This window comes from Streptomyces sp. SAI-170 (assembly GCF_049739565.1).
Classification (GTDB): Bacteria; Actinomycetota; Actinomycetes; order Streptomycetales; family Streptomycetaceae; genus Streptomyces.
In genome coordinates, this window is the sequence record NZ_JBMGQD010000001.1 from 6,256,288 (window position 1) to 6,486,973 (window position 230,686).

A 230,686-nucleotide genomic window follows, 5' to 3' on the forward strand; every position below is an offset into this window, starting at 1 on the left:
CGCGGGCCAGCCGTGGCCGACCTTCCCGATGCTGTACAAGGTCACCTCCGCGCACGAGGAGGGCGGCGAGCGGGTCTACTCCGTCTCCACCACCCACTTCGAGGGCGACGAGGACGGCAACGTCCAGTGGCTGCACCTGGTCGAGGTCGAGTTCGTGGACGGCAAGCTGACCCAGAAGCCGGGCACCGAGCGCAAGATCCCTGCCCAGCTGGTCACCCTCGCCATGGGCTTCACCGGCACCGACCGGGAGAACGGCCTGGTGGAGCAGTTCGCGCTGGACCTCGACGAGCGGGGTAACATCGCTCGCGACGCCGATTTCCAGACGAACGTTCCGGGAGTGTTCGTCGCCGGTGACGCCGGCCGCGGCCAGTCCCTCATCGTGTGGGCGATCGCGGAGGGCCGCTCGGCCGCCCGTGGCGTCGACCGCTTCCTGACCGGAGCGAGTGACCTGCCGGCGCCGATCCGTCCTACGGACCGTGCGCTGACGGTCTGATCCGGCCGGCACAAGACGTCCCGTACAAAGGCGTACGGAACATTGGTGGCGCCTGCCCTGTCCCCGACCGGACTTTGGGCAGGCGCTGCCGCATTTTCCGGCTTCTCGCCGTGGGATTGTCCGTGCGGCGCCGGGCGCGGGTCGGCTGTGGCTGGTCGCGCCGTTCCCCGCGCCCCTTCAGGCACGTCGGTCTTTACGGCACCTTGAAAGTTTCGCCGTAGACCTGCCAGGTCAGGGGGGTCGCCAGGTCGAGGTTGCCCTCGTTCAGGAAGCGGCGCTGGGCCGTGTCGATACGGCTGGTGTCGGCGTTCGCCTTCTTGGCCAGCATGGCCGCGCGGCGGACGTCCAGGAACGCGTCCAGGTACGCCCGCTCGTCGCCGCCCTCGGAGGGCAGGTCGGCCTGCTTCAGGGCGCGTTCGCGCATGCCGTAGAAGCCGTTCGGGCTGGAGTCCGGGCCGTGGTAGATCATCGCGTCGTAGTAGATGAACTGGCCGAGGGTGCCCAGGCCGTCCAGCTTGGCCAGGCGTACCGCCGGGTCGAAGTAGACGTTGTCGCGCTCGGCGTCCTGGGCCGCGCGGAACGCCGGGACCTGCGCCTCCGCCTTCCAGGCCGCGGTGAAACCGGGGTCCAGGCCCTCGTGGGAGGCCGTGCCGTCGACCTTGCGCAGGGCAGGGAGGTAGCGGGCCAGAGCGTTGTCCGGGTGGGCCTTGGTGTAGTTCTCCACCAGGACCAGCAGATCGTGGGTGCCGGTGCAGAAGCCGACGACGCCCGCGGTGTAGCCGGTGCCGTCGCCGGAGTCCTCGATGGCGCCGTAGGAGCGGCGCCAGTCCAGCGAGGAGAACGCGGACGTGGACACGATCCGCTGGGCCAGGTCCTTCTTCGCCGGAGCCGCGAGGCCGGGCGGCAGGGCGGCGATCGCCTTGTCGTCCGCGCTGCTGTCCCCCTCGGCCTTCGCCTTGGCCTCGTCACGGGCCAGCTGCTCGACGGACGTCCCGTTCTGCGCCGAGGAGTCGTCGGAGGGCGCCAGGAAGTACACCCCGGCCGTGATCAGCACCGGCACCGCGGCGAACAGCAGACCCACTTTTCTCATGACACTCACCGTACGGCCCGTTTCAGGCCGCCCCTCCCGTCAGTTCCGTCACTCTCGCCCACGCGGCCACGAGAAGCGCCACCAGTATGACCGCACACGCCGCCGCCTGGATCGCCGTACGCCGTGGTCCGCGCGGGGCGTAGGCGAAGGCCGCGGCGACCGCGCCGCCCGCGAGGAGGCCGCCGAGGTGGCCCTGCCAGGAGGTGAGCTGGGCCGAGACGACCAGCCACAGCAGCAGGAGCACCATCATGCGGTGCACCTCGGTCAGGTCCGAGCCCAGTCGGCGGGCCATGACGTACGCCGCGACGGTGAGGCCGAAGAGCCCGCCGGACGCGCCGAGCGACAGCTGACCGGGGTCGGCCAGCAGCAGCTCCAGCACCGAGCCGCCCAGCGTCGACAGCAGGTAGAGGGCGAGGAACCGGCCCCGGCCGAGTTGCGGCTCCACCATCTGGCCGAGGCGCCACAGGGCGAGCATGTTCAGCACGACATGGGCGATGCCGAAGGTGCCCTCCGTCGGCATCAGGTGCAGGAACCCGCTGGTGATCAGCCGCTCCCACTGCCCGGCGGCCACACCCTCGGCCTGGAAGCCGGCGGGCACGTCGCCGCTCTCGGGGAGGTAGTGCAGGCCGTCCGGCCCGATCAGCCCGGAGCCGAGCATCGCGAACCGGTCCACCAGCTCCGGGCGCGCCAACTCGGCCAGATAGACGAGGACGTTCAGCGCGATCAGCGCGTACGTCACCACGGGCGCCGCCGTGACGGTGCCGCCGAACACCGTCCTGGCCCGGCGCACCGACCGGGCGCCCTCCTTCACACACTCGGGGCACTGGTGGCCGACGGCGGCCTCGCGCATGCAGTCCGGGCAGATGAACCGCTCGCAGCGGGTGCAGCTGACGTAGGACTCCACCCGGGGGTGGCGGTAGCAGGTGGTCACGGCGGATTCGGCGTCCACGCCGGCTCCTCGAGGGGAAGGGGACATCGGTGAGCCGGTGGGGGCGGCGGCGAACAAAATAGCGAACGGCCTTGGGGAGAGCGCGAGGTGGGGGCCGCGAGGGCGCCGCTGTGGCGTAGCCTCTGGCTCTTGGGGCGAGGGGAGCTCGGCCTTGTGGAGCTCCGGTTCGTGGAGCGAGGGAGCTCCGGTTCATGGGTGAGGGGAGTCCGGGTATGGCGGCGATCAGTCTCAGCAAGGTGGAGGAGACCGCTCCTGCGCTGGTCAGCCTGTACAAGACCGCCGGGGCGTCGGTGGCCCGGCACGGCCTGGACGGGCAGCGGGCCGCCGTCTACCTCGTCGTCGACTACTCCGGCTCCATGAAGCCGTACTACCAGGACGGCAGCGTGCAGGCGCTCGCCGACAGGGTGCTGGGGCTCGCCGCCCACTTCGACGACGACGGCCGGGTGCCGGTGGTGTTCTTCTCCACCGACGTGGACGCCGTCACCGACATCGCGCTCGCCGACCATCACGGCCGTATCGACCGGATCGTGGCCGGGCTCGGCCACATGGGCAAGACCAGCTATCACCTGGCCATGGACGCCGTCATCGACCACTACCTCGACAGCGGCTCGCGCGCACCCGCCCTCGTGGTGTTCCAGACCGACGGCGGCCCGATCAACAAGCTCGCCGCCGAGCGCTATCTGTGCAAGGCGGCCCGGCTGCCGCTGTTCTGGCAGTTCATCGGCTTCGGCGACCCCAGCAGCCGGCAGTTCGAGTATCTGCGCAAGCTCGACGAGCTGTCCGTACCGGACAAGCGGGCCGTCGACAACGCCGGGTTCTTCCACGCCGGGTCGGACCCGAGGACGGTGTCCGACGCGGAGTTGTACGACCGTGTCGTCGGCGAGTTCCCGAAGTGGCTGACGGCCGCCCGGGCGCAGGGCATCATCCCGCCAGGTGCTTGAACTGCTCCTCGGTGAGCTCCAGTTCCAGCGCGGCCACGTTCTCCGCCAGATGGGTGGGGGAGGAGGTGCCCGGGATGGGGATCACGTTCGGGGCGCGGTGCAGCAGCCAGGCGAGGGCCGCCTGGGCGGTGGTCGCGCCCAGTTCCGCGGCGACCTCCGTCAGCGGCGCGTGCTCGCCGCCGCTGACCGGGAAGTACGGCACGAAGGCGATACCGCGTGATGCGGTGTGGTCGATCACCCGGTCGTGGCCGCGTTCGGTCAGGTTGTACATGTTCTGCACGCTAGCGATCGGGGCGATCCGCGCCGCCTCGTCGATCTCGTCGACCGTCACCTCCGACAGGCCGATGTGCCGGATCTTGCCCTCGTCCCGGAGCTGCTTCAGCGCGCCGATCTGGTCGGCGAGCGGGTACTCCGGGTCGATGCGGTGCAGGTGGAACAGATCGATACGGTCGGTGCCCAGCCGGCGCAGGCTCAGCTCGGCCTGCTGACGCAGATAGGCCGGGTGTCCGTGCGGGATCCACTCGGCCGGACTCGGCCGCAGCACACCCGCCTTGGTGGCGATGACGACGTCGTCGCGGTGCGGGGCGAGCGCCTCGGCCAGCAACTCCTCGTTGGCGCCGAGGGCGTAGGCGTCGGAGGTGTCGAAGAAGTTCACCCCCAGCTCGACCGCCCGGCGCAGCAGGGCGACCGACTCGGCGCGGTCGGTGGGGGCGGTCCAGATGGGCGCGGTCATGCCGGACCGCTCGTGCGGGGCGTTCGCGAGCCGCATCGCGCCGTAGCCGATCCGGCGTACGTCGAGGTCGCCGCCGAGCTGGAATATCGTCGAGTTCGTCATGGCTGCGACCCTAGGAGCTCACATCAGTGTGAGCTTCAAGGGCATGTGAGGGGGGTCACATGAGGATCGGGGAGCTGTCGAGCGAGACCGGCGTGAGCGTCCGGCTGCTGCGCTACTACGAGGAGCAGGGCCTGCTCGACGCCGACCGCACACCGGGCGGACAGCGGCTGTACGGCGCCGACGCCCCGGTCACCGTCCGCCGCATCCGCACCCTGCTGGACGCCGGGCTGCCCACCAAGGTGATCCGCGAGGTGCTCGACTGCGTGTGCGGCAGCGACGCGGAGGTCGAGCCGTGTCTCACGCCGATGCTGCTGGAGCAGTTGGCCGGCATCGAGCAGCGGATCGCTTCCCTGGAGGGGACGCGGGAGTCGCTTGCGCGGCTGGTCATGTCGTAGTGCCGGGGTTCATGCCGTAGGGCCGGGTCATGTCGTACGGCCGGGTCATGTCGTAGCGCCGGATTCGCGGGCGACCAGCAGTTCGGCCCGGCAGGTGTCCGGGTCGCCCCAGGCGGTGCGCAGCGCGCGGGCCTTGGCCAGCCACAGTGACAGGTCGTACTCCGCGGTGTAGCCGATCGCGCCGTGGCACTGGAGTGCCGTACGCGCGGTGGTGTACGCCGCCTCGCACGCGTTCACCTTCGCCGCGGCTATGTCGGCGTCGCTCATCGTCAGCGCGGCCCCGAAGAGGAGGGGGCGGGCGAACTCCAGGGCCAGTCCGGCGTCGGCGAGCCGGTGCTTGAGGGCCTGGAAGGAGCCTATGGGGACGCCGAACTGGGTGCGTTCGCGTACGTACGCCACCGTCCTGTCCAGTAGGGCTTCGCCCACGCCGAGGGCCTGGGCGGCCGTGGTGAGGCGCGCGAGGGCCGCGTTCGGTCTCGTGGCGAGCAGTTCGCCGCCCGGTGAGAGCGGGGTGCGGCGGCGGGCGGGGTCCAGGGACGGGCGTACCGGGCCGTGGCCGGGGGAGAGGCGCAGGCCGTCGGGGGTGAGGGTCAGACGTATGTCCGCCGTGTCGCCGTCCAGGGCTAGGGAGTTCTCGGGGGCGAGGGTGGCCAGGGACGTGCCGTCGAGGAGGGCGGGGAGGAGGGCGTGCGGTTGCGGGGGCCGGCCCTCGGGTCGGCTTTCCGTCGCCGCGTCGGAGAGCAGGGCCGCCGCCGTGACCGTCTCCACCAGCGGGCCCGGTACGGCGTACCGGCCCAGCTCCACGAAGGCGACCGCGAGTTCGACGGGGCGTCGGCCCAGTCCGCCGTACGCCTCCGGTACGGCCAGCGCGCACACGCCTGCCTCGGCGATACGGCGCCACAGCGCGCGCCCGCTCGTCGGCTCGCCCCGGCTCCAGTCCCGTACGACCGACGGCGTGTCCGCGGTCTTCAGCAGCGCGCCGAGGGAGTCGGCGAAGGCCCGCTGCTCGGTGTCGAGGAGGAACTTCGGCATCAGCGGCGTCCCTTCGGCAGGCCGAGCAGGCGTTCGGCGACGATGTCGCGCTGGATCTCGTTCGTGCCGGCGTAGATGGGACCGGCCAGGGCGAAGACATAGCCCTCGGCCCAGGCGGTGTCCGCCGACTCGCCCTCCTCGCCGAGCAGATCGAGGGCCGTCTCGTGCAGCGCGATGTCGTACTCCGACCAGAAGACCTTGTTGAGGCTGGACTCCGGTCCCGGCGGGTGGCCGTCGAGGGAGCGGGAGGCGGCCGCGTAGGTGAAGAGCTGATAGGCGCGGGCGCCGATCAGGGCATCCGCCACGCGCCTCTTGGTGCTCTCCGGGCTGCCCCGCGCCCGCCAGAGGCGGTGGAGCCGCTCGGCACTCGCGAGGTAGCGGCCGGGGGAGCGGAGCATCAGGCCGCGCTCGGTGCCCGCGGTGGACATCGCGATGCGCCAGCCGTCGCCGGGCGCGCCGATGACGTCCTCGTCAGGGACGAACACCTCGTCCAGGAACAGCTCGGCGAAGGCGGGCTTGCCGTCGAGACGGGCGATCGGGCGGACGGTGACACCGGGAGCGCGCAGGTCGAACATCAGGTACGTCAGGCCCTGGTGGCGTTTCGGTGCGCCGGGGTCGCTGCGGAACAGGCCGAACGCGCGGTCGGCGAAGGCCGCGCGCGAGGACCAGGTCTTGACACCGCTGAGCAGCCAGCCGCCGGTCGTCCTGACGGCTTTCGACCGCAGGGACGCCAGATCGGAGCCGGCCTCGGGCTCCGACCACGCCTGCGCCCACACCACCTCACCCGTGGCCATGGGCGGCAGTACGCGCGCGCGTTGGCCGGGCGTGCCGTGGTCGAAGAGGGTGGGGGCGAGGAGGCTGATGCCGTTCTGCCCGACGCGGCCGGGCGCACCTGCCGCCCAGTACTCCTCCTCGAACAGCAGCCAGCGGATCAGGCCGGAGTCCCGGCCGCCGCCCCCGCCGTCGTCCCGGCCGCCGCCCCCGCCGCCTCTGCCGTCGTCCCGGCCGCCGTACTCGGTCGGCCAGTGCACCACCGACCAACGGTCCGCGGCCAGTTCGGCCTCCCACGAGCGGTGCGCCGCGAAGCCCTCCTCGGTCTCCAGGGAGGGCAGCGGCTCCGGCGGCACATGCGCCTGCAGCCAGGCGCGGGCCTCGGCGCGGAACGCCGTCTCCTCCGCGGTGAAGGCGAGATCCATCGATGCCACTCCCCCCTCATTCTTCTTCCCTAACAAGTGTTTGGTAGGTTACCGTGGCCCTATGACAGACGTCGAGAGTCCGGCGTACGTCCCCGGGCACGGGCTGCTGGAGGGCCGCACCGCCGTCGTCACGGCGGCCGCGGGCGCGGGCATCGGCGGAGCCACCGCCCGCCGCCTCCTGGAGGAGGGCGCGCGCGTGCTGATCAGCGACGCCCATGTACGGCGGCTGAAGGAGCACGCGGCCGAGCTGGCCGGGGAGTTCGGCCCGGACGCCGTGGCCGCACTGCCCTGCGACGTCACCGACGAGGCCGAGGTGCGGGCGCTGTTCGAGACGGCCCTGCGGGAGCACGGCCGGCTCGACGTCGTCGTCAACAACGCCGGGCTCGGCGGGACTTCGCCCCTGGTCGACATGACCGACGACCAGTGGACCAAGGTGCTGGACGTGACCCTGAACGGCACCTTCCGCTGCACCCGCGCCGCCCTGCGCGCGATGCGCGAGACCGGCTCGGGCGTGATCGTCAACGTCGCCTCCGTCCTCGGCTGGCGCGCCCAGGCCGGCCAGGCGCACTACGCGGCGGCGAAGGCGGGCGTCATGGCGCTGACCCGGTGCGCCGCCGTCGAGGCCGCCGCGTACGGCGTCCGCGTCAACGCCGTGGCGCCGAGCCTCGCCCTGCACCCGCACCTCGCCAAGGTGACGACCCCCGAACTGCTGACGGACCTGACCGCGCGGGAGGCCTACGGGCGGTACGCCGAGCCGTGGGAGGTGGCCAACGTGATCGTGTTCCTGGCCTCGGGCTACTCCTCGTACCTGACGGGCGAGGTCGTCTCCGTGAGCAGCCAGCACCCCTAGGACAATGGACAGCGTGCCGACCAAGAAGAAGTCCCAGGTGAGCGCAGCCGCCGCAAAGCCCGCGGCAGGCGCCGCTCAGGCCCGCCGCCGCGAACTCCTCGACACCGCCGCCGAGGTCTTCGCCGAGCAGGGCTACAACGCCACCACCGTACGGAAGATCGCGGACCACGCGGGCATGCTCGCGGGCAGCCTCTACTACCACTTCGACTCCAAGGAATCGATGCTGGAGGAGATCCTGCGCACCTTCCTCGACGAGCTGTGGGACGGCTACGACACCGTCCTGGGCGCCGAGCTGGGCCCGCGCGAGACCCTCGAAGCCCTGGTCACCGAGTCCTTCCGGGAGATCGACCGGCACCGCGCCGCCGTCGCGATCTACCAGAAGGAGAGCAAGCAACTGGTCGCGCAGGAACGGTTCACGTTCCTCGCCGAGTCCCAGCGCCGGTTCGAGAAGGCGTGGCTCGCCACGCTCGAACGCGGTGTCGCCGCCCGGGTCTTCCGGGCCGACCTCGACGTCCGCCTCACCTACCGCTTCGTGCGCGACACCGTATGGGTCGCCGCGTCCTGGTACCGGCCCGGCGGACAGCACAGCCCGGAGGAGATCGCCCGGCAGTACCTGTCGATGGTGCTGGACGGGATCGCCGTACGTGAGTAGCCGTTGAGGTGCCCTTTCCTGTGAGGGAGTCGTGAGTCGCCATGGCCGAGGCCTACATCGTCGAAGCGGTCCGCACGCCCGTCGGACGGCGCGGGGGAGGGCTCAGCGGGGTCCATCCCGCCGACCTCGGGGCCCATGCGCTACGCGCGCTGATGGAGCGCTCGGGCATCGACCCGGCTGCCGTCGAGGACGTCGTCCTCGGCTGTCTGGACGCGGTCGGGCCCCAGGCCGGGGACATCGCCCGCACCAGCTGGCTGGCGGCCGGGCTGCCCGAGGAGGTGCCCGGCGTGACCGTGGACCGGCAGTGCGGCTCCTCCCAGCAGGCCCTCCACTTCGCGGCCCAGGCCGTGCTGTCCGGCACGCAGGACCTGGTCGTGGCCGGCGGCGTGCAGAACATGTCCATGATCCCCATCGCCTTCGCCACCCGGCAGGCCGCCGAGCCGCTCGGCCTGACCCAGGGCCCCTTCGCGGGCAGTGAGGGCTGGCGCGCCCGCTACGGCGACCGGCCCGTCAACCAGTTCGTCGGCGCCGAGATGATCGCCGCCCAGTGGAACATCAGCCGGCGCGCGCAGGAGGAGTTCGCCCTGCGCTCCCACCAGCGGGCCGTGCACGCCCTCGACGAGGGCCGCTTCGACCGCGAGCTCGTGCCGTACGGCTCCGTCGACACCGACGAGGGCCCGCGCCGCGACACCTCCTTGGAGAAGATGGCCGCGCTGAAACCCGTCCTCGACGGCGGCACCGTCACGGCCGCCTGCTCCTCCCAGGTCTCCGACGGCGCGGCCGCCCTGCTCCTCGCCTCCGACCGGGCCGTACGGCGACACGGGCTGCGGCCGCGTGCCCGTGTGCACCACCTCTCCGTGCGCGGCGACGACCCCGTCCGCATGCTCACCGCCCCCATACCCGCCACCGCCCACGCCCTGAAGAAGACCGGCCTCACCCTCGACGACATCGACCTCGTCGAGATCAACGAGGCCTTCGCACCCGTCGTCCTCGCCTGGCTCAAGGAGACCGGCGCCGACCCCGACAAGGTCAACGTCAACGGCGGCGCCATCGCCCTCGGCCACCCCCTCGGCGCGACCGGCGCCAAGCTGATGGTCACGCTGTTGCACGAACTGGAGCGGGTCGGGGGGCGCTACGGGCTCCAGACGATGTGCGAGGGCGGGGGCCAGGCGAACGTGACGATCGTGGAGCGGCTTTGAGGGGCCGGGGGTGGCTTCGGGCAGGGGTGCCTGAAGGGCGAGGGGTGAGGGGGCAGGGGGTGGCTTCGGGTTGCTGAGTGGTGGGGTGGTGGCGGAGAACAGGTTGGTGAGTGGTGGGGATGGTCGCCGAGAGTAGGTGGTGCGCGGTCGTTGGCTGGGAGAAGCTGGGTGTCCTGGCCGCGCTGCGGGCCAAGGCGGCCCGACTGCTCGCCGACGCGGGTGAGCTCGGCTCGGTTCGGCTCGACGTAGGGAACCCGGCAGTTCACCCCCGGCGGCACCGGCGGCTGACGGGGTCACTCGCCCGTAGCTCGGTCCCGTGCCTCGCTCTCCCTTCCCGGCAGCCCCTCGATGATCTCCACCGCCTCGGTCATCACCCTCTCCACCAGCTCCTTGCACGACGGCAGGTCCTCGATCACCCCCGCCACCTGCCCCGCTGCCATCACGCCGGTGTCGGTGCGCCCGTCCACCATCGACGCCTTGAGCAGCATCGGCGTGTTCGCGGCGAGCAGCACCTGGCTCCAGGTCAGGTCCCTGCCGTGTCTGAGCGCCCGCCCGTCCTGGACCATCCGGTGCCAGGTCAGCCCGGACAGCCGGCGGAAGGCGCCCGCGTGGCGGACGGCGCGGACCAGCGCGCTCGCCCGGCCGGCGCGCTCCAGGGCGGCGACGAGGTCCGAGCGGAGCATGCGGTGCGGGAGACCGTCGACCGCCCGGGTGACGGTCACGTCCCGCACCGACGCCGCCAGATAGCGCGCCTTCACCGCCTCCGGCACCGGCGAGTCCGAGGTCAGCAGGAACCGCGTGCCCATCGCCACGCCCGCCGCCCCGTACGCCAGCGCCGCCGCCAGACCCCGCCCGTCGAAGAAGCCGCCCGCCGCCACGACCGGCACGTCCACCGCGTCAATCACCTGCGGCAGCAGCACCGTCGTCGCCACCTCACCGGTGTGCCCGCCGCCCTCGGCGCCCTGCACGATCACCGCGTCCGCACCCCAGGCCGCGACCTTCTCGGCATGCCGCCGCGCCCCGACGGTCGGGATCACCACCACCCCGGCCTCCTTCAGCGCGGCGATCAGCTCGGGCGAGGGCGCGAGGGCGAAGGACGCCACCCGCACGCCCTCGTCGAGGATCAGCCGGACCCGGTCACCCGCGTCGGCCGCGTCCGCGCGGAGGTTGACCCCGAAGGGCGCGTCCGTACGGGACTTCACCTCGCGTATCGCCTCGCGAAGCCCGTCGACGGTCATGGTTGCGGAGGCCAGGATGCCCAGTGCGCCCGCGTTCGCCGTCGCCGAGACCAGGCGCGGGCCCGCCACCCAGCCCATGCCGGTCTGCACGAGGGGGTGGCGCACCCCGACCAACCGGGTCAATTCGGTGGTCAGCGCGATCTCCATCACCGGTCGACCTCCCTCGCCCGGGTGTTCGCCGGGTCCAGCACCTCGCGGATCAGGCGCAGTTCGGCGGCGGTCGGCTCCCGGGTCGGCGGCAACCCGTCCGCGACCGCGAGCGCGAAGCCCGTCGCCTCCTCCACCTCCTCCACCGTCACGCCGGGATGCAGCGAGGCCAGCCGCATCGAGCGGTCGGGCGTGGCGAAGTCGAGGACACCGAGGTCGGTGACGACCCGCCCGAGCCGGTGGTAGCGGGCGGTGTCCGGTATCCCCGCCGCCCGGTCGTAGCCCACTCCGCACACCATGTCCACGCGCTCCACGAACACCCGCCGCGTATGCCGGGGCACCCAGTAACTCGTCGTGTTGTTCAGCGTGTTCACCGGTGCGCCGCGCACTCCTAGGAGCTGGCGCGCGGGTTTCGCCCAGTCGCCGATGCAGGAGATGTTCTGGTTGCCGTGGCGGTCGAGCTGGCTCGCGCCCATCATCACGTGTCGCCGGCCACCGGTCACCAGCGTGAGGTGGGCGCGGTAGGGCAGCCAGCCCTCCACCGTGCCGTCGGCGTCGACGAGCAGCGCCTCGCCGTCCGTCAGCAGCAGGTCGGGCGCGAACGTGTGGCGGGCCAGCCGCGCACCGAGCGAGGGAATCAGCCCCATCGGGCTCGCGAGGACCTCCCCGGCATCGCGCCAGACCTCGGCGCAGGCGACCACGCAGTACTCGGCGCGGGTTGCGGTCATGAGGCCCGCTCCTCGTCCCCGGCGAGGAAGCGCTCCGCGAACTCCGGCCAGGGCGTGCCGGCGTACTCCCGCTGGGCGGCCTCGTCCCGGCCGTAGTCCGGGGCGCAGGAGGTGAAGTGCGCGCCGTTCGGGGCCTCGACCACACCGGTGACCGTGTGCCGTCTGATCAGCAGCGTCTGCGGCGCGGCCTCCTTCGTCAGCTCCGCCGTGTCCACGACCCGCTCGCACGACACGTACGCCGCGTCCGCCGCCTCGCAGAACAGGTCGTCGAAGTACGGGTCCGGACCGAGGTACTGGCCGTTGCCCCTGCGGTCGGCCCGGTTGACGTGCACCAGGGCCGCGTCCAGCCGCAGGGCGGGCATGGCGACGAACGTCTCCCCGTCCTCGTACGGCGAGGTCACCGTGCGCAGGCCGGGGTTGACCCGCATCACGTCCGAGCCGAGCCCGGCGCGCACCGGCAGGAACGGCAGCCGGTTCGCCGCCGCGCGAAGGCCCCACAGGAACATCGCCTCGTCGACCTCCGTCAGCTCCAGGGCGCCGCGCTCGCGGGCCGCCCGGTAGTGCGGTTCGAGCGGGATCGAGTCCAGGGTGACGAAGGGGGCGACCAGTCTGCGGACGCGTCCCGCGGCTGCCAGCATGCCGACGTCCGGGCCGCCGTAGGAGACGATAGTGAGATCGGTGATCTCGGACCGGAGCAGCGCTCTCACCAGTGCCATCGGTTTGCGGCGTGAGCCCCAGCCGCCGATGCCGAGGGTCATGCCGTCGGCCAGTCGGGAGACGACCTCGTCGGCCGTCATCGTCTTGTCGCGCACTCTTATGCCCCCTCTTTCTCCACGCCGACGCTGCTGTGCTCCGTGCCGGAGGTGCCCTTCTCCGGGCCGGGGGCCGTGTGCTCCGTGCCGGAGGTGCCCTTCTCCGGGCCGGGGGCCGTGTGCTCCGTGCCGGAGGTGCCCTTCTCCGCGCCGGATGTCGCGTTCTCCGTGCCGGAGGTGCCCTTCTCCGCGCCGGAGGTCGTGTTTTCCGTAACGGAGGCCGACTTGTGTGCCCCAGGGGTGCCCTTCTCCGACCCGAAGTCCGCCTTCTCCGTGCCGGAGGTACCCCCCTCCGCCCCTAAGGCCGCCTTCTCCGCCCCAGAGGAGTCCTTCTCCGCCCCGAAGCCCTCGCGCACCCGGTCGGCCACTCCGCTCAGGGCCGCCTCGAAGGTGAAGCCCTGCTCGAACCGGTAGCTGCGGCGTACGTCCACCGGGTCGATGCCGTTGATCGCCGCCTTGGCCAGCCGCAGCAGCAGTCCGTCCTTCGCGGCGATCTCCCGCGCGAGACCGAGCGCGCCGGTCCGCAGTTCGCCGCGCGGCACCACCTGCCACACCGAGCCGTGCGCGTGCAGCTCGGCCGCGCCGACCGTGCGCGAGGTGTAATAGAGCGTCCGCATCAGATGCCGCGGGACCAGCCGGGCCAGATGCGTGGCCGCGCCGAGCGCGCCGCGGTCCAGCTCCGGCAGCCCGAACACGGCGTCCTCGCTCGCCACGATCGCGTCCGCGTTGCCCACCAGACCGATGCCTCCGCCCAGGCAGAACCCCTGCACCGCTGCCACGACCGGGACCTCGCACTCGTAGACCGCGGCGAAGGCCTCGGCGCAGCCGGAGTTGGCGCCGATCAGCGCCCTGTCGCCCTCGGCCTGTATCTCCTTGATGTCCACGCCCGCGTTGAACCCCCGGCCCTCGGCCGCGAGCACCACGCACCGGACCTCGGGGTCCCGGCCCGCCGCGCGCACCGCGTCGGCCAGGGCGAACCAGTCGGCCACCGTCAGCGCGTTCACCGGCGGACGGTCGACCGTGACGACCGAAATCCCTTTTTCCGGGGATGAGGTGGAGACACCCATGGGCTCATCAGCTACCTTCGCACTCGACGCCTTTCCACCAAACATTTGTTAGGTGTGACGCTTCGAAGCTAGCAGTCGCCACCGACAAGCGGGAGAGCCTGTGGATAACTCGCTGCGCGGCCGGACCGTCGTCGTCACCGGCGGGACCAGGGGTGTCGGGGCCGGGATCGCGAGAGCGTTCGCCGAGGCCGGGGCCGAGGTGGTGGTGTGCGCCCGCAGGGCCCCCGAAGTGCCGCTTGCCGGGGCCGAGTTCATGCCGCTCGACCTGCGCGATCCGCCCGCCGTGCACGCCTTCTTCGCGGCGCTGCCCCGCCTCGACGTCCTCGTCAACAACGCCGGCGGAACCCCCTACCGGCTTCTGACCGACGCGACGCCCGAGCGGCACGCCCGGGTCGTCGAGCTGAACCTCGTCGCACCGCTGACGGCCTCCCTCGCGGCGTACGAGCACCTGCGGCGGGCCCACGGCTCGATCGTGATGATCGGCAGCGTCAGCGGAACTCGCCCCTCACCCGGCTCGGCCGCCTACGGCGCTGCCAAGGCCGGCCTGGACAACCTCGCCCGCTCGATGGCCGTGGAGTGGGCCCCGTACATCCGCGTCAACACCCTCGTCGTCGGCATGGTCCGCACCGAGCAGTCCCACCTGCACTACGGCGACGAGGCGGGCGTCGCCGCCGTCGCCCGCACCGTCCCCCTCGGCCGCCTCGCCGAACCCGCCGACGTCGGCGCGGCGGCCGTGTTCCTCGCCTCCCCGGCCGCCGCGTACATCACCGGCGCCTCGTTGCACGTGCACGGCGGCGGCGAGCGGCCGGCGTTCCTGGACGCGGCGACCGCCCACAAAGGAGATGAGACATGAGCGGAATCTGCGCGGACCGGGTCGTCGCGATCACCGGCGCCGGCCGCGGGCTAGGCCGGTCCCACGCCCTCGCCTTCGCCTCCGAGGGTGCGCGGGTGGTCGTCAACGACCTCGGTGTCCGCCTCGACGGCACGCCGGACGGCACCGCGGGCCGAGCGGCGGACGGCGCCTCGGCTGTCCGCAGCCCGGCCGAGCAGGTCGCTGCCGAGATCCGGGCCGCCGGCGGCGAGGCCGTCGCGCACACCGGGGACATCGCCACGAGCGAGGGCGCCGCCTCCCTCGTCCGCACCGCCCTGGAGGCGTACGGCCGCCTGGACACCCTCGTCAACAACGCGGGCTTCCTGCGCGACCGGATGCTCGTCAACCTGGACGAGAGCGACTGGGACGCCGTCCTGCGCGTCCATCTCAAGGGCCACTTCCTGCCACTGAAGCACGCGGCTGCGCACTGGCGGGCGGAGGCGAAGGCCGGGCGTACACCCGTCGCCCGGATCGTCAACACCTCGAGCGGCGCCGGGCTGGCCGGGTCGGTCGGGCAGGGCAACTACAGCGCCGCGAAGGCCGGCATCATCGCCCTCACCCTGGTCGCGGCGGCCGAACTGGGCCGGTACGGCATCCAGGTCAACGCCATCGCGCCCGCCGCGCGGACCCGTATGACGGAACGTACGTTCGCCGCGACCATGACGGCACCTTCCTCCGGCTTCGACGCCATGGCCCCCGAGAACGTCTCCCCGCTGGTCGTCTGGCTCGGCTCGGCCGCCAGCGACGGCGTGAGCGGGCGGGTGTTCGAGACCGAGGGCGGGCGGATCACGGTCATGGAGGGCTGGCGGCCCGGCCCCACCGCCGACAAGGCGGCACGGTGGACACCGGCAGAGGCGGGGGAACGGGCCCGCGAACTGCTGGCGACGGCGCAAACGCCGATGCCGGTGTACGGTGCCCAGCCCGAGCCCTAGCCGGGCGTGTCCCCGTCGGTGGGCCCGCAGGTCCCTGCTGTCGCGCTCACGCCGAACGCGTCAGGTCCTCCGCCCGAACCGGGTCCGCGTACGGCACCCCGCGCGCGTAGCGCTCCAGTTCGTCCAGAGCGGCGTGAGCCATCCGCCCCAGCTCGTTGCCGAGGGAGCCGGCGACATGCGGTGTGAGCAGCACGTTCGGCAGGTCGTAGAGCGGGGAGGAGGCGGGGAGCACCTCCGGGTCGGTGACGTCGAGGACCGCGTTCAGACGGCCGGTGAGCAACTCCTCGGTCAGGGCGGCCGTGTCGACGAGAGAGCCGCGCGAGGTGTTGATCAGCGTGGCCCCGTCCGGCAGCAGAGCGAGCCGTGCGCGATCGAACAGGTGCCGGGTCTCGGGGAGTTCGGGCGCGTGAATGGTCACGATGTCGCTGGAACGCGCGAGAGCGTCCAGGGACACGGCCCGCACGCCCATCTCCGCCGCCTGCTCGTCATCGACGTACGGGTCGTGGAGGAGTACGTGCAGGTCGTACGGCCGGAGCAGCTCGATGACCCGGCGGCCGATCCGCGAAGCCCCCACGACACCCACGGTCCGCTGGTGGTTGCCGCCCGACCCGATCACATCGATCGGGCTCACCCATGAGCGCTTCTCGCGGTACACGCGCGCGGAGTGCAGCACCCGCTTGCCGGAGAAGAGGATCGCGGCCACCGTGTACTCGGCCACCGGCAGCGCGTTCGCCCCGGCAGCCGAGGCGACCGTCAGCCCCCGCTCCCAGCAGGCTGCCGTGATGTGGTGCTTGACCGAGCCGGCCGCGTGCACGACCGTCCGCAGCCTCGGCATACGCGCGAGCGCCTCGGCCGTCAGCGGCGGACAGCCCCAGCCCGTCAGCAGCGCCTCGGCATCGGCCAGCGCCCCGGCCGCCGCTGGGTCGGTGAAGTCCTGTACGACAAGGGCGGTGTCGATGTCGGCGACAGCGGCGAGGCGTTCGAGCGCGGCGGCGTCGAACAAAGCCTCGCGGACGGAGGCGTCCATGGCGAGGACGGTGCGCGGACGGCGGACGGACGGAGAGGTCACTTGACGGCTCCCGCGGTCAGGCCGGAGCGCCAGTGGCGCTGCAGCGAGAGGAAGGCGACGGCGAGCGGCACGACGCTCAGCAGCGAGCCCGTGATGACGAGCGCGTACAACTGCGGTTCCTGCGGCAGGATCGCGTTCCAGCCGAACAGGCCGAGGCCGACGGGGTACAGGGACGAGTCATTGAGCATGACGAGCGGCAGGAAGAAATTGTTCCAGCTGCCCGTGAAGGTGAACAAAAAGATGGTGACGAACGCGGGAGAGAGCATCGGAAGCGCGACTGATCGGAAAACGCGCAATTCACCGGCCCCGTCCATACGCGCAGCCTCCAGCGTCTCTCCGGGTACGTACGCCTCGCAGAACACCCGCGCGAGATACACCCCGAACGGGTTGACCAGGCCGGGGATCAGCACCGCCCAGTAGGTGTTCACCACCCCCGCCTCGGAGGCCAGCAGATACATCGGCAGCGAGATGACGGTGTGCGGCACGAGGATGCCCAGCAGGACCAGACCGTACAGCTTCTCCTTGCCCGCGAAGTCGTACGTGGCGAAGGCGTAGCCCGCCAGCAGAGAGACCAGCGTGGAGGCGAGCGCGCCGACGCCGGAGTACAGCAGGCTGTTGGCGAGCCAGCGGCCGAAGATGCCGTCCTGGTACGCGAAGAGATCGGCGATGTTCGTGAACAGGTTGAACTCGCCGAGCCGGAACCCGGGCCGGCCGAACAGATCGCCGTTGTCCTTCGCGGCGTTCACCAGCAGCCAGCTCAGCGGCATCAGCGTGTAGACGGCGACCACGGCGAGCAGCGTGTTGACGGCGACCCGCGAGGACCAGCCGGACGTACGGCGACGGCGTGCGTGCCCCGCCTGTTCTGCCGCGCGCGCGGTCGTACGGGTCGCCCTGGGGGCGGTGTCGACGGCCATGCTCACGCCTCCTTCCAGCGGTTGCCCAGACGGGTGATGACGAACGACAGCGCGGCGCCGAGCACGGCCAGCAGGAGCGAGGCCGCCGCGGCGAGGCCGTAGTCGTGCTCGGTGAACGCGGCCTGGTAGATGAACATCACCGGGCTCCACTCAGGGGAGATCGAGGACGCGCGCGTACGCAGCACTTCGGGTTCGTTGAACAACTGGATCGAACCGACTGCGGTGAACAACACGGTCAGCACCACCGAGGAATGGATCATCGGCAGCTTCACCGACCACGCCGTGCGCAGGGCACCCGCGCCGTCCATGACGGCGGCCTCCAGCGTCTCGCGCGGCACGGCCTGCAGCGCCGCGTAGAAGATCACCATGTTGTAGCCGAGCCACTGCCAGGTTGCGGCATTGGCCATCGAGAAGATCACAGCATCAGGTCCGAGCAGATCCCAGTCCGATCCGAACACGGACAGAAAATCGATCACGGGACTGAGTCCCGGTGTGTAGAGGAACCCCCACACCATCGCCGCGATCAGACCGGGCACCGCGTGCGGCAGGAAGTACGCCAGCTGGAAGAACCGTTTCGCCCGCGCGAGCGCCGAGTCCAGCAACAGGGCCAGCGCCAGCGCCCCGCCCACCATCACCGGGATGTAGATCACGCAGTACAGCGCGATGTGCGCGAAGCCGCGCCGGAAACCGGGGTCGTCCAGCGCACGGAGATAGTTGTCGCCGCCGACGAACAAAGTCTCCGTGCCACCGAAGCCCAGACCGGAGGTGGCCTGCTCACGGAACAGGCTCATCCAGACCGCGTAGCCGATCGGCGCCAGGAGCGTGGCGAAGAACAGCAGCAGGAACGGGGCGAGGAAGAGAGCAGGAGCGGTACGCCGCGCCCGTGTGAGGCGCTGCGCGGCCGGCCCGGGCTTTGCCGAGACGGGCCGGCGTGCTGCCCGAACGGACGGTGGCGATGTCGGGGCCTGTGTGGATGCCATGAGTGGGACTCCTAGGGTCCGGGCCCGGCCCAGTGCGGGCGGAACCGGGCGCTCGGGAAGGGCGCGAGCGTGGGGTGCGCGCGCCCTCGCGGCGGGAGGAGGTGGGGGCGGCGAGGTGGAGACGGTCGACGGAGGGGACACCGGCGGGCGCCACCTGAAGGGCCGCGCTGCGCGTGGCTCCGTGGGTGAGGCATGGACTCCTTGAGGGGCCGGTGCGCGCCCTTTCGGAGGACGAGCAGCCGGCGCCCCTCCAGAGACGCGGTCCGCGCCGCCACGATGAACTCGATGCGCGCGCCCTGCGCGGGACGAGGTGCGGTCGTTCCCGCCGTGTGACGAGGTGCGGCCGTGCCCGCCGTGTGTCGAGGTGCGGCCCGCCGTGTGTCGAGGTGCGCGCACTCCCGCGCAGGATGCGCTGCACGCCCCCACCGGACGGTTACTTCGCGAGCTTTAGCCCGCGGTCCGTGATCGCCTTCTCGGCCGCGCGCTGACCGGCCTGGAACGCCGCCCAGAAGTCACCGCTCTTGTTCACCTTGCCGAACTCGGTCTGCAGGGTGAGCGTCGTGGAGTTGTGGACCGGGCTCCACACCCAGCCCTCGGCGATCTTCGGCACCTCGGCGCCCGCGACGGCGTAGATGTCCTGGCCGCCGAAGAAGGAGGCGTCGAAGGACTGCTTCGCGGTGGCGCGCAGGTCCTCGGCGGCGGGCAGACCGCTGGAGGTGCCGGCGGCGAGACGGGCCTTGACGGCGGCCTTGTCCGTGGTGGCCCAGAGGGCGAACTCCGCTGCCGCCGCGGCCTTCTTCGTGTCCTTGCTCAGCGCGAAGGAGGAGCCGCCGACGGCGCCGGTGGCGGGCGTGCCCCAGTTCGGCAGCGGCGCCTCCGCCCACTTGCCGGCCTGCTTCGGGTACGTGGTCTTGATGCCGCCCGCGCTCCACGAGGCGCCGATCAGGGCGATCGCCTTGGAGTCGGTCACGGCCTTGGTGGACTCAGGGCTCCACGCCTTGTGGTTGAGCACAAGGTCGTCCTGGACCAGGTCCTTCCAGTAGTCGGCGACCTTCTTGGTGGCCGGGTCGGCGATGTTCACCGTCCAGGCGTCACCGGAGGAGCCGTACCAGTGGGCACCGGCCTGCTGGGCGAGCCCGGCCCAGGTGGCGGTGTCGTCGCCCCAGAAGTCGAGGATGCGGGCCTCGCCCTTGGACGCCGTCTTCACCTTGCGTGCGGCGGCCTCGAACTCCGCCCAGGTGGTGGGTACCTCGACGCCGTACCGCGTGAACAGGTCCTTGCGGTAGTACAGGGTCTGCGGACCCACGTCGTACGGGGCGGCCCAGGTCTTGCCGCCGAGGGTGACCAGGCCGCGGACCGACGCGGGTGCGTACTTCTCGACCGGGTCGGCGAACTCGGCGGAGGAGTCCCGCAGCAGGCCCTGCGTCACGAGGTCCGGCAGCGCCTGGTACTCGACGTTCACGACGTCCGGGGCGTTGCCCGCCTTGACCGCCTTGGCGAGCTTGTCGTAACCGCCGTTCAGACCGGCCGGGATCTCGGCGAACGTCACCTTGATGTTCGGGTGTGTGCGATTGAACTCGGCGGCCATGTCCTTGGTGCCGGGCATCCACGACCAGTACGTGATCTCGACGGGCTTGTCGGCGGTGCCGGTGCCCGCCTGGGCGTCGTCGGAGCCACCGCAGGCGGTGGCGAGGACGGCGAGACAGGCGAGCGCTGCGGCGAGCGCGGGGGAGGACGGCTTCATGACGGTGACTCCAAACGGAAGACCGATCAGCGGGGGCGAATGACGCACATCTTTCGCGCAGGTCCGATCAGAGTCAATAGAAACGAACAATCAAGCAGAGAATTTGATCTGATCGATCAAAGAGTGTTCGTTTGATGTTCGTTTCTCCGGGTGGGTCGGAGAAACGAACACACCCTTCAGCCCAGGTCCGGCATCTCGCGGGTCTCCACCGCCGCCGGAACCGTCCCCGCGTCGGCGTCCAGCTCCAGGACCACGACCTCGTTGTGCCCCGCCCGCAGCAGCGGCCACGGCAGGTACAGCGTGCGCTGCGGTCCGCGCGACTCCCAGTACCGGCCCAGGCAGAAGCCGTTGACCCACACGTAGCCCTTGCCGGCGCCGGGCAGTGCCAGATACGCGTCCGCCGGCTCGGTCACCTCCAGGTGGCCGCGCAGGAACACCGGTCCCCGCTCGGTCCCGCCGGCGCGCCCCCAGTCGAGCCGCTCGGGAGTGCCGTGCCCGAGCTCCACGGCCCGCGCCCGCCAGCCGTGCACCTGCTGCTGCGTGTGCAGAACCCGCCGGACGCCCTTGCTCTCGCCGAGTGCGGTCCCGTAGTTGACCCGGCCCATGGACTCCACCAGCAGCTCCAGCCGCGCCCCCGCCTGCGGCACCGCCACGTCCGCGATCACCTCGGCCGCGTCCCGCTCCAGGACGCCCGCGAACGCGCCGTCGAGGTAGACATGGGCCCGGTCGGCCAGGCCCTGCGCCGACAGCGGGTACGGGCCACGGGGCCCGGGGACGCGTGCCTCGTAGAGCGCCAGGCCCTGCCCGATGCCCAGTTCCTCGAAGGACGGCGGCTGCGGGGCCGCACGCTCCGGACCGGCCAGGGCGTCCAGTACGTCGAACAGCCGCAGTGCCTCGCCGAGTTCGACCCGCGCGGGCGGCAGCAGGGGCGCGGCCGGCTCAGGCTCGGGCAGCGGTCCGTCCGCGTAGGCGGCCAGCACCTCACGGAACGCCCGGAACTTCTCCGTCACCGCGCCGCGCTCGTCGATCGGGGCGTCGTAGTCGTAGGAGGTGACCGTCGGCAGGTAGCGCTCGCCGGTCGCCGGGTCCTCGGTGTTGGCGCCCGCCCAGGTGGAGAAGTTCGTTCCGCCGTGCGCCATGTAGATGTTCACCGACGCTCCCGAGCCGAGGATCTCCGCGAGCGTGTCCGCGGCGTCCTGCGGATCGCGTACGACGTGTTCGGTGCCCCAGTGGTCGAACCAGCCGCACCAGAACTCCATGCACATCGCCGGATCCTTGGGCCGCAGCCGCGCGAGAGAGGCGAACGCCTCCGTGGCCCTGCTGCCGAAGTTCACGGTCGCCAGGGTGTCCGGCAGCGTGCCGCCGGTCAGGAAGAAGTCGTCGGGCCCGTCCGAGGTGAACAAGGGCACGTCGATCCCGTGCGAACGCAGCGAAACGGCCAGATGCTCCAGATGGGCCGTGTCGCAGCCGAAGGAGCCGTATTCGTTCTCCACCTGCACCATCAGCACGTTTCCGCCGCGGGTGACCTGGTGTTCGGCCAGTAGCGGCACGAGCCGGTCGTACCAGCGGTCCACATGTGCCACATAGGCGGGATCCGAGCAGCGCAGCGCCCGCACCTGGGGGTCGGCGAGCAGCCACCAGGGCAGTCCGCCGTTGTCCCACTCCGCGCAGATGTACGGCGATGGACGAACGATCGCGTGCAGACCCGCCTCGCGCGATACGTGCAGAAAACGATCGAGATCGGCGATCCCGGTGAAGTCGAACACGCCCGGGCGCGGCTCGTGCAGATTCCACGGCACATACGTCTCGACCGTGTTCAGGCCCATGGCCCGCAGTTGCCGCAGCCGCTGCGGCCACTGCTCGGGCAGCACCCGGAAGTAGTGCAGGGCGCCCGAGAGCATGCGCAGCGGACGGCCGCCGAGGGAGAAACCCTCGGTTGATATCTCGAACATGAGGGTCTCTCCAGTCGGGGAGCCAGGGTGGTGAGGAAGAGCTGCCGCCAGGAGTTACGCGCTGGATGCGCGTACATGCAGCTCGGGAAGGATCTCGATGCGGTGCCGGGGCCGCGCGGGGTCGGCGAGGCGCTGGGCGAGCAGTTCCACGGCCGCCGCACCCACCGCGTGCTTGGGCGGCGCGACCGCGGTCAGAGGCACGTCCGCCAGCGCGGCGACCTCGTCGTCGTACGCCACGATCGCCATGTCCTCGGGCACCTGGATGCCGCGCGAACGCAGCCGCTGGAGCACGACGATGGCGTCATGGTCGTTGTGCACGACCGCCGCCTCCAGCCGCCCGCCCGCGACCGCGTCGGTGAACTCGGCCAGCACCCGCTCGCGTTCGGCCGCGTCACCGCCCGGCGGCGGCAGCCGGAACAGGGCGTTGTCGTTGACCGGGAGCTCGGCGTCGGCGAGCCCCGCGCGGTAGCCCTCCAGGACGAGCGTGCTGTGCGGGCTGTCCTCGCGCAGCAGCAGCCCGACCAGCACCCGGTCGGTGTCGCACAGATGGCGGACGGCGATACGGGCGCCGTGGGCATGGTCGGTGACCACGCGCTCGGCGCCGGTGTCGTGGTCGGGGCGCCGCTCGACCAGGACGTACGGCACGTCGAGTTCGGTCGCCGGCCAGTCGCGGGCGCCCGCCGGGCCGCACGGGGTGATCAGCAGTCCGTCGATGCCGTCGGCGAGCATCTGCCGGGCCTGCGCGCGCTCCTCCTCCGGGCTGTACTGCGAGATGCCCAGCACCAGCCGGATGCCGCGCTCGGCCGCGGCCTCGCGGGCGCCCTTGATGACCTCGGGGTAGTAGTAGTCGGCGGCCGGGACGATCAGGCCCACGACGAAGTCGCGTCCGCCGCCCCGCGGTGCGAGGCGTTCCGCCGCGCCGGGCTGCCCCGTCCGGTCCTCCGGCAGGACCGCGCCGCCGTGCACCCGGGTGACCAGGCCACGCTCGGCGAGTGACTCCACGTCGCGGCGGACAGTGATGGGGGAGACGTTCAGCTCCGCGGCCACGTCGGTGACTCTGATCGATCCACGCTCGCGCACCCTGTGGAGGATCTCCTGATGCCTTTCTTCGGCGTGCACGTTGACCGGGCTCCCCTCGTCGTCGGTCGTCGTCCGGGCTGGCTGACCTGGAGTCTAGCGCCCGTCTGATCGAATGTGAACGTTTATGCTCGAACAATCAATCCGAGCGCGGAATGCTCACTTCATTGCCGCACTGTGTGCGGTTGTGTTAGAAACCGCTCACCTTAGCGCGGAATCGGGCCCGACGACGCACCCCCATCCCTCTTCGGAGGTACTTGCGCATGCCCTCCTTCCTCCCCCGCCGCACGCTCCTGCGCGCGGCCCTCGCCACCGTCGCCCTGACCCCCCTGCCCCTGACGGCCGCGGGCACCGCCCACGCCGCCGACGCCTACGACACCCTGCGCCTGAAGTGGCGCGACCTCCTGCTCGGCACCGGCTACGACCCCACCGCCGAGCCCTACCGCAGCAGACTCGCCGCCCTCGGCGCCACTGCGGCCGACCTGCACGCCACGATGAACCCGGTCCCCGGCTCCCTGTGGCCCGACCTGGTCTACGCCGACCCCGAGCCCGACACCGACAGCGAGTCCTACACCTACTCGGGCAACCTCGGCACCAGCTACAACCGGCTGCGCACCCTCGCCGAGGCCTACGTCCAGCCCGGCACCGGCCTCACCGCCGACGCGGGCCTGCTCAGCGACCTCCTCACCGGCCTCGACCACCTCCACGACGAGGCCTACAACGCAGGCCAGACCCGCTACGGAAACTGGTACAACTGGCAGATCGGCATCCCCCAGGCGCTGCTGGACATCAGCACCCACCTCTACGACCACCTCGGCGCCACCCGCATCGCGAACTGGACCGCCGCCGTTGACCACTTCGTCCCCGACAGCGCGGTCGCCAGCTACACGGGCACCTCCACCGGCGCCAACCGCGTCGACCTGTGCCGCGTCCTCGCCCTGCGCGGCGTCATCGGAAAGACCCCCGCCAAGATCACCCTCGCGAGGGACGCCCTCAGCCCCGTCTTCCCGTACGTCACCACGGGTGACGGCCTCCACGCCGACGGCAGCTTCATCCAGCACACCTACGTCCCCTACGCCGGCACCTACGGCGCGGTCATGCTCGGCGGACTCTCCCTGCTGTTCGTCCTGCTGAAGAACTCGGCCTGGGAAGTCACCGATCCCGACCGGCAGATCATCCTCGACTCGGTCGAAAAGGCGTATGCGCCCTTCCTGTTCAACGGCCTCGCCATGGACGACGTCTCCGGCCGGGCGATCAGCCGCGGAGTGCAGAAGACCGATACACGTGCGATCCTCCAGGACGACCATCTGCGCGGTCATTCGATCATCGCCTGTATCGCCCTGCTCGCCCAGAGCGCCTCCGCCGCCGAACGAACACGCTGGGAGGGAATGATCAAGGGCTGGATCGCCCGCGACTACTACCGGCCCGTCCTCGCCTCAGACGCCCTCGGCGTCGCCCCGCTCGCCCGCCTCAAGACCATTGCCGACTCGACGGTAACCGCCACGCCCGAACCCACCGGCCACCGCCTCTTTCCCGCCATGGACCGGGCCGTCCACCGCAGGCCCGGCTGGGCCGCCGCCGTCTCCATGGCGTCCCAGCGCATCACCCACTACGAGAACGGCAACGGCGAGAACCTCCGCGGCTGGCACAGCGGTTCGGGAATGCTCTACTGGTGGGGCGACACCTACGGAAACGGCCAGTACAGCGACTGCTTCTGGCCCACCGTCGACCCCTTGCGCCTGCCCGGTACCACCGTCTCCCGCAAGACCCTCGCCGACGGCGAAGGCGGCGCCTGGGGCGCTCCGCGGCCCGACGTGCGCTGGGTCGGCGGCGCCACCGACGGCACATACGCCGCCGTCGGCCAGTACCTCAAGGGCCTGTCCTCCACCCTGCTGGCCAAGAAGTCCTGGTTCTTCCTCGACGACACGGTCGTCTGCCTCGGCGCCGGCATCCACGGCCGCGACGGCACCGGTGTCGAGACGATCATCGACAACCGCAACCTCGGCGCGAACGGCACTCACGCCCTCACCGTCGACGGCGCGGCCCAGCCCACCACCCTCGGCTGGGCCGGCACCCTCACCGGCGCCCGCTGGGCCCACCTTGCGGGCTTCGGCGGCTACGTCCTCCTCGGCGGCGCCACCGTCAAGGCCGTACGCGAGGCCCGTACCGGAGCCTGGTCGGACATCAACACCGGCGGCACCACCAACCCCGTCACCCGCCGCTACCTCACCCTCTGGCTCGACCACGGCACCGACCCCACCTGGGCCGACTACGCCTACGCCATCCTGCCCGGCGCCACCAGCGCGCAGACCGCGGCCCGCGCCGCCGACACCGGCCGGATCACCGTCCTGGCCAACACCAACGACCAGCAGGGCATCCGCGTCCCCGCCCTCGGCTACAGGGGCGCCAACTTCTGGCTCGCGGGAACCGTCGGAGACATCACCGTCACCGCACCGGCGAGCGTCATGGTGCGGGAAAGCGGCGGGACGGCCACCATCTGCGTCTCCGGCCCCCTGCGCGACGGCGCCGGCATCGACCTCACCTGGAACCGCCCCGTGTCCGCGGTGACCTCCAAGGACTCCACGGTCCAGGTGCTGTCGACCGGCTCCGCCCTGACCCTGCGGATCACCCCCGGCACCCTCGGCGCCGTGCACAAGGCGGTGGTCACCCTCGCCTGACCACGGGCCCTAGGTGTCGCACTCCAGCAGTGTCCGACACAGCCCGCATCGCGCCTTCACCCGCCCTCGCACCGGAACCCTGATCCGCTGATGGCACGTGGGACACGGGAAGGACACCCGCAGCTGACCCGGCTCCTGCGGAGTGAAGGCGTAGGGCACATCCGGCGCGGCGGCCGGCGCGGGCTCACGGCCCGGCCGCCGCTCCTGGGCGTGCCGCCGGTCGCGCGCATACCGCCGCCTGCCCGCCCAGCCCGCCGCCGTCAGCGGAGGCTGCTGCTCGTCCTGCCGGGCTCGCGCCATGCCCTTCCCGTACGCCGAGTACGCCTGCGCACTGGTGAACCACGTCGACGGATCCTCACCGAACACCAGCGACCGCTTGGCCAGGACGTACCCGAACTCCTCCGGCGTCAGATATCCCAGCTTCTGCGACGACGCCCCGTCCTCGCGGTAGGCGTCCAGCAGCAGCCAGCCCGCGCCGAGGTAGGTGGTCGCGGTGTCCGTGAGGATCTCGTTGTCGCGCGTCCCCGCGAACGAAAGATCGAGCCTGTGCAGATAGACATGCATGATCTCGTGTGCGAGCGCCGCGCCGATGTCCCGGCGATGCGTACGGAAACGATCGTTCAGCTCCACGAAGTACTCGGGGCCTGCGGTCAGTTCGACATTGGCCGCATGAGTCATCTCGCGGAAACTTACGATCATTCGAGCATCCGGCAGCCGAAAGTGCCGTACGAGCTCATGTGCCACCCGCTGCGTGCCCAGATACAGATCGTCCGTGTCGCAGAACGCCACATCGGCCGGAGCCACGCTCGCGTCGAACGTCCGCACCGTGTCGTACGACAGCCTGCGGTACAGCGCGGTGACGGCTGCCCGCACCGTCTCCAGATGTGGGTAGCCGTGCTCGACCGGTCCGCCGTTCGCCACGCCCGCACCCCCAAGACGCCTGAACCCGATGTCCACTCTACGAGGAGAAGAACGGACTTTGTCCGGTCAGGTTGCGTGCGGCCGCTCGCGGCGCTCCGCCCCGAGCCCCCCGCGCCCGGACCGAGGACCCCGCCGCACAGAGCAGGCACCCGCGCGTACGCGCCCGCCCGTGCGCCTGCCCACGGGCGCCCCGCAGGATCCGGCCACAGCCCGCCAGAACGCCGCCCCGGAGCCCCGCCGCCCGCGGCGACCCGCGCGCCCCTCAGGTGCCCGATTCGGCCAGCGGCCCCCGTCCCGCCCTGTGCGCCGGTGATCCGACCCCTGCTCGCCACGTAGGGTGGGCGCTCATGACCACCAGCAACACCGGAACCGGTGACGTCGACCCCGCCGTGCGCGAGGAGCTCGCACGGCTGCGCGACAGCATCGACAACATCGACGCGGCCGTCGTCCACATGCTCGCCGAGCGCTTCAAGTGCACCCAGCAGGTCGGTCACCTCAAGGCCGTCCACCAGCTGCCGCCCGCCGACCCGGCCCGCGAGGCACGCCAGATCGCCAGGCTGCGCACCCTCGCCGAGAACGCCAAGCTCGACCCGGCCTTCGCGGAGAAGTTCCTGAACTTCATCATCGCGGAGGTCATCCGCCACCACGAGAGCATCGCCGAGGACACCGTCAACGGCCAGGCACCCACGGGGCGCTGACCCGGCTCGCCCCGGCCGTCCCAGCGACAGGGAGGTCCGGCCATGGCGTCGGATGCCAGGATCCTCATCGTCGGCGACCACGCCGACACGCTGTACGCACTCGAGAGCGCCCTCGCCCCCCTCGGTCGCCGGCTCACCCGCGCCACCAGCGGCGACGAAGCCCTCAAAGAGCTGCTGCGCGGCCGGGCCGGCCTGGTCCTCCTCGACGTGGGCATGCCCGGGCCCGGCGGCCTGGAGGTCGTCCGCTACATGCGCCGCCTGGAACAGACCCAGCACATCCCCGTCGTCCTGCTCACCGGTTTCGGCCCCGACCAGGAGCTGGCCGCCGCCGCGTACGGACTCGGGGTCGCCGACCTGATCACCAAACCCGTCGACCCCTGGTCCCTGCGCACCAAGGTCCGCTACCTCTACGACGCCCACCAGCGCCACGTCGCCCTCCAGCAACAACTGCGCGACCTGCGTGCCCGGACCGCCACCGCCGCAGGGCCCGCCCGCGTGCCTCAACAGCGCGAACCCCGCAGCGCACCCGCACAGGACCGAACGTAGACCGGCCGAAGTGCGTATGTGGCAAGGCACGGCATAACGAACGCGGCGAACGCGGCGAACGCACAACGAACACATACGAACCACCGGAGCACAGCCGACGTCCACACCGGAGCACACCCGGCGTCCGCACGGCGCGTCACGGACCGCTCACGAACCGAACCGCCCCTGTGCGCTGTCACGGGCATCAGGCAGCATGTCGTCCATGTCCGTACTCACGCGCGACGAAGCGCAGACCCGTGCCCAGCTCCTCGACGTCCACCGCTACCACGTCGACCTCGACCTCACGACCGGCGGCGACACCTTCGACTCCCGCACCCACATCCGCTTCACCGTGCGCGAAGGCCAGGACCGTACGGACACCTTCGTCGAGCTCAAGCCGGACCGACTGCGCTCCGCCACCCTCGACGGACAGCCCCTCGACCCCGAGAGCCTCGACGGCAACCGGCTGCCGCTGAAGAACCTCACCCCCGGCGAACACGAACTGCGCGTCGACACCGCCATGCGCTACTCGCGCACCGGCGAGGGCATGCACCGCTTCACCGACCCCACCGACGGCGAGACGTACCTCTACACCCAACTGTTCATGGACGACGTGCAGCGCGTATTCGCCGCGTTCGATCAGCCCGACCTCAAAGCGGTCTTCGAACTGACCGTCAAGGCACCCGAGGAGTGGACCGTCCTCGCCAACACCGTCACCGAACACCTCGGTGACGGCCGCTGGCAGGCCGCCCCCACGCCGCTGATCTCCACCTACCTCGTCGCCGTCGCCGCCGGTCCCTGGCACTCGGTGCGCACCGAGCACCGCGGACTGCCGTTCGCCCTGCACTGCCGCCGCTCCCTCGCGCCCTACCTGGACGCCGACGCCGACGAGATCCTCGACGTCACGCGCGCGTGCTTCGACCGCTACCACGAGAAGTTCGACGAGCCGTACCCGTTCGACTCCTACGACCAGGCGTTCGTCCCGGAGTTCAACGCCGGCGCCATGGAGAACCCCGGCCTCGTCACCTTCCGCGACGAGTTCGTCTACCGCTCGGCCGTCACCGACGCCGAACGCCAGACCCGCGCCATGGTCATCGCCCACGAGATGGCCCACATGTGGTTCGGCGACCTCGTCACTCTCAAGTGGTGGGACGACATCTGGCTGAACGAGTCCTTCGCCGAGTACATGGGCTACCAGACCCTCACCGAGGCCACCCGCTTCACCGACACCTGGACCGACTTCGGAGTCGTCCGCAAGGGCTGGGGCTACGACGCCGACCAGCGGCCCTCCACCCACCCCGTCGCCCCCGAAGCCGTCGACGACACGGCCTCCGCGCTGCTCAACTTCGACGGCATCTCCTACGCCAAGGGCGCCTCCGCCCTCAGGCAGCTGGTGGCCTGGCTCGGCGAGAAGGACTTCCTCACCGGCATCAACTGCCACTTCACCCGCCACAAGTTCGCCAACGCCACCCTCGCCGACTTCATCGACTCCCTCGCCGCCGCCACCGACCGCGACGTCCACGCCTGGGCCGACGCCTGGCTGCGCACCACCGGCGTCGACAAGCTCACCCCCCGCATCACCCCCGCCGACCACGGCACCTGCACCCTCACCGTCGACCGCGCCGGCAGCCGCCCCCACCACATTACCGTCGGCCTCTACGACCGCGACCTCACCGACAACGGCCGCCTCGCCCTGCGCGAACGCCTCGACCTCGACATCCCCCACACCCACCGCCCTGCCCATCGGCAAGCGCCCCGCCCTGCTCCTGCTCAACGACGGCGACCTCACCTACGCCAAGGTCCGCTTCGACCCCGAGTCGTTCGACACCCTGCGCTCCGGCCTGTCCGGCCTGCCCGAACCCCTCACCCGCGCGGTCGTCTGGAACGCCCTCAGGGACGCCGTACGCGACGGCGAACTGCCGCCCGCCGCCTACCTCGACACCGCCCGCGCCCACCTCCCGCACGAGACCGACCTGGCCCTCGTCCAGGGCGTCCTCGGCTTCGCCACCACCCAGATCACCGACCGCTACCTCACCCCCGACGCCCGCCCCGTCGCCCAGTCCACCCTCAGCGCCCTGTGCCGCGACCTCATCCGCCGCACCGAGGACGGCGACCACCCCGGCCTGCGCCTGATCGCCGTACGCCACTTCATCGACGTCGCCGCTCAGCCCGACACCATCGCGGCCTGGCTCGCCGAGGGCACCGTGCCCGGCGGACCCGAACTCGACCCCGAGCTGCGCTGGCGCGTCCTGGAGCGTCTCGCCGTCCTCGGCGCCACCGACGAGGACGCCATCGCCGCCGAGCTCGCCCGCGACCCCAGCGCCACCGGCCAGGAAGGCGCCGCCCGCTGCCGCGCCGCCCTGCCCGACGCCGAGGCCAAGGCCCGCGCGTGGGAGGCCATGTTCAGCCGTGACGACCTGTCCAACTACCTGTTCACGGCCACCGCCCAGGGCTTCTGGCAGCCAGAACAGGCCGACCTCGTAAGCGATTACGTCCCCCGCTACTACCAGGACGCCGTCGCCCTCGCCGAACGCCGCGGGCCCGCCATCGCCGACGCCGCCGGCCGCTGGGCCTTCCCCACGCACGCCGTCGACACCGAGACCCTGCGCCTGGGCGAACAGTGCCTGAAGGACGCCGAACCCATCCCCGCCCTGCGCCGCAAGCTCGTCGACCAGCTCGACGACCTCGCCCGCGCGCTGCGGGTACGCGGCGAGGCATGACCGCCGTGACAGGCGCACAGGGATAACAGGCGTACAGGCTCAACAACACCGGCAACAGCGGCAGCTCCAGTGACACCGGCACTGCCGCAACCGCTCCAACTGCCGTACGGCAATGGCGGGCCGAGCCCGACGGACCTCGGCCCGCCACCCGACGCCACCCCACCCGCGCGCCCCGCCCTCCGTCACCTCGCCTTACACCCGACACGCCTTCCTCGCACGGAAGTACCCCCTTTCGGGTTCCGATCGTCGGGCTTTCCGGACGTGCCGGACCATCCCCGTACAAGCTGGGAATCCCCCCGCATCGCGCCCGTGGAGGAAGCCCGGCCCATGAGCACGCCACCCCTCGCCTCAGGCCCCCGAGGAACCGACGCCCTACGGCCGTTGCTCGACACCGTCCTCGACGCGCTCGACACCGGCCGCCGCGCGCGCGGCGGACCGCTGCCCGCCGGCGGCCCCCACGCGATCGCCGCACGCCTGCGCACCGCCGTCGGGGACGTCCTGCCCGACCAGGGTGACCCGAACGCCCTGCGCACGGTCGTCCAGGCCCTCGCCGAAGGGGCCGCCGACCCCGCCGAACCGCTGTGCGCGGCCCACCTGCACTGTCCACCGCTCGCCGTCGCCACCGCCGCCGACCTCGCCGCGAGCGCCCTCAACCCCTCCCTCGACTCCTGGGACCAGGCCCCGGCCGCCTCCGAGCTCGAAACCCTCGTCACCCGCGCACTCGCCGAACAGGTCTTCCCGGGCCGGGGCGGCGACGCCCTTGTCACCACCGGCGGCACCGAGGCCAACCACCTCGCCCTGCTCCTCGCCCGTGAGGCACACGGCGGCAGCACCCGGCTCATCTGCGGAGCGAACGCACATCATTCGCTCAGGCGCGCAGCATGGCTGCTCGGTCTGCCCGAACCGATCGTCGTCCCCGCCCCCGCCGGCACCCTCGACCCCGCCGAACTCGCCGCCGCCCTGGCAGGCCTCACCGGACCCTGCCTCGTCGCCGCCACCGCCGGTACCACCGACGCAGGCCTCATCGACCCCCTGGACGAGATCGCCGCCCTCTGCCGCGCCCACGGCGCCCGTCTGCACATCGACGCCGCCTACGGCGGACCGCTGCTGTTCAGCGACCGCCGCCGCCACCTCCTCCACGGCCTCGACGCCGCCCACACCGTCACCCTCGACCTGCACAAACTCGGCTGGCAGCCGGTCGCCGCCGGACTGATCGCCGTACGCGACACGCAGGACCTCACCGCCCTGCACCAGCGCGCCGACTACCTCAACGCCGACGACGACACGGCTGCAGGCCTGCCCGACCTCCTCGGCCGCTCCCTGCGCACCACCCGCCGCCCCGACATCCTCAAGATCGCGGTCACCCTCAAGACGCTCGGCCGCACCGGACTCGGCGCGCTCGTCGACGCCGTGTGCGAACGAGCAGAAGAGCTCGCCGACCTGATCACCGCGCACCCCGGCTTCGAGCTGTACGACCGGCCCACCGTCAGCACCGTCCTCTTCAGGCCTGTGCCCGCCGGCGACAACACCGCCTCCGACGACACCGCCACCGCAGGCACCGCCTCCGACGACACCGCCACCGCAGGCACCGCCTCCGACGACACCGTCGCCGCCGTACGCCGACGGCTGCTCACCGACGGCCGCGCCGTCCTCGGCCGGGCCCGCCAGGACGGCCGCCTCTGGCTCAAGGCCACCCTGCTCAACCCCCACACCCGGTCCGACGACCTGGCCGCACTGCTCAAGCTCGTGGAAGGACACACCGCCCCATGAACCGCCCCCCACACCCTGACGGCGACACCCCCCGCGACCTCGTCGGCATCGGCATCGGCCCGGCCAACCTCTCCCTGGCCGCCCTGGCCCACCCGCTCACCGAACTCGACGCCGTCTTCTACGAACAGCGCCCCGCCTTCGACTGGCACCCCGGCCTGCTCATCGACGGCGCCACCATCCAGGTCCCCTTCCTCGCCGACCTGGTCACCCTCGCCGACCCCGCCAGCCCCTGGACCTTCCTCAACTACCTCAAGACCCGCGAGCGGCTCTTCCCCTTCTACTTCGCCGAGCGCTTCCACATCCAGCGCGCCGAGTACGACGCCTACTGCCGCTGGGTCTCCGAGAACCTCCCCGGCCTCCACTTCCACCACCAGGTCGACGCCGTCCGCTTCAACCCGGAGCGCGACGTCTTCGAGGTCGACTACACCCAACTCGACGCCGACGGCGAAGCCGAGGCCCTCGGCCGTACCACCACCAGGAACATCGTTCTCGGCATCGGAACCGAGCCCTACGTCCCCGAGCCGCTCAAGCCCCTCGTCGACGCCCCCGGTGTCCCCGTTCTGCACGCCGCCCACTACCGCGACCACCGCGACGCCCTGCTCAAGGCGGACCACGTCACCGTCATCGGCTCAGGACAGTCCGGCGCCGAGATCTTCCTCGACCTGCTCCGCCACCGCCCGCCCGGCCACGAAGGCCTCCACTGGCTCGGCCGCACCCCGGCCTTCGCCCCCATGGAGTACTCCAAGCTCGGACTGGAACACTTCACACCCGACTACACGCGCTACTTCCACGCCCTCGCCGAACCGGTCCGCGACAAACTCGTCGCCTCACAGTGGCAGCTCCACAAGGCCATCGACGCCGACACCATCGCCGCCATCCACGACGAGCTCTACCGCCGCACCCTGCACGGCGGCTGGCCCGACACCGTCCTCACCCCCGGCGTCCACGTCCGTACCGCCGGACGCATCGCCACCACCAAGGTCGAACTCCACCTCGAACACCTGCAGCAGGGCACCCGCAGCCGCCTCACCACCGACGCCGTCGTCCTCGCCACCGGCTACCGCGAACGCCCCCTCGGCCGTCTCCTCGCCGCCCTCGAGCCGTACCTGCGCCGCGACAGCAGCGAACGCCCCCGTATCGACGAACACTTCCGCCTCGTGACCGACCCCTCCGTCAGCGGCGCCGGCTGCACCATCTATGTCCAGAACGCCGAACGCCACACCCACGGCGTCGGCGCACCCGACCTCGGCCTCACCGCCTGGCGCAGCGCCGACATCCTCAACACCCTCACCGGCAAAGAGCCCTACCCGCTGCCCACCCGCACCGCCTTCACCACCTTCGGCCTGGAACAACGACAGCCCCAGATCCCGCCCGCACGACAGCCGAGGGAACTCATCCCCCTCGCGGACGGAATCTGAGGCCGTTCGCTCAGAAAACGAACATCAGAACACCGGAGTGCCCTCACGCGTCAGCTTCCAGTCCACCGACGCGAAGTCCTTCGGGTCCAGGACACCCTTCGCCGTCACCCACTCCGCGATCCGGGTCCGGATCTCCGTCGACTCCGACCACAGCTCCGGCGCCGACGCCACGTGCGGGAACGCCCCACCACCGTTCGCACGGTAGTTGTTCACCGCGAACACGAACTTCTGAGCATCGTCCAGCACGCCGCCGTCGTACGACAGGTTCCTGATCCGCGAACCGGCCGGCTGGGCGATGTCGATCTCGTACGACAGCCCCGACACATAGTCGTAGTTGTAGTCCGGGCGGTTGTTCGCGTTCGTCAGCTTCTCCACGTCGACCGGAGCACCCGCCGCCGTCTGCACGAAGTACTCCGCCGAGTACTCCAGGTACGCCTTCAGCTGCGCACCCGTCATCAGCTTCGCGACCAGCGTGTTGTCGTACACGTACAGGCTCGACAGATCCCGGATCGTCACCTTGCCCGCCGGAATCTCCGACGTCCGCGAGAACGGCGACGCCTGCGAGATCACCGGCAGCGACGCGTACTCCGTGCCCGCCAGCGCCGCCCTGACCACGTCCTCCTGAACCTTTGTGATCAGATCGATGATCGGAGCGTCCTTGTAGCGCGCTTCGACCGTCGTGAGCGTTTCCGTGGCCGTACCGACCACCTGGTTGACGTACTCCACGACCTTCGCGTGCTCGTCGTCCAGCAGCTTCGAGATCTCCGGGTCGTCCGCCACCGTGTTCGAGTTGTGCAGCGACGCCGCGACCGACTCGACCACCCAACGCCCCTTGCGGAACACCAGGTCGATGTCGAACAGGGTCAGCCGCTCCGCGTAGCACAGCGGCTCCGACAGCACGACCGTCTTCCCCGTCTTCTCGTTGACGACCTTCAGCTCCGGGATCTCCACATGCGCGTGACCCACCAGGATCGCGTCGATGTCCGGCACCAGACGCGCCACGTTCGCCGCCGCGTTCTCCACGTACGGCAACTGGTCACCGTACGACGACGTACCCGACGAACCACTGTGCGCCGACACGATCACCACGTCCGCGCCCATCGACTTCAGCTTCGGCACCCACTTCGCCGCCTGCTCCTCAAGACCCGGGAACGCCAGCTTGCCCTGGACGTACGCCTTGTCCCAGATCGCGATGCCCGGGTTCGTCAGACCCAGCACCGCCACCTTCACCGGCCGCGCGCCCTTCACGTGGAAGGTCTTCATGAAGTACGGCGGGAACGCCGGCCGCAGCGTCTTCGCGTCCACCGCGTTCGCGCCCAGCAGCGGGAAGTCGCACTGCTCCTCGAACTTGCGCAGCGTCTCGATGCCGTAGTTGAACTCGTGGTTGCCCAGCGCCACAGCGTCGTACCCGATCGCGTTCATCGCCTGGGCCATCGGGTGCACCGGACCGCCCTCGGCGGTGATCGGGTCCACCTTCGCGTAGTAGTACGTCAGCGGGGTGCCCTGGATCGTGTCGCCGGCGTCCAGCAGCAGCGTGTTGCAGCGGCCCTTCTCCTCGCGCACCTGGTCCACCAGCGTCGAGATACGCGCGAGACCCTTGGCGTTGCCCTTCGCGTCCGCGTACTCCGCGTCCTTGAAGTAGTCCCAGTTGAAGACATTGCCGTGCAGATCGGTCGTGCCCATCACGGTGAGCGAGTACCGCTTCTCACGGCCCCCCTTCGCCGCCGGCGCACTCTCCGCCGCCTGAGCCGCGGGAACCGCCGCCGTACCGGCGAGCGCCACCCCCGCCCCGGTCACGGCGGACTTCTTCAGGAACTTCCGGCGGTCCAACCCCATGTTCGAACTCTCCTCGGCCACGCGAAACGGTCACAACGCGCGTAGATAACGCGCGTAGATTCTGACCCGCTCACGGCAAGCAGCAATAGACCCAGCAGGTTGCGATTGAGTGACCCGAGCGATGAACGAACAGCCTTGATCGGTCCGATCGGTGACAGAGTGGGACGTATGACCACACCCGAAGCCGACGGTCCCCAACCGCCCGTCCCCTACGGCACACCCGACGCACCCCGCATCGCCGTCCGCGGCGAAGCCCACCTCGAAGTCGACCCCGAGATCGCCCGTCTCGGCATCACCGTCACCGCCCGCGGGCGCGACCGCCGCTCCGCCCTCGACGACCTCACCCGCCGCAACACCGCCACACTCGACCTGGTCAAGTCCTACGGCGACGCCGTCGAACGCCTGGAGACCGGCGCCTTCTCCATCACCCCCGAACTCACCAGACACGGCCGTGGCGAACGCATCCGCACCTACCACGGCGCCGTACGCATCACCGCCGAACTCACCGACTTCACCGCCCTCGGCGAACTCACCACGCGCCTCGCCGACCTGGACCTCACCCAGGTCGACGGCCCCTGGTGGGCCCTGCGCCCCGACTCACCCGCCCATCGCGACGCCCGCGCGCAAGCGGTACGCGAAGCCGTCCAACGCGCCCGCGAATACGCCGAAGCCCTCGGCACCACCCTCGCCGCCCTCGTCGAACTCGCCGACATCGGTGCGGAGAACCCCATGGCCCACCCGCCCGCCGCCGGCCGGATGCGCTCCGCCGCCTACAGCATGGCCGCGGAGACGGAGACCGCCGCCCCACTCGATCTGGAACCCGAACGCCAGCATGTGTACGCCGCGGTCAACGCCCGATTCACGATGCATCCGCCGCGACTGTAGAAATTCATTCATGGAAGCGGAATTCGAATACAGGGCGGAATGCCGGTCGGGCGCGGGTGAAATGCTCATCGGAGCGGACGCCCGCACAATTCAACAGTTGTCAACACCCCTTCATCCAAAGGTGGTTGAGTGGTCATGCCCGGCCAATTCTCTACCCACCGGTAAGGCATAGGCTCGGACCATGCGCCGAGCGAAGATCGTCTGTACCCTGGGCCCCGCCACCGACTCGTACGACCAGATCAAGGCACTGGTCGAAGCCGGAATGGACGTCGCCCGATTCAACCTCAGCCACGGCACCCACGCCGAGCACGAGGAGCGTTACCACCGCGTCCGCAAGGCCGCCGACGAGACCGGCCGCAGCGTCGGCATCCTCGCCGACCTTCAGGGCCCGAAGATCCGACTCGGCCGATTCACCGAAGGACCCGTACTCCTCGAACGCGGCGACACCTTCACCATCACCGTCGAAGAAGGCGCCGAAGGCGACCGCGAACAGTGTGGTACCACCTACCAGGGCCTCGCCGCCGACGTCACCCCCGGCGAACGCATCCTCGTCGACGACGGCAAGGTCTGCCTGGAGGTGACCTCCGTCGACGGACCCCGCGTCCACACCACCGTCGTCGAAGGCGGCATGGTCTCCGACCACAAGGGCCTCAACCTCCCGGGCGTGGCCGTCTCCGTCCCCGCGATGTCGGAGAAGGACGAGGAAGACCTCCGCTGGGCCCTGCGCACCGGCTTCGACGTCATCGCCCTCTCCTTCGTCCGCAGCGGACGCGACGCCGAGGACGTCCACCGCATCATGGACGAGGAGGGCCGCCGCCTCCCCGTCATCGCCAAGGTCGAGAAGCCGCAGGCCGTCGACGCGATCGACGACATCGTCGCCGCCTTCGACGGCATCATGGTCGCCCGCGGCGACCTCGGCGTGGAGATGCCGCTGGAGCAGGTGCCGATCGTCCAGAAGCGCGCGGTCAAACTCGCCAAGCGAAACGCCAAGCCGGTGATCGTTGCGACACAGATGCTCGACTCGATGATCGAAAACTCACGCCCGACCAGGGCGGAGGCATCCGACGTCGCCAACGCCGTCATCGACGGCACGGACGCGGTGATGCTGTCCGGCGAGACGAGCGTCGGCAAGTACCCCGTGGAAACGGTCAAGACGATGGCCCGCATCGTCGAAGCGGCAGAAGAGGACATGCTCGCCAAGGGCCTGCCGCCGCTGAACGAACGCAACAAGCCCCGCACGCAAGGCGGTGCGGTCGCCCGCGCGGCCGCGGAAATGGGCGACTTTCTCGGCGCCAAGTTCCTCGTCGCCTGCTCCCAGTCCGGCGACACCGCCCGCCGCCTCTCCCGCTACCGCTCCCCGATCCCGCTGCTCGCCTTCACCCCCGACCCGGCGACCCGCTCCCAACTCAGCCTGACCTGGGGCGTGGAGACGTTCCTCGGCCCGAGCGTCGACTCCACCGACGCGATGGTCGACCAGGTGGACGAGCTGCTCCTCAAGTACGGCCGCTGCCGGCCGGGCGACACGGTCGTCATCACGGCCGGCTCCCCGCCCGGAGTGTCCGGCACGACCAACCTGGTGCGGGTCCACCACATCGGAGAGGCGTCGCGGTAAGCGGTTCAGTCGTGCAGCTGCGAGCGGATCGCGGCGCGCGAAATGCCGGTCTCTTTGCTCACCGAGTCGGGATGCAGCGAAAAGCGGATGTTCACGAGAACGGGAACATCCGCTTAATAATGGCGACCTTGGATTCGGAGGAAAAGTACCCCGGGTCGGATTCGAACCGACGCTGTATGGTGTTTGAGACCATTGCCTCTACCGCTGGGCTACCGGGGCTCCCTTGGAAATAAAGGACGACGGTCACCCGCCGTGCCCCCACCTTACCGCAGCTAGGTAGGCTCTTGTCAGCAGTACCCCTGCCTGAACAAGGAGCCCCCCGTGACCGCGCCCGAGTCGCCCCAGCCCGTAGACGCGCCCGACGACGACAAGTCGCACGTGCCTCCGCTGACGACCCGTGTCGTCATCGCCGAGGACGAGGCACTGATCCGGCTCGACCTCAAAGAGATGCTGGAGGAAGAGGGCTACACGGTCGTCGGTGAGGCCGGTGACGGTGAGCAGGCCGTGGAGCTGGCCCGTGAGCACAAGCCGGACCTCGTGATCCTGGACGTGAAGATGCCCAAGCTCGACGGCATCTCCGCGGCCGAGAAGATCACCGAGGAGTCGATCGCCCCGGTGCTGATGCTCACCGCGTTCTCGCAGCGTGACCTCGTGGAGCGCGCCCGGGACGCCGGCGCCATGGCGTACCTCGTGAAGCCCTTCAGCAAGAGCGACGTCGTTCCGGCGATCGAGATGGCCGTCTCGCGCTACACGCAGCTGAAGGAGCTGGAGAAGGAGGTCGCCGACCTCACCCTGCGCCTGGAGACCCGCAAGCTGGTGGACCGCGCGAAGTCGATCCTGCAGACGGAGTACGGCCTGACCGAGCCGGCCGCGTTCCGCTGGATCCAGAAGACCTCGATGGACCGGCGTATGTCGATGCAGCAGGTCGCCGAGGCCGTCATCCAGGACGCCGAGGAGAAGAAGGCCGCGAAGGCCTCCGACAAGGGCTGAACTGGCCGCACCGCATGGCTGAGGCCCGCGTCCCCTGCGTAAGGCAAGGGGCGCGGGCCTCAGTCACGTACAGGAACCTTCTAGTCCTCGCCGAGGTACGCCTTGCGTACCGACTCGTCGACGAGCAGGTCCTGGCCCGTGCCGGAGAGGACGATCTTGCCGACCTCCATGACGTGGCCGTGGTCCGCGAGGGACAGTGCGGCCTGGGCGTTCTGCTCGATGAGCAGGATGGTGGTGCCCTGGGACTTGAGCTCCTGGATGGTGGCCATGATCTTCTGCATCATGATCGGCGACAGGCCCATGGAGGGCTCGTCGAGCATCAGGAGCTTGGGGCGGGACATGAGGGCCCGTCCCATGGCGAGCATCTGCTGCTCGCCGCCCGAGAGGGTGCCGGCGGCCTGCTTCCTGCGCTCACCGAGGATGGGGAAGAGGTCGTAGGCCCGCTGGATGTCCTTCTCGATGCCTTCCTTGTCGTTGCGGAGGAAGGCGCCGAGGCGGAGGTTGTCCTCGATCGTCATGCGGGGGAAGATGTGCCGCCCCTCGGGGGAGTGGGCGAGTCCCAGTGAGACGACCTTGTGGGCGGGGACCTTCTTGAGCGACTTGCCCTCGAAGCGGATGTCGCCGGAGACCGGCTGGAGCAGTCCGGAGAGGGTGCGCAGGGTCGTGGTCTTGCCGGCGCCGTTGGTGCCGATCAGGGTGACGACCTCGCCCGCTTCGACCTTGAACGAGATGCCTTTGACGGCCTCGATCTTGCCGTAGGCGACCCTGAGGTCCTCGACCTCGAGCAGTGCGGTCACTTGTCGTCCCCTTCCGTGGTGCTCTGCGTCTCGGCCGCCTCGACCTCGGCGGCTTCGTCGCTGCCCGGGGCGCCCTCGAAGGGGGTGCCGAGGTAGGCGGCGATGACGCGTTCGTCCGCCTGGACGACTTCGGCGGGGCCTTCGACGATCTTCTCGCCCTGGACGAGCACGGCGACCCGGTCGCAGAGGTTCATGATGAACCGGATGTCGTGCTCGATGACGAGGACGGCGATGCCCTTGTCCCGGATGGCGAAGATGAGTTCTTCGGCCGCTCGGGTCTCCTGCGGGTTCATGCCCGCGGTGGGCTCGTCGAGGAGGAGCAGGCCGGGTTCGCTCGCGAGTGCGCGGGCGATCTCCAGCTTGCGCTGTTCGCCGTATGGCAGGTTGCGGGCGAGGTGGTCGGCCTTGGCGGCGAGTCCGGTGAACTCCAGGAGTTCCATGGCGCGTTCGCGGGACTCCTCCTCGGCCTTCTTGAAGCCGGGGAGGCGCAGGAGGGCGGACCAGAGGCCCTCCTTCGTGCGGGTGTGCCGTCCGACCAGTACGTTCTCCAGAACGGTCATGTTGGCGAAGAGCCGGATGTTCTGGAAGGTGCGGGCGATGCCGGCCTGGGTGACCAGGTGCGGCTTGGGCGGCAGGACGGTGTCCTTGTACTTGACGGTGCCCTCGGTGGGGACGTACAGGCCGGTGAGGCAGTTGAAGAAGGTGGTCTTGCCGGCGCCGTTGGGTCCGATGAGGCCGACGATCTCCCCGGTGTTGACGGTGAGGTCGACGGAGCGTACGGCGGTGAGGCCGCCGAAGCGCATGGTGACGTCGGTGGCGTCGAGGACCTTGGTGGTGGTTGCGGTGGTGGTCATGGCGGTCACGCACCTGCCTTCGCGACGCCGGTCGCGCCGTCGGGCAGCGGTTTGTCCTCCGGTACGTCGAGCTGTCCGGTCTCGTGGAATTCGAGCTGCTTCCTGCGGTCGGCGACCAGGCCTTCGGGGCGGAAGCGCATGAGGAGCATGAGCGCGACGCCGAAGAGGAGGAGCTGGTACTCCGCCATGAACTGGAGCTTGGCCGGGATCAGGTAGAGCAGGGCGGCGCCGATGAGGGGTCCGCTGATGGTGCCCATGCCACCGAGGATGACGGCGGCGAGCAGGAAGGCCGAGTTGGGCGGCACGGAGCCGGCGAACTGGTACTGCTCGGGGGTCACGCTGTAGGAGACGTGGGCCTGGACGGTGCCGGCGAGGCCGGCGAGGGAGGCGCCGAGGGCGAAGGCGAGGAGCTTGAGGCGGAAGCCGTTGATGCCCATGGCGGTGGCGGCGGTCTCGTCCTCACGGATGGCGACCCAGGCGCGGCCGATGCGGGATTCCGCGGAGCGGCGGAAGACCATGACGACGAGCACCGTGCACAGCAGCATCAGCAGGTAGTAGTTGCCGGAGCGGGTGAGCTCGTGGCCGAGGACGTCGTGCGGCAGGCCGAGGTTGAAGCCGAAGATCTCCAGGTCGGGGATGTTCGGGATGCCGTTGGAGCCGTTGGTGACGTCGGGTCCGCTGTTGCCGTTGAGGTTGTTCATGGTGATGCGGAAGATCTCACCGAAGCCGAGCGTGACGATGGCGAGGTAGTCGCCGCGCAGTCGCAGGGTCGGTGCGCCGATCACCACGCCGAAGATCAGCGAGGCGAGGGCGCCGGTGAGGACGGCCGCCCAGAACGGGAAGTGGACGCCGATGGTCGACTGGGGGGAGCCGGAGACCAGGGCGGCGGCGTAGGCGCCGACGCCGAGGAAGGCGACGTATCCGAGGTCGAGGAGGCCGGCGAGGCCGACGACGACGTTCAGTCCCAGGGCGACGGTGGCGAAGATGAGGATGTTCGCTCCGATCAGCGCGAACTGATCGTTTGACTGAGTGAACGGGAAGCAGATCGCTGCGACGAACGCTGCGGCCATGGTGACGTTGCGGTTCTTGGCGGTGAGCGCCGAGAGCCGCTTGAGCAGGCCTGCGCGGTTGACGGCGGTGAAGCCGAAGCCGGCGAGGATCAGGAAGCCGATGAACAGCTCGGAGTACTCGGTGCTGATGCCGTACGAGAAGACGTACAGGCCGACGCCGAAGCCGGCGGCGATGATCAGGATCTCGGCCCAGGAGGGGAGTTCCTTGGCGCGGCGGGGGTCGGGGGCGCTGAGTACGTGGCGCAGGACCGTCCAGGGGCTGGGGTCGGGGTTCTGGCCGGTGTAGGGCTGGTCGGCGGGGAGGCAGAAGGCGCCGACGACCGCGAGGAGGGCGCCGATGCCGGAGACGTAGGCGCCGGGCTCGAGGTTGACGATGCCGCCGAGTTCGTAGCTGATGGCGCCGATGGCGTAGCCGGTGGTGCCGAGGACGCCGAGCGCCATCAGTCGGACCGGGCTGTTGGTGCCGCCGGGGGTGAGCCAGCCGAGGCCTCGGATGCCGTAGCCGGACAGGGTGAGCAGCAGCGTGAGGAGTGCTCCCACGAGCGTGAGCACCTGCAGGCCGCCGGGGTAGCCGGTGACGGTGAGGTTTCCGGGGAATTCCTCGGTCCAGGTCCAGGCGAGGAAGGTGCCCGCGAGGGCGACGGCGGAGCCGGCGAGGGTGATCGCGCGTGCCGCGGCGGGCGGCATCGGGATGATCGCGGTGGCTTCCGAGGGGTTCGTCTTGGTGGTTTCGATCGTGTTGTTGGTCATGTGATCACGCCCGATCCGCGACGCGTTCGCCGAGCAGGCCTTGTGGCCGGAAGAGCAGGACGAGGATGAGGAGGGCGAAGGCCCATACGTCCTTCCAGGCACCGCCGCCGAAGAGGTCCATGCCGGGGATGTCGCCGATGTAGCCGGTGGCGAGGGATTCGGCGACGCCGAGGACGAGGCCGCCGAGCATGGCGCCGTAGATGTTGCCGATGCCGCCGAGGACGGCCGCGGTGAAGGCCTTGAGGCCCATCAGGAAGCCCATGCGGAAGCCGACCTGGCCGTTCTTGAGGCCATAGGCGACCGCTGCGATGGCGGCGAACGCGGCACCGATGGCGAAGGCCATGACGATGATGCGGTCGGTGTTGATGCCCATCAGCTTGGCGGTGTCGGGGTCCTGGGCGGTGGCCTGCATGCCGCGGCCGGAGCGGGTCTTGGTGACGAAGAAGCCGAGAGCGACCATGCAGAGCGGGGCGGCGATCAAAACGAACACGTCACCGCGCTGGATGGTGGCGCCGAGGAATTCGAAGGGCTCGCCCTGGAACTGCGGGAAGGGGTGGTCCTTCTTGGCGTCGGGGTACCACATCCACACGACCTGCTGGAGGACGATGGACAGGCCGATGGCGGTGATGAGGGGCGCCAGCCGTGGTGCGGTGCGCAGAGGCCGGTAGGCGAAGCGTTCCGCCGCGGTGGCGACGGCGACGGAGACGATGATCCCGCCGATGATCATGAGGGGTACGGCTGCACCGAGGCCGAAGCCGTCGGGGAGTACGAGCCAGACGGTGAGGGCCCCGAAGCCCCCGACCATGAAGATCTCGCCGTGGGCGAAGTTGATGAGCTGGACGATGCCGTAGACCATCGTGTAGCCGATCGCGATGAGTCCGTACATCGCGCCGAGGATGAGTCCATTGGCCAGCTGTTGCGGCAGTTCGTTCACCGCAGGGCCTCCGTGGAGTGGTTCGGATATGGCGCCGCGCGGGAGCGCTGGTGGGCGCTTCCCGCGCGGCCTGGATCAATGTGTGAGTGGGGGTCTCTTACTCGTCCCCTGGTCAGCCCACCTTGGGGGAGGCGCTGTACTCGGGCGCCCACGCGCCCTTGGTGACCTTGTAGGCGGTCATCAGCGTGTTGGTGGTGTCACCGAACTCGTCGAAGGAGATGGTGCCGGTGACGCCGTCGAACTTGACCTTGGCCATCGCGTCCAGGACCGCCTTGCGGCCGTCGGACGGGAGCTTGCCGTCGTTGCCCTCGACCGCCAGCTTGACGGCCTCGATGATGGCCCAGGTGGCGTCGTAGGTCAGGCCGCCGTAGGCCTCGTAGGCGTCCTCGTAGCTGCCGGCCTCGTAGTTCTTGATGAACTCCTTGGCGGAGTCGAGCTGCTCGACGGGCTTGCCGACGGAGGTGGCGAGGTCGCCCTCGGCCTTCTTGTTCAGCTTGGGGAACTCACCGGAGTAGATGCCGTCGCCGCCCATGAGCGGGATGTTCTGGCCGCTGTCCTTGAGCTGCTGGCTCAGGGGCGCGGCGGCCGGGTACTCGCCGCCGTAGTAGAGGGCCTCGGCACCGGTCTTCTTGATCTTGGCCACGACGGAGTTGAAGTCGCGGTCGTCGGGGTTGATGTGGTCGCTGCCGACGATCTTTCCGCCGAGCCTGGTGAAGTTCTCCTTGAAGGAGGCGGCCAGACCCGCGCCGTAGGTCTTCTGGTCGTCGATCAGGTAGACCTTCTTCTTGCCGGCCTTGGTGAAGAGGTACTCGGCGGCGAAGGCACCCTGGATCTCGTCCGTGGTGGCGGTGCGGAAGAACGTCTTGAACTGGCGGACCGAGTTGCCGGTCTTCCAGCCGTCGCCCTGGGTCAGCTCCGTGCCGGTGTTGGCGGGGGAGATCTGGGTGAGGCCGGCGTCGTTGAACGGCTTCTGCATCTGCTGGGAGACGCTGGAGTTCAGCGGGCCGACGACGCCGAGGACGTCCTTGTTGCTGATGAACTTCTGGGCGTTCTGCTGGCCGACGGACGGCTGCGCCTGGTCGTCGAGGGGCTCGATCTTGAACTCGACGCCCTCGACGTATTCCTGCTTGTTGGCGGTCTTGGCGGCGAGGTCGGCGGAGTTGCGCATGCCGAGGCCGAGGGCCGACAGGTCGCCGGTCAGCGGAGCGTCGAGGCCGATCACCACAGTGGTCTTGTCGCCGCCGCCTTTGCCGCCACCGTCGTCGTCGCGCGAGCCACAGGCGGTCAGGGTGAGCGATCCCGCCGCGAGGACGGCGGTGATGGCTATGAGCGAACGTTGACGCACGAGTCAGTCCTTTCCCTGGCACGGCGGTTCCCCGTGGAACGCGCCGAGTCGAGCGCTGGACCGAAGTGGCTTCGAATCCGGTGGCGCGGTGACTGGCCGTGACTCTAGGCGCGTCGACGGAAATGCAGGAGTGGTCTGGCCAAGGCTGTGACGCTCTTGTTATGCCGCGGAGTATCGGAGAGCGCGACACCGTGGGCGGAAGGGGGGAATTCCAGCCGGTTCGCGCTGTCCGCATAGTGAGAATGCGCAGGGTGCGCCTCGATCGAATGCAGCACCGTTTCTTTGTTTTGGTACTGACGCGACTTGTTGCCGGAGGCTACTTGAGGCCGGGGAAGGGCGGGGAGTATGCCACATTCAGTCCGAAAAGGAAGGTGGTGTGGAGCTGCGGATTCCGTTTTTCTTGATTGCTTGTGAATTACGCAGGGTTACGGGCCGGAAAGGGAGTCCGGCGTTCTGGGGCACTTTTCCGTATTCGATCACCGGGTGGGGGAACGCGTCGGCGCATCGCGGGCGATCCCGTGACCGTCCGCGTCCGCCGCACTGCGTCCGACGGTACGTCAAACGCCCGCGGAGAGTGGCGTGTTGGGCTTCGTGAGACGCCGGAGGGGGCGGTCGCACCTTCGCGACCGCCCCCTCCGGCGTCCGGATTCGCTCCGCCGGTCAGCCGGCGGAGCCGAGCTGCTCGGCGTCCTTCGGGCCGACGTCGCGCAGCAAGCAGGTCAGCCGCGCGCTGCACACCCGCCGCCCCTCCTCGTCGCTGATCACGATCTCGTACGTCGCCGTGGACCGGCCGCGGTGCACGGGCGTGGCCACGCCGGTGACCAGGCCGGAGCGCACCCCGCGGTGGTGCGTGCAGTTCAGGTCGACGCCGACGGCGATCTTGGAGACGCCGCCGTGCAGCATGGAGCCCACCGAGCCGAGGGTCTCGGCCAGGACCGCGGAGGCGCCGCCGTGCAGCAGGCCGTAGGGCTGGGTGTTGCCCTCGACCGGCATCGTGCCGACGACCCGCTCGGCGGACGCCTCCAGGATCTGCACGCCCATGCGCATGCCGAGGTGCCCGGCGGAGAACAGCGCGGGCAGGTCGACGCCGAGGGCCGCGTACTCGTCGATGACCTCCTGCGGGAACTTCACATGCTGCTGCTCGCCCATGGGCCCGGCTCCGTTCGTTCGATCAGTACGGCTCGTATCGACGAGCCGATCAGTCACGGCTCGTTCGGATGAGCCGATCAAAACGACTCATCCCGCTGAGCAAACGCTCAGTCGGTGGCCGATTGTTCCAGACGGACCACTACGGACTTGCTGGCCGGGGTGTTGCTGGTGTCCGCGGTGGCGTCCAGCGGGACGAGGACGTTGGTCTCCGGGTAGTAGGCGGCGGCGCAGCCCCGCGCGGTCGGGTAGTGCACCACGCGGAAGCCGGGCGCCCGGCGCTCCACGCCGTCCTTCCACTCGCTCACCAGGTCCACGTACACCCCGTCGGCGAGGCCGAGCGTGCGCGCGTCCTCGGGGTTGACCAGGACCACCCGGCGACCGCCCCGGATACCGCGGTAGCGGTCGTCCAGGCCGTAGATCGTGGTGTTGTACTGGTCGTGCGAACGCAGCGTCTGCAGCAGCAGCCGCCCCTCGGGCAGGTCGGGGTACTCCACCGGTGCGGAAGTGAAGTTGGCCTTGCCGCTCGCCGTGGGGAAGCGGCGCTCGTCGCGCGGCGCGTGCGGCAGCGTGAAGCCCCCCGGGCGGGCCACGCGCGCGTTGAAGTCCTCGAAGCCGGGGATCACGCGCGCGATGCGGTCCCGGATCGTGCCGTAGTCCTTCTCGAACTCCTCCCACGGCGTGTTCGACCGCTCGCCCAGCACTCGGCGCGCCAGCCGGCACACGATCGCCGGCTCCGACAGCAGATGACGGCTCGCGGGCTCCAGACGTCCGCGCGAGGCGTGCACCATGCCCATGGAGTCCTCGACGGTCACGAACTGCTCGCCGCCGCCCTGGAGGTCGCGCTCGGTGCGGCCGAGCGTCGGCAGGATCAGTGCCCGCGCGCCCGTGACGGCGTGCGAGCGGTTCAGCTTCGTCGACACATGCACCGTCAGCCGCGCACGCCGCATGGCCGCCTCGGTGACCTCGGTGTCGGGGGAGGCCGCCACGAAGTTGCCGCCCATGGCGAAGAAGACCTTCGCCTCGCCGTCGCGCAGCGCCTGGATGGCGCGTACGACGTCGAAGCCGTGCTCGCGCGGGGGCGCGAACCCGAACTCCTTCTCCAGGGCGTCCAGGAAGGCGGGCGCGGGCCGCTCGAAGATGCCCATCGTGCGGTCGCCCTGCACATTGGAGTGGCCGCGCACCGGGCACACACCCGCGCCGGGACGGCCGATGTTGCCGCGCAGCAGCAGGAAGTTGACCACCTCGCGGATGGTCGGCACCGAGTGCTTGTGCTGCGTCAGGCCCATGGCCCAGCAGACGATGGTGCGCTGCGAGGCGAGGACCATGCGCAGGGCCTCTTCGATCTGCGCGCGCGTGAGGCCGGTCGCCTGGAGGGTCTCGTCCCAGCCGGCCGCGCGCGCGGCCTCGGCGAACTCCTCGAAGCCGTGCGTGTGCTCGCGCACGAACTCCTCGTCGACCGCGCCCTCCGCCTCCAGGATCAGCTTGTTGAGCAGGCGGAAGAGGGCCTGGTCGCCGCCGATGCGGATCTGCAGGAACAGGTCGGTGAGGGAGGCGCCGGTGGTCAGGCCCTTGGGCGTCTGTGGGTTCTTGAAGCGCTCCAGGCCTGCCTCGGGCAGCGGGTTGACGCTGATGACCTTCGCGCCGTTCGCCTTCGCCTTCTCCAGGGCCGAGAGCATGCGCGGATGGTTGGTGCCCGGGTTCTGCCCGGCCACCACGATCAGGTCCGCCTTGTACAGGTCCTCCAGCAGGACGCTGCCCTTGCCGATGCCGATGGTCTCGTTGAGCGCCGAGCCCGAGGACTCGTGGCACATGTTGGAGCAGTCCGGCAGGTTGTTGGTGCCCAGCTCGCGCGCGAAGAGCTGGTAGAGGAACGCGGCCTCGTTGCTGGTGCGGCCCGAGGTGTAGAAGACGGCCTCGTCGGGGGAGGAGAGCGCGTCGATCTCCTCCGCGATGATGTCGAAGGCGCGCTCCCAGGTGACCGGCTCGTAGTGCTCGCCGCCCTCGGGCAGGTACACGGGGTGCGTGAGCCGGCCCTGCTGGCCCAGCCAGTAGCCGCTGCGGCCGGCGAGGTCGGCCACGGAATGCGCGGCGAAGAACTCGGGGGTGACCCGGCGCAGGGTGGCCTCCTCGGCGACCGCCTTCGCGCCGTTCTCACAGAACTCCGCCTTGTGCCGGTGGTCAGGCTCGGGCCAGGCGCAGCCGGGGCAGTCGAAGCCGTTCTTCTGGTTCACGCTGAGCAGGGTCAGCGCGGTCCGCTTGACGCCCATCTGCTGCTGGGCCATGCGCAGCGTGTGCCCGATGGCCGGCAGCCCCGCCGCCGCGTGCTGCGGCTCCGCGACCTGGGGCGCGTCCTGGACCGGGTCGGCCTTGGGCGGCTTCGTCGCCATCGCACGGTCTCCTTCGACTGCGTGTGTGAAGTACGTCTCCGATCCTCGCACGCGGCACCGACAGCAGTGACCGGGCGTCCGGTGCCGGGGTCGCAGCCATTGGCTGCGCTTGACGTCATTGGCCGCGCTTGCTGTGGGGCTCGGCGTCGCGGGGGTGTCGGCGCGGTGTGAGGGGCGTGGGTGCCGGCGGGGCTTGGCTGGGGTTGGTGTGATCGGCACGGTGTGATCGGCAGGACGTGGGAGTCGGGGCGGGGGGCGGCGGTGGTGGAGCTGGGCAGTACGGGAGCGGGGTGCCGGAGTTGGGCGGTACGGGAGCGGGGGCGCCGGAGTTGGATGTGGGGGAGCGGGGCGGGTCGGAGTGCGGGGCGCCGGAGGCGGGGCGGGTCGGAGTCCGTGGTGCCGGTGTGCCGGTGTCTTGCGACGCGAGTGCCGGACGGTGGGGGATACCGGAGCCGGGTGGTGGGGGAGGCTGGGGATACCGCAGCCGGGCGGTGCCTGAGCCCGGGAGTGCCTTGCCCGGTGGCCTGAGCCGGGTCGTGCCGGACCGGTCGGAGTCGGCGATGGCGGTCCGCTGTCAGTGGGGCGTGGCAGGATCGGGGGCGTGGCAGAGACAGCACCGAACAAGACCGAGAAGACCTCCGGCGGCGACCGTCCGCGGCTGATGCTCATGGACGGGCACTCGCTGGCCTACCGCGCGTTCTTCGCGCTGCCCGCGGAGAACTTCACCACCGCGACCGGCCAGCCGACGAACGCGATCTACGGCTTCGCGTCGATGCTGGCCAACACCCTGCGCGACGAGGCGCCCACGCACTTCGCCGTGGCCTTCGACGTCTCGCGCAAGACCTGGCGCTCGGAGGAGTTCACCGAGTACAAGGCGAACCGCTCAAAGACCCCGGACGAGTTCAAGGGCCAGGTCGAGCTGATCGGTGAGCTGCTCGACGCGATGCATGTGTCCCGCTTCGCCGTCGACGGTTACGAGGCGGACGACGTCATCGCCACTCTGGCCACCCAGGCCGAGGCCGAGGGCTTCGAGGTGCTGATCGTCACCGGCGACCGCGACTCGTTCCAGCTGGTCAGCGAGCACACGACGGTGCTGTATCCGACCAAGGGCGTCTCCGAGCTGACCCGCTTCACCCCGGAGAAGGTTTTCGAGAAGTACGGCTTGACGCCCGCGCAGTACCCGGACTTCGCCGCCCTGCGCGGCGACCCGTCGGACAACCTCCCGGGCATCCCGGGCGTCGGCGAGAAGACGGCCGCGAAGTGGATCAACCAGTTCGGTTCCTTCGCCGAGCTGGTCGAGCGCGTCGAGGAGGTCAAGGGCAAGGCCGGGCAGAACCTGCGCGACCACCTGGAGGCCGTCAAGCTCAACCGCCGGCTCACCGAGATGGTGCGCACCGTCGAGCTGCCCAAGACGGTCGCCGACCTCGCCCGCCCCGCGTACGACCGCAAGGCCGTCGCGATGATCCTGGACACCCTGGAGATCAGGAACCCCTCGCTGCGCGAGCGGCTGCTGGCCGTCGACCCGGGCGCCGAGGAGGCCGAGGTCACCCCGGTCGTCGCCGACGGCGTCGAGCTGGAGGGCACCGTCCTGGGCACCGGCGAGCTGGCCGGCTGGCTCGGGGAGCACGGCGGTGCGGTGCTCGGTGTGGCCACCGTCGACACCTGGGCGCTGGGCTCCGGCTCGGTCGCCGAGGTCGCGCTGGCCGCGCCCGGCGGGGCCGCCGCCTGGTTCGACCCGGCCGAGCTGGACGAGGCCGACGAGCAGGCGTGGGCGGCCTGGCTGGCCGACGAGTCCCGGCCCAAGGTGCTGCACAACGTCAAGGGCGCGATGCGCGTCTTCGCCGAGCACGGCTGGAGCGTGGCCGGTGTCGGCATGGACACCGCGCTCGCCGCCTACCTGGTCAAGCCCGGTCGCCGCTCCTTCGACCTGGACGCGCTGTCCATGGAGTACCTGCACCGCGAGCTGGCCCCCGCGGCCGCGGCCGACGGCCAGCTGGCGTTCGGCGCGGACGACGGCGCCGAGGCCGAGGCGCTGATGATCCAGGCCCGCGCGATCCTGGACCTCGGCGAGGCCTTCGAGGGCCGGCTGAAGGACGTCGGCTCCGCGGAGCTGCTGCGTGACATGGAGCTGCCGACCTCGACACTGCTCGCCCGGATGGAGCGGCACGGCATCGCGGCGGACCGCGCCCACCTGGAGGCGATGGAGCAGATGTTCGCGGGCGCCGTGCAGCAGGCCGTGAAGGAGGCGCACGCGGCGGCCGGACACGAGTTCAACCTGGGCTCGCCCAAGCAGCTCCAGGAGGTCCTCTTCGGTGAGCTGGGCCTGCCGAAGACGAAGAAGACGAAGACCGGCTACACCACCGACGCCGACGCGCTGGCCTGGCTCGCGACCCAGACGGACAACGAGCTTCCGGTGATCATGCTGCGCCACCGTGAGCAGGCGAAGCTGCGGGTCACCGTCGAGGGCCTGATCAAGACCATCGCGACGGACGGCCGTATCCACACGACGTTCAACCAGACGGTCGCCGCCACCGGCCGCCTGTCCTCCACGGACCCGAACCTGCAGAACATCCCGGTCCGCACCGACGAGGGACGGGCCATCCGGCGCGGCTTCGTGGTGGGCGAGGGCTTCGAGTCCCTGATGACCGCGGACTACAGCCAGATCGAGCTGCGGGTGATGGCTCACCTGTCCGAGGACGAGGGCCTGATCGAGGCGTTCACCTCCGGCGAGGACCTGCACACCACCGTGGCCTCGCAGGTGTTCGCCGTCGAGCGCACTGCGGTGGACGCGGAGATGCGCCGCAAGATCAAGGCCATGTCGTACGGCCTGGCGTACGGTCTGTCGGCGTTCGGCCTGTCTCAGCAGCTGAACATCGAGGCGGGCGAGGCGCGCGCCCTGATGGACACCTACTTCGAGCGCTTCGGCGGGGTGCGGGACTATCTGCGCCGGGTCGTCGACGAGGCCCGGGCCACCGGTTACACGGCCACGCTGTTCGGCCGCCGCCGCTATCTGCCCGACCTCAACAGCGACAACCGTCAGCGCCGGGAGGCCGCCGAGCGCATGGCCCTCAACGCGCCGATCCAGGGCACGGCGGCCGACATCGTCAAGATCGCCATGCTCAACGTGGACCGTGCGCTGCGCGAGGCCGGCCTGAAGTCCCGCATGCTCCTCCAGGTCCACGACGAAATCGTCCTCGAGATCGCCCCCGGCGAGCGCGCCGCGGCCGAGGAGCTCGTCCGCCGCGAGATGGCGGGCGCCGTGCACCTGCGCGCCCCTCTGGACGTCTCGGTGGGCGTGGGCCCGGACTGGGAGTCGGCGGCACACTGACGGACACGAGGCCCAGGCCTGGTCGGCCTTCGCGCCGACCAGGCCGGGCCTGCTCCCAGCGCTGGTTCCGAGAGGCGCCTGGATACTTGCTGCACCGGCCCGGCGGTGCGCTCGCGCCGGTCCACGAGGCTGCTGGGCGCCTACCGGCCGGGCCTGGGGCTGCTCTCGCCAGTCGTTCAAGAGGCACGGGGGCCTGCCGGCTGGGCTGTTGGCTGCTCTCGTCATCGGTCCATGAGTCGTCTGGTCAGCTGCTGCGCATGCCTGGGGCTGCCTCGCCCCGGTCCATGAGGCCCAGCTTGCTGCTGGCTGGGCGGGGCCGGTGCTTACGGGCGGTTCTAGGAGCTGCCCGGAACCTGCTGCGTGGCCCGGGACTGCCTCCGGCCGCCATCCGTGAGGGTCGGTGTCTGCCAGTCCCGCCATTGCGCGCCTCCCGTCCTTCAGGCCCAGAGCGCCTGTCGGCGGGCCAGGGCGTGCCCTCGCCACCAGTCTCGGAGCCGCCGCGCACCAGGCTGCCCCGGCGCGGAACGCCCTCGCCCCCTCCGCGAAGCCCCTGGCGGGCCTGCCGCCCAGGCGACTCGGCCCGTTCTCGCCTTCAGCTCCCCGAAGCCCCCGGCGTGCCTGCCGCCCAGGCAACTCGGCTCGCTCTCGCCCTCAGCTCCCCGAAGCCCCTGCACAAGCCCGGCCCCGACCCGCCGAGCGGCGCGCGCCCACCCCACACCCCCCAGAAGGCCGTCACCCGCGTGGCCCCCGCGGAAAAGCAGGCAGGGGGCGTTGGCCCTGAGGATGCGGGCATGGGTATACGCATGCTCAACCGCCGGCCGGCGCCTTCGCCGCTCGTGCCGGTCCCGGCCTTCGCGGCCGGTGCAAGCACCGCCCGTCTCGTTGTCGGCCCCGCGGAGGCCGTGCGCCACGCCGCTGTGGACCTGGGCCGCGCGCTGAGCCACTGTCGGCGTCTCAGATCGCTCGGCGAGTGCCGGCCGATTCGAGGGACTCTCGCCGCCGTGGGGCGCACCCGCGACCCGGCCCGCTGGCGGCTGTGGGCCGACCTGGCGCGCGGCTATGTGGCGCTGCTGCTCACGCTGCTGCCCCGCACCCGCCCGGCCGGCACCCTGACCGTGTTCGTCGCGGGCGTGCCCCCGCTCAGCGGGCCACCGGGCTGCGCGGCTCCCTGCTGACCGGGCCCGGAACCGGGGCCGGGCGCCACACCCGGACCGCCACGGTGTACAGCAGGACGCCCAGGAACAGGCCCGCGCCCGCCCCGAAGCACAGCGTCGGGATCAGCTCCCACGGCTTGGCGATGGACTTCCACTGGGCCCACCATCGCGTCGCCCGCTGCACTGCCGCGACCAGGGCGCAGCCGCCGATCAGCACACCGGCCGCCCAACGGTCGCGCAGGGACAGCAGGGGTACGCCCACCGGCTCGGCCGCCGGTGCGTGCCGCAGCGCCCGCACCAGGAACACCACGATCACTACGGCGGCCACGGCGGAACCGCCGTACTGCAGGTACCAGTACAGCGGGGAGCCCGCGATCTCCCGGCCCAGCACCGGGAAGAGCCGCATGCCCCACCGGTCGAGGTGCGTGAAGGCGTCCCACACGACATGCGTCAGCGCGCCGAGGGCCGCGGAGACGTACCACCAGGCCGCCGTCGACGGCCGCACGCGTGCGCGTGGCGCCCCGCAGCGCAGCAGCGTGGCGACGCGGTGCTGCCGGTTCCGGGGCAGCAAGCCCACCAGCGGTTCGCGCACCAGCAGCCACAGCCCGACCAACGCCCAGGAGATGAGCACGTCGATCGTGAACACCCCTGGGAAGGAGTGCGTCACATCACCGAACTCCATCGCCCCGGACAGCACACTCGCCGCGTAATAGGTCAAGTCGGGTGAGAACGTGCCCGCCATCAATACGGAGGGGACGAGTGCCCCGCGGCCGGTTCCATCGGTGCGCATGAGGGGCAGCGCGGCTGCCGCATGACTCAAGGTGAACGGCAAGTGGCCTCCCCGTGACGGGCGTTGAACCGGGTCGCTGTCCGGTGATCGTCTGAGTGGTTCAGTATGCGCGACCGACCTGTACGCCGATCGTCGACCGCGATCCGAACATCGTCCGACCCCATGTGGCCAAGCCGTGAAAACGCACCGCGAACCGGTCCCCGGCCCGCGGAAGTTGTCGTAGGGTCACGGAGGGCCACATGCGGGTATGTGCGGCTGATCGGACGCACAGACCCGACGTGCGAACGAACAGAACACTGAAAAACGGGCGCTGATGCAACCGACCCCGGGCGTCGGCAGTCACAACAGTGGCGAGTACAACAGGAAGAGTCGGGCGCTCGGGCGTCCACGGGAGGGGTTCACTTCATGGCGGCGCAAATCGGCAGGCGTCTGCGCAAGGGGGCGGCGACCACCGCTGTGGCCGCGGCGGCGGTCGCGGCACTGTCCGCGTCCCAGGCTCCGGGAGTGACGACCGACGAGGGCAGACAGCCCACCGCCGACTCCCAGCCCACACCGGACGTCGTCGCCGACGACAGCGCGACCGGCAACTCGCCGTACTACACGGACCTGCCGCCGCTGAACAGTCCGACGCCCTCGCCCACCACGTCGGGCGCCCCGACCGGCATCGGACACGCCGAGGCCGGCATACCCGCGACCGTCCTGGACGCCTACAAGAAGGCCGCCGCCCGGCTGAACGCGGCCAAGCCCGGCTGCAACCTGCCCTGGCAGCTGCTCGCCGCCATCGGCAAGGTCGAGTCCGGCCAGGCCGGCGGCGGCCGCGTCGACGCCAACGGCACCACGTACACGCCGATCCTGGGCCCGCAGCTCGACGGCAACGGCTTCGCGCTCATCAAGGACACCGACAACGGCGCCTACGACGGCAACGCGAGCTACGACCAGGCCGTCGGCCCCATGCAGTTCATCCCCTCCACCTGGGAGTGGGCGGGCCGCGACGGCAACGGCGACGGCCTGCGGGACCCCAACAACATCTACGACGCCGCACTCGCGGCCGGCCACTACCTGTGCCGCTTCGGCTGGGACCTGTCCGCCCAGGGCGACCTCGACCGCGCGATCCTCAGCTACAACAACTCGCGCGACTACCTCAACACCGTCCTGTCGTGGCTGGAGTACTACCGCAAGGGCACCCACGAGATCCCGGACGGCACGGGAACGCTGCCCGACAACCGCAGCGACAACCAGCCCGCTTCACGCCCCTCCTCCAAGCCGTCGGCGAGCCCGGACCCGAAGCCGACCCCCAAGCCGCCGACCCACACCCCCGGCGGCGGCACGCCGACCCCGACCCCCACCCCGCCGCCGACCACCCAGCAGCCCACGCCCACCGACACCGTGGACCACCTGGAGGACGCGGGCACCGCGAAACTCACCGCGACGGCGGGCGAGGCGTTCACCAAGCGGATCAGCACCAGGGCGGAGACCAAGGCCGGCGAGGCCGTCGGCAAGGTCCGCATCCGGTTCACGATCACCGGTGAGACCGATGCCACCTTCACGGGTGGAGAGAGCGTCGCCACGATCGTCACCGACAGCTCCGGTGTCGCCCTCGCGCCCCGGCTCAGCGCCGGGGAGAAGACGGGCACCTTCACCGTCCGCGCCACCGTCGTCGGCCGTTCGCTCCCTGGCCTCGACTACGCCGCCACGGTCACCGCCCGCGCCGCCGACGCCCTCACCCGGGTCGGCGACACCCCGCTGACCTGCCCGGCGGGCGGCGAGTTCGCCGAACAGGTCCAGGTGAAGGCGACGTACCAAGGCGCCGTCGCGGACCGCGTCGCGGCCACGGCGACCCTGATCAAGTCGGCCGACGACCCGACCGTGAACGACAAGGGCCCCTACTTCAAGGACGCCGACGGCAAGACCGTACGCACCCTGACGGAGCTGGAGACTGACGCGAACGGCCTGCTGACGCTGCCGAAGCTGTACGCCGACGACACCGCCGGTACGTTCCTGCTGCGCATCACCACCACCGGTGGCGCCACGCTCACCGTCGAACTGACGGTGGAGGCCGCCGCCTCGCCGACGCCGACCCCGACGACCGGTGAGTCGACGAGCCCGTCGCCGAGCCCTTCGGCGTCGCCCACGGTCTAGCCGGCATCGCAACCGACGACGGCGCCCCCTCCGCTCACCGCGGCGGGGGCGCCGTCGTCCATGTGCGCGACGTGTTCTCATCTCGCCCGCCCGTTGCTACGGTGCCGAGACCTGACGGCACGTCAGTTCCGAGCCAGTTCTACGGGAGGCCCGCATGCGCGCTCTCGGCGCCGCCGCGATCGGGCTCGTGCTCGCCTTCGCCCTCGTCCTCGCCGTCACGGCCCTGGGCGGGTCCACGGGCGAGACGTCCCCGAAGCCTTTGCTGACGACGGTCCCCGCCCACCCGTGACCGCCCCGAGGGAGGCCGAGATGCGCCGCACGTCCGGACTGGTCCTGCTCGCCCTCGCCGTGTTCTTCGCGACCCTGGCCCCGCTGCTGCGCTGGTACGCCTTCCCCCGCCTCGCCAAGGTCCCGCCGAACCAGTACCAGGACATGGTCCTTGAGGCAAAGAACGCCACCCTCCTCGACTACGGCACCATGAAGGCCCGCAAGGTCCCCCGGGTCACCATCGTCCAGACCCTCAAGGGCAACGTGGAGGCCTCCGAGCGGATCGAGCGGACAGCGGGCCGCGACGTCGTCGTCTGGGACACCCTCTCCTATGTACAGGGCCCCGACGGCCGGATGGTCTCGCGCATCCCCGAGCGCTACATCTTCGACGCCCACACCCAGGAACCCGTCCACGCCACCGGAGAGACGGTCGACGGCGACCCGGTCAGACGTGAGGGAATCGAGTTCAAATGGCCGTTCCTGACCGAAAAACGAAGCTACGCCTACTTCGATGCCCAAACGCGCACTTCGGCACCCATCCACTACAAAGGCACCCGCACCTTCCGTGGCCTGGAGGTCTACTACTTCGAACAGACCGTCCCCTGGACACGGGTGAACTTCCCCAAGGTCATGCCCGTCGACGGCATCACACCTGAGTCCGTCGCCTCCACCGGCACCACCCGCTGGTACACCACCGTCCGCAGATTCTGGGTCGAACCCGTCACCGGCGCCCCCGTCTACGGCGAGGAGATCCACAAGGAGGAGTTACGCGGCGGCACCCTGCTCGGCGGCCGCGACAAGGTGACCGCCTTCGCCGGGCACGTGAAGATGCGCGAGGACTACATCGAGCACACCGTCGACCTGGTCAAGTCCAACCGCACCCTGGTCCTGCTGCTCACCGCCTACCTGCCCTGGAGCTTCCTGGCCCTCGGCGTCCTGCTGCTGGCGCTCGCCCTCTGGCTGGAGGCCCGCGGCAGGCGCCCGGCCGGCCCGGAGCTGCCGGTCAGCGCCTGAGCGCCGCGTTGGTGCGCCGGGTCGGCTCCGCGGTGGCCGGATCCTCGGGCCAGGGATGCTTCGGATAACGGCCGCGCAGCTCGGCCCGCACCGCCTTGTAACCGTCCCGCCAGAAGGACGCGAGGTCCGCCGTCACGGCCGCCGGCCGCCCGGCGGGAGACAGCAGATGCACCAGAACCGGGACCCCGGCGAGCGTCGGCGACTCATGCAGCCCGAACATCTCCTGCAACTTCACCGCCAGCACCGGCCGCTCGGGGTCCTGGTAGTCGATCCGGATTCTGGACCCACTCGGTACGGTGATCCGCTCCGGCGCCAGCTCGTCCAGGCGCGCGGCGTCCCCGGACGCCCAGGGCAGCAGCCGGCCGAGCGCCTCACCGGCGTCGAGCCGCGCGAGGTCCGACCGCCGACGGGCCCGGCTCAGCTCCGGCTCCAGCCACTCGTCCACGCGCGCGTGCAGCGCGGCATCGGAGACGTCCGGCCAGGGCTCGCCCAGGTGCAGCCGCAGGAACGCCAGCCGCTGCCGCAGCACCTCGGCGTCGGAGGACCAGCGCAGCAGCCCGAACCCCTCCTGACGCAGCCCGTTCAGCAGGGCTTCGCGTACGAGGCCGGGATCGGCGTCCCTCAGGGTGCGCGCCGCGCACTCGATCGCCCCGAGCCGCTCCACGCGGCGTGCGACGACGTCCCCGTCGGCCCAGTGCACCTCCTCGGCCTCGCCGTACAGCGGCGCCGCAGCCGCCCTGGCCGTGTCCTCGTCCACCACCGCGGCCAGCTGCACACGCGCGTGCCCCTTGCCGACCGGCCGATCGGCGACCGCGACGGCGAGCCAGGGGGCTCCGCGCAGGGGCGACCCGTCGGGCAGCTCGGCACGGGTTCCTGACGCCATGAGGTACGAGCCGCCGTCCAGCTTGGCGACCCGCTCGGGAAAGGCGAGCGCGGCGACGTGCCCGGCGAGCCGGTCGTCGCCGGCGCGAAAGCCGCCCCCGAGGCCGGCCGTGCCGGAACGACCGTCGGCAGCCTCTCCGGAGCGACCACTGGAGACCTCTCCGGGGCGACCACTGCCCACGTCTCCGGAGGCGCCGTCGGAAACCTCCCCGGCGGCAGCCCGCAGCCGGCGAACCTCGCGCCGCCACCTGTCCGCGTACGCGTCGCCCCCACGCCGAGCGGCCCGCCACGCAGCGGCCAGGTCGTCGCCGTACTCGCGCGGGGCCTCCTCGGACAGCAGCGCCACCACCTCGGCGCCCGCACCGGCGGTGTCCAGCAGCGCCCGCCCCAACCTGGGATGAAGACCCAGCCGTGCCAGGCGCAGCCCCCGCTCGGTGGCGCGACCCGCCGGGTCCACCGCTCCCATCGCCGTCAGAGCGGCCCGAGCCGCCGCCATCGCGCCCGCCGGCGGCGGGTCGAGCAGAGCCAGCCCCGATGCCTCCGGATCGCCCCAGCACGCCGCCTGAAGGGCGAACGCCGTCAGGTCGGCCACCTTGATCTCGGGGGAGGGGAACCGCGGCAGCCGCGTGTCCTCGGCCTCCGCCCAGCAGCGGTACACCGCACCCGGTGCCTCACGCCCGGCACGCCCCGCCCGCTGCCGCGCGGCCGCCTGCGAGGCCCGTACCGTCGTCAGGGCGCTCAACCCGCGCGCGTGATCCACCCGCGGTTCGCGCGCCAGGCCCGCATCCACGACCACCCGCACCCCGGGCACCGTCAGCGACGACTCCGCCACCGCCGTGGCCAGCACCACCCGGCGCCGCGAGCCGGGCGCGAGCACCGCGTCCTGCACGGCCGCCGGAGCCCGGCCGTGCACCTGGAGCACCTCCACATCCCCCAGAGCGCCGAGCTGCCCCGCCACGCGCGCGATCTCGCCCACCCCCGGCAGGAAACACAGCACGTCCCCGTCCCGCTCGGCCAGCGCGCGCCGCACCACCGACGCCACATGCGCCAGCAGGGCCGGGTCGACCCGCATCCCGTGCGGCGGCCGTACCGCTCGCGCGGGCGGCGCCCAGACCACCTCCACCGGATGGGAGACGCCCTGGGCCTCCACCACCGGCGCATCGCCCAGCAGCCGCGCCCAGCCCTCGGCGTCCGTCGTCGCCGACGCCGCCACGAGACGCAGCTCGGGCCGCAGCGTCTCGCGCACGTCCCACAGGAACGCCGCCACCGTATCCGCGTCCAGATGCCGCTCGTGGCACTCGTCGAGCACCACGACGTCCACGCTCGCCAGCTCCTGGTCACGCTGGAGCCGCTGCAGCAGCACACCGGTCGTGACGACCTCCACGCGCGTGTGCCGCCCCACGACGCGTTCGCCGCGCACGGTGTAGCCGATGCTCTCGCCGGGCTTCTCGCCCAGCAGCCACGCCATGCGCCGGGCCGCCGCCCGTGCCGCGATCCGCCGCGGCTCGGCCACGACCACCCGCCGCGCGGGGCCCTCCCCGAGCAGCCCCGCCAGCACCAGCGGCACCAGCGTCGTCTTGCCGGTGCCGGGCGGGGCCACCAGCACGGCCGTGCCGTGGCCCTCCAGGGCGTCGTGCAGACCAGGCAGGGCGCTGCGTACGGGCAGCGCGTCCAGGGCGTCGTAGCGGATCACGCCCACAGTGTCGTACGAGAGGCTCATAGGAGCACGAATGGATGGTCGAACAGCACCGTACGTGCGCGAACGATCAGCCCCTGCGCACGCGGCCCCGTACGCGCGGGCTCGATCAATCGCGAGGCCACGTACGTGCGGGCGCGATCAATCCCGTACGTGTGAGAGCGATCAGTCCCGTACGCACACGAAGATCGCCGTGCCCGGGATCAGGTTCCCGCGCAGGGGCGACCAGCCGCCCCACTCCGACGAGTTCCACGCCGGCCACTCCGGCTCCACCAGGTCCACCAGGCGGAGGTCGGCCGCGACGATGTCCCGCACGCGGTCGCCGATCGTCCTGTGGTGCTCGACGTAGACCGCGCGACCGTCCTCGTCCTGCTCGACGTACGGCGTGCGGTCGAAGTAGGAGGAGGAGACGCTCAGGCCCTCGGGGCCGGGCTCGTCCGGGAACGCCCAGCGGATGGGATGGGTCACCGAGAAGACGAAGCGGCCGCCGGGGCGCAGCACGCGATGGACCTCGCGCAGCACCTGGACGGGGTCGGCGACGAAGGGCAGCGCGCCGTAGGCCGAGCACGCGAGGTCGAAGGAGGCGTCCGCGAAGGGCAGGGCGCCGGCGTCGGCGCAGACCAGAGGGAACGTTCCGCCGATGCGCAGCGCGTGCTGGAGCTGGCGGTGGGACAGGTCCAGGGCGACCGGGCGGGCGCCCTGTGCGGCCAGCCAGCGCGCGCACTGGGCCGCGCCGGCGCCGATCTCCAGGACGTCCTTGCCCTTCAGCTCCTCCGCCGGGCCCAGCAGCTCGGCCTCCACCTCGTCGAGACCCTCCGGGCCCCACACGAAGCGGTCGTCGCCGAGGAACGTGCCGTGCTCGACCTGGTACTCGTCGGCGTTGCGGTCCCACCAGCCTCGGTTGGCGCGGGTGCTCTCCGCCGCTCCGGCCTCGCGCCGGGTGGCCTCCGGTTCGGCGGCGGACTCGGAAGAAACGGGCTCTTGGATGATCGGCTCCCTCGTCGTACTCTTCCGTCCAGCCCGTCCCGGTGGCGTCACAAGAGGGGCGCTCCGGACCCTGCGTGGCCTCAGAAGACTGAATTTGTGCCGGGTATGCGGTGTTCTACCCCGGGTGTGCGCCTTCGCGCATTGACCCTGCCCGGCTGCCCCCGTATGCTACAAGTTGCGCTGCGGGCCTGCGCACCTCAGACGTAGCAGGCTGCGCTCGCATCTGTTGTATGTCCCCTCGGTTTTCGAGGCGCACTACCTGTTTTTGCAGGTGGGGCGCTTCCTTGGCTGTCCGGCTTCTGCAGAGCGAAACGGGCTCCCGGCGTAAGCAGTACCTACGACTTCAATGTCCGTACCGGAGCCCTTTCCCACATGACGAGCAGCACCGAGACCACCGCCACCACCCCGCAGGTAGCGGTCAACGACATCGGTAACGAGGAAGCTTTCCTCGCCGCGATCGACGAGACGATCAAGTACTTCAACGACGGCGACATCGTCGACGGCGTCATCGTGAAGGTCGACCGGGACGAGGTCCTGCTCGACATCGGTTACAAGACCGAAGGCGTTATCCCGAGCCGCGAGCTCTCGATCAAGCACGACGTCGACCCCAACGAGGTCGTCGCCGTCGGTGACGAGATCGAGGCCCTGGTCCTCCAGAAGGAGGACAAGGAAGGCCGCCTGATCCTCTCGAAGAAGCGCGCCCAGTACGAGCGTGCCTGGGGCACCATCGAGAAGATCAAGGAAGAGGACGGGATCGTCACCGGTACCGTCATCGAGGTCGTCAAGGGTGGTCTCATCCTCGACATCGGCCTCCGTGGCTTCCTCCCGGCCTCCCTGGTCGAGATGCGCCGCGTTCGCGACCTCCAGCCCTACGTGGGCAAGGAGCTCGAGGCCAAGATCATCGAGCTGGACAAGAACCGCAACAACGTGGTCCTGTCCCGCCGTGCCTGGCTCGAGCAGACCCAGTCCGAGGTCCGCCAGACGTTCCTCACGACCCTGCAGAAGGGTCAGGTCCGCTCCGGCGTCGTCTCCTCGATCGTCAACTTCGGTGCCTTCGTGGACCTGGGTGGCGTCGACGGTCTGGTCCACGTCTCCGAGCTGTCCTGGAAGCACATCGACCACCCCTCCGAGGTCGTCGAGGTCGGCCAGGAGGTCACGGTCGAGGTCCTCGACGTCGACATGGACCGCGAGCGCGTCTCCCTGTCGCTGAAGGCGACCCAGGAAGACCCGTGGCAGCAGTTCGCCCGCACCCACCAGATCGGCCAGGTCGTGCCCGGTAAGGTCACGAAGCTGGTTCCGTTCGGTGCGTTCGTCCGCGTGGACGAGGGCATCGAGGGTCTGGTCCACATCTCCGAGCTGGCCGAGCGCCACGTGGAGATCCCGGAGCAGGTCGTCCAGGTCAACGACGAGATCTTCGTCAAGGTCATCGACATCGACCTCGAGCGCCGCCGCATCAGCCTCTCGCTGAAGCAGGCCAACGAGTCCTTCGGTGCCGACCCGGCCTCGGTCGAGTTCGACCCGACCCTGTACGGCATGGCCGCGTCCTACGACGACCAGGGCAACTACATCTACCCCGAGGGCTTCGACCCCGAGACCAACGACTGGCTCGAGGGCTACGAGAAGCAGCGCGAGGAGTGGGAGCGCCAGTACGCCGAGGCGCAGTCCCGCTTCGAGCAGCACCAGCAGCAGGTCATCAAGTCCCGCGAGGCCGACGCCGCTGCCGCGGCCGAGGGTGGCGAGGCTGCGGCTCCGGCCGCGACCGGTGGCTCGTACTCCTCCGAGGGTGGCGACACCTCCGGCGCCCTGGCGTCGGACGAGGCGCTGGCTGCCCTGCGCGAGAAGCTGGCGGGCGGCCAGAGCTGAACGCTCGCCGCTGGGCTTAGCCGCTGATTTGAGGGGCCGTACCTTTCGGGGTACGGCCCCTCGGTCGTGCTCTCAAGCCGTTGTCGTTCGTCTGCGGGTCGTCCCTGGCTGATCGCGCCGTTCCCCGCGCCCCTTTGCGGCGTTGTTGTGGATCTCGGGAATGAGTGCTGGTTGTGCCTCGTTGTTCACTGTGAACACGAGGAGGAGCGGTCACTGTGCTTGATCCGCAGAGTCTGTACACATGGGAGCCGAAGGGCCTGGCTGTCGTCGACATGGCGCTCGCCCAGGAGTCCGCCGGCCTTGTCATGCTCTACCACTTCGACGGATACATCGACGCGGGTGAGACCGGCGACCAGATCGTCGACCGGCTCCTCGACTCACTGCCCCACCAGGTCGTGGCGCGCTTCGACCACGACCGGCTCGTGGACTACCGGGCCCGGCGCCCGCTGCTGACCTTCCGACGCGACCGCTGGACCGACTACGAGGAGCCCACGCTCGCTGTGCACCTGGTCCAGGACGCCACCGGAGCCCCGTTCCTGGTGCTGTCCGGACCCGAGCCGGATGTGGAGTGGGAGCGCTTCGCTGCCGCCGTCGAGCAGATCGTGGAGCGGCTCGGCGTCCGTCTCGCCGTCAACTTCCACGGCATCCCCATGGGCGTCCCGCACACGCGCCCCGTCGGGCTCACCCCGCACGGCAACCGCACCGACCTGATCCCCGGCCACCGCAGCCCCTTCGACGAGGCCCAGGTGCCCGGCAGCGCCGAGTCACTGGTCGAGTACCGCCTCATGGAGGCCGGCCACGACGTCCTCGGCGTCGCCGCCCACGTCCCCCACTACATCGCCCGCTCCGCCTACCCGGACGCCGCCCTGACCGTCCTGGAGGCCATCACGGGCGCCACCGGACTGGTCCTGCCGGGCATCGCGCACGCGCTGCGCACGGACGCGCAGCGCACCCAGACCGAGATCGACCGGCAGATCCGGGAGGGCGACGAGGAGCTCACCTCGCTCGTCCAGGGGCTGGAGCACCAGTACGACGCCGTCGCGGGGGCCGAGACCCGGGGCAACATGCTCGCCGAGCCGGTGGACATCCCGTCGGCGGACGAGATCGGGCGCGAGTTCGAGAAGTTCCTGGCGGAGCGGGAGGGCGACGTCTGAGGCCGGTCAGCCTGCCTTGGCCGGGATTCGTCGCAGCTGAGGCCGGCTTGCCTCGGCCAGGGTTTGTCGCAATTGAGCTAGGCCTCCTTGGACCTGGGTTCGTCGCAGCTGACCCCGGCCGGTCCCGGCGGGGCGGCTGTCAGAGGCAGGGCCTAAGCTTCCGCTCATGCTGACAGTGGGCCTGACCGGCGGCATCGGTGCCGGCAAGAGCGAGGTGTCGCGGCTGCTCGTGGAGTGCGGAGCCGTACTGATCGACGCGGACCGCATCGCGCGTGAGGTCGTCGAGCCCGGGACGCCTGGCCTCGCCGCCGTCGTCGAGGCGTTCGGCGACGAGGTGCTCGCTGAGGACGGCAGCCTGGACCGGCCCAAGCTGGGCTCGATCGTCTTCAGCGACCCGGAGAAGCTGACCCTGCTCAACTCCCTCGTCCACCCGCTGGTCGGCGCCCGCTCGCGCGAGCTGGAGGAAGCCGCCCCCGCGGACGCCGTCGTCGTCCATGACGTGCCGCTGCTCACGGAGAACGGCCTGGCGTCGCTGTACGACCTCGTCATCGTCGTGGACGCCCCACCGGAGACCCAGCTCGACCGGCTCGTGCGGCTGCGCGGCATGACCGAGGAGGACGCCCGCGCGCGTATGGCCGCCCAGGCCACCCGGGAGGAGCGCCGGAAGATCGCCGACATCGTCATCGACAACGCCGTGCCGCTTCCGGAACTCCGTCGCCGGGTACACGAAGTGTGGGAGGACCTCGCGGAGCGGGCCCGCGGCCGCGCCGGTCTTTCCTGAGACGCTCAGGCGGGTGCCGTCGCGGCGAGGGGCGGAGGGAACGGCGGGGAATAGCGCTGTCCGCCGTGGGCGTTGGAACGCTGCAGCGTGGGAAGGACTGTGCCGTGCCCGAGACCAGCGGTTCGACCGGACGTACTCCGGAGACGCATGTCATCGACTTCCGTGCCGCTGAGCAACTGCTCGCCGCACGGGATCCGCGCGGCGCGGTGAAGCTGCTGGACGGGGTCATCGCCGCCCATCCGGAGAACACCGCCGCCCGGCTGCTGCGCGCACGCGCCTTCTTCGCGGCGGCGCAACTGCGGCCTGCCGAGCTGGAGTTCACCATCGTCCTGGAGCGCGAGCCGGACAACGCCTTCGCCCACTTCGCGCTCGCCCGCACCTATGAGCGCCAGGGGCGTCCCGACCAGGCCAAGCGCCACTTCCGCCTCGCGGCCGCGCTCGACCCGAACCCGCAGTACCTCAAGGCGGCGCGCTTCGACTCGTGACCGGCGGTTGACGGACCGCCGACGGGCTCATGGACGACGGCTGCTCGCGGAGGGTTGGCTGGCGCGGACCGTCGGCTGCTCCCGGATCGTCGGTCGGTCATGGCCCGCGGTTCTCCGGCGGCCGGTACGGCGGGACATCGGGGCCCGGCTGATAATGCGGGCCCTGCCGGATGTGCCGGAGCACGATGCTCAGGTCGATCGTGGCCACCAGCCACAGCACGCCGCAGGCGATCGCCCAGCCGATCCGGCCGACCAGCGCGAACGCGGCCGTCCCGAAGATCGCCCAGGCGATACCCCAAAGGCTCAGCCAGAAGCGCGCCCGCAGTGCACTGCGCGCGGTCGCCGGCTCACTGCCCGTACGCATGGATCTCACCGCTCCTGCTTGAAACGTACTCCGGCGCCGGACGTTCTCCAAGAGGAGGCCGAGCCGGTTCAGCGGACCGCACCGGAGCTTCGAACGGTTGCCTCGCCGGGGCGCTCCTACACGAACGAGTGAACGATGCCGGGGTGGGAACGGCGGTGTCAGCGTGGGCCGTTGGACGGGCATGAGGCTGGAAATGCGAGCGGGATACGACGGTACGGGACCGGGTGCGATCACTCCTGACGGCTGTGCGGTGGAGCTCTACTCCCGGCTCCCGATCGGGGACGAGCCGGACATCATCGCCGGGGCCGTCCCGGCAGGGGCGCACATCCTGGAGCTGGGCTGCGGGGTGGGCCGCATGACGCATCCCCTGCTGGAACGCGGTTTCACGGTCACCGCGGTGGACGAGTCGCCGGAGATGCTGGCCCGCGTCCGCGGGGCACGCACGATATGCGGCTCCATCGAGGATCTGGACCTGGGCGAGACCTTCGACGTGGTCATGCTCGCCTCGTTCCTGGTCCACGCCGGGGACATCGAGGTGCGGCGCGGCCTGCTGCGCACCTGCGCACGGCATCTCGCCGAGGGCGGGTGCGTGCTCATTCAGCGGGAGGGGGCGGACTACCACACGAATGTGCCGCGCGAGCGGGTCGACCCCAGCGGCTTCACCGTGCGGATCGTGTCGTCCGAACCTGCCGGCGAGGGAGTCGACTCGATCCGCGCCGAGTACGAGTTCCCGGACGCCGTCTGGACGCAGACCTTCCTGTCGCGGCCGTTGACCAAGGAGCAGTTCGAGGATGCGCTGGGGGAGGCGGGGTTGAGAGTGGAGAAGTACCTGACGGCGGACGGGATATGGGCGAGGGCGGTTCGGGGCGTGGAGGAGGTGGGGGAGGAGTGGCGGCCGTAGGACCACGAGCAGGTACGAGCAGGGGCATCGGTCGGCGCCCAGATCCGAACGTAGGGAACACCCACATGATGAGACGGACGCACTCGTCGAGCGCCTCTTCGGGCTCGGCTGGGTGAGAAAGTCCGCTGGGGAGCGATGAGTTCGGGCAGACGTGCGGGTCCATCTCTGTGACCGCAGAACGGACCACTGCACACAGGAGAACCCCATGTCCGAGACCACCGCAGCCGTCACCAGCACGAGCACCGGCATCGGTACGAGCACCGGCACCGGTATCGGCACCGGCGTCAACGCCCCCGCGGCCGCCGGCGCACACAGCCGCTGGGCCCGAATCACCCTCCGGGGCCTACAGATCGTGCTCGCGCTGTTCTTCGGGATCGCGAGCGCGCTGCCCAAGCTGATCGGTCACTCGAGCGCGGCCGAGGTCTTCGACGAGATCGGGTGGGGCAGCGTGGGGATGTACAGCATCGGGGCGCTGGAACTGGCGGGTGCGGTGGCGCTGTTGGTGCCGGTGCTCCAGTCGGTTGCGGCGGTGGCGCTGAGCGGGCTGATGGTGGGGGCGTTCGTCTTCCAGATGACCGTCTTCGACGGGGAGAACGCGGCGACCCCGCTGATCCTCATCGTGCCGCTTGCTCTGGTCGCCTGGGCGCGCAGGGGTCACAACGCGGACCTGCTGCGGCTGGTCCGACGCAACGCGTGAGAGGGGAACCTCCCGAAGGTCTCGCTCACTCCTCCTCGGACGGAAGTGAGGGCCGACGCTCCTGCGGGGATCGGCCTCCCGGGAGGAAGCCGAGGCCGCCAAGGCCGCGGAGGCGTTCCAGTTCGCGTCGGTCGCGCTTGGTGGGGCGGCCTGCTCCGCGGTCGCGGAGGCCTGCCGGGGCGACGGCCTCGCGGGGCGGCGGGGGCGGGCTGTTGTCGACGTAGCACTGGACGGCGACCGGGGCGCCGACCCGCTTGCGGATCAGGCGCTTGACGATGACGACCCGCTCCCGTCCCTCGTGCAGGACCCGGACCTCGTCGCCGATGCGGACGGAGTGCGAGGGCTTGACCCGCTCGCCGTTCACGCGGACGTGCCCACCCTTGCAGGCCGTGGCGCCGACGGACCTGGTCTTGACCAGCCGTACGGACCAGATCCAGCTGTCGACGCGCACGCTCTCACCGTTGGACGGCCCGGCCGCCTCGGCCGCGGCCACGGCGGCGGCGACCTTCGGGTCGGCGATCTTCGGGTCGGCGACCGTCCGGTCGGCCGTCTGCGGGTCGGGCTGGGTGGCGGCGCCGTCGTCGGCGGCACCGGGGTGCTGCGTCTCGTCCGCGTCCTGGGAAGCCATGGCATCGACCTTAACTCCCTCACCCGCCCTACCGTGGAGAGATGGACCCAGCCGCCCGCTCCACCGGCCCCAGCGAGCCGGAAGCCCCCACCGACCCGACCGATCCCAGCCAACCCCCGAACGCCCCGGACCCCCTCACCTCGGACCCCCTCCCCACCGGCCCTCTCTCCACGGACCCCCTCCCCCCAGAACTCGTCGACGTGCCCGCTCTCGATCGCCGCATCGCAGGGTGCCGGGCCTGTCCGCGGCTGGTGGAGTGGCGGGAGGAGGTGGCGCGGACCAAGCGGGCGGCGTTCATGGAGTGGACGTACTGGGGGCGGCCGGTGCCGGGGTTCGGGCCGGGGGATGCGGGGCTGCTGGTGGTGGGGCTGGCTCCGGCGGCGCATGGGGGGAATCGGACGGGGCGGATGTTCACGGGGGACCGGTCGGGGGACGTGCTGTACCAGGCGTTGTACGACGTGGGGCTGGCCTCGCAGCCGACGTCGGTGGCGGTCGGTGACGGGCTGGAGCTGTACGGGGTGCGGGTGACGGCGCCGGTGCACTGTGCGCCGCCGGCGAACCGGCCCACGCCCGGGGAGCGGGACATGTGCAGGCCCTGGCTGGTGCGGGAGCTGCGGTTGCTCAGGCCGACGCTGCGGGCGGTGGTGGTGCTGGGGGCGTTCGGCTGGCAGGCGGCGCTGCCGGCGATGGCGGAGGCGGGCTGGACGGTGCCGCGGCCGCGGCCGGCGTTCGGCCATGGGGCGCGGGTGAGTCTGCGGGACGGAGAGGGAGGCGAGGGCCTGGAGCTGTTCGGCTGTTTCCATGTCAGCCAGCGCAACACCTTCACCGGCCGGCTCACGCCCGAGATGCTGAGGGAGGTGCTGGGCGCGGCTGCGGGGGCGGCGGGACTGCGACCGAAGGAGAACGGGAGCAACAGGAAATGAGGCGCGCCGGGAGTGGCTGATCTGCTGGTCGCCGCAACGGACGAGTACGCCCAGCGGTAGAGCCAGCGGTACACCGAGCGGGACACCGACGAGCAGTCCTAGAGCGCGTCCTCGCCGAACAGGTGCCGTACCGTCGAGCGGTAGTTGGCGCGGACATGGTCCAGGGCATGGGTGCGGGCGCGGTCCGGGTCGCCGGAGGCGATGGCGTCGTACAGCTCGCGGTGTTCGGTGAGGAGCTGGGGCCATTCCTCGTTGCGCCGGGTGAGCCAGCGCAGGCGGCCGTCGACGGGTTCCATGACGGAGATCAGCAGGCTGTTGCCCGCGGTGGCCAGGATGCGGTCGTGGAAGCGGGTGTTGACGTCGGTGATGGTCTCGGCGTCGTCGGCGCGGGTGGCGGTGGCCGCGCGGTCGAGCAGTTCGGCGAGTTCGGCGAGGTCGTCCGGGGTGGCCCGGGTGGCGGCGAGTCCGGCGGCGTAGACCTCCAGGGCCTCGCGCAGTTCGAAGAGTTCCTTGACGTCGGCCGGGGTGAGACGGCGTACGACGGTGCGGCGCGGGGTCTCGAAGTGGACGAAGCCCTCGGCGACCAGGGCGCGGATGGCCTCGCGGACGGGGACGCGGGAGACTCCGAAGCGTTCGGCCAGCTCGCGTTCGACGAGCCGGTCTCCGGGGCGCAGCCGGCCCGCGATGATCTCCTGCCGCAGGGCGGCAAGGACGCGCTCGCGCACCGCGCCGAGGGGTTCGATCTTCGTCATGGGCCCATCTTCGCCGACCCCAAGGGCGTTTTACGGAGGGTTAACCGCAAGGACATCGGTCCGGATGCTTGACGGCGGCACCATGTCGGCAGTTTGGTATACCAAACGGCGCGCGCAGCTCCCTCCGTCCCCTCGTTCCGGGAGGCCCCGTGTCCCTCGCCGACCGTGCCGAAGCCACCGGCACCGCCGCCTTCGTCCCCGATCCCCGCCTCACCAACGAAGACCTCGCACCCGCGAAGCAGCGCAACTGGAAGGTCTTCGACCTCTTCGCGATGTGGATGTCCGACGTCCACAACCTCGGCAACTACACGTTCGCCGCGGGGCTGTTGTTCCTCGGTATGAACGTCTGGCAGATCTTCACGTCGCTGCTGATCGGTTTTGTGATCATCTATGTCGGAATGAACATGATGGGTCGTATCGGTCAGCGCACCGGCGTGCCCTTCCCGGTCGTCAGCCGGATCAGCTTCGGTGTCTGGGGCGCCAACATCCCGGCGCTGATCAGGGCCGTCATCGCCATCATGTGGTACGGCATCCAGACCTACCTCGCCTCCGTCGCGGTCAATGTGATGCTGCTGGCGGCCTGGCCGGGGCTGGAGTCCTGGACGCGGAGTTCGTTCCTCGGGCTCGACGCGCTCGGCTGGGTCTCCTTCGTCGCCCTCTGGCTGATCCAGGCGGCGATCATCAGCAGGGGCATGGAGTCGGTCCGCAAGTTCCAGGACTTCTGCGGCCCGGCGATCTGGCTGGTGATGATCGCGCTCGCGGTGTGGATCCTCGCCAAGGCCGACTGGACCATCTCCCTGACGTCCACCCCGCACCCGGTCTCCACCGGCGAGCAGTGGCGCCAGTGGTTCGGCGCGGTCGGCCTGGTGCTCGCCACCTACGGCACGCTGATGCTCAACTTCTGCGACTTCTCCCGCTTCTCGCCGGACTACCGGACTGTGCGGCGCGGCAACTTCTGGGGCCTGCCGGTCAACTCCACGGCCTTCGTGATCGTTTCGGTGATCGTCACCGCAGGTGCGTACGAAGTGTTCGGCAAAGAGATCACCGATCCCGCCTTCCTGGTCGCGGAGATCGGCAGCACCTGGGTGCTGGTCGTGGGCGCGCTGACGTTCGCCATCGCCACCATGGGCGTCAACATCGTCGCCAACTTCGTGTCGCCGGCGTACGACCTGGCCAACGTCTGGCCGCAGAAGATCACCTTCAAGGTCGGCGGCATGATCAGCACGGTCGCCGCGCTGGTGGTCACGCCCTGGAACCTCTTCTCCAACCCCACCGTCGTCAACTACTTCCTCGGCGGACTCGGCGCCTTCCTCGGCCCGCTGTTCGGCGTGATCATGGTCGACTACTACTGGGTCAGGCGCGGCCGGGTGGACGTGCAGAAGCTGTTCAGCGCCGAGCCCGGATCGCCGTACTACTACCGCAAGGGCGTCAACCCCAAGGCGCTGTGGGCGTTCCTGCCCTCGGCGGCGGTCGCCGCGGTGCTGGCGCTGGTGAAGGCCTTCTCCGATGTGGCGCCGTACTCCTGGTTCATCGGTACGGCGCTGGCTGCGGGCCTGTACGCGCTGCTGTGCCGGGCCGAGCGGACGGCCGCCGGGGTGGAGGGCTGAGCGGCGTGCGGATCATCGTCACCAACTGCAACACCACGCGGGAGATGACCGAGGAGATCGTACGAGGTGCCCGGGCCGCCGCCGGGCCGGGCACCACCGTCACCGGGCTCACCCCCGCCTGGGGCCCCGAGTCCGCGGAGGGCTGGCTCGACAGCTACCTGTCCGCCGCCGCCGTACTCGACACGCTGCGGTCGTACGACGGTCCGCCGTACGACGCCGTCGTCATGGCCGGCTTCGGTGAGCACGGGCGGGAGGGCGTGCGGGAGCTGGTCGACGTGCCGGTCGTCGACATCACGGAGGCCGCCGCCCACCTCGCCTGCCTCCTCGGACGTCGCTACGGCGTCGTCACCACGCTCGACCGCTCCCGCGGCCAGATCGAGGACAGCCTGGAGACGGCGGGTGTCGGCCGTAACTGCGCGGCCGTCGTCGCCACCGGCCTCGGCGTGCTCGACCTCGACGAGGCCGAACGCACCCGGGCGGCCTTCCTGACCGCGGCCGAACGGGCCCGGGAGGCCGGCGCCGAGGTGCTGGTGCTGGGCTGCGCGGGGATGACGGGACTGCAGCAGGAGGTGAGCGGCAAACTGGGCCTGCCGGTAGTCGACGGGGTCGGCGCGGCCGTCCGTCTCGCCGAGTCGCTGGTGGCCCTCGGCCTCAACACCAGCCGCGCGGGCGGCTATGCGCGGCCGCTGCCGAAGCGGCGTACCTGGGGAAGGCCCCTCAGCTGAACGGCCGCCACTCGTACCGCACGTCCGGCTCGCGCTCCTCGTTGCCGCTGCCGTCGGTGTGCTCCACGGCGCGGAACCCATGGCGCTCGTAGAAGCGGTGGGCGGGCTTGTTGACCTGGAAGGTCCACAGGCTCAGCCCCCGCGGGGCGCGCTCCTTGGCGAGCGCGACGAACCGGTCGCCGATGCCGCGGCCCCGCCAGTCGGGGTGGAGGTACAGCTGCGAGATCTCCTCGTCGGCGAGGACCATCAGCCCCACCACGACCCCGTCCGCCTCCGCCACCCAGGTCTCCCGCCGGGGCACCACGACATCACGGATGTACGCGCGCACGGCGTCGTCGGTGTGGGGGCGGACGACCGTCGGCAGGGCGGCGTCGTACGAGCGCAGATACACCTCGGCCACCGCCTCCGCGTCGGCGGCGACCGCCCGGCGCAGCGTGACCTCCGGATGCTCGGGGACGACGGCCGTGGCCGTGATCTCCACCAACTGCCCGGTGTAACCGAGGCAGTTCACACCGAGCAGCGTCGAGGAGTGCGGCCCGGTGCTCAGTCCGGACGCCTCGACGACGTCCCACACGGCCGACAGGACGGCGGTCTCGCTGCTGACGACGTACACGTCGGTGTGGACGACCTGCGCGAAGCCGCTGCCGACCGCCCGGAGTTGCTCCCCGAGGTTGGCGATCACCTGCTCCGCCTGCCGGACCGGGTCGCCTTCCCCGACGAGCTTGCCATCGGCGTCGAGCGGCACCGAACCGGCGAGGAAGGCGAGCCGGGTGCCGGCCTCGACCACGGACGCGTGGGAGTAGCGAGGCGGCGGGAACAGGCCGGGGACGGTGACGCGCTGGATCACAAGGGCTCCTGGGACAAGGTGGCCGACGACCGCCGATCGTCCCCGATCACGGCCGCCGGCCGCACCCGGTTTTCCTGCGCCGTGCCGCCCTCAGGCAGCTCGCGGCACGACCTTCAGGACCCCTCCGAAACGCCGGGGGGGGGTGCGCCAATCGGCCCCAGTCCGGGCGAGCGCGGTGCCGGAAGGTCGATCAGGTCGCTGACACCGGCCACCTCCTGGAGCGTGCGGGCCAGCGAGACCAGGGTCCGCCGCACCTCCGCGAGCTGGGCGCGCAGCGCCGGCGCGTGCTCCCAGCCCCGCTCCCAGGCCACCGGGTCGCACTCCTCGGGCCGCTGGGACTCGTACGCGGTCAGCCGGGGATGCCAGGAGGCGAGCAGCGGGCGCAGTACGCGGTTGAGGACGGTGACCGCGAGGACGCCGAAGCTGACGTGGCCCGGCGCGAGCGGAGGCGCCACGTCCGGGCCGTAGCGGCGCAGGATCTCGCGGGTGGTGTCGAAGAAGGTGTACAGCGACGACAGCGCCTCGCGCAGGAAGCCCTCCTCCGGGTCGAGCTCCTCGACCGACACGCGGGTCACCAGCTCCAGGTACAGCTCCCAGGCGGCACTGCGCTCGGCGTCGGCCGGCTGCCAGGTGCCGGAGATCTCGCCGACGAACGGAATCGCGAGCGTGGCCGTGATCTGCGACGGGCCGCTCGGCCGGCGTCGCCTGCGCTGACTGTGTCCCATGATCGCCCTCCCCACGTCCACAGTAGGGTAAGTCGCCGTGTGGGACGTCTTCCTCAGCTACAGCCGCGGTGATGTGGAGCAGGTCCGTCCGCTGGCGCGTGCGCTGCGCGAGGGCGGTCTGACGGTGTTCACGGACGAGAGCGGTGTGGCCTCCTTCGCCGGGATCAGCGACACCATCCGGCGCGAACTGGCCTGCTCCAGGGCGCTCCTGGCGTACTACTCCACGGCCTACCCCGAGCGGGAGGCCTGTCAGTGGGAGCTGACCACGGCCTATCTGGCCGGGTTGGGGGAGGGCGACCCGCGCCGCCGGGTCATGGTCGTCAACCCGGAGCCGACGACCGGGCACATCCACCCGGTCGAGCTGCGCGACGCCCGCCACGCCCCGGCCCATGACCTCGCCGCGCTCGTGGCCGACGTACGCGCCCATGTGGCCCGGCTGGAGGGGCCCATGACGATCCGGGAGCACCGGACGGGCCTGCGCGGACCCGCCGGTTTCCTGGGCCGGCTGCCGGAGCTGTGGCAGGTGCACTCCGCCCTGCACGCCCACTCCGCGCCCCTGGTCACCGGCCGGGCCGTGGCCCGCGCGGCGCAGATCCGGGGCATGGCGGGCATCGGCAAGACGGCCCTCGCGCAGGAGTACGCGGTCCGCTTCGAGGCCGCGTATCCGGGCGGGGTCTTCCGGCTGGACGGCGAGGCGTACGACGACTCGCTGCGCGCCCTCGGTATCGGGCGCTCGTACGAGGGTCTGGAGGGCATCGGCGAACCGTTCCTGTGGATCGTCGACTCCCTCCCCGCGGGCCGCCTCGGGCCACGGGCCGTCGCGGACCTGACCCCGCCCCATCCGCTGGCCCACACCCTGTTCACGTTGCGCAGCAGGGCCTACGACGCGCTGGGCGCGGCCGTCGACCTGGGGCCGCTCGACGCCCGGCACGCCCGTGAGCTGGCCGGTGACGAGGTGTTGGCCGAGGCGGTGGGCGGGCATCCGCTCGCGCTGGCGCTGCTGGGCCGCGCGGTGCGGGCCGGTCATCGGCCGCACACGCTGTACGACCGGCTGCACGCGCGGGGCAGATCGCTGCTCGACACGCTGGCGGGGGAGGAGGTCACGGCACGTCTCGTGCACGACGTGACCGGCGAGGACGCCGCCGACGTGCTGCGCTGCGCCGCCGCCCTGCACCCGCTGCCGGTCACCGCCGAGGACACGGCGCGCGTGCTGGCCACCGCCGACCGTGTGCCGCGCGCGGTGGCCCGGCGCCGCGCCGCGAACGGCATCGCGGAGCTGCACGTGCGCAGTCTGCTCGCACCCGCGGCCGGGCCCAGCCGTCCCGACGGAGGCCTGCGCGGCGGTCTGCGCGACGGCCGCAGTCTGCTCGCGCCCGCACCCGCGGCCGGGCCCAGCCGTCCCGACGGCGGTCTGCGTGACGGTACGGCTGCCGACACCGACGCGGGCTGGCAGCCGCACCCCGTGGCCCTGCATGCCTGGTACCACCACGACCCGGCCCCCGCCCGCACCGAGGCGCTGCGCCGGGCCGCGCTGCGGACGCTGGACGACGAGCGCGCCGGCCCGGTTACGCTGGCCTTCCCCGGTAGCCGGAGGGAGGCCCCCATGGCAGCGCCCAGCGAGTCGGAGCGGATGGCCGCCTTCGACCTCCAGGTCGAACTCGTCACCCGCATCGGCGTGCAGGAACTCGCGCCGGGCACCGGCAGTCTCCGTGAGGCCCTCACCTCGCTGAAGTCGCTGATCGACTTCACGCGCGCCACGCTGCGCACGTACAGCATCCGCCTGGAGCGGGGCTCGGCGACCGGCTCGCCGACGGTCCAGGACCTCGCCTACACCCTCGTCAACGACGTCATCCGCCCCTTCACCGCCGCCTGGCACCCCCGCCTCGCCGCCCACGAGGCCCGTCGCCCCGAGGGCGTCGCGCCCTTCGAGCACGAGACGTCCTGGGCGGAGTCGGACGCCATGCGCGGCGAACTCGCCGCCCTGCGCGAGCCGTTGCGGCGGATCGTGACCGGGCTCGGGGACATCTCCGGGGCCGACTTCGGGGTGGAGACGGCCGGCTAGCCCCCGCTCAGCTCTGGAGGAACACATGCCCGCAGGCCGCGCCGCCCCCGAACTCGAAGGCCTGACCACCGAGGACGCCGCCTTCCTGCACGCGGTGACCGACCGCCTCGCCGCCCTCCCCACCGTCCACGCCGTCGCCCTCGGCGGCTCCCGCGCCCAGGGCACCCACCGCCCCGACAGCGACTGGGACCTGGCCGTCTACTACCGCGGCCCGTTTGACCCGGCCGACCTGCGCGCCCTCGGCTGGGAGGGCGAGGTCTCCGAACTCGGCGCCTGGGGCGGCGGCGTCTTCAACGGCGGCGCCTGGCTGACCATCGACGACCGCCGCGTGGACGTGCACTACCGCGACCTCGACGTGGTCGAACACGAACTCGCGGAGGCGGAGCAGGGACGGTTCCGGGTGGAGCCGCTGCTGTTCCATCTGGCGGGGATCCCGAGCTATCTGGTGGTGGCGGAGCTGGCGATCAATCGGGTGCTGTGGGGGGAGCTGGCGGGGCCGGTGGGGTATCCGCCGGAGCTGCGCAAAACCGCTCCCGATCACTGGTACGGCATGGCCGCGGCCACCCTCGCCTACGCGAGGGCGGGCCACGCGCCGAAGGGCGCGCTCACCCAGGCCGCCGGTGCGATCGCCCTGGCCGCGTCCCAGACGGCCCACGCCGTGCTGGCCGCCCGAGGCGAGTGGGTCACCAACGAGAAGGGCCTGCTGGCGCGGGCCGACCTGGACGAGATCGATGAACTCCTGAGCCGCCTGAGCCCGGCACCCGAAGCGCTGACGCAGGCGGTCGCCGAGGCGGAGCGCATCCTCGCCCGCGCTGTCGACGCCGCCCGAGGGTGAGGGTCAGGCAGGAACGGGCCGGTTCGCCGAGGGAGCCACGAGCTCCTGCAGCTTCGCGCGCGTCTCGGCGTCGGTGGAGTAGATCACCGTTCCGATCATGCCTCTGGTCAGGAGCACCTTGTAGGTGTTCCGGATGAGCCGGTCCACGTCCTCGTCGGAAGTCGATTTCTTGAACACGGGATCCTTGGACGCTGTCCGGTCGGTGACCCAGCGATCGCCACGCCAGAGCAGGTCCGGACCGATGATCACCCCGCTCCAGTCGTACTCGAAACCCTGTGCCGTGTAGACACAGCCGACCTGCCCGAATCCGGCGGGGTCCGTGGCCCACAGCGCCGCCGGCGGCGCGCCTGCGACACCCCGCTCCCCGTACACGTTCCAGGGCCTCGCCCAGTCACCGATCACCACATCCGTGGGCAGCGACTGACCCGGCGCGTACTTCGTGGTCCACTTCCAGCAGTACCCGGCGGACATGCGAGCGCTGTAACCCTCTGACCTGCGTTCCTGCAGGAAGTCCTCCATCTCCTGCGGGCTCTCGGCAACGCACAGGCGCATCCTGTCGTCGGGGTCCCAGGTGAGGGCCCCTCCCTCTTCGAGTCCGAGCAGACGGACGACCCAGCGCAGGTAGGCATCGCTTCCTCCGCACCGGAACTGGCTGTCGAGGGAAACTTCGTGGCAGGCGAGGTTCTTCGCGGCGGCAGCGTCCCGGATCTCCTTCAGGGAACCCATTTCCCCGGGCCGTACCACCTGGTGTTCGTCCAGGAGGAAGACCGGCACGCGGGCGGCGTCGAGGAGTTCCTCCAGTTGGGGCTTGCCGGTCCGGTGTTCCGCTCGCGTGTAGCGGTTCTCCGACGTCCTGCGAATGCGGTGGGCCTCATCGCAGATCAGCACGTCCAGGCCGTTGCGCTCGGCGGTCATGAAGCTGTTGAAGTACTTGAACAGGTCCTGGACCTCACGCTTCCGGCTGCCGGCGACCTTCCGCATGGTCTTGGTGAAGGATGCCGAACCGGTGGCGTGGAGAGCGGATCGGCCCTGCCGGTACAACTCGCCGAGCAGGGACAGAGCGATGACGCTCTTGCCGGTTCCCGGCCCACCGGTGACGACGACCACCTCCTTGTGGTCCGCGGTCGAGGCTCGGCGCACGGCACGCATGACCGTCTCGTAGGCGATCCGTTGCTCATCGAGAAGCACGAACTCCTCGCGCTCGCGCACCTCTTGTGCCGCGACGGCCATCAGCTGCTTGGACGGCGCGATCTTGCCGGCAGCGAGCTCGTCGGCGGCGAGAGCGCCCGACTTCGGTGCAAGGCGTGACTTGAGGAACGCCAGGAACCGGCCACGCCGCTCCTCGCTGAACAGCATGCCGCGCTCGTTCTGTTCGGCGTCGTACAGGCCACTGATGCCGAACTCGGTCGCGTTGTGCAGGTAGGCCACGCCGGCTATGCGTTCAGGGTGGGAGGAGAGCGCACCGTTGAAGTGGACGAGGTAGTCGCAGTAGCCGCGAACCTGCTCGATCGGGTTCAGCACGGGGCGTGAGTAGCTGTCGATCCGGCACAGGAGCGGGTCGTCCTCGTCCGGCTCGGCGTTGGACCACTGCTTCAACTCCACGACCACGTAGGACGGCTCGCCTGTCGTGGGATGCACGCCCGCCAGTACGGCATCGGCCCGCTTGCTGGTGAGAGGCAGTTGGTACTCGAAGAAGACATGCACGTCGCCCAAGTCGGCCTCGAGCAGGATGTCGAGCAGCCGAGGGAGGCTCTGCCGCCACGAATTCGCTTCCGACGTGCTGGGGCGGTAGCCGTGGACGTGGACGAAGCGATCCGTCAGTCGATGAAACAGCGCTTCGCTGAAAATCTGTTCACGGGCGGCGGAGACGGATTCACGAAGCAAGTCGGGCTCCCGGGCAGCACGGTGTGACGCGTGCGGGTGGGGGCGTGTCCACGGTGGGAAGCCTGGCGGGCCGCAGCAGGGATGAACGGCCGAAGCCTATATCGGGGTTCAACGTGTCCTGTTCTCCCTTCGCGCTTGTGGCGACCGCAGGCTGCTCTTGGTCAAGTGGCCCACCGGTGCGGGGACTTGGGCGCCGCCTGCATCGACAGCTGCGCAACTCATGAGGAAGGAAGTGCCCGAAGTGGAGCGCAGAATCGTTACGCCCCACTTCGGGCATACGAACCGTCACTGACTTCTGGTGTCGGCGGGTCGGATCAGGCTAGGCAAGGGCGCAATAAGGGCTGCCAAGTCTGACGGGGTCTTCCCCGAGAGGGGGAGAGGCGGGCGAACAGTGCGCCGGGGAAGGTGAGCCGCGCGAGGCAGCGAGCATGAAGAAGCTCCTGACATCGGTGTGGTGGGCTCCAACCGCGCTAAGCGGGGTGGGCCCAGTCGGGGCCGACGAAACGTTCGAACGGTAGCACGCCGCGTGATTCCCTTGGCCAAGGATTTCGGCGTGTTGAGCGCGCGTCGGGGACCCGGCGCCAGGCCTTCGGAATGCCTTGTGCTCCTCATGTCCGGTCGCTCCGCCCGACTGTCACACGCGTGAAATGCGGCTGTTTCCTCCCCTCCAGCAACGCGGCCTACGGTGGAGCCACGCAGCCCGGCCACCGTCGTCCGAGGTGCACCCCGCCCTCGTACGGACAGGAGCCCCGTGTCGCGCAACCTCGTTCTTCCGCCCTGGATCGCTCATGCTCTGCGGGCCCAGCGAGGGCCTGTGCCCTGGGGCGCGGTGGGGCGGGGGGTGTCGGCGGCGGGGCCGTTGGTGGTGGGGGCGTTGGTCGTCGGGCGGGTGTCGCTCGGGGTCGTCGCGGCCATCGGTGCGATGTTGGCAGGGATCAACGACCGCCCCGGAAGCCGGCGTTCGGCGGTGAAGCGGATCGGGGCGCCTGCGCTCGCGGGGGCGTTCGGGCTCGGGGCCGGGGCGTACGCCGGGCAGCATGCGGGGGCCTTCGCGCTGAGTGCAGGGCTGTTGGTGCTCGGGGTGGGCGCCGGGTGCGTCAGTGCCGTGGGGCCCGTGGCGTCGTCCGCGGGCACGCAGGTGCTGGTCGCCGCGGCGGTCGGGGCCGGGATGCCGCTCGGCGAGCCGGGATGGCTCGCGGCGGTCGCCTTCGGTGGCGGGGCCGGTTGGCTGTTGCTGCTGCGGGTCGTGGTGCCCGGGCCCGGGGTCCTCGCCGGGGACTTCCGGTTCGACGGGGAGCGGGCGGCCGTGGCCCGGGTGTACGACGCCATCGCGGAGCTCCTCGACGCCGCCGGGACCAGCGCCGCCGTGCCCCGCCGAGCCGCCCTCACCGCCGCCCTCGACCAGGCCCAGGACGCCCTCGGCGGACCCCGGCTCCGCAGGGGCGCCACCTCCGCGGCCGAGCGCCGGCTGCACGCCCAGTACGCCGCGGCTCTGCCGCTCGCGGAGGCGGCGACCGCGTTGGCCTGGTCGGGGGAGGTCGGGGGCGCGTCGGCCTGGTCCCGGGAGGACGTCGGTGGGCGGCCTGGGGAGGCCATGGCCGAGGCGGTCCGGTCTGAGGAGAGCGCCGGTGGGAGGTCGTCGGCGGAGGCCGGGGCTGGGGCGGTCTGGTCCTCGATGGGCGTCGCCGGGTCGGCCGGTGTGGCTGGTGGCGGGCGGTCGGGGCAGGGCGCCGGTGGGTGGTCCGGGGAAGTCGGTGGGAGGTCGTCGGTGGAGGCCGGGGCTGGGGCGGTCTGGTCCTCGATGGGCGTCGTCGGCTCGGCCGGTGTGGCTGGTGGCGGGCGGTCGGGGCAGGGCGCCGGTGGGTGGTCCGGGGAAGCCGGTGGCAGGTGGTCGGTGGAGGCCGGGGTTGCGGCGGCCTGGTCCTCGAAGGGCGTCGCAGAGTCGGCCGGTGTGGCCGGTGGCGGGCGGTCCGCGCAGGGCGTCAGCGGGCCGTCTCGGGAGGTTTCGGAGGTTTCGGAGGTTTCGGCCGGGGGCGCCCTCGGGGCCCGGTCCCGGGACGTCGGGGTCGCCGGGGTCGGGCGGGCCGGGGCGGCGTTGCGGCGGTTGGCCAGGGTGGTGCGTGAGGGTGGGCACAGCGGGCCGTTGCCCGCGCCCCGCAGGGCCGGGCCTGCGCTGCGGGCGCTCGATGACGCGCTGCTGAAGGCCGCCGAGGCCTTCGATCAGGGGGACGGCGGGGATCTTCACACCCGTCGGCGCGGGGCTCGAGAGCTGCTGCGTACGGCGTTCGGGGCCGGCGGGCGGGAGTACGGGTTCCGGGCGGGGCTGGCGTTCGGGGGCAGTGCCGCCGTGGCGCAGTGGCTGCACCACGCCCAGTGGTACGGGTCGCACACCCACTGGTACTGGCTGCCCGCCACCGCCGTCTTCCTCGTCAAGCCGGACCTGGGCCCGCTGGTCTCCCGGGTGCTGTGCCGGGCCGCGGGGACCGTGCTCGGGGCGCTGGTCTTCGCCGGCCTCGCCGCCGTACTGCCGCGACCCGCGGGGCTCGTCGCCGTCGTGGCGGTGTGCGGGGCGCTCATTCCCGTCGCCACCCGGCATTTCGCCGCGCAGACCGCTGTCGTGACCGTGCTGGTGCTCGCCCTGGTCATGGTGGGCGGCGAACCGCAGGCCTCCGTGGGCCGGATCGGTGAGACGCTGCTGGCCTGCGCGATCGTCCTCGTCGTGGGGCATCTCCCGGTGCCGGGGCGGCGGGGCGGCGGCGTACATGCCCGGCTCGCCGCGGCCGCCGACGCGGCGCGGCGCTACCTCGCGCAGGTGATGAGCGGCTCCGACGACCGCGCCCGGCGCTGGATCCTGCGCCGCGAGGCCTACCGCACGCTCGCCGAGGCCCGTGCCGCCATCGCCCTGGCCGCCGCCGAGCTGCCCGCCCTCGCCCGGCACGCCCACGGCGCCGACGAGGCCGCCGCCCTGCTGGAGCGGCTCGTCGACACCACGACCGCGTGCGCCGTCCACCTCGACGACACCGGCCGGCTGACCCCACGGCACACCCGCCAGGTCGGCGACCTCCTGGACCGTCTCGCGGCCCATGCCGAGCAGACCGGGCTACGGCTTCCCGACCTCGCCGTCGATGTCCGCGTCCGGCCGTCGTGCCGTGCCGTGGCCGTCTAGCGTCCGGCGACGGGTACGGAGGCGCCGGCCTCGGCGTCGTACGACCGCACGGGTCTGCCCTTGCCGCAGATGCCTCCTGAAGGCCTACGCCCTCACGCACCCAACCGCACCCACACCGGCGCATGGTCCGACCCCGCCGCACCCCGGCGGCGCGTCGGGTCCTCGCCCACCGACGGCAGGCGCGGCGGGCCGGCGTCCGGCAGGCCGGTGCCCGCGGTCGTCACGCGGTGGATGAGGCGATGGCTGAGCAGGATGTGGTCGATCAGCTCACGGCGGCCGGAATGCACCCGGGAGAAGCGTTCGTCGGCCGGGATGTGCCCGGCCACGCTCCACAGCCGCTCCGCGTCGCCCAGGTCGGGCCGGTCGAAGCCCGCCGTGGCCAGCTCGGAGCCGGGCGGGCCGAGCAGCAGCTGGGTGGTGGCGGCCTGCTCGTCGTCGTTGAGGTCGCCCAGCACCGCCACGTCCCGCACCCGGCCGTCGCCCGCGAGCAGCTGCCCGGCCAGCTCGCGCAGCGCCGCCGCCTCGGCGGCCCGGCGGAACAGCGCATAGGTGCCGAAGCGGACCCGCTCGCCCTCGTCGAGGGGATGGAAACGCTTGTTCGGATACGTCAGCAGCTTGGACTTCAGATGCGCCACCGCCACCCGCAGCGGGCCCGCGTCCCCGTCCGTCTCCACCGCCAGCAGACCACGCCCGGCCTTGCCCGTCGTACCGCCCTTGTCGTCCGTCTGCACCGGCCGCAGCCGCGCCGCGAACGCCTTCGTGTCGGCCAGCACCCGCAGCGGCGTACGGCTGAGCACGCCGACGCGGATACCGCGGTGGTCGGGGTGCCCGGACAGTACGGTGTGCCAGTCGCCGCCCACCGTGGTGACGAGGTCGGCCAGCGCCGCGGGCTCCCCGACCTCCTGCACGCCCAGCAGCGCCGGGTCCAGCTCCGTGATCACCGCGGCCAGGGCGGCCAGCTTCGTCTCGTACGCGGCCCTGTCCTCGGGCCCGAACGGCCCCCCTGGCCGGTAGAGGTTCTCCAGGTTCCAGGTGCCCAGGAGCAATGCCGGCTCCTTCCGGTAGAGCCACACGGCCCGGCGTACATCGGCGAGCGAGCCACACGCTCCGCCCGGTCCGACTACGTTGGCGTGGTGAGCCAGACCCCCGCCGACCTCATCATCACCGGATGCACCGTGCTCGCGCACGACGATCAAGAGCGGATCGGGTTCCGCGAGGACGCCGCGATCGTCGTACGGGACGGGGCCGTCGCAGCCGTCACCGATGCCGCAGAGGCCGTGCACGTACCGGCCGCCGAGCGCATCGACGCGCGCGGCCAGGTGGCCATGCCCGGCCTGGTCAACTGCCACACGCACGCCCCGATGGTCGCCCTGCGCGGCCTGGCCGAGGACCTGCCGACCGAGGAGTGGTTCAACGACGTCGTCTGGCCGGTGGAGGTCAACCTCACCGAGCAGGACGTGGCGCTGGGCGCGCGGCTGGCCTGCGCCGAGATGATCCGCGGCGGCGTGACCTGCTTCGCCGACCACTACTTCGACATGGACGCGGTCGCCGACGTCGTCGCCGAGTGCGGGCTGCGCGCCCACCTCGGGCAGGCGTACTTCTCCTCGCAGGGGCCCCAAGGACGCGAGGCCTCCCTGGAGTTCGCGCTGCGGCACCGCGGCGGCGCGGGCGGCCGGATCACCACCGCCCTTGCCCCGCACGCCCCCTACACCGTCACCGACGACGACCTCGCCGCCACCGCCGCCCTCGCGCACGAGCACGGCCTGCCCGTGCATCTGCACGCCGCCGAGAACCGCGACCAGGCCGAGACCAGCCTCGCCCGGCACGGCGCCACCCCCATCGAGGTCATGGAGCGCACCGGCCTGCTCGGCACCGAGCTGCTCATCGCCCATGGCACCGGCATCCTGGACCGCGACCTGCCCGTCCTGGAGCGGGCCCGCGGCCGGATCGCCGTGGCGAGCGCGCCCCGCGGCTATCTGAAGTTCGCCTGGCCCACCACCACGCCCGTCCGCGCGCTGCGCGCCCTCGGCATCCCCGTGGGCCTCGCCACGGACGGCGCCGCCTCCAACAACTCCCTCGACGTATGGGAGTCCATGGCGCTCACCGCGCTGGTCCAGAAGTCCACCGAGGGCGACCCGCGCTGGCTGACCTCCCGTCAGGCCCTGCACCACGCCACGCTGCAGAGCGCCCAGGCCGTCGGACTGGGCGACCGGGTGGGCCGTATCGCACCCGGTCTACGCGCCGACATCGTCCTCGTCGATCTCACCGGGCCGCACACCCAGCCCGTCCACGACCTCGCCGCCACCCTTGTGCACAGCGCCCGCGCGGCGGACGTGACCACCACCATCGTCGACGGCCGTGTCCTGATGCGCGACCGCGAGCTGCTGACCATCGATGTCCCGGCCGTCGTAGAGGAGTTGGCCGCACGACTGCCCGCCCTCGTCGACCGCGGGCACGGCACACGGATCCAGGAGTACGACGCATAGGCCGAGGTGCACGGCGCTTGGGCCCGGCGGCGCGTCACATTGGCCGAGGCGTACGCCACTTGGGCTCGACAGCTCGCCACATGGCCCCAGGCATACGGCACTTGGGCCCAGCAGTGCGACACACAGGCCAAGACATACGGCACTTGGGCCCAGCAGCGCGACACATAGGCCGAGGCATGCGGCACATGGGGCCGGCAGCGCGACACATAGGCTGACCTCCATGGATCCCGCCGACGGACTCATCGCCAGCCCCCACGACGTCAATCGCCGTCTGCGCGAGAGCGCGCCCGTGCACCGCATCACCGGCACCGACGGCAACCCCGCCTGGCTCGTCACCCGGTACGAGGACGCGCGCCGGGCGCTCGCCGACCCGCGCCTCTCCCTCGACAAACGGCATGCGACGCCCGGCAACTACCGGGGGTTCGCCCTGCCGCCCGCCCTGGACGCCAACCTCCTCAACATGGACCCGCCCGACCACACCCGCATCCGCCGGCTGGTCGCCCGCGCCTTCACCCCGCGCCGCGTCGAGCAGTTGCGCACACCGATCCGCCGGACCGCCGACCGGCTCCTGGACGCCCTCGGCCCGCACGGCACCACCGACCTCGTCGCCTCCTACGCCGCACCCCTGCCCATCACCGTCATCTGCGACCTGCTCGGCGTGCCCGAGGACCACCGACGGGACTTCCGGATCTGGACCGACAGCCTCGTCGCCCCGGACCCTGCCCGTCCGCAGGCCGCCAAGGAGGCCGTCGCCGGGCTGCTCGGCTTCTTCACCGACCTGCTCGCCGCCAAGCGCAAGGAACGCGCCGACGACCTGCTCTCCGACCTGATCGCGGTCCGCGAGGAGGGCGACCGGCTCGGCGAGGACGAGCTGATGTCCCTCGCCTTCCTCATCCTCTTCGCGGGCTACGAGAACACCGTGCAGCTCATCGGCAACGCGGTCCTCGGCCTCTTGAACCACCCGGACCAGCTCGCCGCCCTGCGCGCGGACCCGGCCCTGCTGCCCGCCGCCGTCGAGGAGTTCGCCCGCCACGAAGGTCCGGCCCTGCTCGCCATCCGGCGGTTCACCACCGAGGACGTCACCTTCGGGGAGGTCACCGTCCCGGCCGGGGAGACCGTGCTGGTCTCCCTCGCCGCCGCCAACCGCGACCCCGCCCGCTTCCCCGAGCCCGACCGGCTCCTCCTCGACCGCGACACCTCCGGCCATCTCGCCCTCGGCCACGGCATCCACTACTGCCTGGGCGCCCCGCTGGCCCGCGCCGAGACCGAGATCGCGCTGGCCGCACTGCTGGAGCGCTTCCCCGAACTCGCCCTGAGCGAGCCCGGGTCCGCGCCGCGCTGGCGTCCGTCGCTGCGCGCGCGGGGGCTGACCTCGCTCTGGGTGACGTACGGAAAAAATCTTGTGAACCAGCGATGAGTTCCGCCCCTCCCCCCGGTCACCACCCCGAACGGGACCGTTGCACAGGAGGGGCCATGTCGCTTCCGGAGATCGTCTCGCGGGCTCAGTGGCGCGCGCGGCGCGAGGAACTGCTGCTCAAGGAGAAGGTGGTGACGCGCGCGCGGGACGTGCTGAACGCCGAGCGGCGCAGACTGCCCATGGTCGAGGTGGACGAGGAGTACGTCTTCGAGGGCGGCGACGGAAAGGCCACCCTCCTCGACCTCTTCGAGGGGCGGGACCAACTCGTCGTCTACCACTTCATGTTCGCCCCGGACTGGGAGGCGGGCTGCCGCAGCTGCTCGGCGTTCCTGGACCAGATCGGGCATCTCGCCCATCTGCATGCCCGCAACACCTCCTTCGCGGCGGTGTCCCGGGCGCCGTACACGCGGATTCTGCCCTTCAAGGCGCGGATGGGCTGGACCGTGCCCTGGTACTCGTCGTACGAAAGCGACTTCAACCAGGACTTCGAGGTGACCCTGGAGCAGGAGGGGGAGCTGGTGGAGCGGCCCGGCATCAGCTGCTTCCTGCGGGATCTCGACCGGGTGTTCCACACCTACTCGGCCTTCGAGCGCGGACTGGACGGGCTCGGTTCGACCACCAGCCTGCTCGACCTGACCGCACTCGGCCGCCAGGAGGAATGGGAGGAACCGAAGGGGCGCGCGTCGGCCTTCGGGGCGCCCGCGGGGAGTGAGAGGATCCGCTATCACGACGAGTACGACGACTGACACGGAGCGTGCCCGGTCCGTATGCGGAAGTCCCTGAGACCCGGCTCACATGCGACGCTGAACGAGTGTCAACTATGTCTCAGTCCCGTCACTGAACGAGGCTTTTCCCCTTTCACAGGCGTTAACTCATATCAGTACGACGCTTTGTGGAGGTGCAGGATGGTGAACGGGCGAAAGGTGCTCGAAGGCTTTCCCGCAGGCGGGCCCCGTGGTTCCTGGCCTGCCGAGGAGTTCGCGCAGGCCCGCCGTATGGAGGGGCTGCCCGCCGAGGTCGTGATGGACCTCGCCACGGACACGTTTCTGGTGATCGTCCGCGGCGACGGCGGGGAATGAGGCCGGTCGGTCAGCCCGCCTTCGGTGCGGGCAGCCGCACGCTGAACTGCTCGGCCTGCAGGCCGTACAGCTCCGCGTAGATCCCGCCGGAGGCCAGCAGCTCGTCCGGGGTCCCGGACTCCACGAGACGGCCCTCCGCCAGGACATGCACCAGATCCGCGTGACGGACGGACGCCAGGCGGTGCGTGATCAGGACGACCGTCTGGCCGGTCCCGGCCAGTGCCCGGATCTTCTCGAACACCTCGAGCTCGGCCCGCGCGTCGAGCGCGGCGGTCGGCTCGTCGACGATCAGGATGCTGCCCTGCCGGTAGGCGGCCCGCGCGATGCCCAGGCGCTGCCACTGGCCGCCCGACAGCTCGTGTCCGCCGCTGAAGTTGCGGGCCAGCAGGGTGTCCAGCCCGCGTGGCAGGTCCGCGACGACGTCCTCGGCGCCCGCCTCCGCGACCGCGGCCGCCAGGCGTTCCTCGGTCAGGGGCGCGGCCGGGCGCCCGATGCCGACGTTGACCTTCGCGGTGAACGGCCAGCGCTTGAAGTCCTGCGCGACCATCGCGATCCGCTCCGCGAGCTGCCTGCGGTCGGCGGTCGCCGCGTCCACACCGTCCCAGAGGATCTTGCCCGAGTCCGGCATGTACAGCCCGGCGAGCAGCTTGACCAGGGTCGTCTTGCCCGAGCCGTTCTCGCCGACGAGCGCGATGATCCGGCCGAGGGGGAGGGTGAGGCTGACGTCGTCGAGGGCGGGGCGGGCCGCGTCGCCCGGGTAGTTGAAGGTGACGTTCTCGAATCTGATCTCGCGAGGGTGCTCGGGCAGAGCCGCCCCGCCGGCCGGGATCGCCCGCTCGGCCGCCTCCCGGTACAGCCGCTGGAGGTCGCCCACGAACAGGGCCTCCTCGTGCAGCTGGTTCACCTCCAGGACCAGGCTGTCCAGGCTGCCCGAGCCGGTGCGGATCGCGATCACGGCCGTACCCGCCACCGACAGCGCCATCGTCCCGGCCAGCAGCAGCCCGCCCAGCGTGGCGTACGTCGCGACGGTCGCCAGGCCCGTCCACGCCGCCGCGATCAGCCCCGTACGGGCCGCGAGGCGCGCGAGGCGGGCCTGCTCGGCCTCCGCGGTCTCCGACATCGCGCGGAAGTGCCGCAGCAGGAACGGGCCCACGCCGTGCAGCCGGATCTCCGGGGCGGCGGCCGGTTCCGTCAGCAGGCCCTGCAGCAGATAGCCCGCCCGCGCGTGCTGCACCCAGGCGTGGAAGGACTCGTAGCGGCGGCGGGCGTTGGTCAGCGCGCCCCAGGCGCTCGGCAGGGTCATCGTCACCAGCAGCGGCAGCAGCGCCGGGTGCAGCACGGTCAGCACACCCGCCGCCGCGATCAGCGAGATCATCGCGTTCACCAGCCGGGTCGCGTGGGCGATCATGCGGCGGGAGGAGGAGGCGCCGTACTGGGCGGTGTCCAGCAGCTTGTGGAAGGCGTGGTCCTCGATCGCGGCCAGCTCCACGGCCGCCGCCCGCTCCAGATACCGCTCGGTGGCCAGCCGCTCCACCTTCGGCTCCAGCCGTCCGGTGGCGTACGTCGACGCGGCCCGCAGCAGCGCGCCCAGCAGCAGGACGGCGGCCACGGTGACCAGGGCGGGAGCCGCGCCGCGCAGCCGGTCCTCGATCGGGCCGCCCGCCATCAGCCGGGCCAGCACGGCGTTCACCGCGAGCAGGTTCACCGCCTGGGCGAGACCCCGGCCCGCCTCGGCGGCCAGCACGATCCGCGCGGCCCGGCGGTCGGCCTGCCAGGCCAGGGCCAGACTGGAGCCGAGCAGAGCGGGCAGCCGGGTGATCATGGCCCGGAAGCTCAGCTCCAGGAACGCGTCCGCGTGCTGGTTCCACCCCATGTCGTAGCGCAGCGGTCCACCGAACAGCAGCCGCTCCGACTCGGACACGTCCTCCTGCCCCACCTGGCGTTTCCGCCGCGCCTTCCCCACCGGTGCCTCCCCGTGACCGTGGCCGGAGGGCCACTATCGCGGGGCCGCCGCCGTGGTGGCAGGGCGCGCAGGGTTTTCCGCGGGTATGCGCGGGCGTGCGCGGGCTGCGTTCTTGTACGGCGGTGGGGGCGGGGGCTGTTTTTGGCGTACGGCGGTGAGGGCGGGGGCCGGTTTCTCGTACGGCGATGAGGGCCCGGGCCTTTTCGCGTACGGCGGTGAGCGCGGAGGCCGAGGTCGGCTGCAGCTCTGTGCGCTATGCGCTGACCGGCCGGGCCCAGGTCGGCGTCGTCCCCGTCAGGCGGCACAGCGCGAGGTAGAGGGGGATCGGCGGGCTGTAGGGGAGGGTGCCCTCGGGGCGGTGGATCAGGCGCGGCCGGCCGGTCGTGAGGGCCTCGGGGACGAGGGCGCCGCGGGCGTAGTGCGCGGGGGCGGGCCAGTCGAGGGCGTAGTCGGAGTCGGAGGGCAGGAGCCACCACCAGTGCGCGTCGTCGGCGTAGACGCAGCCCACGCGGGGCAGGCGGGGCATCAGCTGAGGGCCGAGCCGGGCGGGTGTCGCGACCGCGTCGCAGCCCAGCGGGGCGGTCATGCCCGCGGGGACGGACAGCTGCCGGGGCGTGTGCCCGGACCGTGTGTCGCGGCCCAGTCGGACCAGTGTGTCGAGGCTGAGGACCCGGCCGGCGCCCGAGGCCGCGCTCACGCGGTCCTCCGCCCGGTGTCGTAGCGCTCGGCGGCCTCTTCCTCCTCGCCGGAGCCGCCCGGAGCCGGACCGGGCTTCGGGGGCGCACCCCAGCCGAGGTCGCACCGGGGTTCCTCGAGGTCGAGGGCGATGTCGACGTTGACGTCGGTGTCGAGGTCGGTGTTGATGCCCACCCAGGCCACGTCGTCGCACGGCTCGGCCTCGCCCCGGCCCGCTGCGTCGCCGAAGGCATCCGCGTCGCCCTGGCGCGGCAAGTCCGCCCAGACCAGCAGGCCCGTGCCGTGTTCCTGGGCGCCCCAGGCGCGGCAGAGGGCCTCCACGAGAAGCAGTCCCCTCCCCTGCTCCTCCTCCGTGCGCTGGGCGCAGGGGTGCGGCTCGGTGGGGGCGCAGCCCTCGTCGCGCACGGCTATGCGCAGCAGCTCGTCGCCGTCGCGCAGCTCGCAGACGACGACGGAGCTAGCCGTGTGCACGATCGCGTTGGTGACGAGCTCGGATATGACCAGAGCCGCGGTGTCACAGGTGTCCTCGCACACCGACCACCCGGCCAGCCGTGCCCGCGCCAGTCGTCTGGCCTGTGCGGGGGAGCCCGGGTGTGCGGCCAGCTCGAAACGGAACCGGCGCTCGGGCCCGTCCCCGAGGGGACCGGCTCCTGAGGCGGCGCCGAGGCCGAGAGGGCCCGTGGCGGCGTCTGTTCCTAAGGGCGCGGACGGAATCACGCTTGCCACTATCTCCCCGCCGTGAACACTTGGCAAGTGTCACTCTGAAAATTGCAGAGTGCTGTGTGACGGCGTGGAAGGCCGTGGCACACTGCTCGCAACAGCACGTCGAGCGGCGCCACTTGGGATCGCCGAGACCTCGGCCGGACATGTCCGGCCCGGCCTGATCTGTACGGAAAGTGTCCAGATCGGGCCGTTTTGGTGGGCATCGAGGATGACGCCCGAGGTTTCGAACGGGTCTTCGGATGGCGCCGCAGGGCTGTCGGGATTCTTCGGGGTGGAGGTGGAGGGTGAGCGAGCCGCGGTCCGCGCCGACGGTGGGACAGGTCGTCCTCGGTCGGCGCCTGCTGGACCTGCGGGAACAGGCGGGGCTCAAGCGCGAGGAGGCGGCCCGCGTCCTGCGTGTCGCGCCGGCCACCGTCCGCCGGATGGAGATGGCCGAGGTCTCGCTCAAGATCCCGTACCTCCAGCTGCTCCTGAAGGCCTACGGCGTCCCCGACGACGAGGCCGAGGCCTTCGTGCAACTGGCCGAGGAGGCCAACAAGCCCGGCTGGTGGCAGCGGTTCCACGACGTCCTGCCGGGCTGGTTCTCCATGCACGTCAGCCTGGAGGGGGCCGCGAGCCTCATCCGCAGCTACGAACCCCACTTCGTCCCCGGCCTGTTGCAGACCGAGGACTACGCGCGCGGGGTGATGCTCTCCGGCGCCGTCGGGCAGACCCGGCCCGACGACATCGAGCGGCATGTGGCCCTGCGCATGCAACGCCAGGGACTGCTCACCCGGGAAGGGGCGCCGCGTTTCTGGGCCGTGATGGACGAGACCGTGCTGCGCCGCCCGGTCGGTGGGTCGGAGGTGATGCGGGCCCAGATCGACAGACTGCTCGAGGTGGCGAAGCTGCCCAACGTCACGCTGCAGGTCGTCCCGTTCGCCACGGGGCCGCATCCCGGCACGTACGGGCCCTTCGTGCTGTTCCGATTCGCCGTGCCCGAACTGCCGGACATGGTCTACAGCGAGTACCTGACCGGGGCCGTCTATCTCGACGCGCGCACCGAGGTGGCCACTCATCTCGAGGTCATGGACCGCATGGCGGCGCAGGCCGCCACGGCACATCGCACGAAGGAGATCCTCCGGGATCTCCGCAAGGAGCTGTGAATGGATCGCATCGACCCCCAGTCCTGCCCGCGGATCCGCGGGCAGCGGATCTACAACGGCATGCCCGCCAGGGAGTTGGGCAGCGAGGGCTGGCACAAGCCCTGGAGCGGCGGCAACGGGGGCAACTGCCTGGAGGCGATGAAGCTCGCGGACGGCCGGATCGCCGTCCGGCAGTCCACCGACCCCGACGGGCCGGCGCTGATCTACACCTCCGACGAGATGACGGCCTTCATCGAGGGCGCCAAGGCGGGGGTGGCGGACTTCCTGCTGTCCTGAACGACCCTGCGCCGCACGTTTTTAAAGTCTGTGCCGAGATTTCAAGTGTGTGCTGGGACGCCGGTGCGCGGCCGCCTCGTGGGGCGGCCGCGCACCGGCGCGTTCAAGGGCCCTGTACGGCTCTACAGGTACGACCAGATCCGGCGCGGCGCGTCCACCAGGCGGCTCAGCGCCTCCACACCGACCGGCGGCTGCTCCGCCTTCTCCTTGCTCAGGTGCAGCCCGTACCAGATCTGCTCGATCGACGGCGGGCCGACCGCGAGATTGCGCCGTACGGCCGTCGAGGCCGACTCCTCGCCGCTCTGCACCAGATAGGCCGCGGCCATCGTGCCCGTACGGCCCACGCCCGCGCCGCAGTGCACGAACACCGGCCCGGCCGAGGACGTCACCGTGTCCATGAACTGCTTGACCTGGTTCGGAGTCGGCGTCTGTCCGTCCCGGATGGGCATGTGCACGACCTCCAGACCGGCCTTCTCCGGCTCGGCGAGCTGCGCCGCGCTCAGGTCCTCGGCGCGCAGGTCCACCACCGTGGTGATGCCCATGTCGGCGAGGTTGCGGTAACCCGCGGGGGAGGGGGCGGCCCCGCGCCACAGGTGACCCTCGGAGTCGACGGGCTGGAAGTTGTGCACGCCCTGGACCACGCGCGTCCCGGCGGGCGCGGGTGTCTCCGACTGGATCCACTGGTGGGCGACCAGGATGCCGAGCGAGCCGACGGCCCACAGGACCAGGTATCCGATCACGATGGCGACCAGAGCCCGTACGGCACGCCGCTTGACGCTGCGCTTCGGTCGGGCGGGAGCAGGGGCAGGGGCAGTGGTGGTGGGCGGCGGGGGGAGGATTTCGGCGACAGTCATGGCGGCCCAAAGGGCTAGGGGACGGGAGATTCCTGGAATCGTATCCCGGCCCGACATGTCCGATAAGCCGGATATGACCTATCTCTCATTCCCGATGACGAGTACCGCACCCCACGCGTGGTACACCTCCGGGCCCTGCCGTGGCCCCATTCAGTTGTCGTACGGCTCCGTGTCGCCCATCCCCACCACCGTCAGATGGGCCCGCTCCAGCGCGGTGTCCTCCAGGCAGCCGCGCAGTCGCAGCCGGTCGTGCTCGGTCAGCGCGGGCCGTACGACACCGGCGAACAGGCCCTCGCCCAGATCGCCCAGCGTCGCCCGGTTCAGGGCCACGGACGTGGAGTCCCGGCACCCCTCCCACAGCTGCCGCGCGGCCAGCGCCCGCCGCTCCGGCGTCATACCCGCGTCCCGTACGTCGATACGGACCAGTACCGACGTGGCCGCGGAGGCGTCCTCGCGCTCGTGCCGGGTCTGGGTCAGATCGGCGAGGCCCACGATCAGCGCGCCCAGCAGCGCGGTCCCCAGCACACCCGCGACCACCAGCCGCGCCGTGCGGGCCCGCGTCGCCCGTCCGGCCGGCGGCGGTACGTCGTCCATGTCGAGCCCGGCCGAGGGGTCCGGCGCGGCGAGCACGGCCAGCCGTCCGGCCAGCTTCCGCTCGGCGGGGCGGGCCGTCGACGCCGCGACCCGCTGCACCAGCCAGGCCATCCCCGACAGCAGCACGCCGGTGACCATGAGGACCGGCACGAACACGTACGTCCGCTCTGCCGGCTCCTTCAGCCACCGGAACCGGGCCGCGCGAGGGGCGTCCTCGGACCGCTGCCCCTGACGCAGCCGGGCCAGCACGTCCCGCTGCCGCTCGGTGAACTCGCGCTGGCGCAGGTCGTAGTCGCGCATCCGGTCCTCGACCCGGGCCAGCCGGCCCACCAGCACCAGCCCGAGCAGCAGCACCTCCACCACCAGCAGCACCACACCGCACAGCACCGCGCGCTGCCACTGCCAGCGGTAGAGGTAGACGACGAAGTACATCGCCGCGCCGCCCGCCGCCGCGGCCCCGAAGAAGTACGCCAGGCGCCTCATCGGGGGCCTCCCCGGTGTGCGGCGCCGGACGCGGACCGGGTGGGCGGCCTGCTCTCGGTGTCCGGTGCTCCGCCGCTGGTGCCCCGTGCTCCGCCGCTGGCGCCCCGTGCTCCGCCGTCGGTGCCGGGTGATCTGCCCTCGGTGCCCCGTGCTCCGTCGTCGGTCGCCGGGTCGGGGCGGACCTCGCCGGTCCTGCCGTCGAGCGTCAGCCGGGTGCCGGGCGGGAAGCGGCGTACCGCGTCCTCGGCGCCGACGACCGCGGGCAGCCCGTACTCGCGGGACAGGACGGCCAGGTGGGACAGCGGGCTGCCGGTCTGGGCGACCAGCCCGGTCAGCCGGGGCAGCAGCGGGGCGAGCGCCGGGTCCAGGGTGCGCACGACCAGCACCGCGTCGTCGGGGGGTGCTCCGGTGCCGTCCCAGGCCGTGCCGACGGCTCGCCCTCCGGACACGCCACGGCCGGAGCCTTCGCCGCCGGTACGGCCGCTGCGGTGCCGCTCGGCCCGGCGGCCCCGCGCCCGCTCGGCGACGAGCGTGCCGTCCTCGGCGATCCGGAACGCGTCCGGCAGCGGGGCGGACAGCGGCCCCGGCACCCGTTCCCGTACGTCACCGGGGAGCGGGCCGCCCTCCAGCGCGGCGATCAGCTCGGCCCACCGCAGCAGCCCGACCCGCGCGGGGTCGTCCAGCACACCACGCACCCTCAGCCGGTGCGCCGCCTCCCGCACGAGCCGCACCTGGAGTTCCTGCACCCACCGGATCCGCAGACGCAGGGCCTCGCGGGGCGGCAGGGCGGGGAGGGGAGCGGCGGCCGAAGGAGCGGCGTCGTCGGCGGTTCCCCGCCGGGGCCGTACGAGGTCGACGGCACCGCCGCGCGTGTCTGTTCTGCCGATGCCCTGGGCCCCGGCCGTCCCCGTCCCCGGCTCCGGCGGCAGGTGCGGCCGGTCGCGCAGGCTCGGGGAGGTGAGGGCGAGGACGAGCGGCTCGGTGCGGAGCACGCGGTCGTCGGGTATGCGCCGGGCGCGGGCGTCCGCGAGGACGGCGAGGGCCGAACCGGCGGCGGTGGTCCGGGGCGTGTCGCGCAGCAGGGCACCCGCGAGGCTCTCCTGCGCGTGCAGGGAGACCAGGGCGGCGCGCGACCAGCGCAGCGTGGAGACGAGCGCGGACCCGGGCAGCTCGTCGGGGCGGGGAATCTCGGCGAGCTGCCGGTCCATGTCGGCGACGAGGTCCACGGCGAGGCCGGGCAGCGCTCCCGTGAGCCGCCCCACCCGCCAGGCCGCGGTCAGCCGGCGCGCACCCGGCGCCGGGTTGAGCAGCGCCAGCCAGGGATGCCGCGGCGGCAGCGCCCCGAGCAGCCGCAGATCGGCGGCCGCCCGCCCGCCGACGGACGTCACCACCGGCACCGTACGCAGCAGCCGGCGCGGCGCGGTGCCGCCGATGTCGAGTGCGGCGGCGAGCCCGCGGGCCATCGGCGCCACCCACAGGTCCTCCTCCAGCGGCATCAACTGCTCGGGCAGCGTCTCCGCGACGGGTCCCGGACCCAGCAGCCGTGCCCCGCGGGCGGGCCGCGCGGCCATCGCCGTGATCGGACGGCTCTGAAACAGCCACAGCCGTCCGTCCTCGTCGAACCCGAACTCGATGTCCTGCGGCCCGCCGAACACCTGCCGCGCTCGTCGCGCGAGCCGTGCCAGCCGGCTCAGTTCGGCACGGCCGAGCACCGCTCCGCCCTCGCCGGGCGGGTCCACGCGCAGCAGGCGTCCGCGCGGGCTCAGCCAGTGGTCGGTACCCGCGCGCACGCCGCTGACCAGCGTGTCCGGCCCACCGGACACCACGCTCACCAGCAGCCGGTCGGTACGCCCCGCGACGGGATCGGCCCCGAACATCACCCCGCCCACCCGGGCCGTCAGCATCGGCTGCACCAGCACGGCCATGGGCGCCGTCGTCCCGTCGGGCAGCTGCGCCGAGGCGCGCACGGCCCGCACCGCCGTACGGAAGTCGTCCGGGCCGCGCACGTCCAGCACCGAGTCGAAGCGGCCCGCCTGGGAGGACTCCCCGGTGTCCTCCTGCGAGGACGAGGACCGCACGACCAGCGGCCGTGTGCCGTCCTCGGACAGCTCGCGCCAGGCCTCACGCAGGGCGGGGGAGTCGTCGGGTACGCCGGACGGGATCACGAAACCGGGCAGTACGGGCAGGCCGGCGCGGGCCGCGCGGGCGAGGTTCGCGGCCTTGGAACCGGTGAGACCGGGATCAGCCGCGGCAGGCCGTTCCAGCGGGACGGCCTCGGGGCCGTGCGCCCCCGGCGACATGCCGAGCGCACCCTGGCCCCCGGAACCTTCCCCCTCGTACGCACCTTCTCCGTGCCGTTCGACGAGAGTCGTCATCGAGCACCCTCCAGGACCGGCCGCCTACAGGGGGGACGCGCGGGGTTGGCCCTACGCCTGACGGCGGTACCAAGGACGGGGCTGCCGCCGCCGAGGCCGTTTCACGGGAGACGGCGACGAAACACCTCCTGGGACAAAATCGTCCCACTTTCTTCCTTGGAACACCTCTGCCAGGTGTCACATTCCGGCCAAATCGGGTTCATCGTGGGTTCATCGGGGAGGCGTGGTTCGGGGGCCGGCCGGGAAGCTCACGCGGAGTGGTCCGCGGGCAGTACCCCGCACAACGCCTCCAGCGCTGCCTCGTACGCGTGCTCGGGCGGCGTCGCATACCCCACCACCAGGCCGTCCATGGCCCCCATGGTCTCCGTGTCCGTCTCCGGATGCCGGAACGCCGACAGGCCGTCCAGGGCGATCCCCTGCCACACCGCCCCCTTCACGGTGGTCGGCTCGGTCCCCGGCGGCAGCCGCAGGACCGCGTGCAGCCCGGCCGCCACGCCCGTCACCTCGATGTGCGGCGCCTGCGCGGCCAGCGCCGCCACCAGCCGGTCCCGGCGACCGCGGTAGCGCTGCCGCATACGCCGTACATGACGGTCGTACGACCCACTGGAGAGGAAATCGGCGAGCGCGAGCTGATCCAGCACACTCGCCCACGCCTCCCGCTCGCCCTTGACCGCCAGTACCTCCTCCACCAGTGGCCCCGGCAGCACCATCCACCCCAGCCGCAACGCCGGTGACAGGCTCTTGCTGACCGACCCGATATAGACGACACGCTCCGGGTCGAGACCCTGCACGGCGCCGACCGGCTTGCGGTCGTAGCGGAACTCGCCGTCGTAGTCGTCCTCCAGGACCACCCCGCCCCGCGCGCGTGCCCAGTCGACGACCGCCGCGCGGCGCGCCGCGTGCAGCGGGCCGCCCGTCGGGAACTGGTGCGCCGGAGTGAGCAGCACCGCCCGCTCGCGCCCCAGCCGATCGACCCGCGCCCCGTGCTCGTCCAGCGGCAGCGGAACCGTCCGGACCCCCGCCGCCGCCAGCAGCTCCCGGTGGAACCCCAGGCCGTACGCCTCCACCGCCAGCGGACCCCGCAGCACCCCGCCCCCGAACAGCAGCCGCAGCGCATGCGCGAACCCCGAGCAGACCACGATCCGGCCCGGCTCCGTCCGCACCCCACGCGCGCGTGCCAGATACTCGGCCAGGGCCTCCCGCAGCTCGATGCGCCCGGCCGGATCGCCCGGCCCGAACACCTCGTTCGGCGCCTGCTGCAGCGCCCGCCGATACGAGGCCTGCCAGGCCGCGCGCGGGAACTCCGACGCGTCCGGCGTGCCCTGCCGCAGATCGTGCCGCGGCCCACGCGCGCGTACGGGCGCCCTGCCCGGCTTTCGCATGGCATGCCGCACCGGCTCGGCCCGGTCCGCCACCCGGGTGCCCGAACCCTGCCGGGCCGTCAGCCAGCCCTCCGCGACCAGCTCGGCGTAGGCGTCCGCCACCGTGTTGCGGGCGACCCCCAGATCCGCCGCCAGCGACCGGTACGGCGGCAACCGCGTCCCCGGCGCCAACCGTCCGCTCCGCACCGCCTCCCGCAACGCCCGGATCAACGCGGCCCGCCGCCCACCCGGCCCCGCCACCTCCAGATGCAGATCGGCCCCGATCCGCTCCGCCGCATCGACCCACGACTCCGTCATGGAGCGGGACCCTACAGTCGGTGGGGTTTACACGGAGGTGGGTGCTGGGCGTACGGCGGCGGTGCGGGTGGTGCGGTGCGGATTTGGAGGTCGCGGTGCGCTTGGGTGCTGGGCGTGGCAGGGCTGAACGGGGTGCTTGGGGGGGGAGGGGGGGAGGCCTCGGCGGGGTGGACTACACCGACATCGGCCGGTCGTGGGGTGAGACGGGGGCGGGCAGCCGTGAGGTGCCTGTGAGGTGGCGGTCGACCGCTGCCGCCACCGCTCGGCCCTCCGCGATCGCCCAGACCACCAGGGACTGACCGCGCGCAGCGTCCCCCGCGGCGAACACGCCGGGCACATTGGTGGCGAAGCCCGCGTCCCGGGCGATCGTGCCGTGCGGCTCCAGCGCGAGGCCGAGCTGGTCCACCAGTCCGTCCCGCCGGTCGGGGCCGGAGAAGCCCAGGGCGAGCAGCACCAGGTCGGCGGGCAGCGCACGCCCCGTGCCCGGCAGCGGCCGGCGCCGCTCGTCGACCTCGGTGAGGTGCAGCGCCCGCACCCGTCCGGCCGCGTCCCCGGTGAACCGCAGCGTCGACGCCGCGAACAGCCGCGCGTCGGCGTCGGCGGCGGGCGCCGTCCGCAGATCACGCGCCTCCTCGTGCGCGGCCGACAGCCGGTAGACCCGCGTCGGATACGTCGGCCACGGCTCGGCGTCCTCGTCACGCGCCTCGCCCGGCCGGCCGTAGATGTCCAGCTGGGTCACGGACGCGGCGCCCTCCCGGATCGCGGTGCCGAGACAGTCCGCCCCGGTGTCACCGCCGCCCACGATCACCACATGCCGCCCCGCCGCCGACAACGGCGACTGCTCCAGGTCCCCCTCGCACACCCGGTTGGCCAGCGGCAGATACTCCATCGCCTGATGGATCCCCGCCAACTCCCGCCCCGGCACCGACAGTTCACGCCACGCCGTCGCGCCGGTGGCGACCACCACCGCGTCGTAGCGTGCCCGCAGTTCGTCCGCCCCGATGTCCCGCCCGACCGCCGTCGAGGTGCGGAACCGCGTGCCCTCGGCCCGCATCTGCTCAAGCCGCCGCTCCAGATGGCGTTTCTCCATCTTGAACTCGGGGATGCCGTACCGCAGCAGCCCGCCGATCCGGTCGTCCTTCTCGAACACCGCGACCGTGTGCCCGGCCCGGGTCAGCTGCTGCGCCGCCGCGAGTCCCGTCGGCCCCGACCCGATCACCGCGACCGTCCTCCCCGACAGCCGGTCCGGCGGCCTGGGCGGCGCGAACCCCTCCTCCCACGCCCTGTCGGCGATCGCGCACTCCACGTTCTTGATCGTCACCGCCGGCTGGTTGATCGCCAGCACACACCCCGCCTCGCACGGCGCCGGACACAACCGCCCTGTGAACTCGGGGAAGTTGTTCGTCGCGTGCAGCCGGTCCGCCGCCGCCCGCCAGTCGTCCCGCGCGGTCAGGTCGTTCCACTCAGGGATGAGATTCCCCAGCGGACAGGCCTCGTGACAGAACGGGATCCCGCAGTCCATGCACCGATCCGCCTGCTCGGAGATGATCGGCAGCAACGCTCCCGGCGCATACACCTCGTCCCAGTCGCGGACCCGCTCCTCGACCGGCCGCCTCGGCCACTCCCGGCGAGGCGTGGTCATGAACCCCTTGGGATCTGCCATGGCCGTCTTCCTTGCCTGCGCGTACGACCAGCCGTACCCCGTTCGACGGCACCCTTCCGGCAACGATACGTCCCATTCACCCGGACCGCAGGGGGGCGAACGGCGCGGTGGACAGCGCCTGCGGACCCCGGCTCCAGCCTGGCCCCAGCCCCGTGCCAACGAGGTCGGGGAGGCGTTTCCGGTGGCCGCTCCCGGGGCGCTGCGGGTCAGGTGAGCGCCAGGACGTAGAGCACCGCGGCCGCCGCCGACGCGACCATCCGTATGTGGTTCCACCGCGTCCACTCCCGCACATAGACCGGCCAGTACGCGTCCGCCTCCGGACTCCCCGGCTCCAGCCGGAGCAGCGCGTCATTGCGCGGCACGTTGGCGACGACCGTCACCCCGAACGAACCGAACCCGTACAACGCACTGCCCAGCAGCAGCTCCGCCTTCCCCTCCCCGGGCCACACCACGAACGTGACCACAGCCACCGCCACGGCCACCACCGCCGTGCCCAGGAACACCGCCATGAACGCCGGTCTCGGCGCCGCCCTGTTGATGGCGTTCATCGCCGCCACTCCCTGCGCCGACGGCAGCGCCGCCAGCGCCCGCATGACGAAGGTCGAGAACGCGCAGAACACCCCCGCCGCGAGCCCCGTCCCGAGCACCCCCGCCACGGTCAGCCACAAGTACGGTCCTTCGATCACGCCCACCCACCCGCTTCCTTTTCCCCTGCTCCTGCCCTCAGTCAACGCCACCGCCTCCGGCCGGACCATGGCCGATCGGCGCGCAGCCATAAGCGAGCGTCCAGCCCGCCTCACCCGGCCGCGTCCGCACCCTCCTCCCGCCAGCCGCGCAGCACCGTCTCCACGGCCGGCCTGATCCGGCGCCGCGCCTCATGCCGCGGCACGCCGCTCATCAGCAGCAGGTCGTACGGCGTGTCCACATGCCGTACCGACGCCACCACCGCCGAGATCACCGCCCCCTCGGACAACGCCCGCCCCGCGGCGCTGCGCCCCACCCGTCCGCTGCCGCGCACCGAAGCGTGCCCGGCGATCCCTCGGGCCCGCCCGGCGGGGCAGCCCGGGAACAGCCGCCGTATCTCCGCGGCGAACGCCTCCGCGAACCGCGCGTCCTCCACCGCCCGTCGCCGCGCGTCCCGCGCCCGACGCCGCCGCCGTGCCTCGGCGTCCGCCAGGCATCTGACCTCGGCCCGCGCGAGCGCCTCCTCCTCGACGAGGACGCCCTGGCGCTCGTAGCGGCTCTTGCGGCGGTTGAACCGCACCACCACCGCCGACAGCCCGCTCTCCTCCCGCGACCTGCGCGTCAACGCCGTGTCGCCACGCGGCAGGAACACCAGATGCCCGAGGTCGGCGCAGTCCAGGCAGCGGGGCGCGCCCTCCTCAAGGACGAGCAGGGACAGCGGCCCGCGCAGGCACGCGGAGCAGCGCTTCCTCTTGAGAGGCTGGATGACGACAAGTCCGGCGCGGGGCTGGTGGGTTGCGGGTACGGCCATACCCGGTTCATGCCCCCTGGTCCCCTCCGGCCCACTCACCCCCTTCCCTGTGCCGACCGGCCCGGTATCACCCCACACGCCCTCCCGCCGGCTACGAGCCGTATCCGCACCCGTCCCCGAAGGCGAGGGCGGGTGCACGGCATCATGGCCGTGTGCGACTCGAAGCGATCACCTGGGAGCGGCTCGGCGACGCTCTGGCCGACCGTCTGCTCGACCTTGAGCCGGCCGACGGCAGCCCCTGGCCGCGCGTCGCCTTCGACGGCGCACCCGCGGCCCACCCCGGAGAGCTGGCCGAACGCGTGTCGGAGGCGCTTCGGCTGCGCGGCCGCTCCTCGCTCGTCGTGCCCGCGGAGGGCTTTCTGCGCCCCGCTTCGGTCCGCCTGGAGTACGGCCACCGGGACCTGGAGGCGTACTACGGCGGCTGGCTCGACACCGGGGCGCTGTGGCGCGAGGTGTTCGGGCCCCTCGAACCCGGCGGTGACGGACGGGTCCTGCCCGACCTGTGGGACCCGGTCACCGACCGCGCCACCCGCAGCCCCTACGTCCAACTCCCACAAGGGGCCGTGCTGTTGCTGCATGGACCGCTCCTCCTGAAGAACTGGTTCCCCTTCGATCTGACCGTGCACGTCCTCCTCTCCCCGGGCGCCCTGCAGCGCCGCACCCCCGAAGCCGACCGCTGGACGCTCCCCGCCTTCGAGCGCTACACCCACGAGACCGACCCGGCCGGTGCCGCGGACGTCGTCGTGCGCGCCGACGATCCCCGCCATCCCGCGTGGAGCGGCTGACCACCCGCTCCCGACTTCACCTGCTCCCGGCCTCGGCCGCCCCGGCCGGACCTGTGGCCGGCGAACGCCGGACGCGTGCCGCGAGGCTCCGGGTGCGGGGGTTCCGTGCCGCGGCGAGAATGAAGGGCGCCGGGACTAGCGGTGCGTCCTGCGCCGCGCCGGCCGTCCGGCATCGGGAGGTACTTTCATGACCACCGCCGGAGACATCATGCACCCCGGTGCACAGTGGATCCCCGCCCACGAGACCCTCGACCGCGCCGCGCAACTGATGCGTGAGCTCAACGTCGGAGCCCTGCCCATCAGCGACGAGAACGAGCGGCTCTGCGGCATCCTCACCGACCGCGACATCGTCGTCGGCTGTGTGGCCATGGGACACGACCCCTCCAAGGTCACCTGCGGTGAGATGGCCCAGGGCACACCCCGCTGGATCGACGCGAACGCCGACATCCGTGAGGTGCTGCGGGAGATGGAGGACCATCAGATCCGCCGGCTGCCCGTCATCGAGAACAAGCGCCTCGTCGGCATGATCAGCGAGGCCGACCTGGTCCGGAACCTGTCGGAGGACCAGATCGCGGAGTGGACGGGACGGGTCTACGCGCGGACCTGACCCGTCACCGCGCCCGCGCCACACCCTGTCCCTTCGATCTCCCTTCGCCTTCTTTCCGTCCCCGTCCGGTCCGTCGTGCCGGGCAGGGCGTCGGGTGTTCCGGGCCAGGACTCGGGATCAGAGCCAGCCGTTGCGCCGGAAGCCGCGGTAGAGCGCCACGCAGGCCAGGCCTATGACGCCGATGACCATGCCGTAGCCGTAGCGCCAGTGCAGTTCCGGCATGTGCTCGAAGTTCATGCCGTAGATCCCGCACACCATCGTCGGAACGGCGACGATCGCCGCCCATGCCGTGATCTTCCGCATGTCCTCGTTCTGCGCCACCGTCACCTGGGCGAGATGCGCCTGAAGGATCGAGTTGAGCAGCTCGTCGAACGACGCGATCTGCTCCGTCGCCCGTATGAGGTGGTCGGAGACGTCGCGGAAGTAGGCCTGTATCTCCGGGTCGACCACGCGCACCGGCCGGTCGGCGAGGTCGAGCAGCGGGCGGCCCAGCGGGACCACGGCCCGCTTCAGCTCCAGGAGTTCACGCTTGAGCTGGTAGATGCGGCCCGGGTCGGCCCGTGCGCCGTTCTCCGCGAAGACGTCCGTCTCCACCTGGTCGATGTCCAGTTGCACGGACTCGATGACGTTGAGGTAGTCGTCGACCACATGGTCCGCGACCGCGTGCAGGACCGCGGAAGGCCCCTTGACGAGCTGGCCGGGGTCGGACTCCAGCTCCTCGCGCAGCGGGCCGAGCGAGCCGTGCCGGCCGTGCCGGACCGTGACGACGAAGTCATGGCCGACGAAGACCATGATCTCGCCGGTGTCGACGACCTCGCTCGTCGCCGTCAACTCCTCGTGCTCGATGTAGCAGACGGTCTTGAACACGGCGAACAGCGTGTCGCCGTACCGCTCGACCTTCGGGCGCTGATGGGCCTCGATCGCGTCCTCGACGGCCAGCGGATGCAGGTCGAACAGCTCGGCCACGCCCGCGAACTCGCGGTTCGTCGGCTCATGGAGCCCCAGCCAGACGAAGCCGGAGCCGCTCTTGCGCACCCTTTTCACCGCGTCTGCCAGATCCCCGTCGACCGGAAGCCGGGCACCGTCCTCGTACGCGATGCAGTTGACGACCGAGGAGCCCAGCGGGGACCGGGCGGGGTGACTCAGGTCGACCCGGCGCCGCCGTCGGGCCAGCCGCGCCACTCTGCGCAGGCCGTCGACCGTGCCGAGGCTCGTGACCTTCCGCAGATTCCCTGCCATGGACATCGGGACTCCTTGCGTGGTTCTCCTTGCGCCGCCTTCCCGCGCCTTGTCGCGCCAGTTTGCCAGGAAGGGAAGAGCAGCGGACCAGCCTGTGGATAGCGCGGATTCCGCTTTGTTCCCGCCTGTGGACGACGGGACGGGACGTGTCGAATTGCCCTTCTGTCCCAAGCGTTGGCGGACTCCTGGAGCCTCCCCGAGCGTCGCCACATCATGACAACCGGGACAACTGGGATGATCGGGTCATGACGCGAACCGACGGACACCTGCTCGACGACCTCGATCACGAAGACCACGACCGCCCCCCGTCCGACGAGCACCTCGACCAACGCGACCAACCCACCGAGCTCCTCGGCCATCTCTCCCCACGTGAATCCAGCGAGCAGCGCCGACCCGATCCCCGCCGGGAGGAACTCGCCCGCCGGCAGGCCGACGCGGCGCAGTGGCGCGAGGCGTTCGCCGCGCTCTACGACCCTGTGACGTTCCGCCACTTCGAGGCGTTCGGCGTCGGACCCGGCTGGCGCTGCTGGGAGGCCGGCGCGGGAGGGACCACCGTCGTCTCCTGGCTGGCCAAGAGGGTCGGCCCCACCGGCAAGGTCATCGCCACCGCCACGGACACGTCCTGGGCCGACTCGCCCGCCCGTCCGCCGGTCGAGCTGCGCGTCCACGATATCGCCGTGCAGGACCCGCCGGGGGAGGGGTTCGACCTCGTCCACGCCCGACTCGTCCTCGGCCGCGTGCCCGACCGGGAGCGAGCGCTGCGCGCCCTCGTCAAGGCCCTGAGGCCCGGCGGACGCCTCCTCGTCGAGGACACCGACGCCGCCCTGCAACCGCTGATCTGCCCCGACGAGTACGGCCCCGAGCAGCAGTTGGCGAACCGGCTGCGGCACGCGGTGCGCACCGTTCTCGCCGACCATGGCGTCGACCTCGCCCACGGGCGCACCCTGCCGCGCCTGCTGCGCGCGGCCGGACTCCGTCAGGTCGAGGCGGACGCCGGTTTCCCCGTCACTTCCCGGGCCTGCGCCGGGCTGGAATCGGCGACGGTCCGTCAACTCCGCAGCCGGCTCGTCGCCGCGGGCCTCGTCACGGACCATGACATCGACCGTCACCTGTCCCACATCTCCTCCGGCGAGATGGACCTGGCCGCACCCGCGCTGATCTCGGCGTGGGGCCGCAAGGCGTAAGGGGTGAACGGCGTCGGCGGGCGCGGGTGAGTCGTGTCTTCTCGCACGGTTCCCCGCGCCCCTGAGGGCCGTGCACCGCAGGCGCCTGAAGGGGTACGGGGAACCGTGCGCCCCGGACAGCGGCCGCACGACAGCACGCGGGTCAGCCGCCTCTGCCCCTCTCCGACTCATGTCGGCCGGTTCCCTCTGCCCTCTCCCCGACTCGCGCCGGCCGGTTCCCTCTGCGCCGCTCCGGCTCACGCCGGCCGATTCCCTCTGCCCCTCTCCGACTCACGCTGGCCGGTTTCCTCTGCGCCGCTCCGGCTCACGTCGGCCGATTCCCTCTGCCCCTCTCCGACTCACGCTGGCCGGTTCCCTCTGCGCCGCTCCGGCTCGCGCCGGCCAGGCCGCATCGCCTCTCTCCCCCCCCCAGGCCTCATGGCCTCTCTCCGCGCGCTGGTCGCCTCGGTGGCCGGCCGCCCACCCGCTCCACCGCCCGGGCCCCGGCCCGCGTGCCCTCCGTCGCCGCGTCCTCGGGCCCGGCGCCCTTGAGCAGCGCGGCGAGGAAGGCGCCGGTGAAGGCGTCGCCGGCGCCGGTGGTGTCGCGAGGCGTCGCCGGTGCGGCCGGGACCCGGGCGCACACGGTGCCCGACCGGGCGACCAGGGCACCGGTCGCGCCCTGTTTGGCGACCACCAGCGGGACGCGACAGCTGAGCTCGGCCGCAGCGTCCCCGGCGTCCGCCAGACCTGTCAGCAGACTCGCCTCGTCCCGGCTCGGCAGCAGGACGTCGACTCCCTCGACAAGGGCGAGGAAACGCTCCACGCCCAGCCCCTTCAGAAAGCCCGCCGACGCCGGGTCCAGGCTGACCGGCACCCCCTGCGCGCGTGCCGACCGGACGGCCAGGGCAACCAGGGCGCGGCTCGGCTCCGAGAACAGCAGGTAGCCCGACAGATGCAGCCACGCGACGCCGTCCAGCAGCGCGTCCGACCAGTCCTCGGGCCCCAGCCGCAGGGACGCGCCGCTGTCGGTGAGGAAGGTGCGCTCCGCGGACGCCTCGCTGTCCACCAGGCACACCACCGTCCCGGTCGGCGCCTCCGGATCGACGACCAGCAGAGGCCGTACGCCGTCCGCGATCAGCTCCCGCTCGTGCCAGGCGGCCGCGTCCGCGCCGACCCGCCCGAGCATGCGCACCTCGGCACATCCCCAGTGCGCGGCCCAGCAGGCCACGTTCGCCCCCGCCCCGCCCGGCACCAGGCGAATCGCGGCGGCCGTGTCCGTGCCCGACGCGAGGGGTCCGCGATGACGGGCGACGACGTCCGTGATCACATCCCCCGCCACCAGCAGCGCGCCGTCCCGCGGCCGGATCACTTCCCGGCCCAGGCCGCCGCGATCCGTGCGGCCAGCCGCACATTGCCGCGCACCGCCGCGAGATTGGCGCTCAGCGACGCACCGTCGGTGTGCCGCACGAGGTAGTCGAGCAGGAACGGCGTGACCGCCTGGCCGCTGACCCCCTCCGCCTCGCACGCCTGCAACGCCTCGGCGAGCACACGCGCGTGCAGCTGCGGATCCAGCTGCTCCGCCTCGGGAACCGGGTTGGCGACGATCAGCGCCGACTCCGCCGCACCGAGCGCGTCCTGCGCCCGCATCACCCCGGCCACCTGCTCGGGACCGTCCAGCGTCCACTCCACCGGATGCCCCGAGTCGGACAGATAGAAGCCGGGGAAGCGGTCCGTGCCGTATCCGGCCACAGCCACCCCCAGCGTCTCCAGCCGCTGCAGCGTCGCCGGCACGTCCAGGATCGACTTCACCCCCGCGCACACCACCGTGATCCGGGTACGCGCCAGAAGGCCCAGGTCGGCCGACTCGTCCTGGGTCACCGTCCACTCCCGGTGCACCCCGCCGAGCCCACCCGTCGCGAAGACCCGTATGCCCGCCAGCGCCGCCAGTGCCGCGGTCGCCGACACCGTCGTGGCGCCGCTCGCCCCCGACGCCACGGCCAGCGGCAGGTCCCTGTGTCCCAGCTTGCGGATCCCGTCCTCGTTGGCGACCCGCTCCAGCTGCTGCTTGTCCAGCCCGACCAGCGGCTGGCCGTCCAGCACCGCGATCGTGGCCGGTACGGCACCCTCCCGCCGTACGGCCGCCTCCAGCTCCAGTGCCACCTCCAGGTTGCGCGGACGTGGCAGCCCGTGCGCGATGATCGTGGACTCCAGAGCCACCACCGGACGGCGACCTGCGACCGCCTCCCGCACCTCTTCCGACACCACCAGCACCACGCCCGCCTCCTGTCTGTCGGTTCTCCCTCATCTCTGGCGGCCCGCACCCTTGATCAAACCCCGTCGCTCAACACCGCTTCCCGACGGCAACGGCCTGGAGGTACGCACCACGACCGGAGGATCGCGAGACCTCAGAACAGCGGCTGGGGCAGCACGCCCTCCAGGGCGAGCAGCTTCCGCTTGGTCTCCAGGCCGCCGCCGAACCCGCCGAGGCCGCCGTCGCTCTCCACGACTCGATGGCAGGGCACCACCACAGGCAGCGGGTTGGAGCCCATCGCGGCCCCCACCGCCTGCGCGGCGCCCGGCTGGCCGACCCGCTCGGCCAGGTCGCCGTAGCCGACGACCGTGCCGTACGGGACACCCGAGGCCAGCTCGCGCAGCACCTGCCGGTTGAAGCCCGAGATCAGCGACCAGTCCAACGGCAGCTCGAAGCCGTGCCGCTCGCCCGAGAAGTACGCCTGGAGCTGGCGTATCGCCTCGGTCAGCAGCGGGGAGCCGGGATCCTCCACCGGTTCGGCCCCGAGCCGGGACGCCAGCCGCTCCAGCGCCTTCTCGCGCACCGCGTCCCCGGCGTGGAACACGACGTTGACCAGGCCCTCGCGGGTCGCCGCCAGCAGCAGCGGGCCGATGTCGGTGCCGACGACGGCCCACACGACCTGCTGCTCGTACTGCCCATGGCTGTTCATACGCCCCACGGTACGACCCACCACTGACAACGCCCCTTCGCGCTCGGGCGGATACGGGATGGACACACGTGGAACGGAGTCGGTGTCGAGTGCTCACCCGGGCCGCACAAGTGGGGCGGGGCCGTGATTCTTTGCCGGAAAATCGTTCGACCATTCCGGTGGGGGTCATACTCTCTGCACTCGACCTGACCGCCCGCGCGGTTCTGGGAGTGCGCATTTCGGGAATTTGCGGGACGCAAAGGGCGGAAGGGCAGCCGCGCATGCAAGGCACGATCGACGGATTCAGCTATGGCCTGGTCACCCCGGTGGTGGCCTATCTGATGGCCTGCCTCGGCGGTGCCCTCGGCCTGCGCTGCACCACAAGATCCATGCTGGTCGCCCAGTCCTGGCGCCCCGGCTGGCTCGCCCTCGGCTCCGCGGCCATCGGCTCCGGCATATGGACCATGCACTTCATCGCCATGATGGGCTTCACGGTCGCGGAGGCCCCGATCCACTACGACCGGACCACGACCTACGCCAGCCTCGGCGTAGCCGTCGTCATGGTCGGCATCGGGATCTTCATCGTCGGCTACAAGGGCGCGCGCGGGGCGGCCCTGTTCACCGGCGGCACGATCACCGGGCTGGGCGTCGCCTCGATGCACTACCTGGGCATGGCCGGCATGCGCCTGGACGGACGACTGCAGTACAACACCTTCACCGTCGCCGCCTCCGTCGTCATAGCCATGGCCGCCGCCACCGCCGCGCTGTGGGCCGCCGGACAGGTCCGGGGCTTCGCCTGGAGCGTCGGCGCGAGCCTCGTGATGGGCCTCGCCGTCAGCGGCATGCACTACACGGGCATGGCCGCGCTCAGCGTCCACCTGCACGGCACCGCCGCCTCGGGCACCGGCGAGTCGCCCGCGGCCCTGCTCGCCCCGATGCTGATCGGCCCGCTGGCCTTCCTGTGCCTGGCCGGCGTCGTCGTGCTGTTCGACCCGCTCGTGGTCATGGGCCGCACCCACTGGCCCCGCGTCGAGCAGAAGCCCGGCGTCCCTGCCCGCACCCCCGCCGAGCCCGCCGCCCGCCGCTCCACGCGCCGACCCATGTCGACCCGCGGGCCGCAGAGCCGCTAGAGCGGCCTTCGCACAGCACCGCCGGCCGCCCCGTGACCCGGGCGCCCGCCCCACCGAACCGCCTGTCACGGCCCGTCCCCACCTCGCGGAACCCGTGATCCTGCCCCGTTGTCAGTGGTGGGTCGTACGGTGGATCCATGCGGCCCGTTTCCCACATCGAACGCACGGTGGCGCCCTTCGAGGTCGTCAGCCCCTACCAGCCCAGCGGCGACCAGCCGACGGCCATCGCCGACCTGGCCAAGCGCATCCAGGCCGGTGAGAAGGACGTCGTCCTGTTGGGCGCGACCGGCACCGGCAAGTCCGCCACCACCGCGTGGATGATCGAGAAGCTCCAGCGCCCCACGCTTGTGATGGCGCCGAACAAGACGCTGGCCGCGCAGCTGGCGAACGAGTTCCGCGAGCTGCTCCCGAACAACGCGGTCGAATACTTCGTCTCGTACTACGACTACTACCAGCCCGAGGCCTACGTCCCGCAGTCGGACACCTACATCGAGAAGGACTCCTCCATCAACGAGGAGGTCGAGCGCCTCAGGCACTCCGCGACCAACTCGCTGCTCACCCGCCGTGACGTCGTCGTGGTCGCCTCGGTCTCCTGCATCTACGGCCTGGGCACCCCCCAGGAGTACGTGGACCGCATGGTCCCGCTCCGCGTCGGCGACGAGATCGACCGCGACCAGCTGCTGCGCCGCTTCGTGGACATCCAGTACACGCGCAACGACATGGCCTTCAGCCGCGGCACCTTCCGGGTGCGCGGCGACACCATCGAGATCTTCCCGGTCTACGAGGAGCTCGCCGTCCGCATCGAGATGTTCGGCGACGAGATCGAGGCGCTGTCCACGCTGCATCCGCTCACCGGCGAGATCATCAGCGAGGACCAGCAGCTGTACGTCTTCCCGGCCTCCCACTACGTCGCCGGCCCCGAGCGCATGGAGCGGGCCGTCAACGACATCGAGAAGGAGCTCGGCGAGCGGCTGGCCGAACTCGAGAAGCAGGGCAAGCTCCTGGAGGCCCAGCGCCTGCGGATGCGCACCACCTACGACATCGAGATGCTCCGCCAGATCGGCACCTGCTCCGGCGTGGAGAACTACTCGATGCACTTCGACGGCCGCCTGCCCGGTTCCCCGCCGAACACCCTGCTGGACTACTTCCCGGACGACTTCCTCCTGGTCATCGACGAGTCCCATGTGACCGTGCCGCAGATCGGAGCCATGTACGAGGGCGACGCCTCCCGCAAGCGCACCCTCGTCGAGCACGGCTTCCGGCTGCCCTCCGCCCTGGACAACCGCCCGCTGAAGTGGGAGGAGTTCCAGGAGCGCATCGGTCAGACCGTCTACCTGTCCGCGACGCCCGGCCAGTACGAGCTCTCCCGCGGGGACGGCGTCGTCGAGCAGATCATCCGCCCCACCGGTCTGATCGACCCCGAGGTCGTCGTCAAGCCCACCGAGGGACAGATCGACGACCTGGTGCACGAGATCCGCACCCGCGTGGAGAAGGACGAGCGCGTCCTGGTCACCACCCTCACCAAGAAGATGGCCGAGGACCTCACCGACTACTTCCTGGAACTCGGCATCCAGGTCCGCTACCTGCACAGCGACGTCGACACGCTGCGCCGCGTGGAACTGCTGCGCGAGCTGCGCAGCGGCGAGTTCGACGTCCTGGTCGGCATCAACCTGCTGCGTGAGGGACTCGACCTGCCCGAGGTGTCCCTGGTGGCCATCCTGGACGCCGACAAGGAGGGCTTCCTGCGCTCCGGCACCTCCCTGATCCAGACCATCGGCCGCGCGGCGCGCAATGTCTCCGGCCAGGTCCATATGTACGCCGACAAGATCACCCCGGCGATGGAGAAGGCCATCGACGAGACCAACCGCCGCCGGGAGAAGCAGGTCGCCTACAACAAGGCCAACGGCATCGACCCACAGCCGTTGCGCAAGAAGATCAACGACATCGTCGCGCAGATCGCCCGCGAGGACGTCGACACCGAGCAGCTCCTCGGCAGCGGCTACCGGGCCAAGAAGGACGGCCGGGGCACCAAGGCGCCGGTGCCCTCGCTCGCCGAGCACTCGGCCAAGGGCGCGAAGGCCGCCAAGCCGGCCAAGGGCGCCAAGAGCAAGGCCAAGGAGACGGTGCCGACGGACCGGCCTGCCGCCGAACTCGCCGAGCAGATCGAGGAGATGACCGCGCGGATGCGGGCCGCCGCAGCGGACCTCCAGTTCGAGATCGCGGCCCGGCTGCGCGACGAGGTGTCCGAGATGAAGAAGGAACTGCGCCAGATGCGCGAGGCGGGCATCGCCTGACGGGGCCGGTGGGGCGCCGGCCGGACCTGTGACCGGCGCCCCGAGCAGTCACGTCGTACGCGCTGTGTTGCAAGACCGACACAAAGCAGGGGTCGGGGGTCGGCAGTGTCAGTGCCTCTGCGTAGGGTTTCGATCAGCCGCGTACATCGCGGCAACAGGGGACTGTTCGAGAGGGGAATCAGCGCGTGACCGTCAACATGACCAAGGGTCAGGCCATCAGTCTGCAGAAGAACGACGGCGGCAGCCTGACCGCGGTGCGCATGGGTCTCGGCTGGCAGGCGGCCCCCCGGCGTGGCCTGTTCGGCTCGCGGACGCGGGAGATCGACCTGGACGCCTCCGCGGTCCTGTTCGCCGACAAGCAGCCGGTCGACGTCGTCTTCTTCCGCCACCTGGTGAGCGACGACGGCTCGGTGCGGCACACCGGTGACAACCTGGTCGGCGGTGTCGGCCAGGGCGGCGACGACGAGGCCATCCTCGTCGACCTGCAGCGTGTCCCGGTCCACATCGACCAGATCGTCTTCACCGTGAACTCCTTCACGGGCCAGACGTTCCAGGAGGTGCAGAACGCGTTCTGCCGTCTGGTCGACGAGACCAACGGCCAGGAGCTGGCCCGCTACACCCTCGCCGGCGGCGGCGCCTACACCGCCCAGATCATGGCCAAGGTGCACCGCAACGGCCCCGGCTGGACGATGACGGCCCTGGGCTCCCAGGCCAACGGCCGGACCTTCCAGGACCTGATGCCGGCCATCCTGCCGACGCTGTAGGACCAGGACACCCAGCGGCACACCACATCACCACGAGCGACACAGAGCGACACAGGGGGACGAAGGCGATGACGGCCGAGCTGGTGCGGGGGCAGAATCACCCGCTCTCCGAGACCCGTCTAGAGATCCGGGTCTCGGCCGGCAAGCCGATCGTGGCCGGCGCCACGCTGAGCGACGAGCACGGCAAGGTGCACGGCGTCGAGTGGGTCGCCCACCCCGGCGCACCCACGCTGCCGGGGCTCGAAGTCTCCCGGCAGGCCGCCGCCGAGCACCGCCTGGCGGTGGACCTCGACGCTCTGCAGGACGCCGTCCACCGTGTCAACGTCCTGCTCGCTCTTCCGACGGAGGGGGTGGGCCCGGTCCGCTTCGGCGCCCTGGCCGCCCCGTTCGTCGCCGTCACCGGCCTCGACGGCACCGAGGTCGCCACCTTCACGCTCACCGGCCTCGACGCCGAGTCGGCGGTCGTCGCCCTGGAGCTCTACCGCCGGCAGGGCGCGTGGAAGGTGCGCGCCGTCGGTCAGGGCTACGCGGGCGGCCTCGCCGAACTCCTCGCCGACCAGGGCCTGCCCGAGGCACACCAGCTCGCGAGCACGATCAACGACGCCGTGGTCCAGGGCGTGGCCCGCTCCGTGGCGGCACCCCCGCCGCGTACAGCGGACGGCGACCGGGCCCACCAGCCGGCAGCCCCGGCACCGGCCACCGACACGAGCGGCACGCACGGCGGCGGCGCAAGCCCGCAGCCCGGCTCCTCGTACGGCGGCGCGACCCTGCCTGCCGATTCCTCGTATGGCGGCGCCACTCCGCCCACCGGCTCCTCGTACGGCGGCACGAGCCCGCAGCCAGGGTCTCCTTACGGCGATCCGGGCCCGCACACCGGCCAGCCGACCCTGCCGCACACCCAGCCTCCGCAGTCGGGGCACGGCACGCAGACGCCGCCCCCTGGCCAGGCGTCTCAGACCGGCGCGGGCCACACCGGCGGAGCGGTCCAGGGGGACCCCTCCGCCGCCACGCAGCCCTCGATGCCGAGCTCAGGCGGGCCGATCGACTACCACCACCCGCGCAGGCAGCACGCGGCCCCGCCGCCCCCGCCCACCGCGCCTCCGGCCCAGCCCGGACAGCCGGCCACTCCGGTGGCGGGCGACGCCAGCGGCTGGTCCATGGACGAGCGGCTGTACAACCAGGTGTGGGGCATGTTCGAGGACCTGGCCCGCACCACGGCCTCGTACCGCAGCGCCGTCGACTTCGCCGACTCCCGTATGGAGAAGGAACTCGACCAAGTGCTGTCGGACCCCCGGTTCCGGGTCGGCGGACAGGGCGACGCCGCGCGCGAGGCCGCCCGCGCCAAGCACGCCCAGCTCGTCGACCAGGCCCGCCAGGCACTGGACCGCGATCTCGTCCAGCTGACCGCCGAGTCGGACGTCGTCGAGCCCGCGCTGCCGGCCGCGTACGCCCGCTGGGACAACCCCGTCTGGCACGGCTATCGCGTGCCGATGGAGATGCCGATGGCTGTGCGCCTGGGCGATCTCCATCTGCCGGAGTGCCCCGAGCTGCGTATACCTATGCTGGTGCGGCTGCCGCTGGAGCGCGGTCTGTGGATCGACAGCGGACGCGCGGGAGCGGGGGACGGCTCCTTCGCCGACGCCCATGACCTGCGGCGACTCGGGATGGAGACGGCCGTGGCCCATGTGGCCCGGCTGCTGGCCGTGCATCCGGCCGGCGAGTTCACGGTGCATGTCATCGACGCGGCCGGGGCCGCAGCCCAGCCGCTCGCCCCGCTCGTGCAGACCGGTGTGCTGGCGGGCCCGCCGGCCCTCGGCGCCGCCGGGGTCACGGACGTGCTGGCCCGGCTCACCCAGCGGGTCGACCTGGTGCAGATGGCGGTGCGCGGGGGAGCAGCCGACGCGCTGCCGCCGGGCTTCGACACCTCGCAGCAACTGCTGGTGGTCAACGACTTCCCGCACGGCTTCGACGACCGGGCCGTCACCCAGCTGCGCTATCTCGCGGACGAGGGTCCGGCCGTCGGCGTCCACCTCATGATGGTCGCCGACCGCGAGGACTCGACGGCCTACGGCCCGTTGCTGGACCCGCTGTGGCGTTCGCTGATGCGACTGACGCCCCTGCCCGACGACCATCTGGCCGACCCGTGGGTCGGGCACTGCTGGACGTACGAGCCGCCGCTGGTGCCGCCCGGCAGCCAGGTGCTCCAGCAGGTGCTCACGCAGGTCGCCACGGCCCGGCGATCCTTGAACCGCTGACTCGACCAAGCACAGGTAAAGCCCCACTAGCCAGCACACTTGTACTTTCCTTTACCTTCCTCTTTACCTTTCCTTGGTGGTTGGGGTACTCTTTTCCGTACGGAGGGGAGTACTCCCTACCAACTGCGGCGACCCCGTCAATACGGATCAGGCCAGATCCCGGGGCGTCGGCCCGAGCCCTTATGGAGCCCCCGGGTGGAAGAGACCTCCGGCAGCGACGACGCTGACTGAACTGTTTGCCGTTACGTACTGCCGGAGGCGCAGTGGATGTTTCCCTGACCCTGTGGGTCCTGACGATCGTGGGCCTCGCCGCCCTGATCGCGGTCGATTTCTTCATCGGCCGCAAGCCCCATGACGTGTCCATCAAGGAAGCCGGAATCTGGACGGTCGTCTGGATCGCCCTGGCCGGCCTCTTCGGACTCGGCCTGCTGCTCTTCGGTGGCGGACAGCCCGCCGGTGAGTTCTTCGCCGGCTTCATCACCGAGAAGTCGCTCAGTGTCGACAACCTCTTCGTCTTCGTCCTGATCATGGCGAAGTTCGCGGTGCCCTCGCAGTACCAGCAGCGAGTGCTGCTGGTCGGCGTCCTGATAGCCCTGGTCCTGCGGGCGATCTTCATCGCCGCCGGAGCCGCGATCATCGCCAGCTTCTCGTGGGTGTTCTACCTCTTCGGCGCCTTCCTGATCTGGACCGCCTGGAAGCTCATCCAGGAGGCCCGAGCGGAGGAGCACGACGAGGAGTTCGAGGAGAACAAGCTGCTCAAGGCCGCCGAGCGCCGCTTCGGTGTGGCCGACCGCTACCACGGGACCAAGCTGTGGATCCAGCAGAACGGCAAGCGGGTCATGACCCCGATGCTGGTCGTGATGCTCGCCATCGGCTCCACCGATGTGCTGTTCGCCCTCGACTCGATCCCCGCGATCTTCGGTCTGACGCAGGACCCGTACATCGTCTTCACGGCCAACGCGTTCGCCCTGATGGGTCTGCGTCAGCTGTACTTCCTCATCGGCGGTCTGCTGAAGAAGCTGGTCCACCTGTCGTACGGCCTGTCGATCATCCTGGGCTTCATCGGCGTCAAGCTCGTGCTGCACGCGCTGCACGAGTCCGGCGTCCATGTCCCGGAGATCAGCATCCCCGTCTCGCTCGGCGTGATCTGCGTGGTCCTGATCGTCACCACGATCACCAGCCTGATGGCGTCGAAGAAGCAGGCCGCGGTCGAGGCGCGCGGCGGAGGCGAAGGCGCTCCGAAGGACAGCGCCGACGTCTGACCACGTCGGACGTACGACCGAGCAGCACCGGGAGGGAACCGTCTCGCATTGCCGAGCGCCCCTCCCGGTGCTTGCTTGGGAGCCGAGGGCGTTCCCGGCCCAGGGGACGCCACGGCCGCTGAGAGGCAGTCATGAAGTTCGCACAGATCATCGACTTCGAGACCGAGCGCATGGACGAGATGGAGCAGCTGCTCCAGGAGGCCAGAGAGCGCGGGTCCGGCGGGACGGGCGACGGCCCCACCCACCGCATCCTCCTGAAGGACCGGGACAACCCGAACCGCTACCTGGCGGTGATCGAGTTCGAGTCCTACGAAGGGGCGATGCGCAACAGCGACGCCCCGGAGACCACCAAGTTCGCCGAACGGCTGGCCGCCATGTGCACCAGGGCACCCCGCTTCACCAACTGCGACCTGCTGGACTCCAGAGACCTCGGGTAGACGCGAGGACAGCAGGGGTGCACGCGCCAGTGCGCCCCGCGAACGGCCGCCCCCATCAGGCCGGAGTGCGGGGCCCGTTCACCTTTGGGAGGATCACCGCATGATCGTCAGGCTCCGGTCGCTCGTGGCTCGTTGGACGTCCCTCGTGCCGGCGCTCGCGGTGGTCCTTCTGATCTTCACCTGGGGGCGGGATCTGCCCGGCGCGGTCGTCGCGCTTGTGACCGTGGTCCTCGCCGGAGCCGTGCTGGCCGCCGTCCACCATGCCGAGGTTGTCGCCCACCGGGTCGGCGAACCCTTCGGCTCGCTGGTCCTGGCCGTCGCCGTGACCGTCATCGAGGTCGCCCTCATCGTCACCCTGATGGCGGACGGCGGCGACAAGAGTTCCACCCTCGCGAGAGACACCGTCTTCGCCGCCGTGATGATCACCTGCAACGGCATCGTCGGTATCTGCCTGCTGGTGTCCTCGCTGCGCCATGGCACGGCCGTGTTCAACCCCGAGGGCACCGGTGCCGCGCTGGCCACGGTCGCGACCCTGGCCACGCTCAGCCTGGTGCTGCCGACCTTCACCACCAGCAAGCCCGGGCCCGAGTTCTCGGCCGTACAGCTCACCTTCGCCGCACTGTCGTCGCTGGTCCTGTACGGACTGTTCGTGGCGACCCAGACCGTCCGCCACCGCGACTACTTCCTGCCGATCACCCGGCAGGGCGAGGTGATCACCACCGAGGACCACGCCTCCGCACCCTCCGCGCGGACCGCGCTGCTCAGCCTGGGGCTGCTCGGACTGGCCCTGGTCGGCGTGGTCGGACTCGCCAAGGGGGTGTCGCCGACCATCGAGTCCGGCGTGGACGCGGCCGGCCTGCCCCATGCCGTCGTCGGTGTGATCATCGCTTTGCTCGTGCTGCTCCCCGAGACCATCGCGGCCCTGCGGTCGGCGCGCCGGGACCGCGTCCAGACCAGCCTCAACCTCGCGCTCGGCTCCGCCATGGCCAGCATCGGTCTGACCATCCCCGCGGTCGCCCTGGCGACGGTCTGGCTCTCCGGCCCCCTCGTCCTCGGCCTCGGCGCCACCCACATGGTGCTGCTCGCCCTGACCGTGGTGGTCGCCTCGCTCACAGTGGTGCCGGGCCGGGCCACACCGCTGCAGGGCGGAGTGCACCTGGTGCTGTTCGCGGCGTACCTGGAGTTGGCGCTCAACCCGTAGGCGATGAACCCTGGTCGACGAGTCACTGGCCGATGAGTCGCTCAGTCGGTGAACCGCTGGTCGTGACCGCCGGTCGAAACCCTTGCCAGTCCCCCGTAGGGACGTCACCCCGTAGGGACGTCACCCCGCAGGGACGTCACCCCGCAGGGACGGCATTCGCCCGCACCCCCACCGGCCGGGTCTCCGGCAGCAGCGCGAAGCAGCCGAGGCTCAGCAGTGCGATGACCGTCAGATACGCGGCCACGCCCCACGGCACCCGGCCGCCCTGCTCGGCGAGTGCCGTCGCCGCGATCGGCGTGAGGGCGCCGCCGAGAACGCCGCCGAGGTTGTAGCCGACGGCCGCGCCCGTGCACCGTACCCGCGGCTCGTACAGCTCCGGCAGATACGCCGCGATGACCGCGAACATGGCGATGAACGCCAGCATCGCGCCCAGGAACCCGAGGAACATCAGCAGCGGTTCCCCGGTCGACAGCAGCGCCACCATGGGGAACATCCACACGGCCGCCGCCGCACAGCCGGTCAGGCACATCGGCCGCCGCCCGAACCGGTCGCCCAGCACCGCGGCGAACGGCGTGACCGCCCCCTTCACCACCACCGCGGCCATGATGCAGGCCAGCATGACGGTACGGCTCACCCCGAGCCGCTCGGTGGCATAGGCGAGGGACCAGGTCGTCACGGCGTAGAAGATCGCGTACCCGACGGCGAGGCCGCCGGCTGTCAGCAGCACCAGCCGCCAATGGTCGCGCACCACCTCGGCGAGCGGCACACGCGCGTGGTCGTCGAGCTCCAGGAAGCTGGGGCTCTCGGCGAGCGACGAGCGCAGCCACAGCCCCACCAGGGCCAGCACCCCGGCCGCCCAGAACGGCACCCGCCAGCCCCACTGCGCGAACTGCGCCTCGGACAGCGAGGCGGCCAGCGCCAGCGTCACGCCGTTGGCGAGGACGAAGCCCACAGCGGGCCCCACCTGAGGGAAGCTCGACCACAGCCCGCGCCGCTCCGCCGGGGCGTGCTCGGCGGTCAGCAGCACCGCCCCGCCCCACTCCCCGCCGAGCCCCAGCCCCTGCAGAAACCGCAGCACCAGCAGCAGCACGGGCGCGGCCACACCGATGGTGTCGTACGTCGGGACACAGCCGACCGCGACGGTCGACGCGCCGGTCAGCAGCAGCGAGACGACGAGGACGGGCCGTCTGCCGTGCCGGTCCCCGATGTGCCCGAACAGCACCGAGCCGAGCGGCCGCGCGACGAAACCCACGCCGAACGTCCCGAAGGCGGCGAGCGTCCCGGCCACCGGCGAGAAGGTCGGGAAGAACAGGGGCCCCAGGACGAGTGCCGCGGCCGTCCCGTAGACGAAGAAGTCGTAGAACTCGATGGCCGTCCCGGCGAGCGAGGCGACGGCGAGCCGCAGCATGCTGGGCGCCCTTACGGTGCGTACGTCGTGCATGCCGCGTCAACTACCCACGGTGACCGCTGGTTACGGGGGCGCACAGGCGGACACCACGCGCCTCAGTAGGTCACCGTGATGCGCCGGGCCGGTCCGTCGACACGGATGAGACCGCCGTACGGCAGGACGAGCTGCGGGTCGGTATGGCCGAAGTCCACGTCGAAGACGATCGGGGTGTTGGGGGCATACATACGCATGGCGCGCAGCACGGCGTCGCGCTGCTCGGCGGCGTAACGGGCGGCGTCCTCGGGGCTGTTGGGCTGCTCGAAGGACCATGTCTTGGCCCGCCCCATCAGCAGCGCCGAGAAGCGCTTCAGCAGTCCGCGCTCGCCCATGCCGCGCAGGACGTAGAAGACCTCCGTGGCGCTCGGCATGTCCTCCGAGGTCTCCAGGAGCAGCACGCCACCGTCGTAGTGGCCGAGATCGGGCGCGATCTCCCGGTCCGCCATCAGCAGCCAGGCGACGATCTCCAGGCAGCCGCCCCAACTGCGCCCCTCCACCACGCGGTCGGCGTTCACCCACGTCCAGCCGTCGCCGGGCCGCATCGCGGGCTCCGACTCGAAGGTCGCCGGGTCCGCCCAGTCGCCGTTCACATCGCCCCAGCGCTCGGCAGGCTTCAGTTCGTACGGACCGGAGTCGAACAGCGCGGCCCGAAGGGAGTCCGCGGTCAGCGGGTTCATCGAGCCCGGGCGGCCCAGCTCGCACATCACGCTCGCGCCGTGGTAGCCGACGATGCCGGTGTTGTGCAGGTAGGCGAGCAGGTTGGTGTTGTCGCTGTATCCGAAGAACGGCTTGGGGTTCGCCCGGATCAGTTCCCGATCCAGGTGCGGCAGTACGGTGATCTGGTCGTCGCCGCCGATCGACGCGATGACCGCCTTGATGTCCGGATCGGCGAAGGCGGCGTGGATGTCGGCGGCGCGCTCCTGGGGTGTGGCGCCCATCTTCCGGGTCGTCGGGTACTCGACCGGTTCGAGTCCGAAGTCCTCGCGCAGCCGCTCCAGGCCGAGTTCGTACGGCCTCGGGAACAGCTCCGGCAGCCCGGCGGAGGGGGAGACGACGGCGATACGGTCGCCCGGTACGGGCTTCGGCGGATACACGGGCGTGTTCATGACGGGAGGCTACGGGCGGACGCGGCGTCGGCGCACCGTGATAAACCGGGTCCGAACAGCGGTCCCCCACGGGCCGCGCCACCCCCGAACGGACCGGAGGAAGCCGTGCCCCGCACCCTGGCCAACGCCCCGATCATGATCCTCAACGGCCCCAACCTGAACCTGCTCGGGCAGCGCCAGCCGGAGATCTACGGCTCCGACACCCTCGCCGACGTCGAGGCGATGTGCGCCAAGGCGGCGGCCGCGCACGGGGGCACGGTCGACCTGCGCCAGTCCAATCACGAGGGCGAGCTGGTCGACTGGATCCACGAGGCCCGGCTGAACCACTGCGGCATCGTCATCAACCCCGGCGCCTACTCGCACACCTCGGTCGCCATCCTGGACGCGCTCAACACCTGCGACGGCATGCCGGTGATCGAGGTCCACATCTCCAACATCCACCAACGCGAGTCGTTCCGGCACCACTCCTACGTCTCCCTGCGCGCCGACGGCGTCATCGCGGGCTGCGGGGTGCAGGGGTACGTGTTCGGCGTGGAGCGGGTCGCGGCGCTGGTGGGAGCGGCGCGGGCGGACGCGTAAGGACTGATAGGCGACCGGCGTAAGGACCGCTGTAAGGACGGCTGCAAGGACGGCTGCAAGGACCGCTGTAAGGACCGGCCTCCTGGACGTACGCCCCTTACAGCCGCCCCGCCTCCACGATCCGCCGCAGGAACTGCCGCGTGCGCTCCTGCTGCGGATCGCCGAAGATCTGCTCCGCGGTGCCGTGCTCGAGCACCACCCCAGCGTCCAGAAAACAAACCTGGTCGGCGACCTCCCGCGCGAACGCCATCTCGTGCGTGGCGAGCACCATGGTCATGCCGTCGTCCTTCAGGTCGCGCACGACGGACAGCACCTCACCCACCAACTCCGGGTCCAGCGCCGCGGTGATCTCATCGAGCAGCAGTAGCCGGGGGCGTACGGCCAGCGCGCGCACGATCGCCACGCGCTGCTGCTGGCCGCCGCTGAGCCGGTCCGGGTACTCGCCCGCCCGCGCCCCGAGCCCGAGCCGCTCCAGCAGCTCCCGCGCGTGTGCCTCGGCCTGCGCGCGGGAGACGCCGTGCACCCGGCGCGGGGCCAGGGTGATGTTGTCCAGGACCGTCATGTGCGGGAAGAGGTTGTACGCCTGGAAGACCACGCCGATACGGCGCCGTACCGCGTCCTGGTCGACGCGCGGGTCGGTGATCTCCTCGCCGTCCAGCCAGATCGCGCCGTCGTCGATGTCCTCCAGCAGGTTGGCGCACTTCAGCAGCGTGGACTTGCCGGACCCCGAGGCGCCGATCAGCGCGGTGACGGTGTGCGGGGCGACCTCCAGATCGACGTTGCGCAGCACGACCGAGTCGCCGAACGTCTTGCGCACGGACTCCATGCGCAGCACGGGAGCGGTGTCGTTCACAGGGTGCCTCCCTGGGCGCGGCGGCGGTCCATCCGGGCCGTCACCCAGTCGGTGAAGCGGGTCATCGGGATGGTCAGCGCCACGAAGACGAGACCCGCGACGATGTACGGCGTGTAGTTGAGGCTGCGGCCCACGATGATGTCGGCGGCCCGTACGGCGTCCACCGCGCCGCCGATGGACACCAGACCGGTGTCCTTCTGCAGCGACACCAGGTCGTTCAGCAGCGGCGGCACCTGGCGGCGCACGGCCTGGGGAAGCACCACATGGCGCAGCGCCTGACGGTTGCTGAGGCCCAGCGAGCGGGCCGCCGCCCGCTGGGAGGGATGCACGGACTCGATGCCCGCGCGGAACACCTCCGCGACGTACGCGGAGTACGTCAGCGTCAGTGCCGTACCGCCCAGCACCACCGGGTCCACGGTCACGCCCTGCAGCCGCAGGGCGGGCACGCCGAGCACCACGATCATCAGGTTGATGATCAGCGGCAGTCCCCGGAAGAAGTCGGTGTAGGCGGCGGCCAGGGCGCGCAGCGGGAAGAACACCGGGCCGCGCAGGGTGCGGGCGACGGCGATCAGCATGCCGAGGACCAGCACGGCGGCGCCGCAGATCAGCAGCAGCCGTACGTTGAGCCACAGCCCTTCGAGGACCTTGGGCAGCGCCTCGCGCGCGTAACCCCAGTCGAAGAACGTCTCCTTGGTGCGCGGCCAGCCCGGCGCGCTCACCACGACCAGGTACAGGACGACGCCCGTGACCAGGGTCGACAGCGCGGCGATCGCAGTGGCGCGCCGCGCGCGGGTGCGCTTGAAGCGCTCGCGGTCGAGGCGGCGCTGCGAGGGGACGTAACCGTCGTCCGCCCCTGCTGCTCCTGCCGCGCCGCCGGGCATGTCGCCCTTGTCGTCCGCGCTCTCCCGGCCCGACTCGCCCTTGGTGACGGTCACTTCAGCACCGGGGCGTCGACGGCGTCGGAGAGCCACTCCTGCTCGATCCGGGCCAGCGTGCCGTCCTTGCGCAGGGCGTCGACGGCGTCCGACACACACGCGGTGAGGGCGCTGCCCTTGTCGAGGACGAGGCCGAACTGCTCGGGCGTACCGCCCTGGTTCTCGAACTGGCCGACGATCCGGGCGTCCGTCACCTCGGCCGCCGTGATGTAGAACGCGGTCGGCAGGTCGACCACGATGGCGTCGACCTGGCCGTTCTTCAGGGCGGACTTGGCCTGGTCGTTCTTGGCGAACGCCGCGGCGTCCTGCTCGGGCTTCACGACGTCGTCGATGTAGTTCAGGCTCGTGGTGCCGACCTGGGCACCCAGCTTGACCTTCCTGAGGTCCGCGACGCTCTTCGCCTTGGCGGCCTCGGAGTCCTTCAGCGCGACGACGGCCTGACGGACGTCGTAGTAGCCGGTCGAGAAGTCGACGGCCTTGCGGCGCTCGTCGCTGATGGAGACCTGGTTGATGTCGAAGTCGAAGGTCTTCGCACCGGGCGCGAAGGCCTTGTTGAAGGGAACCTTCTGCCAGACCACGGCGTTCTTGTCGTAACCGAGGCGCTCGGCCACGGCGTAGGCGACCGCCGCCTCGAAGCCCTTGCCGTTGGACGGCTCGCCGTCCTTGAACCACGGCTCGTAGGCCGGCTCGTCGGTGGCGATCGTCAGCTTGCCCGAGGTCTCCGTGGCCAACTCGCCCTTCGCGCAGGCGCCGGCGGCCGAACCCGACGGCTGGTCCGACGCCGTCTCCTCCGGCTGCGGGGCACAGCCGACGGCGGTGGCGAGCAGGGCTATGGTCGCGGTGGCTACGGCGCGGCGCAGCGCGCTGGGGGCGAGATGCATGGCGGGAGAGTGGCAGCGAACCGCGCGTTTGTCGAGGTCACACGGGCGTTTGTCCGCATAGTGGGAACGGGTGTTGCGGTTTCGTGAACGCCGCGTTCGCCCGGGCCGCCGGCCGAGGGCGGGGTTCGGAAGACCGGCGGCCCCTTCCGCGCCGGAGCCGTCGTCCCGCGCGGGGCGACTTCCAGTTGACCGCGCGGCCCTCCGCGCCGGGAGCGCGCGCGTGGCCCCGGCGCGTGCACCTGGTTCACACGGGGCGCGTGTTGAGTGCCGCGCGCCCCCTCGACGGTGCGGTTCACCACCCGCGCGCGTGCCACTCCGGCAGATGCGGGCGCTCGGCGCCGAGCGTGGTGTCGTTGCCGTGCCCCGGGTAGACCCAGGTCTCGTCGGGGAGCACGTCGAAGATCTTCGTCTCCACGTCACGGATGAGGCGCGCGAACGCCTGGGCGTCCTTACGGGTGTTGCCCACGCCGCCGGGGAACAGGCAGTCCCCGGTGAACACATGAGGGTGCCCGTGCGGGTCGTCGTAGACGAGGGCGATCGAGCCGGGCGTGTGACCGACCAGATGGCGCGCGGTCAGTTCCACGCGTCCCACGCGGATGGTGTCGCCGTCGTCGACCAGCACGTCGGTCGGTACGGGGATGCCGTCGGCGTCGTCCCGGCCGGCGTAGGTGCGGGCGCCGGTGGCCGCGACGACCGCGGCGAGCGCCTGCCAGTGGTCGCCGTGCTGGTGGGTGGTGACGACCGACGCGATCCCGTCGTCACCGATCATCCCGAGCAGCGCGTCCGCGTCGTTGGCCGCGTCGATCAGCAACTGCTCGTCCGTGGCCCGACAGCGCAGCAGATAGGCGTTGTTGTCCATCGGGCCGACCGCGATCTTGGTGATCATCAGGTCCTTGAGCTCGTGCACATCCGCCGGGCCGCCGACCGTCACCTGTCCGCTGTACGTCATGGCGGCAGCCTATCGCCGCGAGTGCGGGCGGGCCCGTGGAGGTGGAGGGCGGTGGGGCGGACCCGCGAGGGGGTGCCAGGGCGGTAGCCGCCCCTCGCCGCCAGGGGCGGCCCTCCGCCTCAGGCCCCTTCGCTACAGCGGCGGCAGCTTGGGCAGTGCGTCGCCCTTCACCGTCAGGGACGTACCGTCGCGGCGGCCTGCGAGCCAGCCGAGGAGGTCTGCGGGGGTGCCGGTGACGGTCACCTCGGGTCGGTCGGAGTCCCGGCCGGTGTGCCACGCGCGTGTGCCGTCGGTCAGCAGGGTCGGGGGTACGTCGGCGAGGCCGGAGAACCGGGCGGCGAGGAAGTCGATGTAGCGCTCCGTGAAGTCGGCCGGTACGTCCTCCAGCTCGTAGCCGATGCCGAGGTCGACGTGGTGCAGCTCGACCTCGGCCCACCGCCGGAACGGCACCCGGGCCGCCGAGTCCGTGACGCCGTTGCGCAGCTCCACCGTGCGCGACCAGTCGGCGGGAGCCTCGCCCGTCGCACGGAAGCCGGCCGCGCTGTCGCGCAGGTCGGCGAGGTGCGCGTCCAGCGGGCGCGGCGCGTCCCGCTCGATGTCACCGTCGCGGGCCTCGGCGGAGGCGTACATGGGACGGCCCTCCAGGACGTTCACGAGGGCGTCCGCGTTGCGCGCCAGGTGGGCGAGCACATGGCCCCGGCTCCAGCCGGGCAGGCGTGACGGTTCGGCCACAGCGGCGTTGTCCAGCCCGGCGACCGCGGTGAGGAGCCGCTCGGTCGCATCCTGTACAGAGGCCAGGTCATGAGCGTGATCAATCATGCTGCTGACCTTAGTCCCGCCACTCCTTCGGGTGAAGGATCTCGACCGCGCCCGCAAATCGAATGCACGTGCTATATGGTCGGTGGCGGCGTCGGGCATGCTGGAAGGCCGGGGATTGTTGGTAACCGGTGAATCCGACCGGCGTTGTCAGTGGCTCCCCCTAGTCTGAGAAAGACGGGGGCCCCGCCCCTGTCACTTCTCTCAAGAAAGGTGCGGACCGGCGTGGCCGACCGTCTCATCGTCCGTGGCGCGCGCGAGCACAACCTCAAGAATGTCTCGCTCGACCTGCCGCGCGACTCGCTCATCGTCTTCACGGGCCTGTCGGGGTCGGGTAAGTCCTCGCTGGCCTTCGACACCATTTTCGCCGAGGGGCAGCGGCGTTACGTCGAGTCGCTGTCGTCGTACGCCCGGCAGTTCCTCGGGCAGATGGACAAGCCGGACGTCGACTTCATCGAGGGCCTCTCCCCGGCCGTCTCGATCGACCAGAAGTCGACCTCGCGCAACCCGCGCTCCACGGTCGGCACCATCACCGAGGTCTACGACTACCTCCGCCTGCTCTTCGCGCGCATCGGCAAGCCGCACTGTCCCGAGTGCGGCCGCCCGATCTCGCGCCAGTCGCCGCAGGCCATCGTCGACAAGGTCCTGGAGCTGCCGGAGGGGAGCCGCTTCCAGGTGCTGTCGCCGCTGGTGCGCGAGCGCAAGGGAGAGTTCGTCGACCTCTTCGCCGACCTCCAGACCAAGGGCTACTCCCGCGCGCGGGTCGACGGACAGACCATCCAGCTGTCCGAGCCGCCGACCCTGAAGAAGCAGGAGAAGCACACCATCGAGGTGGTCGTCGACCGCCTCACGGTCAAGGACTCCGCCAAGCGCCGCCTCACCGACTCCGTCGAGACCGCCCTCGGCCTGTCCGGCGGCATGGTCGTGCTCGACTTCGTCGACCTCCCCGAGGACGACCCCGAGCGCGAGCGCATGTACTCGGAGCACCTGTACTGCGCGTACGACGACCTGTCCTTCGAGGAGCTGGAGCCGCGCTCCTTCTCCTTCAACTCGCCCTTCGGCGCCTGCCCCGAGTGCACCGGCATCGGCACGCGCATGGAGGTCGACCCGGAGCTGATCGTCCCGGACGAGGACAAGTCCCTGGACGAGGGCGCCATCCACCCCTGGTCCCACGGGCACACCAAGGACTACTTCGGCCGGCTGATCGGCGCCCTCGCGGACGCCCTCGGCTTCCGCACCGACATCCCCTTCGCGGGACTGCCGCAGCGCGCCAGGAAGGCCCTGCTCCACGGCCACAAGACGCAGATCGAGGTCCGCTACCGCAACCGGTACGGCCGTGAGCGCGTGTACACGACCCCCTTCGAGGGCGCCGTCCCGTTCGTCAAGCGCCGGCACAGCGAGGCCGAGTCCGACGCGAGCCGCGAGCGCTTCGAGGGCTATATGCGCGAGGTGCCCTGCCCCACCTGTGAGGGCACGCGCCTGAAGCCGATCGTCCTCGCGGTCACGATCATGGGGAAGTCGATCGCCGAGGTCTCCAGCATGTCGATCAGCGACTGCGCGGACTTCCTGGGCGAGCTGAAGCTCAACGCCCGCGACAAGAAGATCGCCGAGCGCGTGCTGAAGGAGGTCAACGAGCGGCTGCGGTTCCTGGTCGACGTCGGCCTGGACTACCTCTCGCTCAACCGCGCGGCCGGCACCCTCTCCGGCGGCGAGGCCCAGCGCATCCGCCTGGCCACCCAGATCGGCTCCGGCCTCGTGGGCGTGCTCTACGTCCTCGACGAGCCGTCCATCGGCCTGCACCAGCGCGACAACCACCGGCTGATCGAGACCCTCGTGCGGCTGCGCGACATGGGCAACACGCTCATCGTCGTCGAGCACGACGAGGACACCATCAAGGTCGCCGACTGGATCGTCGACATCGGCCCCGGCGCCGGTGAGCACGGCGGCAAGGTCGTGCACAGCGGCTCCCTGAAGGAACTGCTCGCCAACGCCGAGTCGCAGACCGGTCAGTACCTGTCCGGCAAGAAGTCGATCCCGCTGCCCGACATCCGCCGCCCGCAGGACCCGGGGCGCCGGCTCACCGTGCACGGCGCTCGCGAGAACAACCTGCAGGACATCGACGTCTCGTTCCCGCTCGGTGTGTTCACGGCCGTCACCGGCGTCTCCGGCTCCGGCAAGTCGACGCTGGTCAACGACATCCTGTACACGCACCTGGCCCGCGAGCTGAACGGCGCCCGCACGGTGCCGGGCCGCCACACGCGCGTGGAGGGCGACGACCTCGTCGACAAGGTCGTGCATGTCGACCAGTCGCCCATCGGCCGCACGCCGCGCTCGAACCCGGCGACGTACACCGGCGTCTTCGACCACATCCGCAAGCTGTTCGCGGAGACCACCGAGGCCAAGGTGCGCGGCTACATGCCGGGCCGCTTCTCCTTCAACGTCAAGGGCGGCCGCTGCGAGAACTGCGCGGGCGACGGCACCATCAAGATCGAGATGAACTTCCTCCCGGACGTCTACGTCCCGTGCGAGGTCTGCCACGGCGCCCGGTACAACCGGGAGACCCTGGAGGTCCACTACAAGGGCAAGTCCATCGCCGAGGTCCTGAACATGCCGATCGAGGAGGCCATGCACTTCTTCGAGGCGGTCCCGGCGATCAACCGCCACCTCAAGACCCTCAACGACGTCGGTCTCGGCTATGTCCGTCTCGGCCAGTCGGCGACGACCCTGTCCGGCGGTGAGGCGCAGCGCGTCAAGCTCGCCAGCGAGCTGCAGAAGCGCTCCACCGGCCGTACGGTCTACGTCCTGGACGAGCCGACCACCGGTCTGCACTTCGAGGACATCAGCAAGCTGCTGACGGTCCTGTCCGGCCTGGTCGACAAGGGCAACACGGTCATCGTCATCGAGCACAACCTCGACGTGATCAAGACCGCCGACTGGGTCGTCGACATGGGGCCCGAGGGCGGCGCGGGCGGCGGCCTGGTCGTCGCCGAGGGCACGCCCGAGGAGGTCGCGGCGGTGCCGGCGAGCCACACCGGCAAGTTCCTGCGGGAGATCCTGGACCCGCAGAAGCTCAGCGACGCCACCCCGGTGAAGGCCCCGCGCAAGACGGCCGCCAAGACCGCCGCGGCCACGAGCAGGACAGCCGCGAGCAAGACGGTCACGAGCAAGACCGTCACGAGCAAGACCGTCACGAGCAAGACGTCGGCCGCGAAGAAGACCACGGCCAAGAAGACCGCCACCAAGACGGCCGCGAAGAAGACGACCAGGTCGCCCAAGGCCTGACCGCAGGACGCCGCGCGCTCCACGGGACCATCCCGTGGGGCGCGCGGCGTCATCACGTCCTTCTCAGGCACGCTTCTCCGGCACCTGCTCAGGCACCCTTCGGCTCGACGAACTGCATGTCGAGCTGGATCTTCACCGCCTCCCCGAGCAGCCCGGGTGCGAAGTCGAGCCCGAACTCGCTGCGCCGGATCTCGCCCGTCGCCTCGAACCCGGCATGCCGACTGCCGTCCATCGGCACATCGACCAGCCCGCCGAACTCCACGGCCAGCGACACGGGCCGGGTCACGTCCCCGATCGTCAGCTCGCCCTCCATCGTCCAGTCCTCGTCCTCGCCCCACACGCGGGTCGAGCGGTACGTCATCGTCGGGCGCTTCTCCACGTCCAGCATGTCGGCCGCGCGCAGATGCGCGTCACGGTCGGTGTTCCCGGTGTCCACCGAGGCCAGATCGATGGTCGCGGACACCCGGATGTCCTCGGCTGTCTCACCGACGTACAGCTCGGCCTGCACCGAGGTGAAGCGCCCGCGCACCTTGGCGATGCCGAAGTGGCGGATGCTGAAGTTCACGGCGGAGTGCAGCGGGTCCAGGGCCCAGTTCCCAGATGCGATCGGCAGGGCGGCGGTGGCGGTCTCGTTCGTCATGCCTCCACCCTGCGGCGCCCCCGCTGCCGGAGGGAGACCGGCCGGAGCCTGGTAGTGGCAGGGCCACCCTCCGCCGCGCGGCCGTTGGTACGTTCAACCCGTGAGCCACAACGAGTTGGGCACCTTCCTGCGCACCTGGCGCGAAGCCGTCACCCCGGCCGAGGTGGGGCTGCCGGCCGGCCCCCGCCGACGCACCCCGGGCCTGCGCCGTGCCGAGCTGGCCACGCTCGCCGGCGTCAGCGTCGAGTACCTCACCCGCCTGGAACAGGGCCGCGACCGCAACCCCTCCCCGCAGGTGCTCGGCGCGCTCGCCGACGCGCTGAACCTGTCGCTCAGGGACCGGGTCCTGCTGCGCCGCCTCACCAAGGAGGCCGAGGGCGGCGACCCGCTGGTCTGCGGGGCGGCTCCGCCGCTCGGGCGCGCGGCACGCCCGACCGTCCAGGCGGTCCTGGACCGGCTGGAACCCGCCCCGGCCGCGGTCATCAACTGGATCGGCGACGTCGTCGCCCACACCGACGGCTACGCCCGGCTGTTCGGCCCGCTCGGGCTGTTCGACGCGGAGCCGCCCAATCTGTTGCGCCACCTGTTCACCGACCCGCGCGCCCGCACCGCCTACCCCGACTGGAGCCGCGTCGCCGACGAACTGGTCGCCCGGCTCCGGCACGGCGTACCCCTGCGCGATCCGTATCTCGCCGAGCTGGCCGAGGAGCTGACGGTCACCGCGGGGGCGGAGTTCGCCGACCGGTACGCGGCCCTCGCCGTGACGCCGCGCAGCGTCGGGTCGCAGCAGGTCGAGCACCCGGAGGCCGGGCCGCTGCGGCTGCTGCACGAGACGCTCGCGCTGCCGGACGACGGCCAGCACATGGTGGTGCACCTGCCCGCCGACGACGCCACGGCCGCCGCCCTGGACCGCCTCGCAGGCCGCCGCCCGGGCGCCCTGCGGGCCGTGGACAAGGCCGGCTGACCACGGTCACCGTCACCGCCGACAAGGCCGGCTGACCTCCGTCACCAGGGCGCGGCCAGCCGACGTACGGATGCCGTACGTCAGGGACGTACGTCCGCCAGCTCATGGGCGTACGGCGGTTCCGCCCCTGCACGAGAGCAGGTGACGGCCGCCGCGCGGGCCGCGAAGCGCAGCAGCTCGCTCCAGCCGACCGGGCCCAGCTCGTCGAGCGCCTCCGCGGACAGCGCGTCGCGCGCGGCGAGGCCGTGCAGCAGCGCCGCGTTCACCGTGTCCCCGGCGCCGATGGTGTCCACGACGTCGACCGCCTCGCCGGGCACGGTGTGCACGCCGCCGTCACGGGTGAACGCGGTCAGGCCGTCACCGCCCTGGGTGATCACTACGGCCGACGGCCCGGCGGCCAGCCACTCCTTCGGGTTGCCGCCCAGCCAGAGGGCGTCCTCCTCGGACAGCTTGAGCAGCGACACCGACGGCAGCCAGCTCTTGAACCGGGCCCGGTAGGCGTCCGCGTCCGGGATCAGACCGGGCCGGATGTTGGGGTCCAGGGCCGTGAACACGCCCTGGGCCGCCGCCGTCCGCATCAGCTCCTCGTACGCGCTCGCCCCCGGCTCCAGCACCAGCGAGCAGGTCCCGAAGGACACCGCACGAGTTCCGGCGGGCAGGGAGGCGGGCGCCGTGAAGAGCCGGTCGGCGGTGCCGTCGACGTAGAAGGAGTACGCGGCCGAGCCGCCGTCACCGATCGTGGCGACGGCGAGTGTGGTCGGCTCCGGGCCGCGCTGGACGCCCGAGACGTCCACCCCGGCCCGCCGCAGCCCGTCGAGCAGCGCCTCGCCGAAGGCGTCCCGGGACGCGCGCGAGCAGAAGGCGGTCGGCGAGCCGAGACGGCCGAGGGCCACGGCCGTGTTGTACGGGCCGCCGCCGAGGGCGGGCCGCAGGTCGGCGAGGGCACCCGTGCCCTGCGGTACCAGGTCGATCAGGGCCTCACCGGCGACGACGATCACGAGGCGGTTCCTTTCGCGGGCTGTTCGGGGTGCTGAGGAGGGTGCTCGGGGTGCTGAGGGGGGAGTTCGGGACAGCCGCACGAGCTGCGGTGCACGAAGGTGCACGGGAGCCGCAGAGTCCGGGCGGGCCGCTCCGGTGCGGCGAGCCGGTCCAGCAGGACCCGGACCGCCTGCGCGCCGATCTCCTTGCTGGGCTGGGCGATCGCGGTGAGCCGGGGCGAGAACAGGTCCGCCCAGGCGAAGTCGTCGAAGCAGCACAGGGCGATGTCCCCGGGCACGGACAACCCCCGTTCACGCAGGGCGCGCAGCGCGCCGATGGTCATCGCGTTGTTGGCGGTGACGAGCGCGGTCGGCGGGACGGCGAGGGAGAGCAGCGCGGCCGTGGCCCGCTCGCCGCCGGTGGCGGCGGAGTCGCCGTGGACCACGAGCCGCTCGTCGTAGGGGAGTCCGGCCGCCGCGAGGCCGTGCCGGTACCCGGTGATCCGCTCGCTGGTGGTGCTGAGCCCCGGCAGCCCGGCGACCAGGGCGATACGGCGGTGACCGAGACCGGCGAGGTGGGTGACCAGCTCCGTCACCGGCGCGGCGCTCTCGGCACACACCTGGTCGAAGGCCGGGCCGTCCTCCGCGCGCGTGTCGACCAGCCGGTCGAGGAACACCGCGGGTACGGCGTGACGGCGCAGGTAGGCGACCAGCCCGCCCGGGTCGGCGGAGGGCGCGACGACCATGCCGTCCACCCGGCGCTCGTGCAGCAGCTGGACGACCTTGCGCTCGTGCGCGGGGTCGTCGTGCGGATCGGCGATGAGCAGGCTGTAGCCGTGCTCCAGGGCGCTCGCCTCGACGCCCTGGAGGATCTCGGTGAAGTACGGGTTGCTGATCGCCGACACCGCGAGGCCGATCGAGCGGGTGCGGGAGGTCACCAGGGAGCGGGCGAGCGTGTTGGGCGTGTACCCGAGCTGTTCGACGGCGTCGAGGACGGCCTGCCGGGTGTGCGGCAGCACGGGCCGGGTGTCGTTGAGCACGTGCGAGACGGTCGCCACGGAGACGCCGGCATGCCGGGCGACATCGGCCATGGTCGCCATGGGCGCACCCCTTCCTGGACCCGAACCGGCCCCTCAGGGCGGGAACGTACCCCATACGGTGGCCCCGCGTAAACGCTTGCGCAAGCGTTTACGTCCTGTGACGAACCCAGCCACGACCGCCGCCCGACCACCCCGGTATCGTCGGCGGACGCCCCCCCAGCCCACCGCCCCCCAGCCCCCGCCCCCAGCTGCCCCCGCCCCAAGACCCATGGAGACCCGCATGTCCGCCCGCCCCTCCGCCAGCCGTCGTACCGTCCTGCGCGGAGCGGCGCTCACCCCGGCCGTGGGACTGGGGCTCGCCGCGTGTTCGCCCGGTGGGGGAGCGGGGTCGTCGCGTGCCACGCCGACGGCTCCCGTGGACCTCGGGGCCGAGGGCGAGGTCGCCCAGGGCGGCGCGCACCTGGACCAGGAGCACAACGTGGTGGTCAGCCGGACCGGGGACGGCTCGCTGAAGGCGTACAGCACGATCTGCACGCACGGGGGCTGCCCCATCAACGCGCTGGAGGGCACGACCCTGATCTGCCCCTGCCACGGCAGCAAGTTCGACGCGACGACCGGCGAGGTGCTGCAACGCCCGGCGACGGCACCGCTGACCGAGCTGCCGGTGCGGGTGGAGAACGGCAGGGTGGTGGCGGGCCCCCGGGCCTGACCGGTTCTCGTCCTACGGCTCCCAGTCCCAGCCGATCCCGACGATCCCGGAGCGCACGCGGGGCTCGACGAGGTGGACGGTGTGGTGGTGGGCCGTGAGCGGCAGGGCCTGGCGTCCGCTGCGGGGGGCCGCCGCCGAGTGCTGCGTGAACCGGTGACAGTGCAGCGGCAGGGTGCGCTCGTCGAACCGCACCTGGAGCACGTACTGGCCGCCCGGCGGGCCGAAGCCGCGCACGCACTCGTAGGAGGCGCCGGCCGTGCCGTCCTCGACGGCGTAGCGGAAGAGGAACGTATCTCCCGCGCGCAGGCGGGCGTCGAAGAGCAGCTCGGCGACGAGGATGCCGGTCTCGTGGTGCCGGCGGACGCGGCCGATGCGGCAGTTCTCCAGCGCCCGCACGGACATGCGCTCGGGCACGCACCCGGGGTCACCGTGGTGGACGGCGACGAAACGGTCGACCCCGTCCCGGTGGGCGCGCACGATGTGGTGGGACTCGCGGCCGAGCAGCTCGCGGTGCTCCCCGATGCGGACCTGCTCGTGATGGCCGAGCATGTGCAGCCCGCCGTCGCGCGGGGAGTCCAGGTCGAGCAGGAGGCGCTCCAGGACGCCCGAGGCCTCCACCAGCGAGCGGTAGGAGCGGGCCGCGGTGTGCTGTCCCGCGGGGCCGTCGTCGGCCTTGGCGAGCAGGCGGATCAGCGACTCGTCCGGCAGCTGGAGTATCTCCTCCAGGGCGCGCACGGCACGCAGGGACTCGGGGCGCTGCGGGCGGCGGGCGCCCTGCTGCCAGTAGCTGAGGCTGGTGACGCCCACCTTCACCCCGTGGCGCGACAGATGGTGCTGCACGCGTTGCAGCGGCAGGCCGCGGGCGGCGATGGCGGCGCGCAGGGCGACATGGAAGGGGCCGCCGCGCAAAGCCGTGTCCAGTTCCGCGGTGGTGCCGTCCGCGTGCTGTGTGGCGTGCGGCATGCAGGGGCCTTTCTGTGTGGTTCACAACGGCTGGTCAGACCGTTCACGCGGGTGCTGCCGGGGCCACCCCGTCGGCGGCGGGAGGTGGGTCACGTCTGTGCGCCGTGCGTCACGGCCCCGAGTTCCCCCGCATTGAAGCGTGTTGACCAAGTCCCGACAACACTGTGGGCTCAACCACGGGGTACTCCTCGCCACGCGGTGGCGTGCGGGCTCAAGTAGGCGTGGAGCTCAGCCGTGTTGCGTGGCTTTGTTGGCGGGTCGGCCCGGGCGGGCCGACTTTCGCAGGTGTCGGGGGAGGGAACCCGCGGTGACCGAGGGGTGGCCCTCGCGGCGCCGGGCGGGGACGCGTCCGGGCGGCCGGTGTCCGAGTCCTGCCGTCCGAGTGTGGATCTTCGGCGCACGTCCACCGCCCGCCGTCCACAGGCCCGCCGGACTGTCACTGCTCGCCAGTAGGGTGTGAGACATGGCCGACCCCTCCAGCTACCGCCCCAGGCCGGGTGAGATCCCGGACTCCCCGGGGGTGTACAGGTTCCGTGACGAGCACCGCCGGGTGATCTACGTCGGAAAGGCGAAGAGCCTGCGCCAGCGCCTGGCGAACTACTTCCAGGACCTGGCGAACCTGCACCCGCGCACCCGGACCATGGTCACCACGGCCGCGTCCGTGGAGTGGACCGTGGTGTCCACGGAGGTCGAGGCCCTGCAGCTGGAGTACTCCTGGATCAAGGAGTACGACCCCCGGTTCAACGTCAAGTACCGCGACGACAAGAGCTACCCGTACCTCGCGGTGACGATGAACGAGGAGTTTCCGCGCGTCCAGGTGATGCGCGGCCACAAGAAGAAGGGCGTCCGCTACTTCGGGCCGTACGCGCACGCGTGGGCGATCCGGGACACCGTCGACCTGCTGCTGCGCGTCTTCCCGGTGCGCACCTGCTCGGCCGGTGTCTTCAAGAACGCCGCCCGCACCGGCCGCCCCTGTCTGCTCGGCTACATCGGCAAGTGCTCCGCCCCCTGCGTCGGCCGGATCTCCCCCGACGACCACTGGGAACTGGCCGACGAGTTCTGCGACTTCATGACCGGCCGCACCGGCACCTACCTCCGCCGTCTTGAGAAGCAGATGATGGAGGCCGCCGAGGACATGGAGTACGAGCGGGCCGCCCGGCTGCGCGACGACATAGAGGCGCTGCGCAAGGCCATGGAGAAGAACGCGGTGGTGCTCGCCGACGCGACCGACGCCGATCTGATCGCGGTCGCCGAGGACGAGCTGGAGGCGGCCGTGCAGATCTTCCACGTCCGCGGCGGACGCGTGCGCGGCCAGCGCGGCTGGGTCACCGACAAGGTCGAGGAGATCACCACCGGCGCCCTGGTCGAGCACGCGCTCCAGCAGCTCTACGGCGAGGAGACCGGCGACAGCGTCCCCAAGGAGGTCCTCGTCCCGGCCCTGCCCGACCCGGTGGAGCCGGTCCAGCAGTGGCTCACCGAGCGGCGCGGGTCGGGCGTCTCGCTGCGCATCCCGCAGCGCGGCGACAAGAAGGCCCTGATGGAGACCGTGCAGCGCAACGCCCTCCAGGCGCTCGCCCTGCACAAGACCAAGCGCGCCTCCGACCTCACGACCCGCTCGCGCGCCCTGGAGGAGATCGCCGACGCCCTGGAGCTGGACAGCGCCCCGCTGCGCATCGAGTGCTACGACATCTCCCACCTCCAGGGCGACGACGTCGTGGCCTCCATGGTCGTCTTCGAGGACGGACTCCAGCGCAAGAGCGAGTACCGCCGCTTCCAGATCAAGGGCTTCGCCGGGCAGGACGACGTCCGCTCCATGCACGAGGTGATCACCCGCCGCTTCCGCCGCTACCTCGCCGAGAAGGAGCGCACGGGCGAGTGGGCCGAGAGCGACGACGCCCTCGCCGTCGGCCAGGAAGACGGCTCCGGCGAGGAGACCGGCCCCGGACAGGCCGCCGCCCCGGGCGAGGCGGGCGCCGCTCTCAACACCCTCACCGAGGACGACGGCCGCCCCAAGAAGTTCGCCTACCCGCCCCAGCTCGTCGTCGTCGACGGCGGACAGCCCCAGGTCGCCGCCGCCCAGCGCGCGCTGGACGAACTCGGCATCGACGACATCGCGGTGTGCGGCCTGGCCAAGCGGCTGGAGGAGGTCTGGCTGCCCGGCGACGACGACCCCGTCGTGCTGCCCCGCACGAGCGAGGGCCTGTACCTGCTGCAGCGGGTCCGCGACGAGGCCCACCGCTTCGCGATCACCTACCAGCGCACCAAGCGCGCCAAGCGGTTCCGCGCGGGCCCTCTGGACGACGTACCGGGACTCGGCGAGACCCGCAAACAGGCGTTGATCAAGCACTTCGGTTCGGTGAAGAAGCTGCGATCCGCGACAATCGACCAGATCTGTGAGGTACCCGGCATCGGCCGTAAAACAGCCGAGACGATCGCGGTGGCCCTCGCCCAGGCGGCCCCGGCCGCGCCCGCCGTGAACACGGCCACTGGAGAGATCATGGAAGACATGGAGGACGGGGTGCCCGAGACGACGGCGGACACCCCGGGGGAGCCCGTAGCCCTGGGCGCCCCGGACGAGCGACGGGGGCAGGAGACATGACCGACCACGAGACGCAGCCGACAGCCGATCAAGAGCAGGAACCGCGGTCCACGCAGGGCCGCGAGCACCAGGAGGCCGCCGAGGACCGGCAGGCACTCCCCGACAACGGAGCACAGGTGAGCCAGGACATCGCGGGCCCCGGGATCCCCGACGCCGCCATCCCCGAGCTGGTGATCATCTCCGGCATGTCCGGAGCGGGCCGCTCCACGGCCGCGAAATGCCTGGAGGACCTCGGCTGGTTCGTCGTCGACAACCTGCCGCCCGCCCTGATCCCCACCATGGTGGAGCTGGGCGCCCGCTCCCAGGGCAACGTGGCGCGGATCGCGGTCGTCGTCGACGTGCGCGGCCGGCGCTTCTTCGACAATCTGCGCGAGTCCCTCGCCGACCTGGAGGCCAAGCACGTCACCCGGCGCATCGTCTTCCTGGAGTCCTCCGACGAGGCCCTGGTGCGCCGCTTCGAGTCGGTGCGCCGCCCGCACCCGCTCCAGGGCGACGGCCGCATCGTCGACGGCATCGCCGCCGAGCGCGAGCTGCTGCGCGAGCTGCGCGGCGACGCCGACCTGGTGATCGACACCTCCAGCCTCAACGTCCACGAGCTGCGCGCCAAGATGGACGCCCAGTTCGCCGGCGAGGAGGAGCCCGAGCTGCGGGCCACGGTGATGTCGTTCGGCTTCAAGTACGGCCTGCCGGTCGACGCCGACCTCGTCGCCGACATGCGCTTCCTGCCCAACCCGCACTGGGTCCCGGAGCTGCGCCCGTTCACCGGCCTGAACGAGGAGGTCGCGGCGTACGTCTTCAACCAGCCCGGCGCCAAGGACTTCCTCGACCGCTACGCCGAGCTGCTGCGGCTGATCGCGGCCGGCTACCGCCGCGAGGGCAAGCGGTACGTGACCATCGCCATCGGCTGTACGGGCGGCAAGCACCGCTCGGTGGCCATGTCGGAGAAGCTCGCCGCGCGCCTCGCGGCGGAGGGCGTGGAGACGGTGGTCGTGCACCGGGACATGGGACGGGAATGACCGGACGTACTCCGCGGCTGAGCCGGCTGCGCCGGGCCATGCCCGAAGGACGGGCCGGCCGGCCCGTCGAGGCCCGCGGCGGCCGAGCGCGCCGCCGGGGCGCCCAGCCCAAGGTCGTGGCGCTCGGCGGCGGCCGGGGCCTGTCCGCCTCGCTCGCCGCGCTGCGCCGGATCACCGGCGACCTCACCGCCGTCGTCACCGTGGCCGACGACGGCGGCTCCAGCGGGCGGCTGCGGGACGAGCTGGGCGTGCTCCCGCCCGGCGACCTGCGCAAGGCGCTGGCCGCGCTGTGCGGCGACGACGACTGGGGCCAGACCTGGGCCCGTGTCATCCAGCACCGCTTCCACTCCAAGGGCGACCTGCACGACCACGCGGTCGGCAACCTGCTGATCGTCGCCCTGTGGGAGCAGCTCGGCGACCATGTCCAGGCCCTCGACCTGGTCGGCAAGCTGCTCGGCGCGCACGGGCGCGTGCTGCCCATGTCGGCCGTGCCGCTGGAGCTCCAGGCGCTGGTCAAGGGGCACGACCCGGACCGCCCGGACGACGTGGACACCGTCCGCGGCCAGGCCACCGTCGCCCTCACTCCGGGTGAGGTCCAGTCGGTGCACCTGGTGCCGCACGACCCGCCGGCCGTCCCGGAGGCCGTCGCGGCCGTCCTGGACGCCGACTGGGTGGTCCTCGGCCCCGGGTCCTGGTTCTCCTCGGTCATACCGCACCTGCTCGTGCCCGAGCTCCTCGACGCCCTGACCGAGACGAAGGCGCGCCGGGTGCTCTCCTTGAACCTCGCCCCGCAGCCCGGGGAAACCGACGGCTTCTCCCCGCAGCGTCATTTGGAGGTTTTGGGACGACACGCCCCTAAACTCGCCCTGGACGTGGTGCTGGCCGACGTGGCCGCCGTGCCCGACCGCGACTCGCTGACCGATGCCGCCAAGCGGTTCGGGGCCGCGGTCGAGCTGGCGCCGGTGGCCCGGCCCGACGGGACCCCGCGGCACGACGCGGAGCTCCTGGCCGCCGCGTACGACCGTATTTTTCGGATGCATGGAAGGATCGGCCCATGGCGATGACGGCAGCGGTGAAGGACGAGATCTCCCGGCTCCCCGTCACCCGGACCTGCTGCAGGAAGGCGGAGGTCTCCGCCATTCTGCGGTTCGCCGGCGGCCTCCATCTGGTCAGCGGGCGCATCGTGATCGAGGCGGAGCTGGACACCGCGATGGCGGCCCGCCGGCTCAAGCGGGACATCCTGGAGATCTTCGGCCACAGCTCCGAGCTGATCGTGATGGCGCCCGGCGGTCTGCGCCGCGGCTCGCGCTACGTGGTCAGAGTCGTCGCCGGCGGTGACCAGCTGGCCCGCCAGACCGGCCTGGTCGACGGGCGGGGCCGCCCGATCCGCGGTCTGCCCCCGCAGGTCGTCTCCGGCGCCACCTGCGACGCCGAGGCCGCCTGGCGCGGTGCCTTCCTGGCGCACGGCTCGCTCACCGAGCCCGGCCGCTCCTCCTCCCTGGAGGTGACCTGCCCCGGCCCCGAGGCCGCGCTCGCGCTGGTCGGCGCCGCCCGCCGGCTGTCGATCGCCGCGAAGGCCCGCGAGGTGCGCGGCGTGGACCGGGTCGTGGTCCGCGACGGCGACGCGATCGGCGCGCTGCTCACCCGGCTCGGCGCGCACGAGTCGGTGCTGGCCTGGGAGGAGCGCCGGATGCGCCGCGAGGTGCGGGCGACGGCGAACCGTCTCGCCAACTTCGACGACGCCAACCTGCGCCGCTCGGCCCGCGCGGCGGTCGCCGCCGGTGCCCGGGTGCAGCGCGCGCTGGAGATCCTCGGCGACGAGGTCCCCGAGCACCTCGCCGCGGCCGGCCGGCTGCGCATGGAGCACAAGCAGGCCTCCCTGGAGGAGCTGGGCGCGCTCGCCGACCCGCCGCTGACCAAGGACGCGGTGGCCGGCCGGATCCGCCGGCTGCTCGCCATGGCCGACAAGCGCGCCGCCGATCTGGGCATCCCGAGCACGGAGGCCAACCTCTCCGAGGAGCTGGCGGACAACCTCGCCGGCTGACCCCGGCCCGAACACGCCGGTGCCGAAGCCCCGTTGGGCCTCGGCACCGGCGTTCGTGTGTCCGTGAGGCGCTCTTGACGCACCCTCACGGTGACATGAGCCTGACACTCGCCGTCCTTCACTCGCGCACGTCCTTCACGCCCTCCAAGGAGTGATACGGGCCTTGACTTTCCATAGTCATTTCGAGCTACGAGGAGTTTCCGCTCAGGGCGGTCCGTACCCCTACTGGTGGGTAAGGATGGCAGTGCCGTGTATGGGCCGTCTCGATGTCACCTCCGGCGCTTCAGGGAGGTAGGGTCGTAGGCGGTCGGGGACATCCCAAATAGAGCTCGCCGGCACCGCATCGCCGGCGTACCAACGAGGAGATCGGTTCGTGACGATCCGCGTAGGCATCAACGGCTTCGGCCGCATCGGGCGTAACTACTTCCGCGCGCTCCTGGAGCAGGGTGCTGACATCGAGGTCGTGGCTGTCAACGACCTGGGTGACACCGCGACCACGGCTCACCTGCTGAAGTACGACACCATCCTGGGCCGCCTGAAGCAGGAGGTCACGCACACCGAGAACACCATCACCGTGGACGGCCACACCATCAAGGTGCTGTCCGAGCGCAACCCGGCCGACATCCCCTGGGGCGAGCTGGGCGTCGACATCGTCATCGAGTCGACCGGCATCTTCACGAAGAAGGCCGACGCCGCGAAGCACCTCGCCGGCGGCGCCAAGAAGGTCCTCATCTCGGCTCCGGCCAAGGACGAGGACATCACCATCGTGATGGGCGTGAACCAGGACAAGTACGACCCGGCGAACCACCACGTCATCTCCAACGCCTCCTGCACCACCAACTGTGTGGCGCCGATGGCGAAGGTCCTCGACGAGAACTTCGGCATCGTCAAGGGCCTGATGACGACGGTGCACGCGTACACGAACGACCAGCGCATCCTGGACTTCCCGCACTCGGACCTGCGTCGCGCGCGTGCCGCCGCCGAGAACATCATCCCGACCACCACCGGTGCCGCCAAGGCGACCGCCCTGGTCCTGCCGCAGCTCAAGGGCAAGCTGGACGGCATCGCCATGCGCGTCCCGGTCCCGACCGGCTCGGCCACCGACCTGGTCGTGCAGCTGCAGCGCGAGGTCACCAAGGACGAGGTCAACGCCGCGTTCAAGAAGGCGTCCGAGGACGGCGACCTGGCCGGCTACCTGTCGTACACCGAGGACCCGATCGTGTCCTCGGACATCGTCAGCGACCCCGCCTCCTGCACCTTCGACGCCTCCCTGACCATGGTCCAGGAGGGCAACTCGGTGAAGATCCTCGGCTGGTACGACAACGAGTGGGGCTACTCCAACCGTCTCGTCGACCTCACGGAGTTCGTGGGCCGTCAGCTCTGATCGGCTGAAGCAGGCGACTTGAAGCGAGAGCAGGGCCCGGGCCAGGCGCAGGGACGCGCGGCCCGGGCCCTGACTCACGTCACGACCGGCCCTCCTCTCTAGGATCGGGCCAGGTCATCCACTGGTCATCCGGTCACGAGCAGAACGAGCCACGAGCCTCCACTAGGAGTCCCCCGAAAATGAAGACGATCGACGAACTCCTCGCCGAAGGAGTCACGGGCAAGCGGGTCTTCGTCCGCGCCGACCTCAACGTGCCGCTGGACGGCACCACCATCACCGACGACGGCCGCATCCGCGCGGTGCTGCCCACCGTCAAGGCCCTCGCCGACGCGGGTGCGCGGGTCGTCGTCGCCTCGCACCTGGGCCGCCCCAAGGGTGCCCCGGACCCGGCCTTCTCGCTCGGCCCCGCCGCCGCCCGCCTGGGTGAACTCCTCGGCGCGGACGTCGCCTTCGCCGCCGACACGGTCGGCGAGTCGGCGCGGTCCACGGTCGCGGGCCTCGCCGACGGCCAGGTCGCCGTCATCGAGAACCTCCGCTTCAACGCCGGTGAGACCAGCAAGGACGACGCAGAGCGCGCCGCCTTCGCCGACCAGCTCGCCGCCCTCGCCGACGTCTACGTCGGTGACGGCTTCGGCGCGGTCCACCGTAAGCACGCCTCGGTGTACGACCTGCCGAAGAAGCTCCCGCACTACGCGGGTTACCTCATCGCCACCGAGGTCGGCGTCCTGAAGAAGCTCACCGAGGACGTCCAGCGGCCCTACGTCGTCGTCCTCGGCGGCGCCAAGGTCTCCGACAAGCTGGCCGTCATCGACCAGCTCCTCGGCAAGGCCGACCGCCTCCTCATCGGCGGCGGCATGGCCTATACCTTCCTCAAGGCCCAGGGTCACGAGGTCGGCATCTCCCTCCTGCAGGAGGACCAGGTCCCGGTCGTCCAGGAGTACATGGAGCGCGCCGAGAAGAACGGCGTCGAGCTCGTGCTGCCGGTGGACGTCCTGGTCTCCCCGGAGTTCCCGGACCTCAAGGCCAAGGCCCCGACCAACCCCACCACCGTCGCCGCGGACGCCATCCCGGCCGACCAGGAGGGTCTGGACATCGGTCCCGAGACCCGCAAGCTGTACGCCTCGAAGCTCGCCGACGCGGCCACCGTCTTCTGGAACGGCCCCATGGGCGTCTTCGAGCACCCCGACTACGCCGAGGGCACCAAGGCGGTCGCCCAGGCCCTCATCGACTCCCCGGGCTTCACCGTGGTCGGAGGCGGCGACTCCGCCGCCGCCGTCCGTACCCTGGGCTTCGACGAGAAGGCGTTCGGCCACATCTCGACCGGCGGCGGCGCCTCCCTCGAATACCTCGAGGGCAAGACGCTCCCCGGCCTCGCCCCACTGGAGGACTGACCCTTTATGAGCACGCGCACGCCGCTGATGGCGGGCAACTGGAAGATGAACCTCAACCACCTCGAGGCCATCGCCCACGTCCAGAAACTCGCCTTCGCCCTCGCGGACAAGGACTACGAGGCCGTCGAGGTCGCGGTCCTGCCGCCCTTCACCGACCTGCGCTCCGTGCAGACGCTGGTCGACGGCGACAAGCTCAGGATCAAGTACGGCGCCCAGGACATCTCGGCGCAGGACTCCGGCGCCTTCACCGGCGAGATCTCCGGCCCGATGCTGGCCAAGCTGAAGTGCACGTACGTGGCGGTCGGCCACTCCGAGCGCCGCCAGTACCACGCCGAGACCGACGAGATCGTCAACGCCAAGGTGAAGGCCGCCTACAAGCACGGCCTGACCCCGATCCTGTGCGTCGGTGAGGAGCTGGACGTCCGCGAGGCGGGCAACCACGTCTCCCACACCCTCGCCCAGGTCGAGGGCGGTCTGAAGGACCTCCCGGCCGAGCAGGCCGAGTCCGTCGTGATCGCCTACGAGCCCGTGTGGGCCATCGGCACCGGCAAGGTCTGCGGCGCCGAGGACGCGCAGGAGGTCTGCGCCGCCATCCGCGGCAAGATCGCCGAGCTGTACAGCCAGGAGCTGGCCGACAAGGTCCGCATCCAGTACGGCGGCTCGGTCAAGGCCGGCAACGTCGCCGAGATCATGGCGCAGGCCGACATCGACGGCGCCCTGGTCGGCGGCGCGTCCCTGGACGCGGACGAGTTCGTCAAGATCGTCCGCTTCCGCGACCAGTGACGCGACCGGCGAGTATGCCGTAGCGACGATCCGTCGTACTCTTGCGGGGTCCAGCACTGACGCTGGGCCCCGCGTCGTCCATCCGTATCCGAGGAAGTTGGTCCAGCTGTGGTTCTGGGGTTCTCCATCGCCCTGATCGTCTTCAGCCTGCTGCTGATGCTGCTGGTGCTGATGCACAAGGGCAAGGGCGGCGGCCTGTCCGACATGTTCGGCGGCGGCATGCAGTCCTCCGTCGGCGGCTCCTCGGTCGCCGAGCGCAACCTCGACCGCATCACCGTGGTCATCGGTCTGCTGTGGTTCGCGTGCATTGTCGTACTCGGCATCCTGATGAAGGTCAACTGACCTACGGCTCGCACGCCAGCACAATCCGGTACGTAAGGCCCCATGTTCGGTACGCGCTCGAGAGCGCGGCCTATCATGGGGCTTGCGTCTAGATGTGGGAGCTGTAACTCCAATCACTGGACGCGCGTTGGGCCTTACGTAGACTGAGGCGCTCGCAACGAAGCGACACGCCGACTCGCTTCGCGGCACCATCACGCAGGGAGTTACACCGTGGCAAGTGGCAACGCGATCCGAGGAAGCCGGGTCGGGGCGGGGCCGATGGGCGAGGCCGAGCGCGGCGAGTCCGCGCCGCGTCTGCGCATCTCCTTCTGGTGCTCCAACGGGCACGAGACGCAGCCCAGCTTCGCCAGCGACGCACAGGTGCCCGACACCTGGGACTGCCCGCGCTGCGGGTTCCCGGCGGGGCAGGACCGGGACAACCCCCCGGCTCCGCCGCGCACCGAGCCGTACAAGACGCATCTGGCGTACGTACGGGAGCGGCGCAGCGACGCCGACGGTGAGGCGATCCTGGCCGAGGCGCTCGCCAAGCTCCGGGGCGAGATCTAGCGCCCGCGGCAACTCCCCTCAGTCACCGACCGGTTCGGACACCCGGTTAGACTCCTCCGGCGATCATGAACACGATCACTCGGGGGAGTGCAAGTTGACAACGCCTCAGCGGACCTGGACCGGCGGCGCGCTCACCGCCAAGTCCTTCCTCAAGCCTTACAAAGTGGCCTGGGTGATGTTCCATCCGGCCTGGATCCCCGACTCGGTCGATCCCTCGGTGGAGCTGCTCAAGCGCCTGAGGGTCATCGCGGGAGCCGTCGCCGCCCTCGGTGTCTACACCTACGTCCAGGGCGGTTTCGCCTTCACCGAAGTGCTCGGCAACGCCGTGACCGCGTCCCTGGTGCTGCTGTTCCTCGCCCCGATGACGGTCGGCGTCATGCTCTGGGTGTGGCGGCGCTCGGGCGGCGGCACGGTGGGACAGCTCAAGGTGCCGTTGACGAACGCCCTCAAACTGCTTCTGCTGTTCGTCGGTTCGGTGATCGGCACGGTCGCGCTGTTCTACTCGACGAACTCGCTCTCCCCGTTCGTCCGGCTGCCGTTCATGCTCGCGGCGCTGTGGGGAACCGTGTTCGCGATCGCGGGGGCCATCCGGATCACCGGCAACTTCTTCGGCACGGCCGTCGTGCACCGCTGTCTGCCGCCGCTCCTCGCCTCGGTCACGTCCTGGCTGATGGCCCTGTTCGACCTCATCAGCGGCGACCTGCACGGCCTCGGCCTCGCCATGGGCGTGGTGTTCATCCTCGGCGCGCCGGTGACCGTCACGGGCATCGCCTGGCTGGAGATGCGCCGGCTCAAGGACCGCTACGGCATCCGCCTGGGCGCCCACCCGGCGACCCACCCGCCCCTCCCGGTCCCGCCCCCGCCGATGCCGCCGACGGCCCCGCCGTACGTACCGCAGCAGGGGAACCCGTACGGACACCCGCACGGGAACCCGTACGTACCGCCCCAGGGAAACCCGTACGGACACCCGCACGGGAACCCGTACGTCCCCCCGCAGGGCACCCCCTACGGACACCCGCACGGGAATCCCTACGCGCCCGGGCCCCACGGTTCCTGAGGCGGCTCGCTCGGCCCCGTGCTGCCTATCCTGAAGAAGGGGCGGCTCGCGGGTGTGAGAAGGGAGCCGCGGGTGACTGACCAGATGGCGGGCTCCGACGCGGCCGCCGCGCAGGCACTGAGCCGCGCACGGGACGCCGTATCGCGACAGGCGTGGGGCGAGGCCTACCGTCTGCTGAGCGACGCGCCCGCCCCGCTCACCCCGGACGACTTCGCGGCCTACGCGGACGCGGCCTGGTGGACCAGCCGCATCGACGAGTCGATCGTCGCGCGCATGAAGGCGTACGCCGGCTACACCGCGGCCGGGGACGACCGGCGGGCCGGGTACTGCGCCTGGATGCTCTTCTACGAGCATCAGCTCGCGGGGCGTACGGCGGTGGCGGCCGGCTGGCTGCGACGGGCGCGGCGGCATCTGAGCGAGGAGCCGGAGTGCGTCGAGCAGTGCTACCTCGCGTGGATGGAGTCAGAGGCGGCCGCGGCCCGCGGCGCGTTCGACGAGGCCATGACCATCGCCCGGGGCATGGCGGCCCTCGCCCGGCGCTGCGGCAGCCCCGACCTGTACGCGATGGGCGTCCAGGCGCAGGCGTGCGTCCTGCTGGCCGAGGGACGCGTCGCCGAGGGGCTCGACCTGCTCGACGACGCGATGTGCGCGGCCATGGCGGGCGAACTCAGCCCCTTCTTCACCGGTTGGATCTACTGCCTGGGCCTCCAGCGCTGCATGGCCTGCGTCGATCTGGAGCGCGCGGCCGAGTGGACCGAGGCGGCCATGCGGTGGTGCGCGGCGATGCCCGCGGAGAACAACTTCCGGGGGCTGTGCCGGGTGCACCGCGTGGAGGTGCTGGAGCTGCGCGGGCTGTGGCCGCAGGCGCTCGAGGAGGCCCGCAGGACCTGCGAGGAACTGCTGCCGTACGAGCGCTGGATGGCCGGTGGCGCCTACCGCCTGGTCGGGGACATCCGGCGGCGGTACGGCGAGTCGGCCGCGGCCGAGGAGGCGTACGAGCGGGCGCACGAGCTCGGCCGGGACCCGCAGCCCGGACTCGCCCTGCTGCGGCTGGCCCAGGGCCGGGCCGAGGCGTCGGCCGCCGGGCTGCGGCTCGCCCTCGCGGAGCAGCCCTCCGGTCAGGACCGGCTCGGGCGCTGCCGGCTGCTCGGCGCCCAGGTCGAGGTCGCCCTCGCCCTGGACCGGCTGGACGAGGCCCGCACGGCGGCCGACGAGCTGGGCCGCCTGGCCCGGGAGTGGCAGCAGCGGTGCGGTTCGCAGGCGACCATGCTGCACGCCGTCGCCGCGTCGGCGGGCGGCGCGGTGGCCTACGCGGCCCACGACGTGGAGCGGGCCCTGCCCCTCCTGCGGCGGGCGCTCGCGCTGTGGCTGGCCCTGTGGGTCCCCTACGAGGAGGCGCAGACGCGGATGACGCTCGCCGCGGCCTGCCGGAGCGCCGGGGACGACGAGGGCGCCCGTATGGAGCTGCGGGCCGCGCGCGGCCTCTTCGAACGGCTCGGCGCCGCACCGGACGCGCGCCGGGCGGCCGCGCTGCTCGGCGGCCTGGGCGGCCACGGTCCCCAGGTGCTCACCGAGCGGGAGCTGCAGGTGCTGCGCCTGGTCGCCGCGGGCCGCACGAACCGGGCGATCGCCGCCGAGCTGGTGATCAGCGAGCACACCGTCGCCCGGCACCTGAACAACATCTTCGCCAAGCTCGACGTGTCCTCGCGGTCGGCGGCGACGGCGTACGTGTACCAGCACGGCCTGGCCTGAATGGGCAGTTCTGCCCATGCCCGACGGGACGGGATGGGTGGTTCCGGCGATGAGAGGAGCCGCGGACCGGGCGTACACCGAAGGAGCACGGACAATTCTCCGACCTGGCGGAAAGCAGGTGGCGGTCATGACCACCCTCACAGGCGCCCCGGACCGGCAGCGGCTGCGCGACTCCCTGCGCGGGGACATCGTCGAGCCCGGCGACCCGGACTACGACGAGGCCCGCAAGGTCTACAACGCCATGATCGACAAGCGGCCGGCGATCGTCGTCAGGGCCGTCGACGCGGGCGATGTCATGGCGACCGTGGACTTCGCCCGGGAACGGGGGCTGCCGCTGGCGGTGCGTGGCGGCAGCCACGGCGTCGCCGGGTACGGGACCTGCGACGACGGGGTCGTCCTCGACCTCGGGCGGATGCGCGGGACACGGGTCGACCCCGAGACCCGCACGGCACGGGTGGAGGGCGGCTGCACCTGGGCCGACGTCAACCACGCCACGCACGCGTTCGGGCTCGCCACCACGGGCGGGGTCGTCTCGTCGACCGGCGTCGGCGGCCTCACCACGGGCGGCGGCATGGGCTACCTCGCCCGGCGCTGCGGTCTGGCCTGCGACAACCTGCTCTCGGTCGACCTGGTGACAGCCGACGGGTCGTTCCTGACCTGCACGGAGGAGCAGAACGCCGACCTGATGTGGGCGGTGCGCGGCGGGGGAGGGAACTTCGGGGTCGTCACGTCGTTCGTTTACCGGCTGCACCCCATCGCCGACATCCTCGGCGGGCCGACGTTCTACCCGCTCGACGGGGAGGTGATCCGCCGCTACCGGGAGATGATCGCCGACTCCGACGGGCGGCTCGGCGCGCTGTTCGCCGTCGCGCTCGGTCCACCGCTGCCGTTCCTGCCCGAGCGCTGGCACGGGCGGCCGATCTGCGGGGTGATCGCCTGCTGGAGCGGGCCCGAGGAGCAGGACGACGAGATCCGCACACGCCTGTCCGGACTCGGCCCCGTGCTCGGCCAGATGGTCGAGCGGATGCCCTACCCGGTGATCAACACCCTCTTCGACGAGCTGCTGCCCGCGGGCCTGTTCCACTACTGGAAGGGCACCTTCAGCCGCGGCCTGCCCGACGGGGCCATCGACGCGTACATCGACTACGGCGCCTCGACGCCCTCCCTGGAGAGCGCCACCGTCGTCTTCCCGCTCGACGGCGCGGTGCAGCGGGTCGGACCGCAGGACACCGCCTTCGCCTACCGGGACGTCGACTACGCGACCGCCCTGTCCGGCACCCTCACCACCCGCGAGGACTGCGAGGCGCAGAGGGACTGGGTGCGCGGCTTCTACGACGCGCTGCTGCCGCACTCCGCCGAGGGCGGCTACGTCAACTTCTTCGACGGCGACGACCAGAACCTCGTACGGTCCAACTACCGGGCGAACTACGACCGCCTGACGCAGATCAAGCGGCGCCACGACCCGGGGAACCTGTTCCGGCTGAACCACAACATCGCACCCTGAGAACCCGCTGTGTGTTTTCCGTGTACATGCCCTAGGGTTCCGCTGATCCAGGGGAGGAAAGTGTGGGACAGGTGCGTGGGGGGTCCGTCGCCGTGGCGGCGGCGGTTCTGGGGCTGGTGCTGAGCGGGTGCGGGCAGCGGGAGAAGCCGGCGGACGTCGGTCCGCCCAAGGGTCCCGAGGGCGTTTCGGCGACCGGTTCGGCGCCGTACGACAGCCCGGAGGACGTGCCGGAGAGGCTGGCGGAGGACGGCACGACCATCGTCGTGGGAGACCCGGACGCGGTGGTGACGGTGCACCTGTACGAGGACCCGCGCTGCCCGTACTGCGAGGAGTTCGAGACCACCGGCGGCGGGCCCGGGCTGCGGGACGCCACCGTGACGGGCCAGGCCGCCGCCGAATACACGCTGGCCTCCTTCCTCGACGACAAGCTCGGCGGCAGCGGCTCGAAGAAGGCGGTCAACGCCCTGCGCGCCGCCCTGGAGCAGGGCAAGTTCGCGGAGTACCACGAGGTGCTCTACGACAACCAGCCCGAGGAGATCGTCGACGGCTACACGGACGCCTATCTGCTGGAACTCGCCGGGGAGGTCGACGGGTTGCGCGGGCCGGCCTTCGACGACGCCGTGAAGACGATGAAGTACCGCTCCTTCGTGACCGCCTCCGAGAAGGCGTACGAGCAGGCCGGCGGCAAGGAGGAGCCCGGAGGTCCGGGGACGCCCAGCGCCGACATCAACGAGGTCCGGATCCCCGGTGACTACAAGGGCCTGCTCTACGACGCCCAGATGTTCTCCCAGCTGCTGAACGACATCCACGAACGGCCGTGGACCTGGGGTGACCAGATCTTCGAGTGACCGCACCCGGGCCCGTACGCGACGACGCCGGGCCCCGCCCCGAAGGACGGAACCCGGCGTCGAAGTGCCGTGCGGCCGGCGCTCGTTACGGCGACGCCGGCGGGTACAGCGAGCGTGGCAGCTGGGAGGCCGCTGCCGAGTCCAGGAGCCACAGGGTGCGCTGGCGGCCGCGGGCGCCCGCGGCCGGGGCCTGGATCTCCCCGGCGCCGGACAGGGCGATGGCCGCGGCCTGTGCCTTGTCCTCGCCGGCCGCCAGCAGCCACACCTCACGGGCCGCCCGGATCGCCGGGAGGGTGAGGGAGACGCGGGTGGGCGGCGGCTTGGGGGCGCCGTGGACGCCGACCACCGTGCGCTCGGTCTCGCGCACCGCGGGCAGCTCCGGGAACAGCGAGGCCACGTGCGTGTCCGGGCCGACGCCCAGCATCAGGACGTCGAAGGTGGGCACCGCGCCGTGGTTCTCGGGGCCGGCCGCGCGGGCCAGCTCCTCGGCGTAGCCGGCTGCCGCGGCGTCCACGTCGGCGCCGTACGGACCGTCCGACGCGGGCATGGCGTGCACGCGCTTCGGGTCCAGCGGCACCGAGTCCAGCAGTGCCTCACGGGCCTGGGTGACATTGCGCTCGGGGTCGCCCTCGGGCAGGAAGCGCTCGTCCCCCCACCACAGGTCCAGGCGGGCCCAGTCGACGGCGTCGCGGGCCGGGGCCGCGGCGAGGGCCGCGAGGAGGCCGTTGCCGTTGCGGCCGCCGGTGAGCACGACGGACGCGGAGCCGCGCGAGGCCTGCGCGTCCACGATCTTCGTGATCAGCCGGGCCGCGGCGGCCTGTGCCATCAGGTCCTTGTCGTGGTGGACGACGAGCTGAGGAGTGGTCACTTCGCGGCCGCCTTCCTCGTCGTCTTCGCCGGGGCCTTCTTGGCGGCCTTCTTCGCGGGGGCCTTCGCCGCGGACTCCTCCGGAGCGGGGACCGCGACGGGTTCGTCCGAGGCAGCCGGTTCCTCCGAGGCGACCGGGTCCTCCGTGGCGACCGGGTCGGCCGTCTCGGCGGTGACCTCGGCTGCGGCCCCGGCCTGGGCCGGAACCCCCGTCGAAAGCCGCTCCACCCCGAACCGCAGCGCGGACGCGTAGGTGTCGTCCGGGTCCAGCCGCCGCAGCTCCTCCGCGATCAGCTCGGCCGTCTCGCGGCGCTTGAGCGCCACCGCACGGTCGGGCTGCCCCTGGATGGACAGGGTCGCGAGGGTGCCGTCGGCGCGGTCCAGGACGATCGGGCCGCGGTCGGTGTCCATGCGGACCCCGGTCAGACCGGGGCCGACGGACACCGAGCGCTTGACGGGCACGCCGAGCCGGTCCGCGAGCCACATGGCGAGCAGCTCGCAGCTCGGGTTGAACTCCTCGCCCTCGACCTCCACGGCCTGCACCCGGCAGACGACCTGGTCCAGGGCCGCGGCCAGCATCGAACGCCAGGGCGTGATGCGGGTCCACGACAGGTCCGTGTCGCCGGGGGTGTAGGCCGAGGCGCGGGCGGCGAGCTCCTGCACCGGGTGCTCGGCGGCGTAGCTGTCGGTGACCCGGCGCTGGGCGAGCGCGCCCAGCGGGTCCTCGGCCGGGTTCAGCGGCGCGTTGACCGGCCACCAGACGACCACCGGGGCGTCGGGCAGCAGCAGCGGCAGCACCACCGACTGGGCGTGGTCGACCGCCTCGCCGTACAGCCGCAGCACGACCGTCTCGCCGGTGCCCGCGTCGGCGCCGACCCGGACCTCGGCGTCGAGCCGGGACTGGGTGCGGTCGCGCGGGCCGCGCGAGACGCGCTTGATGACGACCAGGGTGCGCGAGGGGTGCTCGCGCGAGGCGTCGTTGGCGGCGCGCAGGGCGTCGTAGGCGTTCTCCTCGTCGGTGACGATGACGAGGGTGAGGACCATGCCGACCGCCGGGGTGCCGATCGCGCGCCGGCCCTGCACCAATGCCTTGTTGATCTTGCTGGCCGTGGTGTCCGTGAGGTCTATCTTCATGGCCGGCGCCAGCTCCGTCCGTCTCGCTGAAGCATCTCGTCCGCCTCGACGGGCCCCCAGGTGCCGGCCGGGTACTGCGCCGGCTTGCCGTGCGTGTCCCAGTACTCCTCGATCGGGTCGAGGATCTTCCAGGACAGCTCGACCTCCTCGGTGCGCGGGAAGAGGTTGGAGTCGCCGAGCAGCACATCGAGGATGAGCCGCTCGTAGGCCTCCGGGCTCGACTCGGTGAAGGACTCGCCGTACGCGAAGTCCATCGACACGTCCCGGATCTCCATCGAGGTGCCGGGCACCTTGGAGCCGAAGCGGACGGTGACGCCCTCGTCGGGCTGGACGCGGATGACGATCGCGTTCTGGCCCAGCTCCTCCGTCGCCGTCGTGTCGAAGGGGGAGTGGGGCGCGCGCTGGAAGACGACCGCGATCTCCGTCACCCGGCGGCCGAGCCGCTTGCCGGTGCGCAGATAGAACGGCACACCCGCCCAGCGGCGGTTGTCGATGCCCACCTTGATGGCCGCGTAGGTGTCGGTCTTGGAGTCGGGGTCGATGCCCTCCTCCTGCAGATAGCCGACGGCCTTCGCGCCGCCCTGCCAGCCGGCCGCGTACTGCCCGCGCACGGTGTCCCGGCCCAGGTCCTTGGGCAGCCGGACCGCGCCGAGCACCTTGGTCTTCTCGGCGGCGAGCGCGTCCGCGTCGAAGGAGGCCGGCTCCTCCATCGCGGTCAGCGCGAGCAGCTGGAGCAGGTGGTTCTGGATGACGTCACGGGCGGCGCCGATGCCGTCGTAGTAGCCGGCGCGGCCGCCGATGCCGATGTCCTCGGCCATGGTGATCTGCACATGGTCGACGTACGACCGGTTCCAGATCGGCTCGAACATCGTGTTGGCGAAGCGGAGCGCCAGGATGTTCTGGACGGTCTCCTTGCCCAGGTAGTGGTCGATGCGGAAGACCTGGTCCGAGCCGAAGACCTCGTGCACGACCTTGTTGAGCTCCTCGGCCGACTTCAGGTCGTGTCCGAAGGGCTTCTCGATGACCGCGCGGCGCCAGGAGCCGCCGGTCTGGTCGGCCAGGCCGTGCTTCTTCAGCTGCTGGATGACCACCGGGAAGGAGCGCGGCGGCACCGACAGGTAGAAGGCGAAGTTGCCGCCCGTGCCCTGCGCCTTGTCCAGCTCCTCGATGGTGCCGCGCAGCCGCTCGAAGGCGTCGTCGTCGTCGAAGGTGCCCTGCACGAAGCGCATGCCCTGGATGAGCTGCTGCCAGACCTCCTCGCGGAAGGGCGTGCGGGCGTGCTCCTTGACCGCGTCGTGGACCTCCTGCGCGAAGTCCTCGTGCTGCCACTCGCGGCGGGCGAAGCCCACCAGGGAGAAGCCCGGCGGCAGCAGACCCCGGTTGGCGAGGTCGTACACGGCGGGCATCAGCTTTTTGCGTGACAAATCGCCTGTGACGCCGAAGATCACCAGACCCGACGGCCCCGCGATACGCGGGAGCCGTCGGTCGGCGGGGTCACGAAGCGGGTTCGCTCCGGAACCGGAAATGGGGGACAATTCAGCCCTCCGAGGGAGCGAGACGCTTCAGCTCGGCCTCGGTCGAGGTCAGCAGGTCGTTCCAGGACGCCTCGAACTTCTCGACGCCCTCGTCCTCCAGGAGCTGAACCACGTCGTCGTACGCGATCCCGAGCTTCTCGACCGCGTCGAGGTCGGCACGGGCCTGCTCGTACGTGCCGGCGACGGTGTCACCGGTGATCTGGCCGTGGTCCTCGGTGGCCAGCAGCGTGGCCTCCGGCATGGTGTTCACCGTGTTCGGCGCCACCAGGTCGTCGACGTACAGCGTGTCCTTGTACGCCGGGTCCTTCACACCGGTCGACGCCCACAGCGGACGCTGCTTGTTGGCGCCGGCGTTCTCCAGCTTGCTCCAGCGGTCGGAGGAGAAGACCTCCTCGTACGCCTGGTAGGCGAGCCGCGCGTTGGCGACGGCGGCCTTGCCGCGCGCGGCCTTGGCCTCGTCGGTGCCCAGCGCGTCGATGCGCTTGTCGATCTCGGTGTCCACACGGGACACGAAGAAGGACGCCACGGAGTGGATGAGGGAGAGGTCCAGGCCCTTCTCCTTCGCCTTCTCCAGGCCCGCCAGGTAGGCGTCCATCACCTCGCGGTAGCGCTCCAGCGAGAAGATCAGCGTGACGTTGACGCTGATGCCGTTGCCGATCACCTCGGTGATGGCCGGCAGACCCGCCTTGGTGGCCGGGATCTTGATCAGGGTGTTGGGCCGGTCCACCAGCCAGGCCAGCTGCTTGGCCTCGGCGATGGTCGCGGCGGTGTTGTGGGCCAGGCGCGGGTCGACCTCGATGGAGACCCGGCCGTCCTGGCCGTTCGTACGGTCGTAGACCGGGCGCAGGATGTCGGCCGCGTCCCGGACGTCCGCCGTGGTGATCATGCGGACGGCCTCGTCGACGGTCACCTTGCGGGCGGCCAGATCGGTCAGCTGCTGCTCGTAGCCGTCACCCGACGAGATCGCCTTCTGGAAGATCGTCGGGTTGGTGGTGACGCCCACGACGTAGCTCTGGTCGATCAGCTCGGCCAGGTTGCCGGACGTGATCCGCTTGCGGGACAGGTCGTCCAGCCAGATCGCGACGCCCTCCTCGGAGAGGCGCTTGAGTGCGTCTGTCATGGAAAATGCATCTCCTACGTGTCGTATGTCAGCGTCAGCGCTGAGCTGCGGCGATCGATTCCCGCGCCTTGTCGGCCACGTTCTCGGCGGTGAAGCCGTACTCGCGGAAGAGGACCTTGCCGTCGGCGGACGCACCGAAGTGCTCCAGGGAGACGATCCGGCCCGCGTCACCGACGTACTTGTGCCAGGTCAGACCGATACCGGCCTCGACCGCGACACGCGCCTTCACGGCAGGCGGCAGAACGCTGTCCCGGTACCCCTGGTCCTGCTCCTCGAACCACTCCACGGACGGCATGGACACCACCCGCGTCGGGACCCCGGCCGCCTCCAGCTGCTCGCGCGCCTCGACGGCCACGTGCACCTCGGAACCGGTGCCGATGAGGATGACCTCCGGCGCGCCGTTCGACGCCTCGAACAGGACGTAGCCGCCGCGGGCCGCGTCGTCGTTCGACTCGTACGTCGGCACACCCTGGCGGGTAAGGATCAGACCGTGCGGGGCGCCCTTGCCGAAGACCTTCGTGTAGCGCTTGAGGATCTCGCGCCAGGCGATCGCGGTCTCGTTGGCGTCCGCCGGGCGTACGACGTTCAGGCCCGGGATGGCGCGCAGCGAGGCCAGGTGCTCGACCGGCTGGTGGGTCGGGCCGTCCTCGCCGAGACCGATGGAGTCGTGCGTCCAGACGTACGTCACCGGCAGGTGCATCAGCGCCGAGAGCCGCACGGCGTTGCGCATGTAGTCGGAGAACACCAGGAAGGTGCCGCCGTAGATCCGGGTGTGACCGTGCAGCGCGATGCCGTTCATCTCCGCGGCCATGGAGTGCTCGCGGATACCGAAGTGCACGGTGCGGCCGTACGGGTCCGCCTCGGGCAGCGGGTTGCCCGCGGGCAGGAACGACGACGTCTTGTCGATCGTGGTGTTGTTGGAGCCGGCCAGGTCGGCCGAGCCGCCCCACAGCTCCGGGATGACCGCGCCGAGCGCCTGGAGCACCTTGCCGGAGGCGGCACGGGTGGCGACACCCTTGCCGGGCTCGAAGACCGGGAGCTTCTCCTCCCAGCCGGTCGGCAGCTCGCCCTTGTTGATGCGGTCGAACTCGGCAGCCCGCTCGGGGTTGCTGTTGCGCCACTCCTGGAAGGACTTCTCCCACTCGGCCTTGGCCTGCCGGCCGCGCTCCAGCGCCTGCCGGGTGTGACCGATGACCTCGTCGGAGACCTCGAAGCTCTGCTCCGGGTCGAAGCCCAGCACGCGCTTGGTCGCCGCGACCTCGTCGTCGCCCAGCGCCGAGCCGTGCGCGGCCTCGGTGTTCTGGGCGTTCGGGGCGGGCCAGGCGATGATCGAGCGCATGGCGATGAAGGACGGCCGGTCGGTGACCGCCTTGGCCTTCTGGATCGCGGCGTAGATCGCCTTCGGGTCGAGGTCGCCGTTGGCCTGCGGCTCCACGCGCTGGACGTGCCAGCCGTAGGCCTCGTAGCGCTTGACGGTGTCCTCGGAGACGGCCGTCTCGGTGTCGCCCTCGATCGAGATGTGGTTGTCGTCCCACAGCAGGACCAGGTTGCCGAGCTTCTGGTGACCGGCCAGCGAGGACGCCTCCGCGGAGATGCCCTCCTGGAGGCAGCCGTCACCGGCGATGCAGAAGACGTAGTGGTCGAAGGGGGACTCCCCGGCGGGGGCCTCCGGGTCGAACAGACCGCGCTCGTAGCGGGCGGCCATCGCCATGCCCACGGCGTTGGCGACACCCTGGCCCAGCGGGCCCGTGGTCGTCTCCACGCCCACGGTGTGGCCGTACTCGGGGTGGCCCGGGGTCTTGGAGCCCCAGGTCCTGAACGACTTCAGGTCGTCCAGCTCCAGGCCGAAGCCGGCCAGGTAGAGCTGGGTGTAGAGGGTCAGGGACGAGTGGCCGGCGGACAGCACGAAGCGGTCGCGGCCGACCCAGTCGGCATCGGCGGGGTCGTGCCGCATCACCTTCTGGAAGAGGGTGTAGGCGGCAGGCGCCAGGCTCATCGCCGTACCCGGATGGCCGTTGCCGACCTTCTGTACGGCATCGGCGGCCAGGACGCGGGCGGTGTCGACGGCCCGCTGGTCCAACTCGGTCCACTCGAGGTCTGTGGTGGTCGGCTTGGTGCTCACCCTGAGTCAGGGCTCCTCTCCACATGTCGGGTAGCCGGTCTTCCGGGCGCGCGCCCACCGGCCGCCGATGCGCTCGACGCACACCGGCCGTGTTGAGCCTACCCCCGTAAGGACGTGCGTTTTTTCGGCTCATTCCAGACTGCCGGGACTCTCGGACATCCGCCTGCCGACTGGGCTGTATCGCCTTTTGGCAAGTGAATACGGACCCGCTCGAACGAGTGCTCAAGTGACAGCGTTCGGGCTCTTCCGACGGCGTCTTCCAACACGACCCGACCCCCGCGAATGTCCGGGTCTGGGCAACGTCTACAGTGGCGTGGTACGCGCGAGCCCTTTACCCGGACTTCACACGGGCGGGCTTGCTGGGAGTCTCTGTCAGGGGTGTGCGTGACGGCCGTTGAATCCCGTCCTGCGGGGGTTATCGGGACGAGCGAGAGCCCGGCTCGGCGGCCGTTCGGGGCCCGGGTCAAGGGGTTCGTGGCGCTGACCAAGCCGCGGATCATCGAGCTGCTGCTCATCACCACCGTTCCGGTGATGTTCCTCGCCGAGCAGGGCGTGCCGGACCTGGGTCTGGTGCTGCTCACCTGTATCGGCGGCTATCTCTCGGCCGGCGGCGCCAACGCGCTGAACATGTACATCGACCGCGACATCGACGCGCTGATGGACCGCACCTCGCAGCGGCCGCTGGTGACCGGCATGGTCAGCCCGCGCGAGTGCCTCGCCTTCGGCATCGCCCTCGCGGTGGTCTCCACCCTGCTGTTCGGCCTCACGGTCAACTGGCTGAGCGCCTGGCTCTCCCTCGGCGCGCTCCTCTTCTACGTCGTCGTCTACACGATGATCCTCAAGCGCCGCACCGCGCAGAACATCGTGTGGGGCGGCATCGCGGGCTGCATGCCGGTGCTGATCGGCTGGAGCGCGGTGAAGGACTCCCTGTCCTGGGCGCCCGTCATCCTCTTCCTGGTCATCTTCTTCTGGACGCCGCCGCACTACTGGCCGCTGTCCATGAAGGTCAAGGAGGACTACGCGCGCGTGGGCGTGCCCATGCTGCCGGTCGTCGCCTCCAACAAGACCGTCGCCAAGCAGATCGTGCTCTACAGCTGGGTCATGGTCGCCGTGTCCCTGCTGCTCACCCCGCTCGGCTACACCGGCTGGTTCTACACCGCCGTCGCCCTCGCCGCGGGCGGCTGGTGGCTGTGGGAGGCGCACGCCCTGCAGAACCGGGCCAAGGCCGAGGTGACGGGCGCGAAGCTCAAGGAGATGCGCCTGTTCCACTGGTCCATCACCTATGTCTCGCTGCTGTTCGTCGCGGTCGCGGTGGACCCGTTCCTGCGGTAGAAGCTGAGGCAAGCGTCACGTCGCCGAACGATCTACCGCTCGGTAGCATCCTGTCCATGGCAGACACGCAGCAGGTTGACGCGAAGGCCGAGCGCAAGGTCGCCCGGCTCGCCAAGCAGATCAGCACCTTCGCCAAGGCCCACGGCGGTGCCGAGGGCCAGGTCGCGTACATCGGTGAGCGCGGCGCCCGCATCGCCCTCGTCGGCGAGGACGGCGAGTGGGGCAACCTGGTCGCCCCCACGTACGACATCGCCCAGCAGGCCGTCGCCAAGTCCGGCATCACCACCCACGAGGACTTCGACGGGGAGTTCGCGGCGAAGGTGAAGACCGGCGCGTACGAGTGGAAGCGGATGGCAGGCATTCAGATCGGCGGTTAGGTGAGGTAGTCAGGGGCGCGGGGAACTGCGCGAGAAACCACAGACGAGCCGCACCCGCCGGACGATCCGAGCCACCCTCTGATTGGGCGCACCCCATCCCCCCTTCACCCGTTAGGACGTGTAGACCCACACGCCCACACGGGAAGCCGGGATGATCGAAACGCCGAGCCTCGTGGACCAGTACTGCCACGGCGTACTGAGAACAGAGCTGGGCCTCGGCACCTTCGAGGCCCAGCTGTCGCGTACCGAGGGCCCGCCCGCCCCCGGCACCACCCTCTTCGACACCCAGACCGGCTTCGCCGTACGCCGCTGGTGTCCGCCCCTGCTCGGCCTGGAACCCCACTGCTCCCCGGCCCGCTATCTCGCACGCCGCCGTGAACTGGGCGTCCTGGAGGCCGGCCGCAGGCTCCTGCGCGGCAGCGGCATCACGACGTACCTGATGGACACCGGCCTGCCGGGCGACCTGACCGGGCCGGACGAGATGGCCACGGCCGCCGCCGCCCAGGCCCGCGAGGTGGTCCGGCTGGAGCTGCTCGCGGAGCAGGTCGCCGACACTTCCGGCACCGTCGAGTCCTTCCTCGCCAACCTCGCCGAGTCGGTGCACGGCGCCGCCACGCACGCGGTGGCCTTCACCTCCGTCGCCGGCGTACGGCACGGCCTCGCGCTGGCACCCGAGCCGCCCGGACCCGGCGAGGTGCGGGGCGCCGCGGGCCGCTGGCTGGCCGGCCGCAGGGTCGGCGGCGAGCTGAGCGACCCCGTCCTGCTGCGGCACCTGCTGTGGATCGCCGTCGCCTCGGGCAGGCCCCTCCAACTGCACGCGGGGCTCGGCGAGCCCGGCCTGCGCATCGACCGCACCGACCCGGTGCTGCTCACCGACTTCGTGCGGGCGACCGCGGGCCTGGGCACCGACCTGGTCCTGCTGCACGGCTACCCGTACCACCGGCACGCCGCCCACCTCGCAGGGGTCTTCCCGCATGTGTACGCCGACTCGGGCGCGGCCCTGGCCCGCACCGGGGCCCGCGCGGCCACGGTCCTCGCGGAGATCCTGGAGCTGGCCCCCTTCGGCAAGGTCCTCTTCTCCAGCGGCGCCCACGGTCTGCCCGAGCTGCATGTGGTCGGCGCCCGGCTGTTCCGGGAGGGGCTGGCCCGGGTGCTGGGCGCGTGGGTCGCGGAGGGCGCCTGGTCGCTGGGGGACGCCCAGCGGGTCGCGGGCATGGTCGCGGCGGGCAACGCGCGCAGGGTGTACGGCCTGGACTGAGCTGTACAGACTGGGCCCATGCAGACCGACGCCTTACTCGACCGGTTCCTCGCGCACCTGGCCCCACTGGACCCCGTCGCCGTCTGGGCCCACGGCTCCCTGGCCGGCGGCGACTACCAGGAGGGCCGCAGCGACCTGGACCTGATCGCCGTACTGGACGGCATCGGTCCGCGTACCGTCTGGCGGCTGGCACTGCTGCACGCCCGGCTGCGCAGAGAGCCGCTGTCCCCGCTGCTGCACTGCACGTATCTGACGCCGACGACCATGGAGGACCCCGCTCGGCCCCATCTGACCTGGGCGCACGAGGAGCTGTACAAACGGCCCGTCACCCCGGTGACCCGCACCGAGCTGCACGCCTTCGGCAGGGTCCTGCACGGGCGGCCGCCCGCCGGGCTGCTCCCGCCGGTGCCGGACGGACAGCTGACCCGGTTCGTCGTACGCGACCAGCGGGACTACTGGCGCCCGGCCCTCGCCGACGCCCGGCTGTGGACCCGGGACGTCTGGGTCGACCTCGGCCTGCTCACCTTCGCCCGCGCGAGCGCGACCCTGAGCGACGGGCGGCTGATCTCCAAGCGCGAGGCCCTGGACCTGCTGCCCGGCCTCGGGGCGCCCGGCGAGCTCGTGGAGGACATCCGCGGCCGCCGCTACGGCACGCCGGTGCCGCTCGGCGAGGAATGGACGGCCCGCAGAGCGGAGCTGACCCGGGCCTACCTGGGCCCGGCGATCGACGCGCTGGTCGCCTCGTACGGCTGAACCGGCAGGTCCGCCACCTCGGTCTCGGGGCGTTCGCGCAGCGCCAGCAGGACCCGCAGCACCGCGATCCACACCAGGCAGGAGCCGAGCATGTGCGCGCCCACCAGGACCTCGGGCAGGTCGGTGAAGTACTGGACGTATCCGATGACGCCTTGCGCGAGCAGCACCACGAACAGGTCCCGGGTGCGGCCCAGCGGGCCCTTCGGGGCGTCGACCGCCTTGAGGACGAACCACAGGGCGAAGGTCAGGGTGACCGTGATCCAGGCCAGGACGGCGTGCAGCTTGCTGACGTCCTCCCAGTTCAGCGGCATGCGCTCGACCTCGCTGGAGTCGCCCGCGTGCGGGCCCGCGCCGGTGACGACCGTGCCGACGGCGATCAGCAGGACGGTGACGCCGACCAGCGCCCACACCAGCTGCTGCACGGACCGGCCGACCAGGGGCCGGGGCGCCACGTCGCCCTCACGGGTGCGCTGCCACATCGCCGTGGCCACCGCGATGAGGGCGGTGGACAGCAGGAAGTGGGCCGCGACCGTGTACGGGTTGAGGCCGACGAGCACCACGATGCCGCCGAGCACCGCGTTGCCCATCACGATCCAGAACTGTGCCCAGCCGAGCCGGGTCAGGCTGCGCCGGTACGGCTTCTCGGAGCGCGCGGCGATGATCGCCCAGCCGACGGCGGCACACAGCACGTACGTCAGCATGCGGTTGCCGAACTCGATGTAGCCGTGCAGGCCCATCTCGCTGGTGGTGGTCAGCGAGTCGTCGGTGCACTTGGGCCAGGTCGGGCAGCCGAGGCCCGAGCCGGTGAGGCGGACGGCGCCGCCGGTGACGACGATCACGACCGCCATGAGGAGCGCGGCGAGAGCCGCCCGCCGGACCGTCCGAGGGGTCGGCGTCCAGCGTGCGGCGATGAAGGCGAGCGGGTTGCGCACGGCCTCGGTGGCGTCGGCGCGGGTCAGCTTTGGCACGCGCACCATCGTAGGCGTCCGCTTGTGCACGCGTTCACGAGGGTCCCCGGTGTGCCTACTCCCAGCGGAAGAAGCGCCCCGCCGCGGCCAGCCCCACGACCGCCCACACCGCGAGAATCCCCAGGTCGCCCCACGGCATGCCGGACCCGTGCTGCAGCACGTCCCGCAGCCCGTCGGACAGCGCCGAGACGGGCAGCAGGGCCAGCACGTCCTGGACGCCCGAGGGGAACTTGTCCAGCGGCACGATCACCCCGCCGCCGACGAGCAGCAGCAGGAACACCAGGTTCGCGGCCGCGAGGGTCGCCTCCGCCTTCAGCGTGCCCGCCATCAGCAGGCCGAGCCCGGAGAAGGCGGCCGTGCCGAGGATCAGGAGCAGCAGGACGGCGAGGGGGTTGCCGTGCGGGCTCCAGCCCAATGCGAAGGCGATCACTGTCACCAGGAGCACCTGGAGCACCTCGGTGACCAGCACGGAGGCCGTCTTGGCGGTCATCAGGCCCCAGCGCGGCAGCGGTGAGGCGGCCAGCCGCTTGAGCACGCCGTAGCGGCGCTCGAAGCCGGTCGCGATGGCCTGGCCGGTGAACGCCGTCGACATCACCGCCAGCGCGAGGATGCCGGGCGTGAGGAAGTCCACGGCCTCGCCCTCGCCGGTGTCGACGATGTCCACCGAGCCGAACAGCACCAGTAGCAGCGTCGGGATGACGACCGTGAGCAGCAGTTGCTCGCCGTTGCGCAGGAGCATCTTCGTCTCCAGCATCGCCTGGGCCGCGATCATGCGTCCCAGGGGCGCCGCGCCCGGCTTCGGGGTGTACGTGCCAGTGGCGCTCACGAGCGCAGCTCCTTGCCGGTGAGTTCCAAGAAGACGTCCTCCAGCGTGTGCCGCTCCACCGAGATGCGGTCCGGCATCACGCCGTGCTGGGCGCACCAGGAGGTGACGGTGGCCAGCAGCTGGGGGTCGACCTTGCCGGTGACCCGGTAGGAGCCGGGGGTCAGCTCGGCGGCGGCGCTGTCCGCGGGGAGCGCCTTGAGCAGCGAGCCGACGTCGAGGCCGGGGCGGCCGGTGAAGCGCAGGGTGTTCTCGGCGCCGCCGCGGCACAGCTCCTCGGGGGAGCCCTGGGCGATGACCTTGCCGGCGTCGATGATCGCGACGTCGTCGGCGAGCTGCTCGGCCTCGTCCATGTAGTGGGTGGTGAGGATGACCGAGACACCGTCGGCGCGCAGGTCGCGGACGAGGTCCCAGGTGGCGCGGCGGGCCTGCGGGTCGAGCCCGGCGGTCGGTTCGTCGAGGAACACCAGCTCGGGGCGGCCCACGACCGCCATGGCCAGGGCGAGCCGCTGCTGCTGGCCGCCGGACAGCCGCCGGTAGGCGGTGCGGCCGCAGGAGCCGAGCCCGAGGCGTTCGATCAGCGCGTCCACGTCCAGCGGGTGGGCGTGCAGCTTGGCCACATGGCGCAGCATCTCGTCCGCGCGGGCGCCGGAGTAGACGCCGCCGGACTGGAGCATCACGCCGATCCGGGGACGCAGCGCCGCCGCCTGCCGCACCGGGTCGAGGCCCAGGACGCGCACGGTGCCGGAGTCCGGCTTTCGGTACCCCTCGCACGTCTCGACCGTGGTCGTCTTGCCGGCGCCGTTGGGTCCGAGTACGGCGGTGACTCCGGGCCGGGCCACCAGATCGAGGCCGTCCACCGCGGTTTTCTCGCCGTACCGCTTGACCAGGGACTGGACCTGGAGGACGGGATCGGTTCGCATGGTCCGAGAGTCTAGGTTCGCCGGGGGGTGCTGTGGTGCGCGGGTGCGAAGAGGGCTGGTCAGAGGGGTCGCGTTTGATCGATCAAAGATCGTTTCCGCAGGTCACATTAGGTATACCTAAGTGACGCAGGGCACCGTCGGGTGATCCGGACGGCGCTTGCCCCGGTCTGAAGAATTACGCAACAATGGCGTTGTGAAAAACGTCGGCGAGGCTCGGGAGACCCCCACGGGGGCCCCTCAGGAGGAGTTCGCGACCGGAGAGCGTTCGACACGCAACCGGGTCGCGCGGTCCATCCTGGACCACGGGCCGTCGACCGTCGCCGAGCTGGCCGCCCGGCTGGGCCTGACCCAGGCCGCCGTCCGCCGCCACCTCGACGCCCTGGTCGCCGACGACGTCGTCGAAGCCCGCGAACAGCGCGTGTACGGCACCCGCACCCGCGGCCGCCCCGCCAAGGTCTTCGCACTCACCGACTGCGGCCGCGACGCCTTCGACCAGTCCTACGACAAACTCGCCGCGGACGCGCTGCGCTGGATCGCCGAGCAGGAGGGCGGCCAGGAAGCGGTCGCCGCCTTCGCCCGGGCCCGTATCGCCGCGCAGGCGGGCACGTACCGCGAGGCCGTCGAGGCGGTCGCCCCCGCACAGCGGGCCGAAGCCCTGGCCAAGGCCCTGACGGCCGACGGGTACGCTGCTACGGCGCGCAGCGCACCCGGCCGGCAGCTCGGCGAGCAGCTGTGCCAGCACCACTGCCCGGTGGCTCATGTCGCGGAGCAGTTCCCCCAGCTGTGCGAGGCGGAGACCGAGTTCTTCGCCGAGCTGCTCGGAACCCACGTCCAGCGGCTCGCGACCATCGCCCACGGCGACGGCGTGTGCACGACGTTCATCCCCAAGATTTCCACTGACGCACCTGCAAGCACGGCCGGGAGGAACCCCGCATGACTCTGCCCACGGAGACTGCTCACCCTGAGCTCGAGGGTCTGGGCAAGTACGAGTACGGCTGGGCCGACTCCGACGAGGCCGGTGCCTCCGCGAAGCGCGGTCTGAGCGAGGACGTCGTCCGCGACATCTCCGCGAAGAAGAGCGAGCCGGAGTGGATGACGAAGCTCCGCCTCAAGGGCCTGCGCCTGTTCGACAAGAAGCCCATGCCGAACTGGGGCTCGGACCTGTCGGGCATCGACTTCGACAACATCAAGTACTTCGTACGCTCCACGGAGAAGCAGGCGGAGTCCTGGGAGGACCTGCCCGAGGACATCAAGAACACCTACGACAAGCTGGGCATCCCGGAGGCCGAGAAGCAGCGCCTCGTCGCCGGTGTCGCCGCCCAGTACGAGTCGGAGGTCGTCTACCACCAGATCCGCGAGGACCTGGAGGAGCAGGGCGTCATCTTCCTCGACACCGACACGGCGCTGAAGGAGCACCCGGAGCTCTTCAAGGAGTACTTCGGCACCGTCATCCCGGTCGGTGACAACAAGTTCGCCTCCCTGAACACCGCCGTGTGGTCGGGCGGCTCCTTCATCTACGTGCCGCCGGGCGTGCACGTGGAGATCCCGCTCCAGGCCTACTTCCGGATCAACACCGAGAACATGGGCCAGTTCGAGCGGACCCTGATCATCGTCGACGAGGGTGCCTACGTGCACTACGTCGAGGGTTGTACGGCCCCGATCTACAAGTCGGACTCGCTGCACAGCGCCGTCGTCGAGATCATCGTCAAGAAGAACGCCCGCTGCCGCTACACGACCATCCAGAACTGGTCGAACAACGTCTACAACCTGGTCACCAAGCGTGCCGTCGCCTACGAGGGCGCGACCATGGAGTGGATCGACGGCAACATCGGCTCCAAGGTGACGATGAAGTACCCGGCCGTCTACCTGATGGGCGAGCACGCCAAGGGCGAGACCCTGTCCATCGCCTTCGCGGGCGAGGGCCAGCACCAGGACGCCGGCTCCAAGATGGTCCACATGGCGCCGAACACCTCTTCCAACATCGTCTCGAAGTCCGTGGCGCGCGGCGGCGGCCGCACCTCCTACCGCGGTCTCGTGGAGATCGGCGAGGGCGCCCACGGCTCGAAGTCCAACGTGCTGTGCGACGCGCTGCTCGTCGACACGATCTCCCGCTCCGACACGTACCCCTACGTGGACGTCCGCGAGGACGACGTGTCCATGGGCCATGAGGCGACCGTCTCCAAGGTCTCCGAGGACCAGCTCTTCTACCTGATGAGCCGCGGTCTGAGCGAGTTCGAGGCGATGGCGATGATCGTCCGCGGCTTCGTCGAGCCCATCGCGAAGGAGCTGCCGATGGAGTACGCGCTGGAGCTCAACCGGCTGATCGAGCTGCAGATGGAAGGCGCGGTCGGTTAAGACCCGCACTCCTGGACACAGCTAGCGAAATCTGACGTAGGAAGAGAGCAGACCGACAGCCATGGCTGAGGCTCAGAACATCCCGGTGGGGTCCACCACCGCCGGCCAGATCGCGGTGGCCGCCGAGTCGACCGTCGCCACGCGCATGAGCGCGCCCCCGTCCTTCGACGTGGCGGACTTCCCGGTCCCGCACGGCCGCGAGGAGGAGTGGCGGTTCACCCCGCTGGAGCGCCTGCGCGGGCTGCACGACGGCACCGCCGTCGCCACCGGTGACGGCGTGAAGGTCGACGTGCAGGCCCCCGAGGGCGTCACCGTCGAGACCGTCGGCCGCGACGACGCGCGCCTGGGCAAGGCGGGCACCCCGGTGGACCGCATCGCCGCCCAGGCCTACTCCGCGTTCGAGAAGGCCGGCGTGATCACCGTCCCCAAGGAGACGGTCCTCGCCGAGCCGATCCGTATCGCCGTGCACGGCGAGGGCGGCACCGCCTTCGCCCACCAGGTCGTCGAACTGGGCGCCTTCGCCGAGGCCGTGGTCGTCATCGACCACACCGGTGACGCGGTCCTCGCCGCCAACGTCGACTACGTCCTGGGCGACGGCGCCAAGCTGACCGTCGTCTCCGTCCAGGACTGGGACGACAAGGCCGTGCATGTGGGCCAGCACAACGCCCTCATCGGGCGCGACGCCTCGTTCAAGTCGGTCGTCGTGACCTTCGGCGGCGACGTCGTACGGCTGCACCCGCGCGTCGCCTACGCCGGCACCGGCGGTGAGGCCGAGCTGCTGGGTCTGTACTTCACGGACGCCGGCCAGCACCAGGAGCACCGCCTTCTGGTCGACCACAACGTCCCGCACTGCAAGTCCAACGTCGTCTACAAGGGCGCCCTGCAGGGCGACGCGGCGCACGCGGTGTGGATCGGTGACGTGCTCATCGAGGCCAAGGCCGAGGGCACCGACACCTACGAGATGAACCGCAACCTGGTGCTCACCGACGGCGCCCGCGTCGACTCGGTGCCCAACCTGGAGATCGAGACCGGCGAGATCGTGGGCGCCGGCCACGCCTCCGCCACCGGCCGCTTCGACGACGAGCAGCTCTTCTACCTGATGGCCCGCGGCATCCCGGAGCACGAGGCCCGCCGCCTCGTCGTCCGCGGCTTCTTCGCCGAGCTGGTCCAGCAGATCGGTGTCGCCGACATCGAGGAGCGCCTGCTCGCCAAGATCGAAGAGGAGCTGGAGGCGTCGGTCGCATGACCTTCGTACGCGCCTGTGCGCTGAGCGAGCTGGAGGAGGACACCCCGAAGCGGGTGGAACTCGACGGCACGCCGGTGTCCCTCGTCCAGACCGAGGGCGAGGTGTTCGCGATCCACGACATCTGCAGTCACGCGAACGTCTCCCTCTCCGAGGGCGAGGTGGAGGACTGCCAGATCGAGTGCTGGCTGCACGGCTCCGCGTTCGACCTCCGCACCGGCAAGCCGTCCGGCCTTCCCGCGACGCGCCCCGTCCCCGTATACCCCGTAAAGATCGAAGGGGACGACGTGCTCGTCTCCCTCACCCAGGAGTCCTGAGGCACCCATGGCAACGCTTGAAATCCGAGACCTGCACGTCACCGTCGAGGCCGACAACGCCACGAAGGAGATCCTCAAGGGCGTCGACCTCACCGTGAAGCAGGGCGAGACGCACGCCATCATGGGCCCCAACGGCTCCGGCAAGTCGACCCTCGCCTACTCCCTCGCGGGTCACCCGAAGTACACGATCACCGGCGGCACCGTCACCCTCGACGGCGAGGACGTCCTGGAGATGTCCGTCGACGAGCGCGCCCGCGCGGGTGTCTTCCTGGCGATGCAGTACCCGGTCGAGGTCCCCGGCGTCTCGGTCTCCAACTTCCTGCGCACCTCCGCCACCGCCGTCCGCGGCGAGGCCCCCAAGCTGCGCACCTGGGTGAAGGAGGTCAAGGAGGCCATGGAGCGCCTCAACATGGACCCCGCCTTCGCCGAGCGCAACGTCAACGAGGGCTTCTCCGGCGGTGAGAAGAAGCGCCACGAGATCCTCCAGCTGGAGCTGCTCAAGCCGAAGATCGCGATCCTCGACGAGACCGACTCCGGCCTCGACGTCGACGCGCTGCGCATCGTCTCCGAGGGCGTCAACCGCGTCCGCGAGACCGGTGAGGTCGGCACCCTGCTGATCACGCACTACACGCGCATCCTGCGCTACATCAAGCCCGACTTCGTCCACGTCTTCTCCGGCGGCCGGATCGTCGAGTCCGGCGGCGCCGAGCTCGCCGACAAGCTGGAGAACGAGGGCTACGAGGCATACACGAAGGGTGGCGTATCCGCGTGACACAGCTGCCGGGCCTCCTCGACACCGAGGCGATCCGCAAGGACTTCCCCATCCTGGACCGTCAGGTCCACGACGGGCGCAAGCTCGTGTACCTGGACAACGCGGCGACCTCGCAGAAGCCGCGCCAGGTGCTGGACGCCCTGAGCGAGTACTACGAGCGCTACAACGCCAACGTCCACCGCGGTGTGCATGTGCTCGCCGAGGAGGCCACGGCGCTGTACGAGGGCGCGCGCGACAAGGTCGCCGAGTTCATCAACGCGCCCTCGCGCGACGAGGTGATCTTCACGAAGAACGCCTCCGAGTCGCTCAACCTCGTCGCGAACATGCTGGGCTGGGCCGACGAGCCCTACCGCGTGGACTCCGACACCGAGATCGTCATCACGGAGATGGAGCACCACTCCAACATCGTGCCGTGGCAGCTGCTCGCGCAGCGCACGGGCGCGAAGCTGAAGTGGTTCGGCCTCACCGACGACGGCCGCCTCGACCTGTCCAACATCGACGAGATCATCACCGAGAAGACGAAGATCGTCTCCTTCGTGCTGGTGTCGAACATCCTGGGCACCTTCAACCCGGTCGAGGCGATCGTGCGCCGCGCCCAGGAGGTCGGTGCGCTGGTCTGCATCGACGCCTCCCAGGCCGCGCCGCACATGCCGCTGGACGTCCAGGCCCTCCAGGCCGACTTCGTGGCCTTCACCGGCCACAAGATGTGCGCCCCGACCGGCATCGGCGTGCTGTGGGGCCGCCAGGAGCTGCTGGAGGACCTGCCTCCGTTCCTCGGCGGCGGCGAGATGATCGAGACCGTGTCGATGCACTCGTCGACGTACGCCCCGGCGCCGCACAAGTTCGAGGCGGGCACCCCGCCGATCGCGCAGGCGGTCGGTCTGGGCGCGGCGATCGACTACCTCAACTCGATCGGCATGGACAAGATCCTCGCCCATGAGCACGCGCTCACGGAGTACGCGGTCAAGCGCCTGACGGAGGTCCCTGACCTGCGCATCATCGGCCCGACCACGGCCGAGGACCGGGGCGCCGCGATCTCCTTCACGCTCGGCGACATCCACCCGCACGACGTGGGCCAGGTCCTCGACGAGCAGGGCATCGCGGTCCGGGTCGGCCACCACTGCGCGCGGCCGGTCTGCCTGCGCTACGGAATTCCTGCGACCACGCGAGCGTCGTTCTATCTGTACTCCACGCCGGCCGAGATCGACGCACTGGTCGAGGGGCTGGAGCACGTACGGAACTTCTTCGGCTGAGGGGTTGGCGAGCGATCGCATGAAGCTGGACTCGATGTACCAGGACGTCATCCTGGACCACTACAAGAACCCGCACGGGCGTGGTCTGAGGGACGGCGACGCCGAGGTGCACCATGTGAACCCGACGTGCGGTGACGAGATCACGCTCCGCGTGAGGTACGCCGGCACCACGGTCGAGGACGTCTCGTACGAGGGCCAGGGCTGCTCGATCAGCCAGGCGAGCGCGTCGGTGCTCAACGAACTCCTCGTCGGCAAGGACCTCTCCGAGGCGCAGAAGATCCAGGAGACCTTCCTGGAGCTGATGCAGTCCAAGGGGAAGATCGAGCCGGACGACGCGATGGAGGAGGTGCTGGAGGACGCGGTCGCGTTCGCCGGTGTCTCCAAGTACCCGGCACGGGTCAAGTGCGCCCTCCTGAGCTGGATGGCATGGAAGGACGCGACGGCCCAGGCCCTGGGCGGAGCCGACGCGGAAAGGAAGACGGCATGAGCGAGACCGTTGAGATGAAGCCGGCCTCCGAGGACGAGATCCGCGAGGCCCTGTACGACGTCGTCGACCCCGAGCTGGGCATCGATGTCGTCAACCTCGGCCTGATCTACGGCATCCACATCGACGACGCGAACATCGCGACGATCGACATGACCCTGACCTCGGCGGCCTGTCCGCTGACGGACGTCATCGAGGACCAGGCCAAGTCCGCCACGGACGGGCTGGTCAGCGAGCTGCGCATCAACTGGGTCTGGATGCCGCCGTGGGGTCCGGACAAGATCACGGACGACGGCCGCGAGCAGCTTCGGGCGCTCGGGTTCAACGTCTGACAGCCCCTGGTTCAAGGGTCTGACAGCCCCTGCAGAAGCCCCGCCGGACGCGCGAGCACCGGCGGGGCTTTCTCATGCCACGCACACGCCCGCACATGCCCGCACACGCTCCGCACCGGGCGTACACGCGGTGCGCACAGGGGGCGCACAGGGCGTACACACATGTTCGGTCTGTCGGATCTATTGACGCAGCGCTGCCGACTCGGCACGCTCCGTGCGGACAAAGGCGGAGTGCCGGCACAACGGTGTGCCCCACCCGCCGGGGGATTCCTAGGGGGGAATCAATGCACGCGTTAACCACGCGTACGCGCATGCCCATGCCCGCCTCCGTACGGGCGCTGCTGGCCGGGTTCGTGATCCTGGCGCTCGCCCTGGCAGGCATGGTGGCCCTGGCACCTCGGGCCTCGGCCGCGCCCGTACCCGACGCCTCGGCGAGCCCCACGGCCGTCGACCGCTACGGCGTCTCGACCGTGAAGCTGAGACTCGACGGCGAGTCGAGCACCCAGTCGACCCCGACCGACCTGGTGCTCGTGCTCGACGAGTCCGGCAGCATCGACAACACCGAGTGGGGCCAGCTGAAGGACTTCGCCAAGAGCGTCGTCAACGGCGTGGCCGCGCACGGGCTGTTCACCAACGGCGGCCGGGTCGGCGTGGTCGGCTTCGCCGACGGTGTGACACCGCCCGTCAGCGCGCTCAGCGGCGACAAGGACGCCGTCCTGAACGCCATCGACACCAACCCCAAGCAGAACACCGGCACCTGCATCGCCTGCGGACTGAACGAGGCGAACAACGTGATGGGGCCCGACGACCCGGGCCGCAACCAGCTGGTCATCGTCATCACCGACGGCGAGGCCACCAGCGGCAACACCGGCGCCGCGGCGACCGCCCTGCAGGCCAAGGCCACCGTCTTCGCCGTGGGTGTCGGCGGCGGCATCCAGCAGGGCACCCTGGAGGTCATCGCCAGCGGCCCCGGCTCCGACAACACCTTCTCCGCCGGTGACTTCGGCAGCCTGGACACCCTGCTGAAGCAGATCGTCGAGGCGGTCGTGGTGCCCGGCGCCACCCACCCGTCCATCGCCGTCACGCTCGACGCGCCCTGGGAGCTGGTGCCCGGCACGGTGACCGCGAACCTCGCCGGCTCGTCCGTGGGCGGCGTCACCGCCGACGGGTTCACCTGGTCGCGGGCCGAACTCGGCGACGAGAACCTGGAGATCACCTACCAGGTCAAGCACCGCGGCGCGCCCTGCGGGCCGCTGGACGTGAACAAGTCCGTCGTCTACCACGACGACCAGAACGCCTCGGTGACCTTCCCGAAGGTCGTCGTCACCGTCAACTGCCTGCCGCCGGTCGCCGACGCCGGGCCCGACAAGGCCGTCGACGAGGGCTCCTCGGTCACGCTCGACGGCTCCGGCAGCCACGACCCGGACGGCACCGTCGTCTCGTACGCCTGGAGCGGCGCGGACGCCGGCATCGGCACGCTGACGAACGCCGGCGCGGCCGTGGCCACGTACAACGGCCTCGACGACGGCGCCGACGCCGTGACGCTCACCGTGACCGACGACAACGGCCTCACGGACGGCGACTCGACGACCGTGACCGTCAACAACGTCGCTCCCGACCTCACCCTGACCAGCTGCCCCGTCGACCCGCACGCGGTCGGCACGGACGTCTCCTTCGCCGGTACGTTCACCGACCCGGGCACACTCGACACCCACACCCTGTCGGTGGCCTGGGGCGACGGCACCACCACCGAGGTGCCGGGCGTCGGCTCCCCGGTCGGCAGCACGCACCAGTACGCGGGGGCGGGCATCTACGACATCGCCGTCACCGTCACGGACGACGACGGCGGCACCGACACCCAGCACTGCGGCTTCGTCGTCGTGTACGACCCCAACGGCGGCTTCGTGACCGGCGGCGGCTGGGTCAACTCGCCGGCCGGCGCCTACCCGGCCGACCCGAGCGCCACCGGGCGCGCCAACTTCGGCTTCGTGTCGAAGTACAAGAACGGCGCGAGCGTTCCCACCGGCAGCACGGAGTTCCAGTTCAAGGCCGGGAACCTCAACTTCCACTCCGCCGACTACCAGTGGCTGGTCGTCGCCGGCAACAAGGCCATCTACAAGGGCACCGGCACGGTGAACGGCGCCTCCGGCTACTCGTTCATGCTCAGTGCCACCGACAGCACACCCGACACGTTCCGGATCAGGATCTGGAAGACCGCGGACGACACCCTCGTCTACGACAACCAGCTCGGCGCGGCGCCCGACGCCGACCCGACGACCGCCCTCGCGGGCGGGTCGATCGTGATCCACAAGAACTGACGGAACGCGAAAAGGGAGCGGGCGGCCGCGCAACGCGGCCGCCCGTTCGTCGTCAGTTGTGGCTGTGCAGGATCTCGTTCAGGCCGCCCCACTCCGCGTTGTTCGGGACCGCCTGGACGGCGCCGGTGACGGAGTTGCGGCGGAAGAGGATGTTGTCGGCGCCGGAGAGCTCGCGGGCCTTGACGATCTGGCCGTCGGGCAGGGTGACCTTGGTGCCGGCGGTGAGGTAGAGGCCCGCCTCGACGACGCAGTCGTTGCCGAGGGCGATGCCGACGCCGGCCTCGGCGCCGACCAGGGAGCGCTCGCCGATCGCCACGCGCTCCTTGCCGCCGCCGGACAGCGTGCCCATGGTGGAGGCGCCGCCGCCGATGTCCGAGCCGTCGCCGACGACGACGCCCTGGGAGATGCGGCCCTCGACCATGGAGGTGCCGAGCGTGCCGGCGTTGAAGTTGACGAAGCCCTCGTGCATGACCGTGGTGCCGGCGGCGAGGTGCGCGCCCAGGCGGACCCGGTCGGCGTCGGCGATGCGGACGCCCGCCGGGGCGACGTAGTCCGTCATGCGCGGGAACTTGTCCACGCCGAAGACGCTGACGTGCAGACCGCGGGCGCGGGCGGCCAGACGGACCGTCTCCAGCGTGTCCACGGCGACCGGGCCGAGCGAGGTCCAGGCGACGTTGGCCAGCAGGCCGAAGATGCCGTCCAGGTTCTGCTCGTTCGGCTTCACCAGGCGGTGCGAGAGCAGGTGCAGCCGCAGGTAGGCGTCGTGCGTGTCCAGCGGCTTGTCGTCCAGCGAGGAGATGACCGTACGGACCGCCACGATCTCCACGCCGCGGACGTCGTCCTTGCCGAGGGCCTGCACCGCCGTGCTCGCCGAGCAGCTCACGAGTGCGCTCGGCGTCCAGGCGCTCGGTGCCGGCCGGGCCGGGCTCGGCGGCCGGCTCGGGCGCGGGAAACCAGGTGTCGAGGACGGTGCCGTCGGCGGCGATCGTGGCGAGGCCGGCGGCAACGGCGCCGGTGGTGCGAGGAGCAGTCGTGTCGGTCATGAGGGCAACCTAACGTGACGCACCCCGCCCGGGCGAACCGGCCATCCCCCGTCTCACCTGCCGGGCAGCCCTCAGGGCCGCTGTCCCTCCCGGTCCACGACGGCCACCTCCTCCCGGACCCCGCTGATGATCACGTCCCCCTTCCGCAGGCCCTCCTCGCCACTGCCTGCGATGAGCCGGAAGCCGCGGTAGAGGTACGTCACCGGGTCCAGGAGGATCTCCTGGCGGCCTGCGGACGGGTTGCCGTCCTTCACCCAGAGGGCGATCGCGTCCCGGCCCAGGACGTCCGTGACCTCGGCGACCTGGACCCCGGGGACCGTGGCCAGGGCCCGGTAGACCTTGGCCAGGCCCTCCGGGTCGTACGGGTAGGAGCGGCTGAGGACGACGCTGAGCGCGCGGTACTCGTGCGCGACGCGGCTCTCGGTCGGGTCGGTGGCGTAGTAGAACGCCCGGGCCTTCGCCCTGACCTGCCGCGGGTCGTCCGGCAGGCCGGTCAGGAAGGTGTACTGCTCCCTGGGGGAGTGGTCGTCGCCCTCCTTGCCGTTCTCGAAGGCGGGGTCCGCGTACTTCTTCCAGCCCTCCTGGGTCTCCGGGCCGTCCACGTCGTCGGTCGCGTTCGACTCGACCGTCTTCTCGTAGATCCACTGGCCGTCGCGCGCGGTGACCGCGGGGCCGGCGGCGATCGTGTCCGCCGCCCGGTTCAGCAGGTCCTTCGCGCTGCCCAGCTCGATCGCGTACGAGGACCCCGGCCGGACGTCGCCGGAGCCGCCGTCGCCGACGACCTGGGTGCCGATCAGCGCGGCCGCCGTGATCGCGGCCGCCGCCCCTAGGGCAGCGAGCCGCCAGTCCGAGCGCAGCCTGCGCGTACGGGAGGCCCGGCCCGCCTCCTTCAGCAGCCGGTCGCGGCCGGCGACCAGGTCGGGGCGCCCGGCGACGGGCGCGTCGGAGCGCAGGTCGCGGACCGCCGTCATCTCGTCCATGTCAGACCACCTCCGAGGGGTCGAGCGTGAATGCGGGGTCGGCGCCCAGGGCCGTACGCACCTTGCGGCGGGCCCGGTTGAGCCGGGAGCGGACCGTGCCGACGGGGATGCCGAGCGCCTCGGCGACCTCCGGATAGGTCAGGTCGGCCCAGGCCACCAGCAGCAGCACATGTCGGTCACCGGCCGACAGCGCGGCCAGGGCACCGGCGAGCGGCGCCTGCGCGGAGCCGGCGGCGAGCCGTTCGTCGGCCCGCTCCGACCAGGACTCGGCGACCGGGTCGTGCCCGGTGCGGGCCAGCGCCTTGAGGGCCCGCACCTCGGTGCGGCGCTGCTTGCCGATGAGGTTGGCGGCGATGCCGTACAGCCAGGGCCGGGCGTTGCCGCGGTCCGTGTCGTAACGGCTCCGGGTGCGGAAGGCGACCAGGAACGTCTCGGCGGTGAGGTCGTCGGCCGCGCCGGCGCCCAGGCGGCGTGCCGCGTAGCGGTGGATGTCCGGCGCGTACCGGTCGTAGAGCCGGGCGAACAGCTCCGGCTCCTCCAGGGACTGGGCGACGAGGTCGCCGTCCGCGAAGGGCGGTCCGGTCACGGGGCCTCCAGGGAACAGGGTCTTGGTGAGCATGTCACCCCGCTGTTCCCCGAAGGAGCCCGAAGGGTTCACGCCCGGCGCAGGAGGGTCACCGTCCGGCGGCCCGGGTTGGCTCGTTCGGGTTGCTCAGCGTGACCTCGGGTCCCCTTCCACGGATGGCAGGGGGCCGGAGGGGTTCGTCGAGCGAGGGGCTGAGTGATGGTGGACGCGTGGGCGCGGAGGGCGGCGGTGGCCGGGTTCGTGGCGGCGGTGGGCTGGTCGGCGGCGGATGTCGCGCATGCCGACGAGACCAACACCGCCTCGCACAACGGGCATCGGGTCGCCCTGGTCAACATGGGGCAGGTCGACGACCCGATGGAGGACGTGCTGGAGCATGTGCGGCTGCTCGGGCCGGGGTCGCAGGGCGGCTGACGCCGGGGGATCAGGCGGCCGTCAGGCGGTCGTACGCCGTGCGCAGCCTGCTCGCCGCCTCGCGGTCGGCGGGCCGCAGCGGGGCGCGCACCGGCCCGGCGGGCAGACCGAGGCCGTTCAGCAGGGACTTGGCGGTCACCGTGCCGGGCAGGCCCGCCGCCATCATCGACTCGATGAGCTCGGTGGCCTGTTGCTGGAGCCGGGCCGCCTGCGCCGTGTCGCCCGCCTCGAACGCGTCGAGCACCGCCCGGAGGTGACGGGGGATCACATTGGCGACCGTGCTGATGTATCCCGCGCCGCCCACCGCGTACAGGGCGAGGTTGTGCTCCTCGCAGCCCGCGTAGTACGCCAGGTCGGTGCGGAAGAACACCTTCTGCGCCGCCAGGAAGTCGTAGGAGCAGTCCTTGACGCCGACGATGCGCGGGTGCTCGGCGAGGCGGATCATGGTGTCCGGCTCGATGCGGGTGCCGGTGCGGCCGGGGATGTCGTAGAGGAGGACCGGCAGGCCGGAGGCGTCCGCGATCTCGCGGAAGTGGGCCTCCAGGGCGTCCTGCGGCGGCTTGCTGTAGTACGGCGACACCACCAGCAGGCCGTCCGCGCCCGACTTCTCGGCCTCCAGGGCGAGTTCGACCGTGTGCCGGGTGTCGAAGGTGCCGACGCCCGCGACGAGGGACGCCCGCTCGCCCACCGCCTCCCGTACCGCCCTGATCAGCGCGGCCTTCTCGGCGTCCGACGTGGTCGGCGACTCGCCGGTCGTCCCGGACAGCACGAGCCCGTCGCAGCCCTCCGTCACCAGCCGGTCGGCGAGCCGCTGCGCGCCGTCGAGGTCCAGCGCGCCCGACGCGGTGAAGGGCGTGATCATCGCGCACAGGGCGCGGCCGAAGGGAGGGTGCGTATGGGTCATGAGGGTAGTGTCGGCCGGTGCTCGGTGAAGCTCTACTTAAATCTTCTACGCGATATCGCTAAGCGGAGCTGTAGTGTCCGACGGGCCGGGACCGGCCGGAACGCTCTCCGGCCGGCCCCGGGAGACCTCACGGGTGGAAGCGCAGCACCTGCGGGTCGTGGTCGCTGATCTGGTCGTTGAACTCCGAGTTCACATGCACGCTGTCGTACTCGAAGTCGCAGCCGCGCCGGATGCCGGGGCTGATCAGGATCTGGTCGAGGACCTGGCTGTTGCCCTGGTAGACGTACGAGTAACGCTCGCTCCTGGGCAGCGACTTGATCGCCGACCACAGCTCGCCGTCGCCCTCCAGGACCTTCGCGGTACCGGAGAACTCGAAGTCGTTGATGTCGCCGAGGACGACGACGTTCGCGTTCTTCTGCACGGCGAGGACGTCCTTGACGAAGGCGTTCACGGCCGTCGCCTGCGCGTGGCGCTGGGTCTCCGAGCTGCGCGCCGGCGGCTGGTACTGCGCGGTGAAGCCCTGGTCGCCGCCCTTGGAGTTGAAGTGGTTGGCGACCACGATGACGGTACGGCCGCGGAAGACGAACTCGCCGGCCAGCGGCTTGCGGCTGTTGTTCCAGGCGGCGTTCGCCGGGTCGATGCGGCCGGGGGAGACGGTCAGCGCCGCCTTGCCGTGCTCGCGGGCGACCCCGACGGCGGTGGTGGCGTCGCCGCCCGCGCGGTCGGTGAACGACACCCGCTCGGGGTTGAACAGGAACACCTGGCGGATGTTGCCGCCCGGCTCACCGCCGTCGGCGAGGTCCACCGGGTCGATCGAGCGCCAGTCGTACGTCGGGCCGCCCGCGGCCGCGATCGCGTCGATCAGCTTCCTTACCGTCTGGTCGGCGGCGACCGTGCCGTCCTTCACCGCGCCGTTGTTGTCCTGGATCTCCTCCAGGGACACGATGTCGGGCGACTGGAGGTTGTTCACGATCGCGGACGCGTGCGCGGCGAAGGTGTCGTCGGACGGGTCGAGGTTCTCGACGTTGTACGTCGCCACCGCCAGCTCGCCGCCCCGCTGCTTCTCGGTCGTCTCCCGCTCCAGACCGGCGCTCTCCAGCGTGCCGAGCCGGCTCGCGACCAGGGTGTAGCCGCCGAACTGGTTGTAGTCCAGCGGGCCCGCGGTGGTGCCGGCCAGGGTGTCGCCGACGTTCGCGACGGGGAAGTCGGCGGGCTTGCCGAGCGACTGGATCATCAGCCGGCCGCCGTTCTGGGAGGCGTAGGAGCCGTAGACCGTGCCGCCGCGGCGGTTGTCGTGCTCCTCCGGCTTCACCGTGACCCACAGCTCGGTGTACGGGTCGCTGGCGCCCACCACCCGGGTGTCGGCGACCTGGACGTTCATGCCCTCCACGGACTCGTACAGGTCCAGGGCGTACGCCGACGGCCTGAGCGGCAGCGCATTGATCGAGCCGTTCGCGGCGGGGTCGCCCTCCGGGGCGTAGGCGTCCGGCACCGCGTCGGCGTCCAGCGTCACGGCGGCCGGGACGGCGTTGCCGCTGGAGAGCACCGTGAAGGTCGCGCGGGTGATCTCGGTCAGCGACTGGTTGCCGGAGGAGGTGCCGCCCGGGACGAACTCGGAGACCGTGCCGGAGACCTTGACCGCGTCCCCGACGGCCACGCCCTTCGGCGTGGAGCTGGTGAAGACGAACACGCCCTCACTGGTGGCCGGGTCGGCGTCGGCCTGCGGGTCCTGGATCCAGAAGCCCTTCGAGGAGCCGTAGGTGCGCACACCGGTGACGATTCCGGTCACGTCGGTGACCTGCTTGCCCGCGTACGGGGATATGCGAGTGGTGCCCTGGACGTCATGGACGCGGATGGCGTCGGCGTGGGCGGGCGAGGTCAGCACGACCGTGGATGCCGCCGAGCACACGGCGGCGACGGTGAGCGCGGCGAGGCGCGCGGAAGACTTGCTGGGCAAGGGATCCCTCCGGGGACGTTTTCGTGAAGCGCCGGGACGAGGGTGGGTCGTTGGCTGGACCGTGACGCGCGTAGCGTCCCGGTGTACAGGTGTTCCCCCCATTTCTACGCGCGTCAATTTCCTGCCTGGCGCGGCCGGTTGTCAAGGTTTCGGCCATGTACGGAATCCGACCGTGAGATGAACCGGGCGGCATGGGTGGAAATCCGTCTAGGCTGAGCGGCGTTCCCGGCCGTAGTGCGTGCGATACGGCCGTCCAGGCGCCCTAGGAGAAAAAGGCACATGTCAGACAGCTCCCCCCTGCCGCCGGTGCGGCTTGCGTCCGAAGCGGAGCTGGCGCGTGACGCGCTGTCCACGCCGGTGCTGTCCCGGGCGGCCCGGCTCGCCCGCTGGGCCGGACCCGACACCCGTGTCGACGCGGGCGGCGGTCTGGCCGACGCGCAGCTCCCGGCCGCCGCCGAGGTGCTCGGACTCGACGGCGACGACGCCGCGGCGCTGGCCAGCGAGGCCTGGCGGGTCGCTGTCGACACCGGGCTCGTCGAGGTCGTCGACGAGGAGGCCGGCACCGTCACCGCGGGCCCGGACCTCGCCCTGCTCACCTCCGGCTCGCCGCTCGACGTGCTCGGCGTGTGGCAGGACGCTCTGGAGACGCTGCTCGCCGACGCGAGCGTGCCCGACCTCGACGACCTGGTCGACGCGCTCGACGAGGGCGGTACCGTCGACTTCTCCCGGCTCGACTGGGACCCGCAGGCCGAGGCCGACTTCCTCGACCGCGTCCTGGCCAATCTGTATCTGCTCACCGTCAGCGAGGACGGCCCCGGTGAGGGGCCCGTGCCGCTGCCCGCGCTGGCCGCGTCCGCGATCGTCCCCGGCGACATGGGCGAGCCCACCAACGACGTGCTGGAGCAGGTCTCCGACGCGATGATGCGCCTCGACGACCAGTTCCGGGTCCTGGAGCCGGTCGGGCTCGTGGAGTACCGGCCGGTCGACGAGGCGCTGATGGCCGACGCCGACGCCGATGACGCTGAGGCGCCCGCCGAGCCCGTCGACGACACCGACGTCTCCCGCTACGGCATGGTCCGGCTGACCCCGCTCGGCCTGTACGGGCTGCGCGCCCGGCTGCTGGAGGCCGGACAGGCCGCTCCGGCCGTCGGCGAGCTCGCGGACAAGGGTGCGGACGCCCTCCTCGACGGCACCGCCGCCTTCGGGCCGCGTGCCGCGCAGGCCGAGACCGAGCAGTGGCTGACCCGCCGCGCGCCGCTGGCCGCGGCCCGGGAACTGCTCGCCGCCGCGCGGGGCGCCGACGCGGGCGGGCCGCTGCGCCGGCTGCGCTGCCAGCAGGCGCTGTCCCTGGTCGGCGCGGAGGCGGAACCCGCGCTGCGCGAGGTGCTGGACGACCCCGAGCTGGGCGGGCTGGCCCGGGTGTGGCTGACCGAGCGGGGTGCGGCGGACGTGCCGCCGCCGTCCGAGGCGATGGTGTTCTGGCTGACCGTCGACACGGTGGCCGCGCAGCTCGCGGCCGAGGGCAACTCCGAGGAGCTCCAGGCTCTCGTGGAGGGCCTCGCCGAGCACCACAGCGGGTTCTTCGCGGCCGCCTGGCGGGTCGACCATCCGGCGACCGCCGATGTGCTGGAGGCGATGGGCCGGCTCCACCCCGACAAGAAGGTCGCCAAGGAGGCGCGCAAGGCCGCCTTCAAGGCGCGTTCCGCACAAGGGAACTGACGTTCCCGGTAAGGGAACCGGCCCTCGTTTTATTGACTCGCTCGGGCCGTGGCGGCCCTCCTAGAGTGATAACTCGGGAGGCGCCGCCGCCGAAATCCGGCCCTTTTCGATTCGGCCCGGCATATATGCAGCCGATGCCGCCGCCGAAGCGTCTCCCTCGGTGAACGACGGACGAATTCGGGGGAATTCAGCATGGCGTACTTCGTGATGACGATGGACGACACCAGGTGGCCGGGCGCGGACGAGGAGTGTCCGACGGCGGCCGCGGCGGGTCGGCGCGTGACCTGATCACCAGCGGTCGCCGGAGGCCGCTCGCCCGGTCGAGCCGGCCCGACGGGCGCCCCTCGCCGGGGCGCCCCGCGGGTCTCACAGGGCCTGGGCCGCCGGCTTGACCATGTTGCGCACCGTGCGCGCCTTCACGAAATCTCCCATCGCCGTCATCTCCCATTCGCCGGAGAACTGGCGAATCAATTTCGCCATCATCACGCCCGTCTGCGGTTCGGCGTTGGTGAGGTCGAAGCGCGCGAGTTCCTCGCCGGTCGCCGCGTCCATCAGACGGCAGTAGGCCTTCGCGACCTCCGTGAACTTCTGCCCGGAGAAGGAGTTCACCGTGAAGACCAGACCGGTGACCTCCTGGGGGAGACGGCCCAGGTCGACCGTGATGACCTCGTCGTCCCCGCCGCCCTCGCCGGTGAGGTTGTCGCCGGAGTGGCGGATCGCGCCGCCCACGATGGTCAGCTTGCCGAAGTAGCAGCTGTCGACGTGGTTGCGCTGCGGGCCGTACGCGATGACCGACGCGTCCAGGTCGATGTCCTTGCCGCGGTACGCCGGTTCCCAGCCGAGGCCCATCTTGACCTGGGACAGCAGCGGCCGGCCGCCCTTGACCAGGGACACGGTCTGGTTCTTCTGGAGGCTGACCCGGCCCTTGTCGAGGTTGATCTTCCCGGCGCCGGGGGCGGCCGCGGGCGCGGCCGGAGGGGCCGGGGGAGCCGGAGGCGTGCTCAGCGGCGGGACCGGCGGGGCGACCGGCGGCTGCATGGCGGGCGGCGGGGGCGCGACGGGCTGGGCGGGAGCCGCGGGCTGGGCGGGGGCGGAGGGTTCCTCCACCGTCACGCCGAAGTCGGTGGCGATGCCGGCCAGGCCGTCGGCATACCCCTGGCCGACCGCGCGGGCCTTCCAGACGCCGCCGCGCTGGTAGATCTCCACGATCACCAGCGCGGTCTCGGCGCCGAGCTGCGGGGGCGTGAACGTGGCCAGGACGCTGTTGTCGTCGGCGTTGCGCAGGGTCGCCGTCGGTTCGATGCCCTGGAAGGTCTGGCCGGCCGCGTCCGGGCTGGCGGTGACGACGATCTTCTCGATGCCCGGGGGCAGGGCGGTCGTGTCGACCGTGATCGCGTCGGGCGCGGCGCCACCGCCGGAGCGGTACGTCACGCCCGGGCCGGCGGGCTGGTTGTAGAAGATGAAGTCGTCGTCGGAGCGCACCTTGCCGTCGGCGGTGAGCAGCAGGCCCGAGACGTCCAGCCGCACCGGGGCGGTGACGTCCACCGTCACGCGGGCGGCGGGGAGCGGGATGTTCGAGCCGGGGGTCATAGCTGTCATGCCTCATGAACGAGCGAGGGCGCTTTACTGTTCCCTTACCTGCGGGCCGATCGGTGGAAGGCACCCTTCCGGGCGGCTAGGGAACCACCACGATCTTCCGGCCCACCCCCGCCGCGAACTGCTCCAGTGCCTGCGGATAGCGCTCCAGGGGGATGCGGTCGCTGATGAAGACGTCCGGGTCGAGGACGCCGCCCGCGAAGAGTTCCGCCGCCCGCTCGAAGCTGTGCAGGACCGCCATCGAGCCGGTGACGGTGATCTCCTGGTTGTAGATGCGGTACGGGTCGATGGTCACCCGGGTCGCGTAGTCGGCGACGCCGAACTGGAGGAAGGTGCCGGCCTTGGCCACCCGCTCCAGGCCGTCCTGGATCGCGGCGGCGTTGCCCGTCGCGTCGATCACCAGGTCCCAGCCCTGAGGCCGGTCCAGCTCGTCGGCGTTCGCGGCGGACGCCGAGACGCCCAGCAGGCGGGCCGTCTCCAGGCGGGTGGGGTTCACGTCCACCACGTCCACGCTCGCCGCGCCCGTCCGCTTGGCCAGCTCCAGCATCATCAGGCCCATCGTGCCGGAGCCGTAGATCAGGACGTGTGCGCCGAGGCGGGAGCGCAGCACGTCGTAGCCGCGCACCGCGCACGACAGGGGCTCCACCAGCGCCGCGTCCTCGGTGCGGACGTGGTCCGGCAGCTTGACGCAGTTGGCCACCGGGGCCACCGCGTAGCGCGCCGCGCCTCCCGCCGTCGTCACGCCGATCGCCGCCCAGCGCTCGCACAGGTTGTTGTGGCCCGTACGGCAGTAGCGGCACTCGTGGCAGTACAGCGACGGGTCGACCGCCACCCGGTCGCCCGCCGACAGCTCCGTGACCCGGGTGCCGACGGCGACGACCTCGCCGGCGAACTCGTGTCCGGGCACGATCGGCAGCTTGGGCGCGAACTCGCCCTGGAGGATGTGCAGATCCGTGCCGCACAGCCCGCACGCGGCGACCTCGACCACGACCTCGCGCGGGCCCGGTGCAGGGTCCGGGATCTCCTCGACGACGGCCCGGCCCACGGACTCGATGACGGCGGCCTTCATTTCACGGCTCCCAACGACAGGCCCTGGACCAGCTTGTCCTGGGCGGCGAACCCCGCGGCGAGCACCGGCAGGGAGACGACGAGCGACGCGGCGCACACCTTGGCCAGGAACAGGCCCTGGCTGGTGATGAAGCCGGTCAGGAACACGGGGGCCGTCCCGGCCACGACACCCGTGAGCACGCGTGCGAACAGCAGCTCGTTCCAGCTGAAGATGAAGCAGATCAGCGCGGTCGCGGCGATGCCGGGGAGGGCGATGGGCGCCACGACGCGGGCGAGGATCGTCGGCAGTCTCGCGCCGTCCACCTTCGCGGCCTCGATGATCGCCACCGGTACCTCGGAGAGGAAGGACTGCATCATCCACACCGCGATCGGCAGGTTCATCGAGGTGTAGAGGACGACCAGCAGCCAGATGTTGTCGAGGGTGTGCGTGTTCCTCGCGAACAGGTAGACCGGCAGCAGCCCCGCCACTACCGGCAGCATCTTCGTCGACAGGAAGAAGAACAGGACGTCCGTCCACTTCTTCACCGGACGGATCGACAGCGCGTACGCCGCCGGGAGCGCCAGCACCAGCACGAACAGGGTCGACGTCACCGACGCCACCGTCGAGTTGATCAGCGCCGGCCAGGGGCTCGCGCCGCCGCCCACGCCGAAGAACTCCCGGTAGCCGTCCAGGGTGAGCTCCGCGGTGAAGGACGGCGGGTTGGTCGCCGCGTCCTGCTCCGAGTGCAGGGACGTCAGCGCCATCCACGCGATGGGCAGGAAGAACACGATGCCGGCCAGCCAGGCCACCAGGCCCAGGCCGTTTCTGCGGACGACGCTCATGCCCGGGACACCTCCTCGCGGAACAGGGACGACACCACGCGCAGCGCGAGGGTCGCGATGACGATCGAGCCGATGACCACCAGGACGCCCGCGGCCGACGCGAGGCCGTTCTCATGGGCCTGGTAGAAGCTCTGGTAGACGGTGTAGGGCAGGTTCGCCGTGCCGAGGCCGCCGGACGTGATGGTGAAGACCGCGTCGAAGTTCTGGACGATGTAGATCGAGCCCAGCAGGGCGCCCAGTTCGAGGTAGCGGCGCAGATGCGGGAGCGTGAGGTGGCGGAAGATCTGCCAGTCGCTCGCGCCGTCCACCCGGGCCGCCTCGATCTGCTGCTGGTCGCGGCTCTGCAGGCCCGCCAGCAGGATCAGCATCATGAACGGCGTCCACTGCCACACCAGAGCGGCCTCCACCGCGAGCAGCGGGGTGTTCGACACCCAGTCCGGCTGGGGCCCGCCGATGTAGTGCAACAGGCCGTTGAACAGGCCGTATTCGGGGTTGTAGAGGACGTGCTTCCACAGCAGCGCCGCCGCCACGGGCACGACCAGGAACGGGGCGATCAGCAGGGTGCGCACCACGCCCCGGCCACGGAAGCGGCGGTCCAGCAGGAGTGCCAGGAGCAGGCCGAGGACCAGGCTCGCCAGCACCACCGCCGCGGTGAGCAGCACCGTCGTCCACACCGAGCGGCGCAGGTCCGGATCGGTGAGGACGTCCCCGTAGTTGGCGAGGCCGGTGAAGCGGCGGGCGTCGGGGTAGAGGGAGTTCCAGTCGAAGAACGAGATCACCAGCGTGGCCACGAAGGGCAGTTGGGTCACCACGATCATGAAGACCAGGGCGGGCAGCAGCGGGGCGCGGGTCGCCCAGGCGCGCAGACGGGGCCGGGACGTGCCCGCGGTGCGTACGGTGGTGGGGGCCGCGGGGGCCGTCGTGGTCGCGGTCATCGTCCCTCGTACTCCTCGGAGATCTTCTCGGCGAGCGCTTGCGACTTCCTCAGGGCCGAGTCGACGGACTGGCGTCCGGCGATCGCCGCGCTGATCTCCTGGGAGACCTTGGTGCCGAGGTCGGTGAACTCGGGGATGCCGACGAACTGGATGCCGGGCGCGGGGCGCGGCTGCACCCCGGGGTCGTCGGGGCGGGCGCCCTCGATGGCCTGCCGGGTCATCTCCTGGAAGGCGGCGGCTTGGGCGCGGTAGTCGGCGTTCTCGTACGTGGAGGCGCGCTTGCCGGCGGGCACGTTCGACCAGCCGATCTCCTCGCCGACCAGCTGCTCGTACTCCTTGCTCGACGCCCACGACACGAACCGCCAGGCCTTGTCGGGGTTGCGGGAGGCGTCCTGGATGCCCCAGGCCCAGGTGTAGAGCCAGCCGGAGGACTCCGTCCGCTCGACGGGGGCGGGGGCGTAACCGACCTTGCCCTTGACCGGGGAGTCGGCCGTCTCCAGCAGACCGGCCGCGGAGGTGGCGTCGTACCACATGGCGACCTTGCCCTGGGTCATGTTGTTCAGGCACTCGGCGAAGCCGGACTGGGCGGCGCCGGACTCGCCGTGCTCGCGGACGAGGTCGACATAGAACTTTGTCGCCTCCTTCCATTCCGGCGAGTCGAGGCGCGCCTTCCAGTCCTTGTCGAACCAGGTGCCGCCGAAGGTGTTCACGACCGTGGTGAGGGGGGCCATGACCTCGCCCCAGCCGGGCAGTCCGCGCAGACAGATGCCCTTCATGCCGGGCTCGGCGCCGTCGACCCGCGCGGCCAGGTCGGCGACCTGTCGCCAGGTGGGGCGGGCGGGCATGGTCAGGCCCTGCCGCGCGAACACGTCCTTGCGATACATCAGGAACGACGACTCGCCGTAGAAGGGCTGGCCGTACAGCTTGCCGTCGTCGCCGGTGAGGGACCGGCGCATCGGCTTCAGGACGTCCTGCTCGTCGTACGCCGTGTCCTTGGCGACGTAGGAGTCCATCTCCTTGAGCCAGCCGTTGCGGGCGTAGATGGGGATCTCGTAGTTGGAGAGCGTCGCCACGTCGTACTGGCCGGCCTGGTTGGCGAAGTCCTGGCTGATCTTGTCGCGGACGTCGTTCTCGGGCAGCACGGTGAAGTTCACCTTGATGCCGGTCTTCTCGGTGAAGTGGGCGGCGGTGAGCTTCTGCAGCTCCACCATCTGCGGGTTGTTGACCATCAGCACGCTGATGGAGTCACCGCCGGAACCGGACCCGCCAGCTCCGGCCCAGCAGCCGGAGAGCAGCGGGGCGAGCAGCGTCCCTGCGGCGGCCGTGGCGAGCAGGGCTCGCGAGGGCCGTCGTCGGCTCGGGGTTCGCATGGATCGCTCCTGGACGTATGGGGAGATAAGGGGCGGGGGTGGGCATGGGGGTGCCCTGGGGGAGTGGGTTTGGTTTTCAGACGGTGGTGACTTCTGGTGAGTTGGTTTTTCAGACGCGGATGACCTGCGGGCCGAGCAGCGAGTAGCGGTGCGCCTCGGCGGACGGCAGCAGCGTGCTCGTCACGATCGCCTCCAGCGTGCCGACCTCGGCGAACCGGCAGAAGCTGACCGCGCCGAACTTGGTGTGGGCGCCGACGAAGACGGTGCGCCGCGCGGCCCGCACCGCCTGCGCCTTGACCTCGCCGACCGCCGGGTCGGGAGTGGTCAGACCGTGCTCGCGGGAGATGCCGTTGGCGCCGATGTAGGCGAGGTCGAGGACGAAGCCGGCCAGCATCTTCGTCGTCCAGTGGTCGACGGTGGCGAGGGTGCCGGAACGCACCCGGCCGCCGAGCAGCAGCACGGAGGCGTTCCCGGCCGCGGCGAGCGCGCCCGCGACGGGCAGGGACGCGGTGACCACGGTCAGCGGCCGGTCCCTGGGCAGGGCCTCGGCGATGAGCTGCGGGGTGAAGCCCTCGTCGACGAAGACGGTCTCGGCGTCGCCGAGCAGTTCGGCAGCGGCCGCCGCGATGCGGCGCTTCTCGGGGACGTGGCTGGTGGCGCGGAAGGCGAGCGTGGTCTCGAAGCCGGCGCTCTCCACCGGGTAGGCGCCGCCGTGCGTGCGGCGGACCAGGCCGTGGTCCTCCAGGGTGCGCAGGTCCCGCCGTACGGTTTCCTTGGCCACGCCCAGGGTGGTGGCGAGCGCGTTGACGTCGACGGAACCCGTGGTGCGCGCGGCGCGGAGGATCTCGCGCTGGCGTTCTTCCGCGGTTCTGTTCATGCCGAAGTTCTACAGCGCGTGGGAGGGGGTCACCAGGTTTGTCGCGGGCCTGATTCTGACCGGGTGTGACCGTTCGGGCCGCGGGGTGGGGGTGCCGTGGTGTGCCGTCCGCGGGTCGGTTGTGGCTGGTCGCGCAGTTCCCCGCGCCCCTTTCGGGGCGGTGTCGTGCTGCCCGTTCGGTGTTGCGCGGGATCCGGTTCGTGCCCGGTTCCGCTTCAGTACGGCCAGATCGGCGGGTCCGTCACGAAGTGGCCGCCCAGGTGGGCGTGGGCCTCGTTGGCCGGGTCGAGGTCGCCCTGTTCGGCGATGAGCTTGTCCGCGAAAGGCTCGGAGTCGTCCTGGGGGTCGTAGCCGAGGGCTCGGGCGGTGGTGAGGTCCCACCACAGGCGGGTGTTGGCGGAGGAGCCGTGGACGACGGTGTGGCCGACGTGGTCGGCGGTGAGGGCCGCGTGGAAGAGGCGGGCGCCGTCGGCGGGGCTCATCCACACCGAGAGCATCCGCACGCTGGTCGGCTCGGGGAAGCAGGAGCCGATGCGGACCGAGACCGTCTCCAGGCCGTGCTTGTCCCAGTAGAACTGCGCCAGGTCCTCGCCGAACGCCTTGGACAGGCCGTAGAAGGTGTCCGGGCGGTGCGGGGTCTCGATCGGGATGAGCGGGTCGTCGCCCTGGGGTCGGGGGGTGTAGCCGACGGCGTGGTTGGAGGAGGCGAAGACGATCCGGCCGACGCCCTCCTCGCGGGCGGCCTCGTAGAGGTGGTAGGTGCCCTCGATGTTCGCCTTGAGGATCTTCTCGAACGGGGCTTCCAGGGAGATCCCCGCGAGATGGATGATCGCGTCGACACCGCGTACGGCCTCCCGTACGGCGTCCTTGTCGGCGAGGTCCGCGACGATCGCGTCCGGCTCGCCCTCGATGGGGAGCAGGTCCAGCAGACGCAGGTCGTAACCGTACTCGGGGAGCAGGCCCCGCATCAGGGTGCCGAGTCCGCCGGCGGCGCCGGTGAGCAGGACGGTGCGGGGAGCGGGCATCCTAGGGTCTCCCTGAGTCAACGGTATTCACGTCCAGTATTCACATCCATGGACACGTTATGGATCATCCTCGCTTCTCGTCAAGGGTGGCGGAGGTGCCGTTCATAAACATAAACTTCGATCAGAAACCTGCACGCTTCGTTGTCGCCCCGTTCTAGGGAGAGTCCGTGACGCCTGCCGACCTCGCCGCTCGACTCGGTATCCCCAGCGGGCCGCTGTTCTTCCCCGTCACCGCCTACGGTGCCGACGGCGCCGTCGCCCTCGACGTCTACCGCGCCCATGTGCGGCGCGGGATCGAGGCCGGGGCCGCGGCCGTCTTCGCCTGCTGCGGCACCGGGGAGTTCCACGCGCTCACGCCCGAGGAGTACCAGGCGTGCGTACGCGCCGCCGTGGAGGAGACGGCCGGCCGGGTGCCCGTCGTCGCGGGCGCCGGGTACGGCACCGCGCTCGCCGTGCGCTACGCCCGCCTCGCCGCCGATGCCGGGGCCGACGGGCTGCTCGCCATGCCGCCGTACCTCGTCGTCGCCGGGCAGGAAGGGCTGCTGCGGCACTACCGGGACATCGCGGGCGCCACGCCGCTGCCGGTGATCGTCTACCAGCGGGACAACGCCGTCTTCACCCCGGAGACCGTCGTCGAACTCGCCCGCACCGAAGGGATCATCGGGCTCAAGGACGGGCTCGGCGACCTCGATCTGATGCAGCGGACCGTCAGCGCCGTGCGCGGTGCGGTGCCGGGCGACTTCCTCTACTTCAACGGGCTGCCGACCGCCGAGCAGACCCAGCTCGCCTACCGGGCCATCGGGGTTCCGCTGTACTCCTCCGCCGTCTTCTGCTTCGCGCCCGAGATCGCCCAGGCCTTCCACCGAGGCCTCGAGGTCGGCGACGAGGCCGTCGTACGGCGGCTGCTGGACGGGTTCTTCCGGCCCTTCGTCGAACTGCGCGCCCAGGGACGCGGATACGCCGTCTCGCTCGTCAAGGCGGGCGTGCGGCTGCGGGGGCTGGACGTCGGGGAGGTGCGGCCGCCGCTGCACGAGCCGGCCGAGGAACATGTGGAGCGGCTGGCCCAGTTGATCGAGCGCGGGTACGAGCTGGTGAAGGAGGAGAGCGCGTGAAGGCGTCGGCGTTCGTCTACCCCTGGGACGTCAACGGCGACCCGGCGGCGGGCGAGTGGATCGCCGGGCTCGGCCTCCCCCAGGTGACCCTCGCGTCCGCCTACCACTCGACACGTGCCCTGACTCCTCGCCATCCGCGCCATCGCGTGGTCACCGCCGAGCATGCCGCTGTCCTGTATCCGGTGGAGAGCGAGCGCTGGGCCGGGCGGGAGCTGCGGCCCTACGCGGCCGGGGACTGGGCTCCCGGTGACGCCTTCGGCGAGGCCTGTGCCGCGCTCGCCAACGCGGGTCTCGAGGTGCACAGCTGGGTCGTCCTCGCGCACAACTCCCGCCTCGGGGCCGAGCATCCGGGGACCTCCGTGGTGAACGCCTACGGGGACCGCTACCCGTGGGCGCCCTGCATCGCGCAGCCCGCCACGCGCGCGTACCTCGTCGAACTCGCCGCCGAGGCCGCCGTACGGCCGGGGGCGCGGGGCACCGAGCTGGAGTCCCTCGGCTGGTACGGGCTCGCCCATCTGCACGCCCACGACAAGACCGGCGGGGTCGGGCTCGGCGATGCCGGGCAGTACCTGATGTCGCTGTGCTTCTGCGCCGACTGCCGCGAGGGGTACGCCGGTCAGGGGCTCGACCCGGACGCCCTCGCGGTGCGGGTGCGCGAGGCGCTGGAGCCGGTGTGGCGGGGGGAGTCCCCCTCCGACGGGGGCTGGGCCGGCGTCGAGAAGCTGCTCGGGGAGACGGAGGCGGCGGCCACGCGCGCGTGGCGCGACTCGGTCGCCCGCGGGCTCCAGGAGGACGCCGTGGCCGCGGTGCGGGAGGCCGCGCCCGAGGGGTTCCAGGTGCTGCTGCACGCCGATCCGGTGTCGTACCACTGCGGGGCGAACGCCGGGGTGGACCCGGCGCACGTACTGGCTCTCGCGGACGGGGTCGTCGTGCCCTGTACGGGTGGGGCCGGGCTGGTCACGCCGTTCGCCGAGCAGGGGGTGGAGCGGGCGCAGGGGGTGCAGGGCGCGGTGATCGCGGCCAACTTCACCGTCGTGTCCGGGATGGGCGGGCGGCCCCACGCCCTCGGTGACGACATGGCACGCGCGCGTGCCCTCGGGGCGAACGAAGTGCGGCTCTATCACGCCGGGTTGGCGTCCGACGGGGACCTCGACGCCGTGCGGCGCGCGATCAGGGGGCTGTGAGCCAGGACCCCGAGCAGGATCACGCCCAGGGCGATCAGGAGCGGGCCGTGGGGGAGCAGCTCGACCAGGGCCGCTCCCGTGGCCAGGCCGACCACGTTCGGGGCGAACACCAGGGTGCTCGCCGTGGCCGAGACGCGGCCCAGGAGGGCGTCCGGCGTTTCGCGCTGTACCGCCGTGAACGCGGCGATCAACGGGCAGGGCAGGCCCACGCCTGTCGCCGCCGCACAGGCCAGGGCGACCGGGTCCGACGGGATCGCGCGCAGGGCGATCGCCGCCGCGGTGAGGGCGATGCCGGCTGCGGCGAAGCGGTGCGCGCCCAGGTGGCGCAGGGCCCGGCCGGAGAACAGGCCGAGGATCACCGTGCCGGCGCCCTGGGCTGCCGCGAGGGTGCCCGCGTAGGTGGGGGCGCGGTGGAGGGCGTCCACGACCGCGTAGGTCAGGGCGCCGTTGACTCCCGCGATCAGCATGGTGAGGCCTGCGGTGCGGACGAGGGCGAGGAGGCTTGCGTGCCGGCGTAGGTGGTGGGTGCCGTCCTTGATCCGGGTCCGCCAGGGGGTGGGGGTGGGGGTGGGGGTGGCCGGGTGCGGGGTGTCCTTCTTCGGTGGGGTCAGGCGGGTGTACAGCGCTGCCGCCGCGAGGCACGTCGCCGCGTCCAGTGCGGCGACCGCGGGGCCGCCGTGCGTGCTGTACAGGGCCGCTCCCGCGAGCGGCGCCAGGAGTTTCATGCCCTCGTTCGCCGTCATGCGCAGGCCGTTGAAGTCGCCCAGCAGGGCCGGGGGGAGGGAGCCTGCCACCAGGGCCGACTCCGCGGCGTCGGTGACCACGCCTGCGGTGCCGTACAGGGTGAGCACCGTGAGGAGGAGCCACACGTCCGACGGGGTGTCCAGGGTGAGGAGGGTGAGCAGGAGCGCTCCCAGGAGCAGGTTCGTGGCGATCAGCAGGGGCTTGCGGGGGAGACGGTCGGCGACGGTGCCCAGCGCCGGGCCGGCGAGGCTGGGGGCCCACATCGCCAGCAGGCACAGCGCGGCGACGCCGTTGGAGCCGGTGAGGTCCTTCACCCAGATGCCGGAGGCGAGCCAGAGGGCGGAGGTGCCGAAGCCGGAGATCACTGTGGCGGTGAGGAAGAGCCTTGCCTCGTGGTGGCGCAGCGGGTGGGTGGGGCTGGGGCTGGTCATGCCTGGTGATCCTGCGGCTGAGGTGGGGGTGGGGGGATCGGGCAGGTGCCTTAGATGTGACGTGCCTTGGGGCCGGATGCCTGCGGCGGCCTGCGCGGGTTCGGTGGGGGTTGCTGTAGCGCACCCGCTGTGTGGGTGGGACGGGGCCGGGCCGGGGGGTTGTCCGTCCTCGGTCCGGCGATCTGGTTGGCTACGGGGGTCTAACTGGGTTTCCGCCGGCCGCTGCGGGCGGACAACCCCCCGTCCCGTCCCCTCCCCGCCGTTCGCGGCTGGCCCCATCGCCCACCGTCCGTGGTTCCTTGCGACCGTACGCGGCTGACGGTCGTGTCCTTAGGGGCGCGGGGAACTGCGCGACCAGCCGACGACGGCCCGCAGTCGCGTACGGCGGGGAGGCGCGGCGGCACGCCAAATGCGCGGCCGACCCCCGGAGGGAAACGTACGCTCCGGGGCATGCCCCTAAGCCTCACTGTGCTCGGTACCGCATCTCCGCACCCGGGGCCGGACCGCCCCACGTCCGGCTATCTGCTGCGCGGCGGTGGCGCGGAGGTGTGGGTGGACGCCGGGTTCGGGACGTTCGCGGAGTTGCGGAGGCACATGGATCCGGCGCGGCTGACGGCGATCTGGGTGTCGCATCTGCATGCGGATCACTGCGCGGACCTGCTGGCCGCGCACTACGCCTTCGCGTACGGCGGCGTCACCTTGGCCGGCCCCGTCCCCGTGTACGCGCCCGAGGGGTGCGACCGGCGGATCGCGGGGTTCTTCGGGCGGACGGACGTGGAGTTCCTGAGGGACGTGTTCGACTTCCGGCCGTTGTACGACGGGCATTCCGTGCGGCACTGGAATCTGACGCTGACCGCGCGGGCCGTGGTGCACGACGTGGAGGCGTACGGGCTGCGGGCGGAGTGTCAGGGGAGTGTGCTGGCGTACTCCGGGGACAGCGGGCCCTGTGACGCGCTGGGGGAGCTGGCGCGGGGCGCGGATCTGTTCGTGTGCGAGGCCGACATCGACCGCGGTCGCGAAGGCGAACGTCAGGTGCATCTGACGCCGGAGGACGCCGGGGCGTGCGCGAAGGGGGCTCGGGAACTGCTCGTCACGCATGTCGGGCCGTCGCTGGACCGGGAGGAGGCCGTCGAGCGGGCGGCTGCCGTGTTCGGGGGGCCGACGTCCATGGCCCGCGAAGGGGAGACCCGGACCGTCTGAACTTTCTTTTGTCAGAAGCATTGACGAAACCTGGGTGCGCTTCTAGCTTCGTCGCGTCGTACTTCGTACGTCATATATGAGACGCGATACGTCAGATCCGAGAGGCGCGCATGACCTCTGTGCCCACGCCGATCCCCTCCCGCACGCAGTTCGTGCTGGAGGAGATCAAACGCCGAATTCTCACTGGTCGGTTGACGCCTGGTCAGGCCCTGGTCGAGACCGAGCTCGCCGCCCAGTTCGGGGTGTCGAAGACCCCCGTGCGGGAGGCGCTGAAGACGCTGGCCGGGACCGGGCTGGTCGTGATGAGCCAGTACAAGGGCGTCACGGTGCGCATGGTCGACGCGGACATGGCGCGCGAGGTCTACGACGTGCGGCTGCTGCTGGAGCCCGAGGCGCTGCGGCGCGCGGTGCGGCGAGGGGCCTCGCTGGACGCCGCGCGTGCCGCGCTCTCGCGTGCCGACGACGCCGGTGACACCGCCGAACGCTCCCTGGCCAACCGGGAGTTCCACCGGGCGCTGTATCTGCCCTGCGGCAATCCGCTGCTCGGGCGGATGCTCGACGAGGTGCGCGACCAGGCCGCCCTGGTGTCCGCCGTCGCCTGGGCCGCCTCCCCTTCGTGGGAGCGGGAGGCCCGTGAGCACCAGGAGATCCTGCGTCTCGCCCTGGCGGGCGACGCCGACGGTGCCGCCCGTGCGCTTCACGATCACATCGCGTCGTTCGTGCTACGGGCCTTCCCGGAAACGGCCGGCGAGGCCCAGGGAGAGGACGGTCAGGCATGACAACGACGTTCGAGACCCAACGGGCGGCCCTGGCCGACGTGGTGGCGATCCCGGTCACCCCGTTCGCCGAGGACGGGGCGGTGGAGCAGGACGCCTACCGGGCTCTGCTGCGTCGGCTGCTGGACGGTGGTGTCCGGACTCTGACCCCCAACGGCAACACCGGCGAGTTCTACGCGCTGACTCCCGAGGAGCGCCGTCTCGTCACCGAGCTGACCATGGAGGAAGTGGGCGACCGGGCCGTGGTGCTCGTGGGGGTGGGGCACGACGTGCCCACCGCCGTCGCCTCCGCCCGGCATGCCCGGGACCTCGGTGCCGCGATGGTCATGGTGCACCAGCCCGTGCATCCGTACGTCTCGCAGAACGGGTGGGTCGACTACCACCGCTCGGTCGCCGAGGCCGTTCCCGAGCTGGGTGTCGTGCCGTACATCCGTAACGCGCAGTTGGAGGGCGCTCGGCTCGCCGAGCTCGCCGATGTCTGTCCCAATGTCATCGGGGTGAAGTACGCCGTTCCGGACGCCGCTCGGTTCGCCGGCTTCGCGCGTGATGCTGGGTTGGAGCGGTTCGTGTGGGTGGCCGGGCTTGCCGAGCCCTATGCGCCGTCCTATTTCTCCGCCGGGGCCACCGGGTTCACCTCCGGGCTGGTGAATGTCGCGCCCACGGTCTCGCTCAACATGATCGAGGCGCTGCGGTCCGGGGACTACGCGGCCGCGATGAAGGTCTGGGAGCAGATCCGGCGGTTCGAGGAGCTGCGTGCCGCCGACGCCTCCGCCAACAACGTCACCGTCGTGAAGGAGGCGCTCGCCGCGCTCGGGCTGTGCCGGCGTGACGTTCGCCCGCCCAGCCGGCCGCTGCCGGAGAGCGAGCGGGCCGAGGTCGCCGCCATCGCTGCCGGGTGGTCCATATGACGCGGCCGGAGGAGCTTCGCAGCCATCAGTGGTACGGGACCGAAGGGCTGCGGTCCTTCAGCCATCGGGCGCGGACCCGGCAGCTCGGGTATCTGCCCGAGGAGCATCTCGGCAAGCCCGTCATAGCTGTCCTCAATACGTGGTCCGACATCAACCCCTGCCATGTGCATCTGCGCGATCGTGCGCAGGCCGTGAAGCGGGGCGTGTGGCAGGCCGGCGGTTTCCCGCTGGAGTTCCCTGTCTCCACGCTGAGCGAGACTTTCCAGAAGCCGACCCCGATGCTGTACCGGAACATGCTCGCCATGGAGACCGAGGAGCTGCTGCGGTCCTATCCGGTGGACGGGGCCGTGCTGATGGGCGGCTGCGACAAGTCCACGCCCGCGCTGTTGATGGGGGCCGCCTCCGCCGACCTGCCGGCCGTTTTCGTGCCTGCCGGTCCCATGCTCCCCGGGCACTGGCGCAATGAAGTGCTCGGCTCCGGTACGGACATGTGGAAGTACTGGGACGACAAGCGGGCCGGGCTCATCGGCGACTGCGAGATGGCGGAGCTGGAGAACGGGCTCGCCCGGTCCCCGGGGCACTGCATGACCATGGGGACGGCGTCGACGCTGACGGCTGCCGCCGAGGCGCTCGGGGTGACCGTGCCCGGTGCCTCCAGCATTCCCGCCGTCGACTCCGCCCATGACCGGATGGCAGCCAAGGCCGGCATGGTCGCCGTGGAGCTGGTGCGGAAGGATCGGCGGCTCTCGCAGATCCTCACCCGGGAGGCCTTCGAGGACGCCGTCACCACTGTTCTCGGGCTCGGGGGGTCCACCAACGCCGTCATCCATCTGATCGCCATGGCGGGGCGGGCCGGGGTCCGGCTCACGCTGGACGATTTCGACCGGATCGCGCGGACCGTGCCCGTGCTGGCCAATGTGCGGCCCGGCGGACAGACGTACCTGATGGAGGACTTCCACTTCGCCGGCGGGCTGCCCGGGTTCCTGTCGCGGATACCCGACTTGTTGCATCTGGACCGGCCGACCGTCTCGTACGACACCCTGCGCGAGCAGATCGCCGGGGCTCAGGTGCACAACGACGATGTCATCCGCAGCCGGGAGAATCCCGTCGCCGGTGAGGGCGGTGTCGCCGTGCTGCGCGGGAATCTGTGCCCGGACGGTGCCGTCATCAAGCACATCGCCGCCGAGCCGCATCTGCTCAAGCACACCGGGCCCGCTGTTGTCTTCGACGACTACCGGACCATGCAGCGCACCATCAACGACCCCGCGCTCGGTATCACCGCCGACAGTGTGCTGGTGCTGCGCAACGCCGGGCCCAAGGGCGGGCCGGGCATGCCCGAGTACGGCATGCTGCCCATCCCGGACCATCTGCTCAAGCAGGGGGTGCGGGACATGGTGCGGATCTCCGACGCCCGGATGAGCGGCACCAGTTACGGCGCGTGCGTGCTGCATGTGGCGCCCGAGTCGTACATCGGCGGGCCGCTCGCGCTGGTCAGGAGCGGGGATCCGATCACCCTGGACGTGGAGGCCCGGTCCCTTCATCTGCACGTCGCTGATGAGGAGTTGGAGCGGCGGCGCGCCGAGTGGACGCCTCCGCCCGCCCGTTACGAGCGGGGCTACGGGTTCCTCTACGACCAGCAGATCACCCAGGCGGACACCGGCTGCGACTTCGAGTTCCTCGCGCGGCCCGGCAAGGTGCAGGACCCGTACGCGGGCTAGACACCCTTTTTCTTGGCCGATATTTCGAACGACTACCGGCAAGCGCTTCACACGCACACGAACGGAGAACAGTCATGGCCCAAGCCGCAGCCGTGGCGAAACCGCCCGCGCCACCGAGGCGGCGCCGTGCCTCCGCCACACCGCGCAGACTTCCCTATCTGCTGATCGCGCCGGCGGCCCTGCTGATGCTGGGCTTCATCGCGTACCCCGTCATCAGCGTCTTCTACTACAGCCTGCAGAACTACAACCCCACCAAGCCCTGGCGGAACGGGTACGCGGGCTTCGACAACTTCGTCCGGATCTTCACGGACGACCCGCAGTTCTGGTCGACCCTGACCTTCAGCGCCAAGTGGGTGTTCGTCGAGGTCGCACTGCAGCTGCTGTTCGGACTCGCGCTGGCGCTGATCGTCAACCAGACCTTCGTGGGGCGGGCGATCGGCCGCGCGCTGGTCTTCTCGCCCTGGGCCGTCTCCGGTGTGCTGACGTCCGCGATCTGGGTGCTGCTCTACAACTCCCAGACCGGCATCACCCGCTATCTCGCCGACATGGGCATCGGGTCCTACGGCACCAGTTGGCTGTCCGACACCTCCACCGTGTTCCCGGCGGCGATCGTCGCCGACCTGTGGCGCGGGGTGCCCTTCTTCGCGATCCTCATCCTCGCCGACCTCCAGTCCGTCTCCAAGGACCTCTACGAGGCCGCCGAGGTCGACGGGGCCAGTCGGATCAAGCAGTTCTGGCACATCACGCTGCCCCACCTGAAGGACGCGATCGTCCTGTCCACGCTGCTGCGCGCGGTGTGGGAGTTCAACAACGTCGACCTGCTGTACACGCTGACCGGCGGCGGCCCGGCCGGAGAGACCACGACCCTGCCGCTGTACATCGCCAACACCAGCGTCGAATCCCATGACTTCGGATACGCGTCCGCGCTGACCACGGTGGCGTTCGTGATCCTGCTCTTCTGCTCGATCGTCTATCTGCGGCTGAGCAAGTTCGGAGGTGAGGACAAGTGACGGTCAAGGAGGCCATCCCCGAGACTCGCGTGGTCGTCCCGCGGCGGACGCCCGACGCCCCGAGCGGCAGGGAGCGCACCTGGGACGAGGTCCCGCGCTGGCAGATCTATGTGCCGCTGTCCGTCTACCTCGTGTTCACCCTCATCCCCTTCTACTGGATCCTGCTGTTCGCGGTCCGCCCCTCCGGCTCCACCTCGCTGCTGCCCTGGCCCGTCACCGGCGAGCACTTCGAGAAGGTCTGGAACGAGCGGAGCTTCGGTACGTACTTCCAGAACAGCCTGCTCGTCGGCCTCGCCACGCTGGTGATGACGACGATCGTCGCCCTGGCCGGCGGCTATGCGCTCGCCCGGTTCGACTTCAAGGTCAAGCGGGCGTTCATGCTGGCCCTGCTGTGCTCCCAGTTCGTGCCGGGCGCGCTGCTGCTGGTGCCGCTGTTCGAGATCTTCGCCGAGCTGCAGATGATCAACTCGCTGGGCAGCGTCATCATCGCGGAGACGGTGTTCCAGCTGCCGCTGTCGATGATCCTGATCAGCAACTTCATCAAGAACGTGCCGTACTCCCTGGAGGAGGCGGCCTGGGTGGACGGCTGCAACCGGTTCACGGCCTTCCGGATCATCGTCCTGCCGCTGCTGCGGCCGGGTCTGATCGCCGTCGGCTCCTTCGCCTTCGTGCACTCCTGGAACCACTTCCTGTTCGCCCTGATGTTCCTCAACAACCCCGACAAGCAGACCATCCCGGTCGGCCTGAACACCCTGATGAGCGCCGACAGCGTGGACCTCGGGGCGCTGGCGGCGGGCGGCATCATCGCGGCCGTGCCGGTCGTGCTCGTGTTCGCCTTCATCCAGAAGTGGCTGATCACCGGCTTCAGCGCGGGGGCGGTGAAGGGATGAGGAAGCACCGCCTTCTCGTGTCGCTGGCTCTCCTGGCGGTCCTCAGCGTCCCCGCGCACGCCGACGCGCGGGACATCTCCCGCGACACCCTCGCAGCCGACGACGGCTGGGCGGCGTACGGCTCAGGCACCACCGGCGGGGCCGCCGCCGACGACGCCCATGTCTTCACCGTCACCGACCGCGCGGAGCTCGTGCGCGCCCTCGACGGCGGCAGCGACACCCCGAAGATCATCCGGGTCGCCGGGACCGTCGACGCCAACACCGACGACCAGGGGCGTCGGCTCGACTGCGACGACTACGCCACCGACGGCTACAGCCTGAAGCGGTACCTCGCCGCCTACGACCCCCGCACCTGGGGCGCCGCCAAGCCCAGCGGCCCCCAGGAGGAGGCCCGCCAGGCCTCGGCCGCCCGCCAGGCCGAGCGGGTCGTGCTGCGGGTCGGCTCCCACACCACGATCGTCGGGCTCGGGGACGACGCCGTACTGAAGGGCGCCAGCCTCCAGGTGAGGGGCGCGGACAATGTCATCGTCCGCAACCTCGAACTGCGCGACGCCTACGACTGCTTCCCCGTCTGGCAGCCCAACACCGGCGGCCTCGGCGACTGGAAGACGGCGTACGACAACCTGTGGCTGGCCGGCGCCACCCATGTGTGGGTCGACCATGTCACCGCGAGCGACAAGGGCCACCCGGACGAGGACGAGCCGACCTACTTCGGCCGCAACTACCTGCGCCACGACGGACTGCTGGACATCACCAACGCCTCCGACCTGGTCACCGTCTCCTGGAGCCGGTTCGTCGGCCACGACAAGGCCATGCTCATCGGCAACAGCGACTCCGCCACAGCCGACCGCGGCAGGCTGCGGGTCACCCTGCACCACAACCAGTTCGAGTCCGTCGTCCAGCGCGCCCCGCGCGTGCGGTTCGGGCAGGTCCACCTCTACAACAACCGCTATGTCGTCCCCGAGGACGTCCACGACTACCGCTACTCGATCGGCGTGAGCACCGAGTCGGCCGTCTACGCGGAGAACAACGCCTTCACCGTGCCGGGGCACGTCGAGGTCGCCGACCTGGTCAAGAGCTGGAACGGCAGCGCGCTGTACCAGCGGGGCACGCTGTTCAACGGCTTCCCCGTCGACCTGCTGGCCATCCACAACGCCTACAACTCCGGCAGCGAGCGCGATCTGACGGCCGACGTCGGCTGGACGCCCGTGCTGCACGGCGGGATCGACAGCGCCCAGGCGGCCGACCGGGCCGTGCGCAAGGGCGCGGGCGCCGGGAGGATCCCATGAGCCTGCCCATCGTGCTGGCGGGTGCCCGCGGCCATGGCCGCTGGCACGTCGAGAACATCAGGCGGCTCCAGGCGAAGGGACTCGTCCGCCTCGTCGGCATCTGCGAGCTGACCCCGCTCACCGAGGAGGAGTTCGGCGGCGAACTGCCCGCCCAGTCGGCCGACTTCGGCGCCCTGCTCGACGCCACCGGCGCCGAGGCCGCGGTCGTCTGCACGCCGATCCCCACCCACACCGACCTGGCGCTGACGGCCGCCCGCAGGGGCGTCCACCTGCTGCTGGAGAAGCCGCCGGCACCGTCGTACGCCGAGTTCCGGCGGATGGCCGACGGGGTCGCGGCGGCGGGGGTCGCCTGCCAGATCGGGTTCCAGTCGCTCGGCTCGCACGCCGTGCCCGCGATCCGTCGGCTGATCGCCGAGGGCGCGATCGGTGAGGTCGCCGGGGTCGGCGGCGCGGGCGCCTGGGCGCGGGACGAGGCCTACTTCCGGCGGGCGCCCTGGGCCGGCAGACGGCGGCTGAACGGCGCCGACGTGATCGACGGGGCGCTCACCAACCCCCTCGCGCACGCCGTCGCCACCGCCCTCGTGCTGGCCGGCGCCGGGCGGGCCGAGGACGTGGCCGAGGTCGAGACCGAGCTGTGGCACGCCAACGCCATCGAGGCCGACGACACCTCCTGCGTCCGCGTCACGACCGGCGGGGGCCGCACGGTCGCCGTCGCCGCGACCCTGTGCGCGGAGCGGCCCGACGAGCCGTACGTCCTGGTGCACGGCAGCCGGGGACGGATCACCTTCTGGTACAAGCAGGACCGCGTGCTGCTCCAGCGTGCCGGGCACGGCCCGGAGGAGTTCGAGTACGGCCGCACCGACCTGCTGGAGAACCTCGCCGCCCACCTCACGGCCGGCGCCGAACTGCTCGTGCCGCCGGAGGCGACCGGCGCCTTCATGAAGGTCGTCGAGGCGATCCGGCAGGCCCCCGACCCGGCTGCGCTGCCCGAGTCGGCCTGGCGGCTGCTGCCCGCCGAGCGGCGCCGGGTCGTGCCCGGTGTCGACGGACTGGTCGCGGCCTGCGCCGACACCCTCGCCCTCTACTCCGAACTGGGCGCCCCCTGGGCGGCTCAGGAGGTGAGCTTCCGATGACCGAGTCCCCGGTGCTGAGCGCCGCCGGTCGCCCCGTCGGCCGCTATGTCACCCGGCCCGAGCTGCCCGGCCGGCTCTCCCCGCGCCCCTACCTGCACCCCGTCACCACCCTCGCCGGCACGGCCGTCACCGAACTGAGCCCTGCCGACCACCCGCACCACCTCGGCGTCGGTGTCGCCGTTCCCGACGTCGAGGGGCACAACTTCTGGGGCGGCCGCACCTTCGTGCGCGACCAGGGCCCGACCGAGCTGGACAACCACGGTGCCCAGCGGCACGTCGCCTTCCAGCTGCGCGACCCGGACGGATTCGTCGAGGAACTGCGCTGGGTCGCCGCGCGGGGCGAGCTGCTGCACGAGCGCCGTACCGTCGCCGCGACCGAACTCGGCGACGCCGCCTGGGCGTTGGACTTCACCTTCGCCCTGACCAACACCACCCCCGACACCCTGTCCGTCGGCAGCCCCGCCACCAACGGCCGCCCCGGCGCGGCCTACGGCGGCTTCTTCTGGCGGGCGCGCAAGGAGGCCGAGGCGCCGGAGGTCTTCACACCCGACGCCGAGGGCGAGGAACAGGTGCACGGCCGGACGGCCGAGTGGCTGGCCCTGGCAGGCAGCACCTGGACGCTCGTCTTCGCGGGGGCCACCGACGCCACCCGCCGCGACCCGTGGTTCGTGCGCACCGCCGAGTACCCGGGCGTCGGCTCCTCCCTCGCGCACACCGAGCGCGTCGCGATCGGCCCCGGCGACACCCTCGTACGCCGTGTCGTCACGGTCGTCGCCGACGGCCGGCTCGACCGCACCGAGGCGGCCGCGCTGATCCGCAAGGCGGTCGCCCAGTGACGTACACCAACCCGATCCTGAACGCCGACTGGTCCGACCCGGACGTGCTGCGCGTCGGCGACGACTTCTACCTCACCGCCTCCAGCTTCGGCCGCGTCCCGGGTCTGCCCCTGCTGCACTCGCGGGACCTGGTCAACTGGACGCTGGTGGGCCACGCCCTGGACCGGCTGGAGCCCGCCGAGGAGTTCGCCCGGCCCCGGCACGACTGCGGGGTGTGGGCGCCCTCGCTGCGCTTCCACGACGACCGCTTCTGGATCTTCTGGGGCGACCCCGACCAGGGCGTCTTCCAGGTCAACGCCCCCGAGATCAGGGGGCCCTGGACGCGGCCGCACCTGGTGAAGGAGGGCAAGGGGCTGATCGACCCCTGCCCGCTGTGGGACGAGGACACCGGCGAGGCCTACCTGGTGCACGCCTGGGCCAAGTCCCGCTCCGGGGTGAAGAACCGGCTCACCGGCCACCGGATGCGCCCCGACGCCACCGGGCTGCTCGACGAGGGCACGCTGATCGTGGACGCCGACCGCGTCCCCGGCTGGTTCACCCTCGAAGGGCCCAAGCTGTACAAGCACGACGGCTGGTTCTGGATCCTCGCCCCGGCCGGGGGAGTGGAGACCGGCTGGCAGGGCGCCTTGCGCTCACGCGGGTTCTTCGGGCCGTACGAGGAGAAGGTCGTCCTGGAGCAGAAGGACACCGACGTCAACGGCCCCCATCAGGGCGGCTGGGTGCGCACGGCCTCGGGGGAGGACTGGTTCGTGCACTTCCAGCAGCGCGGCGCCTACGGCCGGGTCGTCCATCTCCAGCCGATGCGCTGGGGGGCCGACGGCTGGCCGGTGATGGGCGACGACGGGGCCCCGGTGACCGTGCACAAGCTCCCCGACCTGCCGCCCCAGCCGCCCGCCGCGCCCGCCACGGACGACGACTTCCCCGGCGGCCGGTTCGGCCGGCAGTGGCAGTGGACCGCCAACCCCCAGGACGGCTGGGCCACCCAGCACTCCGGCGACGGCCTGAAGCTCGCCTGCGTCCGCTCGGCCGACGCGCACGACCTGCGCAGGCTGCCGAACGTCCTCACCCAGCGGCTGCCCGGCATGCCCTGCACGGTCGAGGTCGGGCTGCGCCTGGACAGCGAGGAGCCGGGCGCGCGGGCCGGGCTCGCCGTGCTCGGGGACGCCTTCTCGTGGATCGGGCTGCAACGCGCGGCCGACGGCACGGCCGAGCTGGTGCACCGGTTCGCCGAGGGCGTCGCCGACCGGGAGCGGGACGCGGCCCGGGCCCGGCCCGCGCCCGAGGGGTGGGCGCGCCTGCGGATCGAGATCGGCGCCGGAGCACGCTGCCGGTTCTTCACCGACCTCGGTGACGGCTGGACGCCGTCCGGGCAGGTCTTCGCCGCCACGCCGTGGCGCTGGGTCGGTGCCCTGCTCGGCCTGGTCGCCCTCGCGCCCGACGGCCAGGGGCACGCGGGCACCGCCACCTTCACGCACTTCAGGGTCACGCCGCAGTAACGCACCGCATTCGTCAGCCTGTTGGGAGCCGCAATGACGCACCTCCGTAGCAAGCGCTTGCCGGGCGCCGGCAGAGCCGTGGCCGCCGCCGCGGCCCTCGTCGCCTCGCTCGGCCTGGGGTCGGTCGGGGAGGCCCAGGCCGAACCGGCCGCTCCCGCCGCCGCGGCGGGCACCCGCTTCACCGACGTGCCCCATGGCTTCGCCTCCCTCGCCGGCGGCACCACCGGCGGGGCCGGCGGCAAGGTCGTCACCGTCACGGACGCGGCCTCGCTGGCCCGGTACGCGGCGGCCGATGAGCCGTACGTCATCCGGGTCAAGGGCTCGATCGCGGTGGAGCCGTTCGGTGCCGAGATCGACGTGGCCTCCGACAAGACGGTCGTCGGCGTCGGCGACACCGGCGAGATCGTCCACGGCGAGCTGCATCTGAACCCCGGCACGCACAACGTGATCATCCGCAATCTGACGATCCGCGACTCGGCGGTCGAGGGCAACTGGGACTGCAAGGACACCGACTTCGACGGCATCCAGATGGACACCGCCCATCACGTCTGGGTCGACCACAACCGCTTCTCGAACATCTGCGACGGCCAGCTCGACATCCGCAAGGACAGCGAGTACGTGACCGTCTCCTACAACCGCTTCGAGAACAACAACAAGACGTTCGGGCTGGGCTGGACGTCGAACGTCCGCACCCAGATCACGGTCGACCACAACTGGTTCGCCCGGACCAAGCAGCGCAACCCGTCCGTGGACAACGCCGCCTACGCGCACCTGTACAACAACTACCTGACGGCGCAGGCCGATCCGGGCGACCCCGTGTGGACGTACGGCAACTGGTCGCGCGGGCGCACCAAGATGGTCATCGAGAACAGCTATTACGAAGACGTCCAGCACCCCTATCAGGCGGACACCACCGCGGAGTTGGTGCAGCGCGGGTCGATCCTGCGGAACACCACGGGCCGGCACGACGAGTGGGGTGCCGCCTTCGATCCGCGGGAGTTCTACGCCTACCGGCTGGACCCGGCCGCCGCCGTGCCGGCGCTGGTCAGGCGGTTCTCCGGGCCGCAGCGGCAGATCGGCGTCGTCCTGCACGTCCCGGGCGCGTACCCGACCGTGCAGGCCGCCGTGGACGCCGTGCCGGACGGCAACGACGTGCCGGTGACGCTCGCCGTCGCGCCGGGGACGTATCGCGAGAAGGTCTACATTCCCGCGACAAAGCCGAACATCATTGTGCAGGGGACTGGACAGGACCGGTCCGACACCGTCATCGTCTACGACACACCGGCCGCGTACGGCGGCTCCAACGGGAGCGCCACCGTACGGATCGCCGCGAGCGACGTCACGGCGCGCCGTCTCACCTTCAGCAACGACTTCGACGAAGCCGCGCACGAGCTGAACGGCGAGCAGGCGCTGGCGGTGAAGACGACCGGCGACCGGATCGTCTTCGAGGACACCGCCTTCCTGGGCAACCAGGACACCCTGATGACCGACAGCCCCAAGCTGACCACCGTCAGCCGGGTCTACATCCGCGACTCCTCCATCGAGGGCGACGTCGACTTCGTCTACGGGCGGGCGACGACCGTCATCGACCGGTCGGTGATCCGGGCCCTGAGCCGGGGCTCCGCCAGCAACAACGGCTACATCACGGCCGCCTCGACCTGGAAGGGCAACCCGTACGGGTTCCTGATCACCCGGTCGCGGATCGTGAGCGACGCCCCGGAGGGGTCCTTCCACCTCGGCCGGCCCTGGCATCCGGGCGGGGAGCCGGACGCCGTGGGCCAGGTCCTGATCCGGGAGACCGAGCTGCCCGCCGCGATCAAGTCGGCGCCGTGGACCGACATGAGCGGCTTCTCGTGGAAGGACGCGCGGTTCGCGGAGTACCGCAACTACGGCCCGGGTGCCGTGGTGAGCGCGGACCGGCCGCAGCTGAGTGACGCCGACGTGGCGTCGTACGGCGTCGACGACTACCTCCGGGGCGCCGACGACTGGGCGCCGCACACCCGCTGACCCCCCACAACTTCATATCCCCCGAGGGAATCCCCGATGGAATTCCCGATGGCATCCCGTTGGATCCAGAAGAAGAGAGCCGACCGATGAAGATCAGCAGCAGCAGAAGCAGGCGGGCCGCCGCGGCCGTGGCCCTGGGATCCGTGCTCGCCCTGACCGCGACCGCCTGCGGCGACGACGGCAATGGCGGCGGCGGCACGGGCGCCGAGGGCGACGGCAAGGGCAAGATCGTCTTCTGGGACAACAACGGCGGTGTCCGCACCGATGTCTGGAAGGAGATCATCGCCGACTTCGAGAAGGCCAACCCGGACATCGACGTCGAGTACGTCGGTATCGCCTCCACCGAGTACCAGTCCAAGGTCGACACCGCCATCCAGGGCGGCGGCCTGCCGGACGTCGGCGGTGTCGGCGCGGCCATGCTCGCCGGGTTCTCCGCGCAGAACGCGCTGGAGCCGCTGGACGAGCGGCTCGACAAGTCCGCCCTTAAGGGCATGCTCAACAAGGACATGGTCGAGTCCATGAAGGCCGCCGGCGGCGGCGACGGCACCCTGTACTCGATCCCGACCTCCGCCAACAACGGCGTGCTGTACTACCGCACCGACCTGTTCGAGAAGGCGGGCCTCGACGAGCCGACCACCTGGGACAAGTTCTACGAGGCGGCGGAGAAGCTGACCGACGCCAAGAAGAACGAGTTCGGCTACACGATCCGGGGCGGCGCGGGCTCCATCGCGCAGGCGCTCGACTCCATGTACGGGCAGTCCGGGATCACGTCGTTCTGGAACGGCGACAAGACGACGGTGAACGACCCGAAGAACGTCGCCGCGCTGGAGAAGTACGCCGGGCTCTTCAAGAAGAGCACCCCCGCGGCCGACCTGAACAACGACTTCACCAAGATGGTCGCGCAGTGGGACTCCGGCACGATCGGCATGCTGAACCACAACCTGGGCTCGTACCAGGACCATGTGAAGGCGTTCGGGACGGAGAAGTTCCGGGGCATTCCGCAGCCGGTGGGCTCCGCCGGCAAGCGGGTCCAGGTGTCCAACCCCGTGGACGGGCTGGGGCTGTTCAAGAACTCCAAGAACAAGGACGCCGCCTGGAAGTTCATCGAGTTCGCGCTGTCGCACGCGGAGAACTCGAAGTTCAACGAGTCCGCGGGGCAGGTGCCGGCGAACACGGAGGCGGCTTCGGACGCGTGGGTGACCAAGGCGGAGCCGACGAAGCTGGCCGCTGCCGCGCTGACCGACGGGTCGACGACCATCGTGCAGCTGCCGTACTACCTGCCTGACTGGAACACCATTTCCAAGGCGGACAACGAGCCGAACTTCCAGAAGGTGCTGCTGGGGAAGATGAGTGCGAAGGAATTCCTGGACGGGCTGGCTGAGCAGCTGAATGAGGCTCAGGCGGAGTGGAAGCAGCAGAACGGCTGACCGTTCTTTTCCGAGTCTCGCCGTGGGGCGGCCTGTGCTTTGCAGGGTGCGGGCCGTCCCTGGCTGGTCGCGCAGTTCCCCGCGCCCCTGATAACTCGCCCCCCGTTGAAAGGTTCAAGGCGTGTCCCTCAGCCGTCGACAGGTCGCTGCCGCCGCACTTGCCGCCGTTCCCCTCGGCGCTGCCGTCAGCAGCCCCGCTCATGCCTCACGGCATTCCAGCCGCACGCTCTACATCGCCGGTGACTCCACCGCCGCCCAGAAGTATGTCTCCGCCGCGCCCGAGACCGGGTGGGGAATGGCGTTGCCGTTCTTTCTGCACAAGGACCGGGTCGTCTCCAATCACGCGGTGAACGGGCGGAGTTCGAAGAGTTTCATCGACGAAGGGCGGCTGGATGTCATTCTCGCGGCCATTCGGCCGGGGGACCTTCTGCTGATCCAGTTCGGGCACAACGACGAGAAGACGACGGATCCGACGCGGTACACCGAGCCCTGGTCGACGTATCAGGAGTGTCTGCGGAGGTATGTCGAGGGGGCGCGGGCGCGAGGTGCCCGGCCCGTGCTGGCGACGTCCGTGGAGCGGCGGAGGTTCGACAGCGCGGGGAAGGCGCTGCCCAGCCATGGGGAGTACCCGGCGGCGATGCGGGCGCTGGCCGCCGAGGAGGGGGTCGCGCTGCTCGACGTCCAGGCGCTGTCGCTGGCGTTGTGGCAGGAGCTGGGGGTCGAGGAGACCAAGGCGTACTTCAACTGGACTGCGACTGAGCAGGACAACACGCACTTCAATCCGCCGGGTGCGATCGCGGTCGCCCGGATGGTGGCGCGGGAGCTGGTGCGGGCCCGGGTGCTCGCGCCGCGGGACGTGCTCCGGCTGGAGGACGAGATCCCGGACTCGTGGATCACCTGGCCGTCGGATGTCGAGTAACTAGGAGAGCCGCAGCGTGAATATCCGTAAATGTCATGGACGTGTCATTACTGTGCTCGGCTGCACCGCGCTGGTGCTGTCCGTCACCGGAGGCGCCGTCGCGCACGGCGGCGGGCGGCACGATGTCGCCAGGGAAGTGCTGCCGGCGGGCGACGGGTGGGGGTCGTACGGGACCGGCACCAGTGGAGGTGCCGCCGCCGACGCCGAGCACGTCTACACCGTCAGCACCTGGGCCGAGTTCCGGGCCGCGCTCGAAGAGGGCGGCTCCGCGCCGAAGATCGTCAAGGTCAGAGGCACCATCGACGCCGTCGCCGACGGCTGTGACGCCCTCGCCGTGCCCGGCTACGACTTCGACGCCTACCTGGAGAAGTACGCCCCCGAGACCTGGGGCCTGGAGACCCGGCTGGACGCCGAGCCGGACGACAGCCCCGAGGGACTGCGGCGTGCGTCGGCCGCCGTGCAGGACCAGCTCATCAAGGTGGAGGTGCCCGCCAACACCACCATCATCGGCGTCGGCCGGGGCGCCGGCCTCAAGGGCGCCAGCCTCCAGATCAAGGGCGTGGACAACGTCATCGTCCGCAACCTCACCTTCGAGAGCCCCATCGACTGCTTCCCGCAGTGGGACCCCAGGGACGGGTCCAAGGGCAACTGGAACTCCGAGTACGACTCCGTCGTGGTGTACGGCTCCACCCATGTGTGGATGGACCACAACACCTTCACCGACGGCAGCCACCCCGACAGCGCCGCCCCCACCTACTTCGGGATGCTGTACCAGCAGCACGACGGCGAACTGGACATCGTCCGCGGCTCCGACCACGTCACCGCCTCCTGGAACGTCTTCGCCGACCACGACAAGACGATCCTGATCGGCAACAGCGACAACGCCGCGACCACCGCCACCGACCGGGGCCACCTGAAGGTGACCTTCCACCACAACCTGTTCCGCGACCTCGTCGAGCGCGCGCCCCGCGTCCGCTTCGGACAGGTCGACTCCTACAACAACCACTTCATCGGCGACGACACCTACGCCTACAGCTTCGGCATCGGCAAGGAGTCCCAGCTCGTCGCCGAGCACAACGCCTTCACGCTGCCCGCGGGCGTCAGCCCCGCCAAGATCCTCAAGAAGTGGAACGAGGCGCCGCTCACCGCCGCGGGCAACCTCGTCAACGGCGAGCCCGTCGACCTGATCGCCGTGCACAACGCGGAGATCCCCGCCGAGACCCTCCAGTCCGGCGTCGGCTGGACGCCCGAGCTGCGCACCAAGGTCGACCCCGCGTGGGCCGTGCCCGGTCTCGTCCGCCACCGCGCGGGCGCCGGCCGGCTGCGCTGACCGCACCCCGAACCGGCCGGGGCGGTCCGCACCGCGGCCCCATCACGGGCCCGTCCGCCCCGGCCCATCCCCTCACGCCCCGCACCGTGAAGGAGCACCTCCCCATGGCCACCCTCTCCCGACGCGGATTCCTCGTCGCCGGCGCCGCCCTCGGCCTCGCGCCGCTGCCCGCGTACGCCGGGACCCGCCCGCCGCACGGGCCCTTCGGCCGCTACGGATCGCCGGCCGCCCGGCTCACCGCCACGACGCTGTACGTCGATCCGCGCGGCCGCGGCGACTTCACCACGGTCCAGGCCGCCGTGAACGCGGCCGGCGGCACCGGGTACACCCTGGTCCTCGCGCCCGGCGTCTACCGGGAGACCGTGGCCGTCGCCGCCCCCGAGATGTCCTGGATCGGCGCGAGCGAGGACCCGCGCGACGTGGTCGTCGTGTACGACAACGCCGCCGGGACACCCAGGCCCGACGGTTCCGGCACCTACGGCACCTCCGGTTCCGCCACCACCCTGATCCGCTCCGACGGCTTCACCGCCCGCTGGATCACCTTCGCCAACGACTGGCTGCGCGCCGACCACCCCGGCGTCTCGGGCACCCAGGCCGTCGCCGTCAAGGTGCAGGGCGACCGGGCCGCCTTCCACCACTGCCGCTTCCTCGGCCACCAGGACACGCTGTACGCCGACTCCGCCGCACTCGGCGTGTTCGCGCGGCAGTACTACGCCCACTGCCATGTCGAGGGCGACGTCGACTTCGTCTTCGGGCGTGCCACCGCCGTCTTCGCGCACTGCCACTTCCGCACCCTGGACCGCACCGACCTCGCCGCCGCGCCGTACGGCTTCGTGTTCGCGCCGTCCACCGCCGGGGCCAACCCGCTCGGCTACCTGGTGACGAGGAGCCGCGTCAGCAGTGAGGCACCCGACGCCCACTACAAGCTGGCCCGGCCCTGGGTGCCCAGCTCCGACCCCACCGCCCGTCCGATGCTGACCGTGCGCGACACCTGGCTCGGGCCCGGCATCGACGCCGCCGCGCCCTACGCCAACATGTCGAACTCCTTCCCCTGGCAGCAGCAGCGCTTCGCCGAGTACCGCAACACCGGGCCGGGGGCCGAGATCACCGACCCCGCGAACCGGCCCCAACTCACCGAGGAACAGGCCGAGTCGGCCACCCGGGCGGCCTATCTGGGCGACTGGGCCCCGTGGAAGAAGTGCTGAGCATGCGCCGCCGCACCCTCCTCGCCGGGATCACCGCCGGGCTCGTCGCCACCTCCGGCGGGTCCGCCCTCGCGGCCGGCCGACGTGTCCTGCACGTCCGGCCCGGCGACTCCGTGCAGGCCGCCGTCGACGCGGTGACCGGGCCCGGCTGGACGATCGTCGTCCACCCCGGCACCTACCGGGAGGTCGTGAAGATCCCCGCCGACAAGGCCGGGCTGACCCTGCGCGGCGCCACCCGCGACCCGCGCGACACGGTCATCGTGTACGACAACGCCAACGGCACTCAGAAGCCAGACGGCTCCGGCACCTACGGCACGGCCGGCTCGGCGACCTTCACCTCCGCCGCGCCCGGCCTCACCGTCCGCGACCTCACCCTCGCCAACGACTGGCTGCGCGCCGACCACCCGGACATCACCGGCACCCAGGCCGTCGCCGCGTACGTGACCGGCGACCGCTCGCACTTCGAGCGGGTACGGCTGCTGGCCCACCAGGACACCCTCTTCGCCGACACCGGCGCCCTGGACACCTTCGACCGGCACTACTACCGCGACTGCCACATCGAGGGCGACGTCGACTTCGTCTTCGGGCGGGCTCGTGCCGTCTTCGACCGCTGCCGCTTCCACACGCTCGCGCGGGAGGTGCCGTTCACCCCCAAGGGCATGGTCTTCGCGCCCTCCACCGCCCGCGCCAACCCGTACGGGTTCCTCGCCGTGCTCGGCCGGATCACCTCGGGCGCGGAGGACGGGGCGTACAAGATCGCGCGGCCGTGGGTGCCGTCGTACGAGACGACGGCCCGGCCCTCCCTCGTCGTCCGGGACACCTGGATCGGGCCGGGGATCGACGCGGTGGCGCCGTACACGAATATGCGCGAGGCCTACCCGTGGCAGACCATGCGCTTCGCCGAGTACGCCAACTCCGGCCCCGGGTCCACCGTCACGGTCCCGGAGAACCGGCCGCAGCTGACGGGGCAGGAGGCGTCCCTGCACACACCGCGGACCTACCTCGGGGACTGGACGCCGTACGAGAGGCACTGAAGCCGTGCTGCCGCCCTTCCACGCCGCACTCAAGGACGAGTTGACCTTCCCGCTGGCCTGGGGGAACGCGCCGGTGCGCGACTTCGGCGCCTGGCGCGCGGCCGCCCGCGCCGAGCTGGAGCGGGCGCTCGTCGTGGACCGGCAGGACTGCACGCCGTACGACCCGGAGTTCGGGGAGCGGGCGCAAGGGGACGGCTTCACAAGGGAGTCGGTCACCCTCTCCCTCACCCGCCACGAGCGGGTCCGGGCCCTGCTGCTCACCCCTGAGGGCAGCGGGCCGTTCCCCGCCGTGCTGCTCCTGCACGACCACGGCTCGCGGTTCGACATCGGCAAGGAGAAGGTCGTCCGGCCCTGGTACGACGACAACCGCCTTGAGTCCGCGCGCGGTTGGGCCGAGCGGTGCTACGGCGGCCGGTTCCTCGGTGACGAACTCGCCCGGCGCGGGCATGTCGTCCTGGCCGCCGACGCGCTCGGCTGGGGCGACCGAGGCCCGCTCGCCCATGCGCAGCAGCAGGCCCTCGCGAGCAGCCTCTACCAGCTCGGCTCCTCCCTGGCCGGGCTCATGGCCCGCGAGGACGCCCGTGCCGCCGGGTTCCTCGCCGGGCTCGACCGGGTGGACGGCCGCCGGGTCGCGGCCCTCGGCTTCTCCATGGGGGCCTTCCGCGCCTGGCAGACGGCCGCGCTCAGCGACGACATCGCGGCCGCCGCGAGCGTGTGCTGGATGACCGGGCTGAAACAGCTGATGACCCCCGGCAACAACGCGCTGCGGGGCCAGTCCGCTTTCCACATGCTCCACCCCGGGCTCGCCCGGCATCTGGACCTCCCCGACGTCGCGAGCATCGCCGCGCCACGGCCGATGCTGTTCTTCGACGGCGGGCTCGATCCGCTGTTCCCCGCCGCCGGTGTCCGCGCGGCCCACGCCAGGCTGCGGGCCGTCTGGCGCTCCCGTCATGCCGAGCAGCGGTTGCACCTGAAGACCTGGCCGGACCGCGGCCATGTCTTCGACGCCCGTATGCAGGACGAGGTGTTCGCCTGGCTGGACCGCGTCCTGTGACCCGGGCGGGTGCCGGCGGGACCCGTACGGTGGCTTGACCCGATCGAGGTGACGCGCGTAGAAACCTGCCATGCATAAGCCTCTGCGTCTCGCGGCCGTCGCCGCAGCCTGCGCCGTCACCGGTGCCGCCCTGTACGGCGCCGGCGCGGCCACGGCCGGCCAGTCGACCGCGAACAGCACCCACGAGCCCTACAACATCGGGCTCCTCGTCAAGGACATCGACACCTACTACGGCACCACGCTCGACGCGAACGGTGTCTACCAGGCGTCCCCCGACAGCCCGTACGCCCAGGACCTCGCGGACATCGACGAGTCCGCGATGCGGTACATCGACAAGGCGGCCCGCAAGGCCCACAAGCACGGCGAGCGGCCCGCGGTCGTCTTCGACATCGACGACACGCTCCTGCTCAGCCTCGACTACGAGAAGAAGACCAACTACACGTACAACTCCGCCACCTGGGCCGAGTACGTGAACCGGGCCGACCGTCCGGCCGTCTTCGGCAGCCCCGAGCTGGTGCGGTACGCGCAGTCCAAGGGCGTCGAGGTCTTCTACAACTCCGGGCTGAGCGAGTCCCAGCGCGCCGCCGCCACCGAGAACCTGAAGAAGGTCGGCGCCGATGTGAACCTCGACGCCGACCACATGTTCCTCAAGGACAAGGCGAACCCGCCGGCCTACCTGAGCGCGTGCGCCACGCCGGGCACCTGGAACTGCACGACCGTTCAGTACAAGTCCGGCACCCGCCGGCACATCGAGGACGACCTCGGGTACGAGATCGTCGCCAACTTCGGCGACCAGTACAGCGACCTCGAGGGCGGCTACGCCGACCGGACGTACAAGCTGCCGAACCCGACGTACTTCGTCAGCTGAGCCCCTTCACCGGCCCGGCCGACTCCAGGGTCGGCACGACCGGCTGAAGGGTACCGTCCGCGGCGAACCACAGCCGGTCGATCGTCGTCTCGCGGTGCGTGCCGTCCCCGCCGGGGCGGCCTGGACCGTTCAGGGCGAACCGGTGGTAGACGATGTACCAGTCGTCGGTGCCGGGCGTGTTCACCACCGAGTGGTGGCCCGTGCCGAGGATGCCGTGCTCGGGCCGCTTCGACAGGATCGTGCCCCGCTCGGTCCACGGACCGAGCGGGGTCGGGCCGGTGGCGTAGGCGACGTGGTAGTCCGGGCTGCGGGTGTCGTCCTCGGACCACATGAAGTAGTACGTCCCCTGCCGCTTCACCACGAACGAGCCCTCGCGGAAATTCGCCGGGGTGATGTCCTTCACCTGCGCGGCGTCGAAGGAGACCATGTCGTCGGCCAGCGGGACGACATAGCCGCGGCTGTTGCCCCAGTACAGGTACGAGGTGCCGTCGTCGTCCGTGAACACGGCCGGGTCGATCATCTGGCCGGTGAACCGGCCCTTCGCCACGAGGGGTCTGCCGAGCGCGTCGGTGAAGGGGCCGGCGGGTGAGTCGGCGACCGCGACGCCGATCTGCTGTTCGGCGCAGAAGTAGAGGTAGTAGCGGCCGTCCTTCTCGGCGATCGCCGGAGCCCACGCGTTCTTGTCCGCCCAGGCCACGTCCGGGCCCAGGTCGAGGACGACGCCGTGGTCCTTCCAGTGGACCAGGTCCTTGGAGGAGTAGGCCTTGAAGCGGGTGCCGCTCCAGCCGGGGAAGCCGTCCGTGGTGGGGTAGATCCAGTACGCGCCGTCCAAGTAGCGCACATCCGGGTCGGCGGTGAGGCCCGGCAGGACGGGGCTGCGGGTGGGCACCGCCTCGACCGTCCAGGTGCGGCGCGTGCCGTCCGCCGCCGTCACCGTGTACGTCCGCGGCGTGCGGAAGTCGCGCCGCGTGCCCGACGGCGGGCTGAGGGTCGCGCCCGCGGCGACGGCGAACTCGGGGGCCAGAGCGGCGCGTTGGGCGTGCGGGGCCATCGGCAGGACCACCTTCGAGGCGGCCTCGGTCACGATCGCGTACCCCCGCTGACCCTTCGCGGTGACGTCCACGACCGAGGCCGGCGTCGCCGGGTAGGCGGCCAGCAGCCGGTCGTACTCCTCCTGCGTCACCGGCAGGACGGTGCCGTGCCGGGGGCTCGCCGGGAGCTGGTAGTTCTCCGACATGGTCCACTCGCCCGAGTCGAGCTCGGTCGTCTCGAAGGGGACGTAGCCGCGGCCGCCGTACTCGTCGACGAACAGGTACCACTTGTCCTCGGTGTTCGACTTGAACACCGTCGGCCCCTCGCCGCGGCTGATCGCGCCGCTGCCGATGCAGTCCGAGACGAAGTCGTACTTCGTCGAAGTCAGCGTCGTCGACTTCTCCGCGGTGATGAACTTGGAGCAGGGGCTGGAACTGCTCGGGTCGCGTTCGTCCTTGGTGTAGCGGTGGTACGTGCCCTCGTGCTCGACCACCGTGGAGTCGATCACCGAGTAGCCGGGGTCGTTCCAGACCTTCGGCTCGCTGAAGGTGCGGAAGTCGTCGGTGGTGGCGTACAGCATCTTGTTGTACGTCGAGCCGGTGTGGTCCGGGTCGTCGGCCGCGTACAGCTTCGACGCCCAGAAGACGACGTACGTGCCGAGCGTGTCGTCCCAGTAGGCCTCCGGCGCCCAGGTGTTGCCCGCGTTGTCGGGGGAGACCCTCACCAGCCGCTGGTCGGTCCAGTGGACCAGGTCGGTGGACTCCCAGACCATGACCGACTTGCTGCCGTGGCGCTGGACCTGGTCCCAAGTGCCGCTGGAGCCGCGGTACATGCGCAGGTCGGTGGCGATCAGATAGAACTTGTCGCCCTCGGGGGAGCGGATGACGAACGGGTCGCGCAGGCCCTTCTCGCCGATGGTCGAGGTCAGCACCGGCTTCCCGGCGTTGAGTTCGCGCCAGTGCAGCGGGTCGTTGCCGCGGCTGAGGGCGTAGCGGATCTGCTCGCCGTCGGCGGTGCCCTCGCCGGTGAAGTAGGCGAACAGGTAGCCGGCGTACTCGGGTTGCTTCACGGGTGGTGCTCCTGGGGCTGCGGTGCTGGGCGGGGCGGACATCAACGAGAGGAGGAGGGCCAGTAGGGGGAGCACGAGCCTGCCGGGGTGCATGGCACATCCTGTGGGAGTCTGGGGGATTCTGTTGAATGGCGTGCCTTCGGAGTGTCACCAGTGGGGGACAGCGGGTCAATCGGTGCGGGCGGGCTCAGCGGAAGCGAAAGTTTCGGTGGTTTTCGTACGGTGGCGGGCAACCTCGAGCCGCACGGTGGCGACCCGTTGACGTAAGACCCCCACGCATCGCCCAGGAAAGGAACGCCCCAGTGCGTCAGAGCACCGGACGCCACCGCAGGGCCCGCACCCTCTCGATCGCCGCGGCCGTCTCCCTCGCCGCGGGCGCGGGTGGCGTCTGCCTCGGCCTGTCGAACGGCGGCGCCGAGGCCGCCTCCAGCACGGTGACCGTCTCCTCCACGGCCCAGCTGGAGACGGCGGTCCGCGGCGCCACCGCCGGCACGGTCATCCAGATCCGCGGCGGCATCTACCGGCCCACCGCCACCCTGAAGTCCACCGCGAGCGGCACGGCCACCCGCCGCATCACCCTGGAGGCCTACGGCACCGAGAAGGTCACCCTCGACGGCTCCCGGCTGCCCGCCGGGTCCTGGCTCGCCGGCATCCACGGCAGCTACTGGACGATCCAGAACCTCACCTTCCAGAGGGCGCCCGCCCAGGGCCTCGTCGTCACCTCCTCCACCGGAGGCGTCTTCCAGAACCTGGTCACCGCGGACAACGGCGACTCCGGCTTCACCCTGCGCGGCGACGGCACGACGGACAACCTCGTGCGGAACCTGGACAGCCACGGCAACTACGACACCGCCGCCCACGGCCGGAACGCCGACGGCATCGCCATCAAGTTCGGCTCCGGCACCGGCAACGTCCTCGACGGCGCCCGCCTGTACGACAACGCGGACGACGGGCTGGACCTCTGGCAGTTCTCCTCGCCGGTCACCGTCGAGAACTCCTGGGCGTTCGGCAACGGCGAGAACCGCTGGAACGACCCCGCCTTCGAGGGCAACGGCAACGGCTTCAAGCTCGGTGGCGGCGGCGTCTCCGTGGCCCACCAGGTGCGCAACAACGCCGCCTGGGACAACACCCTGCACGGCTTCACCGAGAACTCCAACACCGGCGCCGTCGTGCTCTACCGCAACACCGCCTACGCCAACACCGAGGACGGCTTCTACTTCGCCACCGGCCGTGCCCGCCTCGCCCGCAACCTCGCGGTCGGCAACGGCGACGGCAGGGCCAGGCTCGGGCGGGCCACCGTGTCCGCGGCCAACAACTGGGACGCGGGTGTGGCGACTCCGGCGTTCGTCTCCACCAGCGCGGCCGGTGCGTACGGTCCTCGCGGCGCGGACGGTTCGCTGCCCGCGACCCGCTTCCTGACGACGGGCTCCACGGCCATCGGCGCGACCATGAAGTGACCTTCAGGACCCTTCAGGACAAGGGAGACGCCCCCGCCGATCGTCATCGGCGGGGGCGTTCCGTGTCCGGGCGCGATGGGGGTCGCGGCCCGGAGGCCGGCCGGGGGGCGGCCGGCAGCTCAGACGATCACTCGTACGAGAGATCCGAGGCGGTGTAACGGCAGTTCGTGCCGTCGGGGCCGGTGCCCAGCTCCTTCGGCTCGGCGCCGGTGTCGTTGCCCTGGAAGCGGGTGCACGGCTTGATCTTCTTGCCGCTGTCGCCGTGGATGCGCACCTTCCGCAGGGCCGCGGTGTCCCCGTAGTTGGCGTTGATGCCGACGATCGACTTGCCCGGCGCGGTCACGTCCACGTCGGTGATGATCACCTGGCGGTTCTTGTACTGCGTCTTGCAGTTGCCGCAGGTGCGCACCAGCTTGCCGAAGTCCGACACCTGGAACTTGGTGACGACCAGCTTGCCCGCGCCGTTGAACTGGAACACCTTGTCGTCGGCGTGCCGCGCGCCGCCGCCGTACACCGTGTACACGGCCGACGCCGACTTGCCCTTGAAGGTGGCGGCGTCCTCGCCGACGTCCTCCCACCAGACGTTCTGCAGCGTGCAGCTGCCCAGGCAGTGGATGCCGTCGGCGGCCGGGGCGCCCAGGATGACGTTCTTCAGGACGGCGCCGTCCTCCAGCTGGAAGACCGGGTCCTGGTCCTCGTCCTGGCTGTCGCCGCCGAGGGCGCCGCTGCCGTAGAAGCGCTGGTACTTGCCGTCGTAGCTGCCCGACACCTTGATGGTGCTGGTGACGGCCTTCTTGCCGGTGGCCGTCGGCCAGGAGGACGCGGCGCCGGCCGAGGACAGCATCGTCGTGGTGACGACGGCCGCCGCGGTGATGCCGAGGGCGGCGGCGCCGCCGATGACCGCGCGCCGCCGGGTGACGCGGCGACGGTGACGGACACGCTGTTCGGGTCGTGCTGTCATACGCATTCCTTGCGTGGTGGGGGATCCTTGCGTCTCCTTGTCGCCACCGGCAGGGAAGGGGTTGCCGCGTCTCCCGGTCTTTTTACGAGTCCCCGTCGGACGCCGTGTCGTTGTCGCCGTGGGGCGCGAAGTCGCCCGCCACGGACAGCTCCTGGCCGTCCGCCGTCGCGTTCGCCGCGTACCGGTCGTCCTTCGCGTCCCGGCCGCCGCGCTCGTGGTCGTACTGCCCCGCGAACACCCACTCGCCCGCCGGGACCGTACGGCCCTCCTTGAGCGTCCATGTGTAGACCAGGAAGCCGTCCCGTTCCTCGGCGGTGAAGGCGAAGTCGTCCTCCGGCAGCGAGCGCCAGGCGCCCGCGGAGGACACCCCGCCGGTCTGCGCGATCTCCAACCGCACGGTGAGGGCGGTGAGTTCCTCGGTCGTCTTCAGCGTGATGTTGCTCTGCGCCCAGAAGTCGTTGCTGTGCGGGTCCACCGAGCCGTCCGACCACAGCGGGCCGTCCTGCTCACCGGAGGCGGGCGGCGCGGACGAGACCGGCGCCGTCGGGGTCGGTGACGGGGATGCGCTGCCGGGCTGGCCCGACGGCTGGGAAGGCTGACTCGGGGTGTCCTTGGGGCTCGGCGTCGGGTCCGCGGGGAAGGCTGGCGGCCGGCTCGTCTCCTCCGGCGACGGCGTGGGCGTCGCCGACTCGGCCACCGTGCGCTGCGGCGGGGCCGGCTCCTCCTTCACGGCCGAGGCGACCGCGTAGCCGCCGACCGCCAGCACACCCGCGACCGCGGCCGTGGCGCCCGCGACCCGCAGCCAGCCGAACACCGGCTGCCGCCGGGACCGGTGGTCCGTACGCGTCTGCTCGGACATGCCGCGCTCGATCCTGGCCAGGATGCGCGCGCGGTCCGGCTGATGCGCCTCGGCCGCCTCCCGCAGCCGGGCGCGCAGCTCGTCGTGCACGTCCCGCGTCATCGGTTCCTTCCTCCGGCCTCGCCGCTGCGCGCCATCGCCGCATGCACCTGCCGCGGCGCTCCCTGTGTCCCGAGCAGCCGCTGCAGCTCGGCCATGCCCTTCGAGGTCTGGCTCTTCACCGTACCCACCGACACACCCAGGGCCAGCGCGGTGTCCTTCTCCGACAGGTCGAAGGCGTGCCGCAGCACCACACAGGCCCGCTTGCGGAACGGCAGCCGGCGCAGCGCGGCCTGCACGTCGACCGCGCCGGCGACGTCCGGGTTCTCCGTCCTCTCCTCGCCGCGCGGCCAGAACAGGGCGATCCGCCGCCGCTCGCGCACCGCGCTGCGGATACGGGTGCGGGCCAGGTTGGCGACCACCCCGCGCGCGTACGCCACCGGATGGTCGGCCGCGCGCACCCGGTCCCAGCGGTGCCACAGCGCGAGCAGCGCGTCCGCCGCCAGATCGTCGGCCGCGTCCGGCTCGCCGGTCAACAGGTGGGCGAGGCGGGCCAGTTCGGCGTAGTGCCGCTCGAAGAAGGCATGGAACTCCACGGAGGCGGCGTCGTCGACGACTGTGCCCACGGGCTGTTTCTCCTCGCTGTGGTTCCCCAGGCGTCGAACAGCCGTACGCCGGGACGAGATCCGGCACTGTATCAGCGATCCGTACGGGTCTTCGAACGCGGTATGGCATCCCGAACCCGATTCCGTAACACGGGGAAAACCTGAAACCGGTTCGACGGGGGAACAATCCAGCCAGCATCCGCACACGATCAAGCAGGCGCCGAGGAGTTGTCCGCCATGTTCGACAGGTATTTCCGGATCTCCGAGCGGGGATCCACCATCGGCCGGGAGATACGCGGCGGTTTCGCCACGTTCTTCACCATGGCCTACATCCTCGTCCTGAACCCGATCATCCTGGGCAGCGCCAAGGACCGGTACGGCGAGGCGCTCGACCCGGTCCAACTCACCACCGCGACCGCCCTGGTGGCGGCCGTGATGACGGTCGTCATGGGCGTCGGCGGCAATCTACCGCTCGCCCTCGCCGCCGGGCTCGGCCTCAACGCCGTGGTCGCCTTCCAGATCGCCCCGCTGATGAGCTGGGACGACGCGATGGGCCTGATCGTCCTCGAAGGCCTGCTGATCTGCGTGCTGGTGGTGACCGGACTGCGCGAGGCCGTCATGCACGCCATCCCGCAGCCGCTGAAGCAGGCGATCAGCGTCGGCATCGGCCTGTTCATCGCGTTCATCGGCTTCGTCGACGCCGGGTTCGTCAGCCGCATCCCGGACGCCGCGAACACCACCGTGCCGGTACAGCTCGGCGGCACCGGCACGCTGACCGGCTGGCCGATCCTCGTCTTCTGTCTCGGCGTGCTGCTGACCGTCGCCCTGCTGGCCCGCAAGGTCAGGGGCGCGATCCTCATCAGCATCGTGACGACGACGCTGGTCGCGATGGCGATCAACGCCGCCGCGGACGTGCAGAGCTGGGGCCTGACCACCCCTGAGTGGCCCGACAAGGTCGTCGACACCCCGGACTTCGGGCTGCTCGGTCAGTTCAGCCTGTTCGGCGCCTTCGACGAGCCGGGCGTCGGCGTCATCACGGTCGTCCTGCTGGTCTTCACGCTGATCCTGTCCGACTTCTTCGACACCATGGGCACGGTCGTCGGCGTCAGCGCCGAGGCGGGCCTGCTGGATCAGGAGGGCAAGGTCCCGAACCTCGGGCGGGTGCTGCTCATCGACGGCGCCGCGGCCGTCGCGGGCGGCGCCTCCTCGGCCTCCTCCGCCACCTCCTACATCGAGTCGGCGGCCGGTGTCGGCGAGGGTGCGCGCACCGGCTTCGCCAACCTCGTCACCGGCGGCCTGTTCGCCCTCGCCCTGCTGTTCACCCCGCTGCTCACCATCGTCCCGCTCCAGGCGGCCGCGCCCGCCCTGGTCGCCGTCGGGTTCCTGATGATGACCCAGGTCAAGTACATCGACTGGGACCGGTTCGACATCGCCATCCCGGCCTTCCTCACGATCGCCGTGATGCCGTTCACCTACTCCATCACCAACGGCATCGGCGCCGGCTTCCTGGCCTACGTCGTCATCAAGACGGCCCTGGGCAAGGCCAAGGAGGTCCACTGGCTGCTGTGGGGCGCCTCGGCCCTGTTCCTGGTGTACTTCGCGATCGACCCGGTCAAGCAGCTGCTCGCCTGAGGCCTGATCCGGAAGAAAGGCCCTAGTCCGCCAGCGCGGCCTCCATCACGGCCTTGGCGACCGGCGCGGCCAGGCCGTTGCCGCTCACCTCGGAGCGAGCCGCGTCGGACTGCTCCACGATCACCGCGACAGCGACCTGCTTGCCGGTCGAGTCGGACGTGCCGTACGAGGTGAACCAGGCGTACGGCGTCTTGGAGTTGTTCGTACCGTGCTGGGCGGTGCCCGTCTTGCCGCCCACCGTGACGCCGTCGATCTGCGCGTTCGTGCCCGTGCCCTCCTCCACGACCGTCTGCATCGCCGACTGCAACTGCTCGGCCGTGGAGGAGCTCACGATGCGCGTGCCGGAGGCGTTGTCGTCGTAGTCCTCCAGCACATCACCGTCGCTGTCGGTGATCCGCGACACCATGTGCGGCGAGACCAGCTCACCGCCGCCCGCTATCGCCGCCGACACCATGGCGATCTGCAGCGGCGTCGCGGTGACGTCGAACTGGCCGATGCCGGACAGCGCGGTCTGCGCCTTGTCCATGTCCTTCGGATACACGCTCTCGTAGGCGCGCACCGGCACGTCCTGCTCGTCGTCGTTGAAGCCGAACTTCTCCGCCATCGCCCGGACCTTGTCCTGGCCGAGGTCGACGGCCATCTTGCCGAAGACGTTGTTGCAGGAGTACTGGAGCGCCACGCGTATGGAGGCGTTCTCACAGGGCGCGGAGGGGTTCTCGTTGGTGAGGTCCCGGTCTGACTGGGGCAGCGGGTACGGGTCGGGGCTGACGGTCTTGTCGTCGACCGAGGAGTACAGCCCGTCCTCCAGAGCCGCCGCGGCCACGACCAGCTTGAAGGTGGAGCCCGGCGGCAGCGGCTGGCGCAGCGCACGGTTGGTCATCGGCTTGTCGGCGTCCTTCTGCAGCCGCGTCCAGACGTCGGAGTCACCGGTGGCCAGGTCCGCGGGGTCGTACGACGGCGTCGAGACGACCGCGAGGATCCGGCCGGTCTCGGGGTCGATGGCGACAGCGGCGCCCTTCTTGTCGCCGAGGGCCTCGTACGCCGCCTTCTGCACGTCCGGGTCGATCGTGGTGAGCACATCGCCCGGGTCGGCGCGCTTGCCGGTGACCGTGTCCATCACGGTCTGCAGCCGGGTGTCGGTGCCGTCCAGCAGGTCCTGGTAGACGCCCTCCAGCTGGGTGGCGCCGAAGACCTGCGAGCTGTAGCCGGTCACGGCCGCGTACAGCTCGCCGTCGGTGTACGTGCGCTTGTATCTGAGGTCGCCGCTCGTCGTCCGGGCCGAGCCCGTGACCGCCTCTCCGCCCACCACGATGTTGCCGAGCGGCTCGCTGTACAGCGCGATCGCGTTCCGCCGGTTGTCCTTGTCCTCTGCCAGCGCCCTGCCTTCGTAGAACTGCACCCAGGTCGCCCTGACCAGCAGAGCGAACACCAGCAGCAGCGTGAAGACCGACGCGCGCCTGATCGTCTTGTTCATCCCGATCACTAGACGAACGACTCCGACCGGATCGTTCCCTTCCGCCCGCTTTTCTCATGCGCCTCTCATGCGCAGGGCTCGTGTCCGGGTCAGGAGGAGCCCTTCAGGAAACCCGCCTCGTACGCCGCGATCACCGCCTGCGTGCGGTCGCGCGTCCCCGTCTTCGCCAGCACCGCCGCCACGTGCGACTTGACCGTCGCGGCACCCACCTCCATGCGCCGGGCGATCTCCGCGTTGGTCAGCCCGGCCGCCATCAGCCGCAGCACCTCGCTCTCCCGGCCGGTGAGCCGCGCCACCCACGCCGGAGGCGCCGAGGTCGCCCGGCCGTGCTCCACGGCGAGGGCCCGTACCGCCGCCGGGAAGAGCAGGGTGTCGGTGTGCGCGACCAGCCGCACCGCCTGCACCAGCGCGTCCGCCTCCGCCCGCTTGAGCAGGAACCCGGCGGCTCCGGCGCGCAGCGCGTCGTACACGTACGAGTCGTTCTCGAAGGTGGTGACGACGACGATGCGCGGCGGCTCCTGCATCGTGGCGAGGATCTGCTCGGTGGCCCGGATGCCGTCCGTCCCGGGCATGCGGACGTCCATCAGGACCACGTCGGGCCGCGCCTCCCGCACCACGGACACCGCCTCGGCGCCGGTCGCGGCCTCGCCGACCACCTCGCATCCCGGCTCGGCGGACAGGATGGCGCGCAGCGCGGTGCGCACCATGCGCTCGTCGTCGGCGAGGACGATCCGGATCGGACGGTCGGTCATGCGCTTCCCCTCGACTGTGCTGAGTGTGCCGGCGATGCTGTCAGCGGCAGCCGCACCCGCAGCCGCCACGTTCCCTCCACGGCCCCCGCCTCGGCCGTCCCGCCCAGCAGCCGGGCGCGGTCGGCGATGCCGCGCAGCCCGTGTCCGCCGCCGGGCCGGCAGGGGGTGGCGGCGCCGGTCACCGGGTTCTCCACGGTGATCTCCAGACCGCCGTCGGCGACGGCGAGCCGCAGCCCGACCGGCACCTCTCCGCCCGCGTGCCGCAGCGCGTTGCTCAGCCCCTCCTGCACGATGCGGTAGGCCTCCCGGGACACCATCGGCGGTACGGCGGCGGGGTCCGCGGCGATGTCGGCGGTGAGCTCGGTGCCGCCCGCGCGGGTGCGGCGCAGCAGGCCCTCCAGGTCGTCGGCGAGGGTCGGCGCCGGGGCCGTGCCGGGGGCGTCGCCGGCCCGCAGCACTCCCAGGACGGCGTCCAGTTCGCCGACCGTGCGCCGGGTGGTGTCCTCGATCGCGGCGAGCGCCTCACGCACGAACTCCGGGTCGCTGTCCAGCACCCGGCGGGCCGCGCTCGCCTGGAGGGTGACCGCGCTGAGGGCGTGGCCGACGGAGTCGTGCAGCTCGCGCGCGAGCCGGTTGCGCACGGCCAGGTCGGCGGCGCGCGCCTCGGCCGCCGCGAGCCGGTCCTCGGGGCCGGGCCCGAGCAGCACCGGCGCCCACCGGGCGAGCAGCGCCCCGCACCCGGCGGCGACCGCGGCCAGCGCCACCAGCACGGCCACACCGGCCGGCGCGGACAGCGCCAACACCCAAGGCTGGCCGAAGACTTCGGGCATCCCCATGCGACCGCCCGTGAGCCCCGCCACGACCGGCAGCGCGATCAGCACCGCCGCCAGCGGCGGCACGGCCAGCGACATCCCGGACACGATCCCGCCGAGCCCCAGATGCAGCGTGAACCACGCGGCCGTCCGCCGCTTCGCCGCCCGGCTGCGCGCGGGCCCGTACGCCAGCGTGTCCGCGTCGACGCCGCACAGCGCGCGCACCGCCCCCGACTCCAGGGTCCGGGTCAGCGGGAACAGCGAGGTGACGGCCGCCAGCGGCAACCCGACCGCGAACGAGACGAGTTGCCAGACGATGTCGTAGAAGACGTACCGCGCGTCGACGGCCGGGCCCACGATCAGCTGGCCGACGAACACGTACGGCATGGCGAGCGCGCCGCCGAGGATCAGATGGATCCACCGTCGGCGCGCCCGCCGCCCGAACAGCGTCCGGACGAACGCGCTCACGCCGCAGGGCGGTTCGCGGCCGCCGAGCGTACGACGAGGAAGCGGACGACCAGGCCCGCGACGAGTATGCCGACGATCATGCCGCCAGCGTAGGTGAGAACCATCAGTGTCGTGGGCCGATGGTCGGCATCGTCCAGGGAGAGCAGCGAGGCCACCGAGAGCCACAGCGCCCAGCAGGCCGTCGCAGCGGACCCCACCGAGGCCAGTGCGAGAGGCACCTTGACGGGCAGGGCGCGCCCGCGCCGGAAGGCGAGCAGCAGGCCGCCCGCGACGGCGACGGCGAGGAAAGCGGCGTCCTGGACCTGAAGGACGTAGAAATCGCTGGTCCGGTCGGCGATCCGGCCCGCGTTGAGCCCGGTCGTGCTGCCGCTCGCCCACAGCAGGTGCGCGGTCAGCGGCAGCAGCGCCAGGACGGCGGCCAGGGCGGCGACGACCCGCTGTCCGGTGCCGGTGAGCGCGCGCGGCAGGTCCCAGACGCGCCCCTGCCACAGATGACCCCAGCGGTCTCGGGCGTAGAGCACGAACAGCGTCCCGAGAGCGAGGCCCTGCACGATGAACCCGGTGTAGACGACGCCGAACACCCACTCGTCGAGGAAGGGTTCACGTCCGCTGTCGGCACTGCGCACCGTCCCGCCGAGCGCCTTCACCGCGAGCTGCACCGGGAAGCCGGTCATGATCGGGGTCAGCAGCCCGGCCGCTCCCCACATGGGCAGCACCAGCAGCCACGCCGGCACTCGCAGGCCCCACGGCCGGGTCAGCAGGAGCGTCAGCACGATCACCATCGCGTCCATCAGCACGGTGACGCCGTTGGCGACGGCCATCTCGGCCCGGTGCTCGAGCAGCGAGCTGCCGTCCGGGATGCCGAGGTGACTCCCGGCGATCCAGGCGACCTTGAGGCTCAGATACGGCGCGCAGGCGACGAGGGCGACGGCCCGCAGCACCCTGCGGAGGCGGTCCGGTGCCGTCGGAGCGGCGGGAGTGGCGGAGGCGGGGACTGTCTGCGTCATGCCTCAACGCTCCCGCGGACACCGCACCCCGCACGTCCTGCTGCCCGACGATCCGCCTCCGCCGCACGGCGGAGAGAACCTCCCGCGGGCTCAGCCCTCCAGCACCAGCACCAACTCGTCGATCTCCGCACCCCGCGCGTTCGCGAAGCCCCGCGCCTGCGTGGTCACCCGGAACCCGCACTTCTCCAGCACGCGCACCGACCCGGAGTTGTCCGCCGCGGCACGCGCGTACAGCGGGCGCTCCGGCACCTCGGCCAGCAGCGCGCGCAGCGCGGCCGTGGCGATGCCGCGCCCCCAGTACGCGCGGTCGATCCAGTACGTCACCTCGCGCTCGCCCGGCTCCCCGTACACCGCCGCGCTGCCGACCACGTCACCGTCCAGCAGGACGGTCCGGTTGACGGCGTCGGAGGCGCGGATCCGCTTCCAGTGCGCGTCGAATGCGGCCCGGTCGGCGGGGTCGGGCGGGGTGAACGCGGCCATGGTCAGGGACTCGGGGTCGTTCATCTGCCGGAAGAACACCGGCAGATCGCTGTCGTGAACGGGGCGCAGTACGACGTCCATGGCTGCGACCATAGCCGCTCAGAGCCTGCGGGTCGCCAGGGTCAGCCGGTCGCGGGCGTCGAACAGGGCGTCCTTCACCATCTGTTCGTGGGCGGGGGTCAGCCGGGCCACCGGCACCGAGCAGCTGATCGCGTCACGCGCCGGGGTGCGGTAGGGGATCGCCACACCGAAGCAGCGCAGGCCGAGCGTGTTCTCCTCGCGGTCGACCGCGTACCCCTGCTCACGGACCTGGTGCAGCTCCTCGATGAGCTGCTCCCGGTCGGTGATGGTGTTCTCGGTCAGCGCCGGCAGCGTCTCCGGCAGCATCTTGCGCACCTGCTCGTCCGAGAACGTGCTCAGCAGCGCCTTGCCCAGCGACGTGGAGTGCGCGGGCAGCCGCCGTCCGACCCGGGTGAAGGGGCGCAGATAGTGCTGCGACTGGCGGGTGGCGAGATAGACGACGTTGGTGCCGTCCAGGCGGGCGAGGTGGATGGTCTCGGTGGTGTCGTCCGAGAGCCGGTCCAGCGTGGGCCGGGCCACCGCGACCACCTCGTCGCCGTCGATGTAGGAGGTGCCGACCAGCAGCGCCCGTACGCCGATGCCGTACCGCGTGCCGGTCGCGTCCGTCTCCACCCAGCCGAGCTCCACCAGGGTGCGCAGCAGCATGTACAGACTGGACTTGGGATAGCCGACGGCCTCCTGGACCGCCGCGAGGGAATGCATGCCGGGGCGTCCGGCGAAGTACTCGAGCAGTTCGACCGTCCGTACAGCGGACTTGACCTGCGCTCCGCCCCCCGTCTCGCCTGCCGACATGTCGCCCTGGACCCCTTCATTCGACGAGAAGCTGAGGATAGAGTCTCCGACGAACGTTCATCACCAGAGACGGTGTTCAGTATATCGAACGACCTGGTGATTCACCCAGTGAATACGTGGAGGGATCTGCGGTGGCAGCAGCACCAGTCTGGAGTGTCGACCCCCGTACCGGGAAGCAGCGGGAACAGGTTGCGGTGGAGGCCACGGCCCAGGAGGTGGACGCCGCCGTCCGTGCCGCGCACGACGCCCGGGCCGCGCTCGCCGACCGTGCGGTCCGCTCCGCCTTCCTGCGCACGGCCGCCACCGAGCTGGAGGCGGCCCGGGAGCAGCTGGTCGAGGCCGCCGACGCCGAGACCGCGCTCGGCCCGGTCCGGCTCACCGGCGAGCTCGCCCGCACCTGCTTCCAGCTGCGCGCCTTCGCGGACATCGTCGACGAGGGCGCCTTCCTGGACGTCGTCATCGACCACCCCGACGACACCGCCACCCCGCCGATCCCGGACCTGCGCCGCTACAAGGTGCCGCTGGGCGTCGTCGCCGTCTACTCCGCCTCCAACTTCCCCTTCGCCTTCTCCGTGCCCGGCGGCGACACCGCCAGCGCGCTCGCCGCGGGCTGCCCGGTCGTGGTCAAGGCCCACCCCGACCACCCGGGCCTTTCGGAGCTGGTCGCCGCCGTGCTGCGGCGGGCCGCCGCGCGGCACGACATCCCCGAGGGCGTGCTGGGCCTCGTGCACGGCTTCGAGGCCGGCGTCGAGCTGATCAAGCACCCGCTGGTCTCCGCGGCCGGCTTCACCGGTTCCGTACGAGGGGGCCGCGCGCTCTTCGACGCGGCCGCGGCCCGTCCGGTGCCGATCCCCTTCCACGGCGAGCTGGGCTCGCTGAACCCGGTCCTGATCACCGAGGCGGCCGCCGCCGAGCGCGGCGAGGCCATCGGTACGGGGCTGGCGGGCTCCATGACGCTGGGCGTCGGGCAGTTCTGCGTGAAGCCGGGGCTGGTGCTGGTGCCGTCCGGCGGGGCGGGCGACGGGCTGCTGAAGTCGCTCACCGACGCCGTCAGCGACACGGACGCCGGTGTCCTGCTGGACCACCGTATGCGGGACAACTTCGTCGCCGGGGTCGCCGAGCGGGCCGAGCTGGACGGGGTGGAGTCCCCGGTCACCCCCGGGGCGGGCGGGGAGCACACCGTCAGCGCCGGGTTCCTGACCGTGCCGGCCGAGAAGCTCACCAGTGAGGGGTCCTACGACCTGCTCCTGGAGGAGTGCTTCGGGCCGGTCACTGTCGTGGCCCGCTATGAGGACGAGGCCGAGGCGAAGACAGTGCTGTCGCGGCTGCCGGGGAATCTCACGGCGACCGTGCATGTCTCTGCCGAGGAGGCCGCGGGGGAGGGGCGTGGGCCTGAGCTGCTCGCGGAGCTGACGCCGCTCGCCGGGCGTGTGCTGGTGAACGGCTGGCCCACGGGTGTGGCTGTCGCTCCTGCGCAGCACCACGGCGGTCCTTACCCGGCGACTACTTCCACGTCCACGTCCGTGGGTGGTACCGCCATCGAGCGGTGGCTGCGGCCCGTGGTGTATCAGGGGGCGCCTGAGGCGTTGCTGCCGGCTGAGCTGCGGGATGGGAACCCGCTGGGGCTGCCTCGTAGGTTCAACGGGCGTTTGGAGCGGTGAGCGCCGTAGGGGTGTGGGTTGTTTCGCGGCTTTCCGTGCGTTGTGGTTGCTCGCGCAGTTCCCCGCGCCCCTAAAGGGCTGATCCGCCGACCATAGAGAATGAGTGTATGGACGTAACCCTTCCCCAACTGCCCTTCCCCCTGCGCACTTACGGGCCCGACGGGCACTGGTCCTTTGACGACGGTGTGCTCAGTGGGTGGGCCGGTGCTCGGCAGGATCGGTTTGTGCCGCCCACCGGGGAGGCGTTGGACTCCGCGGCGGATGCGCCGCGGTTGCTCGGGGCGCCCGAGGGGGACTTTCAGCTGATCGCCCGGGTCACCGTGGGGTTCAACGCGGCCTTCGATGCCGGGGTGCTGTATGTGCATGTGGGGGAGCGGGCCTGGGCCAAGTTGTGTCTGGAGTACTCCCCGGATGTGCCGACGGTGTGCACGGTGGTCACCCGGGAGCACTCCGACGATGCCAACTCCTTCACCGTGGAGGGGAGTTCGGTGTGGCTCAGGGTGAGCAGGACCGGGCGGGCGTTCGCGTTCCATGCCTCGCGGGACGGGGAGCGGTGGACGTTCGTGCGGCTGTTCACGCTGGGCGGCGAGGAGGAGACGGGCGCGGCGCTGGTCGGGTTCATGGCGCAGGCGCCGCTCGGCGAGGGCTGTGTGGTGACCTACGACCACATCGAGTTCCGGCCGAGCTGGCCGGCCGACCTGCGGGACGGCAGCTGAATCCGGAACCCGGGTGGCCGGAAATGCGTCCTAGCCGGCGTGATCGTTGAGCGAGTGACCGGAAGCCGGGTGATCCGGACCGTCGTGCGGGCCGAGGCGGAGGCGGTCGCCGCGCTGCACGCCCGGGCCAGAGCGACGTACTACCCCGACGGCGTCCCGGACGACGGCACCGACTGGCGGGCCGCCTGGCTCGGCGCCATCGAGCGGCCGAACGGGCAGGTGCTGTGTGTCGTCGAGGGCGGCCGGATCGTGGGTCTCGCCTCTTTCCGGACCGTCGACGCCGTGCCCGCCGACACCGTCGACCTGCTTCAGTTCCACGTCGACCCCGACCACTGGCGCTCCGGCATCGGCACCGCCCTGCACACGGCCTGCCTGGAGCAGTGGCGGGCCGACGGCCGGCGCACCGCCGTACTGAGTGTCCATGTCGACAACCGGCGGGCCCAGGCCTTCTACGCCCGCCAGGGCTGGCTGCCCGACCCGGAGCGGCCCCTGGCCGAAGGTGACCATCACCTCATCCTGCGGCTGGACGTCCGGGGGGAATGAACCCCGTCGGTTGAAGGTTCACGTAATAGCGGAGGAGGTCTCCGTATACGTGCCGTACGACCGAAGGAAGCCGAAGAACATGCGCGTCGAGATCTGGAGCGACATCGCCTGCCCCTGGTGCTACGTGGGCAAGGCCCGCTTCGAGAAGGCGCTGGCGGCCTTCCCGCACCGGGACCAGGTCGAGGTCGTGCACCGCTCCTTCGAGCTCGACCCCGGTCGCGCCAAGGGCGACGCCGGCCCCGTCATCCCGATGCTCGCGCGGAAGTACGGCATGAGCGAGGCGCAGGCCGAGGCCGCCGAGGACAACGTCGGCGCGCAGGCCCACGCCGAGGGCCTGGAGTACCGCACCCGCGGCCGCGACCACGGCAACACCTTCGACATGCACCGCCTGCTGCACTTCGCCAAGGAGCAGGGCCGCCAGGACGAGCTGATCCAGCTGCTGTACCGGGCCAACTTCGCCGAGGAGCGGTCCGTGTTCACCGAGGGCGACGAGCGGCTGGTCGAGCTGGCCGTCGAGGCGGGCCTGGACGCCGACGCCGCCCGCGCGGTGCTGGCCGACGAGGACGCCTACGCCGACGAGGTCCGCGCCGACGAGCGCGAGGCCGCCCAGCTCGGCGCGAACGGCGTGCCGTTCTTCGTCCTCGACCGCACGTACGGCGTCTCCGGCGCCCAGCCCGCCGAGGTGTTCACGCAGGCTCTCGCGCAGGCCTGGGGCGAGCGTTCCCCGCTGACTCTGATCGACCAGGCCGACGCGGACGCGTGCGGCCCCGACGGCTGTGCGGTGCCCCAGCCGAGCTGAACCGCAGGTCAGAGGCGATCTATAAGCAGTCCTTTGCGCAAGCACGGAAAAATTCGCAATGGACTGATAGGTCATGAGGGGATCAGAGTGGTCCCATGGAGACCTTCGAGAGCCTCGTCCGTGCCGAGTTCTCCCCGGAGAACACCTTTCTCAACACCGCGAGCAACAGCCTGCTGCCGGCCCGCACCGTGACCGCCCTGGACGGGGCGGCGCGGATGCGGGCCAAGGGCCTGCCGCTGGGCCCGCTCTACGAGGACGTGGAGGCCGTCCGCGCCTCCTTCGCCCGGCTGACCGGAGTCCCGGTCGAGCGCGTCGCGACCGGCGGCTCGGTCGCCGAGTACGGCGGCCTGATCGCCGCCTCCCTGCCGGCCGGGGCCGAAGTCCTCACCGCCGAGGCCGACTTCGCCTCCCTGGTCAACCCCTTCCACATGCGCGGCGACCTCAAGGTGCGGGCCGTCCCGCTGGAGCGGCTCGCCGAGTCGGTCCGCCCGGAGACCGCGCTCGTCGCCTTCAGCGCCGCCCAGTCCGCCGACGGCCGGGTCGCCGATCTGGCCGGGATCCGCGAGGCGGCCCGGGCGCACGGCGCGCGCACCTATGTCGACGCCTCCCAGGCGGTCGGCTGGCTGCCGCTGGGCGCGGGGGCGTACGACTACGTCGCCGTCGTCGGCTACAAGTGGCTGCTCGGCCCGCACGGCGCCGTGTTCTTCACCGTGCCCGAGGACCTCGGCGGGCTGACCCCGCTGCTCGCCGGATGGGTCGCGGGCGAGGTGCCCTTCGACAGCTGCTACGGGCCCGTCGCCGAACTCGCCCACTCCGCGCGGCGCTTCGACATCGCCCCCAGCCTGTTCGGCTACGCCGGGCTGCGCGCCTCCCTCGCACTCGTCGAGGAGATCGGCGTGGACACCATCCACGCCCACGACCTCGCCCTGGCCGACCGCTTCCGCGCGGGCGTCGCCGCCCTCGGCCACGAGCCGCTGCCCTCGCCCGGGTCGGCCATCGTCTCCGTGCCCGGCCTCGACCACCTCCAGCCCCGGCTGGCGGAGGCGGGCATCCAGGTCTCCGACCGGGCCGGCAACCTGAGGGCGTCCTTCCACCTGTACAACACCGAGGCCGACGTGGACAGGCTGCTGGAGGCGCTGTCCGGCTGAGGGGCGACGCGGCGGTCAGCGGGCCTCGGCGCAGAGGTTGCCCTCGACCTTGAGGAGCAGTGCGAGGAACTGCTCCCGCTCGGTCGCGGACAGACCGGCCAGGGTGCGTTCCTCCAGGGTGCCCCAGGCCCGCTCGACCTCCGTCAGCAACTTGGTGCTGCCCTCGGTCGCCTCCACCAGGACCGCGCGCCGGTCCGCCGGGTCGGGCAGCCGGCGGACATGCCCCGCCTGCTCCAGACGCTGGAGCATCTTGGTGATCGTGGACGGGTCGAGGTCCAGCATCTTGATCAGGTCCGACTGGCGGCTCGGCCCCTGCTCCCACAGGTGCATCATCACCAGCTCCTGGCCCGGATAGAGCCCGAGGCCGCGCAGCAGCCCGGCCGCGGTCGTGCGGTGCAGCCGTGCGGCGCGGCTGATGGCGTGGCTGACCGGCCCGCAGTGCGCGGCGGCGGGCAGCCGGGTACAGGCGGCCTCCTCCATGGGGCGTTCCTCCCTGATCGTCGTCGGACTCGTGACCCTACTTCCCCCGAGATTAGCTTGGCCGACCAAGGAATGGTCTACAGTGGCTCTCGGTTCAATTACTTGGCCGACCACATAATTCCGTGGATCGGTTCCCCTACGCCTCCTCAGGAGCCCCGATGACCACCGCGTTCGACCCGATCGACCTGTCCGGCACCCGCCTGGCCAACCGCATCGTCATGGCACCGATGACCCGCAGCCGCGCCGGAGCGGGCGGCGCCCCGACCGCGCTCACCGCCGAGTACTACGTCCAGCGGGCCTCCGCCGGTCTCCTCGTCACCGAGGGCGTGCAGCCCTCCGCCGTCGGACAGGGCTATCCCGACACCCCCGGCCTGCACTCGGCCGAGCAGACCGCCGCCTGGCGGGAGGTCACCGACGCCGTGCATGCGACGGGCGGCCGGATCTTCGCCCAGCTCATGCACGTCGGCCGCATCGGGCACCCCGCGCTGCTGCCCGACGGACTGCACAACGTGGCCCCCTCCGCGGTGGCGGCCGACGGCCAGGTGTACACGCACGAGGGACCCAAGGACTACGTCACCCCGCGCGCACTGACCGCCGACGAGGTCCGCAAAACCGTCGAGGACTTCACCGCCGCCGCCCGCAACGCGATCGAGGCCGGCTTCGACGGCGTCGAACTGCACGGCGCCAACGGCTACCTCATCCACCAGTTCCTCTCGCCCGACAGCAACCGGCGCACCGACGAGTGGGGCGGCCCGGTGGAGCACCGCATCCGCTTCGCCGTCGAGACCGTCCGTGCCGTCGCCGACGCGATCGGCGCCGAGCGCACCGCCCTGCGCATCTCGCCCGGAAACCCGTACAACAGCATGAGCGAGCCCGACGCCGAGGCCACCTACACCGCGCTGGTCGCCGAACTGGAGCCGCTCGGCCTGGCCTACCTCCACATCCTGGAGAGCCCGGGTCTGCGCGACCTCACCCTCGCCCTGCGCAAGCGGTTCAGCGGCACGGTCGTCCTCAACCCGGCCACCGACGGGCCGACCGGACCGGACGCCCTGACCCTGATCGAGGACGGCACCGCCGACCTCCTCGCCTTCGGCCGGCTCTTCCTCGCCAACCCCGACCTGCCGGCCCGCCTCCGGGCCGGCGGCCCCTTCAACGAGGCCGACCCGGCCACGTTCTACGGCGGCGACGCCACGGGCTACACGGACTACCCGACGCTGTGACACGGCGAGGGGGCCCGCCGGCATCGGCAGGCCCCCTTCACGCGGTGGTTCACCGGACGGGCGTGAAGTCCCGCGCCCCGATGCTGCATCACTCCGGGGGACGACCCCCGGACCCCCGGCAGAGACTCACCGGACCGGCGTGAAGTCCCGCGCCCCGATGCTGCATCACTCCGGGGGACGACCCCCGGACCCCCGGCAGAGACTCACCGGACCGGCGTGAAGTCCCGCGCCCCGATGAACTCAGGTCGCCGCACCGGCGCCGCGAACGGCTCGACCGCTGTGTTCTCCACGCTGTTGAACACGATGAAGACGTTGCTGCGCGGGAAGGGCGTGATGTTGTCGCCCGAGCCGTGCATGGCGTTGCAGTCGAACCAGGTCGCCGAGCCAGCCCGGCCGGTGAACAGCCGGATGCCGTGCTCGGAGGCCATGGAGGTCAGGGCCTCGTCGGACGGGGTGCCCGCGTCCTGCATCTGCAGCGACTTCTTGTAGTTGTCCTTCGGCGTCTCGCCCGCGCAGCCGAGGAACGTCTTGTGCGAGCCCGGCATGATCATGAGCCCGCCGTTGGTGGCGTAGTTCTCGGTCAGCGCGATCGAGACGGACACGGTCCGCATGTTCGGCAGGCCGTCCTCGGCGTGCCAGGTCTCGAAGTCCGAGTGCCAGTAGAAACCGCCGGCGCCGAAGCCGGGCTTGACGTTGATCCGCGACTGGTGGACGTACACGTCCGAGCCGAGGATCTGCCGGGCCCGCCCGACGACCCGCTCGTCCCGCACCAGGGACGCGAACACCTCGCTGATCCGGTGCACTTCGAAGACCGAGCGGATCTCCTTGGACTTCGACTCGACGATCGAGCGCTCGTCCGCGCGGATCGCCGGGTCGGTCACCA

At 71.2% G+C, this 230,686-nt stretch carries 200 protein-coding genes, 1 tRNA gene and 4 pseudogenes (2 of these 205 running past the window's edge); 111 read left to right on the forward strand and 94 right to left on the reverse strand.

The window, feature by feature from the left end; genetic code table 11:
* Positions 1-493: the end of a glutamate synthase subunit beta gene (locus RKD23_RS28120; RefSeq protein ID WP_424856224.1), read on the forward strand. The gene continues 968 nt to the left of window position 1, outside the view; 493 of the gene's 1,461 nt are visible here — the last part of the coding sequence; the start codon falls outside the window, past its left edge; its stop codon occupies positions 491-493.
* Between the two features lie 193 nt (positions 494-686).
* Here the strand turns inward: RKD23_RS28120 and RKD23_RS28125 are convergent, their stop codons facing one another.
* Both RKD23_RS28125 and RKD23_RS28130 read right to left on the reverse strand, forming a co-directional pair.
* A complete protein-coding gene (locus tag RKD23_RS28125; protein WP_424856225.1) occupies positions 687-1,583 on the reverse strand; it encodes a chitosanase in 897 nt (298 codons plus the stop codon).
* A gap of 22 nt (positions 1,584-1,605) precedes the next feature.
* A complete protein-coding gene (locus RKD23_RS28130; RefSeq protein WP_424856226.1) occupies positions 1,606-2,532 on the reverse strand; it encodes a rhomboid family intramembrane serine protease in 927 nt (308 codons plus the stop codon).
* A 212-nt stretch (positions 2,533-2,744) separates the two neighbouring features.
* Between RKD23_RS28130 and RKD23_RS28135 the strand changes: the two genes are divergently transcribed.
* On the forward strand, positions 2,745-3,473 hold the full coding sequence (locus RKD23_RS28135) for a vWA domain-containing protein (protein WP_424856227.1): 729 nt from the start codon (positions 2,745-2,747) through the stop codon (positions 3,471-3,473).
* On the opposite strand, the gene RKD23_RS28140 is transcribed toward RKD23_RS28135, so the two are convergent.
* Positions 3,454-4,308, reverse strand: a complete 855-nt coding sequence (locus RKD23_RS28140) for an aldo/keto reductase (protein ID WP_424856228.1) — start codon at positions 4,306-4,308, stop codon at positions 3,454-3,456. The genes RKD23_RS28135 and RKD23_RS28140 overlap by 20 nt on opposite strands.
* Positions 4,309-4,367: 59 nt before the next feature.
* Here RKD23_RS28140 and RKD23_RS28145 point away from each other — a divergent pair, with 59 nt between their 5' ends.
* Positions 4,368-4,703 carry a MerR family transcriptional regulator gene (locus RKD23_RS28145; RefSeq protein ID WP_424856229.1) on the forward strand — a complete coding sequence of 112 codons (336 nt, stop codon included), beginning with the start codon at positions 4,368-4,370 and terminating at the stop codon, positions 4,701-4,703.
* Positions 4,704-4,748: 45 nt separating this feature from the next.
* Here RKD23_RS28145 and RKD23_RS28150 read toward each other — a convergent pair whose 3' ends face one another.
* Together RKD23_RS28150 and RKD23_RS28155 are read right to left on the reverse strand one after the other, a co-directional pair.
* Positions 4,749-5,735, reverse strand: coding sequence for an acyl-CoA dehydrogenase family protein (locus RKD23_RS28150; protein WP_424856230.1), 987 nt, complete (start codon positions 5,733-5,735; stop codon positions 4,749-4,751).
* Positions 5,735-6,931, reverse strand: coding sequence for an acyl-CoA dehydrogenase family protein (locus RKD23_RS28155; protein WP_424856231.1), 1,197 nt, complete (start codon positions 6,929-6,931; stop codon positions 5,735-5,737). Before RKD23_RS28155 ends, RKD23_RS28150 begins: the two co-directional genes overlap by 1 nt.
* Positions 6,932-6,992: 61 nt before the next feature.
* Between RKD23_RS28155 and RKD23_RS28160 the strand changes: the two genes are divergently transcribed.
* The 3 genes from RKD23_RS28160 to RKD23_RS28170 are packed head-to-tail and all read left to right on the forward strand — an operon-like array spanning position 6,993 to position 9,632.
* The gene (locus RKD23_RS28160) at positions 6,993-7,781 is read left to right on the forward strand and encodes an SDR family oxidoreductase (RefSeq protein ID WP_424856232.1); all 789 of its coding nucleotides are present in this window, start codon (positions 6,993-6,995) and stop codon (positions 7,779-7,781) included.
* A gap of 4 nt (positions 7,782-7,785) precedes the next feature.
* Entirely contained in the window at positions 7,786-8,433 is a 648-nt protein-coding gene (locus RKD23_RS28165) for a TetR/AcrR family transcriptional regulator (RefSeq protein ID WP_424856233.1), read from the forward strand.
* Positions 8,434-8,474: 41 nt separating this feature from the next.
* Entirely contained in the window at positions 8,475-9,632 is a 1,158-nt protein-coding gene (locus RKD23_RS28170; RefSeq protein WP_424856234.1) for an acetyl-CoA C-acetyltransferase, read from the forward strand.
* A 293-nt stretch (positions 9,633-9,925) separates the two neighbouring features.
* Here RKD23_RS28170 and RKD23_RS28175 read toward each other — a convergent pair whose 3' ends face one another.
* The 4 genes and pseudogenes from RKD23_RS28175 to RKD23_RS28190 all read right to left on the reverse strand — a co-directional run.
* On the reverse strand, positions 9,926-11,005 hold the full coding sequence (locus RKD23_RS28175) for an NAD(P)H-dependent flavin oxidoreductase (protein ID WP_424858348.1): 1,080 nt from the start codon (positions 11,003-11,005) through the stop codon (positions 9,926-9,928).
* An 11-nt stretch (positions 11,006-11,016) separates the two neighbouring features.
* A complete protein-coding gene (locus tag RKD23_RS28180) occupies positions 11,017-11,745 on the reverse strand; it encodes a CoA-transferase subunit beta (RefSeq protein ID WP_424856235.1) in 729 nt (242 codons plus the stop codon).
* On the reverse strand, positions 11,742-12,557 hold the full coding sequence (locus RKD23_RS28185; RefSeq protein ID WP_424856236.1) for a CoA transferase subunit A: 816 nt from the start codon (positions 12,555-12,557) through the stop codon (positions 11,742-11,744). Before RKD23_RS28185 ends, RKD23_RS28180 begins: the two co-directional genes overlap by 4 nt.
* Before the next feature lie 326 nt (positions 12,558-12,883).
* Positions 12,884-13,624, reverse strand: a pseudogene (locus RKD23_RS28190) (enoyl-CoA hydratase family protein); the annotation flags it as partial.
* A gap of 100 nt (positions 13,625-13,724) precedes the next feature.
* Here RKD23_RS28190 and RKD23_RS28195 point away from each other — a divergent pair.
* Positions 13,725-14,477 (forward strand): SDR family oxidoreductase, encoded by a 753-nt coding sequence (locus RKD23_RS28195; RefSeq protein ID WP_424856237.1) that lies wholly within the window; start codon positions 13,725-13,727, stop codon positions 14,475-14,477.
* Positions 14,474-15,427, forward strand: coding sequence for an SDR family oxidoreductase (locus RKD23_RS28200; RefSeq protein ID WP_424856238.1), 954 nt, complete (start codon positions 14,474-14,476; stop codon positions 15,425-15,427). The genes RKD23_RS28195 and RKD23_RS28200 overlap by 4 nt, the downstream gene beginning before the upstream one ends.
* Before the next feature lie 46 nt (positions 15,428-15,473).
* Here RKD23_RS28200 and RKD23_RS28205 read toward each other — a convergent pair whose 3' ends face one another.
* The 6 genes from RKD23_RS28205 to RKD23_RS28230 form a co-directional block, all read right to left on the reverse strand.
* A complete protein-coding gene (locus RKD23_RS28205; RefSeq protein ID WP_424858350.1) occupies positions 15,474-16,454 on the reverse strand; it encodes a hydroxyacid dehydrogenase in 981 nt (326 codons plus the stop codon).
* A 38-nt stretch (positions 16,455-16,492) separates the two neighbouring features.
* Complete coding sequence (locus RKD23_RS28210; RefSeq protein WP_424856239.1) at positions 16,493-17,410, reverse strand: carbohydrate ABC transporter permease; 918 nt, start codon at positions 17,408-17,410, stop codon at positions 16,493-16,495.
* A 2-nt stretch (positions 17,411-17,412) separates the two neighbouring features.
* On the reverse strand, positions 17,413-18,390 hold the full coding sequence (locus RKD23_RS28215) for a carbohydrate ABC transporter permease (RefSeq protein WP_424856240.1): 978 nt from the start codon (positions 18,388-18,390) through the stop codon (positions 17,413-17,415).
* 433 nt (positions 18,391-18,823) lie between these two features.
* Positions 18,824-20,134: an ABC transporter substrate-binding protein gene (locus RKD23_RS28220; RefSeq protein ID WP_424856241.1), complete on the reverse strand. Its 1,311-nt coding sequence runs from the start codon at positions 20,132-20,134 to the stop codon at positions 18,824-18,826.
* A 176-nt stretch (positions 20,135-20,310) separates the two neighbouring features.
* A complete protein-coding gene (locus tag RKD23_RS28225; RefSeq protein WP_424856242.1) occupies positions 20,311-22,086 on the reverse strand; it encodes a beta-galactosidase in 1,776 nt (591 codons plus the stop codon).
* A 54-nt stretch (positions 22,087-22,140) separates the two neighbouring features.
* Entirely contained in the window at positions 22,141-23,205 is a 1,065-nt protein-coding gene (locus RKD23_RS28230; protein ID WP_424856243.1) for a substrate-binding domain-containing protein, read from the reverse strand.
* 221 nt (positions 23,206-23,426) lie between these two features.
* Between RKD23_RS28230 and RKD23_RS28235 the strand changes: the two genes are divergently transcribed.
* Positions 23,427-25,841 carry a polysaccharide lyase 8 family protein gene (locus RKD23_RS28235; protein WP_424856244.1) on the forward strand — a complete coding sequence of 805 codons (2,415 nt, stop codon included), beginning with the start codon at positions 23,427-23,429 and terminating at the stop codon, positions 25,839-25,841.
* A 9-nt stretch (positions 25,842-25,850) separates the two neighbouring features.
* On the opposite strand, the gene RKD23_RS28240 is transcribed toward RKD23_RS28235, so the two are convergent.
* Positions 25,851-26,762, reverse strand: coding sequence for a hypothetical protein (locus tag RKD23_RS28240; protein WP_424856245.1), 912 nt, complete (start codon positions 26,760-26,762; stop codon positions 25,851-25,853).
* Positions 26,763-27,109: 347 nt separating this feature from the next.
* On the opposite strand from RKD23_RS28240, the gene RKD23_RS28245 reads away from it, so the two are divergent.
* The 5 genes and pseudogenes from RKD23_RS28245 to RKD23_RS28265 all read left to right on the forward strand — a co-directional run bounded on the left by RKD23_RS28245 (position 27,110) and on the right by RKD23_RS28265 (position 33,893).
* Positions 27,110-27,460: a chorismate mutase gene (locus RKD23_RS28245; RefSeq protein WP_404034227.1), complete on the forward strand. Its 351-nt coding sequence runs from the start codon at positions 27,110-27,112 to the stop codon at positions 27,458-27,460.
* A gap of 42 nt (positions 27,461-27,502) precedes the next feature.
* Positions 27,503-28,006, forward strand: a complete 504-nt coding sequence (locus RKD23_RS28250) for a response regulator (RefSeq protein WP_424856246.1) — start codon at positions 27,503-27,505, stop codon at positions 28,004-28,006.
* A 202-nt stretch (positions 28,007-28,208) separates the two neighbouring features.
* Positions 28,209-30,705, forward strand: a pseudogene (pepN, locus tag RKD23_RS28255) (aminopeptidase N).
* Positions 30,706-31,032: 327 nt separating this feature from the next.
* Positions 31,033-32,475, forward strand: coding sequence for a pyridoxal phosphate-dependent decarboxylase family protein (locus tag RKD23_RS28260; protein ID WP_424856247.1), 1,443 nt, complete (start codon positions 31,033-31,035; stop codon positions 32,473-32,475).
* Positions 32,472-33,893, forward strand: coding sequence for a lysine N(6)-hydroxylase/L-ornithine N(5)-oxygenase family protein (locus tag RKD23_RS28265; RefSeq protein ID WP_424856248.1), 1,422 nt, complete (start codon positions 32,472-32,474; stop codon positions 33,891-33,893). Before RKD23_RS28260 ends, RKD23_RS28265 begins: the two co-directional genes overlap by 4 nt.
* A gap of 24 nt (positions 33,894-33,917) precedes the next feature.
* Here RKD23_RS28265 and RKD23_RS28270 read toward each other — a convergent pair whose 3' ends face one another.
* A complete protein-coding gene (locus RKD23_RS28270; protein WP_424856249.1) occupies positions 33,918-35,729 on the reverse strand; it encodes a 5'-nucleotidase C-terminal domain-containing protein in 1,812 nt (603 codons plus the stop codon).
* Positions 35,730-35,897: 168 nt separating this feature from the next.
* Between RKD23_RS28270 and RKD23_RS28275 the strand changes: the two genes are divergently transcribed.
* Positions 35,898-36,614 (forward strand): SIMPL domain-containing protein, encoded by a 717-nt coding sequence (locus RKD23_RS28275; RefSeq protein WP_424856250.1) that lies wholly within the window; start codon positions 35,898-35,900, stop codon positions 36,612-36,614.
* Positions 36,615-36,795: 181 nt separating this feature from the next.
* Positions 36,796-38,226 carry a pyruvate kinase gene (pyk, locus tag RKD23_RS28280; RefSeq protein ID WP_424856251.1) on the forward strand — a complete coding sequence of 477 codons (1,431 nt, stop codon included), beginning with the start codon at positions 36,796-36,798 and terminating at the stop codon, positions 38,224-38,226.
* A 146-nt stretch (positions 38,227-38,372) separates the two neighbouring features.
* On the opposite strand, the gene RKD23_RS28285 is transcribed toward pyk, so the two are convergent.
* A tRNA-Leu gene (locus tag RKD23_RS28285) sits at positions 38,373-38,445 on the reverse strand.
* 102 nt (positions 38,446-38,547) lie between these two features.
* Between RKD23_RS28285 and RKD23_RS28290 the strand changes: the two genes are divergently transcribed.
* Positions 38,548-39,216 (forward strand): ANTAR domain-containing response regulator, encoded by a 669-nt coding sequence (locus RKD23_RS28290; protein WP_399639891.1) that lies wholly within the window; start codon positions 38,548-38,550, stop codon positions 39,214-39,216.
* A gap of 80 nt (positions 39,217-39,296) precedes the next feature.
* On the opposite strand, the gene RKD23_RS28295 is transcribed toward RKD23_RS28290, so the two are convergent.
* The 7 genes from RKD23_RS28295 to RKD23_RS28325 form a co-directional block, all read right to left on the reverse strand.
* Positions 39,297-40,013, reverse strand: coding sequence for an ABC transporter ATP-binding protein (locus tag RKD23_RS28295; protein WP_404034209.1), 717 nt, complete (start codon positions 40,011-40,013; stop codon positions 39,297-39,299).
* The gene (locus tag RKD23_RS28300; RefSeq protein WP_424856252.1) at positions 40,010-40,876 is read right to left on the reverse strand and encodes an ABC transporter ATP-binding protein; all 867 of its coding nucleotides are present in this window, start codon (positions 40,874-40,876) and stop codon (positions 40,010-40,012) included. Before RKD23_RS28300 ends, RKD23_RS28295 begins: the two co-directional genes overlap by 4 nt.
* Entirely contained in the window at positions 40,873-42,687 is a 1,815-nt protein-coding gene (locus RKD23_RS28305; RefSeq protein ID WP_424856253.1) for a branched-chain amino acid ABC transporter permease, read from the reverse strand. Before RKD23_RS28305 ends, RKD23_RS28300 begins: the two co-directional genes overlap by 4 nt.
* Before the next feature lie 4 nt (positions 42,688-42,691).
* The gene (locus RKD23_RS28310) at positions 42,692-43,621 is read right to left on the reverse strand and encodes a branched-chain amino acid ABC transporter permease (protein ID WP_424856254.1); all 930 of its coding nucleotides are present in this window, start codon (positions 43,619-43,621) and stop codon (positions 42,692-42,694) included.
* A 112-nt stretch (positions 43,622-43,733) separates the two neighbouring features.
* Complete coding sequence (locus RKD23_RS28315) at positions 43,734-44,966, reverse strand: branched-chain amino acid ABC transporter substrate-binding protein (protein WP_424856255.1); 1,233 nt, start codon at positions 44,964-44,966, stop codon at positions 43,734-43,736.
* A gap of 660 nt (positions 44,967-45,626) precedes the next feature.
* On the reverse strand, positions 45,627-46,115 hold the full coding sequence (locus tag RKD23_RS28320; RefSeq protein WP_424856256.1) for a hotdog fold thioesterase: 489 nt from the start codon (positions 46,113-46,115) through the stop codon (positions 45,627-45,629).
* A gap of 107 nt (positions 46,116-46,222) precedes the next feature.
* Positions 46,223-48,502 (reverse strand): FdhF/YdeP family oxidoreductase, encoded by a 2,280-nt coding sequence (locus tag RKD23_RS28325; protein WP_424856257.1) that lies wholly within the window; start codon positions 48,500-48,502, stop codon positions 46,223-46,225.
* Between the two features lie 601 nt (positions 48,503-49,103).
* Between RKD23_RS28325 and polA the strand changes: the two genes are divergently transcribed.
* Positions 49,104-51,830 (forward strand): DNA polymerase I, encoded by a 2,727-nt coding sequence (gene polA, locus RKD23_RS28330; RefSeq protein ID WP_424856258.1) that lies wholly within the window; start codon positions 49,104-49,106, stop codon positions 51,828-51,830.
* A 791-nt stretch (positions 51,831-52,621) separates the two neighbouring features.
* A complete protein-coding gene (locus RKD23_RS28335; protein WP_424856259.1) occupies positions 52,622-53,005 on the forward strand; it encodes a hypothetical protein in 384 nt (127 codons plus the stop codon).
* On the opposite strand, the gene RKD23_RS28340 is transcribed toward RKD23_RS28335, so the two are convergent.
* A complete protein-coding gene (locus tag RKD23_RS28340; protein WP_424856260.1) occupies positions 52,971-53,816 on the reverse strand; it encodes a DUF4184 family protein in 846 nt (281 codons plus the stop codon). The two genes, RKD23_RS28335 and RKD23_RS28340, sit on opposite strands and share 35 nt — an antisense overlap.
* Positions 53,817-54,179: 363 nt before the next feature.
* Between RKD23_RS28340 and RKD23_RS28345 the strand changes: the two genes are divergently transcribed.
* The 3 genes from RKD23_RS28345 (at position 54,180) to RKD23_RS28355 (ending at position 57,194) form a co-directional block, all read left to right on the forward strand.
* The gene (locus RKD23_RS28345; RefSeq protein WP_424856261.1) at positions 54,180-55,913 is read left to right on the forward strand and encodes a lytic transglycosylase domain-containing protein; all 1,734 of its coding nucleotides are present in this window, start codon (positions 54,180-54,182) and stop codon (positions 55,911-55,913) included.
* A gap of 154 nt (positions 55,914-56,067) precedes the next feature.
* The gene (locus RKD23_RS28350; RefSeq protein WP_424856262.1) at positions 56,068-56,202 is read left to right on the forward strand and encodes an SPW_0924 family protein; all 135 of its coding nucleotides are present in this window, start codon (positions 56,068-56,070) and stop codon (positions 56,200-56,202) included.
* Positions 56,203-56,222: 20 nt separating this feature from the next.
* Positions 56,223-57,194: a DUF3068 domain-containing protein gene (locus RKD23_RS28355; protein ID WP_424856263.1), complete on the forward strand. Its 972-nt coding sequence runs from the start codon at positions 56,223-56,225 to the stop codon at positions 57,192-57,194.
* Here the strand turns inward: RKD23_RS28355 and hrpB are convergent.
* Positions 57,184-59,769, reverse strand: coding sequence for an ATP-dependent helicase HrpB (gene hrpB / locus RKD23_RS28360; RefSeq protein ID WP_424856264.1), 2,586 nt, complete (start codon positions 59,767-59,769; stop codon positions 57,184-57,186). The genes RKD23_RS28355 and hrpB overlap by 11 nt on opposite strands.
* Positions 59,770-59,937: 168 nt before the next feature.
* Positions 59,938-60,810, reverse strand: a complete 873-nt coding sequence (locus RKD23_RS28365; protein ID WP_424856265.1) for a class I SAM-dependent methyltransferase — start codon at positions 60,808-60,810, stop codon at positions 59,938-59,940.
* Between the two features lie 321 nt (positions 60,811-61,131).
* On the opposite strand from RKD23_RS28365, the gene rpsA reads away from it, so the two are divergent.
* The 4 genes from rpsA (at position 61,132) to RKD23_RS28385 (ending at position 65,042) form a co-directional block, all read left to right on the forward strand.
* Positions 61,132-62,622, forward strand: a complete 1,491-nt coding sequence (gene rpsA / locus RKD23_RS28370) for a 30S ribosomal protein S1 (protein ID WP_399639853.1) — start codon at positions 61,132-61,134, stop codon at positions 62,620-62,622.
* Positions 62,623-62,837: 215 nt separating this feature from the next.
* Positions 62,838-63,776: a PAC2 family protein gene (locus RKD23_RS28375; RefSeq protein WP_424856266.1), complete on the forward strand. Its 939-nt coding sequence runs from the start codon at positions 62,838-62,840 to the stop codon at positions 63,774-63,776.
* Between the two features lie 166 nt (positions 63,777-63,942).
* Positions 63,943-64,557 carry a dephospho-CoA kinase gene (gene coaE, locus RKD23_RS28380; protein WP_424856267.1) on the forward strand — a complete coding sequence of 205 codons (615 nt, stop codon included), beginning with the start codon at positions 63,943-63,945 and terminating at the stop codon, positions 64,555-64,557.
* Positions 64,558-64,661: 104 nt separating this feature from the next.
* Complete coding sequence (locus RKD23_RS28385) at positions 64,662-65,042, forward strand: tetratricopeptide repeat protein (protein ID WP_404034175.1); 381 nt, start codon at positions 64,662-64,664, stop codon at positions 65,040-65,042.
* A 97-nt stretch (positions 65,043-65,139) separates the two neighbouring features.
* Here the strand turns inward: RKD23_RS28385 and RKD23_RS28390 are convergent, their stop codons facing one another.
* Positions 65,140-65,406: a DUF6343 family protein gene (locus RKD23_RS28390; protein WP_424856268.1), complete on the reverse strand. Its 267-nt coding sequence runs from the start codon at positions 65,404-65,406 to the stop codon at positions 65,140-65,142.
* A 193-nt stretch (positions 65,407-65,599) separates the two neighbouring features.
* Between RKD23_RS28390 and RKD23_RS28395 the strand changes: the two genes are divergently transcribed.
* Entirely contained in the window at positions 65,600-66,307 is a 708-nt protein-coding gene (locus RKD23_RS28395; protein WP_424856269.1) for a class I SAM-dependent methyltransferase, read from the forward strand.
* A 205-nt stretch (positions 66,308-66,512) separates the two neighbouring features.
* Complete coding sequence (locus tag RKD23_RS28400) at positions 66,513-67,004, forward strand: DoxX family protein (protein ID WP_424856270.1); 492 nt, start codon at positions 66,513-66,515, stop codon at positions 67,002-67,004.
* 25 nt (positions 67,005-67,029) lie between these two features.
* On the opposite strand, the gene RKD23_RS28405 is transcribed toward RKD23_RS28400, so the two are convergent.
* Positions 67,030-67,632, reverse strand: coding sequence for an RNA-binding S4 domain-containing protein (locus RKD23_RS28405; protein WP_424856271.1), 603 nt, complete (start codon positions 67,630-67,632; stop codon positions 67,030-67,032).
* Positions 67,633-67,673: 41 nt separating this feature from the next.
* On the opposite strand from RKD23_RS28405, the gene RKD23_RS28410 reads away from it, so the two are divergent.
* A complete protein-coding gene (locus RKD23_RS28410) occupies positions 67,674-68,555 on the forward strand; it encodes a uracil-DNA glycosylase family protein (protein ID WP_424856272.1) in 882 nt (293 codons plus the stop codon).
* Between the two features lie 98 nt (positions 68,556-68,653).
* Here the strand turns inward: RKD23_RS28410 and RKD23_RS28415 are convergent, their stop codons facing one another.
* Positions 68,654-69,307 carry a GntR family transcriptional regulator gene (locus RKD23_RS28415; RefSeq protein ID WP_424856273.1) on the reverse strand — a complete coding sequence of 218 codons (654 nt, stop codon included), beginning with the start codon at positions 69,305-69,307 and terminating at the stop codon, positions 68,654-68,656.
* A gap of 149 nt (positions 69,308-69,456) precedes the next feature.
* On the opposite strand from RKD23_RS28415, the gene RKD23_RS28420 reads away from it, so the two are divergent.
* Together RKD23_RS28420 and RKD23_RS28425 are read left to right on the forward strand one after the other, a co-directional pair.
* A complete protein-coding gene (locus RKD23_RS28420; protein ID WP_424856274.1) occupies positions 69,457-70,914 on the forward strand; it encodes an NCS1 family nucleobase:cation symporter-1 in 1,458 nt (485 codons plus the stop codon).
* A 5-nt stretch (positions 70,915-70,919) separates the two neighbouring features.
* Positions 70,920-71,639 (forward strand): aspartate/glutamate racemase family protein, encoded by a 720-nt coding sequence (locus RKD23_RS28425; protein ID WP_424856275.1) that lies wholly within the window; start codon positions 70,920-70,922, stop codon positions 71,637-71,639.
* Here the strand turns inward: RKD23_RS28425 and RKD23_RS28430 are convergent.
* The 3 genes and pseudogenes from RKD23_RS28430 to RKD23_RS28440 form a co-directional block, all read right to left on the reverse strand.
* Complete coding sequence (locus RKD23_RS28430; protein ID WP_424858351.1) at positions 71,632-72,114, reverse strand: N-acetyltransferase family protein; 483 nt, start codon at positions 72,112-72,114, stop codon at positions 71,632-71,634. The two genes, RKD23_RS28425 and RKD23_RS28430, sit on opposite strands and share 8 nt — an antisense overlap.
* Positions 72,088-72,486 (reverse strand): annotated as a pseudogene (locus tag RKD23_RS28435) (RidA family protein); the annotation flags it as partial. The pseudogene RKD23_RS28435 and the gene RKD23_RS28430, both read right to left, overlap by 27 nt.
* A 113-nt stretch (positions 72,487-72,599) precedes the next feature.
* On the reverse strand, positions 72,600-73,211 hold the full coding sequence (locus RKD23_RS28440; protein WP_424856276.1) for a hypothetical protein: 612 nt from the start codon (positions 73,209-73,211) through the stop codon (positions 72,600-72,602).
* A gap of 37 nt (positions 73,212-73,248) precedes the next feature.
* Here RKD23_RS28440 and RKD23_RS28445 point away from each other — a divergent pair, with 37 nt between their 5' ends.
* Together RKD23_RS28445 and RKD23_RS28450 are read left to right on the forward strand one after the other, a co-directional pair.
* Positions 73,249-75,273, forward strand: a complete 2,025-nt coding sequence (locus RKD23_RS28445) for a TIR domain-containing protein (protein ID WP_424856277.1) — start codon at positions 73,249-73,251, stop codon at positions 75,271-75,273.
* 25 nt (positions 75,274-75,298) lie between these two features.
* A complete protein-coding gene (locus RKD23_RS28450) occupies positions 75,299-76,108 on the forward strand; it encodes a nucleotidyltransferase domain-containing protein (RefSeq protein ID WP_424856278.1) in 810 nt (269 codons plus the stop codon).
* 3 nt (positions 76,109-76,111) lie between these two features.
* On the opposite strand, the gene RKD23_RS28455 is transcribed toward RKD23_RS28450, so the two are convergent.
* Positions 76,112-77,746, reverse strand: coding sequence for a DNA/RNA helicase domain-containing protein (locus tag RKD23_RS28455; RefSeq protein ID WP_424856279.1), 1,635 nt, complete (start codon positions 77,744-77,746; stop codon positions 76,112-76,114).
* Between RKD23_RS28455 and RKD23_RS28460 the strand changes: the two genes are divergently transcribed.
* Positions 77,741-78,019 (forward strand): hypothetical protein, encoded by a 279-nt coding sequence (locus tag RKD23_RS28460; RefSeq protein ID WP_424856280.1) that lies wholly within the window; start codon positions 77,741-77,743, stop codon positions 78,017-78,019. The two genes, RKD23_RS28455 and RKD23_RS28460, sit on opposite strands and share 6 nt — an antisense overlap.
* A 724-nt stretch (positions 78,020-78,743) precedes the next feature.
* Positions 78,744-81,158 carry an FUSC family protein gene (locus RKD23_RS28465; protein WP_424856281.1) on the forward strand — a complete coding sequence of 805 codons (2,415 nt, stop codon included), beginning with the start codon at positions 78,744-78,746 and terminating at the stop codon, positions 81,156-81,158.
* Between the two features lie 92 nt (positions 81,159-81,250).
* Here the strand turns inward: RKD23_RS28465 and RKD23_RS28470 are convergent, their stop codons facing one another.
* Entirely contained in the window at positions 81,251-82,204 is a 954-nt protein-coding gene (locus RKD23_RS28470) for an endonuclease/exonuclease/phosphatase family protein (RefSeq protein ID WP_424856282.1), read from the reverse strand.
* 87 nt (positions 82,205-82,291) lie between these two features.
* Here RKD23_RS28470 and RKD23_RS28475 point away from each other — a divergent pair, with 87 nt between their 5' ends.
* From RKD23_RS28475 to RKD23_RS28490, 4 genes are all read left to right on the forward strand, one after another.
* Positions 82,292-83,644, forward strand: a complete 1,353-nt coding sequence (locus tag RKD23_RS28475) for an amidohydrolase (protein ID WP_424856283.1) — start codon at positions 82,292-82,294, stop codon at positions 83,642-83,644.
* 220 nt (positions 83,645-83,864) lie between these two features.
* Positions 83,865-85,061 (forward strand): cytochrome P450 family protein, encoded by a 1,197-nt coding sequence (locus RKD23_RS28480; RefSeq protein WP_424856284.1) that lies wholly within the window; start codon positions 83,865-83,867, stop codon positions 85,059-85,061.
* Positions 85,062-85,117: 56 nt separating this feature from the next.
* Positions 85,118-85,807, forward strand: a complete 690-nt coding sequence (locus RKD23_RS28485; protein WP_424856285.1) for a DUF899 domain-containing protein — start codon at positions 85,118-85,120, stop codon at positions 85,805-85,807.
* A 159-nt stretch (positions 85,808-85,966) separates the two neighbouring features.
* On the forward strand, positions 85,967-86,140 hold the full coding sequence (locus RKD23_RS28490; protein WP_404034140.1) for a hypothetical protein: 174 nt from the start codon (positions 85,967-85,969) through the stop codon (positions 86,138-86,140).
* Positions 86,141-86,150: 10 nt separating this feature from the next.
* Here RKD23_RS28490 and RKD23_RS28495 read toward each other — a convergent pair whose 3' ends face one another.
* The 3 genes from RKD23_RS28495 to RKD23_RS28505 all read right to left on the reverse strand — a co-directional run bounded on the left by RKD23_RS28495 (position 86,151) and on the right by RKD23_RS28505 (position 89,525).
* Positions 86,151-88,013, reverse strand: coding sequence for an ABC transporter ATP-binding protein (locus tag RKD23_RS28495; protein WP_424858352.1), 1,863 nt, complete (start codon positions 88,011-88,013; stop codon positions 86,151-86,153).
* Positions 88,014-88,356: 343 nt separating this feature from the next.
* Entirely contained in the window at positions 88,357-88,800 is a 444-nt protein-coding gene (locus tag RKD23_RS28500; protein ID WP_424856286.1) for a hypothetical protein, read from the reverse strand.
* Positions 88,797-89,525, reverse strand: coding sequence for an ATP-binding protein (locus RKD23_RS28505; protein WP_424856287.1), 729 nt, complete (start codon positions 89,523-89,525; stop codon positions 88,797-88,799). Before RKD23_RS28505 ends, RKD23_RS28500 begins: the two co-directional genes overlap by 4 nt.
* 281 nt (positions 89,526-89,806) lie before the next feature.
* Between RKD23_RS28505 and RKD23_RS28510 the strand changes: the two genes are divergently transcribed.
* Both RKD23_RS28510 and RKD23_RS28515 read left to right on the forward strand, forming a co-directional pair.
* Positions 89,807-90,667: a helix-turn-helix domain-containing protein gene (locus RKD23_RS28510; RefSeq protein WP_424856288.1), complete on the forward strand. Its 861-nt coding sequence runs from the start codon at positions 89,807-89,809 to the stop codon at positions 90,665-90,667.
* Positions 90,668-90,943 carry a DUF397 domain-containing protein gene (locus RKD23_RS28515; RefSeq protein ID WP_404034132.1) on the forward strand — a complete coding sequence of 92 codons (276 nt, stop codon included), beginning with the start codon at positions 90,668-90,670 and terminating at the stop codon, positions 90,941-90,943.
* Positions 90,944-91,065: 122 nt separating this feature from the next.
* Here RKD23_RS28515 and RKD23_RS28520 read toward each other — a convergent pair whose 3' ends face one another.
* From RKD23_RS28520 to RKD23_RS28550, 7 genes are all read right to left on the reverse strand, one after another.
* Entirely contained in the window at positions 91,066-91,797 is a 732-nt protein-coding gene (locus tag RKD23_RS28520) for a protein-tyrosine phosphatase family protein (protein ID WP_424856289.1), read from the reverse strand.
* Between the two features lie 150 nt (positions 91,798-91,947).
* Positions 91,948-92,874, reverse strand: a complete 927-nt coding sequence (locus tag RKD23_RS28525; RefSeq protein WP_424856291.1) for a hypothetical protein — start codon at positions 92,872-92,874, stop codon at positions 91,948-91,950.
* Complete coding sequence (locus tag RKD23_RS28530; protein ID WP_424856292.1) at positions 92,871-95,249, reverse strand: PEP/pyruvate-binding domain-containing protein; 2,379 nt, start codon at positions 95,247-95,249, stop codon at positions 92,871-92,873. Before RKD23_RS28530 ends, RKD23_RS28525 begins: the two co-directional genes overlap by 4 nt.
* Before the next feature lie 248 nt (positions 95,250-95,497).
* The gene (locus tag RKD23_RS28535; RefSeq protein ID WP_424856293.1) at positions 95,498-96,928 is read right to left on the reverse strand and encodes a PLP-dependent aminotransferase family protein; all 1,431 of its coding nucleotides are present in this window, start codon (positions 96,926-96,928) and stop codon (positions 95,498-95,500) included.
* Positions 96,929-97,100: 172 nt separating this feature from the next.
* Positions 97,101-98,591: a glutamate synthase subunit beta gene (locus tag RKD23_RS28540; protein WP_424856294.1), complete on the reverse strand. Its 1,491-nt coding sequence runs from the start codon at positions 98,589-98,591 to the stop codon at positions 97,101-97,103.
* 206 nt (positions 98,592-98,797) lie between these two features.
* Positions 98,798-99,277 carry a DUF1772 domain-containing protein gene (locus RKD23_RS28545; RefSeq protein WP_424856295.1) on the reverse strand — a complete coding sequence of 160 codons (480 nt, stop codon included), beginning with the start codon at positions 99,275-99,277 and terminating at the stop codon, positions 98,798-98,800.
* A 110-nt stretch (positions 99,278-99,387) separates the two neighbouring features.
* Positions 99,388-100,086 carry a DUF2293 domain-containing protein gene (locus RKD23_RS28550; protein WP_424856296.1) on the reverse strand — a complete coding sequence of 233 codons (699 nt, stop codon included), beginning with the start codon at positions 100,084-100,086 and terminating at the stop codon, positions 99,388-99,390.
* Positions 100,087-100,238: 152 nt separating this feature from the next.
* Here RKD23_RS28550 and RKD23_RS28555 point away from each other — a divergent pair, with 152 nt between their 5' ends.
* Positions 100,239-100,871 carry a uridine kinase gene (locus RKD23_RS28555; RefSeq protein ID WP_424856297.1) on the forward strand — a complete coding sequence of 211 codons (633 nt, stop codon included), beginning with the start codon at positions 100,239-100,241 and terminating at the stop codon, positions 100,869-100,871.
* A gap of 187 nt (positions 100,872-101,058) precedes the next feature.
* On the forward strand, positions 101,059-101,478 hold the full coding sequence (locus RKD23_RS28560; RefSeq protein ID WP_424856298.1) for a CBS domain-containing protein: 420 nt from the start codon (positions 101,059-101,061) through the stop codon (positions 101,476-101,478).
* A 117-nt stretch (positions 101,479-101,595) separates the two neighbouring features.
* On the opposite strand, the gene RKD23_RS28565 is transcribed toward RKD23_RS28560, so the two are convergent.
* Entirely contained in the window at positions 101,596-102,723 is a 1,128-nt protein-coding gene (locus RKD23_RS28565; RefSeq protein WP_424856299.1) for a magnesium and cobalt transport protein CorA, read from the reverse strand.
* A gap of 239 nt (positions 102,724-102,962) precedes the next feature.
* Here RKD23_RS28565 and RKD23_RS28570 point away from each other — a divergent pair, with 239 nt between their 5' ends.
* On the forward strand, positions 102,963-103,901 hold the full coding sequence (locus RKD23_RS28570; RefSeq protein ID WP_424856300.1) for a methyltransferase domain-containing protein: 939 nt from the start codon (positions 102,963-102,965) through the stop codon (positions 103,899-103,901).
* A 415-nt stretch (positions 103,902-104,316) separates the two neighbouring features.
* Here the strand turns inward: RKD23_RS28570 and RKD23_RS28575 are convergent, their stop codons facing one another.
* The 3 genes from RKD23_RS28575 to RKD23_RS28585 form a co-directional block, all read right to left on the reverse strand.
* A complete protein-coding gene (locus RKD23_RS28575) occupies positions 104,317-105,249 on the reverse strand; it encodes a carbohydrate kinase family protein (protein WP_424856301.1) in 933 nt (310 codons plus the stop codon).
* A complete protein-coding gene (locus tag RKD23_RS28580; protein WP_424858354.1) occupies positions 105,246-106,151 on the reverse strand; it encodes a pseudouridine-5'-phosphate glycosidase in 906 nt (301 codons plus the stop codon). The genes RKD23_RS28575 and RKD23_RS28580 overlap by 4 nt, the downstream gene beginning before the upstream one ends.
* A gap of 134 nt (positions 106,152-106,285) precedes the next feature.
* Positions 106,286-106,840, reverse strand: a complete 555-nt coding sequence (locus RKD23_RS28585) for a methylated-DNA--[protein]-cysteine S-methyltransferase (protein ID WP_424856302.1) — start codon at positions 106,838-106,840, stop codon at positions 106,286-106,288.
* A 260-nt stretch (positions 106,841-107,100) separates the two neighbouring features.
* On the opposite strand from RKD23_RS28585, the gene RKD23_RS28590 reads away from it, so the two are divergent.
* The 7 genes from RKD23_RS28590 to RKD23_RS28620 all read left to right on the forward strand — a co-directional run bounded on the left by RKD23_RS28590 (position 107,101) and on the right by RKD23_RS28620 (position 116,162).
* A complete protein-coding gene (locus RKD23_RS28590; RefSeq protein WP_424856303.1) occupies positions 107,101-107,949 on the forward strand; it encodes an MHYT domain-containing protein in 849 nt (282 codons plus the stop codon).
* A gap of 137 nt (positions 107,950-108,086) precedes the next feature.
* Entirely contained in the window at positions 108,087-110,243 is a 2,157-nt protein-coding gene (uvrB, locus tag RKD23_RS28595) for an excinuclease ABC subunit UvrB (protein ID WP_404034103.1), read from the forward strand.
* 185 nt (positions 110,244-110,428) lie between these two features.
* Positions 110,429-111,007: a TerD family protein gene (locus RKD23_RS28600; protein WP_424856304.1), complete on the forward strand. Its 579-nt coding sequence runs from the start codon at positions 110,429-110,431 to the stop codon at positions 111,005-111,007.
* Between the two features lie 68 nt (positions 111,008-111,075).
* A complete protein-coding gene (locus RKD23_RS28605; protein WP_424856305.1) occupies positions 111,076-113,262 on the forward strand; it encodes a TerD family protein in 2,187 nt (728 codons plus the stop codon).
* A gap of 263 nt (positions 113,263-113,525) precedes the next feature.
* A complete protein-coding gene (locus tag RKD23_RS28610; protein ID WP_424856306.1) occupies positions 113,526-114,524 on the forward strand; it encodes a TerC/Alx family metal homeostasis membrane protein in 999 nt (332 codons plus the stop codon).
* Positions 114,525-114,655: 131 nt separating this feature from the next.
* Positions 114,656-114,961, forward strand: coding sequence for a hypothetical protein (locus RKD23_RS28615; RefSeq protein ID WP_424856307.1), 306 nt, complete (start codon positions 114,656-114,658; stop codon positions 114,959-114,961).
* Positions 114,962-115,061: 100 nt separating this feature from the next.
* Complete coding sequence (locus RKD23_RS28620) at positions 115,062-116,162, forward strand: calcium:proton antiporter (protein WP_424856308.1); 1,101 nt, start codon at positions 115,062-115,064, stop codon at positions 116,160-116,162.
* 136 nt (positions 116,163-116,298) lie between these two features.
* On the opposite strand, the gene RKD23_RS28625 is transcribed toward RKD23_RS28620, so the two are convergent.
* Both RKD23_RS28625 and RKD23_RS28630 read right to left on the reverse strand, forming a co-directional pair.
* Positions 116,299-117,603 (reverse strand): MFS transporter, encoded by a 1,305-nt coding sequence (locus tag RKD23_RS28625; RefSeq protein ID WP_424856309.1) that lies wholly within the window; start codon positions 117,601-117,603, stop codon positions 116,299-116,301.
* 62 nt (positions 117,604-117,665) lie between these two features.
* Positions 117,666-118,712 (reverse strand): S66 family peptidase, encoded by a 1,047-nt coding sequence (locus tag RKD23_RS28630; protein ID WP_424856310.1) that lies wholly within the window; start codon positions 118,710-118,712, stop codon positions 117,666-117,668.
* A 105-nt stretch (positions 118,713-118,817) separates the two neighbouring features.
* Here RKD23_RS28630 and aroQ point away from each other — a divergent pair, with 105 nt between their 5' ends.
* A complete protein-coding gene (gene aroQ, locus RKD23_RS28635) occupies positions 118,818-119,291 on the forward strand; it encodes a type II 3-dehydroquinate dehydratase (protein WP_424856311.1) in 474 nt (157 codons plus the stop codon).
* Positions 119,292-119,388: 97 nt separating this feature from the next.
* Here the strand turns inward: aroQ and RKD23_RS28640 are convergent, their stop codons facing one another.
* From RKD23_RS28640 to RKD23_RS28660, 5 genes are all read right to left on the reverse strand, one after another.
* Complete coding sequence (locus RKD23_RS28640) at positions 119,389-120,117, reverse strand: amino acid ABC transporter ATP-binding protein (protein WP_424858355.1); 729 nt, start codon at positions 120,115-120,117, stop codon at positions 119,389-119,391.
* 23 nt (positions 120,118-120,140) lie between these two features.
* The gene (locus RKD23_RS28645; RefSeq protein WP_424856312.1) at positions 120,141-121,079 is read right to left on the reverse strand and encodes an amino acid ABC transporter permease; all 939 of its coding nucleotides are present in this window, start codon (positions 121,077-121,079) and stop codon (positions 120,141-120,143) included.
* Positions 121,076-121,960 carry an ABC transporter substrate-binding protein gene (locus RKD23_RS28650; protein ID WP_424856313.1) on the reverse strand — a complete coding sequence of 295 codons (885 nt, stop codon included), beginning with the start codon at positions 121,958-121,960 and terminating at the stop codon, positions 121,076-121,078. The genes RKD23_RS28645 and RKD23_RS28650 overlap by 4 nt, the downstream gene beginning before the upstream one ends.
* A gap of 292 nt (positions 121,961-122,252) precedes the next feature.
* Positions 122,253-122,909 carry an MBL fold metallo-hydrolase gene (locus RKD23_RS28655; protein ID WP_404034081.1) on the reverse strand — a complete coding sequence of 219 codons (657 nt, stop codon included), beginning with the start codon at positions 122,907-122,909 and terminating at the stop codon, positions 122,253-122,255.
* Positions 122,910-123,041: 132 nt separating this feature from the next.
* Complete coding sequence (locus RKD23_RS28660) at positions 123,042-123,728, reverse strand: maleylpyruvate isomerase family mycothiol-dependent enzyme (RefSeq protein ID WP_424856314.1); 687 nt, start codon at positions 123,726-123,728, stop codon at positions 123,042-123,044.
* A gap of 222 nt (positions 123,729-123,950) precedes the next feature.
* On the opposite strand from RKD23_RS28660, the gene uvrA reads away from it, so the two are divergent.
* Entirely contained in the window at positions 123,951-127,007 is a 3,057-nt protein-coding gene (uvrA, locus tag RKD23_RS28665; RefSeq protein WP_424856316.1) for an excinuclease ABC subunit UvrA, read from the forward strand.
* Between the two features lie 88 nt (positions 127,008-127,095).
* On the opposite strand, the gene RKD23_RS28670 is transcribed toward uvrA, so the two are convergent.
* On the reverse strand, positions 127,096-127,647 hold the full coding sequence (locus RKD23_RS28670; protein ID WP_404034075.1) for a YceI family protein: 552 nt from the start codon (positions 127,645-127,647) through the stop codon (positions 127,096-127,098).
* 100 nt (positions 127,648-127,747) lie between these two features.
* Here RKD23_RS28670 and RKD23_RS28675 point away from each other — a divergent pair, with 100 nt between their 5' ends.
* Positions 127,748-128,611, forward strand: a complete 864-nt coding sequence (locus RKD23_RS28675) for a helix-turn-helix domain-containing protein (RefSeq protein ID WP_424856317.1) — start codon at positions 127,748-127,750, stop codon at positions 128,609-128,611.
* Between the two features lie 80 nt (positions 128,612-128,691).
* On the opposite strand, the gene RKD23_RS28680 is transcribed toward RKD23_RS28675, so the two are convergent.
* Together RKD23_RS28680 and RKD23_RS28685 are read right to left on the reverse strand one after the other, a co-directional pair.
* Positions 128,692-129,609: a carbohydrate kinase family protein gene (locus tag RKD23_RS28680; protein ID WP_424856318.1), complete on the reverse strand. Its 918-nt coding sequence runs from the start codon at positions 129,607-129,609 to the stop codon at positions 128,692-128,694.
* Entirely contained in the window at positions 129,606-130,688 is a 1,083-nt protein-coding gene (locus RKD23_RS28685; protein ID WP_424856319.1) for a LacI family DNA-binding transcriptional regulator, read from the reverse strand. The genes RKD23_RS28680 and RKD23_RS28685 overlap by 4 nt, the downstream gene beginning before the upstream one ends.
* Positions 130,689-130,908: 220 nt before the next feature.
* Between RKD23_RS28685 and RKD23_RS28690 the strand changes: the two genes are divergently transcribed.
* Positions 130,909-131,337 carry a Rieske 2Fe-2S domain-containing protein gene (locus RKD23_RS28690; RefSeq protein ID WP_424856320.1) on the forward strand — a complete coding sequence of 143 codons (429 nt, stop codon included), beginning with the start codon at positions 130,909-130,911 and terminating at the stop codon, positions 131,335-131,337.
* Positions 131,338-131,349: 12 nt separating this feature from the next.
* Here RKD23_RS28690 and RKD23_RS28695 read toward each other — a convergent pair whose 3' ends face one another.
* Positions 131,350-132,300: a hypothetical protein gene (locus tag RKD23_RS28695; RefSeq protein ID WP_424856321.1), complete on the reverse strand. Its 951-nt coding sequence runs from the start codon at positions 132,298-132,300 to the stop codon at positions 131,350-131,352.
* Between the two features lie 463 nt (positions 132,301-132,763).
* On the opposite strand from RKD23_RS28695, the gene uvrC reads away from it, so the two are divergent.
* From uvrC to RKD23_RS28760, 13 genes are all read left to right on the forward strand, one after another.
* A complete protein-coding gene (uvrC, locus tag RKD23_RS28700; protein WP_424856322.1) occupies positions 132,764-134,899 on the forward strand; it encodes an excinuclease ABC subunit UvrC in 2,136 nt (711 codons plus the stop codon).
* On the forward strand, positions 134,896-135,915 hold the full coding sequence (gene rapZ / locus RKD23_RS28705) for an RNase adapter RapZ (protein ID WP_424856323.1): 1,020 nt from the start codon (positions 134,896-134,898) through the stop codon (positions 135,913-135,915). Before uvrC ends, rapZ begins: the two co-directional genes overlap by 4 nt.
* Positions 135,912-136,979 carry a gluconeogenesis factor YvcK family protein gene (locus RKD23_RS28710; protein WP_404034059.1) on the forward strand — a complete coding sequence of 356 codons (1,068 nt, stop codon included), beginning with the start codon at positions 135,912-135,914 and terminating at the stop codon, positions 136,977-136,979. The genes rapZ and RKD23_RS28710 overlap by 4 nt, the downstream gene beginning before the upstream one ends.
* Positions 136,970-137,959, forward strand: a complete 990-nt coding sequence (gene whiA / locus RKD23_RS28715) for a DNA-binding protein WhiA (protein ID WP_071381536.1) — start codon at positions 136,970-136,972, stop codon at positions 137,957-137,959. Before RKD23_RS28710 ends, whiA begins: the two co-directional genes overlap by 10 nt.
* A 373-nt stretch (positions 137,960-138,332) precedes the next feature.
* The gene (gene gap, locus RKD23_RS28720; RefSeq protein WP_404034057.1) at positions 138,333-139,343 is read left to right on the forward strand and encodes a type I glyceraldehyde-3-phosphate dehydrogenase; all 1,011 of its coding nucleotides are present in this window, start codon (positions 138,333-138,335) and stop codon (positions 139,341-139,343) included.
* Positions 139,344-139,522: 179 nt separating this feature from the next.
* Positions 139,523-140,734, forward strand: a complete 1,212-nt coding sequence (locus RKD23_RS28725; RefSeq protein ID WP_424856324.1) for a phosphoglycerate kinase — start codon at positions 139,523-139,525, stop codon at positions 140,732-140,734.
* Between the two features lie 6 nt (positions 140,735-140,740).
* Positions 140,741-141,517 carry a triose-phosphate isomerase gene (tpiA, locus tag RKD23_RS28730; protein WP_424856325.1) on the forward strand — a complete coding sequence of 259 codons (777 nt, stop codon included), beginning with the start codon at positions 140,741-140,743 and terminating at the stop codon, positions 141,515-141,517.
* A 108-nt stretch (positions 141,518-141,625) separates the two neighbouring features.
* Entirely contained in the window at positions 141,626-141,859 is a 234-nt protein-coding gene (gene secG / locus RKD23_RS28735; protein WP_351639107.1) for a preprotein translocase subunit SecG, read from the forward strand.
* A gap of 258 nt (positions 141,860-142,117) precedes the next feature.
* Positions 142,118-142,405: an RNA polymerase-binding protein RbpA gene (locus RKD23_RS28740; RefSeq protein WP_019885342.1), complete on the forward strand. Its 288-nt coding sequence runs from the start codon at positions 142,118-142,120 to the stop codon at positions 142,403-142,405.
* Between the two features lie 94 nt (positions 142,406-142,499).
* Positions 142,500-143,462 carry a hypothetical protein gene (locus tag RKD23_RS28745; protein WP_424856326.1) on the forward strand — a complete coding sequence of 321 codons (963 nt, stop codon included), beginning with the start codon at positions 142,500-142,502 and terminating at the stop codon, positions 143,460-143,462.
* Positions 143,463-143,546: 84 nt separating this feature from the next.
* Positions 143,547-145,214, forward strand: a complete 1,668-nt coding sequence (locus RKD23_RS28750; RefSeq protein WP_424858356.1) for a LuxR C-terminal-related transcriptional regulator — start codon at positions 143,547-143,549, stop codon at positions 145,212-145,214.
* 127 nt (positions 145,215-145,341) lie between these two features.
* Complete coding sequence (locus RKD23_RS28755; RefSeq protein ID WP_424856327.1) at positions 145,342-146,718, forward strand: FAD-binding oxidoreductase; 1,377 nt, start codon at positions 145,342-145,344, stop codon at positions 146,716-146,718.
* A gap of 62 nt (positions 146,719-146,780) precedes the next feature.
* On the forward strand, positions 146,781-147,566 hold the full coding sequence (locus tag RKD23_RS28760; protein ID WP_424856328.1) for a thioredoxin domain-containing protein: 786 nt from the start codon (positions 146,781-146,783) through the stop codon (positions 147,564-147,566).
* An 85-nt stretch (positions 147,567-147,651) separates the two neighbouring features.
* Here RKD23_RS28760 and pgl read toward each other — a convergent pair whose 3' ends face one another.
* From pgl to tkt, 5 genes are read right to left on the reverse strand one after another with little or no spacing between them, the layout of a single operon-like run.
* The gene (gene pgl, locus RKD23_RS28765; protein ID WP_424856329.1) at positions 147,652-148,434 is read right to left on the reverse strand and encodes a 6-phosphogluconolactonase; all 783 of its coding nucleotides are present in this window, start codon (positions 148,432-148,434) and stop codon (positions 147,652-147,654) included.
* The gene (opcA, locus tag RKD23_RS28770; RefSeq protein WP_424856330.1) at positions 148,431-149,567 is read right to left on the reverse strand and encodes a glucose-6-phosphate dehydrogenase assembly protein OpcA; all 1,137 of its coding nucleotides are present in this window, start codon (positions 149,565-149,567) and stop codon (positions 148,431-148,433) included. Before opcA ends, pgl begins: the two co-directional genes overlap by 4 nt.
* Positions 149,564-151,093, reverse strand: coding sequence for a glucose-6-phosphate dehydrogenase (zwf, locus tag RKD23_RS28775; RefSeq protein WP_424858357.1), 1,530 nt, complete (start codon positions 151,091-151,093; stop codon positions 149,564-149,566). The genes opcA and zwf overlap by 4 nt, the downstream gene beginning before the upstream one ends.
* 10 nt (positions 151,094-151,103) lie before the next feature.
* The gene (gene tal, locus RKD23_RS28780; RefSeq protein ID WP_404034041.1) at positions 151,104-152,222 is read right to left on the reverse strand and encodes a transaldolase; all 1,119 of its coding nucleotides are present in this window, start codon (positions 152,220-152,222) and stop codon (positions 151,104-151,106) included.
* Positions 152,223-152,256: 34 nt separating this feature from the next.
* Positions 152,257-154,344, reverse strand: coding sequence for a transketolase (tkt, locus tag RKD23_RS28785; RefSeq protein WP_424856331.1), 2,088 nt, complete (start codon positions 154,342-154,344; stop codon positions 152,257-152,259).
* 378 nt (positions 154,345-154,722) lie between these two features.
* Between tkt and RKD23_RS28790 the strand changes: the two genes are divergently transcribed.
* The 4 genes from RKD23_RS28790 to RKD23_RS28805 all read left to right on the forward strand — a co-directional run bounded on the left by RKD23_RS28790 (position 154,723) and on the right by RKD23_RS28805 (position 158,064).
* Positions 154,723-155,676 carry a heme o synthase gene (locus RKD23_RS28790; protein WP_424856332.1) on the forward strand — a complete coding sequence of 318 codons (954 nt, stop codon included), beginning with the start codon at positions 154,723-154,725 and terminating at the stop codon, positions 155,674-155,676.
* Between the two features lie 56 nt (positions 155,677-155,732).
* Positions 155,733-156,053, forward strand: coding sequence for a hypothetical protein (locus RKD23_RS28795; RefSeq protein ID WP_424856333.1), 321 nt, complete (start codon positions 155,733-155,735; stop codon positions 156,051-156,053).
* 151 nt (positions 156,054-156,204) lie between these two features.
* Positions 156,205-157,311, forward strand: coding sequence for an amidohydrolase family protein (locus RKD23_RS28800; RefSeq protein ID WP_424856334.1), 1,107 nt, complete (start codon positions 156,205-156,207; stop codon positions 157,309-157,311).
* Between the two features lie 18 nt (positions 157,312-157,329).
* Positions 157,330-158,064 carry a nucleotidyltransferase gene (locus RKD23_RS28805; RefSeq protein ID WP_424856335.1) on the forward strand — a complete coding sequence of 245 codons (735 nt, stop codon included), beginning with the start codon at positions 157,330-157,332 and terminating at the stop codon, positions 158,062-158,064.
* Here RKD23_RS28805 and RKD23_RS28810 read toward each other — a convergent pair.
* Genes RKD23_RS28810 through RKD23_RS28820 form a run of 3 tightly spaced genes read right to left on the reverse strand, consistent with a single transcriptional unit; the run spans position 158,019 to position 160,778 of the window.
* Positions 158,019-159,041 (reverse strand): COX15/CtaA family protein, encoded by a 1,023-nt coding sequence (locus RKD23_RS28810; protein ID WP_424856336.1) that lies wholly within the window; start codon positions 159,039-159,041, stop codon positions 158,019-158,021. The genes RKD23_RS28805 and RKD23_RS28810 overlap by 46 nt on opposite strands.
* Positions 159,042-159,087: 46 nt before the next feature.
* Positions 159,088-159,858 (reverse strand): ABC transporter permease, encoded by a 771-nt coding sequence (locus tag RKD23_RS28815; protein ID WP_424856337.1) that lies wholly within the window; start codon positions 159,856-159,858, stop codon positions 159,088-159,090.
* Positions 159,855-160,778, reverse strand: a complete 924-nt coding sequence (locus RKD23_RS28820) for an ABC transporter ATP-binding protein (RefSeq protein ID WP_424856338.1) — start codon at positions 160,776-160,778, stop codon at positions 159,855-159,857. Before RKD23_RS28820 ends, RKD23_RS28815 begins: the two co-directional genes overlap by 4 nt.
* Before the next feature lie 193 nt (positions 160,779-160,971).
* Here RKD23_RS28820 and RKD23_RS28825 point away from each other — a divergent pair, with 193 nt between their 5' ends.
* The 9 genes from RKD23_RS28825 to RKD23_RS28865 all read left to right on the forward strand — a co-directional run bounded on the left by RKD23_RS28825 (position 160,972) and on the right by RKD23_RS28865 (position 169,852).
* Entirely contained in the window at positions 160,972-161,715 is a 744-nt protein-coding gene (locus RKD23_RS28825) for a helix-turn-helix transcriptional regulator (protein ID WP_424856339.1), read from the forward strand.
* Complete coding sequence (gene sufB, locus RKD23_RS28830; protein WP_404034021.1) at positions 161,712-163,133, forward strand: Fe-S cluster assembly protein SufB; 1,422 nt, start codon at positions 161,712-161,714, stop codon at positions 163,131-163,133. The genes RKD23_RS28825 and sufB overlap by 4 nt, the downstream gene beginning before the upstream one ends.
* 61 nt (positions 163,134-163,194) lie before the next feature.
* A complete protein-coding gene (gene sufD / locus RKD23_RS28835) occupies positions 163,195-164,379 on the forward strand; it encodes a Fe-S cluster assembly protein SufD (RefSeq protein WP_424856340.1) in 1,185 nt (394 codons plus the stop codon).
* Complete coding sequence (locus RKD23_RS28840) at positions 164,376-164,693, forward strand: non-heme iron oxygenase ferredoxin subunit (RefSeq protein ID WP_424856341.1); 318 nt, start codon at positions 164,376-164,378, stop codon at positions 164,691-164,693. The genes sufD and RKD23_RS28840 overlap by 4 nt, the downstream gene beginning before the upstream one ends.
* A gap of 7 nt (positions 164,694-164,700) precedes the next feature.
* Positions 164,701-165,465 carry a Fe-S cluster assembly ATPase SufC gene (gene sufC, locus RKD23_RS28845; protein WP_424856342.1) on the forward strand — a complete coding sequence of 255 codons (765 nt, stop codon included), beginning with the start codon at positions 164,701-164,703 and terminating at the stop codon, positions 165,463-165,465.
* Complete coding sequence (locus RKD23_RS28850) at positions 165,462-166,718, forward strand: cysteine desulfurase (RefSeq protein ID WP_404034013.1); 1,257 nt, start codon at positions 165,462-165,464, stop codon at positions 166,716-166,718. The genes sufC and RKD23_RS28850 overlap by 4 nt, the downstream gene beginning before the upstream one ends.
* A gap of 19 nt (positions 166,719-166,737) precedes the next feature.
* Entirely contained in the window at positions 166,738-167,205 is a 468-nt protein-coding gene (gene sufU, locus RKD23_RS28855) for a Fe-S cluster assembly sulfur transfer protein SufU (RefSeq protein ID WP_404034011.1), read from the forward strand.
* Positions 167,202-167,534: a metal-sulfur cluster assembly factor gene (locus RKD23_RS28860; RefSeq protein ID WP_399639644.1), complete on the forward strand. Its 333-nt coding sequence runs from the start codon at positions 167,202-167,204 to the stop codon at positions 167,532-167,534. The genes sufU and RKD23_RS28860 overlap by 4 nt, the downstream gene beginning before the upstream one ends.
* A gap of 311 nt (positions 167,535-167,845) precedes the next feature.
* Positions 167,846-169,852, forward strand: coding sequence for a VWA domain-containing protein (locus RKD23_RS28865; protein WP_424856343.1), 2,007 nt, complete (start codon positions 167,846-167,848; stop codon positions 169,850-169,852).
* Positions 169,853-169,904: 52 nt separating this feature from the next.
* On the opposite strand, the pseudogene dapD reads toward RKD23_RS28865, so the two are convergent.
* The 3 genes and pseudogenes from dapD to RKD23_RS28880 all read right to left on the reverse strand — a co-directional run bounded on the left by dapD (position 169,905) and on the right by RKD23_RS28880 (position 172,461).
* Positions 169,905-170,895: pseudogene (dapD, locus tag RKD23_RS28870) on the reverse strand (2,3,4,5-tetrahydropyridine-2,6-dicarboxylate N-succinyltransferase).
* A gap of 71 nt (positions 170,896-170,966) precedes the next feature.
* Complete coding sequence (locus RKD23_RS28875; RefSeq protein ID WP_424856344.1) at positions 170,967-171,875, reverse strand: CU044_5270 family protein; 909 nt, start codon at positions 171,873-171,875, stop codon at positions 170,967-170,969.
* Between the two features lies 1 nt (position 171,876).
* The gene (locus RKD23_RS28880) at positions 171,877-172,461 is read right to left on the reverse strand and encodes an RNA polymerase sigma factor (protein WP_424856345.1); all 585 of its coding nucleotides are present in this window, start codon (positions 172,459-172,461) and stop codon (positions 171,877-171,879) included.
* A gap of 198 nt (positions 172,462-172,659) precedes the next feature.
* On the opposite strand from RKD23_RS28880, the gene RKD23_RS28885 reads away from it, so the two are divergent.
* Complete coding sequence (locus RKD23_RS28885) at positions 172,660-172,872, forward strand: hypothetical protein (RefSeq protein ID WP_424856346.1); 213 nt, start codon at positions 172,660-172,662, stop codon at positions 172,870-172,872.
* Between the two features lie 10 nt (positions 172,873-172,882).
* Here RKD23_RS28885 and dapA read toward each other — a convergent pair whose 3' ends face one another.
* A complete protein-coding gene (gene dapA / locus RKD23_RS28890) occupies positions 172,883-173,776 on the reverse strand; it encodes a 4-hydroxy-tetrahydrodipicolinate synthase (RefSeq protein WP_424856347.1) in 894 nt (297 codons plus the stop codon).
* A gap of 127 nt (positions 173,777-173,903) precedes the next feature.
* A complete protein-coding gene (locus tag RKD23_RS28895; RefSeq protein ID WP_424856348.1) occupies positions 173,904-175,733 on the reverse strand; it encodes an endonuclease/exonuclease/phosphatase family protein in 1,830 nt (609 codons plus the stop codon).
* Between the two features lie 279 nt (positions 175,734-176,012).
* Between RKD23_RS28895 and RKD23_RS28900 the strand changes: the two genes are divergently transcribed.
* Complete coding sequence (locus tag RKD23_RS28900) at positions 176,013-177,452, forward strand: hypothetical protein (protein WP_424856349.1); 1,440 nt, start codon at positions 176,013-176,015, stop codon at positions 177,450-177,452.
* Positions 177,453-177,818: 366 nt separating this feature from the next.
* Here the strand turns inward: RKD23_RS28900 and RKD23_RS28905 are convergent, their stop codons facing one another.
* The 7 genes from RKD23_RS28905 to RKD23_RS28935 form a co-directional block, all read right to left on the reverse strand.
* A complete protein-coding gene (locus tag RKD23_RS28905) occupies positions 177,819-179,042 on the reverse strand; it encodes a TerD family protein (RefSeq protein WP_424858358.1) in 1,224 nt (407 codons plus the stop codon).
* Between the two features lie 85 nt (positions 179,043-179,127).
* Entirely contained in the window at positions 179,128-180,117 is a 990-nt protein-coding gene (locus RKD23_RS28910; protein ID WP_404033992.1) for a zinc-dependent alcohol dehydrogenase family protein, read from the reverse strand.
* Positions 180,114-180,938, reverse strand: coding sequence for a carbohydrate ABC transporter permease (locus RKD23_RS28915; protein WP_424856350.1), 825 nt, complete (start codon positions 180,936-180,938; stop codon positions 180,114-180,116). Before RKD23_RS28915 ends, RKD23_RS28910 begins: the two co-directional genes overlap by 4 nt.
* A complete protein-coding gene (locus tag RKD23_RS28920; RefSeq protein ID WP_424856351.1) occupies positions 180,935-181,873 on the reverse strand; it encodes a carbohydrate ABC transporter permease in 939 nt (312 codons plus the stop codon). The genes RKD23_RS28915 and RKD23_RS28920 overlap by 4 nt, the downstream gene beginning before the upstream one ends.
* Positions 181,870-183,243 carry an ABC transporter substrate-binding protein gene (locus tag RKD23_RS28925; RefSeq protein WP_424856352.1) on the reverse strand — a complete coding sequence of 458 codons (1,374 nt, stop codon included), beginning with the start codon at positions 183,241-183,243 and terminating at the stop codon, positions 181,870-181,872. Before RKD23_RS28925 ends, RKD23_RS28920 begins: the two co-directional genes overlap by 4 nt.
* Before the next feature lie 109 nt (positions 183,244-183,352).
* Positions 183,353-184,120, reverse strand: a complete 768-nt coding sequence (locus RKD23_RS28930) for a DeoR/GlpR family DNA-binding transcription regulator (protein ID WP_424856353.1) — start codon at positions 184,118-184,120, stop codon at positions 183,353-183,355.
* A gap of 215 nt (positions 184,121-184,335) precedes the next feature.
* Positions 184,336-185,145 carry an NAD-dependent epimerase/dehydratase family protein gene (locus tag RKD23_RS28935; protein WP_424856354.1) on the reverse strand — a complete coding sequence of 270 codons (810 nt, stop codon included), beginning with the start codon at positions 185,143-185,145 and terminating at the stop codon, positions 184,336-184,338.
* Positions 185,146-185,312: 167 nt separating this feature from the next.
* On the opposite strand from RKD23_RS28935, the gene RKD23_RS28940 reads away from it, so the two are divergent.
* Positions 185,313-186,257 carry a 5-dehydro-4-deoxyglucarate dehydratase gene (locus RKD23_RS28940; RefSeq protein ID WP_424856355.1) on the forward strand — a complete coding sequence of 315 codons (945 nt, stop codon included), beginning with the start codon at positions 185,313-185,315 and terminating at the stop codon, positions 186,255-186,257.
* Positions 186,254-187,441: a hypothetical protein gene (locus tag RKD23_RS28945; protein ID WP_424856356.1), complete on the forward strand. Its 1,188-nt coding sequence runs from the start codon at positions 186,254-186,256 to the stop codon at positions 187,439-187,441. The genes RKD23_RS28940 and RKD23_RS28945 overlap by 4 nt, the downstream gene beginning before the upstream one ends.
* On the opposite strand, the gene RKD23_RS28950 is transcribed toward RKD23_RS28945, so the two are convergent.
* Positions 187,378-188,616: an MFS transporter gene (locus RKD23_RS28950; RefSeq protein WP_424856357.1), complete on the reverse strand. Its 1,239-nt coding sequence runs from the start codon at positions 188,614-188,616 to the stop codon at positions 187,378-187,380. The genes RKD23_RS28945 and RKD23_RS28950 overlap by 64 nt on opposite strands.
* Before the next feature lie 450 nt (positions 188,617-189,066).
* Here RKD23_RS28950 and RKD23_RS28955 point away from each other — a divergent pair, with 450 nt between their 5' ends.
* From RKD23_RS28955 to RKD23_RS29040, 18 genes are all read left to right on the forward strand, one after another.
* The gene (locus RKD23_RS28955; protein ID WP_424856358.1) at positions 189,067-189,816 is read left to right on the forward strand and encodes an MBL fold metallo-hydrolase; all 750 of its coding nucleotides are present in this window, start codon (positions 189,067-189,069) and stop codon (positions 189,814-189,816) included.
* Between the two features lie 110 nt (positions 189,817-189,926).
* A complete protein-coding gene (locus RKD23_RS28960) occupies positions 189,927-190,595 on the forward strand; it encodes a GntR family transcriptional regulator (RefSeq protein ID WP_404033972.1) in 669 nt (222 codons plus the stop codon).
* Positions 190,592-191,500, forward strand: a complete 909-nt coding sequence (locus tag RKD23_RS28965) for a dihydrodipicolinate synthase family protein (protein WP_424856359.1) — start codon at positions 190,592-190,594, stop codon at positions 191,498-191,500. The genes RKD23_RS28960 and RKD23_RS28965 overlap by 4 nt, the downstream gene beginning before the upstream one ends.
* A complete protein-coding gene (gene araD, locus RKD23_RS28970; RefSeq protein ID WP_424856360.1) occupies positions 191,497-193,218 on the forward strand; it encodes an L-arabinonate dehydratase in 1,722 nt (573 codons plus the stop codon). Before RKD23_RS28965 ends, araD begins: the two co-directional genes overlap by 4 nt.
* Before the next feature lie 74 nt (positions 193,219-193,292).
* Positions 193,293-194,228, forward strand: a complete 936-nt coding sequence (locus RKD23_RS28975; protein WP_424856361.1) for a carbohydrate ABC transporter permease — start codon at positions 193,293-193,295, stop codon at positions 194,226-194,228.
* A gap of 14 nt (positions 194,229-194,242) precedes the next feature.
* Positions 194,243-195,118, forward strand: a complete 876-nt coding sequence (locus RKD23_RS28980; RefSeq protein ID WP_424858359.1) for a carbohydrate ABC transporter permease — start codon at positions 194,243-194,245, stop codon at positions 195,116-195,118.
* Positions 195,115-196,407, forward strand: coding sequence for a pectate lyase family protein (locus RKD23_RS28985; RefSeq protein WP_424856362.1), 1,293 nt, complete (start codon positions 195,115-195,117; stop codon positions 196,405-196,407). The genes RKD23_RS28980 and RKD23_RS28985 overlap by 4 nt, the downstream gene beginning before the upstream one ends.
* Positions 196,404-197,540 carry a Gfo/Idh/MocA family protein gene (locus tag RKD23_RS28990; protein ID WP_424856363.1) on the forward strand — a complete coding sequence of 379 codons (1,137 nt, stop codon included), beginning with the start codon at positions 196,404-196,406 and terminating at the stop codon, positions 197,538-197,540. The genes RKD23_RS28985 and RKD23_RS28990 overlap by 4 nt, the downstream gene beginning before the upstream one ends.
* Positions 197,537-198,376 carry a PmoA family protein gene (locus tag RKD23_RS28995; RefSeq protein ID WP_424856364.1) on the forward strand — a complete coding sequence of 280 codons (840 nt, stop codon included), beginning with the start codon at positions 197,537-197,539 and terminating at the stop codon, positions 198,374-198,376. The genes RKD23_RS28990 and RKD23_RS28995 overlap by 4 nt, the downstream gene beginning before the upstream one ends.
* Positions 198,373-199,872 (forward strand): family 43 glycosylhydrolase, encoded by a 1,500-nt coding sequence (locus RKD23_RS29000; protein ID WP_424856365.1) that lies wholly within the window; start codon positions 198,373-198,375, stop codon positions 199,870-199,872. The genes RKD23_RS28995 and RKD23_RS29000 overlap by 4 nt, the downstream gene beginning before the upstream one ends.
* Before the next feature lie 33 nt (positions 199,873-199,905).
* A complete protein-coding gene (locus RKD23_RS29005) occupies positions 199,906-201,879 on the forward strand; it encodes a pectinesterase family protein (RefSeq protein WP_424856366.1) in 1,974 nt (657 codons plus the stop codon).
* An 86-nt stretch (positions 201,880-201,965) separates the two neighbouring features.
* Positions 201,966-203,306: an ABC transporter substrate-binding protein gene (locus RKD23_RS29010; RefSeq protein WP_424856367.1), complete on the forward strand. Its 1,341-nt coding sequence runs from the start codon at positions 201,966-201,968 to the stop codon at positions 203,304-203,306.
* Between the two features lie 121 nt (positions 203,307-203,427).
* Positions 203,428-204,225 carry a rhamnogalacturonan acetylesterase gene (locus tag RKD23_RS29015; RefSeq protein WP_424856368.1) on the forward strand — a complete coding sequence of 266 codons (798 nt, stop codon included), beginning with the start codon at positions 203,428-203,430 and terminating at the stop codon, positions 204,223-204,225.
* 16 nt (positions 204,226-204,241) lie between these two features.
* Positions 204,242-205,555, forward strand: a complete 1,314-nt coding sequence (locus tag RKD23_RS29020; RefSeq protein ID WP_424856369.1) for a pectate lyase family protein — start codon at positions 204,242-204,244, stop codon at positions 205,553-205,555.
* A gap of 104 nt (positions 205,556-205,659) precedes the next feature.
* Positions 205,660-206,760: a pectinesterase family protein gene (locus RKD23_RS29025; RefSeq protein WP_424856370.1), complete on the forward strand. Its 1,101-nt coding sequence runs from the start codon at positions 205,660-205,662 to the stop codon at positions 206,758-206,760.
* A 2-nt stretch (positions 206,761-206,762) separates the two neighbouring features.
* Positions 206,763-207,794 (forward strand): pectinesterase family protein, encoded by a 1,032-nt coding sequence (locus RKD23_RS29030; protein ID WP_424856371.1) that lies wholly within the window; start codon positions 206,763-206,765, stop codon positions 207,792-207,794.
* A gap of 4 nt (positions 207,795-207,798) precedes the next feature.
* Positions 207,799-208,848, forward strand: coding sequence for a dienelactone hydrolase family protein (locus RKD23_RS29035; RefSeq protein ID WP_424856372.1), 1,050 nt, complete (start codon positions 207,799-207,801; stop codon positions 208,846-208,848).
* A gap of 70 nt (positions 208,849-208,918) precedes the next feature.
* Positions 208,919-209,716, forward strand: coding sequence for an HAD family acid phosphatase (locus RKD23_RS29040; protein ID WP_424856373.1), 798 nt, complete (start codon positions 208,919-208,921; stop codon positions 209,714-209,716).
* On the opposite strand, the gene RKD23_RS29045 is transcribed toward RKD23_RS29040, so the two are convergent.
* The gene (locus RKD23_RS29045) at positions 209,709-211,910 is read right to left on the reverse strand and encodes a family 43 glycosylhydrolase (RefSeq protein ID WP_424856374.1); all 2,202 of its coding nucleotides are present in this window, start codon (positions 211,908-211,910) and stop codon (positions 209,709-209,711) included. The two genes, RKD23_RS29040 and RKD23_RS29045, sit on opposite strands and share 8 nt — an antisense overlap.
* A gap of 209 nt (positions 211,911-212,119) precedes the next feature.
* On the opposite strand from RKD23_RS29045, the gene RKD23_RS29050 reads away from it, so the two are divergent.
* Complete coding sequence (locus tag RKD23_RS29050) at positions 212,120-213,274, forward strand: right-handed parallel beta-helix repeat-containing protein (RefSeq protein WP_424856375.1); 1,155 nt, start codon at positions 212,120-212,122, stop codon at positions 213,272-213,274.
* A gap of 127 nt (positions 213,275-213,401) precedes the next feature.
* Here RKD23_RS29050 and RKD23_RS29055 read toward each other — a convergent pair whose 3' ends face one another.
* The 3 genes from RKD23_RS29055 to RKD23_RS29065 all read right to left on the reverse strand — a co-directional run bounded on the left by RKD23_RS29055 (position 213,402) and on the right by RKD23_RS29065 (position 215,759).
* A complete protein-coding gene (locus RKD23_RS29055) occupies positions 213,402-214,235 on the reverse strand; it encodes a pectate lyase (protein WP_424856376.1) in 834 nt (277 codons plus the stop codon).
* A gap of 82 nt (positions 214,236-214,317) precedes the next feature.
* A complete protein-coding gene (locus RKD23_RS29060; RefSeq protein ID WP_424856377.1) occupies positions 214,318-215,196 on the reverse strand; it encodes a hypothetical protein in 879 nt (292 codons plus the stop codon).
* Positions 215,193-215,759 (reverse strand): SigE family RNA polymerase sigma factor, encoded by a 567-nt coding sequence (locus RKD23_RS29065; RefSeq protein ID WP_424856378.1) that lies wholly within the window; start codon positions 215,757-215,759, stop codon positions 215,193-215,195. The genes RKD23_RS29060 and RKD23_RS29065 overlap by 4 nt, the downstream gene beginning before the upstream one ends.
* Before the next feature lie 216 nt (positions 215,760-215,975).
* Between RKD23_RS29065 and RKD23_RS29070 the strand changes: the two genes are divergently transcribed.
* Complete coding sequence (locus tag RKD23_RS29070; RefSeq protein ID WP_424856379.1) at positions 215,976-217,370, forward strand: NCS2 family permease; 1,395 nt, start codon at positions 215,976-215,978, stop codon at positions 217,368-217,370.
* Positions 217,371-217,392: 22 nt separating this feature from the next.
* Here RKD23_RS29070 and RKD23_RS29075 read toward each other — a convergent pair whose 3' ends face one another.
* The 6 genes from RKD23_RS29075 to RKD23_RS29100 all read right to left on the reverse strand — a co-directional run bounded on the left by RKD23_RS29075 (position 217,393) and on the right by RKD23_RS29100 (position 223,236).
* The gene (locus RKD23_RS29075) at positions 217,393-218,844 is read right to left on the reverse strand and encodes a peptidoglycan D,D-transpeptidase FtsI family protein (RefSeq protein WP_424856380.1); all 1,452 of its coding nucleotides are present in this window, start codon (positions 218,842-218,844) and stop codon (positions 217,393-217,395) included.
* A gap of 89 nt (positions 218,845-218,933) precedes the next feature.
* Positions 218,934-219,596: a response regulator gene (locus tag RKD23_RS29080; RefSeq protein WP_424856381.1), complete on the reverse strand. Its 663-nt coding sequence runs from the start codon at positions 219,594-219,596 to the stop codon at positions 218,934-218,936.
* Positions 219,593-220,876 carry a sensor histidine kinase gene (locus tag RKD23_RS29085; RefSeq protein ID WP_424856382.1) on the reverse strand — a complete coding sequence of 428 codons (1,284 nt, stop codon included), beginning with the start codon at positions 220,874-220,876 and terminating at the stop codon, positions 219,593-219,595. Before RKD23_RS29085 ends, RKD23_RS29080 begins: the two co-directional genes overlap by 4 nt.
* Complete coding sequence (locus RKD23_RS29090; RefSeq protein ID WP_424856383.1) at positions 220,873-221,883, reverse strand: hypothetical protein; 1,011 nt, start codon at positions 221,881-221,883, stop codon at positions 220,873-220,875. Before RKD23_RS29090 ends, RKD23_RS29085 begins: the two co-directional genes overlap by 4 nt.
* Positions 221,884-221,973: 90 nt before the next feature.
* Positions 221,974-222,444 carry a GNAT family N-acetyltransferase gene (locus tag RKD23_RS29095; protein WP_404033918.1) on the reverse strand — a complete coding sequence of 157 codons (471 nt, stop codon included), beginning with the start codon at positions 222,442-222,444 and terminating at the stop codon, positions 221,974-221,976.
* Positions 222,445-222,462: 18 nt separating this feature from the next.
* A complete protein-coding gene (locus tag RKD23_RS29100) occupies positions 222,463-223,236 on the reverse strand; it encodes an IclR family transcriptional regulator (protein WP_424856384.1) in 774 nt (257 codons plus the stop codon).
* A 131-nt stretch (positions 223,237-223,367) separates the two neighbouring features.
* Between RKD23_RS29100 and RKD23_RS29105 the strand changes: the two genes are divergently transcribed.
* The 5 genes from RKD23_RS29105 to RKD23_RS29125 all read left to right on the forward strand — a co-directional run bounded on the left by RKD23_RS29105 (position 223,368) and on the right by RKD23_RS29125 (position 228,103).
* Entirely contained in the window at positions 223,368-224,897 is a 1,530-nt protein-coding gene (locus tag RKD23_RS29105; RefSeq protein ID WP_424856385.1) for an aldehyde dehydrogenase (NADP(+)), read from the forward strand.
* 107 nt (positions 224,898-225,004) lie between these two features.
* On the forward strand, positions 225,005-225,613 hold the full coding sequence (locus RKD23_RS29110; protein ID WP_424856386.1) for a DUF1349 domain-containing protein: 609 nt from the start codon (positions 225,005-225,007) through the stop codon (positions 225,611-225,613).
* Positions 225,614-225,652: 39 nt separating this feature from the next.
* The gene (locus RKD23_RS29115; protein WP_424856387.1) at positions 225,653-226,156 is read left to right on the forward strand and encodes an N-acetyltransferase family protein; all 504 of its coding nucleotides are present in this window, start codon (positions 225,653-225,655) and stop codon (positions 226,154-226,156) included.
* A 79-nt stretch (positions 226,157-226,235) separates the two neighbouring features.
* Positions 226,236-226,955: a DsbA family oxidoreductase gene (locus tag RKD23_RS29120; protein ID WP_424856388.1), complete on the forward strand. Its 720-nt coding sequence runs from the start codon at positions 226,236-226,238 to the stop codon at positions 226,953-226,955.
* Positions 226,956-227,050: 95 nt separating this feature from the next.
* On the forward strand, positions 227,051-228,103 hold the full coding sequence (locus RKD23_RS29125; protein WP_424856389.1) for an aminotransferase class V-fold PLP-dependent enzyme: 1,053 nt from the start codon (positions 227,051-227,053) through the stop codon (positions 228,101-228,103).
* 15 nt (positions 228,104-228,118) lie between these two features.
* On the opposite strand, the gene RKD23_RS29130 is transcribed toward RKD23_RS29125, so the two are convergent.
* Positions 228,119-228,583, reverse strand: coding sequence for a MarR family winged helix-turn-helix transcriptional regulator (locus RKD23_RS29130; RefSeq protein WP_424856390.1), 465 nt, complete (start codon positions 228,581-228,583; stop codon positions 228,119-228,121).
* Positions 228,584-228,741: 158 nt separating this feature from the next.
* On the opposite strand from RKD23_RS29130, the gene RKD23_RS29135 reads away from it, so the two are divergent.
* A complete protein-coding gene (locus RKD23_RS29135; protein WP_424856391.1) occupies positions 228,742-229,803 on the forward strand; it encodes an alkene reductase in 1,062 nt (353 codons plus the stop codon).
* A 203-nt stretch (positions 229,804-230,006) separates the two neighbouring features.
* On the opposite strand, the gene thpD is transcribed toward RKD23_RS29135, so the two are convergent.
* On the reverse strand, positions 230,007-230,686 hold the 3' portion of the coding sequence (gene thpD, locus RKD23_RS29140; RefSeq protein ID WP_424856392.1) for an ectoine hydroxylase. It continues 211 nt past the right edge of the window; 680 of the gene's 891 nt are visible here — the last part of the coding sequence; its start codon lies beyond the right edge, outside the window; the stop codon is at positions 230,007-230,009.

Coding starts and splice junctions, on each gene's coding strand:
- RKD23_RS28125 (WP_424856225.1), bottom strand. CDS start 1,583: ATGAGAAAAGTGGGTCTGCTGTTCGCCGCGGTGCCGGTGCTGATCACG.
- RKD23_RS28135 (WP_424856227.1), top strand. CDS start 2,745: ATGGCGGCGATCAGTCTCAGCAAGGTGGAGGAGACCGCTCCTGCGCTG.
- RKD23_RS28140 (WP_424856228.1), bottom strand. CDS start 4,308: ATGACGAACTCGACGATATTCCAGCTCGGCGGCGACCTCGACGTACGC.
- RKD23_RS28145 (WP_424856229.1), top strand. CDS start 4,368: ATGAGGATCGGGGAGCTGTCGAGCGAGACCGGCGTGAGCGTCCGGCTG.
- RKD23_RS28150 (WP_424856230.1), bottom strand. CDS start 5,735: ATGCCGAAGTTCCTCCTCGACACCGAGCAGCGGGCCTTCGCCGACTCC.
- RKD23_RS28155 (WP_424856231.1), bottom strand. CDS start 6,931: ATGGATCTCGCCTTCACCGCGGAGGAGACGGCGTTCCGCGCCGAGGCC.
- RKD23_RS28160 (WP_424856232.1), top strand. CDS start 6,993: ATGACAGACGTCGAGAGTCCGGCGTACGTCCCCGGGCACGGGCTGCTG.
- RKD23_RS28165 (WP_424856233.1), top strand. CDS start 7,786: ATGGACAGCGTGCCGACCAAGAAGAAGTCCCAGGTGAGCGCAGCCGCC.
- RKD23_RS28170 (WP_424856234.1), top strand. CDS start 8,475: ATGGCCGAGGCCTACATCGTCGAAGCGGTCCGCACGCCCGTCGGACGG.
- RKD23_RS28180 (WP_424856235.1), bottom strand. CDS start 11,745: ATGACCGCAACCCGCGCCGAGTACTGCGTGGTCGCCTGCGCCGAGGTC.
- RKD23_RS28200 (WP_424856238.1), top strand. CDS start 14,474: ATGAGCGGAATCTGCGCGGACCGGGTCGTCGCGATCACCGGCGCCGGC.
- RKD23_RS28205 (WP_424858350.1), bottom strand. CDS start 16,454: ATGGACGCCTCCGTCCGCGAGGCTTTGTTCGACGCCGCCGCGCTCGAA.
- RKD23_RS28210 (WP_424856239.1), bottom strand. CDS start 17,410: ATGGCCGTCGACACCGCCCCCAGGGCGACCCGTACGACCGCGCGCGCG.
- RKD23_RS28215 (WP_424856240.1), bottom strand. CDS start 18,390: ATGGCATCCACACAGGCCCCGACATCGCCACCGTCCGTTCGGGCAGCA.
- RKD23_RS28220 (WP_424856241.1), bottom strand. CDS start 20,134: ATGAAGCCGTCCTCCCCCGCGCTCGCCGCAGCGCTCGCCTGTCTCGCC.
- RKD23_RS28225 (WP_424856242.1), bottom strand. CDS start 22,086: ATGTTCGAGATATCAACCGAGGGTTTCTCCCTCGGCGGCCGTCCGCTG.
- RKD23_RS28235 (WP_424856244.1), top strand. CDS start 23,427: ATGCCCTCCTTCCTCCCCCGCCGCACGCTCCTGCGCGCGGCCCTCGCC.
- RKD23_RS28245 (WP_404034227.1), top strand. CDS start 27,110: ATGACCACCAGCAACACCGGAACCGGTGACGTCGACCCCGCCGTGCGC.
- RKD23_RS28250 (WP_424856246.1), top strand. CDS start 27,503: ATGGCGTCGGATGCCAGGATCCTCATCGTCGGCGACCACGCCGACACG.
- RKD23_RS28260 (WP_424856247.1), top strand. CDS start 31,033: ATGAGCACGCCACCCCTCGCCTCAGGCCCCCGAGGAACCGACGCCCTA.
- RKD23_RS28265 (WP_424856248.1), top strand. CDS start 32,472: ATGAACCGCCCCCCACACCCTGACGGCGACACCCCCCGCGACCTCGTC.
- RKD23_RS28270 (WP_424856249.1), bottom strand. CDS start 35,729: ATGGGGTTGGACCGCCGGAAGTTCCTGAAGAAGTCCGCCGTGACCGGG.
- RKD23_RS28275 (WP_424856250.1), top strand. CDS start 35,898: ATGACCACACCCGAAGCCGACGGTCCCCAACCGCCCGTCCCCTACGGC.
- pyk (WP_424856251.1), top strand. CDS start 36,796: ATGCGCCGAGCGAAGATCGTCTGTACCCTGGGCCCCGCCACCGACTCG.
- RKD23_RS28305 (WP_424856253.1), bottom strand. CDS start 42,687: ATGACCAACAACACGATCGAAACCACCAAGACGAACCCCTCGGAAGCC.
- RKD23_RS28320 (WP_424856256.1), bottom strand. CDS start 46,115: ATGGGCGAGCAGCAGCATGTGAAGTTCCCGCAGGAGGTCATCGACGAG.
- RKD23_RS28325 (WP_424856257.1), bottom strand. CDS start 48,502: ATGGCGACGAAGCCGCCCAAGGCCGACCCGGTCCAGGACGCGCCCCAG.
- RKD23_RS28335 (WP_424856259.1), top strand. CDS start 52,622: ATGGGTATACGCATGCTCAACCGCCGGCCGGCGCCTTCGCCGCTCGTG.
- RKD23_RS28345 (WP_424856261.1), top strand. CDS start 54,180: ATGGCGGCGCAAATCGGCAGGCGTCTGCGCAAGGGGGCGGCGACCACC.
- RKD23_RS28350 (WP_424856262.1), top strand. CDS start 56,068: ATGCGCGCTCTCGGCGCCGCCGCGATCGGGCTCGTGCTCGCCTTCGCC.
- RKD23_RS28355 (WP_424856263.1), top strand. CDS start 56,223: ATGCGCCGCACGTCCGGACTGGTCCTGCTCGCCCTCGCCGTGTTCTTC.
- rpsA (WP_399639853.1), top strand. CDS start 61,132: ATGACGAGCAGCACCGAGACCACCGCCACCACCCCGCAGGTAGCGGTC.
- coaE (WP_424856267.1), top strand. CDS start 63,943: ATGCTGACAGTGGGCCTGACCGGCGGCATCGGTGCCGGCAAGAGCGAG.
- RKD23_RS28390 (WP_424856268.1), bottom strand. CDS start 65,406: ATGCGTACGGGCAGTGAGCCGGCGACCGCGCGCAGTGCACTGCGGGCG.
- RKD23_RS28395 (WP_424856269.1), top strand. CDS start 65,600: ATGCGAGCGGGATACGACGGTACGGGACCGGGTGCGATCACTCCTGAC.
- RKD23_RS28400 (WP_424856270.1), top strand. CDS start 66,513: ATGTCCGAGACCACCGCAGCCGTCACCAGCACGAGCACCGGCATCGGT.
- RKD23_RS28405 (WP_424856271.1), bottom strand. CDS start 67,632: ATGGCTTCCCAGGACGCGGACGAGACGCAGCACCCCGGTGCCGCCGAC.
- RKD23_RS28410 (WP_424856272.1), top strand. CDS start 67,674: ATGGACCCAGCCGCCCGCTCCACCGGCCCCAGCGAGCCGGAAGCCCCC.
- RKD23_RS28415 (WP_424856273.1), bottom strand. CDS start 69,307: ATGACGAAGATCGAACCCCTCGGCGCGGTGCGCGAGCGCGTCCTTGCC.
- RKD23_RS28440 (WP_424856276.1), bottom strand. CDS start 73,211: ATGGGACACAGTCAGCGCAGGCGACGCCGGCCGAGCGGCCCGTCGCAG.
- RKD23_RS28450 (WP_424856278.1), top strand. CDS start 75,299: ATGCCCGCAGGCCGCGCCGCCCCCGAACTCGAAGGCCTGACCACCGAG.
- RKD23_RS28460 (WP_424856280.1), top strand. CDS start 77,741: ATGCACGCCCGCCAGTACGGCATCGGCCCGCTTGCTGGTGAGAGGCAG.
- RKD23_RS28480 (WP_424856284.1), top strand. CDS start 83,865: ATGGATCCCGCCGACGGACTCATCGCCAGCCCCCACGACGTCAATCGC.
- RKD23_RS28485 (WP_424856285.1), top strand. CDS start 85,118: ATGTCGCTTCCGGAGATCGTCTCGCGGGCTCAGTGGCGCGCGCGGCGC.
- RKD23_RS28490 (WP_404034140.1), top strand. CDS start 85,967: ATGGTGAACGGGCGAAAGGTGCTCGAAGGCTTTCCCGCAGGCGGGCCC.
- RKD23_RS28495 (WP_424858352.1), bottom strand. CDS start 88,013: ATGGGGTGGAACCAGCACGCGGACGCGTTCCTGGAGCTGAGCTTCCGG.
- RKD23_RS28515 (WP_404034132.1), top strand. CDS start 90,668: ATGGATCGCATCGACCCCCAGTCCTGCCCGCGGATCCGCGGGCAGCGG.
- RKD23_RS28520 (WP_424856289.1), bottom strand. CDS start 91,797: ATGACTGTCGCCGAAATCCTCCCCCCGCCGCCCACCACCACTGCCCCT.
- RKD23_RS28525 (WP_424856291.1), bottom strand. CDS start 92,874: ATGAGGCGCCTGGCGTACTTCTTCGGGGCCGCGGCGGCGGGCGGCGCG.
- RKD23_RS28530 (WP_424856292.1), bottom strand. CDS start 95,249: ATGACGACTCTCGTCGAACGGCACGGAGAAGGTGCGTACGAGGGGGAA.
- RKD23_RS28535 (WP_424856293.1), bottom strand. CDS start 96,928: ATGACGGAGTCGTGGGTCGATGCGGCGGAGCGGATCGGGGCCGATCTG.
- RKD23_RS28540 (WP_424856294.1), bottom strand. CDS start 98,591: ATGGCAGATCCCAAGGGGTTCATGACCACGCCTCGCCGGGAGTGGCCG.
- RKD23_RS28550 (WP_424856296.1), bottom strand. CDS start 100,086: ATGGCCGTACCCGCAACCCACCAGCCCCGCGCCGGACTTGTCGTCATC.
- RKD23_RS28560 (WP_424856298.1), top strand. CDS start 101,059: ATGACCACCGCCGGAGACATCATGCACCCCGGTGCACAGTGGATCCCC.
- RKD23_RS28565 (WP_424856299.1), bottom strand. CDS start 102,723: ATGTCCATGGCAGGGAATCTGCGGAAGGTCACGAGCCTCGGCACGGTC.
- RKD23_RS28570 (WP_424856300.1), top strand. CDS start 102,963: ATGACGCGAACCGACGGACACCTGCTCGACGACCTCGATCACGAAGAC.
- RKD23_RS28585 (WP_424856302.1), bottom strand. CDS start 106,840: ATGAACAGCCATGGGCAGTACGAGCAGCAGGTCGTGTGGGCCGTCGTC.
- RKD23_RS28590 (WP_424856303.1), top strand. CDS start 107,101: ATGCAAGGCACGATCGACGGATTCAGCTATGGCCTGGTCACCCCGGTG.
- uvrB (WP_404034103.1), top strand. CDS start 108,087: ATGCGGCCCGTTTCCCACATCGAACGCACGGTGGCGCCCTTCGAGGTC.
- RKD23_RS28605 (WP_424856305.1), top strand. CDS start 111,076: ATGACGGCCGAGCTGGTGCGGGGGCAGAATCACCCGCTCTCCGAGACC.
- RKD23_RS28615 (WP_424856307.1), top strand. CDS start 114,656: ATGAAGTTCGCACAGATCATCGACTTCGAGACCGAGCGCATGGACGAG.
- RKD23_RS28620 (WP_424856308.1), top strand. CDS start 115,062: ATGATCGTCAGGCTCCGGTCGCTCGTGGCTCGTTGGACGTCCCTCGTG.
- RKD23_RS28625 (WP_424856309.1), bottom strand. CDS start 117,603: ATGCACGACGTACGCACCGTAAGGGCGCCCAGCATGCTGCGGCTCGCC.
- RKD23_RS28630 (WP_424856310.1), bottom strand. CDS start 118,712: ATGAACACGCCCGTGTATCCGCCGAAGCCCGTACCGGGCGACCGTATC.
- RKD23_RS28640 (WP_424858355.1), bottom strand. CDS start 120,117: ATGGAGTCCGTGCGCAAGACGTTCGGCGACTCGGTCGTGCTGCGCAAC.
- RKD23_RS28650 (WP_424856313.1), bottom strand. CDS start 121,960: ATGCATCTCGCCCCCAGCGCGCTGCGCCGCGCCGTAGCCACCGCGACC.
- RKD23_RS28655 (WP_404034081.1), bottom strand. CDS start 122,909: ATGACGTACAGCGGACAGGTGACGGTCGGCGGCCCGGCGGATGTGCAC.
- RKD23_RS28660 (WP_424856314.1), bottom strand. CDS start 123,728: ATGATTGATCACGCTCATGACCTGGCCTCTGTACAGGATGCGACCGAG.
- RKD23_RS28670 (WP_404034075.1), bottom strand. CDS start 127,647: ATGACGAACGAGACCGCCACCGCCGCCCTGCCGATCGCATCTGGGAAC.
- RKD23_RS28685 (WP_424856319.1), bottom strand. CDS start 130,688: ATGGCGACCATGGCCGATGTCGCCCGGCATGCCGGCGTCTCCGTGGCG.
- RKD23_RS28690 (WP_424856320.1), top strand. CDS start 130,909: ATGTCCGCCCGCCCCTCCGCCAGCCGTCGTACCGTCCTGCGCGGAGCG.
- RKD23_RS28695 (WP_424856321.1), bottom strand. CDS start 132,300: ATGCCGCACGCCACACAGCACGCGGACGGCACCACCGCGGAACTGGAC.
- uvrC (WP_424856322.1), top strand. CDS start 132,764: ATGGCCGACCCCTCCAGCTACCGCCCCAGGCCGGGTGAGATCCCGGAC.
- rapZ (WP_424856323.1), top strand. CDS start 134,896: ATGACCGACCACGAGACGCAGCCGACAGCCGATCAAGAGCAGGAACCG.
- RKD23_RS28710 (WP_404034059.1), top strand. CDS start 135,912: ATGACCGGACGTACTCCGCGGCTGAGCCGGCTGCGCCGGGCCATGCCC.
- whiA (WP_071381536.1), top strand. CDS start 136,970: ATGGCGATGACGGCAGCGGTGAAGGACGAGATCTCCCGGCTCCCCGTC.
- RKD23_RS28725 (WP_424856324.1), top strand. CDS start 139,523: ATGAAGACGATCGACGAACTCCTCGCCGAAGGAGTCACGGGCAAGCGG.
- tpiA (WP_424856325.1), top strand. CDS start 140,741: ATGAGCACGCGCACGCCGCTGATGGCGGGCAACTGGAAGATGAACCTC.
- RKD23_RS28740 (WP_019885342.1), top strand. CDS start 142,118: ATGGGCGAGGCCGAGCGCGGCGAGTCCGCGCCGCGTCTGCGCATCTCC.
- RKD23_RS28750 (WP_424858356.1), top strand. CDS start 143,547: ATGGCGGGCTCCGACGCGGCCGCCGCGCAGGCACTGAGCCGCGCACGG.
- RKD23_RS28755 (WP_424856327.1), top strand. CDS start 145,342: ATGACCACCCTCACAGGCGCCCCGGACCGGCAGCGGCTGCGCGACTCC.
- opcA (WP_424856330.1), bottom strand. CDS start 149,567: ATGAAGATAGACCTCACGGACACCACGGCCAGCAAGATCAACAAGGCA.
- tal (WP_404034041.1), bottom strand. CDS start 152,222: ATGACAGACGCACTCAAGCGCCTCTCCGAGGAGGGCGTCGCGATCTGG.
- RKD23_RS28795 (WP_424856333.1), top strand. CDS start 155,733: ATGGCAGACACGCAGCAGGTTGACGCGAAGGCCGAGCGCAAGGTCGCC.
- RKD23_RS28800 (WP_424856334.1), top strand. CDS start 156,205: ATGATCGAAACGCCGAGCCTCGTGGACCAGTACTGCCACGGCGTACTG.
- RKD23_RS28805 (WP_424856335.1), top strand. CDS start 157,330: ATGCAGACCGACGCCTTACTCGACCGGTTCCTCGCGCACCTGGCCCCA.
- RKD23_RS28810 (WP_424856336.1), bottom strand. CDS start 159,041: ATGGTGCGCGTGCCAAAGCTGACCCGCGCCGACGCCACCGAGGCCGTG.
- RKD23_RS28820 (WP_424856338.1), bottom strand. CDS start 160,778: ATGCGAACCGATCCCGTCCTCCAGGTCCAGTCCCTGGTCAAGCGGTAC.
- sufB (WP_404034021.1), top strand. CDS start 161,712: ATGACTCTGCCCACGGAGACTGCTCACCCTGAGCTCGAGGGTCTGGGC.
- sufD (WP_424856340.1), top strand. CDS start 163,195: ATGGCTGAGGCTCAGAACATCCCGGTGGGGTCCACCACCGCCGGCCAG.
- RKD23_RS28840 (WP_424856341.1), top strand. CDS start 164,376: ATGACCTTCGTACGCGCCTGTGCGCTGAGCGAGCTGGAGGAGGACACC.
- sufC (WP_424856342.1), top strand. CDS start 164,701: ATGGCAACGCTTGAAATCCGAGACCTGCACGTCACCGTCGAGGCCGAC.
- sufU (WP_404034011.1), top strand. CDS start 166,738: ATGAAGCTGGACTCGATGTACCAGGACGTCATCCTGGACCACTACAAG.
- RKD23_RS28860 (WP_399639644.1), top strand. CDS start 167,202: ATGAGCGAGACCGTTGAGATGAAGCCGGCCTCCGAGGACGAGATCCGC.
- RKD23_RS28865 (WP_424856343.1), top strand. CDS start 167,846: ATGCCCATGCCCGCCTCCGTACGGGCGCTGCTGGCCGGGTTCGTGATC.
- RKD23_RS28875 (WP_424856344.1), bottom strand. CDS start 171,875: ATGGACGAGATGACGGCGGTCCGCGACCTGCGCTCCGACGCGCCCGTC.
- RKD23_RS28885 (WP_424856346.1), top strand. CDS start 172,660: ATGGTGGACGCGTGGGCGCGGAGGGCGGCGGTGGCCGGGTTCGTGGCG.
- dapA (WP_424856347.1), bottom strand. CDS start 173,776: ATGACCCATACGCACCCTCCCTTCGGCCGCGCCCTGTGCGCGATGATC.
- RKD23_RS28900 (WP_424856349.1), top strand. CDS start 176,013: ATGTCAGACAGCTCCCCCCTGCCGCCGGTGCGGCTTGCGTCCGAAGCG.
- RKD23_RS28905 (WP_424858358.1), bottom strand. CDS start 179,042: ATGACCCCCGGCTCGAACATCCCGCTCCCCGCCGCCCGCGTGACGGTG.
- RKD23_RS28910 (WP_404033992.1), bottom strand. CDS start 180,117: ATGAAGGCCGCCGTCATCGAGTCCGTGGGCCGGGCCGTCGTCGAGGAG.
- RKD23_RS28915 (WP_424856350.1), bottom strand. CDS start 180,938: ATGAGCGTCGTCCGCAGAAACGGCCTGGGCCTGGTGGCCTGGCTGGCC.
- RKD23_RS28920 (WP_424856351.1), bottom strand. CDS start 181,873: ATGACCGCGACCACGACGGCCCCCGCGGCCCCCACCACCGTACGCACC.
- RKD23_RS28925 (WP_424856352.1), bottom strand. CDS start 183,243: ATGCGAACCCCGAGCCGACGACGGCCCTCGCGAGCCCTGCTCGCCACG.
- RKD23_RS28930 (WP_424856353.1), bottom strand. CDS start 184,120: ATGAACAGAACCGCGGAAGAACGCCAGCGCGAGATCCTCCGCGCCGCG.
- RKD23_RS28935 (WP_424856354.1), bottom strand. CDS start 185,145: ATGCCCGCTCCCCGCACCGTCCTGCTCACCGGCGCCGCCGGCGGACTC.
- RKD23_RS28950 (WP_424856357.1), bottom strand. CDS start 188,616: ATGACCAGCCCCAGCCCCACCCACCCGCTGCGCCACCACGAGGCAAGG.
- RKD23_RS28955 (WP_424856358.1), top strand. CDS start 189,067: ATGCCCCTAAGCCTCACTGTGCTCGGTACCGCATCTCCGCACCCGGGG.
- RKD23_RS28960 (WP_404033972.1), top strand. CDS start 189,927: ATGACCTCTGTGCCCACGCCGATCCCCTCCCGCACGCAGTTCGTGCTG.
- RKD23_RS28965 (WP_424856359.1), top strand. CDS start 190,592: ATGACAACGACGTTCGAGACCCAACGGGCGGCCCTGGCCGACGTGGTG.
- araD (WP_424856360.1), top strand. CDS start 191,497: ATGACGCGGCCGGAGGAGCTTCGCAGCCATCAGTGGTACGGGACCGAA.
- RKD23_RS28975 (WP_424856361.1), top strand. CDS start 193,293: ATGGCCCAAGCCGCAGCCGTGGCGAAACCGCCCGCGCCACCGAGGCGG.
- RKD23_RS28985 (WP_424856362.1), top strand. CDS start 195,115: ATGAGGAAGCACCGCCTTCTCGTGTCGCTGGCTCTCCTGGCGGTCCTC.
- RKD23_RS28990 (WP_424856363.1), top strand. CDS start 196,404: ATGAGCCTGCCCATCGTGCTGGCGGGTGCCCGCGGCCATGGCCGCTGG.
- RKD23_RS28995 (WP_424856364.1), top strand. CDS start 197,537: ATGACCGAGTCCCCGGTGCTGAGCGCCGCCGGTCGCCCCGTCGGCCGC.
- RKD23_RS29005 (WP_424856366.1), top strand. CDS start 199,906: ATGACGCACCTCCGTAGCAAGCGCTTGCCGGGCGCCGGCAGAGCCGTG.
- RKD23_RS29010 (WP_424856367.1), top strand. CDS start 201,966: ATGAAGATCAGCAGCAGCAGAAGCAGGCGGGCCGCCGCGGCCGTGGCC.
- RKD23_RS29025 (WP_424856370.1), top strand. CDS start 205,660: ATGGCCACCCTCTCCCGACGCGGATTCCTCGTCGCCGGCGCCGCCCTC.
- RKD23_RS29030 (WP_424856371.1), top strand. CDS start 206,763: ATGCGCCGCCGCACCCTCCTCGCCGGGATCACCGCCGGGCTCGTCGCC.
- RKD23_RS29040 (WP_424856373.1), top strand. CDS start 208,919: ATGCATAAGCCTCTGCGTCTCGCGGCCGTCGCCGCAGCCTGCGCCGTC.
- RKD23_RS29045 (WP_424856374.1), bottom strand. CDS start 211,910: ATGCACCCCGGCAGGCTCGTGCTCCCCCTACTGGCCCTCCTCCTCTCG.
- RKD23_RS29055 (WP_424856376.1), bottom strand. CDS start 214,235: ATGACAGCACGACCCGAACAGCGTGTCCGTCACCGTCGCCGCGTCACC.
- RKD23_RS29060 (WP_424856377.1), bottom strand. CDS start 215,196: ATGACGCGGGACGTGCACGACGAGCTGCGCGCCCGGCTGCGGGAGGCG.
- RKD23_RS29070 (WP_424856379.1), top strand. CDS start 215,976: ATGTTCGACAGGTATTTCCGGATCTCCGAGCGGGGATCCACCATCGGC.
- RKD23_RS29075 (WP_424856380.1), bottom strand. CDS start 218,844: ATGAACAAGACGATCAGGCGCGCGTCGGTCTTCACGCTGCTGCTGGTG.
- RKD23_RS29080 (WP_424856381.1), bottom strand. CDS start 219,596: ATGACCGACCGTCCGATCCGGATCGTCCTCGCCGACGACGAGCGCATG.
- RKD23_RS29090 (WP_424856383.1), bottom strand. CDS start 221,883: ATGACGCAGACAGTCCCCGCCTCCGCCACTCCCGCCGCTCCGACGGCA.
- RKD23_RS29095 (WP_404033918.1), bottom strand. CDS start 222,444: ATGGACGTCGTACTGCGCCCCGTTCACGACAGCGATCTGCCGGTGTTC.
- RKD23_RS29100 (WP_424856384.1), bottom strand. CDS start 223,236: ATGTCGGCAGGCGAGACGGGGGGCGGAGCGCAGGTCAAGTCCGCTGTA.
- RKD23_RS29110 (WP_424856386.1), top strand. CDS start 225,005: ATGGACGTAACCCTTCCCCAACTGCCCTTCCCCCTGCGCACTTACGGG.
- RKD23_RS29120 (WP_424856388.1), top strand. CDS start 226,236: ATGCGCGTCGAGATCTGGAGCGACATCGCCTGCCCCTGGTGCTACGTG.
- RKD23_RS29125 (WP_424856389.1), top strand. CDS start 227,051: ATGGAGACCTTCGAGAGCCTCGTCCGTGCCGAGTTCTCCCCGGAGAAC.
- RKD23_RS29130 (WP_424856390.1), bottom strand. CDS start 228,583: ATGGAGGAGGCCGCCTGTACCCGGCTGCCCGCCGCCGCGCACTGCGGG.
- RKD23_RS29135 (WP_424856391.1), top strand. CDS start 228,742: ATGACCACCGCGTTCGACCCGATCGACCTGTCCGGCACCCGCCTGGCC.